Here is a 194,757-nt window from a genome sequence, read left to right as displayed (position 1 = left end):
GCCTGCTCGAGCCGGTTGATGTAGCTTTGCAGCGCCAGCTTCTGTGCGGGATGTTCGAACTTCAGGGTGGAAAGCCAAGTGCGGTAGCGGAGACTCCACGCCTTGCCGGTCGCACGGAAGCCGTGTTTGAGGATGAACATCTGGATCAACGCCCGGCCGGCGCGGACATCCTGTGCCGCTACCTGCCGGGCGCGAACCAGGTCGCGCATCGCCTCGTGCGTCGTATCCGGCACCCATACGAACGTCAACTCGCCCGAACGCAGGAGACGGGCAAGCATCATGGCGTCGCGCGTGTCGTTCTTGACCCGGTCGCCGGGACGCTTCGGCGTATGGCTCGGCGCCACGATCCGGCACGGGATGTCCATCCCCGCAAGTTGCCGGTAGATGCCATAGCCGCAGGGACCAGCCTCGTACGTCACCTCGATCCGTCCGTGCTTTTGGGCAAGTTTACGGATCATGCGGGCGATCGCGTCCGGCGTGTTGGTGATCGTCCCGATCATCCGGATCTCTCCATCCCGGCCGCTGTTCGCCACCGCGACCGAGATGCTGTCCTTGTGAACGTCGAGACCTACGAAAGCGTCGAAGCTGTCCATGGCTTGCTCCATTGGCTGCAAGCCGTTGTCGGGAGCGCGGCTTGCTATCGCTCAAGGCGATCCTGCCAGCCATGCCGGACGCCGCAAATGGTCATGCCATCTGCTGCTGATCAGTCGACATGCGCACATACTGTGCCGCCCTAATCTTGGACGGAGGTGATTGTCCTTTGACGGGCTCGTCCCACTTGATTACCATCATGACCTGAAGATCGCCCTAGCAGCCCGCTATGCTGCTCCTGCTCTATAGTTGGAAAGGGTCGGCAGCATGATTCCGAAAAGCGGCAGGAGACTGCCCCCCGTGAGAAACTTGCCGAACGAGTCGGAGTATCTGGCGCGGATACGCGACGCGATCCGCGAGGAATTGGGCGGGATGGGTGCACCAACCAAGACCGTCATGCGATGGACGGGCGCGTCGGAAAGGACGGCACGCAATTGGATAAACGGATCGGCAGGGCCGAGCGGCTATTACCTCGTATGCCTTGCGCGCGAGTCGGACGCGGTCCTGCTCGCGATGCTGGCGATGAGCGACAGGAGCGAAATGACGCTCCTCGCCGACATCCATGCGGCAGAGGTGGCGCTCGCGAAGGCGGTCGGAGCTCTCGAGATGCTAAAGAGGCAGCGCACTCGGGGGCCGTAGGACCGCAGATACCGGTCGATCGTCTTAGCCGCCGGAATGTCCGAATGGCTTTTGCGCCCCAGGATCGTTGATCAAGGCGCGGCCAACTTGCACGTATAAATTCGAGCATACCGCAAGCGGTCTCGATGAGGCTAACGCGCCGTGTAGCCTCGAGCCAATGACGTGCCTCGTCATCTTGATGGGCGAATGGATGCCATAGCCGACGACGGCAGACCAGCTATGGGCACTACCGGAGCAGATGGGGGCGGCCAGCGTCCCCTAGCCGATATCGACGTCACTTCGCCGCGCTGCTGGCGGTGTGGCCGCGGAGGCTCTCCCGCCTGCCATGCCGATCACGATCGCAGCGGACATGGCCATCGTCATGACGCCGATGCTCAGAGGCATGCTGAGCACAGCTGGCCATCCCATGAGATGGTCGCGACGTGTGCCATCGCGATCCCGGGGAACAGTCCCCAGAGGGCGCCGCAGGCTGCGAGCATGAGGTTCTCGATCACGACCTGGATCGTCACGTCTCTGGCCAGGGCGCCCATGGCGAGACGTGGCGCCCGGACCGTATAATGTCGATGCGGAAGATCCTGGTCTCTCCGCTGCGAAGCTCCCACGCGCCTTCCAGCCCCCTTGCCGTCGCAGGAGTCGATTCAAGGGCAGCAGGACGAGCAGGAGGCACGAGCGGGTCCTTCGGCTACCGGCTTGATCCGTTGAACGTCGCACCGACATTCTGACACCTCCGTGGTGGTTCCGATCGGCCAGGGAGTACTCCCCTGCCTATTGCAGCAGCCACCGCTTTCGCAGCTCGATCGCGCATAGTGCCATTGCGCGAGCGTCGCCCATGATGCCGACCGCTTCATAGGCCTTGAACACCTCGAAGTCGGGCACCGCCGTAAGGGCTAGCGCCAAGGTCTTCTCATCGGCGTCGGTCTTGATCCAGAGCATGGTCGGCGCCCTATGCTCAAGGCCCGCGCACGCAAGTCCCTCCTGCATGAATTGTGGCCCTCGATGGCACAGGCACGGGGATCATCTCGGCAAAACGATACGGTGCCACTTGGCACCTTGAGCGAGCGGGAACGTGACAGGGTGGTGTCGCCGATCCACGCACCCTGGCCGCGGACGGCGGCATCGGATGGTTGACCTGTGCCGAGCGTTTCGCCGTTCCACGTCTTCGATAGGCTACACAGTACCTGATGGATCGGTGGTCCAGGCATCCGCGGCTTCCAGCGCTCGAGTCTGGAGTCCCCGCGCATCTTCCCCTACGGCGACGGCGCCTCGAGATTGCGCGCTGGATGCTTGTTGATGGGATGCAGCTAGACTGATGGGAGCGAAACTGGGCCGTGCCATCCTCATGCCGAAGGCTAATCATGCACTGATCGCTTGGGGCAGGGTGGGGACCCTTTTCTAGTCTAGAGGTGGCAGCCGATGGCGAAGATGAGCGCCGCCGGTAGCCTGTGGGTCGTGGACCCGAGGCCGAGCCGAGCCGCCGGGGAGTGCAGCGAGAAGAAGGGCGGTCAGGATGCACAGCTTCACCGCTAGCCTGCCGATCCAGGGCCAGTCGTACGTTGGAGTGGCCGACGCTTCGCGATTGCTCATGCCCCTCCACTAAGTTTCGCCGCGCAAGCGGCTGCATCCGGCCTCCATCGGCCTCTCGCGGCCACGCGCGGCTCATCGCTTTTCATGTCAGCGACGGGCCGGCGATGACGTATCACGGTCTTCGCTGGATCCTCCGACACCGTCCGATCCTGGGGTCGGACGTTCTTCCAGCATCATCCGGTAGCCGTCCAACAGCATCATGCGGACGTTTTTCACATCGACCCGCAGACGATCCGCTATTGCCGGCTCGGATAGCCCATCCAAGCGGAACAGCCGGACCGCGGTCGACATCGGCTCGGGCATCATCGAGATTACCTTCCGAAGAACATTCGGTTCTGACTCGTCCGTCCGGTACATCGCCTCTGCATCATGCTCCGACCCTCGCCAGGGTTCTGGCACCGAGCGTCGGGTCGCGATGCGTTGCTCGGTGGCGAGTTCGTTCGCCAGGCGAAGCAGGAACGTTGAGGGATCGCCGGCCACACGGACCGCCTGCCGTTCGACCCGCGCCTGCATCCGCGACAGCAGCTCGTCGGCGGCCCCCGTATTGCCGAGGCGAGCCACGAGCAGGCGACGGATCGTCGTCTTCGTTCTCCGAAAGTCTTGCTGCATCTCGTCCGCGGTCATCGTGTCCCGCTCACGGTAGGACATGCGAGATGCCGCAAGACGGCAGAACCATCGTCATCGTTCGGGAGATCCGCGTCCGAGGGGGCGCCAGCGGACATGCTCTCGTTCGTCTTTGCTGATCTGCGCGGGTCCGACATCTTTCTCGTGTCGCTCCCCTCATCGACAGGCGGGAAGCTGGATATCGATCCCGTCACGTCGGACCGCATATAGCTAATGGCAAACGGCATCCGTCCAGATCGACCTGACTCGTCGTCACGTCAAGATATCGTCGCCAAACTGTCCTCTGCCGCCGGCGGCGCGGCAAGCGGTCACAGCGAAGTCTTCGGGCGTTCGACGAGAGGTCCCGATTCGCTCGCGGGGCTTCTCCAAACGCATTGCCGGTCAAGCAGGTCGTCGGTCGAGCCAGCGGGAATCGAAAACCGGACTCGTCTGCTCAGCCGTAATCGGCAGATCGCCTCCAAAATTGCCGCTCGACGTCAAGCGCTTGATATTAAGCAGAAATCCTGGTCGGCGATCAATGAAGATGATGGCGCAGCATCTTTGATTGGTTAGCGTCACTTACTGATTTTCAGACTGTCACACTAAAGCAAAAGGTGATCAATATAAATAAATCTTTGCGCGTTTATCATGACGTTAGTCGCTGCGACCTGCCAAGCGGGCGCTAGTTGCAACAACAGCATGTTGACCAAATATCACATAGTAAAATATCGCGACTTCGCCGACAAATTATCGGTATTCGAAGTGGGGGTTTCATGAAGAAGATGAATTTGGCTGCCACGGTGGCCACGGCAGCGATTGCATTCGGCTGCGCATCGCCGTCCTATGCCAGGGGCTGCATCACTGGCGCTTACGTGAATAGCGCCCAGGTGTCGTATACGGGGTCGGTGACCGCCGCGCAGAACGTCAGCCTCTTTCCCGACTCGACGATTTTTTCGCCGAACGGCGTCTACAAGCTGATCTTCCAGAAGGACGGCAACCTAGTTCTCTACAAGAACAACACCAAGGCCGTGTGGGCCGTGGACGTTCAGAATTGCGCGCCTAGTCCGAACATGTCGGTGCGCGCCCGGTTCCAGCCCGATGGCAACCTTGTTGTCTACTACGCGAAGCAGAACGACGTCCTGCACGAGTTTTCCGTCTGGGATACCGGGACCGACGGGCACCCCAACGCTCGGCTCGCCGTCCAGAACGACGGCAACCTCGTGATCTACGATTCGAATGGTCGTGTCCTGTGGGCGATCTTCTGATCCACTAGATCGGAGGGGAGTGTTGCCGCTGACGAGCGGCGGCACTTCCCACCTTCGTAGGGCGACGCGATGGTTCGGCGCCTAGTGTCCGTCGCCCCCTGCAGGAGCATGGCATGCTCGCGACATTCGGCACGATCGCGCTCGTCGGGAGCGGACCGGTCCGCCCGCAGTCCGCCGTCGCGGCCCCTGTCGGCGTTCAGCGTGCCGGCCCTCTTGGCACGGACGACATCGTCGTCCTGGGGCGGCGCCCCGCCGAGCCGCCGGCCGATCTGGAGATCGGCGAGGGCGAGATCGCGGCGAGCGGGGCCGACACCATTCGAGAGCTTCTCGGGGATCTCCAGCCCTTCCTCGATCCGACCGGCAATCCCACGACGCTTCTCGTGAACGGAAGGCTGGTCGGCGCCGATGACGGTATCGCGAACTTTCCAGTCGAGGCGCTGCGTAAGATTACCGTGCTGACGTCTGCCGCCGCACGTAAGTTCGGAGGCCGTGCAGACGGGCGGGTCGTCAATCTCGTCCTGAAGTCGAAGTTCGCCAGCACCGAGGTGGAAGGCGCGGTGAACGCAGCGACTGCCGGAGGTCAGTCGGGTGGGAACCTCGGCGTCTCGCGAAGCGCCATCGATGGCGATGCGCGTTGGACCGCCGGACTTCAGTTTGGCCGCCAGGGCGAACTGTCGAAGTCCGCTCGCTCGATACCGGCGACGACAGACCCTGAGGACCGGCTCCCGACGCCCGGCTTCTCCCGATCGAGGGAGGCGAGCGGCTCGACCGAAACTCTGCTGCCCGCAGTGCGCAGTGCGGCCGCGAACGTCGGCGTCACGCAGCCCGTGGGACCCTTCTCCGTCTCGCTCGGCATCGACGCCTCGTCGACGACCAGCGAGGGCAGCGCGGGGCTGCCGACCCTGTTCCTGCCGGACTTCGATATGGCCAGGACACCGTCGTCTGCGAGCGGGATGCTGGTCACCGGGGTCGTCCCCCTGCGCAGTCGGACGATGCAGGAGACGCTGGGCACTTCGATGTCCCTGTCCGGGATCGCGTCGGGAACGCAGATCAACGTCGCCGCTTCGCTTTCCGGCAGTCGTGGCCGCGCGATTGCCGATCTTGGGTTCGACGACGCCGGTCTGGACCGGCTGAGGGCTGCGGAGGGGGCAGGCGAGGGCGGAACCCTGTACTATCGAGAGGCCTATGCCGGCACCAGAACCAGGTCGCGAACGATCAATTCGAACTTAAGGTTCTCGGCCCAGAGGGCCATGTTCAATCTGCCTGGCGGCCCCATGTCCTGGAGCGTGTCGGGATCGATCGCAGGCGGTCGATCGTCGTCGACCGTCGAGGCTCTCCGATCGAGCTCGTCTTCGGCGTCGCGTTTCGCTCAGGAGGGAGGTCAGATCTCGGTGAGCGCCCCGCTGTCGGGCGTCGGCGCCTCCTTCTCGGCGCTCGGCGACCTCGCACTCGATCTCTCGCTTGATCGCCAGAAGTCGCGCGCAACGCCCGCGGAACTGGGATACGGCGCCGCGCTTGCATGGTCGCCCCTGCCGGAGATACAGTTGAGGGCCTCCGGCGATCTCTCGCACAGCTCGCCGTCCCCCGATCAGATTGCGTCGTCGTCCATGACGTCGATCAGTCGAATCTACGACTATGCGACCGGTCGCTTCGTCGACGTGCCCTGGACGACTGGCGGAAATCCGGATCTCGTGGAAGGGACACAGACCAGCGTCATGCTGGGCGCCACTGTCCGTTCGGTCGAACGTCCGGATCTGAGCCTCAACGTCGTCTATCGACGGTCGGACAGCACCGGCGGCGCATTCGCGTTTCCCGAACTGACGCCGCTCATCGAAGCGGCCTTCCACGACCGCATAAGGCGGGATCCGTCAGGCTTGCTGCTTTCCGTAGACGCCCGCCCCATACGGATCGAGCGGCAACGCGACGCCACGATCTCCTCGACGATTACCCTTCGGTCCGGCGGGCGCCCTTCGGGTCGATCTTCGAAAGAGCGTATGTTGTTTGGCATAGTCCTCGGCCATCAGTTCAGACTCCTCAACGAGATTGTCGTCCGGACCGGGATGCCTGTGATCGACCGGCTGGATGGCACCGGAGCGTCTCGCCATCAGCTGGACCTCAGGGGAACCGTGGGCCGCAGATCCTTCGGCGGAAGCGTGACGGCGGCATGGCGAAGTCCGTCCTGGATACGGGGTGATGATCGCCCCCTCAGGCTGTCCTACCCCATGCTGTTCAACGTATCGGCCTTCCTCGACTTCGGCCGCGTGCTCGGTGGCGCGAAGGCGCCTGCCTGGACCAGGCGGATGAAGATGTCGGTAGACGTGACGAACCTCCTGCGCGGCTACCGGCACGCGCGGACGCCGAATGGATCGACCGCTCCCGGTTTCACGGGGGACGAGGTGGATCCGCTCGGTCGCTCTATACGACTTTCGCTCAGGAAGCAGTTCCAGTAGCCGCCAGGATCCAGAATGCCTTCCAGGAAGACGACATCGATGCCCGAGACCTGCGTTCCAGCCGATGAGAGGAAGCCGTTCGCGCAAGGCGAGGGGACCGGCTTGAGCCGTGGCGCATGGTCATGGGCATCGATCGGCTACATCCTCGCCATAGCCATCTTCTTCCGCGTCCCCCTTACCAGCGGTTTCGATCTCGGCTTCGGCGACCGTGGCGACGGCATCATCGAGATCTCGATCCTGGAGCATTGGCGCAACGTCCTAAGCGGCGTGTCGGCATGGCGCTCGTCCTTCTACTTCCATCCGTACGCCGACACGCTCGGATACAACGACGGCTACCTGCTGTATGGAATCGTCTATTCGTTCTGGCGCCTATTCGCCGATCCGTTCCACGCGGACACGCTGAACATCTTCACGTTCAAGACGATCGGATACGTCGGCTCCTATCTGTTCGTGTACCGGACGCTTGGCTGGGGGCGCGGCGCCGCCGTCCTGGCCGCGGTGCTCTTCACCGTAGCGAGCAACATCTCGCTGCAGGCGTGGCACGCACAGCTGCAGAGCGTGGCGCTGCTCCCCGTCGCTCTCATCCTCGCCGTCTCGACGGTCCGTGCGGAGGCGTCCCGGCGGAGGCCGAAGGCCATGCTTCTCTCCGTGGCGCTGTCCGCCCTAATGGCGGCGTGGCTCCTGACCTCGTACTACATGGCGTGGTTCACGATCTTCTCGGCCTGCCTCTACGTGCTCTGCCGAGCCGTCCTTGGCGGAACCTGGAAGCCCAGGGACGTGATTGCATTCGTGAGATCGCACGTCCTGACGATTTCGGTCGGGATGGGTGCGTTCCTGATCATGATCGTGCCGTTCCTGGCGGTGTATTTGCCGAAGGTGCGCGAGACGGGCGGCGAGGACTATTACGAGATGCTCGGCTATCTGGTCACGCCGCTCGTCGACATGATCAACGTCGGTCCCCAGAACTACATGTGGGGCTGGATCTTCCAGCCCCTGCTGGCGCTGGTGCACCGTCTGCTGCCGGACGATCCTGCGCTGCCGGGGCGCGTGCTCCGCGGCGAGCACGAGGCCGGATTTCCAGTGATCATGTTCCTGCTGGTCGTGACGAGCGCCTGGCGGGTGATCGTCCATGGCCGGCTTGCCGACGGAAGCCGCTCGTCCGTCGAGCTTCGCTCCTTCGCGCTCGCCATGATGATCGCATGGCTGCTCACCGTCCAGCTCTGGGTCGCATCGCCCTGGGGAATCGTGTTCGAGCTGGTACCGGGCGCGAAGGGCATGAGGGTCGTATCGAGGTATCAGCTCTGGCTAACGCTCCCCTTTCTGCTGATCGTGATCGCCGTATGGCGTGCCAGAGCAGCCGAGATGGCGCGCCGGTCTCCGGTGATGCTTGCCGTTTTTGCAGGCCTCATGGTGGCGGAGAACCTTAGTGCCGAGACCGCGGCCCAGCTCAGCCGATCGACCCAGCGCGCGGCGCTGTGGAGCATACCGACGCCTCCGGCAGGCTGTTCCGTCTTCTACGTCACCTCGTCGCGTCGTAGCGAACCGATCTACCTTAACGAATACATGGACGATCGCTATCCGCACAACGTCGACGGGATGCTCTTGGCGGAGATCTGGAGGAAGCCGACGATCAACGGGTTCTCGACGTTCAATCCGCCGGACTGGAACTTCGCGAAGCCGAGGGATCGCGACTACGACGCCAGGGTCATGGCCTACGCTGCGCAGCACCGGCTTCGGGAACTGTGCCGGCTCGACGTGAGGCAGGCCGCGCCATGGACGCACATGCATCTCCAGAGATGACAGGCGCCCTTGCGCTCGAGGTGCCGCGCTGGGTCGCCGCATCGAAGGCCAGCGTCGTGGTGATCGAGAACGTGCCGCCGTTCCTCGCCTCGCCCCAGTGGCGCGAGCTCGCCGCTTCCCTGGAAGCGCTCGGCTATGTGGTCGCCACATGGGTTCTCGATGCCGCCGAGCACGGTGCGCCTCAGCTGCGGCGTCGCGCGTTCACGGTGGCCTCGTCCGAACACGATGACACCACATCCGATGCCGGAGATGGTCACGACGGTAATGGGCGAGTCCCGTTCCCCATCATTACTGGTTCGGTCACGGTCGACCTGAAGCGACATAACGGAATAAATGCGCGACGAACGCAGGATGCTCATGCGGAAGGCGAATGTCTACGGCTTGCCCGCTTGATCGCGTCAGTGAGGTGTTGAGCGCGACCGTCGCGCCGCCGAGCGCTGGACCAAGGAGAAGGTGCTGGTCAGGCTCTGACGATCCTGATCGATTCTGACTCTAGGATACGACTGGAGCGCCGTCAGCGGCATGACTATTGTATCTACGACGGCATGCGGCTTTCCGACATAAGATCTTCGGATGACGAAGGACCAGTCATCTTGGGCGTGTAGGACGCGGTGGAAATCTCGACAGGGAACGGAACTCGAACAGAAGCGCTGTTTCATAGTCGATCTGACCTGGGGACCGATCCCAATGTCGATAGACAAGACCGTTCAGCGGTCGGGGGTTTAGTTAATGAAGGTTTTTATCAGTTCGCTGATTTCGGGGTTCGGTCCTTATCGGGACGCAGCTCGTAGAGCCGTGACGACTCTACGCAACGAAGCCGTCATGGCCGAAGATTTCGGTGCGCAGCCAAACTCGTCCCAGATAGCCTGTCTGCAGGGCGTCCGCTCGGCTGATGTCGTCGTGCTCGTCCTAGGACCGGACTATGGGTTTGTTCCGCAGGGCTCGGCGATTTCCGCGACGCACCAGGAGTATCGGGAAGCCCGCGAGACAAGACCCATACTTGCGTTCATCCAGCAGGGTATCGATCCACAGCCGGAACAGAAGGCATTCATCGACGAGGTTCAGGCTTGGGAAGGCGGCCTCTTCCGTAGCGGCTTCACCGACGCTTCGGACCTTCAGGACGGCATCACCCGTGCTCTTCACGACTACACGCTAGCCAACGCCGTAGGTCCGGTCGACCAGGATCAGCTCGTCTCCCAGGCAATCGGCCTGATCCCGCCAGACCGGCGCAACAACAGTCCTTCCACCACGCTTGAAATAGCGATCGTCGGAGGTCCCACGCAGCGCATACTGCGCCCGATGCAGATGGAAGATCCTGCGTTAGGGGAGCACATGGAGCAGTCGGCGCTTTATGGCGACAATCGTCTTTTCGATCGTACGAAGGGCAGCGCGGTGCAGCTTGACGGATCGGACCTCCTTGTCAGCCAGGAGCGGGGTGCCTCGATCCGTCTCACCGAACAGGGGGCCATGCTCTTCCGCCTTTCCCTAGAAGACACTGTAACCCGAGATAGAATGGGCGGTTTCCGTGGGTTGATGATCATCGAAGAGGTCGTCCGTGCGCGACTCGGTGCGGCACTCGGTTATGCGGCGGCGGCGACCGAGAGGATCGACCCAACGCAGCGCCTGACGCACCTTGGGGTGGCATGCCACATCACAGGCGCTGAATACCGGGCTTGGCGGACACGGGCTCAACAGGCAGCCAGTGGCGGTTCTATGCAGATTGGAATGGGTCAGGAGGAGCGTCGTCCTATCACGATGTGCATACGACGGGCCGCCCTACGTCTGGACAGGACGCCCCTCATCGAGGACATCCTCGTGCCACTGCGTCGTCAGTTCTCAAATTAAAGCGATAGAAGGAGGACCGCGAGGACAACCTCGTCCTGCAGTTCGTCGCAATCCAAACTGTGGTTCTGAAAAAATGAGCAGGCTTTCGTGAAAGCCGGCAGGGAAGTGGTGCCCGGGGACGGATTCGAACCGCCGACACTGCGATTTTCAGTCGCATGCTCTACCAACTGAGCTACCCGGGCAGGGTGGAAAGCGAGGATGCTCGCGATCGGAGCGCGGCCTTTAGTCAGCGGAATCGATGCTGTCTACCCCGTCTTTCTCTTCGTCCTTCACCGGCAGGCGATATCCCTCGCCAAGCCATTGCAGCAGATCGCGGTCGCGGCAGCCGCGCGAGCAGAAGGGCGTGTGTTCCGGCGTCGCCGGTTTGCTGCAGATCGGGCAGGTCTTGTCGGTCATGCGCAGTCCAGTCGGTGGGTGACGCCGGTGCGGCGGGCGAGCTCCGCCAGCCAGTCGGGGTGGCTGGTCAGGCAGGCGTGGACCGCGGCCGGCAGGCGGTGGTGCAGCGGGCTGCCCGGCGGCTCGCGTTCGAGCCGGCGCAGCGTCGCGCGGGCGGCGGCACCGACCGGGTCGGCGCGCAGCAGCTCGGGCAGCGAGGCGCGCGGGCGGGGGCGAACGATTTGCAGGAAGCCGAAGCCGTTGACCGCGGTGCGCTCGAACGGCGGCGGCAGGGTGGCGTCGATCGCCTCCGCCACCGCCTGCCGTGCCGCCTTGTTGGCGAGCGTCGGGAAGTCGATGCCGATCGAGCCGCCGATCGCGTGGCGCCGAATCGCCAGTGCGACGGCGCGCGCAGCGGCGATGGCGAGCGGATCAAGCGGCGGCGGCCCGTCGACGTCGAACAGCGTCATCGCCGGGGTCGGCGACATCCGCAGGCCGCCGAGGGGAAAGACGATCTCGCCACCGGTCGCCTCTTCGAGCAGTTCGGACCAGCCGGCCGCTTCGAGCGCGTCGGGTTCGTGTGGCCGCAGCGTGCGGACCGGCAGGCCGGTGGCGTGGAGGCGGGCGAGCAGGTCGGGGCCTTCGCCGAGCGGCGCATCGCTGGCGACGGCGCGGGCGGGTTTGGCGCGGCCGGCTTCGGGGATCGCCTCGCGCACGATCTGGACGGTGAAAGCGGCGCCCTTGGTGATGCCGGGGGGGATGCGCGCGATCACCGCGTCATGGCCGGCGATGTCGAGGCGGCCCATGCCGCCGGCGGTCAGTTCGACCAGTCGCGCGCGAGCGACGGAACCGAGGCGGAGCGGGTCGGGCCGTTCGATCGCGGCCTCGACGATATGGGCGTCCTCGACCAGCGCGGCGCGCGCTTCGCCGATGCCGGCCTCATAGAGCCACTCAGGCAAGCGGCAGGCCAGCGGTGCGCAGCAGCGCGCGCGTCTCCATCAGCGGCAGGCCGACGACGCCCGAATGGCTGCCGTGGAGGAAGCGGACGAAGGCCTCGGCGCGGCCCTGGATGGCATAGCCGCCAGCCTTGCCCTCGCCCTCGCCACTGGCGACATAGGCATCGATCTCGGCGGCATCGAGCGGGCGGAAGGCGACGATCGTGTCGGACAGGCGATGGCGCAGCGTCCCCGCGGTGTCGATCACCGCGACCGCGGACAGGCAATGGTGGCGGCGACCGGACAGCAGCGCCAGCATGCGGCGCAGGTCAGCCTCGTCCGCCGGCTTGCCGAGGATGCGGCGGCCGACCGCGATCGTGGTGTCGCCGGCGAGGATGACCTCGTCCGGTGCACGGTCGACCGCGCGCGCCTTGGCGCAGGCGATGCGCAGCACATAGTCGCGCGGACGTTCGGCAGGCAGCGGCGCCTCGTCGATATCGGGCGCGGTGATCCGGTCGGCGACGAGGCCGAGGCGGCCGAGCAGTTCGCGGCGGCGCGGGGACGAGGAGGCGAGAACGAGCGACACGAGAGTCGCGGCCGCTTATTGCGGGCCGGGACCGCCGCGACCGGGCATGAAGCGGTAGGTGATCCGCCCCTTGGTCAGGTCATAAGGGGTGAGTTCGACCAGCACCTCGTCGCCGACCAGCACGCGGATGCGGTTCTTGCGCATCTTGCCGGCGGTATGTCCGAGAATTTCGTGATCGTTTTCGAGCTGGACACGGAACATCGCGTTGGGGAGCAGTTCCACCACGCGGCCGCGCATCTCGAGCAATTCTTCCTTGGCCAAAAATCAACCTCTATTCGCGTGCTTCGGGCGCGCCCTTAGCGCAGGCTGCCGAAAAAGGGAAGCAATGGGGACCGGCGTGCGGGCGCCAACTTCACAAAGTTCACGCATATCGCCGTCGGCAACACCATGGATGTGGGGAGCGCGGGGCGGTTCGGCAAGCGCATGGCGTCGGAACGCGTCGCGGGACCGCCCGGCCCGGGGGGGACAGTCGACGATGGCAAAGAGCAAATCGGGAGGATGGCAGATCGTCGGCGTGTAGGACAGGCCGGATTGCTTTGCAGGCCGCCCCGAACGCAGATGTACGTCTAGTTGCTGAAGCTAAGTTCTTACGCTGGGTTATGTTTTGCCAGAAAAGCGCCCATGGCCTTGAGAAATTCCAGCCGGTCTTCGCTGCGGGTGAAATGGTGGTCGCCTAAAGGTTGTTCGATATATTCATAGGGTTTGCCCGCCGCCTTCAACGCTTCGGCCATCTGCCGCGATTGCTTGACGGGGACGCGGCGGTCGGCCTTGCCGTGCATCAACAGGACGGGGATCGACACCTGATCGGCGGCGAAGCGCGGTGAGACGCCATGCAGATCCTGCGTGCGCTTGCTCCAATAGCGTCCCAAGGTCTTGCCGTTGAGGAGTTGCGCGTTGCGGCCTTGCCCCCAAACCCGCGTGAGGGGGGATGACCGGGGCCATGGCAGGCTGCAAGTGCGGATTGGAAAGTGCCTGATATTGCTATCGTGGCACCGCAATGATCGAGCGGGTGACGGTGGCCATCGTGACGGCTGCCGACGTTTCGCGCATCATGGATCGCGCGTCATCCATCGGTCCCGGCTTTCGGCGGGATGACGCGCGGGGGGCGTCATGGGCGCCGTCCCGTCATCGGGGCGCCCCCTCCCGCGCCCAAGGCTATCGCATATGAGAATTTGTGCGGATCCGCCGTGTTCCAAACCCACCCCGTCACCCCGGACTGGTTCCGGGGTCCACTCCGCGGCGAGGAGAAAGGCATGATTCGACACCGTTCTCTTGGGGTCAGGTGGACCCCGGAACCAGTCCGGGGTGACGCAGACAATGTGGAAGCGGCTCGATCCTCATCACCGCAGCCATATGCGATAGCCCTGTTCCCGCGCCCGCCTCAGTCGACCAGCGGGGCGTCTGGGCGATAGCCGACCGTGGCGATCACGGTGCCGTCGGGGTTCTTGCCGGCGCGGTAATAGGCACCGATCTGCTGGCGCTGTCCCCAGGTCAGATCATCCCAATCCTGGCGGTCGTTGCTGGGATGCCGGCCGCCGGCGCGTTTGTCGATGATCCTGCCCTTGCCGTCCGACGCCCGCTGGGTCCTCGCGCGGCCGATGCCCTTGGCCTTGAGTTCGTCGTCGAACGCGCCGCTTTCCACCGCCTGTTCGAACTTTTCGAGGAATTCCTCGAAGCGATCGACCGGCAGGTGGTTGGTCGTGGCGCCGTTGATCTCCAGCGTCTCGCCGCCGATCTTCACCGTCATGGCGAGGACGCCGTTCTTGATCTGCCACCAACGGCTCGTCGCCTTGCTGGTGTCACCGGTGCGCGCGACGAACTGATCGCGCATGCGCTTGATCCCGTCGAGCAGCGGCTTGCGTGCCTTGTGCGGATCGTCGTGCTGGACGTTGAACGTATCGGCCAGACCCACATTGTCGATAAAGCCGGCAAGTGTGTCTTTCATCGTCTTCCGCTCCGTCACGATCGGAGGCGCGGCTAGGCACCAGACCTTACCGATTTATCAACGAAATGGCCGGCGGATTGCGTGGTGGGCACCGGGGTCGGCGACGGTGCTGGAAGGAAACGTTGTCTTTCCTGACGTTAGCTTTGGGTTGGCGCGGTCGAGAAAATTGCGGCGGGGCGCCGATCGGTGGGGTCGGGGTCGGGAGGAAGGCTGGTTCGCGCGAAAGCGCGAAGGCGCGAAGGGAAGAAGGGATTTGCGCGCGGAGGCGCGGAGGCGCGGAGGTGTCGCGTTCGTGGGATATGGCGTCGCCACCCCGTTCGTCACCCCGGCGGAGGCCGGGGCCTATGGTTGCGGTAAGCTCCGATGTGGGGCGCTGCCGCCCCGTCGGGGCGTCCATGGGGCCCGACGTTCGTCGGGATGACGAATGGGAGAGGCGGCAACCTCTCTCTCTCTCTCCTTTCGTGGGGCTTAGCCGCCGCCGCCCGCCGCCAGCGCCGCCAGCAGCAGCAATGCGACGATGTTGGTGATCTTGATCATCGGGTTGACCGCCGGGCCGGCGGTGTCCTTGTACGGATCGCCGACGGTGTCGCCGGTGACCGCGGCCTTGTGCGCCTCGGATCCCTTGCCGCCGTAATTGCCGTCCTCGATATACTTCTTGGCATTGTCCCACGCGCCGCCGCCGCTGGTCATCGAGATGGCGACGAACAGGCCGGAGACGATCACGCCGAGCAGCATCGCGCCGAGCGCGGCGAAGCCCTGCGCCTGGCCCGCCACCGCGGTGATGATGAAGTAGAGCGCGATCGGGCTCGCCACCGGCAGCAGCGAGGGCACGATCATCTCGCGGATCGCGGCGCGGGTGACGAGGTCGACGGTGCGGCCGTAATTCGGGCGGCTGGTGCCGAGCATGATGCCCGGATTGTCGCGGAACTGGCCGCGCACCTCCTCGACCACCGCGCCCGCCGCGCGGCCGACCGCGGTCATGCCGAACGCCCCGAACAGATAGGGGAGCAGCGCGCCGAGCAGCAGGCCGACGATGACGTAGGGATTCGAGAGGCTGAAATCAACGGTGACGTCGGGGAAGTAGGTCTGGAGGTCCGTCGTATACGCGCCGAACAGCACGAGCGCGGCGAGGCCGGCCGAGCCGATCGCATAGCCCTTGGTCACCGCCTTGGTGGTGTTGCCGACCGCGTCGAGCGCGTCGGTACGCTGGCGGACGTCGTCGGGCAGGCCGGCCATCTCGGCGATGCCGCCGGCATTGTCGGTCACCGGGCCGTAGGCGTCGAGCGCCACCACCATGCCGGCAAGCGCGAGCATCGCGGTCGCGGCGAAGGCGATGCCGATGATCCCGGCGAGCTGGTAGGTGGCGATCACTGCGACGACGATCACCAGCGTCGGCATCGCGGTCGATTCGAGGCTGATCGCGAGGCCCTGGATGACGTTGGTGCCGTGGCCGGTCTGGCTGGCGGCGGCGATCGACTTGACCGGGCGATAATTGGTGCCGGTGTAATATTCGGTGATCCAGACGATCAGTCCGGTGACGGCAAGGCCGATCACCATGCACCAGAACAGGTCCATGCCGGTGAAGCTGGGGATCGCCCCCGCCGCCGCGGCGGGCCGGTCGAAGCCGGTGGTGAGATCGTCCGACACCGCGTCGAGGAAGCCCGCGCTGCCGATCGTGCGGTGGAGGTCGCCGAGCACATAGTGCGTGGCGAGATAGATGGCGGGGATCGACAGCAGCGCCGACGTCCAGAAGCCCTTGTAGAGCGCGCCCATGATGCTGCCCTTGCCGAGGCGGACCGCATAGGTGCCGATGATCGAGGTGACGATGCACACGCCGCCGACGAGCAACGGCAGGCTCATCAGCCGCATCAGTTCGGCCGCATCGGCGCGGATCAGCAGCGCGATCGAGATCATCGTGACGCCCAGCGTAACGACGTACGTCTCGAACAGATCGGCGGCCATGCCCGCGCAATCGCCGACATTGTCGCCGACATTGTCGGCGATCACCGCGGGATTGCGCGGATCGTCCTCGGGGATGCCCGCCTCGACCTTGCCGACGAGGTCGGCGCCGACGTCGGCCGCCTTGGTGAAGATACCGCCGCCGAGGCGCGCGAAGATCGAGATGAGCGACGCGCCGAACGCCAGCGCGGTCAGCGCCTCGACGATGATCCGGTCGTTGGGGGCATGGCCGGCGGGGCCGGTGAGATACCAGAAGAAGCCGCTGATCGCGAGCAGGCCGAGCCCGGCGACGAGCATGCCGGTGACCGCGCCCGAGCGGAACGCCATGGTGAGGCCGCCCTGCAACGAATGACGTGCGGCTTCGGCGGTGCGGACGTTGGCGCGGACGGAGATGTTCATGCCGACATAGCCGGCGACGCCCGACAGCAGGGCGCCGATGACGAAGCCGATCGTCGAGATCGCGCCCAGTGCGGCGAACAGGATGACCGCGACGATGACGCCGACGATCGCGATGGTGGTATATTGGCGGCCGAGATAGGCCTTGGCGCCTTCCTGGATGGCGGCGGCGATGTCCTGCATTTTCGCATCGCCGGGCGAGGCGCGCAGCACCTGTTGGCTGGTGACGAAGCCATAGACCACGGCGATGACGCCGCAGAGGATGGCGATGAAGACCGTGGTCATTCTCGCATCTCCTTCTCCTGTTGACGCACGGCCGATGTGTCCCGGTCTCGTGGCGCTTGGATGGAGGCTATGGCGCGGGCGCGGGGAGCGCAAGCGGGTTCGATCATGACCCGTCGCCGCCGCAGGCCGTGGATGTTTGCCGGTACGGAGATATTCCGGAAGTCATAACGCAAATGTTTGCAACGGTTTGCAGCAGCTCGTCGTCCAAGTGCCGTATTGATCGCGAAGCGGAAAGGTATGCGCTCGTCCGGATCGACTACCCATGCCGCTATATAGCTACAATGTGCCCGCCGGAGGGACATCGGCACTGGTAACGTCTGCGGGAGATGCCTGCGGCGGCTACGCCTTGCAAAAGAGCCCATAGCCGAATCAGTTGAACCTGATTCGCATTAGCGATAGCTGCACTTCAAAGATGGGGGGCTATCATGAGGAAGAGCATGCATGTCGCCGGTGTCGCGCTGGTGGCGCTGGTATCGGTCCAGGTTCGGGCGGAGCCGTTGCAGCGTGACGTCAGCGCAGGCGCGCAGGTCGCATCGACGACGGAGCGGGGCGACCCGGATGACGACATCCTCGTGCAAGCGCGACGCGACGAGACCCTAGCCGGCACCAAGACCGCGACGCCGCTGATCCAGGTGCCGCAGCCGCTGACCGTCATCCTCGACGATGTCTATCGCGCGCAGGGGGCGATCAACATCTCGGATACGGTGCGTTATGCCGCCGGCGTCAATTCCGACGCCTACGGCCGCGACACGCGCGTCGACAGCTTCACGATCCGCGGCGTCAACGCGCTGCAGTTCCGCGACGGCATGCGCGACATCTTCAGTTATTATGCGAGCATCACCTCCGACCCCTATAATTTCTCGCGGGTCGAGATCGTCCGCGGGCCGGCGTCGGTCTTGTTCGGGCAGGGATCGATCGGCGGCATCGTCAATCTGGTGTCGAAGACCCCCGTCTTCGCCAATGCCGGCGAGATCGGCGTGACCTATGGCAGTTACGACCGCAAGGAGGTGCTCGCCGACCTCAACGGCGTCGCCGGCAGCACGCTGGCGGGCCGCATCGTCGCGCGCGTCCGCGACGCCGGCACCTATGTCGCCAACGTCCCCGACGACCGGATCATGCTAGCGCCCTCGGTGACCTGGCGGCCGTCGGAACGGACCGACGTGACGCTGCTCGGCCTGTACCAGAAGGACAATGGCGGCTCGACCGCCAATTTCCTGCCGATCGTCGGCACGCTGCGCGACAATCCGGGCAACCCGCGGCTGCCGCGCTATCTGTTCGTCGGCAAACCCGGCTACGACCGCTACGCCGGCCGGCTGCTACAGGGTGGGGGCGTCGTCACGCATCGTTTCAGCGATGCCGTCACGCTGAGCCTGAAGGCGCGCTACATCGACAGCCATCTCGACTATTTCACGCATTATACCGATAGCTACCGCAAACCCGCCAATCCCTATGTCGCGGGCAGCAACGGCCGCCGGATCGGCCTCTACACCGCTTCGTCGGTCGCGCGGCTGAACGTCTTCAGCACCGACGACAATCTCCAGATCCGCTTCAACACCGGCGCGGCGATCGAACACCGCCTGCTCGCCGGCGTCGACTATAGCTGGAATCAGGTGCGCAAGAGCGACAATTACGGATATCAGCAGATCGATCTTTACACTATCGATCATGCAGCGATTCTCGAGCCGCCGCTGGTCGCGCCGTTCGGCCGCGATACGCAGAAGCAGCTCGGCCTGTACGTGCAGGATCAGATTCGCATGTGGGAACGCGTCTCGGTAGTGCTCGGCACGCGGCACGACCGGGTGCGGGGCACGAAGCTCAACACCCGCTCGGGGGTTACGACGCGGACGACCGATACCGCGACGACGTTCCGCGCCGGCATCATCGGCGAGGCTGCAGCGGGCATTTCACCCTTCTTCAGCTATACCGAGAGCTTCCAGCCGATCGCCGGCCAGACCAGCAGCGGCGCCGCCTTCCGCCCGCAAACCGGCAACCAATATGAGACGGGGGTGAAGTGGCAGCCCGATGCGGCGACTTTGGTCACCGTCACCGGCTTTCGCATCAAGGAGCGCAACCGTCCGGTCGCCGATCCCGCCAATCCGCGCGGGCAGATCCAGGCCGGCGAACTGATCACCAAAGGCGTCGAAGTCGAGGCGACGCGCACGCTGCCCGGCCGTTGCGATCTCACGCTCGCTTATGGCTATAACGACGTGACCGGCGACACCATCGCGACGGGCTATGCCGCCAAACATGTCGCCTCTGCCTGGGGAACCAAGACGTTCGTCGGTCGCGACGCCAACCTGCGGCTGGGCGCGGGCGTGCGCCATATCGGCGAGCAGGTGTCGAGCAGCCCGGTGTGGACGATCGTCACGCCCGGCCGCACGATGGTCGACGCGCTGGTCGAGCTGGAGCGCGACCGCTGGCGGCTGACGCTCAACGCAACAAACTTGCTCGACAGGCGCGTCTTCGCCTCGTGCCTCGCCCGCGGCGACTGTTTCAGCACCGCGCCGCGCAACGTGATGGTCTCGCTCGGCTATCGTTTCTGATCGGCGCGCATCGCGTGGATCGTCGAGGCTTTAGTGTTCGAAGCCGAGCCGTGCGGGCAGGGGGAGGGGCTCGCCGGCGTCGTGCAGATGCAATCCGCTGCCGCGGGCGAAGCGGCCGAGGCGGGTGGCGACGACGGGCGGGACGACGTTGGCGGGCATCGCGAACAGCAGTTCGTAATCGTCGCCCGCGGTCGCGGCGGCTAGGCGCGCGGCGCGGTCTTCGCCCGCGAAGGCGCGATAGGGCGCCGACAGCGGCACCGCGGCGAGATCGAGATGGACGGCGAGGCCGCTCGCTTCACCCATCCGCGCGGCGTCGATCAGCAGGCCGTCGCTGACGTCCATCATCGCATGCGCGATGCGGCTGAGCACGCGGCCCTCGGCGAGGCGCGGGGTCGGGCGGCGGTAGCGCGCGGCGAGTTCCGGGGGGCCGTCGGCGCCCTGCGCGATGGCGAGGCCGGCACCGGCGTCGCCGATCGTGCCGGTGACCCAGAGCGCGTCATTCTCACCGGCGCCGCCGCGCGGCGGTGCGGGGGTGTCGCAGCCGAAGGCGGTCACGGTGAGGACGCGCGGCGCACCGGCGGGGAGCGTCACCGTGTCGCCACCGAGCAGGCTGGTGCCGCAGGCGGTCAGCACCTCGGCGAGGCCGGCGAGGAAGGCGCGATCCCAGGCATCGTCGGAGAGCGGGTAGTTGAGCAGGATGCCATCGGGCTTGGCGCCCTTGCCGGCGATGTCGGAGAGGTTGGTGGCGACGAGCTTCCACGCGACGTCCTGCGGTGTGTCGTCGCTGAGGAAGTGGACGCCCTCGACCAGCGTATCGGTGGTGACGACGAGGGGAACGTGGAGCAGCCGCGCGGTGTCGTCGCGCAGCCCCCGCGCCGCCGGATGGAGCGGCAGGGCGCGCAACGCGGTGAGGAAGTCGGTTTCGGTCATGCGCTCCTTTCGCCGCAAGCCCCTCTCCGCCAAGGGGGGGCAATCTTCGTCATGCCGGGCTTGATCCGGCATCCCGCCTTTCGCACCGTTCGAGGAAGCGGGACCCCGGCGCAAGGCCGGGGTGACGGTGCGGGTTCGGAAATGCGTCCGGAACCCGGAGACGCTCATATGCAATAGCCCGCTCCCTCGCGGGGAGGAATTGCGGAGCTACGCCGTGCGTACGTCCTTGGCGATGCCGTCGAGCAGGCCGTTGACGAAGCCGGCCTCGCGGCGCTCGTAGAAGGCGTGGGCGACGTCGACATATTCGCTGATCGTCGCACCGACGGGCACGTCGGCGCGCGCCATCAGCTCGTAGGTGCCGGCGCGCAGGATCGCCTTCATCGGCTTGTCGAGGCGGGCGAGCGTCCAGCCCTTGGCGAGCTTCTTCTCGATCGCGAGGTCGATCTCGCCGGCGCGCGCGGTCGTGCCCTTGACGAGGTCGTCGAAGAAATCGACGTCGGCGTCGGCATATTCCGCGTCCTCGATCGTCGCGCCGAGGCGGTGATTGTGGAATTCATGGAGCAGCGACGGCACCGCGGTGCCTTCCATCTCGTGCTGGTAGAGCGCCTGGACGGCGGCGAGGCGGGCGGCGGCGCGCGCCTGGGTGCGGTTGGAGCTTCGGGACATCCGGCGGGCCTGTAATCGGATTGACGCGATCCGTCACCCCTCTGCCGGGCCGCGACGCCGTGCGCGCCGCGGCCCGAAGCGGGATCAGGGCATCAGCACGGTGTCGACGACGTGGATGACGCCGTTCGACTGCATGACGTCCTTGATCGTGACGTGGCTGGTGCCGCCCTTGGCATCGGTGAGCATCAGCGTGTTGCCCATCATCGACGCGGTGAGCGGCTCGCCCTGCACCGTGGTCAGCGTCGCCTTGCCGCCGCCGGCCTTGATCGCGGCGGCGATCTGCTTCGACGTCATCGTGCCGGCGACGACGTGATAGGTCAGGATATTGGTCAGCGTCGCCTTGTTCTCGGGCTTGACCAGCGTGTCGACGGTGCCGGCGGGGAGCTTGGCGAAGGCGGCGTTGGTCGGCGCGAAGACGGTGAACGGACCGGGGCCGGAGAGCGTGTCGACGAGACCCGCCGCCTTGACCGCGGCGACGAGCGTGGTGTGATCCTTCGAATTGACCGCATTCTCGACGATCGTCTTGGTCGGGTACATCGCGGCGCCGCCGACCATCGGGTTCTTGGCGGCCGACATGGCAGGGCCGGCGGCGAGCAGTGCGACGGCAGCGAGCCCGGCGCGGAAATGGGTCTTGGTCATGGGAGCATCCTTCTCTTGGCGCACCCTTTGCGGGTTGCTGATGAGAGGTACGTCGGCGACGTGGCCGGGGATGCTTTGACGCTGAATTGATTCACGCGAAGGCGCGAAGGCGCGAAGAAGGATTTTGTTCGCGCAGAGGCGCAGAGGCGCGGAGATGATGTGGGTGGTGGGAACGGCCCCCTTGATCTCGAAGTGGGTTACTAAGGGCTTGGCCACACTCCGAGCGAAAGACCTCCGCGCCTCCGCGCGACCGGAGTTCTTTGCGTCAAAGGCCTTTCAGGCGTGGCTTCCAGCGGGCGGCGATGTCGGCAGCGGCGGTGTCGCCGTTCGTTGTATTGGCGCTTTGATAGACGTCGATCGTGATGCCACGCTCGACCAGTCGCGCCGTCGCTTCCGCCAGTAGCGCGTTGATGATGAATGCGCCGAGGATGGTGGATGTCGGGCCCATCCTCGGGCCATGCGGGCCGGCCGGGACGCTGGCGTCGCCGGGAACCGCGCCGTTGTCGAGGACGATGTCGCTGACCTCGAACAGGCGCTGCCCCGATGGGTGGAGGGAATCGACGCTGCGCGAATGGCGCAGCGAGGTGATCGCGATCACGGTCGCCCCGCGCGATCGGCAGGCAAGCGCCATCTCGATCGGGAAGGCGTTGCGCCCGGAATTGGACACGACGACCACGACGTCGCCGGCCGCCACGGGATAGTTCGCCAGCAGCGCTTCGGCACGGCCCGGCTCGCGCTCCAGCGATGACGAGCGCGTCGCGCTGACATGCAGCATCAGGTCGGGGTCGAGGATCGCTTGCACCGCAGCGACACCGCCGGCGCGGTAGAAGGCTTCCTCCGCGATCAGGTGGGAATGGCCGCTGCCCGCCACGTAGATGATGCGGTCCGCCGAAAGCGCCGATGCCACCGCGTCGCAGCCACGGTCGAAGGCATCGTCCTGTGACGCGACAAACTCATCGAGCGACCGGACGATCGCGTCTCGATAGTCCCGGGTAAACCGCCCCATATCCACCGCCCCCGCACTATGCTGCCATGCGCGTGGGGCAGCCTATCGCAGACCAGAGACGACGGCCATCATTCCCTTAGCGGTTCAGCCGTAACCGCAACGCCACTGAACGCGCATGCGCGGGCAGGCCTTCGGCGTGGGCGAGGGCGACGGTGGCGGGTCCGAGTTTGGCCAGCGCGGCCTCGTCGAGCCCGAGGAAGCTGGTGCGCTTCATGAAGTCGAGCACCGACAGGCCGCTGGCGAAGCGGGCGCGGCGGCCCGTCGGGAGGACGTGGTTGGGGCCGGCGACATAGTCTCCGATCGCTTCTGGCGTGTGGCGGCCGAGGAAGACGCTGCCGGCATGGCGGACGCGGTCGAACAGCGCTTGCGGGTCGTCGACGGCGAGCTGGAGATGCTCCGGCGCGAGGCGGTCGACCAGCGGGCAGGCGGCTTCGAGCGACTCGACGACGATGATCGCGCCATTGGCGTCCCAGGCGGCGCGGGCGACCGCGGCGGTGGGCAGGATCGCCAGTTCCTCGTCGACCGCCGCCGCGACGCGGTCGGCATAAGCGGCGTCGTCGGTGAACAGGATCGACTGCGTGGTGACGTCGTGCTCGGCCTGGCTGAGCAGGTCGGCGGCGGTCCATTGCGGATCGTTCAGCGCATCGGCGACGACGACGATCTCGCTGGGGCCGGCGACCATGTCGATGCCGACGACGCCATAGACCTGACGCTTGGCCTCGGCGACCCAGGCATTGCCGGGGCCGGTGACGACGTCGACCGGCAGGATGCGGCCGGCGCCGTAGGCGAGCGCGGCGATCGCCTGCGCACCGCCGATCCGCCACACCTCGTCCACCCCGGCGAGATGCGCGGCGGCGAGTACGAGATCGTTGATCTGGCCGTCGGGCGTGGGGGTGACCATTACCAGCCGGCCGACGCCCGCGACCTTGGCGGGGATCGCGTTCATCAGCAGCGACGACGGGTAGGCGGCGCGGCCGCCGGGGACGTAGAGGCCCGCCGCGTCGACGCCGCGCCAGCGCGCGCCGAGGCGGACGCCGGCCTCGTCGACATAATCGCTGTCGGTGGGCTTCTGGCGCTCGTGATAGGCGCGGATGCGTGCGGCGGCGAGGTCGAGCGCGTCGCGCAACGATGGGTCGAGCGCGGCATAGGCGGCGGCGCAGGTGGCGGGTTCGATGCGCCAGCCGGTTTCGGCGAGATCGTGGCGGTCGAGCTTGCGGGTGAAGGCTTCGACCGCAGCCTCGCCGTCGTCGCGGACGGCGCGGATGATCGCCGCGACGTCGCGGGTGACGTCGGCGGAGGCTTCGCGGCGGCCCTCGACCAAGGCGGTGAAGGCGTCGGCAAAGCCGGCGTCGCGGGTGTCGAGGCGGATCATGCCGCCTGCTCCTGTGCGACGGCGCGGCGGAACGCCTCGACCAGCGGCACGACCTCGGGCCGGGTCTTCATCGCGGCGCGGTTGACGATCAGGCGGCTGGTAACCTCGGCGATCACCTCGACCTCGACGAGGCCGTTTTCCTTGAGCGTCTTGCCCGACGAGACGAGGTCGACGATGCGCGGGGCGAGGCCGAGCGTCGGCGCCAGCTCCATCGCGCCGTTGAGCTTGACGCATTCGGCCTGCACGCCGCGCGCGGCGAAATGCGCGGCGGTGGTGTGCGGATATTTGGTGGCGACGCGGACGTGGCTCCAGCCGCGCGGATCGTCGGTGGCGGCCATCGCGGCGGGTTCGGCGACCGAGATGCGGCAATGGCCGATGCCGAGGTCGACCGGCGCATAGAGTTCCGAATAGGCGAATTCGGCGAGCACGTCCGACCCGACGATGCCGAGCTGCGCGGCACCGTGCGCGACGAAGGTCGCGACGTCGAAGGCGCGGACGCGGATCAGCTCGATATGCGGCACGTCGGTGGCGAAGCGCAGCGCGCGGCTGTTCTCGTCGCCGAACGCGGCTTCGGGGTGGATGCCGGCGCGCGCGAGCAGCGGCAGCGCCTCGGCGAGGATACGGCCTTTCGGCACGGCGATGACTAAGGGGGGTGTCGACACGGCCCGGGCTTTACTGGCGGGCAGGGGTGGGCGCAACAGAGCGCGACGAGGAGGCGAGTCGATGGCGGGCGAAGCGGAGAACCGGGCGGCATTCGCGGTGCAGGCGGGCTATTGCGCGGCGATGGCGGCGCCGGTGACGGCGCGGGTCTGCGTGGCGCTGGGGCAGGCGCTCGATCGGACCAGCGCGACCGGGCGGCGGGTGCTCGACTGGCCAGGCGAGCCGGTGGCCGATGCGGTGGTGCTGCGGCTGGTCGGCGGGCTGCATGCGCTGCATCGTGCGGGCGCGAATGCCGATCTGTCGCTGGTGTTCGACGGTGCCGTGACCGAGGAGGCGGCGGTCGCGGCAACGCTCGGGCGGGTGGTCCGCGACCATGACGCGGCGCTGCTGCCGTGGCTCGACGGGCCGCCGCAGACCAACGAGGCGGCGCGGTCGGCGGGGCTGATGACCGGGCTGCTGCATCTCGCGACGCGGTTCGGGCCGCGCGTCGAGGTGCTGGAGATCGGGTCGAGCGCGGGGCTCAACCTGATGCTCGGGCGCTATCGCTTCGATCTCGGGGGCGTGACGGGCGGGCCGGAGGATGCGGCGGTGCGGATCGTGCCGGAATGGCGTGGCGTGGCGCCACCCGTGGCGACGGTCGACGTGGTGGGCGCGCGCGGCGTCGACATCGCGCCGGTCGATGTCGGCGATCCGGCGCAGGCGGCGCGGCTCGAGGCCTATGTCTGGGTCGATGCGCAGGAGCGACTCGCGCGGCTCGCCGCGGCGATCGGCGAGGTGCGCCGCGTCGGCGTCGATCTGGTGCAGGGCGATGCGGCCGACTGGGTCGAGGCGCGGCTCGCCGAACCGCAGGCGGCGGGGGTGACGCGGGTGCTGATGCATTCGGTGGTGTGGCAGTATCTTCCGGCCGCGGGGCGGGCGCGGATCGTCGCGGCGATGGCGGCGGCGGGGGCGCGGGCGAGCGCGGACCGTCCGCTCGGCTGGGTGATGATGGAGCCGAACCGCGATCTCCACCGCCACGAGGTGCGCGTGCGCGGCTGGCCGGGCAAGACGGCGATGGAGCTGGTGGCGCTGACCCATGCGCATGGCGCGTGGGTCGAAGGGTTGGCGGCGCCGTATGAGACGCGCGACTATGTGATGCGGCGCGGGGCGTATGAGGCGGATTGAAAGGGATAAGATTCCCTGTTTCCGTCATCCCCGCGAAAGCCGGGACCCATGGATGCGCATCGCTGCCGCATTGCGCCTCGCCGACGACACCGAAACCATGGGTCCCGGCGTTCGCCGGGATGACGAACAGGGGATAGCGATCGTCGGCGGGAAGGGCGCGAACCCTTCCCGCCCCGATCATCAATAGAAGAAGCGGTTGTAGACCTGCACCGCGCGGCCCGAGCGGGTGTCGACCAGCACGACGTCGTTGCCGTAGCGGACCCAGCGCTGATAGCCGTAGCCCGGACGCGGCAGGCGATAGGTGCCGTAATCGTTGATCCAGTAACGCTGGCCGTAATATTCCGGCGCGAAGCGATAGCCGACGTTCACCGGGCGGTAGCGATAGCCGCGCGGACCGGCATAGACGCCGCGGCGATAGACGTCGCCGTGCGTGCGGCGATAGTCGCGCCAGTCCTCGCGCAGCTCGCGGCGATCCTCGCGGACCTCGCGGCGCGCCTCGCGGATGTCGCCGCGGTCGCCATAGGCGCGGGCGCGGGCGAGATCGCGCTCGCTCTGGCGGACTTCGCGTTCGCTCTGACGGACCTCGCGGGCACTCTGCGCGCTCGCCGCGGCGGCGGGCAGGACGGTCGCGGCGGCGATGGCGGCGATGATGATCTTACGCATCGTAACTCTCCTCTATGGCGCGCTTCGGCCGTCGGGACGGCGAAGAGCATGGCGGCCTTTTCCGCCTATGCGGCTGAACGCACGAGGAATGTTTTGGTCAGCAAAACGAAAGCTGGGTGCGCGTGCTCGCCCTCACCCCTCGCCGGCTGCGCCGTCTCGTCCCCTCTCCCGGCGGGAGAGGGGAAAGGCGCGTCGCGCCGAGGGGTGAGGGTGGAGACGCCCTCAGATATTCCAACGCCGCATCGCCGCGACGACCGCTTCGGGCTTTTCCCATGGCACGAAATGGCCGGCGTCGATCTTCTCGACCGTCAGCTTCGGCACATAGGGGCCGAGATCGTCGACCAGCACCGGCAGCAGCGCCGAATCGCGCATCCCCCAGATCACCAAAGTATCCTGCGTCACCGGCGGGAAGGGGCGGTCGAGGAAGGCGGGGCGGGGCGGCGTCTCGTCCATCGCGGGGACGATGACGGTGGAGGCGCGATACCAGTTGAGCATCGCGGTCATCGCGCCCGGCTGCGACCATTCGTCCAGATAGGCGGCCTTGTCGGCGCCGGCGATCGCATGGGTGACGTGATGCGCGAAGGTCGAGCCGAGGAACTTCTCGAGGCCGGCGCCGGTCAGGCCCCGGTCGATCGTCGTGTCGCGGAAGCGGGTGATATATTGGCTCGCCTTGCGCTGTTCGGGTTCGTCGAACAGCGCGCGCTGGAAGAGATAGGGGTGCGGCGCGTTGACGATCACCAGCCGCGCGACGCGGTCGGGGCGGGCGAGCGCCGCCATCCACGCGATCGCGCCGCCCCAGTCGTGGCCGACCAGCGTGAACCGGTCGATGTTCAGGTGATCGGCGAGCGCGATGAGGTCGGCGAGGATCCTGTCGGCGGCATAGGCCTCGACGCCCTCGGGCTTCGAGGACCGGGCGAAGCCGCGCTGGTCGGGGGCGATCACATAATGGTCGCGGGCGAGGTCGGGCAGGATTCCGCGCCACGTCCGGTGCGATTCGGGAAAGCCGTGGAGCAGGATCACCGGTGGCCGGTCGGGCGCGCCGGCGATGGCGACGTCGAGTTCGACGCCGGTGGGAAGGGCGATGCGCTGTACCGCTGGGGTCATGATAACACTGGGGTCATGAGGCTCTCCTGTTTCCCTCCTGCCATTTCCCACGGTCGTCATCCCCGCGGAGGCGGGGATCCAGACGCGCGGGTTCCTGCTTGAGCCGCATCGTCAGCGTGTATGGATCCCCGCCTTCGCGGGGATGACGGGGAATGCTCGGTCAGGGATAGCTCACCGTATTCGGCACTTCGGGGATGGGGATCCATTCCTTGTCGTCGCCGGGGACGACGGGAAATTCGCCCGCCCTCCATGCGCGTTTGGCTTCGTTGATCCGCTCGCGGCTCGACGAGACGAAATTCCACCAGACGTGGCGCGGGGTGCGGAAGGCGTCGCCCCCCGCCAGCATCGCGCGACCGCCGCTGCCCGAGCGCAGCGTCGCGGCGATGCCCGGACGCAGCACGTAGAGCTTCATCGGTTCGAGCGGCACGCCCTCCAGTGTCGCCTCGCCCATTGCGAGATAGACGGCGCGTTCCTCGGCGGCGGCGTCGATCGGCACGCTCGCGCCGGGGTCGAGTGCGATGTCGGCGTAGATCGTGCCGGCATAGGTGGTGGTCGGGGCGCGCTGGCCCCACAGATCGCCCATGATGATGCGCGCGCGGGCGCCATGCGCGGCGATCGTCGGCAATTCCGCCTTGGCGACATGTTCGAAGCCGGGCGCCATCTCCTCCTGCGCCTCGGGCAGCGCGAGCCAGGTCTGGATGCCCGACAGCGCCGGGCCGGCCTCCCGCTCGTCGCCGGGCGAGCGTTCCGAATGGACGATGCCATGACCTGCGGTCATCAGATTGACCGCGCCGGGTTCGATCCGCTGGCGCGTGCCGAGCGAATCGCGATGGTCGATCGCGCCGTCGAACAGATAGGTCACGGTCGCGAGGTTGATGTGCGGGTGCGGCCGCACGTCGATGCCGTTGCCGATCTCGAGATGCGCCGGCCCCATCTGGTCGAAGAACAGGAACGGGCCGACCATCGTCCGCTCCTTGTTGGGGAGGGTGCGGTGGACCTTGAAGCCGCCGAGGTCGTGGGTGACCGGGGTGATCGTCTGGAGCACGAAGTCATCGAGCACGGGCAGGCTCCGTTTCGCTGAGAAGCTGTTCGAGATCAGCAGGATAGATGGTTTCGGGCCAATCGGCCAGTTCGGCCCGCGCAAACCAGCGCGAGCCGGCGAGGACGCGTTGCTCCAATTCGGTGAGCGCGCCGGCGCGGACTTCGTGCCGATCGATGTCGACGCGGAAATAGCGTTCGTCGGCGATCACCTCGACGCGCTCGAAAGTGAGGAATTCGCAGGTGCGCTGCGCCACCTCCGGCCCGCAGTCGAGGTCGAGGCCGACCTCTTCCCACAATTCGCGGCGGGCGGCCTGCGCATAGCTTTCGCCGGGATCGACTGCGCCGCCGGGGGTGCACCAGAGCGGCGGGCGATCGTCGGGGGTGAAGCGCATCAGCAGGACGCGGTCCTCGCCGTCGACGAGGAGGATGCGAGCGGCGGGGCGGGGGATGCGGGCCATTGCGTGGCCTTACCCGGTCGCGGGGACGGCGCGAAGGCGGCAATGGTGAAACGGTGATGTTCCGGGCTTGCCAAGGGCTTGTCCGGCCCCCCCCGTTCGCCCTGAGCTTGTCGAAGGGCGTTGAGACTCACCTGTGCTTCGACAGGCTCAGCACGAACGGTTGGTCGAGGAAGGGCGCTTCGGGCGCTACGCCGCGTCGAGTTCGGGATAGTGGCGGAAGATGCCGTCGGTGTTGAAAGGCAGGCGGCGGTCGCTGGCCAGATAGACGCGGATGCCGGGCAGGTCGGCGACCGCGGCGTGCAGGCGCAGAAGGGCGGGGTAGCGCGGCGCCAGCGTCTTCATCCGCTGGGGAAACATGTAGCGCAGCCCCTCGACGAGCTGGAACAGCGAGGTGTCGCCATAGGTCCAGCGATCGGCGAACAACCAGTCGCCGGCCCCTTGCGCGGCGGCGGCCTCGAAATGGTCGAGATATTTGGGCAGGCGCTCGTCGCGGAATTGCGCGGCGGCGCGGGCGGCCTCGGGTTTCTGGTCGTCGTAATAGTCCATCATCGCGACCGGGTGATGGACGTTGTGCACCTCGGCGACGATGTCGGCGATCGTCAGTTGCAGCTGGTCAAGCCAGTGGCGGTCGGCGAGGCCGGACGGCGCGAGATCGTGCTGCTGGCCGAGATAGTGGAGGATGTTGGCGACCTGCGCGATCGCATGGCCGTCAAGCGCCAGATAGGGCGGAGCATAGGGGCCGCGACCCCCCTTCGCGCGTTGCTCGAGGTCCTGCATCATCGCCTCGGCGCCTTGGGTGCGGGCGCAATCCTCGTACGGAATGCCGGCGGCTTCGAGCGAGAGGCGGACGAACTCGCCGCGGCCCTGGATCGTCGGCCAATACCACAAGCGATAGACCATGGGCTTACTCCCCGGGGGCGCGCGCCTTGATGGCGAGCGCGTGGATGCGCGTCGACAACAGATCGGCGAGCGCATGGTTCACCGCACGCTGGCGCGCGACGCGGCTGGCGCCGGCGAAGGCGGGGCTTTCGACGATGACGGTGAAGTGCGATTCGCCGGTGCCGTCGTCGCCCATATGGCCGGCGTGGAGGTGGCTGTCGTTGGTCACTTCGAGATGCGTCGGGGCGAGCGCGGCGGTGAGACGGGCGGCGATGATGTCGGCGAGCGGGCCGGTAGCGGTGTCGGTCATCGCGCCTATATATCTGCATTGCGCCAATTAGGGAGCGTTCGTGACGCGCGCGAGTGAGAAGAAGGACCGGCCGCAGACGCGGTTCCACGGTCGGATGGAAGCCCAGGGCCGCGTCTGCGCCGAACCGGGCTGCGAGGAACCGGGCGAGTTCCGCGCGCCGCCGCTGGAAGGCGCGGCGACGGGCAACGGACCGGGTGCGTTTCGCTGGATGTGCCTCGACCATGTCCGCGCGTTCAACAGCCGCTACAATTATTTCGACGGCATGACCGCCGACGAGATCCATCAGGCGCAACGACCGATGGCGGGCTGGGAGAATGAGACGCGTGCCTTCGCGCGGGCGGGCTATGGCGACCAGGGGCCGCGCTGGGCGGATTTCAACGATCCGCTCGATGCGATCGGCGCGCGCTTCCGTCGCGAGGTCGCGCCCGAGCGGAACGACGGCAAGCCGCTGTCGGGGCAGGATCGCGCGAGCCTCAAGGTGCTGGGGCTGGCGGCGGATGCCGACCGGCAGGCGCTGCGCAAACGCTATTCGGAGCTGGTGCGGCAATATCACCCCGACCGCAACGGCGGCGACCGCAGCCACGAGGCGCGGCTGCAATCGGTGATCGCGGCGTATCAGCAATTGCGACAGGCGCCGGCCTTCGTCTGATCGGGGGCGTAGTCTATTCGCTCGCCAGGCGCCGTGCGATCGCCTCCAACTGGTCGGCGGCGGCGTTCCACCCCGCCTCGAACCCCATTGCGGCGTGGCTGGCCTTCGCCTCCGCCGTCCAGTGCCGCGCGGTCGCCGTGTAGCGCGTGCCACCGGCCTCTTCGGCGAACGAATCGATCCGCACCATGAACGGGCCGGCGGGGTGCCAGCCCGCGGTGAAGGCGTCGGTCGCGACGATCCGCACCTGCGGCACCACCTCGAGATACACGCCCTCGAGCCGGTTTTCCTCGCCGCCGGGGCCGCGCATGACGATCTGCGAACGGCCGCCGGCGACGAGCTCCTGCGTTACGAATTCGGCGGTCCAGGGCTTGGGGCAGAACCACGCGCCGGTATCCTCGGTCCATGCCCGCCATACGGCGGCGACCGGCGCGTCGATCAGGCGGGTGATCGACAGTTCGTGCGCGGCCGTCATGCGGTGGCGCTCCGGCGCGGACCGACGAGGCCGATCTGGCTGCCGTCGGGATCGAGGATATTGGCGGAATAGTCGCCGCCGGGGATCTCGTCCGGGCCCTGGATCACCGTGCCGCCCGCCGCCTGCGCCGCCACGATCGCCGTATCGATCTCGGCGACGAGGACATAGCTGTTCCAGCGTGCCGGTGCCTGCGTGGCGACGCTCGACATGACGGCGCCGGGTCGCGCGTCGCCGGCGGCGAGGAAGGTATAGTCGCCCATCTGCCCCATCGGCATCGCGCCCGCCGCCGTCCAGCCGAACAGCGCCCCGTAGAAGGCGAGCGCTTCGTCGGGATCGGGCGTCGCGAGCTCGATCCAGACCGCGTGGCCGACGGCATCGGGGGCCTGCGAGAAGGGGGCGGCCTCATCCTGCGCGACGGGCTGCATGAGCCGGAGGTCGACCCCCTGCGGATCGCGCAGGATCGCGATCGTGCCGACGTGCGGGATGGCCATCGGCGCGAGCAGGATCGTCGCGCCGCGCTGCTGTGCGAGGGCGAGCGTCGCCGCGATATCGCGCGTCGCGAAATAGATGCCCCACCCGCCGTTCGGCGGCGCACCCGGCGGGGGCGCCATCATCCCGGCGACGCTGACGCCGTCTGGGGCTGCGGCGAGCAAATAGCCGCCATGTTCGGGCGTCGGCGACGGCTGCGTCGTCCAGCCGAGGACGCGGTCGTAGAAGCGCGCGGCGCGGGCCGGATCGGGCGCCGTCAGTTCGAACCAGATCGGCAAGCCGTCGGTCAGTGGCATCGCAAAGCCTCCGTCAGGATTGGAACAGCAAGGTAAAGCCGCCGTAGATCATGCGCTTGCCATCGAAGGGCAGCGCTTCGGGCGCGGTCTTCATCCGGGGATCGGCCATCGCCGCGGCCATGCCGGCGTCGCGGACCGCCTTCGACGGCCATTCGATCCATGAGAAGACGACGCTTTCGCCGTCCTCGCGCTGCGTCGCCAGCGGGAAGCTGGTGCGTGTGCCGGGCGGGACGTCGTCACCCCATGCCTCGACGACGCGAGTCGCGCCGTGATCGAGGAAGATCGGTGCCGATCGGGTGGCAAGCGCGACATAGGCGTCGCGGTCGCGCGCGGCGAGCAGGAAGCCGTCGACATAACCGGTGGCGGGCGAGGGCGCGCCCTGATCGACGACGACCTCGAAGCCGCCATAGATCATCCGTGCGCCGTCGAACGGCATCGTCTCGATCAGCGCCGCCATCTCGGGAGCGGCCATCACCTGTGCAGCGGCGGCGTCGCGCGTCGCCTTGTCGGCATATTCGATCCAGCTGAACACCACCGTCTCGTCCGGCGTCGCCTGCACGGCGCGATGGAAATCGGTGTGCGTGCCATGGGGGACATCGTCGCCCCAGGCTTCGCCCTGCCGCCCGGCACCCGCCGCCTGCAAGACCGTCCAGCCTTGTGCCGCATGGCGACGATAGGCATCGCGTCGTGCACTCGGCACGGCGGTGACGAAGCCGTCGATATAGCGCATCGGCTCGCTCTCCTTTTTTCAAGGGATTACCTGCCTTTTCCGGTCCTGCGTCAAGCCCCGCGCGTACGATCGCGGTCGCGGCGGCTTGACGGCGGGGCAATCCGTTTCCACTGGATAGGCGATGCGCCATTCGCTCGCTTCGCGCGTTGGGGAGGGCCGCCTCTGATTTGCCCAGCTTCGAAACGGTGCCCCGACCCGATGACCGATATCCCCAATACCCAGCCCGACAGCCGCGAGACGACGATCCTCGATGCCCCCGACAAGATGGTCGGCATCCGCGAGCTGTTCGGCATCGACAGCGACATGCAGGTGCCCGCGTTCAGCGAGGCGGACGAGCGCGTCCCCGATCTCGACCCCGCCTATGTCTTCGATCCGGACACGACGCTGGCGGTGCTGGCGGGCTTCGCGCACAACCGGCGCGTGATGGTGCAGGGCTATCACGGCACCGGCAAGTCGAGCCATATCGAGCAGGTCGCGGCGCGGCTCAACTGGCCGTGCATCCGCATCAACCTCGACGCGCATATCAGCCGTATCGACCTGATCGGCCGCGACGCGATCGTGCTGCGCGACGGCCAGCAGGTGACCGAATTCCGCGAAGGCCTGTTGCCGTGGGCTTTGCAGACGCCGACCGCCTTGGTGTTCGACGAATATGACGCGGGGCGGCCCGACGTGATGTTCGTGATCCAGCGCGTGCTGGAGACCGAGGGCAAACTGACGCTGCTCGACCAGAATCGCGTGATCCGCCCGAACCCGTGGTTCCGGCTGTTCGCGACCGCCAATACGGTCGGCCTCGGCGACACCAGCGGGCTGTATCATGGCACGCAGCAGATCAACCAGGGCCAGATGGACCGCTGGAACATCGTCGTCACGCTCAACTATCTGCCGGCGGCGGTCGAATCGCAGATCGTGCTCGCCAAGTCGGGCGAATATGACAAGCCCGAGGGCAAGAAGACCGTCGAACAGATGGTCCGCGTCGCCGACATGACGCGCAAGGGCTTCGTCAACGGCGACATCTCGACGGTGATGAGCCCGCGCACGGTGATCACCTGGGCGCAGAACACGCTGATCTTCGGCGACGTCGGCTTCGCGTTCCGCTTGAGCTTCCTCAACAAGTGCGACGAGAACGAGCGGCCGCTGGTGGCGGAATATTTCCAGCGCGTGTTCGGCAAGGACCTGCCGGAGAGCGTGGTGGGGAAAGCGTAAGGATCGGATGACCAGAGCCGAAGCCCTTCGACGATTACGGGAGCGCGAGCCCGATCTGCGCAAGATGGGAATCGCGCGACTGTCCTTGTTCGGGTCGACCGCACGTGACGAGCAACGGCCGGATTCGGATGTGGATCTGGCCGCCGTCCTCGCCCCGGATCATGCGATGGGTCTTCTGGAGTTCGTCGGCATCCAATTGCAGCTCGCAAAACTTCTGGGGGCCGAGGTCGATCTGGTGACCGAGCCGGCTCGCAAGGCGCGTTTGCAGATGGAGATCGACAGGGATCGCGTCATTGTCTTCTCGTAACGAACAGAGCCGTTTGCGCGATATCGTCGAATTTATCGACCTTGCGACCGGCTTTCTTGCCGACATGACGATCGATCAGCTTTCGGCGGATGCCAAAACCGTCATGGCAATCGAACGGTGTATCCAGTGCGTTACCGAGGCTGCCATCAAGATCGGGGAAGCACGTATGGCCGTGATCGCGCCGTCCGTTTCGATGCATGAGGTGCGAGGGTTGGGCAATCGGCTGCGCCTTGCCTACGACGAGATCGACCTCGGGATCATCCATCGAACGATCACCAAGGAACTGCCGATATTGCGGGAGCAGTGCATCACCGCACTGGACAACTGATGGCAAACGATACCCCCCTCGACCGGTTCAAGGCGGTGCTCGCCGGGACGGCGCGCGCGATCGCGGAGGAGCCGGAGGTCGAACTCGGCTTCACCGCCGACGCGCCGGCGCAATCGGGCAAGCATATCAAGGTGCCGATGCCGGCGCGTACGCTCCCGGCCGAACAGGTGGCGGAGGCGCGTGGCTTTTCCGACGGCTTCGCCTTGCGGCTGCGCCATCACGACGATGCGCTCCATACGCGTCACGCGCCCGCCGAGGCGGTGGCGCGATCGGTGTTCGACGCGGTCGAGAGCGCGCGGGTCGAGGCGCTCGGCAGCCGCGGCTATGCCGGCATCGCCGACAATCTGGCGCATGCGCTCGACGTGCGGATGCGCAGCGATCCGATCACGCGGGCGCGGACGCGCGAGGAGGTGCCGCTCGCCAGCGCCCTGTCGCTGCTGGTGCGGGAGAGACTGACCGGGCTGGAGGCGCCCGCCGCCGCGGCGCCCGGCCTCGCATTGGTGCGCGAATGGATTGATGCGCGCACCGACCTGTCGAGCCTCGCGCTCGCGCTCGACGACCAGCGCGCGTTCCAGAGCCTCGCGATGAAGATGCTCGAGGAGCTCGAGCTGGTCGAGGGCGAGGTGCTGCCCGAGAATGCCGACGAGGGCGGTTCGGAGGACGAAGGTACCGACGAGCAGCGGCAGGACGAGGGCGAGGAGGATCAGGAGCAGGAGGGCGGCCAGGGCGAAGGCGAGGTCGATGCGCGCGGCGAGGCGCAGGAATCGGACAGCGACGACGGCGAAGGCGAGGAATTCGGCGACCAGTCGATGGACGACCTCGACGGCGAACCCGGCGACGACGGCGACGAGGGGATGCAGCCGGTGCGCCCCAATCGCCCGAACAGCGACTTCATGCCGCAGTTCGAATACAAGCCGTGGACGACGCAGTTCGACGAGGTCGTCGCCGCCACCGATTTGTGCGACGCCGAGGAACTGGCGCGGCTGCGCGGCTATCTCGACCAGCAGCTCGCGCATCTGCAATCGGCGGTGTCGAAGCTCGCCAACCGGTTGCAGCGGCGACTGATGGCACAACAGTCGCGGTCGTGGGATTTCGATCAGGACGAGGGGATGCTCGACGCGGCGCGGCTGGCGCGTGTCGTCGTCACGCCCGGCCAGTCGCTGAGCTACAAGATCGAGCGCGAGACCGATTTCCGCGACACGGTGGTGACGCTGCTGATCGACAATTCGGGGTCGATGCGCGGGCGGCCGATCGGCATCGCCGCGATCAGCGCCGATATCCTCGCGCGCACGCTGGAGCGCTGCGGCGTCAAGACCGAGATCCTCGGCTTCACTACCCGCGCGTGGAAGGGCGGGCAGGCGCGCGAGACGTGGCTGGCCGCGGGGCGGCCGCCGCAGCCGGGGCGGCTCAACGACATCCGCCACATCGTCTACAAGAAGGCGGACGAGCCGTGGCGGCGCGCGCGCACCAACCTCGGCCTGATGATGCGCGAGGGGCTGCTTAAGGAGAATATCGACGGCGAGGCGCTGCTCTGGGCGCACAGCCGGCTGCTCGCGCGGCCCGAGGAGCGGCGCATCCTGATGGTGATCAGCGACGGTGCGCCGGTCGACGATTCGACGCTGTCGGTCAATTCGGGCAGCTATCTGGAGCGGCATCTGCGCCAGGTGATCGGCTGGATCGAGGGCAAGTCGCCGGTCGAGCTGGTCGCGATCGGCATCGGCCACGACGTGACGCGCTATTACGCGCGTGCGGTGACGATCATGGACGCCGAGCAACTGGGCGGGACGATCATCGAACAATTGGCGGCGCTGTTCGACACGCCGTGACGTAAGGCACGGAATAGCTGGTAAAAGTTTCCCCTACCTGCTTCGGTATGCCGCTGGTGGGCGAGGGGATGGGTGTGGACGTTGCGCAGGACCGGGCCTTGCGCCCGCGCGGCCGGGAGCTGGCGGGTTGAACCGGTCCGCGCTTCGGATCCTCGCCGGGCTGGCGCTCGGGTTGATCGGCGGGGCGATGGTCAGCGGGCGGGCGTGGGCCGCGCCGATGCTCGCCGTGACCGGGCCGGTCGGGCGGTTGTGGCTCGATGCGTTGACGATGACGGTGGTGCCGCTCGTCTTCTCTTTGCTCGTCACCGGTATTCTCGGCGCGGCGCAGGACGCGCGGCAGGATCGGGTGGCGTTGCGCGCCTTGCTGTGGTTCGCGGCGTTGCTGTGCGGCGGGTGTCTGGCGGCGGCGGCGAGCACCACGCTGTTGCTGCATCTGTGGCCGGTCGGCGATGCGGCGGCGCTGCGCCCGGTCGGCGCGGTGCCGGTGATCGGCGGCGCGGGGGACTGGCTCGGCAACATCATCCCGACCAATCCGATCAAGGCAGCGGCGGAAACCGCGATGGTGCCGCTCGTCGTCTTCGCTTTGTTCTTCGGCTTTGCCGCGGCGCGTGTCGCGCCCGAGCTGCAGCGCGCGTTGCAGACGATGTTCCGCGCGATCGCCGAGACGATGCTGGTGATCGTGCAATGGGTGTTGCGGGTCGCACCGATCGGCGTGTTCGCGCTCGCCTTCGGCCTCGGCGCGCGCGCCGGCGGCGGTGCGGTGGCGGTGCTGGCGCACTATGTCGTGATCGTCGCTTGCGCATGCCTGCTGATCGCCTTGCTCGCCTATGTGGTCGTGCTGGTCGGCGGTGGGTTGTCGCCGTTGCGCTTCGCCAAGGCCGCGCTGCCGGCGCAGGTCGTCGCGCTCTCGACGCAATCCTCGCTGGCGACGCTGCCGGCGATGGTCGAGGCGGCGCCCGCATTGGGCGTCGCGCGCAATGCGGCGGGGATCGTTCTGCCGCTCGCCGTGTCGATCTTCCGCGCCGCGAGCGCCGCCGCCAATATCGCGGTCGCGCTGTATCTGGCGGCGGTCTACGGCATGTCGCCGGGGATCGGCATGATGGTGACGGGCGCGCTCGTCGCGGCGGCGGTCAGCCTCGCCGCCGTCGGGCTGCCGGCGCAGGTGTCGTTCTTCGCGACGATCGGGCCGGTGTGCCTCGCGCTCGGCGTGCCGGTGGAGCTGTTGCCGCTGCTGCTCGCGGTCGAGACGATCCCCGATCTGTTCCGCACAGTCGGCAACGTCACCGCCGACATGGCGGTGATGCGGCTAGCCGGCGCGGGTGATCACTGCGGCGACCAGCGCGATGCGGTCGACGTCGCGGTATAGGGCATTCTCCAGTTCCTCGCCGAACACGTCGGGGTCGATCTCGCGATAGCGCATCGTACAGCCGCGCGCGGCCGCCGCCTCGGCGAGCGCGGCGGCGAGCTGGTCGTGGCCGCGGACGATCGCACTGCCGGTGTAGAGGATCAGCCGGCCGGCGGGGGCGAGCCGATCCATCGCCATCACCGCCATGTCGAGCGATACCTGACCGCCGTGCATAGCGCCGCCGTGACGGTAAAGCCGCTTGCCGCTGTCGATGACGTAGGGCGGGTTGGCGGTGGCGACGTCGATTGGACCCGGGATGGTGGCGAGGCTGTCGCTCTCGTGGAAGTCGGCGGCGATGCCGGCCGCGGCGGCGTTGATGCGCGCGAAGCGGAGCGCCGCCGGATTGACGTCGGTCATGTGGATGCGCAGCCCCGGGCAAGCGGTCGCGGCGACGATGCCGCCGACGCCCGAGCCGGTACCAATGTCGACCATCTGCGCGCCGGCGCGCGCCGGGCAGTCGCGCAGTTCGTCGCGGATCAGATCGGCGAACCGATAGCTGTCCGGACCGAAGAAGACCGCATCGGCGGCGTCGGTGGGGTAAGCGGAATGGACAAAGAGATGATCGTGGAGCCGCGAGACGCGGATCGTCGCGCGGCGGCGATCCCCGGCCGATACGGTGACGCCGGCACGGTCGAGCAGTGCCTCGATCGCCGCGTCGCAGTCGCCGGGGCGATAGGGCAGGCTCCAGCCGAGCATGTCCTCGACGCAGCGCGCCGCCTGCCGGTCGGCGCGGGCGAGAACGCGGGCGTGGGTCGCCGGGGTCGGAGTGACGAACCGATGGTCGCGGTCGCGCAACAGGACGAGGAGATGCCGCAGCTCGGCGTCCGCCGATCGAACCGCCGGCTGGTCCGGTCTCGACACCCGCATCTCTCCTGAATCGTTGATGTGGCGTAACGTCTTGCGATGGTGCGGGTTCCTGTGGTCTTCGGGGTCGCGGCGCTCGGCCGCTTCCGCGTTATGTCGAAACGGGTCGAGACCTCTCGCCATGGAGCCGCACGGTGCTCCTGCGAAAGCAGGAGCCTAGGGTCGAGCGAGCTAACGCCTTGTGACGCTTGGGACTCCTGGGCTCCTGCTTTCGCAGGAGCACTGGGATAGCTTCGCAGAAGGCTTCGAGCAGGGTCGGGTGTGACCGTGGGCACCGCCCCATTCCGATCGCTGGCGGCGCTACGCGGGATCGTTGTAAGGCGGTCGCGCTTTGACGCAGCGCGACAGGATCAGCGGAGACGATATGACCAAGACGGCTTTCATCACCGGCGCGACCGCCGGCATCGGCGCGGCGGCGGCGACGGCGTTCGTGGGTGCGGGGTGGCGCGTGATCGCCACCGGGCGGCGGGTCGAGCGGCTCGACGCGTTGCGCGCGCGGCTCGGCGAGGCGGTGCATACGCTCGCCTTCGACGTCGCCGACGAAGCGGCGGCGGGCAAGGCGATCGCCGGATTGCCCGAGGACTGGCGTGACATCGATCTGCTGATCAACAACGCCGGCCTCGCGCTCGGCACCCGGCCGGCGCAGGAGGCGAACCTCGACGACTGGCGGACGATGATCGCGACCAACGTCACCGCTCTGGCGTCGCTGACCCACCGGCTGCTACCGGGACTGATCGCGCGACGCGGGGCGATCATCAATCTGTCGTCGGTGGCGGCGACCTATCCCTATCCCGGCGGCAACGTCTATGGCGGCACCAAGGCGTTCGTCGAGCAATTCTCGCTCGGCCTGCGCTCCGACCTGCACGGCAAGGGGGTGCGCGTCACCTCGATCGAACCGGGGATGGTCGAGACCGAATTCACCACGGTGCGCACCGGCGGTGATCAGGCGGCGTCCGACGCGCTCTACAAGGGCGCCGATCCGATGACCGCGGAGGATATCGCCGCGACGATGCTGTGGGTCGCGACGCTGCCGCCGCATCTCAACATCAACCGGCTGGAGCTGATGCCGGTCAGCCAGTCGTTCGCCGGCTTTCAGGTCGCGCGCGCGGGCTGATCCGCCTCGGCGCAGGGGTCGCGCAGCCGGCCCGACAGGAAGGCGATCAGCGCCTCGACCCGCGCCGGGCGCAGCGCGCTCGGCGGGGTGAGCAGATGCAGGCCGATCGCCGCGGCGGACCAGTCGGGCAGGATCGGCACCACCGCGCCGCTGCCGATATGCGGTCCGACGATGAAGCCGGGCAGGCGGGCGATGCCGAGCCCGGCGATCAGCGTCGGCAGCAGCGCCTCGCCGCTATTGGCGATCAGCGGCCCCTGCGGACGGATCGCGACGTCGCTGCCGTCGGCATGCTGGAAGCGCCACGGCGCGAGCACGTTGGAATAGCCGAGCACGCGATGGCGGGCGAGCTCTGAGGGATGCGTGGGCGTGCCGTGCGCGGCGAGATAGGCGGGCGCGGCGACCAGATGCGTCCTGACGTCGCACAGCCGGCGGCCGCGCAGGCTGCTGTCGGGCAGGTCGCCGATGCGCAGCGCGACGTCGAATCCCTCGGCGACGATGTCGACGCGTGCGTCGGACAAATGCAGGTCGATCTCGATGCCGGGGTGGGCGGCGAGGAATTCGGCGAGCAGCGGCGCGACGTTGCGCACGCCGAAGCTCATCGGCGCGGCGAGGCGGACGCGGCCGGTCGGTGCGCTCAGTGCGTCGCGCGCGGCTTCCTCGGCAGCCTGCGCCTCGGCGAGGATGCGCGCGGCGTGCGCGGCGAGCGGCTTGCCCGCCTCGGTCAGCGCGAGCCGGCGCGAGGTGCGGTGGAACAGCGACTGGCCGATCTGCTCTTCGAGCCGGGTGATCGCCTTCGACACGGTCGCCTTGCTGAGGCCGATCGCATCGGCGGCGGCGCTGAACGAATTGTGCTCGGCGACGGCGGCGAAGATCGCCCAGGCTTCGAGATCGGGTAGGCGCATCATGGTCCCTTCGGCAGGCCGGGGAACCTAGCGTGGAAACGGTCGGTTTCCAGCGTTTCCGTTTACGCACCGTCCCGACGGGACCACTTAGGGTGCGACACGCACATTGGAGACGTTCGGATGACCAAGGTTCTGGTGCTCTATTATTCGTCCTACGGCCATATCGAACAGATGGCCGACGCCGTCGCCGAGGGCGCGCGCGCCGGCGGGGCGGAGGTCGATATCCGCCGCGTCGCCGAGACGGCGCCCGCCGAGGTGGTCAAGGCCGCGCATTTCAAGACCGACACCGCGCATCCCGAGATCGAAGGCCCGGACGCGCTCGCCCAGTATGACGCGATCATCGTCGGCGCGCCGACCCGCTATGGCCGGATGCCGGCGCAGATGGCGGCCTATTGGGACACGACCGGTGGCCTGTGGGCGAAGGGTGCGCTGGTCGGAAAGGTCGGCGGCGCATTCACCTCGACCGCCAGCCAGCATGGCGGGCAGGAAACGACGCTGTTCTCGATCATCACCAACCTGCTGCATCATGGCATGACGATCGTCGGTCTGGACTATGGTTTCCAGGGCCAGATGGGCGTCGACGAGGTCCGCGGCGGCTCGCCTTATGGCGCGACGACGATCTCGGCGGGCGACGGTTCGCGCCAGCCGCATGAGGAAGAACTGGCGGGCGCGCGCTATCAGGGCAAGCGGATCGCCGAGACGGCCGCAAAGCTGAAGTGAGGCTAGGGGCGGCCTGCGCGTGAGCGGGCCGCCTTCACATCCACCCCGTCACCCCGGACTGGTTCCGGGGTCCACCGGGCCACGGGGGCATGGTCTCCCCTCCTGCCAATCTCCTCGCCGCAGAGTGGACCCCGGAACGAGTCCGGGGTGACGGGTTTCTCCGGGCCACGTTACGAGCCCATATCAATGCCCGCGCGTGGCGCTCCGCCGCAAACGCGCCTACACCCGTGGCATGCCGACCCAGCCGCCCCGCCTGCCGCCGCCCGCGCCCGAGGATGCCGCGGCGCGCAACATGCGGTTGCTCGTGCTGCTGCGCTGGATGGCGGTCGGCGGACAGGCGGCGGCGATCCTGATCGTCCATTACGGGCTCGGCATCCGCCTGCCGGTCGTCGCGATGGGGGTGGTGCTCGCCGCGCTCGTCATGCTCAACGTCATGACCTGGCTCGGCCACCCGCATTGGCCGGTGACCAATTTCCAGTTGTTCGGCTCGCTCGCCTGCGATGTCGTCGCGCTCTCGGTGCAGCTCTATCTCAGCGGCGGGGCGTCCAATCCGTTCGTCTCGCTCTATCTGTTGCAGGTGGTGATGGGCGCGGTGCTGCTCCATGCCTGGTCGAGCTGGGCGCTGGTCGCGCTGACGACGGTGGCGTTCGGGTTGGTCGCGCTGCTCAGCCCGCCGTTGGCGCTGCCGCCGTGGTTCGCGACGCGGCTGTCGCCGGTCTATGTCATCGGGCTGTGGGCCAATTTCGTGCTCGCCGCGGTGCTGCTGGTGCTGTTCGTGACGCGCATCGCCGCCAATCTCCGCAGCCGCGATGCGCATCTCGCCGCGATGCGCCAGCGCGCCGCCGAGGAGGACCATATCGTCCGCATGGGGCTGCTCGCCAGCGGCGCGGCGCACGAACTCGGCACGCCGCTATCGTCGATCCTCGTGCTGCTCGGCGACTGGAAGAGCGAGGCGGCGATCCGCGCCGAACCGCGCCTCGCCGCCGAGGTCGACGAGATGCAGGCGGAGGTGATGCGCTGCAAGACGATCGTGTCGGGCATCCTGTTCGCCGCGGGCGAGGTGACCGGCGAGGCGCCCGAACGCACCACGCTGCGCCGGTTCCTGTCGGGGATCGTCGCGGTCTGGCCGGGGACGGTGACGTTCGAGGACCGGATCGGCGACGATCGGCCGATCGTGTCCGACCGCGCGCTGGGGCAGGCGCTGACCAATTTGCTCGACAATGCCGCGGAGGCGGGGGCGTCGGTGATCACGCTGACCGCGACCGTGGGGGAGGCGGTGATCGTGCTGACCGTGCGCGACGATGGCAGCGGCTTTCCGCCCGCGGTGCTCGCCGGGATCGGCAAACCCTATAACACCAGCAAGGAGCGGCGCGGCGCGGGGCTGGGGCTGTTTCTCGCCACCAACGTGCTGCGCACGCTCGGCGGGACGCTGGCGGCGCGCAATATCGCGGGCGGCGCGGAGATGGTGCTGCGGCTGCCGGTGGCGGCGCTGGCATTGGAGGACGGGGCATGAGCGAGCGGCGGCTGCTGATCGTCGAGGACGACGCCAATTTCGCGCGTACCTTGGGGCGCTCGTTCGAGCGGCGCGGCTATGCGGTGACGATGCTGCCCGGGCCGGACGGGCTGGAGGCGGCGGTGGCCGACTTCAGGCCCGATCATGCGGTGGTCGATCTGCGGCTGGGCGGCGCGTCGGGGCTGACCTGCGTGGCGACGATCCATGCAATCGACCCGGCCATCAAGATCGTCGTGCTGACCGGCTTCGCCAGCATCGCGACCGCGGTCGAGGCGATCAAGCTCGGCGCGACCAATTATTTGACCAAGCCGGCCAATACCGACGATATCGAGGCGGCGTTCGCGCGGATCGACGGCGATGCCGGCGCGACGATCGCCGCGGCGCCGCCGACCTCGATCAAGACGCTGGAATGGGAGCATATCCACCAGACGCTGGCGGACGTCGACTTCAACATCTCCGAGGCGGCGCGGCGGCTGGGGATGCACCGGCGGACGCTGGCGCGGAAGCTCGACAAGCGGCACATGGGGTAGACATTACTTCTCCCCCTGGCGGGGGAGGAATTGGTTTTACTTCAGCAGTTTCGGTGCTTCCTGCTGGATCACGTCGCGGATCTTGCCGGCGAACAGGCCGAGGAAGCCGGGCAGGTCGACGATCGCATGGACGTTGCTGTCGGATACCGTCGCGCGGCAGCCGATCGTCTGGCCCATCGCGCCGACGGTGAAATGCATCGTGTCGCCCTCCCAGCGATGCTCGACCTGCGCGCCGCCGGGGATCAGCCGGCCGATCTTGCCGATGCCGCCGTCGAGGCGTTCGCGGACCGCGGTCTTGCCGAGCTGATGGGGAATGTCGAGTTCGATCGGGGCGCTCATATCTGGTCCTTCGTCGTGGCGAACAGCATCGCATCGTTCCCGAACGCCTTGAACTCGAGCGCGTTGCCCGACGGGTCGGAGAAGAACATCGTCGCCTGCTCGCCCGCCTCGCCGCGGAAGCGGATGTGCGGCTCGATCCCGAAGCTTACGCCCGCGGCGGCGACGCGATCGCTGAGCGCCTGCCAGTCGGCCATGGTGAGGACGACGCCGAAATGGGGGACGGGGACGTGGTGGCCGTCGACTTCGTTGGCGACCTGCACGGCGCGGGCGGCGGGGTCGAGATGCGCGACGATCTGATGGCCGAACAGGTCGAAGTCGATCCACTGGTCGCTGGAACGGCCCTCGGGGCAGCCGAGCACGCCGCCGTAGAAGGCGCGCGCCGCGGCGAGATCGTGGACCGGGAAGGCGAGATGGAAGGGGCGTAGGGACATGTGGCGAAGGTAGGGAAGGGTGGTGGCTGGCGCTACCGCTCAATTCCCTCCGCGACGATGCGCGGACTGCGACACGGTCCACGTCCGTTGGTGCTGAGCTTGTCGAAGCACCTTGAGACTCACCTGCCCTTCGACAGGCTCAGGGCGAACGGCGGATAGGAGCGCGTCGTTCTTCCGGCACGGTCCGAGTGCCGCCTATCCCCTTTGTAGCGCGACATACCGGCTGTGCCGGACGGCGCGCGTGCCCGTCTCATGGAGGGAGGACATCGCGTTTGCCGCACGCTACACGGCGCCGCATGCCCGCCTTGCTCTCCCGCCGTCCCGCCCTCGTCGCGCTGATCCTCGGGGCGATCGCCGCGACCGGGTTCGCGCCGTTGCAGCTCTGGCCGTTGACGCTGGTCGGGCTCGCCGGGCTCGCCGCGCTCGTCCAGCGCGCCGATACCGGCCGGCGGGCGCTGTGGCTCGGCTGGTGCTGGGGCGTCGGGCATTTCACGATCAACAACAACTGGTTCCAGCACGCCTTCGACTTTCAGGACAAGATGCCGCCGGTGCTCGGCTATTTCGCCGCGGTCGGGCTGGCGCTGTATCTGGCGATCTTCCCGATGGCCGCTGCGGGCATCGGCTGGCGCTTCGGCCGCGGCGCGCGGCCTGATGCCGGCTATGCGCTCGTCTTCGCGGCGGCGTGGATCGCCAGCGAATATCTGCGCAGCGTGCTGTTCAGCGGTTACGCCTGGGACCCGATCGGGGTGATCTGGTTGCCGGTGATCGGCGTTGCGCGGCTGTCGGCGTGGATCGGCACCTATGCGTTGTCGGGCGTCACGGTGCTCGCCGCGGTGTCGTTGCTGCTCCTGCCGCAGCGGCGCTGGCGGTTGCCGACGGGGCTGGCGGCGTTGTTCGTCGTCGCGGCGGTCTCCGGCCTGTGGACGCAGGCGCCCCCCGCTCGGCCCGATGCGCCGCTGCTGCGCGTGGTGCAGCCCAATGTAGGGCAGGACGCGCGCGGCGAGGGCGATCAGGAGGTGATGCTCGCCGCGCTGATCCACCAGTCGGGAACGCCGGGACCGCGGCCGCGGCTGGTGTTGTGGCCCGAGGGGGTGATCCGCGACTATCTCGAAAGTGGCTATCCGCGCTGGATCTATTTCGGCCAGAGCCCGCTGTTCAACCGCTGGCGGCTGGCGCGGTTGCTCGGCCCGCGCGACGTGCTGATGACCGGCCATACGCCGCTGCGCTTCGACGCCAAGGGCGATGTCGCGGGGGCGTCCAATTCGGTGTTCGCGCTCGATGCCCGCGCGCGCATCGTCGGCCGCTACGACAAGGCGCATCTGGTGCCGTTCGGCGAATATCTGCCGGTGCCGTGGCTGCTCAGGCCGCTCGGCCTCGCGCGGCTGGTGCCGGGCGATTTCGACTTCGACGACGGCCCCGGTCCGCGCACGCTGACGATCCCCGGCTTCGGCGCGATCGGCTTCCAGATCTGCTATGAGATCATCTTCTCCGGTCATACGGTCGACGAGGCGCATCGCCCCGCAATCCTCTTCAACCCCTCGACCGATGCCTGGTTCGGGCGCTGGGGACCGCCGCAGCATCTCGCGCAGGCGCGGATGCGGGCGATCGAGGAAGGGCTGCCGATCGTCCGTTCGACTCCGACCGGCATTTCGGCGGTGATCGCCGCCGACGGACGGCTGCTCGCCACCGTTCCGCACGAGACGGCGGGGGCGATCGAGCTGCCGATGCCGCCGGCCTTGCCGCCCACCTTGTTCAGCCGGCTGGGGAATTTCGCCGCGCTGATCGTCGCGCTCGGCTTCGCGGCGGCGGCGATTGCCATCCGTCGCCGTGCGCGTTAGGAGCGGACATATAAAGGCATCTTTATATCGTTATGAGGCAGTGATGCGCAGCAGCTATATCTTCACGTCCGAGTCCGTTTCCGAAGGCCATCCCGACAAGGTCGCCGACCAGATCAGCGACACGATCGTCGATCTGTTCCTGTCCAAGGACCCGGAGGCGCGGATCGCCTGCGAGACGCTGACCACCACCAACCTCGTCGTGCTGGCGGGCGAGATCCGCTGCAAGGGCGTGTACGAGAATGGCGCCTGGGCCGATGGCGCGCTCGCCGAGATCGAGGCCGCCGTCCGTGCGACCGTCAAGCGCATCGGCTACGAACAGTCGGGCTTCCACTGGGAAAGCTTCACCTTCGAGAACAATTTGCACGGCCAGTCGGCGGAAATCGCGATGGGCGTCGACGAGGGTTCGAACAAGGACGAGGGCGCGGGCGACCAGGGCATCATGTTCGGTTACGCGACCGACGAGACGCCGGGCCTGATGCCGGCGACGCTCTATTACAGCCACAAGATCCTCGAGACGATGGCGGCCGACCGTCATTCGGGCAAGGCGCCGTTCCTCGAGCCCGACGCCAAGAGCCAGGTGACGCTGCAATATGAGAATGGCGTGCCGACGCGGGCCGTGGCGCTCGTCGTCTCGACCCAGCACAAGGCGGGCTATTGCCTGCAGGGCGACAATGCCGACGCCGCCAAATATGACGTGCTCAAGGATTACGTCACCGGCGTGCTGACGAGCACGCTGCCCGAGGGCTTCGTCACCGACGAGACCAAGGTCTATATCAATCCGACCGGCGCGTTCGAGATCGGCGGGCCGGACGGCGACGCGGGCGTCACCGGGCGCAAGATCATCGTCGACACCTACGGCGGTGCAGCACCGCACGGCGGCGGCGCGTTCAGCGGCAAGGACCCGACCAAGGTCGATCGTTCGGCCGCCTATGTCGCGCGCTATCTCGCCAAGAACGTCGTCGCCGCGGGCCTCGCCAAGCGCTGCACGATCCAGCTCAGCTATGCGATCGGCATCGCCGAGCCGCTGTCGGTCTATGTCGACACGCACGGCACCGGCACGGTCGAGGAAGCGAAGCTGGAGCAGGTGCTGCCGCAGCTCGTCCGCCTGACGCCGAAGGGCATCCGCCAGCATCTCAAGCTCAACGCGCCGATCTATGTGAAGTCGGCGGCTTATGGTCACTTCGGCCGCGAGCCCGAGGGCGACCTGTTCACCTGGGAAAAGACCGATCTGGTCGAGCAGCTCAAGGCCGCGGTCGGCTGATCGGTTCGATCAGAATTGTGTGAACGACACCCTCTCGCGTCGCCGGACGCGGGAGGGTGTTTTCTTTTGGCGGTGGGGCAGGCGCGTTGCGCGGTCGCGGCGGGCGAACCGTCGTCTTATCGGCGGTAGGCGTCGTTGATATCGATCATCCAGCCGGCCTTGGGCGCCGCGGTGACGCCGCGTGGCTTACGGGCTTCGTCGAGATCGATCGGCTCGGCGAAGCGAATGCCGGCGAGCCGGTCCTTCACCCACATGACCTCCCCGGTCAGCTCCGTGATATGGCCCATTTCGATATCGAGCATCATGCCCGCGGCGAGATCGCCGTCATTGTCGATGCACGCGCCGGAGCGCGACAGGTTGCGCACACGCCGCTCACTCTGGCCGCCGCCGGGCAGACGGACCGCGGCACGGACGATGACGCTGTTACGCTTCTCGCGCGAAGGTTCGGGAGGGATGTTCATAACGCTTCCGTATCGGTGGGCCTAGCACGCGGTGAACGGCAAACCCAGAACAACTTGCCCTAAACTGGTTGAACTTTCTCGGCCGGCGGCGGCGCGAAATGGTTGAACACGGCGTCGACCAACGCTTCCGATGCCCAGCCGATCGCGCCACCAACCAGCACGTCGGAAAGGTAATGGTTGCCGGCGACCGGCTGGATCGCGGCGACGGCCGCGACGCCGAGTGCGGCGGGGGTGGCGGCGCCGTCGATCTCGCGCGAGACGGCCCGTGCGACCGCGACCGCGCCGGCGGTGTGGCCCGACGGAAAGGAATTGAGATCATGGTCGTCGCTATCGCCCGGTTCGAACCGGTGATCGCCCTCGTCGATCGCCTTGGCGGGGCGGGTGCGGTCGATCGAATGTTTGATCGCGCTTTTCATCCCGGTGGCGACGAGATGCGCCGCGAGCATCCGCGTGCCGCCGCGGATCATATCGGGCCGCCGCCCGACCAGTCCCGCCGCGATCGTCGCGATCGAGGCGGTGATGAGCTGCGGCTGGTCGGCCACCTCGCCAAGGAAGCTGGCGAAGCGCACCGGCAGCGTATCGCGATTCGCCGCCGCATCCCGGGTCAGATGACGATCCACCCGTTCGACCGTCTTCGCGGCCGTCTTCGCCTTGCTCACTGCTCTTCTCCCTGCGGCGGTTCGCCGCGTACCTGTGCGTGCGCGAGCACCGCGAAAATGCCGGCGCCACCGACGAGATTGCCGAGCACCGCCGGCGCGATCAGCCCCGCCAGCGTCTGGACGAGGCCGGTCTGGCCGGCGAACAGCAGCAGGAAGGCCTCGCTGGAACCGACGATCGAATGGCTGAAGCCGGCGATCGTCAGGATGTAGGTGAAGATGAAGATCACGGCCACGCTCTGGCTGCGCGCATTGGGCAGCGCCCAGGCGAGGATCGCGATCATGAAGCCGGCGGGGATCGCGTTGACGAAGGTGCGGCCGGCGGACAAGTCCGTGATCCCCGCCGAGATGGCGAGCGCGGCGTGACGGATCGCGTCGCTGCCCATCGCGCCGGTGGCGATCGCCAGCCCGGCGAGCGCGGTGCCGAGCAGATTAGCGACGAGGACGATGCTCCACAGCCGCAGCGTACGGGCCAGCGCCCAGCGCGACGGCCGCGTCACCAGCGGCAGCATCGCGGTGATCGTGCTCTCGGTGAACAATTGCATCCGGCCGAGGATCACCGCCATGAAGCCGACCGGATAGCCGAGGCCGCTGACCAGCTCGCGCCACGGCGCGTCGGGCAGGGCCGCGTGCAGCGCCGCCTCGGTCAGCAGCGAGACGCTGATCGCGATGCCGGCGGCGAGCGCCGACCAGAACAATTGCATCGCGGGACGGCGCAACTCGTCCTCCCCCGATTCGCGCACCGTGCGGTGGAGCGTCTTGGCATCGGCGGCCTTGAGGCCGTCGCCATCGGTGGCGTCGTCGGTCATGTGACGGTGCAACGGACCGCCGCCCCGCTTTGCTCCGCGCGGTGCGGGCGAATGCGGCGTTTCCCTGTGGCGCGTTGTGTTCTAGGGCGCGCCACCATGAACGATCCCGCCACCATCCGCCGCCTCTACGGCCGTCGTCAGGGCCATAAGCTGCGCATCGGCCAGGCCGCGCTGGTCGAGGACACGCTGGCACCGTTGAGCGTGCCGGAGACGGGTGCGCTCGATGCGCGGGTGCTGTTCGACGATGACCGCCCGCTGGAGCTCGAGATCGGCTTCGGTGCCGGCGAGCATCTCGCGGGTCAGGCGACGATGCGGCCCGAGACCGGGTTCATCGGCTGCGAGCCGTTCCTCAACGGCGTGGTCGGTGCGCTCGGCCATATCCGCGACGGTGGCCTCGCCAACGTGCGGCTGCATATGGGCGACGCGCTGGAGGTGGTCGAGCGGCTGCCCGATGCGAGCCTCAGCCGGGTCTATCTCCTCCACCCCGACCCCTGGCCCAAGGCGCGCCACGCCAAGCGGCGGATGATCAACCACGGCCCGCTCGACGCGATCGCCGCCAAGCTGAAGCCGGGCGCCGAGTTCCGGCTGGGGACGGACGATCCGACCTATTGCCGCTGGGCGATGATGATCATGAACCAGCGCCGCGACTTCGTGTGGACGGCACGGACGCCGGCGGACTTCCTGACCCGGCCCGACGACTGGCCCGAGACGCGCTACGAACGCAAGGCGCGGCGGCAGGGCCATGAGGTGTGGTATTTCCGGTATATCCGACAATAGGCTGCGGGCTTCGCGAGCCGTTCACGCCTGTAGGAGAGGGGGCTTGTTCCCGCTGTTCCGTTGCTGTTCCCCGCGCTTCCCGCTACGGTGATTGCCAGCAAGGCCTTAATGGCGTCGGGCAAGGTCAATAAGCGGACGGTCGATGCGCTAAAGCCCGGCACTGGTGTCGGCTTTTTGTGGGATGACGAATTGAAAGGCTTCGGCGTGAAGATCACGCCGGCCGGGCCATCCCAACATCTTCCAGTACCGGATGGGCGGCCGTGAGGCCAAGACGCGGCGCTATACGATTGGCGCGCACGGCTCGCCATGGACGCCGACCACAGCTTGCACCGGGGTCGAGCGGCTGGGGTTGCTTGTTGCTCAGCCGGTCCTAGCACAGGACGCGGTTGGGCCTGACATCATCTCACCGCTGATGACGGGGAGGGATCGGAAGGGCCCGACGATTACCGCGCTGGTCGATAGTGGCGCGTCGATCACCCCACCGCAACGCAAATACTAACAGGCTGGCAAGTCGATTGCGTGGACGCCAGATCAATACGATCAGCTCCAGCAGGCCATTGGTGGCGTTGCGAAGCCGCAGCTCGATACGCTTGTTCGCACGGTGGCTTGGCGGTCTATGGACGAAGACGACAGGAAGGCTGCCGTAGGAAGCATTATGGAAGCAGCGCAACGGGATGCGAAAGGCCGGGTGCTCTCGGTTCAGCCAACATCGGTACTAGCCGCATGGTCTCAGACCCGGCTTGCCGACGTAGCTCGTGCGGTGGTGGCGCGGCAGGTAGCGCAGCGCAGGAGCGATCCTTGGGCAGAGTTTCAGTCGGCGCGGTAAGCGCCGCAACTTGCGCGTCCCACATCCAAACAGGTCAGGCCTTTTTGCCATTGTCAAAATGTGGACAGATGTTCAGTCCGGGGGCAGTCGCTGCGGACCGGCGCCTTGCCTTTCCTCACGCGGACCAAGGGCAGGGCCAAGCCTACGTTTTTAGGCAGGCGTAACCATAGATCGGTATCTAGATCGCCAAGGCAATTCGGCCCGGCGCCCCGCCAGCTTGTGTCACTACGGATGGCGGGGCGTCTCCCTACCTTGGCTAGATTCCATATCGCTTGTTGTCACCACTGGTGATGCAATAGCGACCGCCACGCCGTCCGACGCAAATGTTGCGGCGCTACAGCAGCCATACACGGCCTAGATGACGGTGCGGGGCCCGGTGTTCCCGGCGCGCGAGTCTCAGCACAAAAAAATGAGGGAGGGGGAAACCCCTCCCTCAAAGACGCACTTGTTTTAGAAGCCGAAGCTGGCACCCGCGCGGAAGGTGCGGCCGACCAGACCGGCATAATGCCATGTGGTCAGGAAGTTCGGCGCGCTCGCATATGCCGCGGGAGCGACCGGTGCATGCGCGTTGAACACGTTGCCGACGTTGACGAAGAACGTGAAGTCGTCGTTGACCTTCACCGATCCGTTCAAGTCGACATTGATGAACTTCTTGACGTAGCAAAAGCGATCGCCGCCGGTTGTATCGGTGGTCGCCTTGTACAGCGCCGCCGTGCATGCGGTCGACAGATTGCCTTGGTCGGTTGCAACTGCCTTGATCTTGTCAACGAAATACGTCGTCGCGGTCAAAGAGTATGCGCCTACCTGAAGCGTGTTCTGCCAGTTGCCGCGCCACGACGGCGTGCCATTGCCCGACGACAGATCGTACGGACCCATCGTGCCCGCATATTTCTGCACGCCGCCGCTGGTGTGCAGATCGTACTTGAACAGGTGGGTGACCTCGACACGGCTGGTGAAGGTCGAGCTCTCACCCAGCGGAACGTTCGCGGTCGCCGCCAGATCGATACCCGAGGTGATCGAGTAATCGGCGTTCACGAACGGCACGTTGATGATCAGCACGCGGGGCAGGGCGCCCGGGAATGCGGGATCGGGCGCATCGACCAGATTGACCGAATAGCCCGGACCGACGTTGGCGACCGCAGCCTGTGCCGCCGCGACGTTGCTCGCGCTGTAGTAAGCCGCCTGTGCCGCACCGATCAACGGGCCGGCGACGATCAGGTCCGACTTCTTGACGTTGTAATAGTCGGCGGTGAAGCTGAACCACTTGACCGGCTGCACGATCACGCCGGCGGTGAAGCTGCGCGAGGTTTCCGGCTTCAGGTCCGGATTGCCGGCGACGCCGCGGCCCAGCGAATAGGATTGGCCGTAGGGATTGCCGTTGCTGCTACACGTCGTTGTGGTGCCGGTGCCGCCATGCGCCAGAATGAAATTACAAGGCGGGGTATAAGTGACGAAGCCCGCATATTGGCTGCGTACGCCGCTCTCGGCGAAGGTCGGTGCGCGGAAACCCTGCGAATAGGTGCCGCGGATCGCCAACTGCTTGAACGGCGAGAACTTAACGCCGACCTTAGGTGAGAAGCGGCCGAACCCTTCCGAATAGTGATCGTAACGGCCCGAGGCGTTGACATCGAGGATGGTGAGGATCGGTGCATCGATCTCGAAGTAACCCGCCGAAACCGTGTGCTTGCCGAACGACGACGACGTCGTCAGACCATAGGTGTCGAGCGCGACGTTCTGGTTGTTGTTCTCCAGCGTCTCGCGGCGTACCTGCCCGCCGACTGCGACCTGCAACGAGCCACCCGGCAGTTCGAACAGCGCCTTGCTGAGCGACGCATCGAGCGATGCCATCGTCGAATGTGACGGCGTCGTCTTGTCTGGCGACAGCGTATCGCGCACCGCCTGGCTGTTCAGACTCGGATTGACGAAATTGTAGCTGCCGGTGTTGATCGCGCTGCGCAGGGCGGCGATATTGATCAGCCCGTGCTGCGTGATCTCCAGCTCGTCGCGCGCATAGGCGCCCTGCACGCGCCAGTTCCAGCCTTCGCCGAAGCTGCCGTCCAGACCGGCGGTGCCGCGATACACCTCGTTGGTTCGGTCGCTGCCGACCGGGATGTCGCCGAACAGGTAATAGATGCGCGCCGCACCGTTGTTCGGATCGTTGGCGAAGGCGGCGGCATAGGGGTTGTTCGGGTTGAGCTGGCGACCTGCCGTGCCCGGCACCGAACAATTGATGCCCGACGTGCAGATGTACACCGGCAGGACGACACCCGGGTTGCTCGATGCGGCCGCCGGTGCGCCGCCGAACGGCTGAGTCGCACGAATCGCCGACGGCGTGCCCCTGATGCTCACATCGCTGCGGCTGTAGCTGCCGGTGATATAACCCTCGATCGAATCGCTCAGGCGGACGCTGATCCGGCCGTTGACCGAATAGCGCTCCTGCAACGGCTGGATTTGACGGTAACGATCGACGAGATCGTAACGGCAACCGACGCCGTTCACCGCCGCACTGGTTTGCCGATAAGTACCGTTGCTGCAGGTGCCGAGGTTCAGCGTCTGAAACTGCGTGCTCAGCGCCGCCGTCGAACCCGCCAGCGGGTTGTTCAGGTCGGTCTGGCGCACGCGCACCACGACCGCACTGGGAGTGGCGGTGGTTAGGTTCTGATCGGCAGTGTTAAGGTCGTTGCCGCCGATGCTGGTCAGATCCTGCGTATTGTACGGGAAGCCGCGGCTGTGGTTCGAGATGCGGCCGTCGCGCTGGTATTCGCCGTTGATGTATACGTTGAAGCCCTTGTCCTCATAGTCGCCATAGCCGAGCGTCAGGTTCGCGCGCTGGCGTGCGCCGTCGCCCTTCTCCGCCAGACCCGCCTCGACCGTCCCGGTCAGGCCGACGACGTGCTTCTTGAGGATCAGGTTGACCACGCCGCCGATCGCGTCCGCGCCATAGGTTGACGATGCGCCGTCCTTCAGCACTTCGATCCGGTCGATCAGGCTGAACGGGATCGAGTTAAGGTCGACGTAGGAATTGTGGCCGTCGTCGCTGATCGGGAAATTGGCCGAACGCAGCCCATCGACCAGCACCAGCGTGGATGACACGCCCAGACCGCGCAGCGATACGGCGGAGCCGCCGGCGCTAAAGCCCGACTGAAAGCCGGTACCGATCGAACCCGCGCCATCGGCGGAGATCGAGCGGATCGCATCGGTTGCCGTCGTGATGCCTGCCTTTGCGATGGTGTCGGCGGTCAGGATGGTGACGGGCGATGGCGTCTCCGTGTCGGCACGACGGAAGAGCGAGCCGGTCACGACAATATCGCCGTCCGGCTGCGTTGATTGTGCGTCCGGCGTGGTCGGCGCGGCCTGTTGCCGATCGATCTCTACTTTGCCGGGCGTCTGAGGCTGCTCAGCCGAACTAGATTGATCGGTGGCGGCGGACCCCGGACTGGCCTGAGCGGTCGATGGCGTAATCGAGAGAGCGATCACGAAGGGTGTTGCAGCAGCGAGAAGCGCAGCCTTCCGCGCAAGACGAGAAGCGATGATCACTATTGGTATTTCCCCCTGTGGCGGCCACCCCCCTGGCGGCGCACACATCCGTCGAGGCCTGCCCCGACGCAAACAAAGGTGTCGGGCGAGATGCTGGATGTAAAGATTTGTTTCTACGGCACGAGTATCTGGTGCCATCTTGTTGCAGGCACGCCACAGCTCGTCACAGATGCTGCCCTATTGGGTCTGCCTCTGCCGAGCTTGTGAAAGCGGCCGATGCCAATATGCATTCTTGGGAACATATCCTGAACATATGATCGTTGGCAGGCGGGGGCCATGGTGGAGGCATGCGCATGATCGGGCAAAATGAAGATGCTCGGCAGCAGGTTGCGTTTGGCAGGTGGTTGCTGACGCAACGTGATCGCGGAGACTGGGTGGACGGCATAGCCGAAGCCGCTAGCGCTGATCGTACTTCTCCGCGCGAGGGCAACCCCGAGGCGGTTCGGGCTCACCTCTGCAAACAGCAAGCTGATGGCGATGCCTTCGCCGCGCTGGATGACGCGGAGAGCGATTGGATTGCGGCCTGACCAATGATCGCCATGATGTTGGCCGCCGCCAAGCTGCCGGCATTCACCCGCGACGTGATCCGTGTCCATGACGGCGACGGCCCCCTATGGTGCCGATCGGTCGAAAAGGAGCGCGTGGCCGGTATTCAGGCGCCGGACTTCGAAAGCGCCGGACTCCGTCGCCGCCTGATGCGCGCCGCAACGCCTGTACCTGCGATGATCGCGCCGCGGCGCACGCTCAGAGCATCGTGTCGCGGCTGACGCTCGGCAAGCGCCTGACCTGCCAGCCACAGGGCAAGAGCTACAGCCGCATCGTCGCGCGCTGCACGCTGCCGGACGGCCGGTCGCTGTCGTGCGCCGTCATCGCTGCCGGGGCTGCCGTGCGGTGGGACTAGTACTGGCGGGAGTATGGGATGGGGGAGTGTCGGTGACTGCTAGATGAGCAGTGATCTGCGCATGACGGCTCGGCTGCGCGACGTCGAAAGCCGTCGGCACAACTTACGATCAGCGTAGCATCGAAATTGCATTGCGTGCTTAGCGGGTGATTGTTCGGCATCTTTTTTGGCCTGATCGTAATGGTGATGCAACGTCCAGATAACCGCGACTTTAGCGGGGCTGAGCACCTAAATGTGGTACTTCCGGTATATCCGACAATAGGCTTCGGGGTCCGTGGTCCGTTCTCGCGTAGGGGTGAGGTGTCTTGTTCCCGCCGCTTCATTGCGGTTCCCGATGCAGTGATTGCCAGCGGGGTTCCTGCTCACGCGGGCTCCGTGCAGGGCGCCAAACATGCGTTAGGCGGGTCTTAACCATATAACGGTATTGCGATCGCCAAGGCAATTCGGCCCGGCGCCCCGCCAGCTTGTGTCACTACGGACGGCGGGGCGTCTCCTATCGTCGATCAGACCCCATATCGCTCGTTGCCGCCACTGGCGTTGCAATAGCCGCCGTCACCCGGTCCGACGCAGATAGTGTGGCCGGACACGGAGGATGAGCCAGCCGAGTTCTGAGCCGAGGCGTGCTTTTAATTTAACCGTCCTGCCGGGCCAGAAAGCGCAAGCTCGCAACTTTCCACGCGTCCCGTCTTTGTTTGGATGGGGCGGCATGTGCCCGGTCGGATCGCCAACCCGAACCTGCCGAGCGTTGCGATCCCCGCTGCGTCGGTCGGCGCTTCCGCCAGCGATCGCACGAAGGGGGCCGCCCGGATCATGCTCAGCGCCCGCGCACCCAGCAAATCGCCACGTGTCAGCGGAAACGTCCCGCCCACCCGCACGAAGCGCGCGTCGTCGGGAAAGGCATGGATCAGGAATCCGAGCGGCGTATCACCCGGCAGAACATAGACCGTTCCCGTGCGATGAAGCGCCCTCATTCCCCGCGCGCCGAACCAGTCCGCGGTAAACGGTGCCCGCCCCCATCCCGCGTGATGCGTCGTCATCGACAGCAGGACCGCCGCAACGATCATCACGCGCGGCGTCCAGCGATCACGCACCGGCGGCAACATTCGGAGCGCTGCGAGGACCAGCACGCCGCTCAGCAACTCGATCGTCACGAGATAGCGCAGGATGGCGAAGGCGAATAGCCACACGAGATAGGTGGCCAAGGCAAACGTCGCGACCAGCAGCGCGGCGCTGGACCGCCCGTCCCGACCATCGCGGCGCACGATGCAGCCAATCGCGACCAATATGGCAGCGGACAGGCCGATGGGGTAACGTCGATCGACCAGCGGCACTTCGGTCCCCGGCGTCCTGTCGCCGATCAGCCAATGCCAGGGATAGGTGACGATCCCGGACCAGTCCCGCGGCAGGAACGTCGTGTCGATCACCGGCGAGGCAGGCGCGAACGGGGACCGGAACAATTGATTGAAGATCGGGAACACCGGATTGCCGAACATCGTCCACATCCGCCACGCCCACCATCCCCCGGTCAGCGCAAATCCGGCTGCGCCCCCGATCGTCAAAGCGACGACCGCCGCCGGTGACAGCCTGCGAAAGAGCGCGCAGGCTGTCACGGCCCCAGCGAGGCCGATCGCCAACGGCACGTTCGTCAGCTTCAACCCGCACGCCGCGCCCATCAAGATTCCGGCAACGGCGACGCAATGCTGGGCTTTAGCGAGATCGGGGGACCGCATGGCGACGATCACCGCGTAGATCGCGCCCAGAGCGGCGATGCTGAGCGTCGAATCGAGGAAGGTCGTTCCCGCCTCGCCGAACATGATCGCGCCGCTCATCCCGATCGCAACGCAGGCATAGCTCGACCGCACCCGAGCCTCGCGCGGCAGATCTCCAGCGACGGCGTCGGCAATGAGATAGATCAACGGCGCGTTCAGCCCGCTCGCCGCCGCCAGCGCGGCTGACGCCAGCCACGGGGGCAAGGACGTTATCGCCAGAAAGGCGGGAACATAGCCGATCGGGTTAAACCATGATTGCAGCCCCGACGGCGCGACATTGACGTCGTAGCGCCCACTCAACAGCAATGCCGGCGATGCGAAGTGATAATTTAGCAGGTCCCAATTATAGTCCTGCCCCGACAGCCAGCCGACCACCATCATCAGCACGACGCCTGCAAACCCCGCGATCACCGGGTTCGCTGGCCGCCGCCATGCTTTTGCCGCCGTGCCCGGAGCTGCGTCTGCCGCAATGAGACTTATCCGGCCCATGACGATCCGGGGTATTCCGGGCGTGGTTAAGGTCGCGTGATCGGCCACCCGGAGGAGTAGGTGGTGGGGTCGGTCATGGAGCCAATATGGGATGGGGACGTGTCGGCGATCGGCATGGCCGTCTGGGCATCAAGCCTTGCCCTCCCGCTCGGAAGCAGGGCTATCGCATATGAAGCGCGCCAACTTCCAAGCCCACTCCGTCACCCCGGACTTGTTCCGGGGTCCACCCCGCGGCGGGGAGAAAGGCTTGATTCGACGCCGTTCTCTCGCGGCCCGGTGGACCCCGGAACGAGTCCGGGGTGACGAATCCCATAAGGACACAGGTCGAGCCTCATCACCGCAGCCATATGCGCTAGCCCTCCCGTTCGGAAGGGGCGGGCACTGGTCCATAGCGCGGTCAGCGCAGCAGCGCGCCGATCGCTTGCAGGATGGTGGCACCGCCGAGCGGCGCGATCAGCAGCAGCACGATGTTGACGCCGACGACGACCTCCATCGTCTTGCGTTGCCGCGGGGTCAGGCGGCGCGGCGGCGGCTTGGGTTCCCAACGGGGTGGGGGTGGTTGGTCGCGGAAGTCGACGAACATGGACCCTCCTCGTGCGTCAGCGGCGACGCTTCTTCTTCGGCTCGGGCGCGGGCCAGACCGGTAGCGCGACATACACGATCGGCAGCACCCTGGCGATGGTCCGTGCGCCATCGACCGCGGGGTTGGCGGGAAATTGCGCGCGTGCCTTGGCGAAGATGAAGCGCGCGCGGGCGGCGCCCGGCGCGGTCGCGCTGGTGCCGACCCAGCGCCAATGCCACGGCTCCCACTTCACATTCTGCTTGTTGCCGCCGGGGAACGACATTTCGAAGCCGAAGCGCGGCGCATTGGCGACCAGCCAGCGCGCCGCCGGCGTCGCCGCCATGCACGCCTCGGCATCGGGGCAGCCGTTCGCCGGGCGGACCGCGAAATCGAGCGCATAGCCGGTCGAATGTTCGCTGTGGCCGGGCGGCGCGACGGAAATCGCGCGGGTCGCGTCGGGATCGCCGCCCGCATCGGGATGTTCGCGGCAGAAGACGCTCGCCTGACGGATGATCGAGCGGTGGCAGGAGAGCGCGCGAAGCTGGCCCATCACCGCCGGATCGCCCTGCGCCGCGGCGAGCAGCCGTTCGAGATCGGGGATCATGTCGCGGCGGACCATGCAGCCGTTGAGCGCGAAGCCCGCCGGCGCGGCCACCAGTTCGTCGGGCGGCGCGTCGCCATAGGGAAGATGGCCGTAGACGCGGCCGTCGCGCGCCATGCTCGCCGAAGCGCCGGCACAGACCTGCGCGGTCGCGGGGGCGGCGAGGGCCATGGTGGCGAGCAGAAGAGCGGCGCGACGCATCGCGCGCCTCTGGCGCGGACGGGCAGGGAGTGGCAAGGCGTTTCTCATGCATGGCGACCGCGTATTGTTCATCGACGGCGAGGCTCTGGTCATCGACAAGCCCGCGGGCTTGCCGGTCGACAAACCGCGCGACGGCTCCCTCAGTCTGGAGAATCATCTCGATTCGCTGAAGTTCGGCTTCCAGCGCTGGCCCACCGCGGTGCACCGGCTCGACCGCGACACCAGCGGCTGCCTGCTGCTGTCGCGCAATCCCAAGGCGCAGGCGCGCTTCCAGCAGGCGTTCGAGCGCGGCGAGGTGGAGAAACGCTATCTCGCGATCCTCGCCGGCGTGCCGGAGGCAAGCGAGGGCGTGATTGAGATGCCGCTGGGCAAGACGAGTACGCGTGAAGAGGGCTGGCGGATCGTCGAGGACCCCAAGGGCAAGGCGTCGCGCACCGCCTGGCGGCTGCTCGCCACGCGTGACGGCCGCGCGCTGGTCGAGTTCCGGCCGACGACCGGGCGGACGCACCAGATCCGCGTCCACGCCGCGAGCGGGCTCGGCCTGCCGGTGGTCGGCGATCCCGTCTATGGCGCCGGCGAGCCGGGCGGCATGATGCTGCATGCGGCGGCGCTGACCGTGCCACGCGCCAACAAGGACCCGATCGTCGCCGAGGCGCCGCTGCCCGAGCGGTTCGGCGTCTGGCCGGGGATCGTGTCGGCGGCACCGGCGGACTAGGCGTACGCGCCGTGCCGCTGATCCAGGTGACGCGATCGATCGCGATCGACGAGCGCGAGGTGGAGGAGAGCTTCACGCGGTCGTCGGGACCGGGCGGGCAGCACGTCAACACCACCGACAGCGCGGTGCTGCTGCGCTTCGACGTCTGGGGCTCGCCCAATCTGCCCGATCTGGTCAAGCAGCGGATGAGTGTGCTGGCGGGATCGCGGCTGAGCAAGGATGGCGTGCTGACGCTGCGCGGCGAGAGCAACCGCTCGCAGGAAATGAACCGGCGCGAGGTGCGCGAGCGACTGATCGCGCTGATCCAGGAAGCGACGATCGTGCCGAAGAAGCGCCGGCCGACCAAGCCGAGCAAATCGGCGAAGGCGCGGCGGGTCGACGAGAAGAAGGGGCGCAGCTCCGTGAAGGCTGGGCGGGGGCGGGTGCGGGTGGAGTAGGGGCAGGTCCTCCGTCGTTTTCGCATGTTGGTGACCGGTGAGGATCGATCGGCTTCCTCATCAGGTACGTCACCCCGGAACCAGTCCGGGGTGACGGAGAAGGCTTGGAAAGCGCGGTACCGACAGGACGCCTATATGCGTTGCACCGTATCGCCCCTACATCGCGCGGCATGTATCAGTTCGACATCTCCGCCGGCTCGAAGGCCGATCTGTATCGCGATCTGCTGTCGGCGCTCGATGCGCTGACCGCGGACGAGCCCGATGCCATCGCCAATATGGCCAATGCCTCGGCACTGATCTGGCAATATCTGCCGGACCTCAACTGGGCGGGTTTCTATCGGCTGGTCGGCGATGAGCTCGTGCTGGGGCCGTTCCAGGGCAAGGCGGCGTGCATCCGCATCGCGCTCGGCAAGGGCGTTTGCGGCACCGCGGCGGCGACGCGGACGACGCAATTGGTCGAGGACGTCCATGCCTTTCCCGGTCACATCGCCTGCGACGCGGCGAGCCGGTCGGAGCTGGTGGTGCCGATCGTCCGAGACGGAATGCTGGTCGGCGTGCTCGATCTCGACAGTCCGGAAGCCGCGCGCTTCGATGCCGAGGATGCCGCCGGCTGCGAGGCGCTCGCGGCGTTGTTGGCGAGCCGAACCCTTTGATCCGAAACGGGACTGCCGGCGGTCTGGCGACTCCGGGGGTGAAATGATAGGCTGATTGCTAATGTGACGTTAACCGTCGGCGTCGGGGGCGGCGTACGGGCAGCAGGGAGAAGACGATGCGGACGTGGTGGATTGCGACGGCCGGCCTGGTGCTGGGTGCCGCCGACGGTGCGGATGCGCAGCGGGTGATCGCACATGGTCCCGATGGCCAGCGCGCGGGGGCCGGCTATCCCGCGCCGGTCGTCGGCGTGGCGCCGCCGAAGACCATCCAGTCGTGGCAGGCGCCGCGCGGCGGCTACCGTCGGCCGGTCGCCGCCCCCGCGGGTCAATCGCGCTGGGGCAGCAAGGTCGGTGGTCGCTGGTGGGGCGGCGCCAACGCGCCCGGCGGCTGGAGCGCCTATCGCCGGCCGTACCGCGGCTATGCCTTGCCGCGTTACTGGGTCGCCCCGCGCTTCTACGTCACCGACTGGCAGGGCTATGGCCTGAGCCGGCCGATGCCGGGTTACAATTGGGTGCGCTATTACGACGATGCGGTGCTGATCGACGCGCGCGGATCGGTGTTCGACACGCGTGATGGCATCGATTGGGACGGTTATGGCGGCGACGGCTATGCGCCGGACGATCGCGGCTACGACGATCGCGGCTATGACGACCGGAGCTACGAGCCGCGCAGCTATGCGCGGCGCGACGATGGTCTGGGTGGCGCCGTGGTCGGCGCGGCCGCTGGCGGGGTCGCGGGCAATGTGATCGCCGGCCGCAGCAACCGCCTCGGCGGGACGGTGATCGGTGCCGGCGTCGGCGCCGCCGCGGGCTATGCGATCGATCGTGCCGAGGATCGGCGCGAGCCGCCGCCGCCGCCGGCCTATCGCCGCGACTATGACGTGCCGGTCGCACCGGATCGCGCGCCGCCGCCCCCGCCGGTCGGCTACGCGCCGGGCGGGGAGGCCTGGCGTTCGGCCGACGGGACGACGACGGTGACGACGTCGAGCGGCAGCGGCGGCTATTATCGCGGCGGCTATTATTATCCGGGCGCATCCTCGACCACCGTCGTGGTGCAGAGCGCACCGGTGGTGACGACGACGACCACCGAAACCTATGAGGATGCGGTGACCTATACGCGGCGTCCGGCGGTGCGGACCAAGACGCGGCGGGTGTGGCGGCCGGCGCCGAAATGCAACTGCCGGTGATGGTGCGGGCTGCCGGCTGACCGGACGGGATACTTGGGCCTTCGTGAGCATCCCGATTTACCCCGGCGAAGGGCGTCCCCCCTCCAGTGTTCCCGCGAAGGCGGGAACCCAGGGTCAGGCAAGACACCGAATGTTTGCGCGTGACTCCTGGGCTCCCGCCTGCGCGGGAGCACTAATAGTCTTTTTGCGGACGTTGCACGAAGTCAGGGTCGTGTCGGGAAGGTAGTTGTACGTCGTCATGTAACCTCCACCCAACGAGACCCAGCCTTCGTCGAGCCTTAGCCGATCCCAAGATCCGCCGGGCCGAAGGCGTGCGGGAGCAACTCCGACAATCGGTAGCTGGCGATCGCGTCGCCTTCGGCCCCGCCGCAATGGACCGCGAGATCGCGGCCGCCAAGCTGCGCCGCTTCGTTGAGCACCTGGCGGCACCGCCCGCAGGGGCTGACCGGGGCGGTGCCGGTGGCGCGGCCGTCCGCATCCATCGCGCCGCCGATCACCCCGACCGCGACGACCTCGCGCAGCCGGCCGGCGGCGCTGGCGGTGGCGATCGCCACCGTCTCGGCGCAGAGCGACAGGCCGTAGCTGGCATTCTCGACATTGGCGCCGGTAATCAGGCTGCCGTCGGTCATCAGGAGCGCCGCGCCGACCGCGAAGCGCGAATATGGCGCGTGGGCGTGACGCGCCGCCTCGCGCGCGGCGGCGATGAGGCGGGCAGGGGTTTCGATGGGGTCTTGGGTCATGGTGCGACGACGTCCCAGTTCACGGGGCCTTCGATGCCGTCGATGCGGCGGATGTCGCTCGCGCGCCACATCCGCCACGCACGCGCGGCATAAGCGGGGGGAAAGAGATTGGCGGTCGCCCAGACCGGGCGCTCGATCGCCGCCGAGATCGTATAGTCCGACTCGACGGGCTTGCTGAGGCGCAGCAGCATCGGCTTGCGGGTGTGCGCCTCGACCATCGTGATGAAGGTGCGCAGCTCGCGGACGAGGTCGGCGCGTTCGGGCCGGGCGGTACAGTCGGCGCGATAGTCGACGTCGACTGCGGCGGGCAAGGCGTCGGCGGTGCGCGGCACGAAGGCGTTGAACGCATTCGCCTGGTCGGCGCCCGGCTGGCACAGCGAATAGAGGTGCACCGCACCGCGGCGCAGCCCCGCCTCGGGCACCGCGGACCAGTTCGCCTCGAACCCCGGATCGCGGCGGTCCTTGCCGGAGGTGGCGACCAGATAGGCGAAGTCGGCACCACGCGCGCGCACCGTGCCCCATTCGATCGCGCCGGGATTTTCGGGCAGGTCGAGGCCCTGCAGCGGATATTGGCTGGCGGCGGGATGCCAGCCGGTCGCGAAGCTCCAGCCGCCGATGCCGATCGCCCCGGCCGCGACGAGCGCGCCGGCTGCCTTGAGAAGGAAGGATGCCATCAGCCGCGCAGGTGCAGCACGCAGATCAGCGTGAACAGGCGGCGGGCGGTGTCGAAATCGACGTCGATCTTGCCGGCGAGCCGCTCGCGCAGCGTTTCGGCGGCTTCGTTGTGGACGGCGCGGCGGGCCATATCGACGGTCTCGATCTGTTGCGGGGTGGAGGCCCGTATCGCCTGGTAATAGCTATCGCAAATCGCGAAATAGTCCTTGATCGACCGGCGGAAGCGGCCGAGCGCCAGCACCAGCGTCTCGAGATGGCTGCGATCCTCGCGGTGGATGTGGATGCCGAGCCGTCCCTCCGCCGATTCGAGCGTGATGCGATAGGGGCCGGCATAGCCGTCGGCATGGACGCGCTGGGGCGCGAAATGATTGCCCTCCAGCAGGTCGAAGATCGCGATCCGCCGCTCCTGCTCGACGTCGGCCGAGCGCCAGCCGATGCTGTGCTCGTCGAGCGTCACGTCGATGATCCGCGGGTCGGCCATCGTCGTCCGATAGTGGGCGATGCCGATTACGACAATTACGAGTTTGTCCGGCGGGGCCGCGCGGGGGTATGATCGGCGTCATGGCCACACTCGCATTCCCGATTCCGGCGACTCCCGCCGAACCGCTCCAGCTGCCCCGCAACGTCGAAGCCGAAGCCGCGATGCTCGGCGCGATGATGATCGACAACCGGCTCGCCGACGACCTGCTCGACCGGCTCGAACCGGCGCATTTCTACGAACCCGTCCACGGCCGCATCTTCGCGGCGATCAAGACGCTGCGCGTCAACGACATGCTCGCGACGCCGGTGACGCTGCGGCCGATGTTCGAGGCGGACGAGGGGATGCGCGAGCTGGGCGGGCCGTCCTATCTCGCCAGCCTGACCGGCTCGGGCGCCGGGCTGATCGGCGCGCGCCAGTTCGCGACGCAGATCTACGATCTGGCCATGCTGCGCGCTTTGGTCAGCGTCGGCCGCACGCTCGTCGAGCGGGCGATGGACACGTCCGAAGAGGTCAATCCGCGCGCGCAGATCGAGCTGGCTGAGGAAGAACTGTACAAGGTCGCCGGCGACGGCGGCGCGGAGAATGCCACCAAGACCTTCGCGCAGGCGACGACGATGGCGGTCAAGATGGCCGAGCGCGCGCTCAATTCGGGTGGTCACCTGTCTGGCGTCACGACGGGGCTCGACAGCGTCAACGCCAAGATCGGCGGCATGCACCATTCCGACTTGATGATCCTCGCCGGCCGTCCGGGCATGGGCAAAACCTCGCTCGCCACCAATATCGCGTTCAACGCGGCGCGGCGCTGGATGCGCGACATGGCCGACGGCATCCCGCCGAGCGAATCGGTCGGCGCCAAGGTCGTCTTCTTCAGCCTCGAAATGAGCGCCGACCAGCTCGCGACGCGTATCCTCGCCGAGCAGTCGGGGATCAGCTCCGAATCGCTGCGCATGGGCAAGATCAGCAAGGCCGAGTTCGGCCAGCTCGCCGCCGCCGCGGCGGAGCTGGAGACGCTGCCGCTGTTCATCGACGATACCGGCGGCCTCAGCATCAGCGCGCTGCACACCCGCGTGCGGCGTCTCCAGCGGCGCCACAACAACGAGATCGGCCTCGTCGTCGTCGACTATCTCCAGCTGCTGACCAGCGGCGGCAAGGGCGGCAAGGAGAATCGCGTGCAGGAGATCTCCGAAATCTCGCGCGGGTTGAAGACGCTGGCCAAGGACATGAACGTGCCGGTGCTGGCGCTGTCGCAGCTCAGCCGTGCGGTCGAAAGCCGCGAGGACAAGCGGCCGATGCTGTCCGACCTTCGCGAATCGGGGTCGATCGAGCAGGACGCCGACATGGTCTGGTTCGTGTTCCGCGAGGATTATTACACGGGGCAGCGCGAGCCGAAGCGGCCGATGGAGGGCGACGAGGCCAAGGTGTTCGAGGATCACGCCAAATGGGCGAGCGACATGGAGCGCGTCTATGGCCTCGCCGAGCTGATCGTCGCCAAGCAGCGCCACGGCTCGACCGGCAAGGTGGTGCTGAAATTCGACCCGACGATCACCAAGTTCAGCGACTACGCGGGCTATTGATCGGGCGTATACTGGCCCCATTCTCCCCGTCACCCCGGACTTGTTCCGGGGTCCACCGTGCGGCGAGGAGCACGGCTTGAGGCTCGAACGCTGCTCTGGCGGACGGGTGGACCCCGGAACAAGTCCGGGGTGACGGGTTTTGTGGGCTCGGCGCTGGCGCGCTGCGTCGACGCGGACGGTTACGATCCCGACAACCATATCGTAAATAATCAGGCGGTTGCCGTAGTCAGCGCCATCCCGTTCAGCCTAGAGCGAGGTGCACGGTGCCACGGACTCCACGAGGGCGTTTGCCCGGGGGAATATGATGAGACGAACGACTGCGGCGGTGATGATGGCCGCGATGCTCCTGCCGGTGGTGCCGGTTTCCGCACAGGTGACGCCACCGGCGCCGGTGGTGCCGGTGCCGGCGCCGGCGGTCCAAGTCGTGCCGCCGGTGGTGATGCCGACGGTGCCGCTGCCGCAACTGACCGAGGCGCAGGCGACGCAGCTCGCCAAGCTGCTCGGCAAGGATACGATGGCGCAGGGGCTGGCGCTGGTGCCGCCGCCGACGGCAACCGCCGAGGCGCGCGATGCGCTGGTCCGCGAGGCGCTGGATCATGCCCGTGCGGTCCATGCCGGGCGGCTCGCCGAAACGGATTTCCAGCGCGACTGGGGGCTGCGCCCGCCGGTGTTCGACCCGCTGCCCGGCTTCGCCGACGCGGTGAAGCGCGACCGGATCGCCGCCTGGTTCGCGGCGCTGCCGCCGCCTTACGCCGGCTATGACGGGCTGAAGCTCGGGCTCGACCGTTATCGCGGCATCGCCGCGGCAGGGGGTTGGCCGACGCTGGCGGGCGGCCCCGATCTCGGCTTCGGCGCCACCGGCGCGCGCGTCGTCGCGCTGCGCCAGCGACTCGCGGTCGAGGACAAGGACGTCGCGACCAGCGGATCGACGTTCGACGCCGAACTGGTCGAGGCGGTGCGCCGCGCGCAGCGCCGCTACGGCCTCAACCCGACCGGCACCGTCTCGACGCAGACGCTCGCCGCGCTGAACGTGCCGACCGCGGCGCGGGTGCGGCAGATCATGGCCAATATGGAGCGCTGGCGCTGGCTGCCGCAGGACCTGCCCAAGGATCGCATCCAGGTGAACATCGCCGCAGCGGTGCTGACCGTGTTCGACGGCGACGCGCCGGTGATGTCGATGCGTGCGGTCACCGGCCGGCCGGGCGACGAGACGCCGATGCTGTCCTCGACGATCCACAGCATCGTCATCAACCCGCCGTGGAACGTGCCGACCTCGATCGCCACCAAGGAACTGTGGCCCAAGCAGAAGCGCGATCCGGGCTATTTCAAGCGCAACGGCTTCCGCGTGATCGACGGCACCCGCCTGCAACAGGTGGCCGGTGACCAGAGCGCGCTTGGGCGGTTCAAGTTCGACTTCGACAACGCCTTTTCGGTCTATCTCCACGATACGCCGTCGCGTGCCAAGTTCGCCAGCTTCAGCCGGCTCGCCAGCCACGGCTGCGTGCGGCTGGAGAAGCCCGCCGACCTCGCGCAACTGCTGCTGAAGGGCGATCCGGCGTGGACGCCGGAGGCGATCGACGCGGCGGTGGCGAAGGGCGATACGGTACGCGCGCGGCTGACCAAGCCGGTATCGGTCTATCTGCTCTACTGGACCGCGTTCGCCAGCGGCAGCGGCCAGATGAATTTCCGCGACGATCCCTATGGCTGGGACGGGACGCTGGCGGCGAAGATCGAGGCGCGCTCGGCGCGTCAGGCACTTGCGGCACGATGACGAGGGAAACGATGAGCTTTCGTACCAGGACGATGACGGTGGCGGCGCTGGCCGCCGGGCTGCTGGCGGTGAGCGCCTGCTCGCGCTCCGAGCCGGAGGGGCCGATGGACGACAATGCGCTCGGCCTCGACCAGCCGATGACCAATGCGACCGACGATATCGCGCCGGTCGAGACGCCCAGCGCGATCCCCGAGCCGACGCCGGACGCCAATGCCGCCGCGGCGATCGAGCCGCCGCCCGAGGCGCCGATCAAGCCCGACGCGCAGGTGCTCGACGACGCCGATGCGACCGGCATGACCGCGCGGGTGACGCGCGACGAGGTGCCGGCGCGCGACGAGACCGCAGTCCCGAACGACCAGGCTCCGCAATAAGGGACGCGGCATGACGATGGTGACGCGCCGCACGGTCCATGGCTGGTGCGGCGCCCTGGTCTTATTGGGCGGCCTCGCCGCGGCGGTGCCGGCGGCGGCGGTGACGCGGCCGGTGTCGGCGATCCTCGTCGATGCGCGCGACGGCACCGTGCTGTTCGCGGAGAATGCCGGCATCGTCCGCCGGCCGGCGTCGCTGACCAAGATGATGACCTTGTTCCTGACCTTCGACGCGCTCGATGCGGGGACGCTGCGGCCGGGCGATGCGGTGCGCTTCTCGCGCTATGCCGCGGCGATGCAGCCGTCGAAGGTCGGCATGCGGCCGGGCGCGTCGATGACGGTAGAGGAGGCGATCCGCGCGGTCGCGGTGATCTCCGCCAACGATGTCGCGGTGGCGCTCGCCGAGCGGATCGGCGGCACCGAGGACCGGTTCGCGCGGATGATGACGCAGAAGGCGCGGGCGCTGGGGCTGCAGGATACGTCGTTCACCAATGCGACCGGGCTGCCCGGCGCCAATCTGACGACGGCGCAGGACATCGCGCGGCTGTCGATGGCGCTGCTGCGCGACCATCCCGGCCGCTATGCCGCCTTCGGCACGCGATCGTTCAGCTGGGCGGGGCGGCGCGTGCAGAACCACAATCACCTGCTCGGCGCCTATCCCGGCGCCGACGGGATCAAGACCGGCTATACCGCCGAGGCGGGGTTCGCGCTGGCAGCCTCGGCCAAGCGCGGCGGCCGGCGGCTGATCGCGGTGGTGATCGGCGAGCGCTCGGTGGCGCTGCGCGACCGCCGCGTTGCGCAGATGCTGACCGAAGGGTTCGCCGAACCGGAGCGCGCGCCGGAGCGCGGCGAGCGGCCGGATACGCTGGAGGAATGGCTGAGCAAGGGTCGGTAAGGGCGGCATCGTCCCCTCCGTCACGCACGACAATCGCATATGGCTGCGATTATGATGGCCGATCGGTCTCCTCATGGAATCCGTCACCCCGGACTTGTTCCGGGGTCCACCGGTCCGCGAGGGAATGTGTCGAATCAAGCCTTTCTCCTCGCCGCCGGGTGGACCCCGGAACAAGTCCGGGGTGACGGGGTGGTCTTGAAAGACGGCAGGCCCGCACGAACGTCCCGGTGCGATAGCTCTTTCTCGTCATCCCGGCTTTCGCCGGGGATGACGAGAGAGAGGCCTTACCGTCGCGGCGCGCGGCCGCCGAAGGTCGGCAGGCTCTCGCTGCCGTCCGCGCCGAGCGACGACACTGCGAAGAACGTGTCGTCCACCGGCAGTTGCGGCATCGTCGCGTTCGTCCCGGTCACGTCCTTCGATTTCGCCCAGGCGGCGGTATCGTTCGCGCGCCAGCGGATGCGGTAGCCGACCGCGCCCGGCACCGGCGCCCAGCTCACCTGCGTGTCGCGCGAGAGGTCGCCGACCAGCCCGACGCTCGCCGGCGCGGCGGGGGCGGCGGCGAGGCGCGCGAGGGTCGCGGCGTTGATCGCGGTGACCTTCGCCAGATAGGCGAAGTCCATCCGGTCGATCGTGTCGCCGTAGACGATGCCCTTTTCGGTACGCAGGTCCTGATGCTGCGCGTCCCAGTTTTCCGCGCCGACGGAGAAGCGCACCGCCGGATAGCCGCGCTTGAGGAAGGGTTCGTGGTCGCCGCCGCGGCCGAATCGGTCCGGGCGGCGGTCGATAACCACGTCGAAGCCGCCAGGGATCGCATCGGCGATGCCGTCGATCGTCTTGGCGAGCGCGCGGCTGGGGCCATCGTCCTCGCCGCCTTCGCCGCGGCGGCGCTGCTGCTGCGGCAGGTCTTCGGACGCGCGTATGCCTTCCGAGAAGACGCGCACCCGGTTCGCGTCGCGGACGCCGCTTTGGCCGATGCTGTTGCCGACGATATCGTTGTTGAGCATCGCGCTGACCTGCCAGCCGCGCGTCGCGGCGGTGTCGGCGAGCAGTTCGGCGCCCCACAATCCCTGTTCCTCGGCGGAGAAGGCGACGTAGACGATCGTCGCGTCGAATTTACGCTTCGACAGCAGGCGGGCGGTTTCCAGCACGAGCGCGACGCCCGAGGCATCGTCGTTGGCGCCGGGGGCGTCGCTGGTCGCGTCCATCACGTCGGTGACGCGGCTGTCGATATGGCCGCCGATGATCACTACGCGGTTGGGGTCGCGGCCCGGCTGGAGGCCGAGCACGTCCTCGACGATCACGCCGTCCGGTGCGCGCGGGCCGGTGAAGCGCCGGCTGATCCGCTCGACCTTGATGCAGCCGCCGCAGTCGCGGCCGATCGCTTCGAACTGCTGCGCCGCCCAGTTGCGCGCCGCGCCGATGCCGCGCTTGGGATCGGTGGTGGTGGACAAGGTGTGGCGGGTGCCGAAGCCGACGAGCGCGCTGACGCTGGCCTTGAGCCGCGCGGGGCTGGGGGAGGGCAAAGGCGTGGCGGCGACCGCGGCGGCGGCGAGGAGCGGGGCGATGATCATCAGGCAGTGTGACGCGCCGCGACGTGGCGCTCAACCCCCTCAAGCCCTTGCGACGACGATCAACTCAGCCGGTCGATCGCCTCGCGGCTGAGCGAGCCCGGGATGATCATCACCGGCACCGGCAGCGCGCCGGCATCAGACCCGGCGAAATGGCTGACCAGCTTCCCCGGCGCCCCCGCCGGCGCGGCGCCGAGCACCAGCGCGGCGATGTCGGGATTGGCGGCGATCATCTCGCGGATGATCTTCGGGCCGTCGCCCTGGCGCACGGTGATCGCCGGGCGCAGCCCCGATTCCTCGACCAACGTGCCCGCGGCGGCCGCGACCAGTCCTTCGGCGTGCTGCATCGCCTCTTCCTCGATCGTCGCCTGGACGCCGCCGAAGGCGATGAACTCCTGCGGCGGCAGCAGGGTGAGGATCTCGACGCCGCCGCCGGTCTTCACCGCGCGGCGCGCGGCGAAGCGCAGCGCGATCTCCGCTTCCGGGCTGTCATCGACCACCACGAGATAGATACGCATCATTTCGCCCCTTTTCCGCTTCGTGCCGCGTGGGCGAGCGGCGCGCAAGACTTGACCCCCCGCGTCAGGAGCGCGAAGGGAGCCACCTGCTCCCCAGGCAAGAGGACCTGCATGTCGATCGAGATCAAGATGCCCGCGCTGTCGCCGACGATGGAAGAGGGCACGCTCGCCAAGTGGCTCGTCAAGGAAGGCGATAGCGTCAAGTCCGGCGACATCATGGCCGAAATCGAAACCGACAAGGCGACGATGGAATTCGAGGCGGTGGACGAAGGCGTGATCGCCAAGATCCTGATCGCCGAGGGCACGGACAATGTGAAGGTCGGCGCGGTGATCGCGATCCTCGCCGAAGAGGGCGAGGATGCCGCATCGGTGTCCGCCCCGACCAAGAGCGACACGCCCGCCCCCGCAGCGAAGGAATCGGAAGCCAAGCCGAACCCGGCCGACCCCAACAAGACCGGCAGCGAGGCCGAGCCCGCCGACCGCACGATCACGCAAGCCGAGGATCACGGCAAGCCCGCCGATACCGGCGAGGCGCCCAAGGCCGCTGCCCCCGCATCGGGCGGACGCGTCAAGGCGAGCCCGCTCGCACGCCGCATCGCCGCCGAGAAGGGCATCGAATTGTCGGGCGTGACCGGCTCCGGCCCCAACGGCCGCATCGTCAAGGCCGACGTCGAGAGCGCCAAGCCCGGTGCCGCAGCGCCCGCCGCCGCGACGCGCGACGCGGCGCCCGCCGCTGCCGCCGCACCTGCGCCCGCAGCGAAGCCCGCGGTCGTGCCGGACATCCCGCACGAGGCGACCAAGCTCAGCAACATCCGCAAGACGATCGCGCGGCGCCTCACCGAGTCGAAGCAGACCGTGCCGCACATCTATCTGACGGTGGATATCCAGCTCGACGCGCTGCTCAAGCTGCGCGGCGAGCTCAACGCCTCGCTGGAAAGCCGCGGCGTCAAATTGTCGGTCAACGACCTGCTGATCAAGGCGCTCGCCGCCGCGTTGATCGCGGTGCCCAAGTGCAACGTGATGTTCACGCCCGACCAGCTCATCAGCTTCAAGCGCGCCGACATCTCGGTCGCGGTGTCGACGCCGTCGGGCCTGATCACGCCGATCGTCGTCGGCGCCGACACCAAGAGCCTGTCGGCGATCTCGACCGAGGTGAAGGACCTTGCCGCACGCGCCAAGGACAACAAGCTGAAGCCCGAGGAATTCCAGGGCGGTACCGCGTCGATCAGCAACATGGGCATGTTCGGGATCAAGCAGTTCGAGGCGGTGATCAATCCGCCGCAGGGCATGATCATGGCGATCGGTGCGGGCGAGAAGCGGCCCTATATCGTCAATGGCGAGCTGGCGGTGGCGACGGTGATGTCGGCGACCGGCAGCTTCGACCATCGCGCGATCGACGGTGCCGACGGTGCCGAGCTGATGAAGGCGTTCAAGGAGCTGGTCGAGCGTCCGCTCGGCATGCTTGCCTGAGGCGATCGTGGCGCGGACGCCCACCTCCCGCACGGCGATCGAGTTGCTCCATCTCGCCGCCGGACTGGTCGCCGCCGCGGCGATGACGTGGGCGGCGGCCTGGGCCTATCCGCTCGGCTATGAGACGATCTGGTGGTGTGGCGCGGGGGCGATGGCGGCGGCGGTGCTGATGAGCATCGGTCCGCTGCGTCGCGCCCGCGCGATCGACAGGAGGCGTGTGTGACCTTGCCCCAGGGTTCCCCGACGATCCGCGTCACGGCGATGCCGGGCGACGCCAATCCTTATGGCGACATCTTCGGCGGCTGGCTGATGGGCCAGATGGATCTTGCCGCCGGCTCGGTGGCGTCGCGTCATGCCGGTGGCCGCGCGGTGACGATCGCCTGCGACGCGATGAAATTCCATGCGCCGGTGCTCGTCGGCGACGAGGTGTCGGTCTATGCGCGGCTGGTCGCGGTCGGCAACACGTCGATGACGATCGAGGTCGAGGCGTGGCGTCGCGCCCGCCACCTCGAGGATTCCACCAAGGTGACGCAGGCACGCTTCGTGTTCGTCGCCACCGACGAGAACCGGGCGCCGCGCCGCGTCGCGCCGCTGCCCGATCATATCCCCGATCATATCCCCGATCACATCCATGAACCTCCCCGGTAAGGACTTCCAACGTGGCTGATACCTTCGACCTCCTCATCCTCGGTTCGGGTCCGGGCGGCTATGTCGCGGCGATCCGGGCGAGCCAGCTCGGCCTCAAGGTCGGCATCGTCGAGCGCGAGCGGCTGGGCGGCATCTGCCTCAACTGGGGCTGTATCCCGACCAAGGCGCTGCTGCGCACGTCGGAAGTCTATCATTACATGACCCATGCCGATTCCTACGGCCTCAAGGCGGACAATGTCGGCTTCGACCTCGGCAAGATCGTCGATCGCAGCCGCAAGGTCGCCGGCCAGCTCAACGCCGGCGTCAAGGGTCTGATGAAGAAGAACAAGGTCCAGGTGTTCGAGGGCGTCGGCGCGCTGACCGGCAAGGGTAAGTTGCAGGTCAAGCAGGGCGACAAGACGCTCGACCTCGAAGCCAAGCACATCATGGTCGCCACCGGCGCGCGCGCGCGCGACTTGCCGTTCGCCAAGGCCGACGGCAAGCGCATCTGGACCTATCGCCACGCGATGGTGCCCGAGGTCATGCCGACCAAGCTGCTGGTCATCGGCTCGGGCGCGATCGGCGTCGAGTTCGCCAGCTTCTACAACGACATGGGCGCCGACGTGACGATCGTCGAGATGCTCGACCGGATCCTGCCGGTCGAGGATGCCGAGGTCAGCGAGTTCATGACCAAGGCGCTGACCAAACAGGGGATCAAGATCCTCACCAAATCGGGGCTCGAAAAGCTCGAAAGCGGCGCCAACGGCGTCACCGCGGCGATCAAGGGTGCCGACGGCAAGGTCACCGAGACCGAGTTCAGCCATGCGATCGTCGCGATCGGCATCGTGCCGAACACCGAGAACATCGGGCTGGAAGCGCTGGGCGTCGAGACCGAGCGCGGTCATATCAAGGTCGACGGCTTCGGCCGCACCAACGTCGAGGGCATCTACGCGATCGGCGACGTCACCGGCGCACCGTGGCTGGCGCACAAGGCGAGCCACGAGGGCATCGTCTGCATCGAGAAGATCGCCGGGCAGGATCCGCATCCGTTCGAGACGTGGAACATCCCCGGCTGCACCTATTCGCGCCCGCAGGTCGCCAGCGTCGGCTTCACCGAGGCCAAGGCCAAGGAAGCCGGTCACGAGGTGAAGGTCGGCAAATTCCCGTTCATCGGCAACGGCAAGGCGATCGCGCTCGGCGAGGCGGAGGGCTTCGTCAAGACGGTGTTCGACGCCAAGACCGGCGAATTGCTCGGCGCGCACATGATCGGCGCGGAAGTGACCGAGCTGATCCAGGGCTATGTCATCGCGCGTCAGCTCGAAACGACCGAGCACGAGCTGATGGAGACGGTGTTCGCGCATCCGACGCTCAGCGAGATGATGCACGAGAGCGTGCTCGGCGCTTATGGTCGCGCGCTTCACTTCTAGGATCATACCCGCCGACCGCCGCGCCGCCCGCACGATGGGCGTCGCGGCGGCTTTGCTGTTCGCCGCCTCGCTCGCACTCTTCTGGCCGGGCTATGTCGCCTATGACAGCCTCGCCCAATATGCGCAGGCGACGAGCGGGCGGTATGACGATTGGCACCCGCCGATCATGGCGCGGCTCTGGTCGCTGTTCGGCGATCACGGCCCGGCGCCGATGCTCGCGCTGCAACTCGCCGCTTACTGGATGGGTTTGGGATCGTTCGCCGCGGCGCTCGCCGCGTGCGGGCGGCGCGGCGCGGCGTGGGCGGTGCTGGCGGTCGGTTGCTGGCCGCCGCTGCTCGGCTGGCAAGGCGTCGTGCTCAAGGATCTGCAGATGTCGGCGGCGCTGCTGGCGGCGACCGGGATCCTCGGCTGGTGGCGGCTGCGCAACCGGCCGCTGCCCGGCCCGGCCCTCGCGGTGGCGGCGTTGCTGTGCGGTTATGCGATGCTGGTGCGCGCCAACGCGCCCTTCGCGGTGGTGCCGCTGATCGTGATGCTGTCGCCCTGGCCGCGCGGGATCGCGCGGGCCGGCGTGGCGCTGCTCGGCATCGCCGCAGCGATCGGTCTGTCCTCGCCGATCAACCACGGACTGCTGGGCGCGCAGCGCAGCGGCGTCGAGCAGACGCAGGCGCTCTACGATCTCACCGGCATCGGCGTGGCGACGGGCGACACCACCGTCGGCCTGCCCGCCGCGACGCTCGCCGCGATCCGTGCCAGACACTGCGTCCGCCCCTATTTCTGGGACCCGCTCGGCGAGCCGCGGCGCTGCGAGACGCTGGTCGCGCCGTTGCGCGCCGAGCCGGCGGGAACGCTCTACGTCCGTCTCGCCGGCATGATCCTGCGCCATCCCATCGCTTATGAGGAACACCGGCTGGCGCATCTCAACTCGACCGAGCGATTGTGGGTGCCGCGTCACTGGCTCGGCAGCGCGCCGCTGCGCGCGAGCGAGCCCAATACGCTCGGTTTCGGTGAGCCCGGTGCGCTCGCGAAAGGCTGGCAGTCGCTCGGCGCTTGGCTGATGGAAACGCCACTGGGCTGGCCGGTCGTCTGGGTGGTGGTGGCGATCGCCGGCCTGTGCTGCGCGCTGCGCGGACGCGGTGACGATACGCTGGCGATCGCCTTGTTTACCTCGGCGCTGACGATGGAGGCGAGTTTCGCGGTGATCAGCATCGCCTCGGACCTGCGCTACCATCTGTGGACGCTGACCGCGACGGCGATCGGCTGGCTGCTGCTCGGGCCGCGGCGCTGGCCGCGCGCGGTCACGCTGCTGCTGGTCGCGGTGCTGCTGGTCGGCGTCGTCGCTCGCGTGGTGCTGCCGGAGGCGCCGCAGACCTATGCCGGGATGCTCGGCTGACCCGTCCGCAACCCTTGACCGCACCACGACGTTGGAGGGGCAAAAGGAGAGCGATACATGGCGGACGATCACGCGGCGATCGAACAGGCGTTCGACGAGGCGGTCAACATGGCGCCGGCCGAGCTGGAGCGCTTCCTCGACAGCGACGACAGCAAGCGCGTCGGCTGGAAGGGCGAGGACGGCGACGGCAAGGGCGAGAGCGTCGGCCATGCCTCCGGCCGCCACATCGTCGCGATCAAGCGCAAGACGAAGGCCGACCGGACCGACGCCGATTACGCGCATATGAAGAAGGTGGTCGGCTACGTGCACCGTCATCTCGCCCAGGGCGGTCCGGACAAGGACAGGGCGCAGAGCGACTGGCGCTACTCGCTGATGAACTGGGGGCATGACCCGCTAAAGTAGGCGGGTTAACTTGCTTTGCGATCGCCAACGCAGTTGAGGCGGCGGCGACTGCGCCGCCTCGCTCCTCCATTACCAACCCCGTTGGTGCTGAGCTTGTCGAAGCACCGTGAGTCCCATCTGCCCTTCGACAGGCTCAGGGCGAACGGCGATGGGGGGCCGGACGGCGGTTGGGGGGGCGGATTTCCCTAAGCGGCGACGTCGCTGTCCCAGCGGCGGCCGGCGACGGCGCGGGCTTCCTCGACGGGGAGGGGGCGGCCGAAATAGAAGCCCTGGACCTTGGTGCAGCCCAGATCCTGCACCATCCGGTGTTCGGCCTCGGTCTCGACGCCTTCCGCGGTGGTCGCCATGCCGAGACTCTGCGCCAGCGCGACGACGGCGCGGATGATCGCGATCGCTTCCTTGACGCCGCGCGAGGCGCTCTGGACGAAGCTCCGATCGATCTTGATCGACGAGAAGCGGGTGCGCGAGAGATAGCCGAGCGACGAATAGCCGGTACCGAAATCGTCGAGGCTGAGCCGCACGCCGAGGTCGAGGATGCGTTCGAGTACCTTGGTCGCGCCGAGCCCCTCGTGCATGAAGACGCTCTCGGTCACCTCGAGTTCGAGCCGCTCGACCGACAGGCCGCTGTCGGCCAGCGCCGAGGTGACGACGGTGACGAAGCCGGGGTTCTGCAACTGGTCGGCGGAGACGTTGACCGCGACGCGGACGTGCGACGGCCAGCGCGCCGCCTCGGCGCAGGCGGTGCGCAACACCCATTCGCCGATCGGCTGGATCAGCCGCGCCTCTTCGGCGAGCGGGATGAACTTGGCGGGCGAGACGTCGCCGAACTGCGGGCTGTGCCAGCGCAGCAGCGCCTCGAACCCGGTGAGGCTGCCGGTCGCGGCATCGACCACCGGCTGGTAGTGGAGGTGCATCTCGCCGCGTTCGAGCGCCTGGCGCAGCGCCATTTCGAGGACGCGGCGCTCCTCCGCCTGGACGTGCAGCTCGGGCTCATAGGCGTGGTAGACGCCGCGGCCGGCATCCTTGGCGCGGTAGAGCGCGAGGTCGGCGGAGCGGATCAGCATCTCCGCGGTGCGGCCATCGCGCGGGCCGATCGCGAGACCTACCGACGCGCCGATGTAGAGCGTATTGGCGTCGACCTCATAGGGGCGCGACAGGGTCTCAATGATCCGCTGCGCCAGCGCCTCGACCGCGCTGCTGTTGGTCGCATCGCGCATCACCACCGCGAATTCGTCGCCGCCGAGCCGGCCGCAGGTCTCGTTGTCGCCCATCAACTGCGCCAACCGTTCGGCGACGCGACTGAGCAGGCGATCGCCGATCGGATGGCCGAGCGTGTCGTTGACCGCCTTGAACCGGTCGAGATCGATCATCATGAATGCGCAGCGGCCGCCCCATTTGTCCGCCTCCGCCATCGCCCGCGCCAGCGTCTCGTTGACCATCAAGCGGTTGGGCAGGCCGGTGAGCGTGTCGAAGCGGGCCATCCGGTTGATCTTGTCGGCCGAAGCGCGCTGTTCGGTGACGTCCGAGCCGACGCCGCGGAAGCCGCAGAAGGACCCGTTTTCGTCGAACCGCGGGCTGGCAGCGAGTTCCCACCAGCGCTCCTCGCCGTCGACGGTGAGCGACAGCCGCAGGTCGCGGAAGCTGTCGCGCGTCTTCAGTTTGTCGGCGAGGGCGCGCAGGCCGGGGGTGAATTCGCCAGTGTCCCAGGTGGGTCCGGCGAGCACCTGGAGGAAGGGCATGCCTTCGATGGTGACCGGATCGAGCCGGCAGGCATAAGCGAAGCGGGGCGAAGCCTTGACGACGCGGCGGGCGGCGTCGGTTTCCCACAGCCAGTCGGCGCTGGTCTCTTCGAACTCGCGTAGCAGCAGGCTGACCGTCTCGTCGCGTTCCGCCAGCGCGATCTGGCTGGCGCGGATCACCACCAGCGAGCGGGCGCGGTTGAGGCAGACGACGATCAGCATCACGGTGAAGATCGACGTCGCGCAGGCCGCGGCATAGCTGCCGATCGTCACCAGCTTCACCGTCACTGACAGGCCGAGCCCGCCGACGAAGGCGATCGTGGCGAGCGCCAGCGGTGCCATCGCGACCGCACCGGCGGTCATCAGCACCGACAGGATCATCCACAGCACATAGGCGCTGTTGGACCCGGGATGGGTGTTGAAGATCAGGCAGGGGATCGACCAGGCGACGGCGAGCGCGACGCCCTCGATCGCGGTGGCGCGCAGGTCGGCCTGGGTGGCATAGCCGCCGTCGCGATGCCGCGTGCTGAGCCGGCGCATCGCGACGGTGACCGACACCGCCGCGACGAGCATCGCCCAGCCGCCCAGCCACCATGCCGACACCTGCGTCGCGAACAGCGACACGGTGGTCGCCGCGCCGATCAGATTCGCGCAGAGCAGCAGCAAGGCGAGCTGGCGGCCGGCGTCCAGTTGCGTCGAGCGGATACGCGCCCAATGCGCGGCGTCGTCGCCGTCGCGAAACCCCAGCAGCTGAGAGAAGCGGATCGCGCTGGGATCCGAGGCAGGCGCGGTTTCTTGGTTCACCCGCGGGGGGTTACCCGGTCAAGGTTGACGGAGTGTTAGAACCGGATTGAGATTTCATCCGAAATGCCAGTTACTTCACCGAATGGGCGGATCGTCTGCGGACATTCGATTGTGGGACGCGGCGGATGCATGAAAAGGCTTGGCCGTATTCTCCCCCTCCGTCACGGCTGCGCCGTGCCACCTCCCCCTGGCGGGGGAGGATCTGAGAAGTCCTCCCCCGCCAGGGGGAGGTGGCAGCGCGAAGCGCTGACGGAGGGGGAGGACAGGGCGGTAGCCCCGTTTTGGAAACCCCGTCCGCCCGCCGTCAGGCCGCGATCGCGTAAGGCTTGATGTCGCCGCTCAGATACAGGTTGCGCGCCTTGGCGCGCGACAGCTTGCCCGAGCTGGTGCGCGGCAGCGTGCGCGGCGGGATCAGCTCGATCACGCAATTCATGCCGGTCACCGAGCGGACGCGCTCGCGGATCTCCTCGCGCAGCCGCTGGCGCTCGGCCTCGTCGCTGCTGCGGCACTGGACGAGCACCGCCGGCGTCTCTTCGCCGCCCGGCGTGGTGATCGCGAAGGCGGCGATGTCGCCCGCCTTGAAGCCGGGCAGCTGCTCGACCGCCCATTCGATGTCCTGCGGCCAGTGGTTCTTGCCGTTGACGATGATCATGTCCTTGGCGCGGCCGACGATGTAGATGTAGCCGTTCGACATATAGGCCATGTCGCCGGTGTCGAGCCAGCCGTCGCTCATGCAGGCGTCGGTCGCCGCGGCATCGCGGAAATAGCCGACCATCACGCTCGGTCCCTTGCACCAGAGCTTGCCGATCGCGCCGTCGGGCAGGGGGGTGCCGTCTTCCTCGCGGATTTCGACGGTCATGTCGCGCACCGGCTTGCCGCAATTGACGATCGCGCGGAAGCGTTGCGGGCGCGGACCGTCGTTGGCGGCGAGCGAATCGCCGCCGCCCGACAATTGCGTCTCCTCGACAAGCTCGACGCGGATGCCCTCGCCCGGCGGCATCAGCGACACCGCCAGCGTCGCCTCGGCGAGGCCGTAGCTCGGCAGGAAGGCGCTCGCCTTGAAGCCGGCATCGGCGAAGGCGTCGACGAACGCCTGCATCACGTCAGGGCGGATCATGTCGGCGCCGTTACCGGCGACGCGCCAGCGCGACAGGTCGAACCGCTGCGACGCCTTGGTCTGCGACGACATGCGGCGCGCGCAGATGTCATAGCCGAAGGTCGGCGAATAACTCAGCGTCGTGCCGTCGTGGCGGCTGATGAGATCGAGCCAGGCGAGCGGGCGGCGCGCGAAATCCTCGGTCTTGAGGTAATCGGTCGAGACCTGGTTGGCGATCGGCGACAGGAAGCAACCGACGAGCCCCATGTCGTGATACCAGGGCAGCCAGCTGACGCAGCGATCGGTGCCGTCGGCGGCGATCTCCATGCCGTGGCTGTGCGCGGCGAGATTGTTGAGCAGCGCATGGTGCGTGATCGCGACGCCGTGCGGGAAGCGCGTCGAGCCGCTGGAATATTGCAGATAGGCGATCGCCTCTCCGTCCGCCTGCGGCAGCGGCGCCGCGACCGCCGGACGGTCGGCGAAGTCGGACCAGTCGATCCCCTCGGTCCCCGCGAGCCGTGCCGCCTCGGCCGCCATCGCCGCGAGCTCGGGCGGGAAGATCAGCATCTTCGGCTCGCAGCTCGCAAGCTGGACGCGGAGCTGTTCGATATAGGATTCGCGTCCGCCGAACGAGGTCGGCAGCGGCAGCGGCACCGGCCAGGCGCCGGCATAGACCGCACCGAAGAACAGGGCGGCGAATTCCGGCCCGGTCTCGGCGACCAAGGCAATCCGGTCCTCGGGCTGCACGCCGGCGGCGATCAGGCGATGCGCCATCGCGATCGCGTCGCGGCGCAGCTCGGCGAACGGATAGGCACGGGCGAGCGCACCGCGGGCATCGTGGAAGTTGAGGCCGCGCACGCCCGTGGCGGCATAATCCAGCGCCTCGCCGAGCGTGGTGAAATCGGCATAGCGACGGGGCAAGTCGTCCAGCGTCGGCGTGGCCGCCATCTGGGGCGTCGGCGAGGGCGCGGACTGCTCGGTCATCACAAAATCCTGTTCACTCGCCACGGGGCGAAACCATCTTCACTGTGCGCTATAACGCGCGATCATCGTTCTAAATCGAGCGCCACTGTGGCAACAACATGGCCATGAGGCAGGAACGGCGTACTCTTCCCCCGATCGATGCCGCCGCTTTGGAGCGGATGGCGCTGCGCTACGTCGAACGCTTCGCGACGACGCGCGGCAAATTGGCCGACTATCTCCATCGCAAGATCCGCGAACGCGGCTGGGACGGCGACGCCGCCGACCCGCAGGCGCTGGCGCAGCGGATGGCCGATCTCGGCTATGTCGACGACCGGCTGTACGCGGAGAGCAAGGCGGCGGCGCTGACCCGGCGCGGGCTCGGCGCTCGGCGGGTGACGATGGCGCTGCGCCACGCCCATGTCGGCGAGGCGGAGACGGAGGATCTGGCGCCGGCGATCCACGAACAGGCCGAGGCGGCGGCGCTCACCTTCGCGCGGCGCAAGCGGATCGGGCCGTTCGGGCCGCCGAACGACGATCGTGCGGTCCGCGACAAGCAACTCGCGGCGATGCTCCGGGCCGGACATGCAATGGATTTGTCGCGCCGGATTGTCGCAGCGCGGGACGAAAGCGAGTTCGGAGAAATCGGGTAAACGTCCCTTTCGCAATTGCAGCAGCGATGAACCGTGCTAGCGTAGCGTCCATAGGGGTGCAGTGATGCGTAGCGAGCCGCAACGGGAGGGCGACGAGCGTGACGACGGGGATATGCCCGGCGCGCGTGCTGGTCTGCAAGCCGCGACGAACGAGGGCGAGGGGCCGATCGCCATCGCCGGCGTAATCAAATGGTTCGACGTCACGCGCGGCTTCGGCTTCGCGGTCGCCGACGACCGGTCGCTGGGCGACGTGCTGATCCACTTTTCGGTTTTGCAGCCGTACGGCCGCCGCAGTCTGCCCGAGGGCGCACGGGTCGAGACGCTCGCGGTGCAACGCGGCCGCGGCTATCAGGCACGCGAGGTGATCGCGATCGATCTGTCGAACGCCGTCGAGGATGCGCCGCGGGCGCCGCGCGCCGCCGACCGGGTCGATCCGGTCGCGCTGATCGACGAGGCCGGGCCGTTCGAAGGCGCTGCGGTCAAATGGTTCAACCGGCTGAAGGGCTATGGCTTCCTGGTCCGCGACAGCGACGGCAGCGACGTGTTCGTCCATATGGAGACGCTGCGCCGCGCCGGCATCGCCGCGGTCGAGCCCGAGCAGCGGCTGCGTGCGCGCATCGTCGCCGGCCGCAAGGGACCGCTCGCGGTCACCGTCGAGGAGGGCTGAACGCGTGATCGGATCGAAGGCGATGCTGGCGATCGTCGCGGTGCTGGGGCTAGGCGCGGGCGGCGTGGCGATCCAGCAAGGGGTGTTCACCCGCACGCCGCCGACCGACGCGACGGCGAAGGCGCTGCTGCCGGTGACGATCACCAGCGCCAACGGCGCGCACGTCTTCCAGGTCGAGCGGGCGACGACGGCGGCCGAGCAGGCGCGCGGGCTGATGTACCGCACGGATCTTAAGCCCGACGGCGGCATGCTCTTCGCGCCCTATCCGGCCGAAGGCGGCGGCCCGCGCGAGGCGAACTTCTGGATGAAGAACACGCCGACCCCGCTCGACATCCTGTTCATCCGCGCCGACGGCACGATCGCGATCATCGCGGAGAACACCGTGCCCTTTTCGGAGACGCCGGTGCCCTCGCGCGAGCCGGTCGCCGCCGTGCTCGAACTGGTCGGCGGCCGCGCCGCGGACCTCGGCATCGCCGAAGGCGACAGGGTGACCTGGGCGAAGTGAGCGCCGGTGAGGGTCTTCGGCATGACGGAAAATGGGCGAACGGGCTCTCGACACGCAGCCACTACGTCGATCAACGGGCATCATCCGGCAGCCCCGGCCTTGCGCCGGAACGAGCCGGCTGGCGAGCGGACGACGATCCCGGTTGAAGGCCGCCGCCGCAGCGGGTAAGCGCAGGCGCATCATGGGCATCAACCTCAATCCCTTCACCTGGTGGAACGGCGCATCCTGGGGCACGATGCTCTACGGCTTGCGCGGCATGGCGCAGGTCGGCACCGATTCGCTCGGCAACGTCTATTATCAGGGGGGCAAGGACGGCAGCGGCCGCGTGCGCCGCTGGGTGATCTACGAGGGCGCCAACGACGCCAGCCGCGTGCCGCCCGAATGGTTCAGCTGGTTGCATCATCAGATCGACGACGTGCCCGCTCGCGCGATGCCCGCGCCGAGGCCGTGGCAGAAGCCGGCGGTGCCCAACATGACCGGTACGCCGCTCGCCTATCGCCCCTCGGGCGCGCTCGAGAAGGGCGGCAAGCGCGCCGCCGCGACCGGCGACTACGAAGCCTGGACGCCCGAAGGGTGACGCGACGCTGGCTCGCCGCCGGCGTCCTGCTGGTGGTGCTGGGGCTGGCCGCGGTATTCGGCTATCGCGCGTGGCACCGGTCGGACGAAGCCGGCCGCGCCGTCGCCGTACAGGATTTCGCGCCGAGCGAGGCGAACCAGAGCGAGGGCATCGAGACCGTCGCGACCACCGACGTCGCCTTGCCGACCGGCGGCACGCCGATGGCACAGCGGGTGGCCGTGGTCGGCCTGCTCAACAAGCGCAACGGCGTCAGCCGCGACCTGACGCTGCGGCCCGGGCAGGCGGTCCGCGTCGGCGATGCGATCGTCCGGCTGCGCGCCTGCGAGCATACCGCACCCTGGGAGCAGGATCAGCTCACCGGTGCGTTCGTGCAGCTCGACGTCCGCGGCAGCGACCGGCATTGGCGGCGGGCGTTTTCGGGCTGGCTGTTCAAGGAACGGCCGTCGCTCAACGTCGTCCAGCACCCGGTCTACGACGTCTGGACCAAGAGCTGTACGATGTCGTGGCCGGCGACCGGCCCGGACACGACCTCGCTGTCCGGTGGCGAGGCGGCGGGCAACCGGTCGAGCGCGAAGAAGTCGCCGGCGGCGGACGATGCCGATACCACCCCCGACGAGCCGATCGTCCCCTCCAGCGCACCGGCGAGCAACGCGCAATAATCCTTCCGGTCGATCTCCACCGCGCCCAGCGAGGCGAGGTGCGAGGTCTGGAACTGGCAGTCGAGCAAGGTGAAGCCGCCGACCTTGAGCCGCGCGACCAGCCAGGCGAGCGCGACCTTGGACGCATCGGTTCGGCGGCTGACCATCGATTCGCCGAAGAAGGCGCGGCCGAGCGCGAGGCCGTAGAGGCCGCCGACCAGCTCGTCGCCCTCCCAGCATTCGATCGCATGCGCGAAGCCCATGCGGTGCAGCGCGACGAAGGCCTGTTCGATACCGGTGTTGATCCACGTCTCCGGGCGATCCTCGGCGCTTTCCGCGCAGAGCTGGATCGTCCGTTCGAAGGCGGTGTCGGCGGTGACGCGGAACCGGTCGCGCGCGATCGTCTTGCGCAGCGAGCGCGACACGCGGAAGCCGTCGATCGGCAGGATCGCGCGGCTGCGCGGCTCGACCCAATAGACGCTGGCGGCCTCGCGATCGTCCGCCATCGGGAAGACGCCGACCGCATAGGCGCCGAGCACGAGGTGCGGATCGAGTGTCTCCATCACCGCTGAGGTGGCGCAGCCGATGCGGCGGTGCAAGTGGGGGCGAGTCCAAGCGAGATCGCAGCTCGGCCTTTAGCTGTCTAAACTTCTTTCTTCTCGTCACCCCGGGCTCGACCCGGGGTCCCGCTACTTCCCGACCGGCATGTAGCGGGACCCCGGATCAAGTCCGGGGTGACGGAGAGACGGTGTCGCGGTCGCGGCATCGATGAATATCGATCACGCCCTAATCCAGCGGCAGCGCCGCGAATTCCGCCGTCGCCTCCGCGCGCGCGGAGAGGGCGGCGAGGGCCGGATGGCACGCCGGGGGCACGACGTCGCCCAGCTTGCTGCCGGTGAAGCGCAAGGCGACCGCCGTGGTGATGTCCGCCTGCGTCCATCGGCCCGCGACGAGCCAGTCGTCGACCCCGGCATAGGCCGCCTCGAGCAAATCGTACGCCGCCAGCAATTGCTCTTGCACGCGGTCGAGCCAGGGCTGGTGCTGCTTCTCCGCCGGCCGCAAATTGGTCTCGTAGACGATCTGCACCGTCTTCTCGCAGGCGGCGAGCGCCAGCCCGATCACGCGCTGCGACGCGAGAAAGGCGGCGGGATCGTCCGGCAGCAGGCGGCGCTCCGCCGGCACGATCCGTTCGAGCCAGTCGAGGATCAGCGTCGATTCGATCAGCACGACGCCGTCGTCGGTGACCAGCGTCGGCGCCTTGACGGTGGGGTTGATCGCGCCGAACGCCGCGACGTCGCGGAACACCGATAAAGGCTCGTGATCGAACGTCAGGCCCATCGCCGTCATCGAGATCGCCACCCGGCGGACATAGGGTGAATCAAGCATGCCGATCAGGCGCATGGGCAGTCCTTCGAACGAGCGGATGATATGGGACGCTATTTGGCCAGCCGGCTTTCGATCGTCGTCCACAATCGGGCGAACGCCGCCGCCGCGGCGGATCGCGGCGCATAGGTCGCGACCGGCGCGCGATGCTCGGCCATCGCCTCGACCGCGCTCGCCATCGGGATCGCCGGCCAGTCGGGGTGGGCGGCGAGCGCGTCGGCGTGGAGTCGCCGGCGGCGGTCGACCATCATATGGACCGGCAACACCGGCACCTTGCCGCCGAGGTGACGGACCACCTCGTCATGCGCCCGTTGCGCGAAGGGCGAGGGGATCACCGGCAGGACGATGAGGTCGGCGGCGCGGATCACCTGTTCGCTGGTCTCCGTCAGGCCGGGCGGGCAATCGAGCAGGACATGGTCGTAATCGCCGATCTGCTCGATCAGCCGGTCGAGCCGCCGGCGCTTGCCGATATCGTGCAGCACGAGGTCGAGCGTGCGCAGCGAATCGTCGGCGGCGATCAGGTCGAGCAGCGGAATGTCGGTGGGGCGGGTGTGCGCCGCGGGCTTGGCATCCTTGGTGAACAGCGCACGCGCCTGGTCGCCGACGGGCGTCCGGCCGAGCACCCAGCTGCTCGCCGCCTGCGGATCGAGATCCCACAGGATGGTGCGCCGCTTCGACAAGGCGGCGCTGCTGTAGGAGAGGTTGACCGACAGCGTGGTCTTGCCCACGCCGCCCTTCGAACTGTAGATCGCGATCGTCGCCATGCCAGCGACGTACCGGAATGGACCTATTCCGGCAACGGTCGATCGCCGACGCCCACGCAAAAGGGCCGGCGGATCGCTCCACCGGCCCGGAAACGTTGTGCGGTGCCGCAGCTTACGACTTGCAGCTTTGCGACGGCTTGCCCGGCTGGGTGACGGTGATCGTCTTGGGATCGCCGGTCAGCTTCCAGCCGCCCTCGGCGACGAGCGGATCGCCCGTCTTCTCGGCGGTCAGGCGGGTAGCGGTACCAGTCTGCGACGTCTTGACGAGTGCCAGCTTGTCGCCCTCGAACAGGGTGACGTAGAGCAAGCTGTTGTCCTTGCAGCGGAAGGTCTTTTCCGCCTTGATCGCGGGCGGCAGCTCGACCGGGCCGCGGTTGGCGAGGGCGTTGGCCATCGGATCGGGGTTGGAGTCGAGCACCTCGGCCGAGTTGGGCTTGGAGTTGCAGGCCGCCAGCGCGAGCAGCGCGGCGGTGGCGGAGAGGAGGAGGGGGCTCTTCATAGCGGCGCGACGCTTCGCGCATGCAGCAAGGAGCGTCAAGCAGGATGACTGACGTATGTGAGCTGGCTCGGGAAAATGCGACGGACGCCGCCCCGCTTGGCCGCCGCCAAGCTCAGCTTCGCTTGCCGCTGGCGCTGCCACGCGCCATCTAGCGACGATGCATACCACGCCCGACACCCTCGCCCTGATCGGCAACACCCCCCTCGTCCGACTGAAGGGGCCGAGCGAGGCGACCGGATGCGACATCTTCGGCAAGTGCGAATTCGCCAACCCCGGCGCCTCGGTGAAGGACCGCGCCGCGCTCGGCATCGTCGAGGATGCGGAAGCGCGCGGCGTGCTCCATCCCGGCGGCACGATTGTCGAGGGGACGGCGGGCAACACCGGCATCGGCCTCGCGCTGGTCGCCAATGCCAAGGGCTATCGGACGATCATCGTCATGCCCGAGACGCAGAGCCGCGAGAAGATGGACACGCTGCGTGCGCTGGGTGCCGAGCTGGTGCTGGTGCCGGCGGCGCCTTATGCCAGCCCCTATCATTTCGTGCACACCTCGCGCCGGATCGCGGAGGAGCGCGACAATGCCTTGTGGGCGAACCAGTTCGACAATGTCGCCAACCGCCGCGCGCATATCGTCGGCACCGCCGAGGAGATCTGGCAGCAGATGGAGGGGCGGATCGATGGCTTCACCTGCGCGGCGGGCACCGGCGGGACGATCGCCGGCGTTGGGCTAGGATTGAAGGCCAAGGACGAGAGCATCTGCATCGCGCTCAGCGATCCGCATGGCGCGGCGCTCTACGAATATTACGCGCATGGCGAATTGCGCGCCGAGGGCTCGTCTGTCGCCGAGGGCATCGGGCAGGGGCGGATCACCGCCAATCTCGACGGCGCGCCGATCGACACCCAGTTCCGCATCTCCGATCAGGAGGGCTATCGCTGGGTACGGCGGCTGCTCGACGAGGAGGGGCTGTGCCTCGGTTTGTCGTCGGGGATCAACGTCGCCGGTGCGGTGCGGCTCGCCGAGCGGCTCGGGCCGGGCAAGCGGATCGCGACGATCCTGTGCGATACGGGCTTCCGCTATCTGTCGTCGCTCTACGATCCCGAATGGCGTGCCGCCAAGGGGCTGGCATAGGAGCGGAAGCCGTCACCATCCACCCGTCACCCCGGACTAGTTCCGGGGTCCACTCGTCCGCAGGCGTGCGCCTTGAGCCTCTTGCGGCTCTCCTCGCCGCAGAGTGGACCCCGGAACGAGTCCGGGGTGATGGAGGGTTGGCGGATGAGGCTGAGACCACCTGGAGGCTCCCCGCCAACCGCTTATTCGACAAACCGGTGACGAACCGTTACAGAGGCGCGGCAAGATGAGAGCCGTGCGAGATACCCAGCAGACGATGCAACGGATCAAGGTCGGTGTGATCGGCCTGGTTGCCGTGGTGCTGCTGATCGCCGTTGCCAGCGCCATCCTCGGCTCGGCCACCCGCGAGCGGCCGATCGCCGCCGCCGGATCGGCGCAGGCCGACGTGGTCGCCAACATCGCCATGACCAACGCCGGCGCCGCTGCGGCCGCGGCGGGCGCGTCGGGCGAGCCTCTCGCCGAACTGGGCGTCGCCCCCTCCACCAGCAACAGTCAAGCGCCGCGCTGATGCGCCGCCGGGGAAATCCGGGGATTGTGCCTAACCATCTGATTAGATGCATTTTATTGCCTTCGAGCAAGGCCGTGTCGCCTCGGTCGTGGGGCGCGCGCCCACCCGGCTAGGCGACGACGGGGCCGTTTCCCCGCTTTTCCCCAAAAATCCCGTTGCGTCCCCGAGGTGCTGTTGATACCAACAGCGTCAACGGGGCAGGCATCACCGGTTGCGTCCATCGCAACAGGCCGAACGGCGACGACGGGTCGTTTTTCGGAACGGTGAGCCGTGCGCGTCAGGGTGCGAGACGGCAGTGTCGGAAAGGGGCGATTATCAGGGAAGCGGACTTGCTCTTGTCGATGACAAGGGTCGCGTCGCCATCCCCAATGCGCTCCGCTCGACCTTGGCCGAGAATGCACCGCGACCCGACGGCAAGGACGGCGGCACGGTCATCATCGCCGCGCACGAGGACCAGCCCTGCCTGATCGCCTACGATCCTGCCTATCTCGCCGAACTCAAGCGCGAGCTGAACGAGCGGGTCGCGCTGTCGCGCGGTCCCGACGGCAAGATCGACCACAATATCAAGCGCGGCGGAGCCAATGGCGAAGCCGTGCCGTTCGACGGATCGGGGCGCTTCATCATGCCGGGTTTTCCCCGTTTCTATGCCGGTATCGGGGCGCATGCCTTCTTCTGGGGCACGCTCGACTATATCGAGATCTGGGACCCCAAGACCTTGCTGTCGACGCCGAACATCGCGCCGCAGATGGTCGCCGCCTGCCGCTATTACTGCCAGGACAAGGGCATCGCGCTATGAGCGACGCCCCGCACATTCCCGTGCTGCTCGACGAGGTCGTCGCCGCGCTCGCCCCCGCCCCGGGCGAGCGGATCGTCGACGCGACCTTCGGCGCCGGCGGCTATACGCGCGCCATCCTCGCCACCGGCGCGCAGGTCGTCGCCTTCGACCGCGACCCCGATGCGATCGCCGCGGGCCGCGCCGCGAACATCCCCGGCCTGACGCTCGTCCATAGCGACTTTTCGGCACTGGAGGCGGCGCTCGACGCGCCGGTCGACGGGCTGACGATGGATATCGGCGTGTCGTCGATGCAGCTCGACCAGGCCGAGCGCGGCTTCTCCTTCCAGTCGGACGGCCCGCTCGACATGCGGATGAGCCAGGAGGGGGCGAGCGCCGCCGACTTCCTCAACACCGCCGAGGAAGAGGCGATCGCCGACATCCTCTATCATTATGGCGACGAGCCAAAGTCGCGCCGCGTCGCACGCGCGATCGTCGCCGCGCGCCCGCTGACCCGCACGTCGGAACTGGCCAATGTCGTGCGCAAGGCGCTCGGCCATCGCCCGCACGACAAGAAGGACCCGGCGACGCGCACCTTCCAGGCGATTCGCATCCATGTGAACCGCGAACTGGGCGAGCTCGCCGACGGCCTCGCCGCGGCCGAGCGCGTTTTGAAGCCGGGCGGTCGCTTGGCGATCGTCACCTTCCACAGTCTGGAGGATCGGCTGGTCAAGCGCTTCCTGCGCGACCGGTCGGGCAATGCGCCGGGCGGCTCGCGGCACCTGCCGCAGGCGGCGGCGGGCATCGCCCCGAGTTTCGAGGCCGTCGGCCGCGCGGTGCGCGCCGGCGAGGCCGAGGTCGCGCGCAATCCCCGCGCGCGCTCGGCGACGTTGCGGACCGCCCGGCGAACGGCGGCGCCCGCTTGGGGCAATGGCAATCTGGCGGAGGTGACATCATGACGGCGGCGTATCGGTTGAAGGGGATCGGGTGGCTCGGTGGCTGCGTCGCCATCGTCCTCGGCTTCTACCTGGTGTCGCTGCAGGTCGCGGCGGAGCGCAAGAAGCTCGAGACGATGGACCGCAAGATCGATTCGGCGCAGCGCGACATCCGCGCGCTGGAGACCGAGTTCGAGACGCGCGCCAATCTCGCCCAGCTCGAAAAGTGGAACGGCGAGACGCTGGCGCTTGCCGCGCCGGTCGCCGGACAGTTCGTCACCGACGAGGGCGCGCTCGCCAGCCTCGACGTCAACCAGGTCGGCGTGACCGCGCCGGGGACCAAGCTGGCCGCGCTCGTCGTGCCGTCGCTCGCCACCGTCAACGTCGCCGCCCCCGCCGCCACGCCCGCGCCCGCCGTCGTCCAGGTCGCCGCCGCGCTGCCGACCGCCAAGCGCGCCGTCATCAAGGTCGCCGCGATCGAGAAGAGCGCGCCGATGCTCGCCAAGCTCAACGAGGCGGCACGCGCCAAGGTCGCGGTCGCCAAGGTCCGGCCGCAGGCGGTGGCGATGCTCGACAGGAAGCTGCTCTCCGACACGACGCTCGGCGATATCCTCAGCAGCGCGCGCGCGGAGGCCCGCAAGCGTTGACCGTCGTCGTCGCCCGGCCCGCACAGCAACGGCGCAACGCCACCCAGCGCCATGCGCTGGTGGCGACGTCGCATATGCGGCTGATGATGTTGCTGATGCTGTTCGCCGCGGCGGTGACGCTGGTCATCGGCCGGCTGGTGATGCTCGGCGTGATGTCGGGCGGCGAGGCGGAGGCGCGCGTCGCCGCGCTTGCCGCGCGCGGCGATATCGTCGATCGCAACGGTGCGCCGATGGCGCGGACGATCGACGCCTGGACGATCGCGGTCCACCCCAAGCAGATCATCGGCGACAAGATGGAGATCGCCAGCCGCCTCGCCGCGCTGATGCCCGATCGCGGCGATCAGGCGTGGTTCTACGGCCAGCTCACCCGCCCGGTCAGCTTCGTCTATCTGCAGCGCCGCGCCAGCCCGGCGCTGGTCGAACAGGTCAATGCGATCGGCGAGCCCGCGCTGGTCTTCGCGCGCGAGACGCAGCGCCTCTATCCGCAATCGACGATGGCGAGCCATGCGCTCGGCTTCCTGTCGACCGACGGCCACGGCATGAGCGGCATGGAGCGCGTGCTCGACGAGCGGCTGCTCGACCCGACCAAGGCGGGCCAGCCGGTCGCGCTGTCGATCGACGTGCGCGTGCAGGCGGCGCTGGAGAGCGAACTCAGCCGCGCGATGAACACCTTCTCCGCGCGCGGCGCCGGCGGCATCGTGCTCGACGTCGCCACCGGCGAGGTGATCTCGATGGTGTCGCTGCCGACGTTCAATCCCAATCGCGTCGGCATGGCGGGCTCGGAAGAGCTGCGCAACATCACCACGCAGAGCGTGTTCGAGCTCGGCTCGACCTTCAAGCCGATCACCGTCGCGACCGCGATCGACACCGGCACGGTGACGCTCAACCGCAAGTTCGACGCGACGCATCCGTTGAAGGTCGGCGGCTTCACCATCCATGACGAGCGTGGCGATCCGCAGCGCTGGCTGTCGATGCCCGAAACGCTGATCTATTCGTCCAACATCGCCACCGCGCGCATCGCCGACGAGATCGGGCCGCAGAAGATGCAGACGATGTTCCGCAAACTGGGTTTCGACACCAAGCCCGACATCGAACTGCGCGAGAAGGGGCGGCCGCTGATGCCGACCTATTGGGCGCGCACCACGACGATGACCACCGCCTACGGCCATGGCATCGCGGTGACGCCGCTGCATCTCGCCAGCGCCTATGCCGCATTGGTCAACGGCGGCATCTGGCGGCCGGCGACGCTGATGAAGGTCGCGCCGGGGCAGGCGCCGGTCGGCCGTCGCGTCATCAGCGAACAGACCAGTGCGCGGATGCGGCAGATGCTGCGGCTGATCGTGCTGCGCGGCACCGGCCGCAAGGGCGAGGCGCCGGGCTATCGCGTCGGCGGCAAGACCGGCACCGCCGAGGCCGCGGTGGCGGGCGGCTACGACCATTCGCGCAACGTCGCGACGTTCGCGGCGGCTTTCCCGATGGACGCACCGCGCTATGTGGTGCTGGCCATGCTCGATTCGCCCAAGGGTACCAAGGAAACCGGCGGCTGGAAGACCGCCGCGTGGAACGCCGCGCCCGTCGTCGGGCGGACGATCTCGCGCGTCGGCGCGATGCTCGGCGTCGTTCCCGACGAGCGGCAGGACATCGACGTGTCGGACCTGATGCCGTTGATCTGGCAGGACCCGACGCGCAAGCTGGCCAGCGGCAACTGAAGGGGGTGTAATGAGACTGGGCGCACTCACCGGCGGCGGCGAAGAGGCGATCGTCACCGGCTTCGCGATCGATCATCGCAAGGTCGCCCCCGGCACCGTCTTCGGCGCCTTCCAGGGCGCGCGCGTCAACGGCGAGGAGTATATCGCCGATGCCGTCCGTTCGGGCGCGATCGCGGTGGTGACGCGGCCCGGCGTGCCGGTCGAGGGCGCGGTGGCAATCGTCGACGACAATCCGCGCGAGCGGTTCGCGCGCGCCGCCGCGACCTTCTTCGCGCCCTTCCCGGAGGTCGCGGTCGCGGTCACCGGCACCAACGGCAAGACCTCGACGGTCGAGATGACGCGGCAGCTCTGGCGGATGGCAGGCGCGCATGCCGCCTCGATCGGCACGCTCGGCGTCACCACCGCCGACGAGCGCGTGACGACCGGGCTGACCACGCCCGACGTCGTCACCTTCCTGTCCAACGTCGCCGGCCTCGCGCGCGAGGGGATCACGCACGTCGCCTTCGAGGCGTCGAGCCACGGCCTCGTCCAGTATCGCACCGAGGGGCTGAGCGTCGCCGCGGCGGCCTTCACCAATCTCAGCCGCGACCATCTCGATTATCACGGCGACATGGGCGCCTATCTGACCGCCAAGCTGCGCCTGTTCTCCGAGGTGCTCAGCCCCGAAGGCACCGCGGTGGTCTGGGCCGACGACGTGCATGCCGCGCGGGTGATCGACCTCGCGCAGGCGCGCGGCAACCGGCTGGTGACGGTCGGCGAGCGCGGATCGACGCTGCGGTTGGTCGGACGCGACCCGACCTTGCTGGGGCAGGGGCTGACGATCGAGGCGGAGGGGGAGACGCATCGCGTCACGCTGCCGCTGATCGGCGGCTACCAGGCGGCGAACGCGCTGGTCGCGGCGGGCCTCGTCATCGCGACCGGCGGCAACGTGGCGCGGACGATCGCCGATCTTGCGCGGCTGCAACCGGTACGCGGCCGGCTGGAGCGGGCGGCGATCGCGCGCAGCGGCGCGCCGGTCTATGTCGATTACGCGCATACTCCCGATGCGCTCGAAGCGGCGATCGCCGCGCTCAAGCCGCATGCCGGCGGCCGGCTGATCGTCGTGTTCGGCGCCGGCGGCGACCGCGATCCCGGCAAGCGCGAGACGATGGGCCAGGTCGCGCAGATGCAGGCCGACCTCGCCATCGTCACCGACGACAATCCGCGCACCGAGGATCCCGCGACGATCCGCGCCGCGATCCTCAAGGGTGCGACCAACGCGCGCGAGATCGGCGACCGGCGCGAGGCGATCGCCGCGGCGATCGCCGAGGCGGGGCCGCAGGATATCGTGCTGATCGCCGGCAAGGGCCACGAACAGGGCCAGATCGTCGGCGACATGGAACTGCCGTTCGACGACGTCACCGTCGCGCGGGAGTATGCAGCGTGAGGGGGGACATCCGCCCAACCCTCCCGTCACCCCGGACGTGTTCGAGACCTCTACGAAAAGCCGCATCGCGGGTAGATCAGCGTAGTGCTCCTGCGAAAGCAGGAGCCCAGAGCCAAGCAAAACAACGTCTTATGGCGTTAGCGACCCTGGGCTCCTGCTTTCGCAGGAGCACAGAAGGGCTTTTTGCAGAGGTCTTGACCTGTTCCGGGATCCGCCCGTCCGCGCGGGCAGCACTCGGACAAACGACTGTTCTCCTCGCCGCAGAGTGGACCCCGGAACAAGTCCGGGGTGACGGGGCAGTGCAGCCATGACGGCGCCCCTCTGGACCGCAGCCGAAATCGCCGCCGCCACGGCAGGCACCGCCTCGACCGATTTCGCCGCCACCGGCGTCGCCTTCGACAGCCGCGAGGTCGGCCCCGGCGACCTGTTCGTCGCGCTGACCGGCGAGAGCACCGACGGCCATCGCTTCCTGCCGCAGGCGTTCGCGCAGGGTGCGGCGGGCGCGATCGTCTCGGATCCGACCGATCATCCGCACGTCCGCGTCGCCGACACCTTCGCCGCGCTCTACGACCTCGGCCGCGCCGCGCGCGCGCGCATGGCGGGGACGGTGATCGGCGTCACCGGCTCGGTCGGCAAGACCAGCGCCAAGGAGGCGCTGTTCGCCGCGCTCGACCGGTCGCTGCCCGGCGCGGTCCACCGCTCGGTGAAGAGCTACAACAATCATACCGGCGTGCCCCTCAGCCTCGCCCGCATGCCGCGCGACACGAGGATCGGCGTGTTCGAGATGGGCATGAACCATGCCGGCGAGCTCGCCGAACTGACGAAACTGGTGCGGCCGCATATCGCGATCGTCACCGCGATCGCGCCGGCGCACACCGCCTTCTTCCCCGACGAGAGCGCGATCGCCGACGCCAAGGGCGAGATCTTCCGCGGACTCGAACCCAGCGGCGTCGCGATCGTCCCCTATGACAGCCCGCATCGCGACCGGCTGATGGCCGCCGCGGCCCCTTATGCCGCGCGCACCGTCACCTTCGGCCTGACGAAGGGCGCCGACGTCCGCGCGATCGAGGCAATGCGCCTGCCGACCGGCGGCTCGTTCGTCACCGCGCAGATCGGCGAACGCGAACTGTCGTTCACTTTGTCGCAACCGGGGATGCACTGGGTGTCGAACGCGCTCGCGGTGCTCGCCGCGGTTGATGCCGCCGGTGCCGATCTCGCCCGCGCCGGCCTCGCGCTTGCCGAGATGGGCGGTCTCGCCGGCCGCGGCGCGCGCTTCGTTGCGCCGGGCGACGTGCTGGTGATCGACGAAAGCTACAACGCCAATCCCGCCTCGATGCGCGCGACGCTCGCGGTGCTCGCCGAGGAACCGGGCCGTCACCTCGCCGTGCTCGGCGAGATGCGCGAGCTGGGCGACGCCTCCGACGCCTATCACGCCGATCTCGCCGGACCGGTGCTCGCCGCGCGGGTCGAAGCGGCCGTGCTGGTCGGCGAAGCGATGGCGCCGCTCGCCAAGGCCCTTGAGGGACGCACCCAAGTCATGCATGTGGCCGACGCCGCCGCCGCGCTCGGCCGGGTGAAGGCCCTGGCCCGCGCCGGGGATGCGGTGCTCGTCAAAGGGTCTAACGGTGTCGGGTTGTCGCGCGTGGTCGCGGGCCTGGGGGGCGGAACGTAATGCTATATTGGATCGCCGAGCATCTGGGCTTCACCGGATTGCTGAACCTCATCCGCTACCAGTCCTTCCGGACCGGTGCGGCGGTCGCGACGGCGCTCTTCATCGGTCTCATCATCGGGCCGCGCTTCATCGGCTGGCTGCGCGTCCGCCAGGGCAAGGGGCAGCCGATCCGCGCGGACGGGCCGCAGACCCACCTCGCCAAGCGCGGGACGCCGACGATGGGCGGGCTGATGATCCTCACCGCGATGAGCCTCGCCATCCTGATCTGGATGGACCTCAGCAACCCCTATGTCTGGTCGTGCCTGTTCGTGACACTCGGCTTCGGCGCGATCGGGTTCATGGACGATTACGACAAGGTGCGTAAGGCGAGCACCGCGGGCGTCTCGGGCCGCACGCGTCTCCTGCTCGAATTCGCCATCGCCGGCATCGCGTCGTGGATCATCATGGGGCAGAACGGGCCGCACCTCTATTTGCCGTTCACCGACCGGCTGTATCTCGACCTCGGCTATGCCTTCCCGCTGTTCGCCGCCTTCACCATCGTCGCCTTCGGCAATGCGGTGAACCTGACCGACGGGCTCGACGGGCTGGCGACGATGCCGGTCATCATCGCCAGCGTCGCCTTCATGCTGATCGTCTATCTGGCGGGCAACGTGAAGTTCGCCACCTATCTCGGCATCCCGCACGTGCCGGGGGCGGGCGAACTCGCGATCTTCTGCGGCGCGGTGATCGGCGCGGGGCTCGCCTTCCTGTGGTTCAACGCGCCCCCCGCGGCGGTGTTCATGGGCGATACCGGCAGTCTCGCGCTCGGTGGCGCGCTCGGCACGATCGCGGTGGTCGCGCATCACGAGATCGTGCTCGGCATCGTCGGCGGCCTGTTCGTCGTCGAGGCGATGTCGGTGATCATCCAGGTGTTCTTCTACAAGCGCACCGGCAAGCGCGTCTTCCGCATGGCCCCGATTCACCATCATTTCGAACAGCTTGGCTGGAGCGAACCGACCGTCGTCATCCGCTTCTGGATCATCAGCCTCGTGCTGGCGCTCGCCGGCCTGTCGACGTTGAAGCTGCGGTGATTACCGCCAAGGCCTTTGCCGGGAAACGCTATGCGGTGCTCGGGCTCGCCCGCTCGGGCCTCGCGACGGTGCAGGCGCTCGCCGCCAGCGGCGGCTATGTCGTCGCCTGGGACATGAACGCCGCGGCGCGCGAACGGGTGACGCGGATCGACGGCGTCATCGTCCACGATCCGCTGCAACTGGCGCTCGACGGCGCGGCCGGGCTGATCGTCTCGCCGGGGGTGCCGCTCAACGCGCATCCATTGGTCGATCATGCCCGCGCGGCCGGGGTGCCGGTGATCGGCGATATCGAATTGTTCGCGCAGGCGCGCGGCGAACTGCCGCCCCATCGCGTCGTCGGCATCACCGGCACCAACGGCAAATCGACCACCACCGCGCTGATCCACCATATCCTCAAGACCGCGGGCGTGCCGACGCTGATGGGCGGCAACATCGGTCTGCCGATCCTCGAACAGCCGCCGCTGCCGGCAGGCGGCGTCTACGTGCTCGAACTGTCGAGCTACCAGCTCGACCTGACGCAGAGCCTCGATTGCGACGTCGCGGTGCTGCTCAACGTCACGCCCGACCATCTCGACCGCTACGACGGGTTCGAGGCCTATGCCGCCTCCAAGGCACGGCTGTTCGCGATGCAATCGCCGCAGCATGACGCGATCATCGGCATCGGCGACGCCCCTTCGGCGCAGATCGCGCGCGGCCTGTCGGCGCGGGGGGAGCATCTGACCAAGATCGCGCCGGGCGTCTGCATGGACCAGTCGCGCTGGCCGGCGCTGCAAGGCCCGCACAACGCCCAGAACGCGCTCGCCGCGATCGCCGCGGTCAAGGCGCTCGGCGTGTCGGAAGCGGACATCGATCGCGGCCTCGCCAGCTTCACCGGCCTGCCGCACCGGATGGAGACGGTGGCGGTGCGCGACGGCGTCACCTTCGTCGACGACAGCAAGGCGACCAATCCGGAAAGCGCCGCCCCCGCGCTCGGCGCGTTCGGCCGCATCCACTGGATCGTCGGCGGCAAGCGCAAGGGTGACGACCTCGACGCGTGCGCGCCATATTTCGACCGCGTCGTCGCCGCCTATACGATCGGCGAGGCGGGGCCGCTGTTCGCCGACCTGCTCGCGGACCGCATTCCGTCCGTCACGCACAGTGGCGACCTCGCCACCGCGGTCGCGCAGGCCGCCGTCGCGGCACGGCCCGGAGACACCGTGCTCTTGTCGCCGGCCTGTGCTAGCTTCGATCAGTTCCGCGATTACGAGGAGCGCGGCGCCGCGTTCCGCGCGGCGGTGGAGGCCCTCGCATGACCAGTGCCGGTATGACCGACGCCGACCGCGACACGCTGATCGCCAAGGTCAAGCGGCGCGGCGGGCGCGGCGATCGTTCGCCGCTCGGCACCTGGTTCTGGGATATCGACCGGATGCTGCTGCTGCTGACGCTGTTCCTGATCGCGATCGGCCTGATCGCGGTCGCGGCGGCGAGTCCGGCGACGGCGGTGCGCTATTCGGGCGAGCATCACAAATTCACGCCGCTCTATTATTTCTGGCGGCAGCTCATCTGGGTCGGCATCTCGCTGCCGGTGCTGTTCGGCGTGTCGATGCTGCCGGTGCCGCTGGCGCGCCGGCTGGCGCTCGGCGGCGCGGCGGTGCTCGTCGTCTGTCTCGCGCTGACCCCGTTCGTCGGCAACAGCATCAACGGCGCGCGGCGCTGGATCGGCTATGGCTTCGCGCAATTCCAGCCGTCCGAGTTCCTCAAACCTTTGTTCATCGTGACGGTGGCGTGGCTGCTGTCGCTCAAGGCCAAGGACCCCGAGCTGCCGACCGTGCTCATCACCGGCGCGATGACCGGGCTGATCGCGGTGCTGCTGATGCTCCAGCCCGACTTCGGCCAGACGGTGATCTTCTGCACCGTCTGGATGGCGCTGCTGATGATCGCCGGCACGCCGATGCGCATCCTCGGCGGCATCATCGCGATGGTGCCGGTCGGGCTGGTCGCGGCGTACATGTTCTACGGCACCGCGCGCAATCGCATCGACGCCTTCCTGTTCCCGAGCGTCGAGGGCGAGGGGGCGAGCGACCATTTCCAGACCAACGCCGCGCATGCCACGATCACCAGCGGCGGCTGGACCGGCACCGGTCCCGGCGGCGGCACCGTCAAGTTCGGCCTGCCCGAGGCGCATACCGATTATATCTATTCGGTGATCGGTGAGGAATTCGGCCTGATCGCCTGCGCGATCATCGCGATCGTCTTCCTGGCGATCGTCGTGCGCGTCTTCGTCAAGCTGCTCGACGAGCAGGACGAATTCAAATTGCTTGCCGCTTCGGGGCTTGCGGTGCAATTCGGCGCACAGGCCCTGGTGTCGATGGCGGTCAACACCGGCCTCGCACCGTCGAAGGGGATGACGCTGCCGTTCATCAGCTATGGCGGTTCGTCGATGATCGCGCTGTCGATCGGCATGGGGCTGCTGCTCGCGTTCACGCGGCGCAACCCGTTCCTGACGCGCAGCCCGTATGTGGTGAGATGGGGATCGAATTGAGCAAGCATTACGTCCTCGCCGCCGGTGGTACGGGGGGGCATATGGTCCCCGCCGCGGCGCTGGCCGAGGAATTGACCCGGCGCGGCCATCGCGTCGCCCTCATCAGCGACCAGCGCGGCGTCCGCTTCCCCGGCCTTTTCGACGGCATCCAGACGCACGTCCTGCCCGCCGGCCGCTTCCAGGCGAAACGCCCGCAGGGCTGGCCCTCGGCGGTGCGCGAGATGCTGCGCGGCCGGGCGATGGCGCGCGAATTGTACCGCACGTTCAAGCCCGCCGCGGTGATCGGCTTCGGCGGTTATCCGGCGATGCCGGCGCTGCTCGCCGCCTTCGCCGACAAGATCCCGACCGCGGTGCACGAGCAGAATGCGGTGCTCGGGCGCGTCAACCGGCTCGTCGCCGGCCGCGTCGATGCGATCGCCACCTCTTATGCGACGACCGAGCGGCTGGCGGTGAAGCATGAGGGCAAGGTCCATCTCGTCGGCAATCCGGTGCGCGACGCGGTCTTGGCGCTGCGTACGCGGCCCTATCCGTTGCTCGAGGAGGACGGCATCTTCCGCGTCCTCGTCACTGGCGGCAGCCAGGGCGCGAGCATCCTCAGCCAGGTGGTGCCCGACGGGCTCGCGATGCTGCCGATCACCTTCCGCCGCCGGCTGCAGGTGACGCATCAGGCGCGGATCGAGGATATCGACGCGGTGCGCGCGCAATATGCCGAGCATCAGATCCCGGCCGAACTCGCCACCTATCTGCCCGACATGCCCGAACAGCTCGCCTGGGCGCATCTGGTCATCGCCCGCGCCGGCGCCTCGACGATCGCCGAGCTCACCGCGGCGGGCCGGCCGGCGATCCTCGTGCCGCTGCCCGGCGCGACCGACGACCATCAGACCGCCAATGCGCGCGAGATCACCAAGGCGGGCGGTGCGCGCACCATCCCGCAGCCCGAATTCACCGCGGTGGAACTCGCCAAGCAGATGCAGAAGCTCGGCCTCGATCCGGTCGCGCTCGAAAATGCCGCGAGCCGCGCCCAGAGCGTCGGCCGCCCGCATGCGGTGCGCGATCTCGCCGATCTGGTCGAAAGCCTCGATTCCCCCGTCTCGCGCCTGCCGGTCGGCAAGGCCGCCCCGCACAAGGAGGCGTTCGCATGATCCGCGGCGTCGCGACCGATATCGGCCCGATCCATTTCGTCGGCATCGGCGGCATCGGCATGTCGGGCATCGCCGAGGTGATGAAGAACCTCGGCTATACCGTACAGGGCTCCGACGTCGCCGAGGGCTATGTCGTGCAGGGGCTGCGCGACAAGGGCATCGCGGTGACGATCGGCCATGCCGCCGCCAACGTCGCCGACGCGGCGGTGGTCGTCACCTCGACCGCGATCACGCGCACCAATCCGGAGGTCGAGGCGGCGCTGGAACGGCGCATCCCCGTCGTCCGCCGCGCCGAGATGCTCGCCGAGCTGATGCGGCTCAAATCGACCGTCGCTGTCGCCGGCACGCACGGCAAGACGACGACGACCTCGATGGTCGCGGCGCTGCTCGACGCGGGCGGAATCGATCCGACCGTCATCAACGGCGGCATCATCAACAGCTACGGCTCGAACGCGCGCCTCGGCGCAAGCGATTGGATGGTGGTCGAGGCGGACGAGAGCGACGGCAGCTTCCTGCGCCTCGACGGCACGATCGCGGTGGTCACCAACATCGATCCCGAGCATCTCGACCATTACGGCTCGTTCGACGCGGTCAAGGACGCCTTCGTCGAGTTCGTCGAGAACGTGCCCTTCTACGGCGCGGCGCTGCTTTGCCTCGATCACCCCGAGGTGCAGAACGTGCTGCCGCGCGTCCGCGACCGCCGCGTCGTCACCTATGGCTTCTCGGCGCAGGCAGATATCCGCGGCGTCGACGTCACGCCGGTGCCGGGCGGCAACCGCTTCGACTGTGTCGTGCGCGAGCGCGATGGCACCACGCGCTCTATCGAGGGGATCGAACTGCCGATGCCCGGTCGCCACAACGTCCAGAACGCCCTCGCCGCGATCGGCGTCGCGCTCGAACTCGGCATCCCCGATGCGACGATCCAGCAGGGATTCTCCGCCTTCGGCGGCGTCAAGCGGCGCTTCACCAAGGTCGGCGAGGTCGCGGTCGACGGCGGCTTCGTCACGATCATCGACGATTACGGCCATCATCCCGTTGAGATCCGCGCCGTGCTCGCCGCCGCCCGTGAGGGCGCGCGCGGCCGGGTGATCGCGGTCGTCCAGCCGCACCGCTATTCGCGGCTCGGCAATCTGATGGAGGATTTCCAGACCGCGTTCAACGACGCCGATCGCGTGCTCGTCACCCCGGTCTATGCCGCGGGCGAGGCGCCGGTCGAGGGCGTCGATGCGCAGGCGCTGGTCGACGGGCTCAAGCGTCGCGGCCATCGCTCGGCGACGACGATCGCCGACGCCGATGCGCTGGCGGACGAACTGGCGGCGACGATCCAGCCGGACGACATGATCGTCTGCCTCGGCGCGGGCGATATCACCAAATGGGCGGCGGGGCTGGCCACGGCGATCGGAGAACGGCGATGAACGACTGGTTCGATGCGGGACTGAAGCTCCAGAAGCAGATGCTCGATGCGCAGCGCAAGTCGCTCGAGGCGGGCGGCCATGCGGTCGGTGCCGGCGAGGCGATGGTCCAGGCGCAGGAGGCGACACGCAAGGCCGCCGAGGCCAATCTCGCCGCAATCCAGGCGTGGACGCGACTATGGGGTGTCGGCCCTTGGTGACTGCGGGCGTCATCGATCTGCCGGCCGTGCGTGGGCGCCTGACCGAGGGCGCGCCGCTGGCGCCGCTCGTCTGGTTCAAGTCGGGCGGCACCGCGCAATGGCTGTTCGAACCCAAAGACGCCGACGATCTCGCGGATTTCCTCCGCGATCTCGACCCGGCGGTGCCGGTGATGGCGCTCGGCCTCGGCTCGAACCTGATCGTCCGCGACGGCGGCGTCCCCGGCGTGGTGGTGCGCCTCGGCAAGGCGTTCGCGCAGGTCGAGCGGATCGATGCGACGACCTTGCGCTGCGGCGGCGGCGCGAGCGGCATCCTCGTCTCCTCGACCGCGCGCGATGCGGGGATCGGCGGGGTCGAATTCCTGCGCTCGATCCCCGGCACGGTCGGCGGCTTCGTGCGGATGAACGGCGGCGCCTATGGCCGCGAGGTCAAGGACGTGCTGGTCGAGTGCGACGTCGTGCTGCGCTCGGGCGAGCGCCGGAGGCTCGCCGTCGCGGACCTCGGCTATACCTATCGCCACAGCGCGCTGCCCGCGGGCGCGGTGGTGATCGCGGCGACCTTCCGCGGCCATGCCGCCGAGCCCGCCGCGATCGGCGCGGAGATGGACCGGATCGCCGCCGAGCGCGAGGCGTCGCAGCCGCTGCGCTCGAAGACCGGCGGCTCGACCTTCAAGAACCCCGCCGGCCACAAGGCCTGGGCGCTGATCGACGCCGCCGGCTGCCGCGGCCTGACCCGCGGCGACGCCCAGGTGTCGGAGAAACATTGTAATTTCCTGCTCAACCTCGGTTCGGCCACCTCGGCGGAGATCGAGGCGCTGGGCGAAGAGGTACGCGACAAGGTGAAGGCGCAGTCTGGCGTGACATTGGAATGGGAAATCCAGCGGGTCGGGGTGGCCAAGTGATGGCGTTGGTTCATGGGGCCCGGTCGGTTCCTTCGAAAGGTTCGTCACCCCGGACTCGTTCCGGGGTCCACCGGGCCACATGCGAATGGTCTCGCCTCAAGCCCCGCTCCTCGCCGCGGAGTGGACCCCGGAACGAGTCCGGGGTGACGGTGCGTGCGGGGAAGGGCATTGCCCCATGCAAATGGTCATGGCGGGGGAGGATTTGATGTCGGCCATGCACATCGCAGTTCTCATGGGCGGCTGGTCCGCCGAACGCCCGGTATCGCTGCAATCCGGCAACGGCTGCGCCGACGCGCTCGAATCGCTCGGCCATCGCGTCACCCGGATCGACATGGACCACGACGTCGCCGCGCGCCTTGCGGAGGCCAGGCCCGATCTCGTCTTCAACGCGCTGCACGGCTCGCCGGGCGAGGACGGCAGCGTGCAGGGGATGCTCGACCTGATGGGCATCCCCTATACGCATTCGGGCCTCGCCACCTCGGTCATAGCGATCGACAAGGTGCTGACCAAACAGGTGCTCGTCCCCGCCGGCGTGCCGATGCCCGGCGGCCGCATCGTCAAATCCGCCGAGATCCACGAGCGCGACCCGCTCCAGCGCCCCTATGTGCTCAAGCCGATCAACGAGGGCTCGTCGGTCGGCGTCGCGATCGTCACCGACGACGGCAATTATGGCAATCCGATCGGCCGCGACGTCGAGGGACCGTGGCAGAGGTTCGAGGAACTGCTCGCCGAGCCCTATGTCTGCGGCCGCGAGCTGACCACCGCGGTGCTCGGTGAGCGCGCGCTCGGCGTCACCGAGCTGAAGCCCAAGAACGGCTGGTACGACTTCGACGCCAAATATACCGACGGGCTCACCGAACACGTCTGCCCGGCGGACATCCCCGACCAGATCGCCGACGCCTGCAAGAGCCTCGCGCTCGAGGCGCATCGCCTGCTCGGCTGCAAGGGCGCATCGCGCTCCGACTTCCGCTGGGACGACGAGCGCGGCGTCGACGGCCTGTTCCTGCTCGAGGTCAACACCCAGCCCGGCATGACGCCCTTGAGCCTCGTTCCCGAACAGGCGCGCCATATCGGCATGAGCTATGCCGAGCTGGTCCAGGCGATCGTCGACGAGGCGCTGCGCGACCCGGCGTTCAACGGCCGGCCCGCGAAGGATCACCGGGGATGAGCCGGACGATCAAGCGCGGGCCGCCGCCCAAGCGGCCGACCGGGCGGCGCCGGCAGCCGGTGCGCAAGGTGTCGCTGTTCGAGCGCGCGGTCTCCGCGGTGCCGGTCAGCGAGGAGACGATCCGCAAGGCCGCGACCTGGACGATCACCGGCGGCGGCATCGCGCTGGCGCTCGCCGCGGTGACGTGGATCGGCATCCCCGGCATGATCGGCGCCGCCATCGCCGAAGGCGCGGGGCAGGCGGGCTTCCGCGTCGAGCAGATCGAGGTGACCGGGCTCAAGCGGATGGACCGGATGAGCGTCTATGCGGTCGCGCTCGACCAGCAGAGCCGCGCGATGCCGCTCGTCGATTTGGAGGCGGTGCGCCAGAAGCTGCTCCGCTACGGCTGGATCGCCGACGCGCACGTCTCGCGCCGGCTGCCCGACACGCTGCTGGTCGATATCGTCGAGCGCAGCCCGGCGGCGGTGTGGCAGGACAATGGCCAGCTCACCCTGATCGACAAGGACGGCGTGCTGCTCGAACCCGTCCGGCCCGATGCGATCCCCGATCTGCCTTTGATCATCGGCCCCGGCGCCGACCGGCAGGAGGCGGGCTATCAGGCGTTGCTGGCCGCCGCGCCCGCGCTGAAACCACGCGTCAAGGCGGCCACCTGGATCGGCAACCGCCGCTGGGACCTGACCTTCGACAGCGGCGAGACGCTGGCGCTGCCCGAGGACGGTGCGCCCGCGGCGCTGCTGAAATTCGCCGAACTCGATGGCGCACGGCCGCTGCTCGGGCGCGGCTGGATCCGTTTCGACATGCGCGATCCGAGCAAATTGGTCGCGCGCAAGCCGGGTGCGAGCATGGCGCATAACGTGCCGGACCCGAGCGAGGTGGCGACACCGTCGACCGATACGACCAACATGCGAGCGGGGGCTGAGGGCTGATGGCGAAGGTTGCACCGGAAGGATTGATCACGGCGCTCGATATCGGGTCGTCGAAGGTCTCGGCGATGATCGCGCAGAAGGGCGACGGCGGCGAGCTGATCGTGCTCGGCACCGGCCAGCGCGAAAGCCGCGGCGTCAAGCGCGGCTATATCGCCGACATGGCGGCGACCGAGGCGGCGGTGCGCGAGGCGGTCGAACAGGCGGAGCGGATCGCCGGCATCAACATCGAGAACGTCTGGGTCGGATTCTCCGCCGGCGGCCTCGTCAGCGACGTCGCCGAGGTCGAGTTCGAACTGGGCGGCCATCGCGTCGAACAGCAGGATATCGACGCCCTGCTCGCCGCGGGGCGCAATTCGATCGATCCGCAGGGGCGGATGGTGCTCCACGCCCAGCCCGCGCTCTACACGCTCGACGGGCTGACCGGCGTCAAGAAGCCGCTCGGCCTGCATGCCGACCGGCTCGGCGTGCATATCCATGTCGTCGCCGCCGACGGCTCGCCGGTGCGCAACCTCGACCTGTGCGTCCGCTCGGCGCATCTCGAGGTCAAGTCGATTATCGCCGCACCGGTCGCGACCGGGCTCGCCTGTCTGTCCGACGAGGAGCGCGAACTGGGCGTCGCGCTCGTGGAGCTGGGGGCGGGGATCACCAACGTCTCGCTGTTCGCCGGCGGCATGCTCGTCGGCCTGTGCTCGATCCCGATGGGCGGGCAGGATATCACCGACGATATCGCCAGCGCCTTCGGCACCCGCCGCGCGCAGGCGGAGCGGATGAAATGCTTCCACGGTTCGGCCAACGCGAGCCCCCGCGACAATCACGAAATGATCCCGGTGATGCCGATCGCCGCCGAGGACGACGTCCATGGCGGCATGCAGATCACCAAGGCGCAGCTTATTGGCATCGTCCGCCAGCGGCTGGAGCATCAGATGGACGAGATCCGCAAGTCGCTCGCCCAGCTCAAGTTCGAGGGGCCGGTGGGGCGGCAGGTTGTGCTCACCGGCGGCGGCGCGGAATTGAAGGGCATCGCCGATTACGCGCAGCAGGCGCTCGGCCGCTCGGTGCGCATCGGTCGGCCGCGCGGGCTGACTGCTCTGCCGGAGGCGCATGGCGGGCCGGCGTTCGCGACGCTGGCGGGGCTCGCGTTCTACGCCGCGGCCGATCCGATCGACCTGCGCGGGGTCGCGCCGCAGCAAACCACGGTTCATCGGCAGCGTGGCATGGGCATGATGCGCAAGCTGATCCAGGCCGCGCGCGCGAATTATTGAGGGCCGATGACGACGATTGCGCGTTTTCTGTGGCACCGCATGAGTCGTTGAGGCAAAAGGTTAAATCAGTGTCCCGGCGCGTTTACCCGGATGGGGCGGAGAAAGTTACGTCATGAGCATCGAATTCATCACTCCCGAGGTCGACGAACTGACCCCCCGCATCGCCGTGATCGGTGTCGGCGGTGCCGGCGGCAACGCCATCGCCAACATGATGCGCGCCGACGTGCAGGGCGTCGACTTCCTCGTCGCCAATACCGATGCGCAGGCGCTCAAGTCGTCGATCGCGCCGCATCGCATCCAGCTCGGTGCCAAGATCACCCAAGGCCTCGGTGCCGGTTCGCGTCCCGAGATCGGCCGCGCCGCGGCGGAAGAGACGATCGACGATCTCGCCAAGCGGCTGGAAGGCGCACACATGTGCTTCATCGCCGCCGGCATGGGTGGCGGCACCGGCACCGGTGCGGCGCCGGTGATTGCCAAGGCGGCGCGCGACATGGGGATCCTCACCGTCGGCGTGGTGACCAAGCCGTTCAGCTTCGAGGGCAACCGTCGCGCCAAGAGCGCCGACGGCGGCATCGAGGAACTGCAGAAGTATGTCGATACGCTGATCGTCATCCCCAACCAGAACCTGTTCCTGATCGCAAACGCCAATACGACGTTCAAGGAAGCGTTCGAGATGGCGGACGAGGTTCTTCAGCAGGGCGTGCGCGGCATCACCGACCTGATGGTCATGCCCGGCCTCATCAACCTCGACTTCGCCGACGTCCGTTCGGTGATGCAGGAGATGGGCAAGGCGATGATGGGCACCGGCGAGGCGTCGGGCGACAATCGCGCGCTCGAGGCGGCGCAGAAGGCGATCGCCAATCCGCTGCTCGACGGCGTGTCGATGCAGGGCGCCAAGGGCGTCATCATCTCGATCACCGGCGGCGACGACATGCGCCTGCTCGAGGTCGACGAAGCCGCGAATCACATCCGCGACCTGGTCGATCCGGATGCCAACATCATCTGGGGCTCGGCGTTCAATCCCGAGCTGGAAGGCCGCATCCGCGTGTCGGTGGTCGCCACCGGCATCGATTCGGACGCCAAGCCCGGCGCCGCCGCACCTGCGCCGGAGGCCGCCAAGTCGTTCAGCTTCGGCATGGGCCGCAAGACCGACGACAGCACCTCGTTCCGCCCGACCGGCGCGACGACGTCCGAGCCCGCGCCTGCGCCGGCCGCAGCGCCTGCACCCGCCGCGCCGCCCGCACCGCTCGATCTCCAGCCCACCGATGCGGTGAAGCCGGACGCGCGGCCCGCCGCGAGCGACGACGAACTGGTGCTCGGCGCCGAGACGATCGTTCCCGCCGCGCCGCAGCCGCAGCCGCAGCCGCGCGCGTATGGTGAGGAATCCTATGCCGCACCGGCGCGCACGCCGGCGCCGGCGCCGGACGCTGCGGCCGGTCGCCGCCCGTGGATCGCACCGGGCAGCGAGGCCGCCGCGCCCGACGCCGCACCGCAGCCGCGCGTCAAGCTCGGCGGCACGTTGTTCGAGCGCATGTCCAACGCCGCGCGCGGCCCGGCGCGCGACGAGGCGCCCGAAGACGGCAAGGACCCGATCGACATCCCGCGCTTCCTCCACCGCCAGAACAACCAGTAACGCTAATTTCCTCCCTCGCTTCAGCGGGGGAGGGGGACCGCCCGGCGCAGCCGGGTGGTGGAGGGGGCGTGCCCGCATACGACCACGTTCGCCGTATCCTCCCCCTCCGTCAGCGCTTCGCACTGCCACCTCCCCCTGGCGGGGAGGAATATAGTTTTCTCCCATCCGAGCTTCCCCCACCGATGTTCGTCGCCGTTCAGCCTCCGTTCGCCGCGCGGCCCGTCATCGGACATTGCCGGTTCAGGAGCGCTCGGCTCTAGTCGCCGCGATCTCATGCGATTTTCGTTGTCCCCCTTTCTGGCGCCCGCCGCGCTCCTGTTGGCGACCGCGCCTGCCGCCTTGTTCGCGCAGGAGGTGGTGCAGGCGCTGCCCGGCACCACCGACGCCGACCGGCTCGCCGAACAGATGCGCGCGCTCGCGTCCAATCCGCGCGACCTCAACGCGCTGATCGCCGCCGCCGACCTGTCGCTGTCGCTCGGCGATCTCAGCGGTGCCGCCTCGCTCTACGCGCGTGCCGAAAAGGTATCGGCGGGCGATCCGCGCATCAAGGCGGGCGAGGGCGCCATTCTGGTCCGCTCCGAGCGCCCCGGCGAGGCGCTGCGCTATTTCTCGCAGGCCGAGGCCGCCGGCGCCGACGTGCGTCGCTTCGCCGGCGATCGCGGGCTCGCCTATGACCTGATCGGCCAGCAGGAGCGCGCCCAGCGCGACTATCGCCTCGCGCTCAAGACCGATCCCGACGACGAGATCGTCCGCCGCTACGCGTTGTCGCTCGGTATCTCGGGCAAGCGGGAACAGGCGCTCGAACAGCTCGACCCGCTGCTCCGCAAGACCGATCGCAGCGCCTGGCGCATCCGTGCCTTCATCCTCGCGATGGGCGGCGATCAGGCCGGCGCCGAGAAGATCGCGACCACCATGCTGCCGCCCGGCATGGCGCAGGGCCTGATCCCGTTCTTCCGCCGGTTGCCCGCGCTGCCCGCCGCCGACCGGGCGTTCGCGGTGCATTTCGGTGAGGTCCACACCACGCCGGAACGGCTCGCCGATTCGCGCCTCGCGCCGATCCTGCCGCAGCTCGCGCCCGAGCCGGCGCCGGTCGCGCTCGCCGCGGTGCAGCTCGTCGAACAGCCCGGCAAGAAGGACCGGCGCCGGCGCGGCAACCGCGATGGCGTCGCGCTCGCGTCGACCACGCGAAGCGTGGCGGCACAGCCGTCCGCCGTCACCCGGACGCCGACGCCCGCGCCGACCTATCAGCAGGCGACCGCGGCGCTTGCCCGCGTCCAGCCGCTGCCGTCGCAGCCACAGGGCGCGCCGGTGACGCTGGCGAGCACGCCGACGTCGATGCCCACGCCGACACCGACCCCGGCGCCGACACCCGCCCCGGTGACCGCACCCGCAGTGCCGCCGGTCCGGACGACTAGCCCGACGGTGACGCAAGCCGCGCCCGTACAACTCGCATCCGTGCAGCCGCGCCCGTCGGTACCCGCCACGAGCGTCCCGACGCCAACGCCAACGCCAACGCCCACCTTCGGCGCGACGGGATCGACGCGGCCTGCCGCGACCCCGGCGCCCGCACCCGGCTTCACCGCCACACCGGCGCAACCCGTCGCGGCGGCGCCCGCCACCGCCGCGCCGACGCCCGGCTTCACCGCCGTCGCGCCGTCGCCGGTCAATCCGCCCGCCACGGTGACGCCGAGCCAGCCCGCGGTTACCGCGACCGCCACCCCGCCGGCCAATTACAGCGCGCCGCCGTCGCGCGCCGAGGCGGACAGCGTGCTCGCACGCATCGTCGCCGGCCTGTCGATCCCGGCGTCCGAACTGGGCGTGACCGAGCCGGTCAAACCCGTGCCGCTCGCCGCGATCCCGCCCGCCGATACCGCCGCGCGTGTTATCGCCGAGGCGAAGGCCAAGGAAGCGCGCGACGCCGCCGCGGAGAAGGCGCTCGCGATCCAGGCCGCCGCCGAGAAGCGCGCCGCCGACCGCAAGGCCGCAACCGACAAAAAGGTGCTCGCCGCCAAGAAGCTCGCCGATGCGAAGAAGCTCGCCGACGCCAAGGAGGCCGCCGAAGAGAAGAAGGCCGCCGCCGAGGAAAAGCGCCTCGCCCGCGCCAATCCGGAACGCATCTGGGTGCAGGTCGCCGGCGGCGCGAACGAGAACGATCTGCCCAAGGCCTATGCCGCGGTAAAGGCGAAGGCGCCGACGGTGTTCGGCAGCCGCAGCGCGTGGTCGACGCCGCTGCGCGCCACCAACCGCGTGCTCGTCGGCCCGTTCAAGACCGACGCCGAGGCGCGCAGCTTCGTCAACCAGCTCAAGAAGGAAGGCGTGTCGACCTTCACCTTCACCAGCGACGCCGGCCAGGCGGTCACCAGGCTGTCGGCCGGCAAAAGCAAGTGAGCGCACGCGCGCCCTGGGCATCCGACCCGGCGCGCAGCAAAGGTCGCCGTCACGCGGAACAGACCGGGACCACGCGCGGCCCGCGCGACGATTTCCAGCGCGACCGCGACCGTATCATCCATTCGATCAGCTTCCGCCGCCTGCGCCACAAGACACAGGTGTTCATGGCGCCCGATGGCGACCATTTCCGCGTCCGCCTGACCCACAGCCTCGAAGTCGCGCAGATCGGCCGCACCATCGCGCGCGTGCTCGGCCTCAACGAGGATCTTACCGAGGCGCTGTGCCTCGCGCACGACATCGGCCATCCGCCGTTCGGCCACGCCGGCGAGGATGCGCTCAAGATCGCGCTCGCCGATGCCGGCGGCTTCGATCACAACGGCCATACGTTGCGCGCGCTGACGCTGATCGAGCGGCCCTATCCGCGCTGGAACGGGCTCAACCTGACCTGGGAGACGCTGGAGGGGCTCGCCAAGCACAACGGTCCGGTCCGCCACCCCGGCTGGGCGTTGCGCGAGGCGGATGCGCAATTCCCGCTCGATCTGACCAGCCATGCCAGCCTCGAAGCGCAGGTCGCGGCGATCGCCGACGATATCGCCTATGACAATCACGACATCGACGACGGGCTGCGTGCCGGGCTGCTGACGCTCGACCAGTTGCTCGCGGTGCCGATCGTCGCGCGCGGCTGGCAGGGGGCGTGTGCGCGCTTCCCCGACGTCGCGCCCAAACGGCTGGCGAGCGAATTGGTACGCAGCCAGATCGGCACGATGGTCAACGACCTGATCGAGGAGACGCGCCGTCGCATCGCCGCGTCGGGCGTGACCTGCGCCGACGACGTGCGCGCGGCGGGGGAGGCGCTCTGCGGCTTCTCGCCGGCGATGCGCGAGGAGGAGCGCGACCTCAAGCGCTTCATGTACGCCAATCTCTACCACCATCCGCGCCAGCTCGAAGCGGCCGACACCGCGCACGGCATCGTCACCGGCCTGTTCGCGGCCTATCGCGCCGACCCCGCCGCGATGACCGCCGAATGGGCCGAGAACGTGCCGCACGACGAACCCGGCCGCAGCCGCCACATCGCCGATTTCATCGCCGGCATGACCGACCGCTATGCCATCGCCCGCTATCGCGACCTGGTCGGCGCCATCGAGCTGCCCGAGGGGTTTTAGGGAAGGGCGCGCCGGACGTGCGGGATGGGGGCCAGACATCGCGCGCTCACGACATCCCGTGCCCCACCGGGTCACGGAAAATGCGGTCCCTCCCGGAACAAGTCGACACCACTGGAACGCTCCACCGGTGCTCCTGCGAACGCAGGAGCCCAGGGTTCCGAACGCCGTCAGCCGTTGCTCTGCTTGGCCCTGGGTTCCTGCGTTCGCAGGAACACTGCGCGGGTTGCTTGGCGCGACGAACCTTCGCGAAGGTTGTGCAGCGATCCGGGGTTGCCGGCAGGGCAAGCCCGACAAGCCCTTACCGCGACGCCAGCCGCGTCGGGTTCACCGCGCCGCGTGCATCGGCGGTGCGGAACGACACCGGCACGCCGTTGGCGGCGCCGGTCACGCGGCTGCCGTGCACGACGAAGCGGAATCTGTCACCGCCCGGAAAGCGGCGGCCGCGGATGACGTGGCGGTCCGCCGACGCGTCGGTCGTCGTATAGACATAGGTCGATCCCTCATGCTGGAACGTCCGTTCGCCGTCGCGCGCCATTGCGCTGGTCGGGATGAGGGCGGCCGCCGTGACGGCCAGAATAGCAACAGTCTTGCGCATGATCGCCTCCCGCAAAGTGCATCGAGCCCGATCAGGTCCCCTCCCGCCTTGTCGCGGTCTTTATATTGCGATGCAGCATCGCTGCCGAATGCAAATCCATATCGGACCGATTGTCATGCGTGCAATCGCGCCGATGAGGCCGGCATAGTTCTGCGACATTTCGGACCTATCCTGCGCGTCCGGGAGCGAGGAGCGTCGGATGTCGGAAGCTGCCATCGCATTGAACAGGTTCGGTTTAGGGGCTCGTGCGGACGAGTCGCCGCCGGCCGATCCGCGCAACTGGCTGACGGCGCAACTCGCCGCCTACCAAGCGAACCCGGCCCCGATCGCCGCCGTGCCGACCAGCGCCAGGGTCGCTGCCGACCTTGCCGCCTATCAGGCGGCGCAACGCCAGATTCGCCAGATGCCGGCCCCGACTCCGGCCCCGACTCCCGCGCCGACTCCGGCCCTCGCGCCGCCCCCGCCGCCGATCGTGCCGCCCGCCGCGCCGCCCGCCCCGCAACGCGACGCCAGGCAGCAGGCACGCGACACCGCCCAGCGCGCCGTGCAGCAGGATTACGTCGACCTCGTCGGCGCGCGCACCGCGGTCGCGATCGCCACGCCGACCCCCTTCGCCGAGCGGCTCGTCTGGTTCTGGTCGAATCACTTCGCCGTCTCCGCCGACAAGCTCGAACTCACCGGCCTGTCGGGCACGCTGGAGATGGAGGCGATTCGCCCGCACGTGATGGGCCGCTTCGCCGACATGCTGTTCGCGGTCGAGCGCCATCCGGCGATGCTGCTGTATCTCGATCAGGCGGTGTCGATCGGACCCGACAGTCCGGTCGGCGCCAAAGCCGCCGCGCGCGGCCAGCGCCGGATCGGGCTAAACGAAAATCTGGCGCGCGAGATCATGGAGCTGCACACGCTCGGCGTCCGCACCGGCTATACCCAGGCCGACGTCACCGAATTCGCCCGCGCGATGACCGGCTGGACGGTCGGTGTGATCGGCGGCGGCCCGGCCGCGCGCTTCGTCGCCGACCGGCCGCCGGGCAGCTTCGCCTTCGTCCCCGACATCCATCAGCCCGGCGCGCGCACGATCCTCGGCAAGACCTATCCGCCGGGCGAGGAGGATCAGGCTCGCGCCGCGCTCGCCGATTTCGCCGTCCACCCCGCGACCGCGCGCCATGTCGCCACCAAGCTCGCCCGCCATTTCGCCGGCGACGCGCCGCCGCCCGCGATGGTCGCGCGGCTGGAGACGGCGTTCCGCCGCTCGAACGGCGACCTGCCCACCGTCTATCGCGCGCTGATCGCCTCGCCCGAGGCGTGGCGGCCAGCGCCCGCCAAATTCAAGACGCCGTGGGAATGGACCGTCTCCACCTATCGCGCGCTCGGCCTCGCCGACGTCAAGCCGCAGGCGGTGCAGGGCCTGCTCAACCAATTGGGCCAGCCGCTGTGGAAGCCCGGCCAGCCCATCGGTTACGACGACACCGCGCCGAGCTGGGCCGGTCCCGATGCGGTGATGCGCCGCGTCGAGGCGGCGGAGCGCTTCGCCGCCCGTTCGGGCGCGACGATCGACGCGCGCGCACTCGCGCCGCGGCTGTTCCCCGACGCGGTCTCGCCCGCCACCACGCAGGCGCTCGCCCGCGCCGAAAGCCCCGGGCAGGCGCTCGCGCTGCTGCTCGTCTCGCCCGAAATGATGCGGAGGTAAGATCATGGATCGTCGCTCCTTCCTCGCCGCCGGCGGCCTCGGCCTGCTCGGCAGCTTCGCGCCGCGCATGGCCTTCGCCAGGGCGGCGACGCCCAAACGCTTCGTCTTCATCATCCAGCGTGGCGCCGCCGACGGGCTCGGCACGATCGGCGCGACCGGCGATCCCGCCTTCGTCGGTGCGCGCGGCGACCTCGCCGCCGATCTCACCGCCGGGACGAAGCTGGATGCGATGTTCGCGCTCCACCCGGCGATGGCCAACGCCGCCGCGCTCTACGGCAAGGGGCAGGCGCTGTTCGCGCATGCGATCGCCTCGCCCTATCGCGACCGCTCGCATTTCGACGGCCAGAACGTGCTCGAGACCGGCGGCACCGGCGCCTATCAGCTCAAGGACGGCTGGATGAACCGCCTGCTCGGCGTCGTCCCCACCGACGACGCCAAGGCGATCGCGATCGCCGCCACTGTGCCGATGGCGTTGCGCGGCCGCCGCGAGGTGGCGAGCTACGCGCCCTCGTCGCTGCCCGATGCGTCGGACGACCTGCTCGCCCGGGTAACGCAGCTTTATCAAGGCGATGCGCAACTGCACGGCCTGTGGAACGAGGCGATGCAGACCCGCCAGCTGACCGGCGACCTCACCCGCGACAACGGCCGCAACGCCGCGGCGACCGGTGCGCTGGCGGCGCGGCTGCTCGCGCCGGCGAACGGCGCGCGGATCGCGACGATCGAGACCGGCGGCTGGGACACCCACGCCGGCCAGCGCGGCCGCCTCGCGACGCAGCTCAAGGGGCTCGACGCGATGCTCGGCGCGCTTCAGACGGGGCTCGGCCCGGTATGGGACGACACGTTGGTGCTCGTCGCCACCGAATTCGGCCGCACCGTCGCGATCAACGGCACCGGCGGCACCGACCACGGCACCGGCACCGCGGCGATGCTGTTCGGCGGCGCGGTCCGCGGCGGCCGCGTCCTCGCCGACTGGCCCGGCCTCGCGCCGGCCAGCCTCTACGAGGCACGCGACCTCAATCCGACGACGCCGCTCGACGCCTTTATCGGCGGCGCGGTCGCCGACCATTTCGCGGTCGAACCGCCCCGCGCGATGGCCGCGCTATTCCCGGCGAGCGCGAAGACGGCGGCGATCGAGGGACTGCTGCGGGTGTGAGGGCTCGGCTGCCCTACAGACACCTCCTCTGCTAGACCCGCCATCGAACGTGGCGCGCCGGTCGATCAGAGCAGAAACGGAAACGATCACCCCAGATCGTTTCCATTAAGGTGTCCATCTTGTCCATGTCGTCCAACACGCCATGGTGCAGTGCAGCTATTTGAACCCACCCCGCTTGTGAGCTAGAGCAGGGGACTTTCGCCGAACGGACGCTCATGACGCTTTACACCCGCTTCGCCGCGCATGTCGCCGCGGCTCTCGATACCCTCGTTGCCGCCGGCACGTTGCCGGCCGATCTCGATCGCAAGAACGTGACGGTCGAGCCGCCGCGCGACGCCAGTCACGGCGACCTCGCCACCAATGCCGCGATGGTCCTCGCCAAGCCGGCCAAGCTCAACCCGCGCGCGCTGGGCGAGGCGCTCGCCGCCGAACTGGCGAAGCTGGACGAGGTCGCCGAGGCGAGCGTCGCCGGCCCCGGCTTCATCAACCTGCGCCTTACCGACGCCGCATGGCGCGACGAACTCGCGCAGATTCAGGCGGCCGGCGACGATTACGGCCGTTCGACGCAGGGGCAGGGGATCAGCGTCAACGTCGAATATGTCTCGGCAAATCCGACCGGTCCGATGCATATGGGCCATTGCCGCGGCGCGGTGGTCGGCGATGCGCTCGCCGCCTTGCTCGAATTCGCCGGCCACAAGGTCATCCGCGAATATTACGTCAACGATGCGGGCGGTCAGGTCGACGTGCTCGCGCGCTCGGCGCACCTGCGCTACCGCGAGGCGCTCGGCGAGACGATCGCGATCCCCGAGGGCCTGTATCCGGGCGACTATCTCGTCCCCGTCGGCAAGGACCTCGCCGCGGAATTCGGTGACCGCTACGTCGGCGCGCCGGAAGGCGAATGGCTGGCGCTGTTCCGCACCCGCGCGGTCGCGGCGATGCTGGTGATGATCCGCGCGGATCTGGCGCTGCTCGGCATCCACCACGACCTGTTTTCGTCGGAAGCCGAGTTGCAGGCCGCGGGCAAGCCCGAGGCGGCCGAGGCGGAGCTGCGGTCGCGTGGCCTCGTCTACGACGGCGTGCTCGAAGCCCCGAAGGGCGAGACGCCCGAGGATTGGGAGCCGGTCGAGCTGCCGCTGTTCCGCTCGACGCAGTTCGGCGACGATCAGGACCGGCCGATCAAGAAGTCGAACGGCCAGTGGACCTATTTCGGCGCCGACCTCGCCTATCATTTCCAGAAGAGCCAGTCGGCCGACCAGCTCATCGATATCTGGGGCGCTGATCATGCCGGTACCGTCAAGCGCATCCAGGCGGCGGTCGCCGCGCTGACCGGCGGCAAGACGCGCTTCGACGTCAAGCTCGTCCAGATGGTGCGGCTGCTGCGCGGCGGCGAACCGGTCAAGATGTCGAAGCGCGCCGGCAATTTCGTCACGCTCGCCGACGTGGTGCGCGAGGTCGGCAAGGACGTCGTCCGCTTCACGATGCTGACGCGCCGCTCCGACGCACAGATGGACTTCGACTTCGCCAAGGTGGTCGAGGCGTCGAAGGACAATCCGGTCTTCTACGTCCAATACGCCCACGCCCGCGTCGCCTCGCTGCACCGCCGCGCCGAGGAGGCGGGGATCGCGGCCCGCACCGCCGATCTGTCCCGGCTTGATACGGAAGAGCTGGCACTGGTGAAGCTCGCCGCGCAATTCCCGCGCATCGTCGAGACCGCTGCGACGGCGCGGGAACCGCATAGAATTGCGTTCTATCTGTATGACTTAGCTGCCGCCTTTCACGCTCTGTGGAATGTCGGCAACGACCGGCCCGACCGCCGCTTCCTGGTGGTCGACGATCATGATGCCACCGCGGCGCGTCTGTTCTTGGCGACGGCGGTCGCACAGATTATCCGTAACGGGCTGAGCATCATGGGTGTGGTCGCGGTTTCGGAGATGAAGTGATGGGGGACGGACTGGATCTGCGCGACGAGGACCGCCTGCCGTGGCTCGAAACCGTCGAGCCCGATGAGGAACAGGGCGCGCCGATCGGCAAGACGATCGCGCTGGTCGTCGTCGGCCTCGCCGTGCTCGCGCTGATCATCTTCGGCATCTACAAGCTGCAGACCCGCGCGACCGCCGACGGCCAGCTCATCGCCGCGCAGGACGGCGACTATAAGGTCAAGCCCGACGAGCCCGGTGGCCTCAAGGTCAAGGGCGAGGGCGATGCCGCGATCGCGACCAGTGCGGGCAAGGCGGGCAATGGCTCGATCGATCTCAACGCGGTGCCGGAAAAGCCGATCGACGGTCATCGCGTCCCGCCGACCGCCAAGGCCGCCGGCCCCGGCGGCAGCAACGCCGTCGCGCAGGTGCCGGCATCGAGCGGCAAGCTCGTCGCCGCCGAGCCGGTCAGCGTCCAGCGCAAGCCGGCGGCGACCGGCGCCAGCGGCTCGCTGGTCCAGCTCGGCGCCTATCCCAGCGAGGCGCTGGCGAACAGCGCGTGGGACGGTTTCTCCAAGCGGTTCAGCTATTTGGCTCCGCTCGGCAAGTCGGTGCAATCGGTCGCCACCGGCGGCCGCACGCTTTACCGCCTGCGCGTCAACGCCGGCAGCGCTAATCAGGCGGCGGACATCTGCGGCCGCCTGCGCGTCGCCGGCGAAAGCTGCTTCGTCGCGAGCTGAGGGGGGGAAGCACTCTTCGCCCATCCACGCCGTCACCCCGGACTGGTTCCGGGGTCCACTCCGCGGCGAGGGGAAAGGTTCGGGGCGGAAGCGATACCCCTGCGGCCCGGTGGACCCCGGAACAAGTCCGGGGTGACGAATCTGTCGGGCGAACCGAAGGAACCTCATCACGGCCCCCTTCGACAACGGTCTTGCGCCGCCGGGGAGGACTTAGGTGGCCAACCCTCGCATCTTGCGCGCACCCGCGCTAACCGTGCCGCATGAAGCCCGTCATCTTCGGCATCGCCGGCCTCGCCCTCACCCCCGACGAACGTGCCTTCTTCGCCGAGGCGGACCCCGCCGGCTACATCCTATTCAAACGCAACATCCGTGATCGGGAACAGGTCCGCGCGCTTACCGACGCGCTGCGCGACCTTTCCGGCCGCACCGACCTGCCGATCCTGATCGACCAGGAAGGCGGTCGCGTCGCCCGCATGGGGCCGCCCGAATGGCCCGCCTTTCCCGCCGGCCCCGCCTTCGCCGCACTCTACGACACCGCACCGATGTCGGCGATCCAGGCGATGCGCGCCAACGGCCAGGCGCTCGGGCTGATGCTCGCCGAGGTCGGTATCACCGTCGATTGCGCTCCGATCATCGATATCGCGCAGCGCGACACCACCGAGGCGATCAGCTGCCGCACTTATGGCGCCGAGCCGATGCAGGTCGCCGCGCTCGGCCGCGCGATGCTGGAGGGGCTGGCGGCCGGCGGCGTCGTCGGCGTCGTCAAGCATATGCCCGGCCACGGTCGCGCGCAGGTCGACAGCCATCATCTTCTCCCCACCGTCACCGCCGACGCCGCGGCGCTGGAAGTCGATCTCGAACCCTTCCGCACGCTGGCGCAGGCGCCGATGGGAATGACCTCGCACATCGTCTTCGAGGCCTGGGATCGCGAGCGCCCCGCGACCCTCTCGCCGATCGTGATCGAACAGGTGATCCGCGGCGCGATCGGTTTCGACGGGCTGCTGATGACCGACGACATCGACATGAAGGCGCTGTCCGGCACCGCGGGCGAGAAAGCCGCGGGCGCGATCGCCGCGGGCTGCGACCTCGTCCTCGATTGCTGGGCGCGGATGGACGAGATGGTCGAGATCGCCGGCAGGCTCGGTGCGATCGGCAATGCTGCGCGCGCGCGCCTCGACCGCGCGATGGCGAGCGTCGGCGCACCGACGGGCGATTTCGACGCGCTGATCGCGCAACGCGACGCGTTTCTCGCTTTGGTCTGATGGCCGAACCCGAACAGCTCACGCTCGATCTGGAAGGGTGGGAGGGGCCGCTCGACCTGCTGCTGACGCTGGCGCGCGCGCAGAAGGTCGACCTGCGCAAGCTGTCGATCCTCGCGCTGGTCGAGCAATATCTGCGCTACATCCAGCAACGCCAGACGCTGCAACTGGAGGTCGCCGCCGACTATCTCGTGATGGCGGCATGGCTCGCCTATCTGAAGTCGGCGCTGCTGCTGCCGCGCGACCCGGAGCAGGAGCCCGACCCCGAGGAACTTGCGCTGCGCCTGCAACTGCGGCTCGAACGGCTCGCCGCGATGCGCGAGGCGGGTGCGCGGCTGATGGCGCGCGACCGGCTGGGCCGTGACGTCTTCCTGCGGCGCGCGCCGGAGGGGCTGCGGACGATCCGCCACGCCCGCTGGCAGGCGGAGATCTTTGACCTCATCGCGGCCTATGGCCGGGTCAGCGCACGCACCCGCCCGGTGATGCACGTCGTCGCCGATCGCGAGGTGATGACGCTCGAAGCGGCGCTGGAGCGCGTGTCGCGCTTGATCGGCGTGCACCTCGACTGGACGACGCTGGAGAGCTTCCTGCCCGACGGATCGGGGCGGCTGCGCAAGTCGGCGCTCGCCTCGTCCTTTCTCGCCGCGCTCGAACTCGCCAAACAGGGCAGGGTGGAGCTACGCCAGTCGGCGCCGTTCGCGCCGCTGTATCTCAGGGCGCTGCAATGACGCCCCCCGACGACGCGATGCGCGCGGTGGAGGCGCTGCTGTTCGCCGCGGCCGAGCCGCTCGGCATCGATTCGATCCGCGCCTATGTCGGCAACGTCGATGTGCGCGCCGTGCTCGCCCGGCTCGAACGCGATTATGCCGGCCGCGGCATCGCTCTGGTCCGTCGCGGCGAGCGCTGGCATTTCGAGACCGCGCCCGATCTCGCGCATCTGCTCCGTCGCGATCGCGAGGAGGTGCGCCGGCTGAGCCGCGCCGGCATCGAGACGCTGGCGATCATCGCCTATCACGAACCCGTCACCCGCGCCGAGATCGAGGCGATCCGCGGCGTCGCCACCGCCAAGGGGACGCTGGACGTGCTCATGGAGGCCGGGTGGGTGCGCCCGGCGGGGCGGCGCGAGCTGCCGGGCCGACCGCTACTCTATGCGACGACGCCGGGCTTTCTCGATCATTTCGGCCTCGAAAGCCGTCGTGACCTGCCAGGGATCGACGACCTGCGCGCCGCCGGCCTGCTCGATCCCGTCGACCTTGCGCTCGAGGAAGCTTTGGAGGTGGCAAAGGACACCGATAGCGATTAGATAAGAAGACATTCTAGGAGATACGCCATGGGCAGCTTCAGCCCGATCCATCTGCTCGTTCTTGCCGTCGTCGCGATTCTGCTGCTCGGCGGCGGCCGATTCTCCAACCTGATGGGCGATGTCGCCAAGGGTGTGAAGAACTTCAAGAAGGGCATGGCCGAACACGACGACGACGTCCCCGCCAAGCCGGCACCGCGCATCGAAGCACAAAAGGCCGCCGAGCCCGCGTTCGATCGCGACGGCGAGCGCGTCCGCGACGACCGTTAAGCCGCCCTCGATCCGCTGACAGCGTTACATGTTCGATATCGCGCCGTCCGAATTCCTGCTGGTCGCCTTCGTGGCGCTGGTGGTGATCGGACCCAAGGACCTGCCAAAGGCGATGCGGGTCGTCGGCTATTGGGTCGGCAAGGCGCGCGGTGTCGCGCGCTCCTTCCGCCAGGGTTTCGACAATATGGTCCGCGAGGCGGAGCTGGAAGAAATGGAGAAGCGCTGGGCCGCGGAGAATGCGCGGATCATGGCCGAGCATCCGGTGTCGTCGGAGGCGGAATCGGTTGCCGCCGCCGAACCGGTCGCGGCGGCCGATCCGGCGGGGCAGGCCGAGCCTGATGCGCCCGTGATGGTCGAAAAGCCGGTCGTCATGCCGGCACCCGAGCACAAGCCGGCGCCGCATCCGGATACCACGCCATCATGAGCGGCATGGACATCGAGGACGAGGTCGACGCCAGCCGCGCGCCGCTGCTCGACCATCTCATCGAATTGCGCCGGCGCCTGCTCTATTGCATCGCCGCGCTCGTCGTCGCGTTCGGCCTGAGCTATTGGTTCGCGGAGGATATCTTCGCCTTCCTCGTCCAGCCGCTGCTGTCGGCCGGGCAGAAGACGGTGATCTATACGCAGATCTTCGAGGCGTTCTTCGTCAAGGTGAAGGTCGCCTTCTTCGCCGCGATGATGATCGCCTTTCCGGTGATCGCCAACCAGCTCTGGCAGTTCGTCGCGCCGGGCCTGTACCGCAAGGAGAAGCGCGCGCTGCTGCCCTTCATCCTCGCCACCCCGATCCTGTTCATCAGCGGCGCCGCACTGGCTTATTATATGGCGATCCCGATGGCGCTGCATTTCCTGCTGAGCTTCCAGGGCAACGTCGGCGGCGTCCATCAGGAAGCGCTGCCGGCGATCGGCAACTATCTGTCGTTCGTGATGCAGTTCCTCTTCGCCTTCGGCATCGCGTTCCTGCTGCCGGTGTTGCTGATGCTGCTCGAACGGGCCGGGATCATCACGCGCAAGCAGCTGATCGGCGCACGGCGCTATGCGATCGTCGGCGCGACGGCGATCGCCGCGGTGCTGACGCCGCCAGACCTGATGAGCCAGGTGCTGCTCGCCGTGCCGTTGATCCTGCTCTACGAGGTCGCGATCATCGGCATCTGGTTCACCGAACGCAAGCGGTTGAAGGTCGCGGGCACCGACATCGTCGAGGCGTAACCCGCTTCCCCGCTGGGGAGGCAGACAAACACCTCACACAAAAAAGCCTCCGCTCGCAGGAGCGGAGGCTTTTCCGACCACGTGAGGTGGAAGCTTACTTGGCGTCGTCGGCGGTCTTGGCGACCGTGCTGCCGGCCGACTTCACGTCCTTGCCGACGCCTTCGACCGTGTTGCACGCGCTGACCATGAGCGCACCCGCGACGACGACCAATCCGAGAACCTTACGCATAGAACCTCCTGGGCTTGAATAGCGCTAGGGGAATGATCGGGCGGCGTATTCGTTCCGGACCCGGAACTCTCGACCTGCCATGATACGGTAGGATTGAATCGATAAGGCCCGGAAACATTCACCGGGGGGGGGAGGGTGAGTGTTTCCGGGCCTATGTCGTGGACCGCGAGAGCGGGGGGGCATAAGGTCGCGATCCGTATTGCATAACCCGGCCTCGGATCGTTGGTTCCGTGCAAAAGCGACCGGGTTTGAAATTATTTTCGTTCAGTCGCGGCCCAGCACGGCGATGGCGATTTCATAGGCGCCGGTCATCGGATCGTGGTGCAGCGGCGCCCGCAATTGACGCGACAGACCCTCGATCACCCGGCCGTAGCGGGTCGACAGCAAGGTCTCCAGCGTCTCGCTCGCAACGAAGGCGCGCGAGACGACGCGGAGCTTCGCCTTGGCGTCGTCGTCGCCGGGCTTCACCGCGACGCGGATCTGCGCGGCACGGTCGCAATTCATCGCCAGCTCGATCGTCTCGGTAACGAGAAAGGCGACCGCCACCGCGACGTCCTGATTGACGAGATAGGGGTCGACATCGAGCGCGATCGACAGGCTGGTCGCGCCTTCGGGCGCCGTGGCGCGAATGTTCGATGCCAGTTCGCCGATCACCGCACGCAGGTTGAGCCCGCGATTGTCCTCCATCTCGGCGAAATGGTTGCGGTGGACGACGGCGAGCGCGTCGACGCGCCGCTGGATCGAGGCATAGGCCGCGGTCGCATCGGGGCTCGGCGCACCGCGCGCGTGGAAATTGATCAGGCTGGAAATGACCTGGAGGTTGTTCTTGACGCGATGGTGGACCTCGCGCGTCAATTTGGTCTGCCGCACCACCGCCTCGGCAAGGCCGGCCTCGTGCAGCGCGACGGTACGGCTGATCGCGCGAAACGTGTCGCCGAGCTCGCGGATCTCCTGCGCCGGCAACGGTCCGAGCTGGCCCGGATCGATCACTTCGCCCGGCGTGTAGGAGGCGACGCTGGCGCGCAGCAGGCGCAGCGGGCGGATCAGCAGCCGGTCGACGATGAACCATGCCAATCCCGCCGCCGCCGCCCACATCAACAGCGGCAGCATCAGCGCGACGAGGAAGGACGAGGTGATCGGCGCGCTGCGCGTGCTCGTCCGCAGCGTCAGGCCGCCGAGGCCGAGGTCGGTCTCGACGGTCTCGACGCGATCGAGCGGGCCGAGGTCGGGAATGCTGGCGAGGTCGAGCGAGGTGTCGTCGTGCACCAGGGCGCTGGCGAGGGGCACGGCGCGGCTGGTCGGCGTGGCGAGCCGGGCAAGAAAGGGACGGGGGAAGAAGACGCGCGCGCTCGGCCCACGGCGCGGGCCGGCAACCGACAGGATCAGGCCCTTGTCGGGAATGATCGCCGCGCCGACCGCAGTGCTGGTGTCGATCGAGACGTTGCTGTCGAGCGGTTCGCCGCACAGCAGCCGGCCGTTGCGATCGACGATCGAGAAGCGCGTGCCCGTCGTCGCCTGTTGCGCGAACACACCCTGCGCCCGCGCACAACTCGGCGCATCACCGGCATCGGCCTGGAGCGCATTCACCGCGACGCGCAACGCGGTCATGTCGCCGATCAGCTCGATGGCGATGCTGCGCGCACTCTCGTTGGCGGCGATACGAAGCCGCGCCCGCGCCTCGGCATCCGCGGTCCGTCCGGTCTGCAGCGTCGCCCCGATCGCGATCAGCGCCAGCAACAGCAACGCTATGCTGAGCGTGATGAACAGCTTGGCGCCCGTCGGCAAACGCGAAAGCGCCGACACCGGGGCCATTGCCGCGCGTCGGGTGGAGGATGCCGCGGCGAAGGGTGTGGCCATGCCCTCTGCTAGGCGAGCTTGTTCAGCAGGTCGAGCATTTCGTCGGGAACGCTTTCATCAATCGTCCGCTGGTACGCGGAGCGAAGTGCCGCGCCCATGTCGCGATCCTTGCTCTGAACCTTGGCAGGAGACTTTTTGGAAGACGTTTTCGTGTCCTTGTCGCTGGGCAGTTCCAACATGTCCCCCTGGGTGGCCCGGTCCTACCGGGCAATCGACGCACAATGAATGATAGCCGCAAATTAGGAGCGGCTGACCCATTCGATCGGCGATGAAACCAAATTAGCCTTCGATGGTTCCATCGTCGCGCGAAATTTCCGCGGGCCCACGGGTCGGTCGGGTTCTTCGACAAACATCGTTGCAAAGCGGCGGGCGCCCGCACAGATCAGGCACCCGTTCGATATTTCAGATCCCGGACATCCGGGCAGTTCTTCAGGGAGTGATCACCACCCATGTCGCTTGGACAGCAACTCGCACCGCATCTTCCCTTCCTGCGGCGCTACGGCCGGGCCCTGACCGGCAGCCAGCAGCAGGGCGACAAATACGTCCGCGCCACGCTGGAGGCGATCGTCGCGGCGCCGGATCAATTCCCTCGCGACGTCGATCCGCGCCTCGGCCTGTACCGTATGTTCCAGGGCATCTGGGCCTCGGCCAATGCCGATGGCGAGGAGCAGACCTCGCAGAGCGACGCCGAGGGGACCGAGGCGGTCGCCCGTGCCCGTCTCGCCCGCATGACGCCGCTGTCGCGTCAGGCGCTGTTGCTGACCGCGATGGAGGGTTTCACCCCCGAGGACGCCGCCTATCTGATCGAGGTCGACACCAGCGAGGTCGAGACCCTGGTCGCCGAGGCGCTGGCCGAGATCGAGAAGCAGACCCGCGCGCGCGTGCTGATTATCGAGGACGAGCCGATCATCGCGATGGACATCGAGACGATCGTCCGCGACCTCGGTCATGAGGTGACCGGCGTCGCCGTGACCCGCGACGAGGCGGTCGCGCTGGCGATGGAGGATCGCCCCGGTCTGGTGCTCGCCGACATCCAGCTCGCCGACGACAGCTCGGGCATCGATGCGGTGAAGGACATCCTCGCGGAGTTCGAAGTGCCGGTGATCTTCATCACCGCCTTCCCGGAGCGTCTGCTCACCGGCGAACGCCCCGAGCCGACCTTCCTGATCACCAAGCCGTTCCAGCGTTCGACGGTGAAGGCCGCGATCAGCCAGGCGCTGTTCTTCGATCAGGCCACGATCCCCAACGCACTCGCGTGACGGCACGCCGACGCGTCGTTTCGATCCGGAACGGCGCGTCGGCATCGCCAGATCATCGCCGGACTGCGGCAAAGTCGAATAAAGTTACGGACCCAAAACGGATGTCGTGTGTTTGACGTCCATGGCTGATCCGAACGAACCCGTCCATGTCACCACCACCGAGGCGCGGGCGGGCGCGACCCCGGGCGTCACCCGATACGTTCTGGGTGTCTCGCTCGTGCTGGTCATCGCGATCTTCGCCTTTCTGATCCTGCGATAATTCGACCGAGCCCGTCTCACTGGCATTTGCCGGCGCGGACCCTTATCTTGCTGCCCGAGGCGGCAATGATGTCCCCGGCTTTGAACGGAATTGCATGACCCAGCCTGCTACGCGTGACGACGATTACGAAGACGACGACGCTCCCGTAGCGCCGGTCGAGCACGTTGCTCTGTCCGACCCCGAATTCAAGAAACAGCTGGCGCAGGTCATCCCGCATCTGCGTGCCTTCGGTCGCTCGCTGTCCGGCAGCCGCGACCTCGCCGACGACCTCGTCCAGGAGACGTTGCTCAAGGCTTGGGCGGCGCGCCAGCGTTTCCAGGCCGGCACCAACATGCGTGCTTGGACCTTCATCATCCTGCGCAACCTCTATCTGTCGCAGATGCGCCGCGCGCGGTTCAAGGGCGAGTGGGACGATCTCGTCGCCGATCGTATCCTCGCCGCACCCGCGAGCCAGGACCGCCACGTCGAACTGGGCGACATGCAGCGCGCGCTGCTGCATCTGCCGCAGCCGCAGCGCGAGGCGCTGATCCTCGTCGGCGCCGGCGGCTTCGCTTATGAAGAGGCGGCGGAAATCTGTCAGGTGGCGGTCGGTACGATCAAGAGCCGCGTCGCGCGCGGCCGCGTCGCGCTGGAGACGATCCTGACCGAAGGATCGCTGCCGTCGCGTCGCGAGCATGAGACCGACGTCAACAAGACCGCGCTCGACACGATCATGGGCGAGGTCGACGAACTCAGCCGCGGTCATTGATCGACGTAGGGCGGTCGCCGCGGTGTTGACCCGGCACCACGCCGACAGGTAAAGAGGGAATGGGCGGTCCGTGCAGGGCCGCCCTTTCTCGTTTCGAGATGAGGAGATGCCCCGTGACCATTACCGCCCTGATGCCCGTCTATCCGCGGTGCGGGGTGCGTCCGGTCCGAGGCGAGGGCTGTTATCTCATCAGTGAGGACGGCAGCCGCTATCTCGACATGGCGGCGGGCATCGCGGTCAACGCGCTCGGCCACGGCCATCCGCATCTCGTCAAGACGATCGCCGAACAGGCGGCGACGCTGATGCACGTCAGCAACCTCTACGGTTCGCCGCAGGGGGAGGCGCTGGCCGAGCGGATCGTCGCCAACAGCTTCGCCGACACGGTGTTCTTCACCAACTCGGGCACCGAGGCGGTGGAATGCGCGATCAAGACCGCGCGCCGCTTCCATTATGCCGCCGGCAATCCCGAGCGCAGCAAGATCATCACCTTCAACAACGCCTTCCACGGGCGGACGATGGGCGCGATCTCGGCGACCAACCAGCCCAAGATGCGCGACGGCTTCGAGCCCCTGCTGCCCGGTTTCGCTTATGCGCCGTTCAACGATCTCGACGCCGCGCTGGCGCTGATCGACGACACCACCGCGGGCTTCATGGTCGAGACGATCCAGGGCGAGGGCGGCGTGTCGGTCGGCACGCCCGAATTCATCACCGGTCTGCGCAAGGCGTGCGACGAGCACGGCCTGTTGCTGATCCTCGACGAGGTCCAGTGCGGCTATGGCCGGACCGGCAAAATGTGGGCGTATGAGCATTACGGCATCGAGCCCGATATCATGGCGGTCGCCAAGGGGATCGGCGCGGGCTTCCCGCTCGGTGCCTGCCTCGCCACCGAGCGTGCGGCGAGCGGCATGGTGATCGGCACGCACGGTTCGACCTATGGCGGCAATCCGCTCGCGATGGCGGCGGGGCAGGCGGTGCTCGACGTGATGCTGGAGGAGGGTTTCCTCGCCAACGTCGAGGCGATGGGCGAGCGGCTGCGCAGCGCGCTCGAACAGCTCATCCCCAACCACGATCACGTCTTCGAGAGCGTGCGCGGCAAGGGGCTGATGCTCGGCCTCAAGCTCAAGGCCGGCGTCGAGCCGCGCGAGTTCGTCGCGCACGCCCGCGACAACCACGGCCTCCTGCTGGTCGCGGCCGGCGAGAACGTCGTCCGCATCCTGCCGCCGCTGGTGATCGAGGACGCCCATGTCGCCGAATGTATCGACAAGCTGAGCGCCGCTGCGCGGGTCTTCGTACCGGCCAGCGACGATTGATCTAGTCCTCCCCCGCCAGGGGGAGGGGACCGGCGCAGCCGGTGGAGGGGGAGGATGGCGGGCGGCTCGTTGGGGAAGCGCCCCCTCCACCACGGCCCGACGGCCGCGGTCCCTCTCTCCGCTGCGCGAGGGAGGACTATAATGCGCCATTTTCTGAACCTGTCCGATGCCGGCGCCGATGGCGTCGCCGCGATGCTGGCCGATGCGATCGACCGCAAGGCGGCGCGTGCCGGCTTCCCCAAGGGACGCGCCGATGCCGACGCGCCGCTCGCCGGCCATGTGCTGGCGATGATCTTCGAGAAGAATTCGACGCGTACCCGCGTCAGCTTCGACATGGCGATCCGGCAACTGGGCGGGACCTCGATCGTCATGGATGCCGGCTCGATGCAGCTCGGTCGCGGCGAGAGCATCGCCGATACCGCGCGTGTGCTGTCGGGCTATGTCGACGCGATCATGATCCGCACCGACGATCACGCCAAGGTCGAGGACATGGCCCGCTACGCCAGCGTGCCCGTCATCAACGGCCTGACCGACCAGTCGCATCCCTGCCAGATCATGGCCGATCTCCAGACGATCCTCGAGGACGGCAAGGCGTTGCCCGGACTCAAGCTGGCGTGGCTCGGCGACGGCAATAACGTGCTCGCCTCGCTGATCGAGGCAGCTGGCCTGATGCAGTTCGACGTCACCGCCGCCTGTCCGCAGGGCTTCATGCCGGCCGAGGCCGATGTCGCGCGCGGGCAGGGCCGTGCCCGCATCGTCGCCTCGCCGCAGGAAGCGGTCGAGGGTGCCGACGTCATCGTCACCGACACGTGGATCTCGATGGGCCAGGCGCATGCCGAGACCAAGCTCGCCGCGATGATGCCGTATCAGGTCGACGAGGCCCTGATGGCGCGCGCCAAGCCCGATGCGCGCTTCCTCCACTGCCTGCCCGCGCATCGTGGCGAAGAGGTGGTCGATACGGTGATCGACGGGCCGCAGTCGCTGATCTGGCAGGAAGCGGAGAATCGCCTCCACGCGCAGAAAGCGGTGCTGCGCTGGGTCTTCGGCCAGATCGGCTGATCCGGGGGCGTGGCGAACGGGGGGGGGCGGTGGGTAACTTGACCCATCCACCGCGCCATCCCATTTCCTGCCGATGCAACAATCCCCCATCGATATCGATCGCGCGCTCGGGTTCGCGATTCCCTCCCGCTCGGCGCGCGGACGGCTCGTAAGGCTCGGTCCCGCGCTCGACGCCGTCCTCGCATCACATGCCTATCCCCCCCCAATCGAAGCCCTCCTCGCCGAGGCGCTGACTCTGGCGGCGTTGATCGGCTCCACGCTCAAGGACCCGACCGCGCAGCTCACCATGCAGACGCGGACCGAGAACGGCGTCGTCCAGCTTCTCGTCTGCGACTATCGGGGCGGGGAAGTGCGCGGGTATATCGATTTCGGCGCCGAGAAGCTCGCCGCGGCGCCGGAGCAGCCGACGCTGTTCGCGCTGTTCGGTCAGGGCTATCTCGCCATCACCTTCGACCTCGCGGCGACCGGCGAGCGCTATCAGGGCATCGTCCCGCTCGACGGCGAGACGCTGGCCGAGGCGGCGCAAAGCTATTTCGTCCAGTCCGAGCAGATCCCCAGCCTCGTCCGGGTCGGCATCGCCCGCGACGGCGAGCGCACCGTCGCGGGCGGCCTGTTCCTCCAGCATCTGCCCGAAGGCGAGGTTGGTCGCGAACGGCTGCACACCCGGCTCGACCACCCCGAATGGGAGCATGTCGAGGCACTCGGCCAGACGATGGGTGTCGACGAACTCGCCGATCCCGCATTGTCGCTGGAGACTTTGGTCTGGCGCCTCTTTAACGAGGAGCCCGACGTACGCGTGCTCGCCTCGACCCCGCTGTCGCGCGGCTGCCGCTGCACCGGCGATTATATCGCGAGCGTGCTCGCCAAATTCTCGCTGGAGGAACGGCGCGAGATGGCGGACGAACGCGGGTTCATCCAGGTCGATTGCGCCTTCTGCGCGACCAAATTCCCGGTTCCGGCCGAGGCCGATCCGGTCGTCTGAGCGCGAGGGCAGGCGCGATATCCGCCGGGCACTTAATCTCCTTTTAATACCCGGCGCTTAGCCATGGGGTGTGCCTGTTCATGACCGGCACGCTTTTCTCCCAGAGGAGCGATCGCTTCTCTCTCCTTCAAGGGCCGCCTTAACCCGCGGCCCTTTTCTTTTGCGTCGCTTTGGCCTAGCGCCGGGGGGATCATGACCATGCAAAACGTAGGGCCGCTGGCCGTCGTGCTCGTCTCCGGCGGGCTCGATTCGATGATCTCCGCCGCCAGTGCGCGCGAAGCGGGCTATCGCCTGCTCGCGCTGTCGATCGACTATAACCAGCGCCATCGCGTCGAGCTGGCCGCGGCACGGCGCGTCGCGACGACGCTGGGGGCGGAGCGCCATATCGTGTTGCCGCTCGACCTGTCGGCGTTCGGCGGCTCGGCGCTCACCGCCGACATCGACGTGCCCAAGGACGGCGTCGGCGAGGGGATTCCGGTCACCTATGTGCCGGCCCGCAACACGATCTTCCTCAGCCTCGCGCTCGGCTGGGCGGAGGCGGCGGGATCGCGCGACCTGTTCATCGGCGTCAACGCGCTCGATTATTCGGGCTATCCCGATTGCCGTCCCGAATTCATCAACGCCTTCGAAGGATTGGCGGAGATCGCCACCAAGGCGGGCGTCGAGGGCGAACCGTTCAAGATCCACGCGCCGCTGCAGCATATGACCAAGGCCGACATCGTCCGCGAGGGCCAGCGGCTGGGTGTCGACATGGGGATCAGCTGGTCGTGCTACGATCCGGCACCGGGCGGGGTCCATTGCGGTACCTGCGACAGCTGCCGGCTGCGCTCCAAGGGATTCGAGGAAGCGGGCATAGCCGATCCGACGGTCTATGCCGTCCGGCCCTGATCGCATGAGCTATGCCGTCAAGGAGATGTTCCTGACCCTGCAGGGTGAGGGGGTGAACGCGGGGCGCCGGGCGGTGTTCGTGCGCTTCGCCGGGTGCAATCTGTGGAGCGGGCGCGAGCAGGATCGGGCCACGGCGGTCTGCCGGTTCTGCGACACCGATTTCGTCGGTGTCGACGGGCTGGGCGGCGGCAAGTTCGCCGACGCCGCGAATCTGGTCGCGGCGGTCGCGGGCTTCTGGGGTGAGGGACGGGACGCGCGCTTCGTCGTCCTCACCGGGGGCGAGCCGATGTTGCAGATCGACGATGCGCTGGTCGAGGCACTGCACGACGCCGGTTTCCGTATCGCGATCGAGACCAATGGTACGCTGCCGGTGCATCCGGGGATCGACTGGGTGTGCGTCAGTCCCAAGGCGGGCAGCGTCGTGGTGCAACGCTCGGGCGACGAGCTGAAGCTGGTCTGGCCGCAGGCGGGGACCGATATCGCCGAGGTCGAGGGCTGGGATTTCGCCAACCGCCTGTTGCAGCCGATGGACGACGCCCGTGGTGTCGCGAACATCGAGGCGGCGATTGCGGTGGTGATGGAGCGCCCGCAATGGCGGCTGTCGTTGCAGACGCACAAGCTGCTGGGGCTGCGCTAGGGACTTCCAAAAGCATCAAATCCCCCCGGAGCGGATCCGGGGGGATGTGCCGTCAGCGCTGCGCGGTTTCCGCGGCTGCCGTCACGGTGGGCGCCGTCGCGGCCGTCGCGGCCGTCGCGGCGGCAGGCACCGCTGCCGTTCCCGTCGGGCTCGCCGGCGGCCAGGCGAAGACGCCGCACTTCTTGGCTACCCATTCGCCCTTCTTGTTCCAGCAGATCGTGTCGAGCCGCGGCTGCGAAGCATAGTCGCGGCCGAGATAGCGCTGGAAATGCTGTTCGCCATAGGGCGTCAGGCTGTTGCGCAGCTCACGGACGCGATCCATCGCGAACGATCCGAAGCCGCCGCGCGGCACAAAGGTCGCGTCGCGGCCGATGCCGCTCGCCGTCTGGCAGAAGCCGAACTGCGCCGCGACGGTCGCATAGCCCGAATAGGTGCGCGTGCCGAACTGGTCGAGCGCCGCCTGGCCCGCCTTGGGCGCCTTGTTGACGCGCATGAAATATTTGGTGAGCGTGTCGAACGAATTCTTCAGCTCGGCCTCATGGTCCTTCAGCACCGCATTGTAATTGGGCACGGTGAGCAGGGTCGGTTCGAACTGGCATTGCAGCGCGGCGACGTTGAGCGCGGCGCGGACGCTCCACGCCATCGCCGCGCGCAGCTCCGCCTCGGTCGCGCCGGGCAGCGGCTGGCCGAGGCCGTCCTCATGCCCCTTGACCGCCTCGCCGCGGAAATCGTGCGAGCGCAGGTAGAATTGTGCCGAAGCCGGCGCCGCCGCCGCCAGGCCGATCGCGGCGCCGCCAAGCGCCAGCGCGATACGCAACACGGTCATCTTTCGTCATCCCCACGGAAAGCTATTATCGGGCGATTCTAGACGGTTTCGCGGGCCGACCCAATCCCCGATCGCGCCAATCCACGATAAAATCGGATGAAATGCGCCAGAACGTTGGAACCAAAAGAAAAGGCCGCCCGGTTGCCCGGACGGCCGTTTCACCACCGTAATATCCCTGACGGGAGATTACATTGCGTTGGTGGTCATCGTGTCGTTCGACATCATGGTGTCGTTCGACATCATCGTGTCGTTCGCCATCATGCCACCGTTCGACGCGCCGTCGACGGCGGTCATGTTGTCGCTCATGGTGCCCATGTCGTCGGTGGTGTTCATGTCGGTGACCATCGTGTTGTCGGTGGTCGTTTCGGTCTTCGGGCCACAGGCCGAAACCGCAAGAGCGGCGCCGGCGATCAGCGAGCCGGTCAGGACCTTGGAGATGAGTGCACGCATTGGAAGCTCCCTAGAATAGGATTTGGACGGCTTGCTGGCCCTTTAATACCCAAATCGCAGTGGACATTAATCGCATAACGCCCAGCCCTCAAGCCTCGAATTCTGTCCGACGCGTTTATGCCGGACAAGACAGGGACCGGAGGAATGCCGGAGCGCTCAACGCAAGAGCATCGTCGAAGGTTGCCAGACCATCGTCACGGCCCAGATCGGCGAGGCTGGTCACGGCGAAATCGGGCAGCCCGCAGGGTACGATGCCGTTGAAATGGCTGAGGTCGGGTGCGACGTTGACCGCGAGGCCATGCAGCGTGATCCAGCGCCGCACGCGAACGCCGATCGCGCCGATCTTCGCCTCCGCGCCACCGTCGCGCGTCCAGATGCCGACCCGCCCCTCGGCGCGGAAGGCCGTGACGCCGAGTTCGGCGAGCGCCGCGATCACCCAGCCTTCGACGCCATGGACGAAGCAGCGCACGTCGCGGCCGCGCTTGCCGAGATCGAGCACCAGATAGACGATCCGCTGGCCGGGGCCGTGATAGGTGTATTTGCCGCCGCGTCCGGTCGCGACCACCGGAAAGCGCGCATCGATCAGGTCGCCGGGCGAGGCGCTGGTGCCAGCGGTGTAGATCGGCGGATGTTCGAGCAGCCAGATCAGCTCGCGCGCCTCGCCCGCCAGCACCGCCTCGGCGCGCGCCTCCATCGTCGCAAGCGCCTCGTCATAAGGCGTCAGGCCCGGCGATACCCGCCATTCGATACCATCGATCTCGGTCATGCCGGTGCATGTGTGCCAGAGACCGGGCGCTTGCAAGTTGGCGAGTGGCCAAGCCGGGGCGCTTGGGCTAACCGATCGCAAACGCGGGCGAAGGGGTGCCGGATGGTCAAGATGGGCAATGTGTGGGACCGCAGCGTCGAGGTGCTGAACGGACGCGGCGGCATGCTCGCCGGCATCGCGGCGCTCACCCTGTTCCTGCCGGCGGTGATCAACGCGGCGTGGACCGGCTTCGCCGCTCCTTCGACCGCCACCGCAGTGATCGGCATGCTGCTCGTCATCGCGACGGCGATCGTCGCAGTGTGGGGGCAGCTCGCGATGATCGCCGCCTCGACCGATCCCGCGACCGACCGGACGGCGGCGATGCGACAGGCCAGTGCGCGCCTGCCTGCCGCATTGCTCGTCGCTTTGGTGTTGGCGGTGGTGATGATCGTGGCGTTCCTGCCGTCGATCGCTTTGCTGCTGCGCGCCGGCTTCGACTATCGGTCGCTTGCCGCGGGCACCGCGACGGCGCCGACCGATCCGGGCGCCGCGGGGCTTGCCGGCCTCTATGCACTGGCGATTGGGCTGGCGTTGCTGTTCGTCGGCGCACGGCTGCTGCCGCTCTATGCAGTGGTGCTGGAGGAGCGGCTGGCCGTCGCCGCGATCGCCCGATGCTGGCGGCTGACCCGTCGCCACACCTGGCGGCTGGTCGGCACGGTGCTGTTGTTCGTCGTCGTGCTGATGATCGCCATTTGGGCGGCGCAATCGGTCAGCGGGCTGATCTTTCGCCTGATTCTCGGCGGCAACGCGCAGGCGACGGTCGCGCTGCTCGCCGCCGCGGTGGCGCAGGCAGTGTCGGCGGCGCTGACGCTGGTGGCGATCGTCTTCTCCGCGCAACTCTACGTGGCGCTGGTCGCCCGCGAGCGGATGCTGCGCGACAAGGCCGCGCGCGGCGAGGTCCAGGCGTGAGGCTGACGCTCGCCGCCTTGCTGAGCGATGCCTGGGCGATGTTTCGCCGCGACGCCGACCTGCTGTTGCGGATCGCCGGCCTGTTCTTCTTCGTGCCGACTTATGCATTGCTGCTGCTCACCGCGCCGCTGCCGATGCCCGACGACACGATCGTCGATACGCAGGCGCGGGCACAGGCGTGGATGACCGCGCTCGACGGCTGGGTCGGCGATTACGGGCTCGGTTCGGTCGGCGCCTATGCTATCACCTATCTGGGCCTCGCGGTCCTCTTCTGCCTGTTCCTCGATGCCGAGCGGCCGACGCTCGGCGTGGCGATCCAGCGCGCGGCGCGGCGCTTCCCGCGCTTCATCCTCGCGATGGTGGTGGTGTCGATTCCGGCGGGGGCGGGGATGTACGTGCTGCTGCTGCCCGGCCTGTGGTTGATGAGCCGCTTCATGCTGGCCGGCCCGGTGCTGTTCGCCGAGCCGCAGACCGGCGCGATGCAGGCGGTCGGCGCGTCGTGGCGGATGACGCGGCGCGGGCAATTGGGGCTGCTCGGCGCGATCGTCACCATCTATCTCGCCGCGATCCTGGCGGGGCAGCCGTTCATGCTGCTGTCGCATTATCTTGGCGGCGAGGGCGGCGGCAATCCGCTCGGCATCGCGATCGCAGATGCCTGTGCCGCCGGCGTCGCGATGCTGACGCAGCTCGCCGGCGGACTGGTGGCGATCGTCGCCTATCGCCGGCTGTCGGCGATACCCGCGGCGTAAGCAGCTACGACCGACATTCCGTAACTCCTCCCCCGCAAGGGCAAGGCTATCGCATATCGCTGCGGTGACGAGGCTCGATCGGTTTCCTTATCGGGATTCGTCACCCCGGACTCGTTCCGGGGTCCACCGGGCCACGAGAGAACGGTGCCGAATCAAGCCTTTCTCCTCGCCGCAGGGTGGACCCCGGAACAAGTCCGGGGTGACGGGGTGGGTTGCGAAGGCGACAAGGTCGCACGAGCGTCCATATGCGATAGCCCTGCCCCGGCGGGGGAGGAATGCCCCACACCCCAAACGTCGATTCGCGCTACGCCAGGTACGGTATGTGCGCGCCGGCATCGATCGGCAGCAGGCCGAGCGCGCGCGGATCGGGGAAGGTCTCGATCGTCCGCCGCACCGCGACGAAGCCCTGCGCCCGGTAGAAGTTGAGCGCCGAGGGGTGGTCGAGCGTGCAGGTATGTACCCAGACGCGAGTGACGCCCGGCGCCCAGGCGCGTGCCATCGCCTCGGCCATCAGCCAGCGGCCATGGCCCTTGCCGGCGAGTTCGGGCACCAGCCCGAAATACGATAGCTCGCAGGCGCCGGCATGGCGGACATCGAGTTCGACGAAGCCGATCTCGACCCCCGCCGGATCGACCGCGGCATAGACCTGCACTTGCGGATCGTGGACGATCGCGGTCAGCGCCGCATCGTCCATCGCGAGCCGCGAATACCACAGCCACGGCCCGCCGACGCGGCGGAACAGCAGCCGGTATTTGTCGGGCTCCGGCCGCTCCCAGCGCACCAGCCGCAGCGGCGAGGCGGGCAGCGGACGCAGCGGCGGCCGGCGCGTCATCTCCAGCGTGGTGACGATCGTTGCCAGCTCGCCGGGCGCGACCGGCGTCAGTCCCATGTCGCCACCGGCGGCAGGCTCATCAGGATCGCGTCGATATTGCCGCCGGTCTTGAGCCCGAACAGCGTGCCGCGGTCGTAGACGAGGTTGAATTCGGCATAGCGGCCGCGCCACGCGCGCTGCTGCGCCAGCTCCGCCGCGCCGAACGGCTCGGCCATCCGCCGCCGGACGAGGCGCGGGTAGACGTCGAGGAACGCCTCGCCCACCGCCTGGGTGAAGGCGAGGTTCGCGGCGAAATCGCCTTCGAGATGGTCGTAGAAGATGCCGCCGACGCCGCGGTGGACCTGCCGGTGCGGGATGTAGAAATAGTCGTCCGCCCACGCCTTGAAGCGCGGGTAATAGGCCGGGTCGTGCGCGTCGCAGGCGGCGCGGAACGTCGCGTGGAAGTCGTCGGTGTCCTGCGCGACCGGCAGCGGCGGGTTGAGGTCCGCACCGCCGCCGAACCAGCGTTTGGTGGTGACGAGGAAGCGCGTGTTCATATGCACCGCGGGCACGTGCGGATTGGCCATGTGCGCGACGAGGCTGATCCCGGTCGCGAAGAAGCGCGGATCGTCGCCGGCGCCGTGGATCGACTTGCCGAACTCGCCGTCGAGCAGCCCGCCGACGGTCGAGACGTTGACGCCGACCTTCTCGAACACCTTGCCCTTCATCACCCCGCGCACGCCGCCGCCGCCGGGCGCGCCGGACGGATCGATGCGGTCCCACGCGATATAGTCGAACGCCGCATCCGAGCCAGCCTCGCGCTCGATCGCCTCGAAGGCGGCGCAGATGCGGGTGCGCAAGGATTCGAACCAGGTGCGGGCGGCGGTCTGTTCGGCGTCGAGGGTCAGCATGGCGGGCTTGTGGCAAGCGCCGGTCGCGAAGTCGAGCGCTGGTCATCGCGGCCTATCGCTGGCAAGCCGCTGCCATGAGCCGATCGATGCGCAAATCCTTGTTTCGCGGGCTGCGCGTGACCGCGGTCAGCGCCGCTTTCGTCTGCGCGTTCGTCTGGGCGGCGGGGTATTTCGACCGCGATCCGGTCCACGTCTATCCGGCGGTGCCGCCCGCGGCACGGATCGCGGTGGTCAACGTCTCGGGGGACATGGGGCTGCGCTTCCTGCTCGGCGCCTCGACCTCGCGCGGGCTGACCGAACATCATGTCCCGGTGGTCGGCATCTCCACCCCTGCGGTGTTCCGCCGGCGCCGTACCCGCGCCGAGGTCGACGCGTTCATGGCCGACGTCGTCCGTACCGCGCTCGCCCGTACCGGCGTCGCGCGGGTGGTGGTGATGGGGCAATCCTATGGCGCCGACATCGTCCAGACCGGGCTTGCCCGGCTGCCGGCCGATCTACGCCCGAAGGTGGCGGCGATCGTCCTCGTCCTGCCGGGCGATTCGGTCTATTTCCGCGCCGACCCGACCGGCTGGTCGTACGGCGATTCGCCCGACAGCGTCGGCGTGACCACCGCCAACACGCTGACCTGGGCGCCGCTCACCTGCATCTATGGCGTCGAGGAAGACGACAGCCTCTGCCCGCTGCTGCGCGTGCCGGGGGCGCGGGTGATCGGCATGCCGGGCGGGCACAACATCCACCATGACGAGGCCGGGCTGCTGCGCCACGTGCTGGGGGCGGTGCGGGCGGTGACGCCCTAGTTTTAGTTCAAGCGAAGGCGCGAAGAAGAAGGTTGGTTCGCGCAGAGGCGCGGAGGCGCAGAGATGGCCCGTGCGGCGCAGCCTTTTACCCCCGACGAAACGGATGATCGGACCGCGTATGCCGGCACGGGACCCCCGACCGCCACCTCTCTGCGCCTCTGCGCCTCTGCGCGAACCAACCTTCTTCTTATCTTCGCGTCTTCGCGTCTTCGCGTGAATCAAACCGAAGGAAAGCCACCTGTCTGCCGCAGCGCTTCGGCGGCGACGATCCCCGCCGATACCGACAGATTGAGCGAGCGCAGCGGCGGCGCCATCGGGATGACCACCCGCGCGTCGGCCCGCGCGTGCACGTCCTCCGGCACGCCGGCGCTCTCGCGGCCGAACAGCAGCACGTCGCCGGCCGCGAAGGCGAAGGCGGGCAGGGGCGTCGCGCCGCGCGTCGTCGACAGCACCAGCCGGCCACGCAACTGCGCGAGGAACGCGGTCCAGTCGGCGTGGCGGGTGATCGAGACGTGGTCGATATAGTCCATCGCCGCGCGCGCCACGCGCTTGTCGTCCCATTGGAAGCCCATCGGTTCGATCAGGTCGAGGCCGATGCCGAAGCAGGCGCAGGTGCGCATCACCGCGCCGACATTGCCGGCGATGTCGGGCTGATACAAAGCGATGCGCAGGCCGGTCGTCATGGCCCAGCGTCTTAGCGGCGCACTCGGCTGCGGTAAAATGCTGTTGGCAAAGCGTCGGCCCGCCGTCTATCAGTTCCCCGGCTCGCCGTGGGGACGGTAGGGTTCGGTGGCGCGGCACGACCGGTTCCTCCGCAATAATGATGGACGAGGGCAGAGACGAATGGCGACTGACAGCATGGTACCACCCGGTGAATCGCCGGAACCGTTCCACGAGGAAGTCCACGATCCCCGCCGTCGCGATTTCATCAATATCGCCGCCGTCTCCTTCGCCGGGGTCGGTGCGCTGGCGATCGTGCTGCCGCTGATCAACCAGATGAACCCCTCCGCCGACGTGCTCGCCCAGTCGACCACCGAGGTCGATCTGTCGAAGATCGCGCCGGGACAGGCGATCAAGTCGCAGTTCCGCAAGCAGCCCTTGTTCGTCCGCAACCTCACCCCCGCCGAAATCGCCGAGGCCAACAAGGTCGACGTCGCGAGCCTGCGCGATCCGCAGACGCTCGCCGAGCGGACCAAGCCCGGCAAGGAAAACTGGCTCATCACCCTGGGCGTTTGCACCCATCTCGGCTGCGTGCCGCTCGGGGCGGGCGAGGGCGAGAACAAGGGGCCGTTCGGCGGCTATTTCTGCCCGTGTCACGGCTCCGCCTATGACACTGCGGCGCGTATCAGGCAGGGACCGGCACCCAAGAACCTCGCCGTCCCCGATTATACGTTCAATTCCGATACCGCCGTAACGGTCGGCTGAGGGAGATCCGGATCATGAGCTTCCCCTGGGCCAAACATTACGAACCGAAGCAGCCGCTGATGCGCTGGCTGGACGAGAAGCTGCCGCTGCCGCGCCTCGTCTACAATGCCGTCGGTGCGGGCTATCCGGTGCCGCGCAACCTCAATTACTTCTGGAACTTCGGCGTGCTCGCCGGCGCCGCGCTGGCGATCCAGATCATCACCGGCGTCGTGCTGGCGATGCATTATGCTGCCAATGCCGGCGTCGCCTTCGGCTCGGTCGAGAGCATCATGCGTGACGTCAACGCCGGCTGGTTCCTGCGCTATGCGCACGCCAACGGCGCGTCGATGTTCCTGCTCGTCGTCTACATCCATATCGGCCGCGGCCTTTATTACGGCTCGTACAAGGCGCCGCGCGAGATGGTGTGGCTGCTCGGCGTCGTCATCTTCCTGCTGATGATGGCGACCGCGTTCATGGGCTATGTGCTCCCCTGGGGGCAGATGAGCTTCTGGGGCGCGCAGGTCATCACCGGTTTCTTCTCGGCGATACCGTTGGTCGGCGAGACGATCCGCATCTGGCTGCTCGGCGGCTTCGCGCCGGACAATGCCGCGCTGAACCGCTTCTTCTCGCTCCACTATCTGCTGCCGTTCGTCACCGCGGGCGTCATCATCCTCCACATCTGGGCGCTGCACATTCCGGGATCGAACAACCCGACCGGCGTCGAGGTGAAGGGCGAGCAGGATACCGTACCGTTCCATCCCTATTACACCGCCAAGGATGCGGTCGGGCTCGGCGTGTTCCTGCTGATCTTCGCGGCGCTGATCTTCTTTAGCCCCAACATGCTCGGCCATCCGGACAATTACATAGAGGCGAACCCGCTCTCGACGCCCGCGCATATCGTGCCGGAATGGTATTTCCTGCCCTTCTACGCGATCCTCAAGAGCTTCACCGCGGACTTCATCCTGCCGGCGAAGCTGTGGGGCGTGCTGGCGATGTTCGGTTCGATCCTGCTGCTGTTCTTCCTGCCGTGGCTGGACAGTTCGCCGGTGCGCTCGGCCAATTACCGGCCGAAATATCGCGCCTTCCTCGCCATCCTGCTCGTCGACGTGCTGGTGCTCGGCTATGTCGGCGGCGCGGAGGCCAATGCGCGCAACGTCATCCTCGGCCAGCTCGCCTCGGCCTATTATTTCGCGCACTTCCTGATCATCCTGCCGTGGGTCGCGCGCTCCGAGCGTCCGCGCCCGCTGCCGAATTCGATCACCGAGGCGGTGCTGGCGAAGCAGGGCGGCACCAGCCCGGTCAAAACCGCGGCGCACGCCTGAACCGACTGGGGGACAACAGAACATCATGCCTCGCATCATCGCCTCGCTGGTCGGCGCCGCCTTCGTCTTCGTGCTCGCGATCGCGCTCTTCGGCACCGCCAAGACCGCGATCCAGGACCCGGCGCCGGAAAGCGCCGAGCACGTCTTCCACCTCCATCCGGAGAACATCCACCTGCCGTCGAACGGCTTCTTCGGGAAGTTCGACAACCAGCAGCTCCAGCGCGGCTTCCAGGTCTACAAGGAGGTCTGCTCGGCCTGCCACAGCCTGAAGTACGTCGCCTTCCGCGACCTGACCAAGATCGGCTATTCCGAGCCCGAGGTGAAGGCGATCGCCAACCAATGGGTGATCGAGCAGCCGAACATCAACCCGGAGACGGGCGAGCCGGCGACGCGCAAGAACGTGCCGTCGGACCATTTCCCGTCGCCCTTCGCCAATGAGATCGCGGCGCGCGCGGCGAACAACAATGCGCTGCCGCCCGATCTGTCGCTGATGACCAAGGCACGCGAGGACGGTTCCAACTACATCCATGCGCTGCTCACCGGCTATCGCGCGCAGCCGGCGGCGCTGGTCAAGGAGTTCCCGGGATCGAAGACGCCGCAGGGCCTGCATTACAATCCGTATTTCGCGAACCTCAACATCGCGATGCCGCCGCCGCTGACCTCGGACGGTCAGGTGACCTATTCGGACGGCACCAAGGCGACCAAGGACCAGATGGCCCGCGACGTCGCCGCCTTCCTGACCTGGACGGCGGAGCCCAACCTCAACGCGCGCCATGCGGCGGGTGTGGCCGCGGGGATCTTCCTGCTGATCTTCTGCTTCCTCGCCTGGGGCGCGTATCAGAACGTCTGGCGCGACGTGAAGCATTGATCCGGCCCGCCACGGCGAGGTTGGAGAGGGGAGTGCCGCGAGGCGCTCCCCTTTTGTTTTACGGGTCCTCGCTCGCATCCGTCGGTGTGCCGGGACGGAATGATAGCCGCGCATTGACCCCGCCCGTGCATCCCCGCACAGCACGCGGATGAACGACGACCTCAAGGCCCTGATCCGCACCATCCCTGACTTCCCCAAGCCCGGCATCCAGTTCCGCGACATCACCACGCTTCTGCTCGACCCCGCCGGCTTCGCGACGACGATCGAGCGGATGGTCGCGGCGACGCTGGGGCCGGTCGATCTCGTCGCGGGAATAGAGGCACGCGGCTTCCTGTTCGCGGCGGCGCTGGCAATGCCGCTGAACGCCGGCGTGTTGCTGATCCGCAAGGACGGCAAATTGCCGGGTGCGACGATCGCCGAGGATTATGCGCTGGAATATGGCGAGGACCGGATCGTCATGCACGAGGATGCGCTGGTGCCCGGCCAGCGCGTGCTGCTCGTCGACGATCTCATCGCCACCGGCGGCACCGCGCGCGCCGCGGTGCGGCTGCTGCGCAAGGCGGGGGCGCAGCTGACGCAGGCGCAGTTCGTCGTCGACCTGCCCGATCTCGGTGGTGCCGACGCGTTACGCGCGGAGAATATCCAGGTAGATTCGCTAGTTACGTTCGCCGGTCATTAACCGTTCAGCCGGAACCTGCGATGACATGCCCTCGTTGAGCGACGAGTCGGCGCGTCTTTGCCCTATGCTCGCGCCCGTTTTTTGGGAGAGCAGCATGTTGCTCAAGCGTCTGGCCCTGATCGGCCTCCTCTTCGGTGCCGGGGTCGCGACCTCTGCTTGTACGGATGGCTACGGCTATAGCGGCGTCAACGTCGGTTATGGTAGCGGCGGCTATTACGACGGCGGCTATGGTGGATACGGCGGATATGGCGGTGGCTACGGCTATGGCGGCTATCCCAGCTACTTCGGCTGGTACGGCGATTATTATTATCCGGGTACCGGCATCTACGTCTACGATCAGTATCGCCGGCCGTATCGCTGGAACGACGGCCAGCGCCGCTATTGGGAGCAGCGCCGCAACGGCTGGCGCGGCGACCGCAACTTCCGCAACGACTGGAACGGCTTCGATCGCAATCGTGGGGACGGCTTCCGCGGTGATCGCGGTCCGGGCTTCCGTGGCGACCGCGGTCCAGGCTTCCGTGGCGACCGGACGCCCGGCGTTCGCGGCGACGGCATCCGCGGGGACGGCTTCCGTGGCGACCGTGGCAATTGGCGCGGCAATCGTCCGAATGTCTCCGGCACGCCGCAAGCTGCGGTACCACAGGCGGTCGCACCGGCCGCCGGTGGCCAACCGCGTGGCTGGGGCGGCGGCAATCGCGGCGGCGGCCCGCGCGGCGGTGGTCCGCGTGGCGGCGGCGGCTGGCGCGGGCGGCGGTGATCCCGGCAATGGCGGTCGCTCCGGCGACCGTCAGCGTGCGCGCGTCTCGATCAACCCGTTCGACACGAAGGTCATGACCACCACGTCGTCCTGATTGAGAACCGTCATCCGGCTCTTGTAGATGCCCATCTCCGGCCGGCTCGCCGAGCGGCGTTTCTCCAGCACCTCGGTCTCGCAGCGTAGCCGGTCGCCGGGATAGACGGGCGTCCGCCAGCGCAATTCGTCGATCCCCGGCGAGCCCAGTCCCGCCTGTTCGTTCGCCTTGAGATGCGCGACCAGCATCGCCATCGTCATCGCGCAGGTATGCCAGCCGCTCGCCGACAATCGGCCGAAGTGCGTCGCGGCGGCGGCCTCGTCGGAGAGGTGGAAGGGCTGCGGATCATATTTCTCGGCGAAGGCGATGACCTCCTCGCGCGTCACCGGATAATCGCCGAAGCGCGCCGTCGCGCCGACCTCGATATCCTCGAAATATTGCACCGCATCCTCCTATCGTTTGAGCACCGGTCTAAAGGGTGCGTCGTCGCCGTCCAGACCCACGCCGGCGGGCAGGCCGATCAGATCGCGCAGCAGCGGGGCGACGTCGGTATTGTCGAAGCTCGCCAGACGCTTGCCGCCGACGAATGCCGGACCGTTGGCGAGGAACAGCGCCGCCATGTCGGGCGCGCGATTGTCATAGCCGTGCGCGCCGCCGCGGAAGGCGGTGGCCGGCGCGGACTTGAGGATCAGCCAGCCCGTCTCGGCGAGGCAGACGTAAGGCGGGATGCGCGGATTGGTGCCGTAGCGAAAGCGCGCCGGCACCGCGCCTTTGCGCCAGCAGGTCATATGCGGGTGCGGCTTGAGCAGCGCCGCTTCCAGCGCCGCCTCGCGGCCGGGGACGGGATAGAAGGTCGCATAGGGGCCGCTTTCGGACAGCAGGCGATAGTCGGCGGGATCGGCGATGCGGTCGAGCGCGATGGTGCGCGCGCTGTCGGTCGCCGCCATGCCGTGATCGGCGACGATGACGAGATTGGCGGGCTGTCGCAGGTCGCGCAGCCCCTGGACCAGCCGGCCGATCTGGACGTCGACGTCGGCGACCGCCTGCGTCGTCGCCGCGGCCTGCGGACCGTTGGCGTGGCCGGCGCTGTCGACGGTGTCGAAATAGAGCGTGAGGAAGCGCGGCCGCGTCGCGGCGGGCCGGCGCAGCCAGTCGATCACCGCGTCGACGCGCTGTGCGCCGGTCACCGCCTGGTTGAACTGCTGCCAATCCTCGGGGCGGGTGGCGTTGGCGACCGCGCCATGGCTGTTGGGGACGATCGTGCCGCCCCAGCCGACATTGGCGCCCGGCCAGAACATCGTCGCGGTTCGCACCCCCGCCTTTTCGGCGGTGACCCAGATCGGTTCGGCGGCGTTCCACCAGAAGGGATCGTCGCTCGCCATGGTGAAGGTCTCACCGGGACGCGCCGGGTCCTCCATCCGGTTGCCGACGATGCCGTGGTGATCGGGGACCTTACCCGTCACCAACGTCCAGTGATTGGGGAAGGTGACCGACGGGAAGGACGGGCGCATCGCCGCGCTGACGCCGCCCGCCACCAGCGCCGACAGATTGGGCGTCACCCCGCGGTCAAGGTAATCGGGGCGGAAGCCGTCGATCGAGACGAGGATCGTCACCGGCGCGGTCTGCATCCGCGGCAGCGGCGCTGACGGCAGGCTGGCGGACGCCTGCGTCGGCGCCGGCTGCGTCACGGGCGACAAAGCGGGGGGCGGGTAGGGCAAGGCGCAGCCGGCAAGCGACAGCATGGCGGCGGCGAGGGGAATCAGTCTCACAGGCGGATCGTCCCGGACGTGGAGGGCGCGCGTCCTCTACGCGGGACAGGGGTGCTGCCACAACCGAAACTGCGGAGGCCTGTCGCCTATGAGCGTTCGTATGGGGGGGCGTGTTTTGAAACCCGCCCCGTCACCCCGGCCTTGCGCCGGGGTCCCGCTCCTTCGGACGGCTGGCAGAAGCGGGATGCCGGATCAGGTCCGGCATGACGGGAATGGGGGAGCCGTTATGCCAACGCAATGTTGCCCTGTCCCGTCGGGGCGGATCGGGGTCAGACGTTGAAGCGGAACAGCAGCACGTCGCCGTCGTGGACGACATATTCCTTGCCTTCCTGGCGCAGCTTGCCGGTATCGCGGGCGCCGGCCTCGCCCTTGCAGGCGATGTAGTCGGCGAAGGCGATCGTCTCGGCGCGGATGAAGCCGCGTTCGAAATCGGTATGGATCTCGCCCGCCGCCTGCGGTGCCTTGGCGCCGGCATGGACGGTCCAGGCGCGCGCCTCCTTCGGTCCGACGGTGAAGAAAGTCAGCAGGTTGAGGAGCTTGTAGCCGGCGGTGATGACGCGGGCGAGGCCGGTCTCCTGCAAGCCCAGCTCGGCGAGGAATTCGGCGCGATCCTCGACCGGCATCGTCGCGATCTCGGCCTCGATCGCGGCGGAGACGACCACCGCCTCGGCGCCCTCGGCCTTGGCCTTCTCGAACACCTTGGCCGACAGATCGTTGCCGTTTGCCGCGTCGCCTTCGTCGACGTTGCAGACGTAGAGCACCGGCTTGGCGGTGATGAGCTGCGCCTGCGCGAAGACGCGCGCTTCCTCGGCATCCTTGGGCTGGGTCAGCCGCGCCGGCTTGCCTTCGCGCAGCAGCTCGAGCGCCTGGCCGAGCACCGCGGCACCGATCTTGGCCTCCTTGTCGCCCTGCTGCCCCTTCTTGACGAGGTTGGGCACGCGCTTTTCGAGGCTTTCGAGGTCGGAGAGCATCAGCTCGGTCTCGACCGTCTCGGCATCGGCGATCGGATCGACCTTGCCCTCGACGTGGGTGACGTCGCCGTCGGTGAAGCAGCGCAGCACGTGGACGATTGCGTCGACTTCGCGGATGTTCCCGAGGAACTGGTTGCCGAGCCCTTCGCCCTTCGACGCGCCGCGGACCAGCCCGGCAATGTCGACGAAGGCGAGCTGCGTCTCGATGATCTTGGCCGAGCCGGCGATCTTGGCGAGCTGGTCGAGCCGCGGATCGGGGACGGCGACGTTGCCGACGTTCGGCTCGATCGTGCAGAACGGATAATTGGCCGCCTGCGCCGCTGCCGTTTCGGTCAAAGCGTTGAAGAGGGTGGACTTGCCGACGTTGGGCAGGCCGACGATGCCGCAGCGGAAACCCATGATGCGCTCTATTCTGATGGGGGGAAAGCGCGCGCCTTACCGTCCGCCGCCCGGTTTGACCAGATGGCGGGTAGGCGCCGCAGTTCGTCGTTCGATTACCTCACTTCGGCGCGCGTTAAGAAATAGACCATTTTGAACATGTACCTTGAATGAATGCAGGATGGTGGATCGACATGGGCGGCAGGCCGGCGGCGAACGCGCGACGCGGGAGGCATTGCGACGCGGGTCATCGGGGTGATCGCAGCACTGTCTGCGTCATGGCTGGCGTCGTCCGTCGCAGCCCAGTCGCTGCCGAATGCGGCGGCGGGCGGGGAGGCGCGATGGGCGCTCCAGCCGCTGGCGCTCGGTAGCGGGGTCGAGCACGACGCCCGGCTTACCGGCAACCTGCGGCTGCGCGTCACCACCATCGTCACGGCACCCGGTCCGCGCGAGAAGCGACATCAACGGCTCGGCAATTCGATGCTCGAATTCTACCCGGTCGAGGCGAGCGGCTTTCACCTGTCGGCGGGGACGCGGATGTACGATCCGCGCGCCGGCGAGCAAGGAACCGATCGCGGGCTGGTCGGTGCGCCGCGCCAGCACAACGTGCCCGGCAGCCGCGCCGGTCTGCGGCGGACGCCGACGCTGACGTTCGGCTATACCGGCGCGCTTGCCGATCGCACCCGGATCGGCATCGAGGTCGGCGCGATGATGGGTAGCGCCTATGCCAGCGCGACCGATGCGACGCGTCGGTTGCGCGGCGAGCGCGGCGCGAGCAATCCGGTCAATCCGATGGTGCATCTGGTGGTGGGGCGGCGGTTCTGACGCGGTGCCATCATTTGCGAAGCTCGCGCCCCGGCAGGAACACGGCGGGGATGAGCGACGCAGCCTTTCTCGGCGGTCGCGAACACGGTAGGCGGCGGTGATGTTGCCGCCTTTGCCTGCCGCCGATCTGCTTCCCGCCTTCGCGCCGTGGTTCGACGTCGCCGGGCTGGCGGTGTTCGCCGTCTCGGGCGCCCTCGCGGCAGCGAAGCGCGGGCAGACCGCGGTGACGCTCGCCTTCTTCGCGCTGATCACCGGGGTCGGCGGCGGCACGGTGCGCGACCTGCTGATCGATGCACCGGTGTTCTGGGTCCATGATCCGCGCGCCGACGGTCTGCCTGCTGATGGCGGCGCTGGTCTGGGTGACGCCGGAGCGGTGGTGGAAGGACGGCGCGCTCGCCTGGTTCGATGCGGTCGGCCTTGCCGCTTATGCGGTCTATGGCGCGGCCAAGGCGATCGGCTACGGCGTGCCGCCGGTGCCGGCGGCGTTGATGGGGGTGGTAACCGCCTGCGTCGGCGGCATCATCCGCGACGTGCTCGCGGGCGAGCCGTCGATCCTGATGCGGCCGGAATTGTACGTCACCGCGGCGGCGCTGGCGTCGGCGCTGTACGTGGCGCTGGGGCTGATCGGACTGGCCGGCGCGCCGGCGGCGATCATCGCCGCGGCGGCGGGGTTCGGCCTGCGTGCCTTCGCGATCCGCTTCCGGCTGGCGCTGCCGGCGTATCGCCGCCGCGACGACGATGGGCGCGAGGGCGCCTGATCGAGACCGTGTTGGACGACATGGACAAGATGGACACCTTAACGGAAACGATCCGGGTTTATCGTTTCCGTTCTTGCTGTGATCTCGACGATGGCAAAGAGCGCGAGTCGGATCGGTATCAGCGAGGCGGCGAATAGGACAGGGCGAGACCTCCGCAAAACGGCCCCGTTGCTCCTGCGAACGCAGGAGCAACGGGGTACCGATCGCCGTAAGGCGTTGTTCTGCTTGGCTCTGGGCTCCTGCTTTCGCAGGAGCACTGGGTTGCTCCTCAGGCGATGCGGACTTTCTTGGATGCCTTGCTTCGTCAGGAGACGGCGTGCCGCTTAGACCCGCCTAGCCGCGTACGACGCCGGTATCGGCGAAGCGCTTCGGTTCGGCCGGCGGCGCGGTAGGTTCGGCCAGCGCGCATTGCCAATAGCCGACGTCGATCCACTGGCCGTGCTTGTGGCCGATCGCGCGGAACACGCCGGCACGGCGGAAGCCGACCTGCTCGTGCAACGTGATCGAGGCGCTGTTGGGCAGCGCGATGCGCCCGATCGCCTGGGTGAAGCCCTGCGCACGCAGCGTGTCGATCAATCCCTCGTACAGCAGCCGGCCGACGCCCTGACGCTGTGCGACGTCGGCGACGTAGATCGTCGTCTCCACCGCCCAGCGATAGGCCTCGCGCTCCGAGAAGCGCGTCGCATAGGCATAGCCGAGCACGCCACCGGTCGCCTCGCCGGTGGTCGCGACGATCCACGGATAGAGGCCGGCGGACGACGCCATCCGCGTCCGCATCGTGCGCGTATCGGGCACCTCGGTCTCGAACGACACCGTGCCGGCGAGCACGTGCGGCGCATAGATCGCCGCGACCGCCGCGGCGTCGTCCGGCGTCGCGGGGCGGAGCGCGATCATCTCACAGCCCGACGCGTGCGAGGATCAGGTCGAGCAGCCGCGCGTCCGACGCGGCGGTGTCGCTCGGACCGAGGCCGCCGCATTCGAGGCACCGCGCCTGCACCGACCCCGCGGTGGCGAGCCGCTTGACGTCGCCGAGCGCCTGCGCGAGCAGCCCGCGCCGCTCCGCCGCGATCCGCGCGAAGACGTCGCCGCCCTGCGCCGTCTCGCTCGCGTCGTCGTCGTCCTTGTCGGCGAAGCTGGCGGCGATCTGCGCGGCGAAGCCGGGCGCCTTCTCCAGATATTCGGCATGGACCTTGGCGGGGTCGAGCTTGGCGCGCTTCGCCGCCTCCGCGACCGCGTCCTGCAAGCCGCCGAAGCGATCGACCAGCTTGAGCTGGCGCGCGGTGCCGCCGTCCCAGACGCGGCCCTGCGCGATCTCGTCGACGCGCTGCGGCGTCATCCCGCGCGACTGCGCGACGCGGGCAAGGAACTGGCGATAGCCGTTCTCGATCCCCGCCTGCAGGATGGTGTCGAGCTGCGGCGTGGTGCCGGCATAGACGTCGGGCTGGCCCGACAGCGGCGTCGACTTCACGCCGTCGGCGGTGACGCCGATCTTGGCGAGCGTCTTCTCGAAGGTCGGGATGATGCCGAAGATGCCGATCGAGCCGGTGATCGTCCCCGGCTCGGCGAAGATCACGTCGCCCGGCGTCGACACCCAATAGCCGCCCGACGCGGCGAGCCCGCCCATCGACACGACGACCGGCAGCCCCTTCTTCTTCGCCTCGAGGATGGCGAGCCGGATCCGTTCGGAGGCGAGCACCGAGCCGCCCGGCGAATCGACTCGCACGACCAGCGCCTTGAGGTTCTTCTTGGCGAGGCCGTTGAGGATCAGCTTGGCGATCGTATCGCCATGCGCGCTGCCCGGTCCGCCCTCGCCGTCGACGATGTCGCCGGCGACGGTGATCACGCCGATGTTGTCGCCGGTCTTCGACAGCGGATTGGCGCCGACCCAGGCGTCGTATTTGATCGTGTTGAAGGTGCCGGCCGGCTTGCTGGCGTCGCTGCCGACCAGCGCGGCGACGCGGCGGCCGAAGGCGACGCGGTCGCCGAGCGTGTCGACGAGGTTCGATGCGAGATTGGCCTTGGCGATATCGCCGTTGGCGGCGACGATCATCCGGTCGGGGCTGGCGAGGAACGCGCCGACCTGCGCCTTGGGCCGCGCCTTGGCGATCGCCTCGCGCCACTGGCCGAACAGCGCGCCGAGCAGCTGCTGGCTCGCCTCGCGCGCCTCCGGGCTCTGGTCGGCGCGGGTATAGGGTTCGACGAAGCTCTTAAACTTGCCGACGCGATAGACGTGGGTGTTGACCCCGAGCTTGTCGATGAGGCCCTTGTAATAGAGCTGGCTGCCGCCGGGGCCGGTGAAGATCGTGCCGCCGAGCGGGTTGACCCAGATCTCGCTCGCATTGGCGGCGAGGCGATAGCCGGCGTCGGTGTAAGCGGTGGCGTAGGCGAGCACCGGCTTTTTGGTGTCGCGGAAGCGGCGGATCGCCTCGGCGACCTCGTTGAGCGTCGCCGGATAGCCGCCGCCGAAACGGTCGAGGTCGAGGACGAGCGCCTTGACCCGGTCGTCGGTGCGCGCGGCGTCGATCGCGCGGAGCACGTCGCGGGCGCGATACTGGCGCGGCATCGCCTGGCCGGAGAGCGCGGCGAACGGCGCCTGTTCCTCGGGCTGTTCGACGATCGTGCCGTCGAGGTCGAGCACCAGCGCGCCGGGGACGATCGCCTTCGACCCCGGCCGCGCATTGAGCGCCGCGAACAGCAGACCGAAGAACAACAGCATCGCGATCAGGACCAGACCGTCCTTGATCGCCACCAGCAGCTTCCATGCGCCCCGTACCAGCTTCACGCGTCGCTCCTTCTATTCCCGTGCAGCGCTAGAGCAGCGGCGCGTGCCGCGCAACGGTCCGTATTAGGGCGACAATACAGGGGGCGGCAGCCGTCGCATCATGCGCGCTGGGTTGGATCGATATTTGTCGTCCTAGCGCAATGCCTCCCCCGCGAGGGGCAGGGCTATCGCAAATGGCTACGCTGATGAGGTTCGATCCGTTCGATCATCAGATTCGTCACCCCGGACTCGTTCCGGGGTCCACCGAGCCGCGAGAGAATGGTCAAATTAAGCCTCTCTCCTCGCCGCGGGGTGGACCCCGGAACAAGTCCGGGGTGACGGGGTGGGCTTGGTGTTCGGCGGACTCGCACGAACGATTGGCGATAGCCTTCCTCCAGCGGGGGGGATGCCATCTAAATGCCCGTGCCGCGTCTCCGGTCTCCGGGCCGCGCCTATGATACGAGGACTTCCTAGAGGGATCTGCCGTATCCATGAGCACCATCTTTCCCAACAGCATGGCGAAGCTGCGCGACGACGGGACCGGGGACGGCGTCGACGTCGTCATGCGGACGAAGGACCGGCCGGCGCTGCTCGGGCGGGCGCTGGCGAGCGTGGTGAATCAGTGGCATGCGAACTGGCACCTCTATCTGATCAACGACGGCGGCGAGGCCGCGCCCGTCGACGCGCTGGTGCAGGTCTTCGCCGAGCCGCTCGCCGGACGCATCACCGTCATCCACAATCCCGCCAGCCTGGGGATGAGCGCGGCGGCCAATCTCGGTCTGTCGCGCGGAACGTCGGCGTTCGTCGCGACGCATGACGACGACGATTCCTGGGACCCGGCGTTCCTCGCCACCGGCGCCGCCTTCCTGCTCGCGCCCGAGCAGCGCCGGTTCGGCGCGGTGCTCACCAGGTGGAACCGGGTCGAGGAGCGGTTCGACGGGACCACGGTCGAGATCACCGCCGCCGCGGTGCAGGGCTATGACGGTGCGGTCGTCGACTTCCTTGACGTCCTGCGCACGCCGCAGGTCCCGCCGATCGCGCTGCTGTGGCGGCGCAACGTCGCGGCGAGGGCGGGTTTCCTGAATTCGCATCTGCCCGTGCTCGACGATTGGGACTTCAACCTGCGCGCGCTGCAACTCGCCGACATCGCCCTGCTGCCCGAGCCGCTCGCCAATTATCACGTCCGCGTGTCGGCGGACGCCGGCGACTACGCCAATACGATCACCGACGGGCTGCCGACGCACCTGCGTTACAACACGCTGTACCGCAACAGCCTGTTGCGCGCCTATCTCGACAAGGACCCGGCGCGGATCGGGCTGGTCGCCGCATTGCTCAAGAACGGTGAGCTGGCGCGCCAGCAGATCGAGGCGGTGCAGATCGCCTCGCATCGCGAATTGTCGGGGAACCAGCATCACCTCAACACGCGGCTCGACGGCATCGAGGCGGAGGTGCGCGAGACCAGGGCGCTGCTCGAGAAGATCTGGGGGGCGATCACGCAGACCGCCTGAGCGGGCGGGCGGCGGCTTGCCGCGGCGGCGGTTCGCCGCGATGACGGGCGTTCCACGATATCGGAATCCACCTGCTCATGTCGTCCGCCATCCAGCCGCCGCGGTTCGGGTTCGAAGGTCCGGTGAAACGTTCGATGACGATCGCCGGCCATCAGACCTCGATCAGTCTGGAACCGGCGTTCTGGCAGGCGCTGGAAACGGCGGCGGTCGCGCAGGCGCTGCCGCTGTCGGCGCTGGTCGCGCAGATCGACGTATTGCGCATCGCCGCCGACGAGCCGCCCAATCTGGCGAGCGCAATCCGCAGCTGGCTGTTCGCGCAGGCACAGATCGAGACGGGTGATCACGATCAGTGAGAATGCCACGCAATACCGTTGACAGTGCGAACGACTCTCAATAGCGAGCCCCCAAGAAAAAGCAGGGGGTCTCAATGTCCAAATCGTCCGTTTCGTTCCTGGCCTTGTCGTGCGTCGGCGCGTTCCACACGCTGCCCGCTTATGCCGAGGACGCGACGAAACCGACGCCGACCCCGGTCTCCGACCCCGACCAGCGCCGCGATCCCGACGACATCCTCGTCAATGGCGAGCGTGTCCGGCGCAGCGACGATCCCAAGGCGGTCGCGCCGCTGATCGACACGCCGCGCTCGATCGTGCTGATCCCCAAGGAAGTGATCCAGCAGACCGGATCGATCAGCCTGCAGGACGCGCTGCGCACCGTTCCGGGAATCACCTTCGGCGCGGCGGAGGGCGGCAATCCGCTCGGCGACCGGCCGTTCATCCGCGGCTTCGATACGCAGGGCAGCATCTATGTCGACGGCGTCCGCGACCTCGGCGCGCAGAGCCGCGAAGTGTTCGCCACCGAGACGATCCAGATCGTCCGCGGCTCGGATTCGACGCTCGGCGGGCGCGGCTCGGCGGGCGGTACGATCAACATCATCTCCAAACTGCCGCAGCTCGACGATTTCGGCAGCGTCACCGGCAGCTACGGCAACGCCGACTTCAAGCGCGTCACCGCCGACCTCAACCTCAAGCTCGGCGAGATGGCGGCGTTCCGCATCGAGGGGCTGTGGCACGATCAGGACATCGCCGGCCGCGATGCGCTCTACGCACGTCGCTGGGGCGTGGCGCCGTCGGTGACGCTCGGCCTCGGCACGGCGACGCGGCTGACCGCGAGCTACTATTATCTCGAAAGCCACGAGCTGCCCGATGCGGGCATCCCCTATCTCTATACGATCGGCAATGCGCCGGGGACGGGCACGATCGCGTCGCGGCCGGCGCTCGGCACGATCACGACGCGCGGCGGCCAGACCGGCTATGTCGATCGTTCGGTGTTCTACGGCCTGACCGACCGCGATTTCCGCGACACCAAGACGCATCAGGCGACGCTGCGCGCCGAGCATGATTTCGGCGGCATCACGCTGCGCAATACCGCGCGCTTCACCCACACCGATCAGAATTACATCATGTCGATGCCCGACGACAGCCAGGGCAACGTCTATGGCACGACCGCGACGAACCCGACGACAGGTGCGGCAGGGTTGCGCGGCGACCGGACCAGCGGCGGCTATGTGTGGCGGCGCTCGAACACGCGTTTCGGCTATACCGAGTCAATCATCAACCAGACCGATCTGTACGGCGCGTTCAAGACCGGCAGCATCGAGCATAGCTTCGCCGCGGGGACCGAATTCGCCTGGGAGAAGGCGCGCCGCGGGACCTATGTGCTCGCCAACGGCTCGACCGTGGCGCCGCGCTGCAACAATAGCTCGCTCGCCCGCTACAATTGCACCAGCCTGTTCACGCCTAACCCCAACGATCCCTGGGTGAATTACGCCAGCGATGCTTCGAACGTGACGACGCCGATCGTCCGCGGCGCGCTCGCCGCGCAGACTCAGAACGACGCCAATACGCGTGCGGCCTATGCCTTCGATTCGATCACGCTGTTGCCCGAGCTGATCCTCAACCTCGGTCTGCGCTACGATCGCTTCTCGTCGACGACGCGGCTGCCGGGGGCGACGCAATTCCAGATCAAGCGCACCGACGAACTCTTCAACTGGCAGGCGGGGCTCGTCTTCAAGCCGACGCCGGACACCAGCCTCTATGCGAGCTACGCCACCGCGGCGACGCCGCCCAACAGCCTGCTCGGCGAGGGGCGCGAGGACAATGCGCTGCCCACCACGGCGCAGACCGCCGCGATCGTCGATCTGCTCAAGCCGCAGAAGACCAAATCCTACGAGGTCGGTGCCAAGGCGACCTTGCTCGGCGACAAACTGCTGCTGACCGCGGCGGCGTTCCAGACGCAGATCGACAACGCGCGCGTCACCGGGCCGAATAATACCGTCGAGTTCATCGGTGAATCGCGCATCCGTGGTATCGAGCTGGGCGCGACGGGGACGATCCTGCCGGGCTGGACGGTGTTCGGCGGCTATACGCACCTCGACCCCAAGGTGATCGACGGTGGCTCGACGATCCTCGGCGGTGTTCCGGTCCCCTCGGTCAACACCGGCCGGCAGATGCCGCAGACGACGCGCAACAGCTTCACCGCGACGACCAACGTCACCTTGTGGGACCGGCTCGAGGTCGGCGGCACCGCCATCTATATGGGCAAGCAGATCGCCGGCTATTCGGACGATCGCAGCGCGACGCAGCTCGTCGCCACCAAGCTGCTCGTCCGTCAGGCGCCGGCCTATTGGCGCTTCGACGCGCGCGCGAGCGTCAAGCTGACGCCCAACGTCGATCTCAGCGTCAATGCGCAGAATTTGACCGACAAGGTCTATTACAGCCAGCTCTACACCACCCATTTCGCGCAGGTCGCGGCGGGGCGGACGGTGTTCGGCACGGTCGCCGTGCGCTTCTGATGGCGGCGGTGGCGCTCGCCGCGGACGAGGCCGCGCTGGTGCGGCGTGCGGCCGAGGCGGGGCTGCCCGACGCGCAGGCGATGTTCGGGCAGATGCTGCTCGACGGCAATGGCGTCGCGGCGGACCCCGCCGCGGCGCTCGGCTGGTTCGTCAAGGCGGCGGCGCAACAGCATCTGATGGCGCTCAACATGGTCGGGCGCTGCTACGACCTCGGCTGGGGGACCGCGGTCGACAAGGCGCGCGCGGCGGAATGCTATCGCGTCGCCGCGGAACGCGGGCTCGACTGGGCGATGTATAATTATGCGACGCTGCTCGCGCTCGGCGAGGGCGTTGCGGAGGACAAGGCGGCGGCGCTCGACTGGCTCGAACGGGCGGCGGCGCTGGGCAATGTGAAGGCGATGAATTTCGTCGGCAGCTTCGCCGAGGACGGCTGGGTCGCCCCGCGCGATATGGCGAAGGCGGCGCGCTGCTACGAACGTGCCGCGGCGGGCGGCGATTTCCGCGGCTGTTTCAACCATGCGCGAATGCTGGCAGACACCGGGCGGATGGATGAAGCCTTACACTGGATCGGCCGCGCCGGCGCGCTCGGCAATGTGCGCTTCGTCGCGCAGGTGCGCGACTGGCTCGCCGCCTGCCCGCATGCCGCGTTGCGCAGCCGCGGCCCGGCGGCGCTGGCGGGGACGCGCGCATGCTGATCGCGATCCCCGACCTGCTCGATGCGGCGGCGGTGGCGACGCTGCGCGGGACGATCGATGCGGCGGACTGGACCGATGGCAATGCCACCTCGGGCCACCAGTCCGCGCTGGCGAAGCGTAACGAGCAACTGCCCGAGGATAGCGCGGCGGCGCGGGCAGGGGGCGCGATGGTGCTCGACGCGCTCGCCGCGTCGCCGCTGTTCGTCGCGGCGGCGCTGCCGCTCAAGGTGTTTCCGCCGCTGTTCAACCGCTACGGGCCGGGCGCGACCTTCGGCACGCATGTCGACAGTGCGATCCGCATCCGCCGCGGCAGCGACTTCCGCATCCGCTCCGATCTGTCGGCGACGCTGTTCCTCAGCGACCCCGCCGATTACGACGGCGGCGAACTGGTGATCGAGGACCAGTTCGGCACGCAGACCGTCAAGCTGCCCGCGGGCCATATGGTCCTCTATCCCGCGTCCAGCCTGCATCGCGTGACGCCGGTGACGCGCGGGGTGCGCGTCGCGTCCTTCTTCTGGATCCAGTCGATGGTCCGCGACGACGGCGCGCGGCGGATGCTGTTCGAGTTAGACGAGGGCGTGCAGGCGGCGACCGCGGCGATGAGCGCGGATGCGCCGGCCGTGGTCAAGCTGACCGGCGTGTACCACAACCTGCTCCGCCGCTGGGCGGAGGTGTAGGGGCGCGCTCCCCCAAGTCCGTCAGTTCCACCTTCGCAGGGGGCGGACCGATCTGGGGGCTCCCCGATTGACCTCCCCCCGGCACGCATGCGACGCCGCGCCAATGGGTTGGAGCGAGCGATGACGAAACTGGCGTGGCGCAGGACGTGGTTCCAGATCCACAAGTGGATCGGCCTGTTGCTGGCGATCCTCGTCATCCCGCTGTCGCTGTCCGGCGCAGCGCTCGTCTGGCACGACGCGCTCGACCGGATCGTCCATCCCGCGCGCTATCAGATCAGCGGCGTCACGCTGCGGACGCCCGAGACCTATGCCGCCGCGGCGCAGGCGGTGCTCAAGCCCGGCGAGCGGATCGCGCAGATCACCATGCCGGATGGGAGGGGGCCGGTCACGGTCGCCGCCGCGCCCGCCACTGTAGATCCCGACCGCCGCGGGCCGCCGCCGCGCATGATGATCTACCTCGACCCGCCGGCCGCGCGCGTGCTCGATGTCGCCGAGCGCAACGCCGGGCTGGTGCGCTTCCTGCACGTGCTGCACGGCAGCTTGCAGGTGCCGGGGATCGGGCGGACGATCGTCGGTTGGATCGGCGTGGCGATGATGGTGTCGAGTTTCACCGGGCTGTGGCTGTGGTGGCCGACGGTGGGCGCCTTCACCAAGGGGCTGCGCTGGCGGCGGCATCGCAACACCGACACCAATATCCATCATATGGCAGGCTTCTGGATCGCCTTGCCGCTGTTCGTGCTGTCGCTGACCGGCGCGTGGATCAGCTTCCCGGCGGTGTTCGGCGGCCAGCGCGCGCCGGATCGCGGCGCGCAGCGGGCGGTGCCGCTCGCCGAGCCGGGGCAGCCGCTCGATCTGGTCGTCGCGCGCGCGGCGAGCGTGCGGCGCGGCGCGCTCCGCAGCATCGCCTGGCCGACCAGCGCGACCGCGGACTGGACGGTGACCTATGCCGGCGGCCATGTCGTCAAGGTGGCGGACGACAATGGCGTCGCGGTGGCGGCGCCGGCGCGGCGGCCGGGCGGCCTGGCGCTGACGATGCGCCGCATCCACGACGGCGAGGGGATGGGGATCGTCTGGCAGATCGTGATCTTCCTCGGCGGCATCGCGCCGGCGGTGCTCGCGGTGACGGGCGTGATCATGTGGTGGCGCGCGCGCGAATGGCGGGCGAAGGTGCGGCGTTCCTAAATTCCTCCCCGGCACGGGGAGGGGGACCAGCGAAGCGGTGACGGAGGGGGAGGACAGGGTGGGAGTTCTATTAAGAGCGCCCGTGTCCTCCCCCTCCACCACTCGGCTGACGCCGAGCGGTCCCCCTCCCCCTGGCGGGGGAGGAATTGGTCGTCTACCGCCCCAGTAGTACCCGTGCCTGACCGGCGATCTGCGCGAGCATCGCCGCATTGGGTTGCGCCGCGTGGCGGGCGCGGTCGATCACTGCCTTGAACTGGCCGACGCGCGCCGCATTCGCCGCGAGCCAGTCGTTCACCGCACCGCGCGGATCCGCGCCGCCGCTGCGCGCGAGGAATTCCAGCCGCTGCTGCTGGAACTCGCGCGACAGGCCGGCGAGCAGCAGCCGCTCCCACGGGTCGCTCGACACGATCCGTGCCGCGCTCGCCTGCGCCCAGTCGAGCCCCAGCGCCTGACCGAGATGGGTGAACGCCCGCGTCAGCTCGATCTCGTCGAGGCCGAGCCGCTCGCCGAGCGCCGCCAGCCCGACCGCGCCGTCGAGGTCGAACAGCCGCACGACGCGCCGCGCCAGATCGGCGGGCGCGCCCGCCGCCTCGAGCTGCGCGGCGATGCGCGCACTCTGCGCGCTCGCCTCTTCGAGCAGCAGCGACGCGGTCTGGCGTTCGAGCTGGGCGATGCCGGTGCCGAGCCGGTCGAGCACCGCCCCCGGCAACGTCCCCGGCGCCGCGGCGCGCAAGAGGTCGGCGATATGCGAGCGCGTCGCCACCGCCACCTCGTTGAACAGCGCTATACGTGCGCCTTCCGAAATGTCGGCGTGCTCGATCTCCGCCCACAGCGCATCGAGGCCGAATAGCCGCTCGGCGACGACGAACATCGCCGCGATATCGGCGACCGTGGCGCCTTCCTCCTCGGCCAGCTCGAACGGGAACAGGATGCCAAGCCGGTTGACGATGCGGTTGGCGAGCTTGGTCGCGACGATCTGCGCGCGCAGCCGGTGGTCGTCGATCGCCTGCGCATAATCGCGCCGCATCGCCGCCGGGAAGGCGGCGTGGAGATCGGGCCTGAGCTCGTCGGCCATCGCCAGCGGCGCATGTTCGATGCCGTCCTGCAGCGCCAGCTTGGCGGTGGCGAGCAGCACCGCCAGTTCGGGACGGGTCAGGCCATGGCCTTCCTGCCCGCGACGCAGCAGATCCTCGTTGCCCGGCAGCCCCTCGACCGCGCGGTCGAGCCGCCCGCTGCCCTCGAAGATCTCGATGACGCGGACATAGCTGGGGATCGCCGCCGCGCCGTCCGCCTCGGCGATCGACAGCGCCAGCGTCTGCAGGCGGTTGTCCTCGAGCACCAGATGCGCGACGTCGTCGGTCATGCTGGCGAGCAGCGCGTTGCGCTCCTCGAAGCCGAGCCGGCCCTCGTTCATCTCGCGGTTGAGCGCGATCTTGATGTTGACCTCGTTATCCGAACAATCGACGCCTGCCGAATTGTCGATGAAGTCGGTGTTGATCCGCCCGCCCCGGGTCGAGAAAGCGATGCGCGCCGCCTGCGTCACGCCGAGATTGGCGCCTTCGCCGATCGCGGTGACGCGCAATTCCTCGGCATTGACGCGCAGACGGTCGTTGGCGGGATCGCCGACCGCGACGTTGTTCTCCGCCGCCGCCTTCACATAGGTGCCGATGCCGCCGAACCAGAGCAGGTCGGCGGGCGCCTTGAGGATCGCCGAGATCAGCGCGGCGGGATCGAGCTGCGTCGCAGTGATGCCGAGCGCGGCCTGCGCCTGCGGCGACAGCTTGATGACCTTCTCGCTGCGCGCCCAGACGCCGCCGCCCTCGCTGATGAGGCCGGCGTCATAATCCGCCCAGCTCGACCGCGGCAGCGCGAACATGCGCGCGCGCTCGTCCCAGCTCGCCGCCGGGTCCGGATCGGGATCGATGAAGATATGGCGGTGATCGAACGCCGCGACGATCTTCAGCGTCTTGGACAGCAGCATGCCGTTGCCGAAGACGTCGCCCGACATGTCGCCGCAGCCGACGACGGTGATCGGCTGCGTCTGCACGTCCAGCCCGCGCTCCGCAAAGTGGCGCTGCACCGACACCCAGGCACCCTTGGCGGTGATGCCCATCGCCTTATGGTCGTAACCGACGCTGCCGCCGCTGGCGAAGGCGTCGCCCAGCCAGAAGTCGCGCTCCAGCGCCAGCGCATTGGCGACGTCGCTGAACGTCGCGGTGCCCTTGTCGGCGGCGACGACGAAATAGGGGTCCTCGCCGTCGAGCACCTGCACGCCCTCGGGATGGACGACGCGGCCCTCGACGATATTGTCGGTGATCGACAGCAAGGAGCGGATGAAGATCCGGTAGCTCTCGGTCCCCTCCGCCAGCCAGGCGTCGCGATCGACCGCGGGCGAGGGGAGCTGCTTGGGGTAGAAGCCACCCTTGGCGCCGGTCGGCACGATCACCGCATTCTTGACGCGCTGCGCCTTCATCAGCCCGAGGATCTCGGTGCGGAAATCGTCGCGCCGGTCCGACCAGCGCAGGCCGCCACGTGCGACCGGGCCGGCGCGCAGATGGATGCCCTCGACGCGCGGCGAATAGACCCAGACCTCGCGCCACGGCACCGGTGCCGGCAGGCCGGGGATGAGATGGCTGTCGAGCTTGAACGCCAGCGCTTCCGCCGCGGCGGGGGCGAAGGCATTGGTGCGCAGGCAGGCGGCGATCAAATTGCGATAGGCGCGCAGGATGCGGTCGTCGTCGATCGCCGACACCGCGTCGAGGCCGCGTTCGATCGCCGCGTCGCAGGCCGCCACGTCGCCCGGCTGCGCGGGGTCGTGCGCCGCTTTGAAGCGCGCAATCAGCGCCTTGGTCAGCTTCGGCGCGCGACGCAGCGCATCGACCACCGTGGTCAGGCCATAGGGCAGGCCCGCCTGGCGCAGATAGCGGAACCAGGCGCGCAACAGCACCACCGATCGCGGCGACAGGCCGACGTCGACGATCAGCCGGTTGAACGCGTCATTCTCCGCCGCGCCCTCCAGCGCCGCAGCGATCGCGCCTTCCAGCACCGCCGCGTCGTCCGCATCGTCATTGGCGTCGGTCTCGACGACGAAATCGTGGACGAAGGTATTGGCATCCTCGCGCAGCCGCGTCGGCAGTTCGCCGATCACGCGGAAGCCGAAATTCTCCAGCACCGGCACCGCGTCCGACAGCGCCAGCGCGCCGCCGAGCTTGTAGATCTTGAGCTGGCGATCCTCGCCCGGCACCGTCGGGAAGATGCGCACCGACCGCGCATCGGGATCGTCGAGCGTCGCGACGCGCAGGATGTCGGCGGCGGCTTCGGCGGGGCTGCTGACGTTGCGGTAATTGGGCGGGAAGGCGTTGGCCCAGCGCAGCGCGAGCCGCGCCGCGCGCGCCGCCGGCACGCGCTCGGCGAGCGCCGCCTCGACGTCCGATACCCAGCCGCGCACCATCCGGCGCAGCCGCTCGGCGAGCGGTTCGGTCTCGGGCATGCGGCCGTCGCCACGCAGGTCGATCGTATAGCGCAGCAAGGCGACGACGCCGTCGTCGAGACTGATCGACCAATTGAGCACGCTGCCGTTCGACGCCTCGGTCAGCATCTGTGCGATCTGCACGCGGCGCGCGGTGGTGAGGTCGTCGCGCGGCAGCCAGGCGAAGGCGAACAGATGCCGCCCGAGCGCCGAGCGCACCAGCACCAGCGCCGGCCGCGGCCGGTCGGCGAGGCTCATTGCGGTCAGCACCACCTCCTCGAGCGCCGGCGCGGGGAAGGCGACGACGAGATCGTGGGGCAGGGCGGTCAGCGCATGGGTCAGCGCCTTGCCGGCATGGCCCTTGGGATCGAAGCCGAACTTCGCCTCGAGCGCCGACAGGCGCGCGCGCAGCACCGGCACGTCGCGCGGGCGGACGCTGAGCGCGGCGCTGGTCCACAGGCCGGCGTGGATCGAGAGGCCGGCCACGGTGCTCCCGTCCATCACCGGCACGATGACGAGATCGAGCGGCACGGCGCGATGCACGGTCGAGATCAGGCTCGACTTGAGCAGCAGCGGCGCCTCGTTGCCCTCCTCGAACCATTGGATCGCGAGGCTGCGGCTCGCCTCGGCGAGCACCGGCGTCTGATGCGGGTTGCGTGCGAGGCCGAGCGCCTCGCCGGCGCTGCCGTCGCGTCGCCAGATCTGGTGGCCGAGCAAGGTGAACTGGCCGTCGAGGAACCATTGCAGCAGCGCCGCGCCCTCGCCCTGCGGCAGCGCCGCCTCGTCGCGCGCCATCGCCCGCTGCAGCAACGGCCAGTCGGTCACCGCGGCGCGCACGTCGGCCAGCACCGCGGTCAGTTCCTCGATCAGTCCGCGCCGGTCGCGCGCATCAGCGCGTTCCAGCTCGATATAGATCATCGATTCGGGCGCGCCGGCACCGCCGATGTCGGTCATCGTGCCGTCGGCGTCGCGCGTCACGCGGACGACGGGGTGGATGACGCGATCGATGTCGAGGTCCAGCTCGCCGATCGCGGCGGCGATCGAATCGACCAGAAAGGGCATGTCGTCGTTGACGATCGCGAGCCGCATTCGTCGCCGGACGTCGTCGGAGGCGATCGGTTCGAGCGCGACGGCGGGCTTGCCCGATTCGCGCTTGGCGGCGGTTTGCGCGACGAACGCGGCGGCGGCGGCGCGTTCGGCATCGCCGAAGCCCGTCAGCTCTCCCGGTAGCGCGCCCTTGGTCAGCCGGGCGGCGAGCGCCTCGGCCATGCTCTGGTTCTGGTCGGCCATGCGTCGCCTATGCTCCTGCAATCCAAGGACCTCAAGGCTTGCCGCAGTGCGAAAATAACGCGTGCGAGCAACTTTATGTGTGGTAGCTTTATAGAACACCAGAGAGGTGGAGGGGGTGCTTGATGAAAACGCCGACGATGCTGTGCTGTGCGGCCGCGATCCTCGCTGCGCCCGCGATGGCGAAGGAGACTGGCAGGGACGTCGAGGTAAGGGTCGGTGCGCCGCTCGCGCGCGCGGCGTTGCTCAAGCCGGGGACGCAGCGTTACCTGCGCTATGTCGTCAAGGACGGCCACCGCACCGCGATCGACATCTGGTCGCGGACGGTCAGCTTCGAGACGCGCGACGGGCGCCGGCTGGTCCGCGTTGCGCAACTCTGGGACGGGGCGGGACCGAACGGTAGCGTCCGCCGCGAGGACAGCCTGATGGAGGCGGGGACGATGCGCCCGATCGAACAGGTCCGCACCACCGTGCGTGACGGCGTGACGAAGACCGCCGCCTATCGCTTCGACGGCGCGCGCGTGACGGGGATCGCCGATCGCGCCGGCAACGACGCCAGGGACTTCGCGATCGCGGGCAGCGAGCCGCTGTTCAATTTCGTGCCCGACAGCGAATGGTTCCAGCAACTGCCGATGGCGGCGGGGACCAGCTTCGTCGCCAGCCTCTACGATCCCGGATCGGGCAAGCCCGATCGCTATCGCTTCACCATCGCCGGTGCGGCGCGGATCGACGGCCCCGACGGCAAGCCGGTCGACTGCTGGCTGATGACCACCGACTATAACGCGCCCGAGCACGGACTGACGCGGATGTGGTTCGCCAAGCGCACGCAGGTGATGATCCGGCAGGAGGGCGATGCCGGCCCGCGCGGCCATTTCGTCAAGACGTTGCTGCCGCCCGAAGCGGGCGACTAGGCGTCGGGCAGGCGGGCGATGCCGTCGATCGCGTCGTTGCCCGCGACGCGCTTGATGACGTCGAGCGTGCCGTCGGCGCGGGCGCGGGCGAGCAGCACGACGAATTCGTCCGCCTCCGCATCGATGGCGACGGTGCCGATCGCCGGCAGCGTGCGCCATGCCGCCATCGCGCCGGCGCGGGCCGTGGTGGCATCGTCGGGGAAGGGGGCGAAGGGGGCGGGGGGCAGGTGCACCATCTCCAGTCCGCTGCTCGGACCGTCCGCCCAGATCGGCGTGGCGACCGGCGCGCGCGGTGCGGCGCGGACCGCGGCGTCGAGTTCGGCGTCGAGCGTCGCCTGCGTCGCGTCGTCGACCATCTCCTTCCAGTTGATCACGCCGTAGATGAAGTCGATCGCCTCGCCGTCGGACGAGAACGGCATCAAGATGCCGCGATACAGCGTGGTGCGGCCGCGGATGCCGACGAACTCGGCCTCGAAGCCGATCGGCGCGCGATTCGCGATGATCTGCAGATAATGGTCGGTCAGCCGCGACAGCAGCGAACGGCCCGGCACGTCGGCGATGCGGACGATGTCGCTCTCCAGCCCGCATTCCCGGCGCAGCCGCTCGCCGAGGAAGGCGATCGTGGGGTCGTCGATCCCGCCGGTGAAGTCGATGAGGACGCTGTGCGGCCCAAAGTCGATATGCGCCGGATCGAGATCGCCGATCTCCGGATAGGGGCGTCCCCTCAGCAAGGAAACCCAATGATTATAGGCGCGTACGTGCATGCGCCGCTCGTCGCCGCCAAGCTCGAACATCGCATCCCCGACGCCGCCCTCATCGACGTCTGGCTCGCCGGCCCCGTCGAGGGCTCCGCCGATCGCCCCGTCGATGTCCAGCCGCTCGTCCTCGAAGCCGCGCGCGATACCCATGCCCAAACCCTTCATCCACCGGGCCGCACGACCCTGGTCCGGACCGCTTGTGCACGCTCCGTGGTAAACGGGTCGTAAAGCCGGCAAAGCGAAGATGCGGCGTGCTTGGGCGCTTGTCAGCGGCAATCCGACCTGTTAGGCGCACCCCCGAACGGCGTTACACCCGTATCACCCCGTGCCGCTTTAGCTCAGCTGGTAGAGCATCGCATTCGTAATGCGGGGGTCACAGGTTCGAGTCCTGTAAGCGGCACCATTTCCTATCTGGATGATTTTCGGAAACGGCAGAGACCTGCGGTGGTCCTGGCGCTTTTTGACGTCTGAACGCTGGTCGACCGTCACGGCGGCTTATGCAAGGCAGGTCGCGCTGCCCGGCGGACGGCGCCGCTCCCCCCTATGGTGCGTGGCGGCGATCCGACGCGTGACACGATCGAAGCGTTCACGCCGTGGCATTGCCATTTATATTGAGCGTCGTCCCAATGACGTAATTTGCGTCCGGTCTTGCATCGACCACACACGCGCAATCCCCTGAAGCCTGTCCAACACTGGCGATTAGCGCTTCGCTATCAGCGGTTTAGCCTGAGCATGACGACGCCGTGAGGGGCGACTTGCGCGGCGTAACGGTTCGTGTGCCTGCCAACGTCCTTTTGCATCCAGAGATCGCGTACCTGCATCCGCACCGATGCGGGCAATCCCAGCATCGTCCAGTCGGCGGCGATCGTCGCGGGCGTTTCGCCGCGGTTGAACAGCAAGATCGCCCGGCCCCCGTCCGCCATGGGCTTGGACCAGACTTCGCGGTCACCGTCTTTCCACACGCGGTGGCCCTGAACACCCGCTGCGTCCTGATCGACCGCGATGACGTCGGCGTTGAGCAGGATTGCGCGTGTCGGCTGGTCCATGTGGACGACGTCGTTGCCCGCGATCAGCGGCGCGGCCATCATCGCCCAGAGCGCGAAATGCGCGCGATATTCGATGTCGGTCATGCCGCCGTTGCCGACTTCCAGCATGTCGGGGTCGTTCCAATGGCCCGGCCCGGCATACGGCCACAGCGGCTCATTCATGTCGGCGATCGACGCCACGCCCCAGCTATAGCCGTGATGGCCGGTCCATTTGTCCGTGATGTCGCCGGCCGTCCGCCACATGTTGCCGATCTTGGACGCCCACAGCCACGGCCTGGAATTGCCCCATTCGCAGATCGAGAACAGGATGTCGCGACCCGAAGCGCGGAGCGCGTCCGCCATCAGGGCATAGGCTTCCTCGGCGTTGCGAACGCCCGTCGAGCACCAGTCGTATTTGAGATAGTCGACGCCCCAGCGCGCATATTGCAGCGCGTCCTGATATTCGTGCCCCTGGCTGCCGGGGCGGCCACCGCACGTCTTCGTGCCGGCATCCGAGTAGATGCCGAACTTCAGCCCTTTGGCATGAACGTAATCCGACAGCGCCTTCATCCCGCTCGGGAAGCGCGCCTTGTCCTCGGTGATGAAACCGTTCGCATCGCGCGTGCCGTGCCAGCAGTCGTCGATGACGACGTAGCGATATCCCGCCGCCTTCATGCCGTTGGACGCGATCGCGTCGGCGGTGGCGCGGATGGTCGCCTCGTCGACCTTGCAGGCGAACTTGTTCCAGCTGTTCCAGCCCATCGGCGGCGTCGGCGCGAGGCCGTTCGCGACCCGCTTCGGGTCCTTCGACGGCGCCAATGTGTTCGGGTCGAGATCCAGCACCTCTTGCGCCGACGACGGGGTGGCGGCCTGCACCAGCACGGCAGCCATGACCTGGAACAACGTCTTTCTGAGCACGGCTGACCTTCCATTCTCATGTGATTGCATGTGCGTCGTCGGTCCGCGCATCGCCGGTCGTCGCCCCGCGGCGCCCCGGCCGGGCGCCGATATGACGAGGGATCGCGCGGTGATGCGCTCAGGGATAGGCGACATGCCCCTGGATGCGCTCCTCGGACGTGAAGGTCGACATCGGCAGGCCTGCGGCATTGTAGAGGTTGACGGGCACGACATTGGCCCAATTGTAGCGCACGTAGCGGGGCTGCTGGACCGGCCCGGTGACCATCACCGTGTCGCCTTCGATCCGCGCGGTCGCCGCGACGAAGGTCCGGTTCGCGCCGGCGATCTCGAAACCGCTCACCGGTGCGCCGCGGCTGGTCAATCCGGCGCCATGGTCGAACCAGATGCGCATCCCGCCCGGCTCGCCGGTCGCCTGGCGGAACAACGGGCCTTCATAGGCGACGCGTTCCCCATAAGCGACGTTGCGTGCGGCGAGCGCGAGCCGGGCGGCGACGGTCTGCTTGTCGCCCGGGTGCACGTTGCCGGGATCGCCGACGTCGGTGGTCACCGCCATCGCGGTGTCGACCAATTCCAGCGCACGGCGTTGCGCGTCGCGCACCAGGCCCCACTCCTCGGCGGGCGAATCGAACGACGAAATCTGTGCGTAGAGGAAGGGGAACGAGCCTTGCGCGAAATTGTGTCGCCAGTCGCCGATCAGGCCGCGGAACAGGTCGGCGTAATAAGGCGCGCGCGCAACGTTGCTGTTGGTCTCGCCCTGATACCAGATTACGCCCTTGATGCCGTAGCCGGTGAACGGTGCGACCATCGCGTTGTAGAGCGCCGACGGCCGGTATGCCTCCTCCGGCGGGTGCCAGGGATGGGTCGGCGGCGTGCCGCCGGTGGCGCGGATGGCGGCGTCCTCCCGCGCTTCGGCGGCGAGGGCGAGGTCGGCATCGGTCTGGTCCTGCTGGAAACGCGCGCGCGCATCGATCGCGGGGGCGAGCGCCGCGTTGGTCGCGAAGGCGTCGGTCGATACCCAGCTGTCGGCGGGCGTTCCGCCCCAGGTCGAATCGATCACGCCGACCGTCACGTGCTCGCGTGCCGCGATCTCGCGCGCGAAGAAATAGCCGATCGCCGAGAAGTCGGTCGCCGTCGCCGGCGTGGTGGCCGTCCACGTCGCGTCGATGTCGCGCAGCGGGACGGTGCTGGCCTTGTGTGCGACGTGGAGGAGCCGGACGCGCGGGTTCGTCGCGGCGGCGATCTCGGCCGCGGCGTTCTTCAACGGCGCCCCGTCGAAGCCCTTGAGCGGGAACTCCATGTTGGATTGGCCCGAGGCGAACCAGACGTCCCCCAGCATGATGTCCTGGACCCGCACCGCGCCCTCGGTCGCGCCGCCGTCGACGGAGAGGACATACGGCCCGCCCGCCGCAGCGGGCTTCAGCCACACCTCCCACCGGCCGAGCCGGTCTGCGACCGCCGTCGCGCGCTGGTCGTGCAAGGCGACGGCGACGGTCGCCCCCGCCGTGGCCCAACCCCAGATATGCAGCGGCCGATCGCGTTGCAGCACGGCATGGTCGCTGAACAGGTGCGGCAGCCTGAGCTGCGCGGCGGCTGGCGACGCCGTGACGGCGGCGAGCATGGCGGTGGCGAGCAGGCGTATCATCATAGGTCTCTCCGGGCGTCCCGGCCTGACGGTCGCGCCGGATATCGGCGCAGCCTATCAGCATGCGGGCAACGGGCTAGTGGGATTGCGAAACGCCGCATCGACCGGCGGTTCGCAACGACCCTGGCGAGCGCGTCCCGGCAGCGGGACGCCGCACGGTTCGGGTCACCGGATCGCAACGTCTCCCGCCGCGACGTTCCAGCCCCGCAGGGTCAGCCCGGTCGCCTGGCCGCCGGTCCTGGGATAACGCACCTCGAGACGACGTTCCTCCCCGGGCAGCAGCGCGACGTAATTGTCGCTGTAGAAGGCCGGGAGAACCCGCGTGCCGTGCATGTCGACCAAGGTGAGCTTGGCGCTGAGCGCGGGGACGGCCGTGTTATTGGCGAGGGTCACCGTCACCACCCGATCGTCGCCGTCGTCCCGCGTCGCCGCGGTCGATGCGGTCAGCGCTACGGCCTGTAGGTCGTTCAGCGCGCGATAGGCGGCCTCGTCCTTGCCGCGCCAGTAGAAGTTTTCGGCCACCATCCGTCCCGAGGCGTCGGACATCTCGATCCTGACGAGCAGCATCGGATGCGCGGCGAACAGCCGATCCAGCGGAATGGCGGCGAGGGGGGTGGCGGCGTTGGCGGCGGCGTTCACCCGGTCCTCGCGCGAGAACAATTCGGCATTGTCGAGGCCGACGACGCGGGTGCGGACGCGCAGGCCGGCGCGTGCCTCGCGCGTGGTGTTGAGCACGACCAGTTCGTTGCCCGGCAGGTTGAGCTGGACGTGCAGCGGCTCCGCCGCCTTCTTCGCGCCGTAGTAAGCGGCGTGGGTGTCGTAGTCGGAGCTGTAGATCTGCCAGGTGTTCGATGGCCAGGCAGGATGGGTCATCCACAGCAGCCGCCCGGAATTCCTGGTCCAGAGATGACCGAGGAACCCCTCGTACATCGCCTTGTGCGTTTCTAGATTGATCATCTGCGCCTTGCGCTCGAAGTCGGCGAAGCTCGTCGCGGGACCGAACATCGTGTCGAGTGCCGCCATGAACGTCTTGGTGTCGCCGTTCCCGCTGACATGCCAGTCGTGGTAGGCGAGCGTGTCGCTGAGCGGCCAGGTCTCGCTGTCGGGCATCGTGGCTCGGACCGATTCCAGCGTCGACAGCGACGGCGTTCCCGTCTCCACCGAGAAGCCGGTGGCAAGTCCGGTGAAATAGCCCACGGGCGGGCGGTAATTATAGGGGCCGGACCCCTGCAGGTTGATGACGTTGGAGCTGCCGGTGAACCAGCGGGTGCCGTCCTCGCGCGCGATGACGTCGTCCAGACCTTCGTTGAGCGCGGGATAGGGCACACCCTCGTTGCGGCCGAACCACAGGATGATCGACGGATGGTTGCGGTAGCGGCGCACCACGTCGTCGGCATTGCTGAGGAACAGGTGCGGGTCCTGCGGCTCGACCTGCGCATTCTGGGTCGACTGCCAGAAGTCGTTCAGGATCATCATGCCGTTCTCGTCGGCGAGATCGTAGAATTCCTCTTCGGTGTTGTTGCCCATCCAGTTGCGGATCACATTCATATGCGCCTCCTTCTGCAACCGGAAATATGGCGCCAGCCGGTCGCGGCTGACGCGCTTCATGGCGTCGTCCATCCCCCAATTGCCGCCGCGTGCGGCGATCGGCACGCCGTTGACACGGATCGTCAGATGCGGTTCCGGCATGGTCGTCGCGACCGACGTTACCGCGGGCGATCGCTCGCCGGCTACGGTCAGCGATTCCGCCCAGCCGTTGGGGGATTGCTTGATCGCCTCATGACGGATGTCGAGCAACCGCTCGCCACGCAGGCTGCCATCGGTGAATTGCACGTTGACCCGGCGCAAGGCCCCCGCGGTGTCGAACAGCGACAGATCATAACTCACCTCGCGCATCCCGAAGCGATCGGTGCGGGTATCGGAGATCCGGCCATCGGCCAGCGCCTCGAGCGAGAGCTGGTACAGCGCCTGCTCGCCATAGCCGTTCGGCCACCACAATCTGGGTTTGGCGACGTGCAGCTGGGCGAAGTCGCCCGGCGTGAACGCCACCTGGCTTTCGCCGGGCGCCGCGGTCACCGTCTTCTCGACGCGGACGTCGCCGAAGGCGGCGCGTACGGTCACCTGGCGTGGTGTCGCGCCATCGTTGCGGATCGGTACGGTGACATAAACGTCGGCACGATCGGTGCGCGGCAACGGCAGGTCGGTCACGACATGCGGGTCGAGCAGCCGTATGTCGCCGTGCGCGAGCAGATCGACCGGGCGCCACAGCCCGGTGTCGCGGTCACGGATGCCCGGAATCCAGTCCCAGCCCTCCGTCGCGACGAACGTCGGCCCGTCGATCGCCAGTTGACCGCCATTTTCCCCGACGCCGCCGCTGATCGATTGTTCGTGTGGGATGCCGGGGTGCGGCGGTGGCGAAACGCGGATCGCCAGCACGTTTTCGCCGGCAACGGGGGTCAGGTCGAACTGGCCGCGGATGAACGCCCCGCGCGTATCGCCGAGCTTGCGGCCGTTGGCCCATATGTCGGCGGCGTAGTTGATGCCGCCGAACACCAGGGTCAGCCGCTTGCCGGCCCCCTCCGCCGGCACCGTGAAGCTGGTGCGGTACCAATAGTCCTGGCGCGCGAGGCTTTCGGGGATCCTGAGGTTGTTGAGGCCGTAATAGGGGTCGGGATAGACGCCGCGATCGACCAGCGTGGTCAGCACCGTGCCGGGCACGGTCGCGGGACGCCAGGTGCCGCTCGCACGCCCGGGCCGGGACAGCGCCGCGCCGTTCTCGCGAACCTCGGGCGCGGCGGCGAGTTGCCAGCCATTGACCCGCCAGCGTCCGTCGCTGGCCCGCGCCAGGCCGGTGGGTGGCAACGGCAGGCGCACCGCCGGCGGCGTCGTCGCGACGCCCCGCGCCCGTGGCAGCGTCCATGCATCCTGCTGCTGGGTGAGGCCGATGTTCGCCTGCTTCTGGAAGGGCCAGCCGACGCCGACCTGCCAGAATTGCACCGAGGCGAAATCCGGACGATCGCGAGCCGCGGCTGCCATCTCGCTCGCGCCGCGCGCGGCGGGGATGAAACGGGCATCGGCGAGCGAACCGCCGAAATGCCGCTGCGCGTCGCCGGCGCCGACGACCGGGGCGATCGCCAGCCGCGGAGCGACCTCGGACGGGCGGCTCGCCCGCGCCGCGACGGCGCGACCGTCGACATAGAGCGTGAGCGTCCGGCCGTCCGCGACCGCCGCGACCTGCGTCCAGCGGCCGGCGGCAAGCCTGCCGCCGCCGGTCATCCGCACCGTGCCGTCCGTGACGTTCAACCGGCCGTCGATCAGGCCGAGGCAACGGCAGGCGCCGAGCGGGTCGCCGACGGCGATCAGGATGCCGTTGGCCGCGCTCGCATCGGGGCGCACCCATGTGGAGAGCGTCCATGACGCGCCCGACGCGACCGCGTCGCCGGCCTTGTCGAGGGGGCGCTCGACCCCGATGCCCCCCGCCAGGATAGCGACATTGTAGGGACCGGCGTTGGCCATGACGCCCGCGGTGCCGGCCGCCGGGACCTGTGCGGCGAGCGGCAAGGGCAGGACGGCCCCGAGCAGCAAGGTGGCGATAAGCGGCGGTGATCGCATCATAATCCTCTCTGATGGCGTGCGGTCGTCGCCGGCGCCTTATCGTCCGGATACGCTGCATCCGGTCGCTCCCCTCGACCTATACTCTGTACGGCGACATGCAACGTCGGACGATCACGGCATGCGTGGCGTCCGCCTGCGACGGACTTGCTCCTCCTCGCGCTCACGAGATGTGGCCCGATCGAGCGTCCAGATTCTTGGAGCCGCCGTGCCGTGACTCACGATCGGCGCGGTATCGGATGGAGAGAGCCGGTGGCGGCAAACCGGGCAGCGATTTTGCTCAAGACGACTCGCCATGGTGAGCGTAGGCTTCAGCATGGCCGACTGAGTCGGAACCTCTCATCGGGCATGCAGCCTCTGCCCGCCTCCGTCAAAAGGGGCGGGCACTTTTCATAGCCCCACCGGTGCGGCGGCCGGGCGCAGAGCGCTCACCCCCGCTGGTTGAGCATCACCCCTGCGATCAGGGCCACGTTGCTGGCAATGAACGCACCGAGCACGATGTAGCAGGTCATTGGTGTTCTCCCTCGCGACGGATCGTAACCGCGAAGGGTAACCAGATCGTAAGCGGCGACGCGGGGTAAGGTGCCGGCGCTGCGGCCAACGCCGTATGGCATGCGCCGCGACCCCTTATCCATCAGCCGCTTAGCACGGCGTTTCGACGTAGACTCCGGCCGCAGCACCTTGCTGTACGTGCAGAAGGACGTCGTCATGACCCTCGAATATCCCCCCGTCGTACCCGTTCAGCGGAGGACGCAATCCGGCCCGGTCGCGGCCGATCTCCCCCATCAGCCGATCCGGCGCGCGCCGTTCGACCTGACCGATCTGGAGACCGAGTTCGATCCCGACCTCGGCACGTTGTGGACCTACATGCGCCAGCGTAGCCGGCCGAGCTTCAATCCCGATCTGCTCGCGGCGTTCGACCAATGGCAGGACGATATCGTCGCGGCGCATGGCTCGGGCGCGATGCCGATCCGCTATCTGGTGCTCGGCTCGCGCTTTCCCGGCGTCTTCTCGCTGGGCGGCGATCTCGACCTGTTCGCCACGCACATCCGGCACGGCGATCGCGACGCCTTGGTCCGCTACGGCCGGGCATGCGTCCGCATCCTCCATCGCAACATGCTCAGCCTCGAACGGCCGATCATCACGATCGGGCTGGTCGAGGGCGACGCGTTGGGCGGCGGCTTCGAGGCCTTGCTGTCGTTCAACGTCGTCATCGCCGAGCGCGGCACCAGTTTCGGCCTGCCCGAAACCAATTTCGGCCTGTTTCCCGGGATGGGGGCGCATTGCTTCCTGTCGCGGCGACTCGGTTCGGCGCGGGCCGAGCAGATGATTCTCAGCGGCCGCTCGTACAGCGCGGAGGAACTCTACGACCTCGGCATCATCCACGCGCTCGCCGATCCGGGGCGGGGGCGTGCCGAGGTGGAGACCTACATCCGCCAGAACCGGCGGCGGCACAGCGGCCATTGCGCGATCTACGAGGCGTCGCGCTCGGTCAATCCGCTGCCGCTCGCCGAGCTGGAGGCGGTGGTCGACCTGTGGGCCGATGCGGCGCTGCGGCTCAACGAGACCGACCTCAAGCTGATGCGCCGTCTGGTCGGCGCGCAATCGCGCCTGCTCGACAAAGCGGTGGCCTGAGCCATGCGGGGTCAGGCGCGCCCGTGCGCCCTGGCCTCGCTCCCCGCCGCTCCGCCGGCGAACATGGCGCCGACCATGTTCGCCGGCATCGGCCGCGCCAGCAGATATCCCTGGACCGCGTCGCAGCGCGTCCGGCGCAACTGGTCGAGCTGCGCCTGCGTCTCGACGCCCTCGGCGACGGTGCGCATGCCGAGCTTGGCGGCGAGGTCGATCACCGTCTGGACGATCGCCACCGACGCATGGCTCTGTTCGAGGTCGGTGATGAACGACCGGTCGATCTTGAGCGTCTGGAAGGGGAATTTGGTGAGATAGCTCAGCGACGAATAGCCGGTGCCGAAATCGTCGAGCGTGGTGCGGACGTGGAGCCGGTTGATCGCGTCGAGCGCGGCGAGCGACGCCTCGATATCCTCGAGCAACACCGATTCGGTCACCTCCAGCTCGAGCCGGTCGGCGGCGAAGCCGCTGCTCGCCAGTGCGCCCATGATGACCGTCGGCAGATTGGCGGAGCGCAACTGGATCGGCGACAGATTGACCGCGATCTTGACCTCGGCGGGCCAGCCGCTGGCGACGCGGCACGCTTCGCGGATCACCCAGCTGCCGATCGCGACGATCAGGCCGTTGTCCTCGGCGATCGGGATGAATTCGGCCGGCGAGATCGCGCCGTGATTGCGGCTGGTCCAGCGCAGCAGCGCCTCGCACGACAGGATGCGTTCGCCGGCCAGATCGTAGATCGGCTGGAACATCAGATGGAATTCGCCGCGTTCCAGCGCCCCCTGCATATCGGCGGCGAGCGTGCGGCTGCGTTCGATCTTCTCGTCCATCAGCGGTTCGTAGAGGCACATCTGGCCGCGGCCGCTGTCCTTGGCGCGGTACAAAGCGAGGTCGGCATTCTTGAGCAACGTGTCGGCGTCGGTGCCGTCGGCAGGGGCGATGGCGATGCCGAGCGAGGCGCCGACGTGCAGCATGCGGCCGTTGTGATGCACCGGCAGCGCGACCAGATCGATGATCCGACGACCGGTGGCGAGTGCGTCCTCCGATCCCGCGATCTCGCAAACCACGGCGAATTCGTCGCCGCCCAGCCGCGCGACGATGCCCTCGCCCGCGAACGCCTCGTCGAGGCGGCGCGCGACGCCGGCGAGCAACGCATTGCCGGCGAGATGACCGAAGGAATCGTTGATCTCCTTGAAGCGGTCGAGGTCGATCCAGTGGATCGCCAGGCGACGATCGGCCCCGGCCAGCGCCTGCAACCGCGCCTCGAACTGTTCGCGGAAGGCGGTGCGGTTGGCGACGCCGGTCAGGTCATCGCGGCGCGCCATCGCGGCATGATGTTCGGCCAGCGCCGCTTTCTCGCGCGAGACGACGGTGGCCTTGAGGATGACGCCATAGGTCTGCAGCGTGATGTCCATCATCGCGACGACGAACAGCAGGATGACCACCGCAAGCGCCATCTTGAGCGGTTCGAGCGAGACGATCAGCCCGGCGGCGAGCGGCAGCGAGGCGAAGCACAATTGCGCCAGTGCGATCCACGGCCGGCCGGCGTTGCGCCCGGCGATGCCCGCGGCATAGCCGATCGTCGTCGTCACCGCGAGCAACTGGAGGACGCCATCGCTGCTGTTGATCAGCGTCAGCATGCCGAACGTGCCGAGCAACGCCGAATAGCAGACCGCACCGGCGCGATAGATGAACTCCTGCCGCCGGGCCCAGGCGCCGGTCGGCAGCGCGTGGGTCGGGGTGCGGCGGTGAAGCCGGACGGCGTCGCCGACGCGGATGCTGGCGACGACCGCGATCGCCACCGCGCAGGCGCGCATCGACGGCGTACCGCTGACCAGCGCGACGATCGCGACGATCGCGCTGCTGGTCAGCGCGCCGATCACCAGCGACTGTGGCGAGGCATAGAGCGATTCGACCAGCGTCTCGCGCACCGAGGCGGCGATCGCCTGATCGGAATGGCGCAGCCGTCTGAGGCGGGAAATGAGACCGGTCATATGGTTACCATGCGCAACAGAAGTGTAGAAGAAACAAACGAATGCCGTTGGCGGCCCTCGGCCCGTCGCATAATCGCGCGGACGAATGCAGGAAATGCAGCAGCTTGCCGGTAGGAGCAGGGCGATCGTAGATGGACGCTCGTGCGAGCCTGCCGTCTTCCAAGTCCACCCCGTCACCCCGGACTTGTTCCGGGGTCCACCCCGCGGCGAGGAGAAAGGCTTGATTCGACACCGTCCTCTCGCGGCCCGGTGGACCCCGGAACGAGTCCGGGGTGACGAATCTAATGAGGAAATCGATCGAGCCTCATCACTGCAGCCATATGCGATAGCTCAGCCGGTGGGAGGGGGCGGGGCGGGGCCTTGCGACGACTATCGGAGTGGCGTGCGCATGGATAACCGTGCTTGCCGATACCGGCATCTACGAAGCCATGCCGATGCGATTCGCATTCGTAGATGTCGACACACGGCAACGAAGGTGCAGCCAATGCCCGATGGCCAGTAGATTTGTCTCTCGCCAGCGTGACAAATGCTCGACCGCCACCGCGACCCGAAAACCCAGCAGCTCTCCATATAAGTCCAAATCAGACATTAAAGGCCTTACGCACTTTACTTGCGGGAACAGCCAATTTGGCGTGAAATTAACCCCTAATTCGTTGTATCGCGGTAACCGATGACCATGACGTCGCCTTCCTCTCGCCGTACGACCGCCGAGCCGGTGCGAGTCGAGCTGCGCAACGCGCTATTCGCGACGGCGCTGCCGAATGCGGTGATGACGGCGATCTTCACGGCGCTGGGACTGAAGATCGCCAGCGATCTGCACGATCCCATCGCTTGGGGGGCGTTGGTGTCCGGCGTCGTCTGCGCGACGCTCAAGCTGGCGCTGATCGCCGCGCATCAGCGGCGGGCCGATCTGGCGGTGCGCCGGCAGGACCGCTGGGCGCAGGCGTTCGCGGTGTTCAGCCTCGGCCTGGCACTCTCGCTGGGGATGCTCGGCGCGCGCGCCTTCGTCCATGACGCGGTGTTGTTGCAGATGCTCGCGACCGGCCTGCTGTTCGGCTATTGCTCGGGGCTGGTCGCGCACACCTCGATCCGGCCGTGGCTGGCGACCGCCTGCCTCGTGCTCAGCGCGATGCCGATCGCGATCAGCGCGATGCTGCGGGCCGACAGTCCGCACCAATTGCTCGGTGCCAGCCTGATCTGCTTCATGCTCGCCGCATTCCAGAGCATCCGCCATCTCTATCAAGCGACGCGCCAGCATATCATCACGCGTCAGGCGATGGCGGCGCTGGCGCGGGTCGATCCGCTCACCAAGCTGCCCAACCGGCTCGGCCTGCGCGAGGCGTTCACCAGCCAGATGCGCGAGGAATATGATATCGCGATCCATTGCCTCGATCTCGATGCGTTCAAGCCGGTCAACGACCGCTACGGCCATCCGACCGGCGACGCGCTGCTGACCGCGGTCAGCGATCGCGTCCGCTCGGTGCTCCAGCCGCACGACACGGCGGCGCGGGTCGGTGGCGACGAGTTCGTCATCATCCAGTCGGGGGTGCGCAGCCAGAGCGAGGCGGACCTCTTCGCGCGCACCCTCGTGCGGCGGATCATGGCGCCTTACGAGATCGACACGCATCAGATCGAGATCGGCGTCAGCCTCGGCTTCGTGACCGCCGGCGGCGACGAGAGCGATCTCGACGAGCTGGTCGCGCTCGCCGATGCCGCGCTCTACCAGGCCAAGCAGAGCGGCGGCGGCATCGGCCGCGCGACGCTCGCCGCGCGCTGACCGTCAGATCCGGTAGCGCGCCTCGAGCAGGTCGAGTTCGCGGATCAGCTTCTGCGCGGTGGCGCTGCCGATCGCGCGCTCGCGCACCTGCTCGACGACCGCGGCGCGCTCGGCCTTGATCCCGGCGAGGCGGAAGGTGCGCTCCAGCCGGTCCTGCAACCGCGCCTCCGCCGACGCCTTGGCCGAGCCGCTGCGGCTCTCGATCCGCTCGCGGTACAGGTCCATCACCCGCGTGCCGGCGGCGGCGTAAAAATCGGCGTTGCCGTCACGCTCGGCGAGGTCGTGCTGCGACCGTTCGATCGCCGAGATCGCCGCCTCCGCGGCGGCGACGCGTGCGGCATCCTCCTCGGCCTGTTTCGACGGCTCGGCCGGCATCGTCAGGCCGTTGAGCAGGATCGGCAATGCGATGCTCGCCAGCACCAGCGACACGATGATGACCCCGGCGGCGAGGAAGATCGCGAGGTCGCGGGCAGGGAAGGGGCTGCCGTCGTTCATCGTCAGCGGGATGGTGAGCACGCCCGCCAGCGTGATCGCGCCGCGCACCCCGGCCAGCGACATGGCCGCGACCAGCCGCCAGTCGGGGCTGTGCAGCGTCGCCTCGCTGTTCAGCCGCCGCCGCAGCAGGGTCAGCCGCAGCGACACCCACACCCAGCCGAAGCGCAGCAGCGCGAGACCGGCGACGATCGCCAGCACGTAGAGGCCGAGCCATTCCGGTCCGTGATGGCCGGTCAGCAGCACGGTCGACTTGGCGCCGGCGAGGATCGCGGGAAGCTGCTCGCCGAGCAGCACGAAGATGATGCCGTTGAGTGCGAACTGGATTGTGTCCCACACCGAATTGCGGCGCATCCGCGTCGTCGCCAGCGCCTGGCGCGAGATTTCGGCGAAGGTCATCGTGACCCCCGCCGACACGGCGGCGAGGATGCCCGAGGCATGGATATGCTCGGCGAGCAGATACGATCCGAACGGGATCAGCAGGCTGACGAGGATCTGCGACCCCGGCTCCTCGCCGAACCGCCGCGACACCCACGCCTTGATGCGGGTGACGACCAGCGTCACGACGATGCCGACCGCGAGGCCGATGCCGGCGACCCACAGGAAGCTGGTCGCGGCGGAGGCGGCGGAGAAGGTGCCGGTCAGCGCCGCGGCGATCGCGAAGCGCAGGCAGACGAGGCCAGAGGCGTCGTTGAGCAGCGATTCCCCTTCGAGGATATGCATCATCCGCTTCGGGATCGGCACCCGCGCGGCGATCGCCGACACCGCGATCGGGTCGGTCGGCGACACCACGGCGGCGAGCGCGAAGGCGACCGCGAGCGGCATCGCCGGGATCATCCAGTGGATGAAGAAGCCCATGCCGATCACCGTCAGCAGCACGAGGCCGAGCGCCAGCTCGACCACCGTCGACAGATCCTTGAGCAATTCGTCCTTGGGAATGCGCCAGCCGTCGAGGAACAGCAGCGGCGGCAGGAACAGCAGCAGGAACAGCTCGGGATCGAGCTCGACGCGATAGGAGGTCGACAGGCCGATCACCGCGCCGAGCAGGATCTGGACCAATGGCGTCGGCACCGACACCGGCAGCATGCGCGACACCGCGCCGCTCATGACGACGGCGAGCAACAGGAACAGGACGATCGATACGGCTTCCAAACGGCACTCCCGGGTCAGATGGTGTTCCCCTATCTGGCTCCGTCACCGCAGGACAACCCCGTCCGCGCCATCGGCGATCGACTCAGGCGAAATCGGTATTCATTGAAAGTCCTCCCCCGCCAGGGGGAGGTGGCATGCCGCAGGCATGACGGAGGGGGAGGATACGAAACAGAGGTGGTCGCTTACCTCCCCCTCCGTCACGGCTTCGCCGCGCCACCTCCCCCTTGCGGGGGAGGAATTTTCGCAAGACCCTGAATGTCGCTCCGGCCTAGAAGGTGCCGCGCAGTCCGACGAGGAACTGGCGACCGGGCTTGTACTGGGTGAAGGTGGCATTCTCGAACTGGAAGTAGGAGCGCAGCGTCGCGTTGGTGAAATTGGCGACGTTGACGGTGAGCTGCGGCGCCCCGGCGAAACCGAAGATCTTGTCGAGGTCGAACGACGACGAGAAGTCGTAGGTGGTGTAATCGGTGCCGTACAGCGCCGCCGCCGGGATGCCGTTCTGCGCGGTGCCGCTGTTCTGCGAACCCTCGCGCGAGGTCGTCGAGACGCGCAGCATGATGCCGTTCTTCTCGTAATAACCGGTGATGTTGTAGGTGAACGGTGCGACGCCGAATGCGGTGGCGGGGCCGCTGCTGGTCTGGTCGACGATCGTGGCGTTAGCGTTGAAGCCGAAGCCGGTCACGCCGATATGGCGGGTCAGGAAGTCGAGCGGCTGGACCCACTGGAATTCGAGGCCGTTGATCGTCAGCTTGTTGGGCACGTTGACCTGCGAGGTCACCTGCACCTGCGCGGTATTGGGCCCGCCGCGCGAGTTGATCGCGATCTGCTGCGTGGAATTCAGCGTATCGTAGGTGATGCCATATTGCGCCAGCGCGGTGAACGGCACCGTGGTGATCGAGGTGTTGGTGAAGCCGGTGATCGCCTTGCGGAATGCGTTGAAGCTGATCACGCCCTCGCGCCCGGTATAATATTCGAAACCGAGGTCGAGGTTGGTCGACATGTACGGCGACAGCGCCGGATTGCCGATGTTCGCCTGGTCGGCGGACGGCGCGCCGAAGCTGACGCCGGGCAATTGCGCCGACGGATCGGGCCGGGTCATCGTCCGCGATCCGGCGACGCGCACCACCGCATGCTCGCTCAGGTCGTAGGCGAAGGTCGCGGCGGGCAGCCATTTGGCATATTCGTTGCGGGTCGACACGACGTTGACGATGTTCGGATAGCGGCTGCCGTCGGGCAGGGTGGCCCCCGTCGCCGTCGTGTTGCGCGGATCGGGCAGCGAGACGCGTCCCGCGATCGTCTGGATCGTGTTGACGTAGCGCAGGCCGACGTTGAAGCGCAGCGTGTTGCCGCCCAGCTCCTGTGCACCGTTCACCGTGGCGAAGGCGGACTTCACCACCTCGCGGATCGAGCCGCCGCTGGCGCCGGTGTTGGCACCGCCGCTCTCGGGCGCATTGTCGTGATAGAAGTCATAGTTGCTCGCCGCCGCGAAGGCGGGGAAATCGACCGTCACGAAACCGGCGGGGCCGGGCCTCAGATAGGTCGGAACGGCGCCGTTGGGGATCAGCGATCCGCCATAGCTGACCGGTCCGCTGGTTCCGGCGGTCGCCCCGGTGCCGAGGCCCGGATAGGTCGGATAGCCCGCGGGGATCACACCGGGCGCGTTCAGGCCCTCGCAGGGCGGCTGCGAATTGGGCGATTGCAGCGATACGTTGGGGTTGTTGCCGCAGACCGCATTCTGCCACGCCTGGCTGTTGTCGTAACCGCGGATGCGCCGCGACACGTCGTCGAACGCGCCGCCGACCTTCAGGTTGAGCGCCTTGTCGCCCCAGGTCAGATCGCCGCGGAAGCCCTTGTTGACGTTCAGCCGGCGCTCGTCCTGGATGTTGACGCGGCTGCCGGCGTACCAGCCGAAATTGGCGGGATCGTTGAGGTCGAGATTGCTCTTGATGCTCGGGATGCCGCCGTCGTTCGAATAGGTGACGGTGTTGCCGACGCCGAGCGGGGTGGTGAAGCCCACGGTCGGGCTCTCGCGGTGGAAGGTCGAGCGCGCGTAATTGCCTTGCAGCGTCAGCTTGAGCTTGTCGTCGATCTCCCATTCGCCGCCGGGATTGACGCTGAACAGCTTGGTGGTCTCGATATACGGACGGAATTCGTCGAAGAACTGCGCATTGGCGAAGGTGCCGCCGGTGACGGTGCAGCCGGCGCTGCAATCGGCCTTGTCGAAGGTGAGGTTGGTCGGGATCGACGCGCCGTTGCGCACGATCCACGCCATGTCCTCGCGGATCAGGTCGTTCTTCTTATAGCCGTACAGGCCGTCGATATAGAAATGCAGCGTGTCGGTCGGCTGCCATTCGGCGCTCAGAATCGCGTTCAGGCGGTCGCGCGGCCCGCGGATGTTGGCGATGCGGCCGAGGCGCGGCAGCAGGCCGTTGTCGATCTGCTGGATCGAGGCACCGGGATTGTTGGCGAGCAGGAAGGCGCTGTTGATCGGCGTACCGGCGACGAGGCCGGCACCGGCGCCGACCGGCACCGTCGCGGGGATCGTCCAATTGCCGCCGCCCGTGCTGTTGCAGCCCGAGGTCGCGCCGCATTGCGCCGCGGTGAGCGCCGGGTTGGTATAACCGATCGTCTCGAACCCGCGCGTCTCGGTGAACAGGCGCTGCGCCGACACGCCGGCGAGGATGCCGAACGTATCGTTGCGCCAGCTGCCGATCAGCGAGCCGCGCGCACCGATCCGGTCCTCGGGCGTCTGCTTGGTGCCCTGGATGTTATAGGCGAGGAACGAGGTCTGGCGGTCGAACGGCCGGGCCGAGCGCAGGTCGATGTTGCCCGCCGCGCCGCCTTCGAGCAGATCGGCGGTATAGCTCTTGTTGACGGTCAGCTTGGTGAACAGGTCGGTCGGGAAGAAGCTGAGGTCGACCGAACGGTCGGTGCCCTGCGCGTCGGTCGCGCCCGACGAGGCGACGGCGATCGTCGCGCCGTTCAGCGTCACGTTGGTGAAGTTGGAGCCGAGGCCGCGAATCGCGACGTTGGTGCCTTCGCCGGTGACGTCGCGGGTGATCGTCACGCCGGGGATGCGGTTGAACGATTCGGCGATGTTGGTGTCGGGGAACTTGCCGATATCCTCGGCGAAGATCGAATCGGTAAAGCCGGTCGAGGCGCGCTTGGACTCGGTCGACTTGGCGAGGCTCGAGCGATAGCCGGTGACGACGATGTCCTCACCGGGCGCGCCCTGGCTCTGGTCGGTCTGCGGCACGGGCGCGACGGCGGGGCCGTTGTCCTGGCCGTCGGCCGGGGTCTGTTCCTGCGGCGGCGGCACGGCCTGCGCCGCGGCCATCGACGCGCCCAGCGTGCCGAGTGTGGTGGCGCACAGGAGCGCGATGCGGCGCAGGCGAAGGGTGCGGACGGTGCTCAACTTCAGGTTCCTCTCTGGTGACGCGCTGCCGTCGTCGCGGCATGCGCAGCATGGATTGTCGCCGGCGGCCGACGGCCACCGACGGAGACGTCGGATGCGGATCAGGTTTCGGTCATGATGAAGGCGACGAACGACGCATCACCCCGGCGCGATGCCGTCTCCGGCATCGTCGGCGCGGGGCGAACGCCCGTCAGCAATGTCAGCGATGCTCCAGCCATCCCCGTCCCTCGTCATGCCCGTCTGTCGCGGCCTTGATAGCGCTATCTTCTCCGTATTGGTCAGCAAGTCAATCGGTTTCGGTTAGGCCAACCGGAGATTGAGACGGGGAGGAGCAGCGTTACCGCGACCGCGTCACGACGTATGTCCCGGCGCATGGGGGTAGCTCTGCGCCTTGTACCAGGCGAGGCCGTGTTCGGGTGGCGCCACGCCGGCGGGCAGCGGGCGGTGGTTGACCGACATCCAATAGGCGAGGCTGGCATCGCGCCACCAGCGCGCCTCGCGCTGCTGGATCGCCAGATAGGTCGCCGTCTTCTGCCAGCGTTCGGCATCGATCCTGTCGCGCAGCGTGTCCCATTGCCGCTGCATGCCGGCGACATAGCCGACGCCGGCGTCGTAATGCGCGACCAGATCCTCCCACAGGGTCTTCCCGTCGGCCATGCGGCGGTCCCAGCGAACATGGTGGAACCACAGCAATTCGCGTTCCGGCGTCGTCTCCGGCCGGGCGAGCTGGCGCGCGACCGAGGGGGCATATTGGTCGACGGCGTCGCTGCCGCTACGACCGCGTTCGAAGCCGATGCCGTCCGGGTCGGCGCGATGATAATAGGTCGGGTTCCACTCGGGCCGCGCCAGATCGGCGACCCACGGACCCGGTCCGTAATGATGGCCGGTCGCCATCAGATGCGCGAGCCCGAACGCGCCGGTGTAATCGACCACCGCCTCGCGCGATCCGGCCATCATCGCGGTCGTGGTGGCGACGACCTGCGGATCGGTGCCGAAGGTCTGCGCCGCCCATTCGCGCGCGATCCCCTCGGAGGTCAGGTCCGGATCCCAGGCGAGTCGGCCGAAGGCATACCAATTGGCCTGGTTGAAGGTCGATCCGCTCCAGTCGCGGTCGCGGCCGATATTGGCGACGCCGGCCATGCCGGTCAGCTTATGGCCCTCCGCCGATCCGTCGACGACGTCGGCGACGGTCTCGTCGCGGCGGCGACCGGTCTTCGCATGCAGCGTCTCGGCGAACAGCGGGCCGAGATAGGCGAGGTGGGTGGCGAAGCCGAGATATTCCTTGGTGATCTGGAATTCGATCATCAGCGGCGTCTTCGGCATCGCGCCGAACAGCGGATGGAAGGGCTCGCGCGGCTGGAAGTCGATCGCGCCGTTCTTCACCTGCACCAGCACGTTCCCGGCGAAGCGGCCGTCGAGCGGCTTGAACTCGCTATAGGCCTGTTTGGCGCGATCGGTCGGGTCGGTCTCGGCATAGACGAAGGCGCGCCACATCACGATCCCGCCATGCGGCGCCACCGCCGCGGCGAGCATGTTGGCGCCATCGGCGTGGCTCGCGCCATAGTCGCGCGGGCCGGGCTGGCCCTCGCTGTTCGCCTTGACGAGGAAGCCGCCGAAATCGGGGATCGCGCGATAGATCTCGTCCGACTTGGCACGCCACCAGGCGGCGACGGCGGGATCGCGCGGGTCGGCGGTCTTGAGCCCGCCCAGCTCGACCGGCGCCGAGAAGCGCGCCGACAGATAGACGCGGATACCCCACGGCCGCAGCACGTCGGCGAGCGCGGCGGCCTTGGCGATATAGGGCGCCGTGAGGCTGTCGGCCTTGGCGTTGACGTTGTTGATCACCGTCCCGTTGATGCCGATCGAGGCGTTGGCGCGGGCGTAATCGGTGTAGCGCGGATCCTTGAAGTCGGGCAGCGTCCACCAGTCCCACAACGACTGGCCAGCGTAGCCGCGCTCGACCGTGCCATCGAGATTGTCCCAATGGTTGAGCATCCGCAGCTTGACCTTGGGCGCCGAGCGCAGCGCCACCGTCTCGGCACGATCGCCGGTGCCGAGCGCGCGCAGCAACGCGAAGGCGCCGTACAGCGTGCCGCGATCGCCGTTGCCCGCGACCAGCAGCACGCTTCGGCCCGCGAGCGTCACGCGACGTACCAGATAGCCCTCGTCGCCCAATCCGGCGAAGGGGAGTCCCAGCGCGGTGATCCCCGGCGCGGCGGCGGTCGCGACCACCACCGGCGGCGTCCCCGCGGGCAATGCGCGACGCAGCTCGCTCTCGGCGAGCCGCAGCGTCGCGCTGTCGCCCAGCCGCGTCACGGCGGCCTGACCGGTCGCCGGGGCACTGGTCCGCAACCACAAGGAATAGCCGTCATCGGCGAATGCCGGACTGGCCAGCGCGAGCCAGCTTGCGCCCAGCGCTCCGATCAGCGCACGATACCCTTTCATCTCACTCTCCCGTCGCGAACGATTGACAAGTCCGCGGTCCAGCTTTCATGTTATCGCTATCAACATAACAGGCAAGCCGCATCGTATTGGTTTGCCAATCCTGGAGAGCCTGTCTTGACGTCGCGTCCTGCCGTTTCGTCCCGTCGTGAGGTGTTGCGCTGGAGTGCGGGGGTGTCGCTGATGGCGTTGCTCCCCGCCGCCGCGCGACCCGCGTCGCCGCTCTACAAGGACGCGCGCGCGCCTGTCGACCTGCGGGTCCGCGACCTCATCGGCCGGATGACGCTCGACGAAAAGGTGGCGCAGCTCATCACGCTGTCGACCACCAAGCGCGACGTGATGGACGAGGCGCGCGGCTTCGACCCGGCCCGCGCCAGCGCCGCTTATCCAAACGGCATCGGCCAGATCGCGCGGCCGTCGGATCGCGGCGGCGCGGCGACCGCGACCAACACCGGCACCGACGTCACCGGCCGCTGGCGCAAGCCCGCCGACACGATCGCCTTCGTCAACGCCGCGCAGGACTGGTCGCGCACCAGGACGCGGCTCGGCATTCCCGTGCTGTTCCACGAGGAATCGCTGCACGGCTATATGGCCCCCGAGGCGACCAGCTTCCCGCAGGCGATCGCGCTCGCCGGCAGCTTCGATCCCGATCTGATGACCCGCGTCCAGTCGGTGATCGGCCGCGAGGTGCGCGCGCACGGCACCGTGCTCGCGCTCTCGCCGGTGGTCGACATCGCCCGCGATCCGCGCTGGGGGCGGATCGAGGAGACGTTCGGCGAGGACCCCTATCTGTGCGGCGAGATGGGCGTCGCCGCGGTCCACGGCCTGCAGGGCGAGGGGCGGGAGCTGGCGCCGGGCAAGGTGTTCGCGACGCTCAAGCACATGACCGGTCACGGCCAGCCGCAGGCGGGCAACAACGTCGCGCCCGCGCAGATCGGCGAGCGCGAGCTGCGCGAAAGCTATTTCCCGCCGTTCCGCGCGGTGGTCGAGCGGACCGGGGTAGGGGCGGTGATGCCCTCGTACAACGAGATCGACGGCGTCCCCAGCCACGCCAATGGCTGGCTGCTCGGCGACGTGCTGCGCGGCGAATGGGGATTCGACGGTGCGATCGTCAGCGATTACGCCGCCATCCCCGAGCTCGACTATTTTCATCATATCGCCGGCGACGTCGGCGAGGCGGCGCGGCTGGCGCTCGCCGCCGGGGTGGACAGCGATCTGCCCGACGGCGTCGCCTATCGCACGCTCGCCGATCAGGTCCGTGCCGGCAAGGTGAGCGTCGCCGCGATCGACGCCGCCTGCGCGCGCATGCTGACGCTCAAATTTCGCGCCGGCCTGTTCGAGGAGCCGCGCGTCGATCCCCGCGCCGCCGCCCGCCTCACCGCCAATGCCGAGGCACTGGCGCTCGCCCGCGAGGCCGCGGCGCGCTCGATCGCCTTGCTCAAGAACGACGGCACGCTGCCGCTGTCGGTCGACCGTCATCGCCGCGTCGCGGTGATCGGCCCCAATGCCGCGGTCGCGCGGCTCGGCGGCTATTCGTCGATCCCGACCGATCCCGTCTCGCTGCTCGACGGCATCCGCGCCAAATTGAAGGGCAGGGCCGAGGTCGTCCACGCGCAGGGCGTGTTCATCACGCAGAGCGAGGATCGGTCCGCCAACGAGGTGCTGCTCGCCGATCCCGCCCGCAACCGCGCGCTGATCGCCGAGGCGGTGACCGTCGCGGCGAATGCCGACGTGATCGTGCTGGCGATCGGCGACACCGAGCAGACCAGCCGCGAAGGCTATGCCAAGACGCATCTCGGCGACCGCACCTCGCTCGACCTGCTCGGCGAGCAGACTGCGCTGTTCACCGCATTGAAGGCGACCGGCAAGCCGGTGGTGGTGGTGGCGATCAACGGCCGGCCGCCGAGCTGGCCGACCGTGGTCGCCAACGCCAATGCGATGCTAGAATGCTGGTATATGGGCCAGCAGGGCGGGCACGCGATGGCGGATGCATTGTGGGGGGACGTCAATCCCGGCGCGAAGCTGCCGGTGACGGTGGTCCGCGACGTCGGCCAATTGCCTTTCTACTACGACCACCAGCCGTCGGCGCGGCGCGGCTATCTGTTCGACGACGACGCGCCGTTGTTCCCGTTCGGCTTCGGGCTCAGCTACACGCGCTTCCGCCTGTCGCCGCCGCGGCTGTCGGCGGCGCGGATCGGCGTGGCCGGATCGGTCGACGTCGAGGTCGACGTCGCCAATATCGGCGACCGCACCGGTGACGAGGTCGTCCAGCTCTACGTCCGCGACCAGGTGTCGTCGGTCGCCCGCCCGGTCAAGGCGCTCAAGGGTTTCGCGCGGGTGACGCTCAAGCCCGGCGAGAGCCGCACCGTCCGGCTGACGCTCGGCCCGGACGCCTTCCGCCTGTGGAACCGTGACATGCGCGAACTGGTCGAGCCCGGCCGCTTCGACATCATGACCGGCCCCAACAGCCGCGACGTGCAAACCGTCGCGCTCGACATCGCCTGAAGGATCATCCGATGCCCACGATCACCGACGCCCGCGTCATCGTCACCTCGCCGGGACGCAATTTCGTCACGTTGCAGATCACCTGCGACGACGGCACCACCGGCCTCGGCGACGCGACGCTCAACGGCCGCGAGCTCAGCGTCGCCAGCTATCTCGAGGATCACGTCGTCCCCTGCCTGATCGGCCGCGACGCGCACCGGATCGAGGATGTCTGGCAATATCTCTACAAGGGCGCCTATTGGCGGCGCGGCCCGGTGACGATGACCGCGATCGCCGCGGTCGACATGGCGCTGTGGGACATCAAGGGGAAGGTCGCGGGCCTGCCGGTCTACCAGTTGCTCGGCGGCGCCGCGCGCGACTCCTGTCTCGTCTATTGCCACGCCAACGGCACCACGATCGCCGACACGATCGAGACCGCATTGCGCCACCGCGACGAGGGCTATCGCGCGATCCGGCTGCAATGCGGCGTGCCCGGGCTCGCCTCCACTTATGGCGTCGCCAAACAGGGCCAGCGCTACGAACCCGCCGACGGCGACCTGCCGAATGAGGCGGTCTGGTCGACCGAGAAATATCTGCGCATCGTCCCCGAATTGTTCGCCGCGGCACGCGAGGCGCTCGGCTGGGACGTGCATCTGCTCCACGACGTCCATCACCGTCTGACCCCGATCGAGGCGGCGCGGCTCGGCAAGGATCTCGAACCCTATCGCTTGTTCTGGATCGAGGATGCGACCCCGGCGGAAAACCAGGACGCCTTCCGCCTGATCCGCCAGCACACCACGACGCCGCTTGCCGTCGGCGAGGTGTTCAACTCGATCTGGGATGCCAAGCATCTGATCGAGAACCAGCTCATCGACTATATCCGCGCCACCGTCGTCCATGCCGGCGGCATCACCCATTTGCGCCGCATCGCCGCGCTCGCCGATCTCTATCAGGTCCGCACCGGCTGCCACGGCGCGACCGATCTCTCGCCGGTGGCGATGGCGGCGGCGCTGCACTTCGGCCTGTCGGTGCCCAATTTCGGCATCCAGGAGCATATGCCGCACAGCGCCGAGACCGACGCGGTCTTCCCGCACGCCTATCGCTTCACCGACGGCACGATGCATCCGGGCGACGCGCCCGGCCTCGGCGTGTCGATCGACACGGACCTCGCCGCCACGCACGCCTACAAGCGCGCCTATCTGCCCGTGAACCGTCTCGAAGACGGCACCTTGTGGAGCTGGTAAGGTGAGCGAGATCGGCGACGCCGCGGCCAGCGCACCCGAAACCGCCGTCCATGCGGTGACGCCGCCGCGCGGCCGCATCCGCTGGCTGATCTGCGGCCTGCTCTTCGCGGCGGTGGTGTTGAGCTATATCGACCGGCTGGTGCTCGGCGTGCTCAAGCCGCAGCTCACCGCGCTCTATGGCTGGAGCAACGCCGGCTATGGCGACATCACCGGTTATTTCCAGGTCGCCTATGGCTTCGGCTTCCTGCTGTTCGGCTGGCTGATCGACCGGATCGGCGCGCGCAATGGCTATCTGCTCGCGATGGGCAGCTGGACGATCGGCCATTTCGCGCAGACGCTCGTCACCTCGACCACCGGCTTTGCGATCGCGCGCATCCCGCTCGCCTTCGGCGAGGCGGGCACCTATCCCTCGGCGCTCGCCGCGGCGTCGCAATGGTTTCCGCGCAAGGAGCGCGCGCTCGCGATCGGCATCTTCAACGCCGGCGCCAATGTCGGCGCGGTGGTGACGCCGCTGCTGATCGGCTTCATCGTCGTCAATCTGGTGCTCGACTGGCGCTGGGCGTTCATCATCACCGGCCTGTTCAACCTCGTCTGGCTCGCCGCCTGGTGGCGGCTCTACCATCCGCCGCACGCCCATCCCCGCGTCACCGCCGAAGAGCGCGCGTGGATCGAGACCGAGCCTGCTGACGATGCCGGCCGCGCGGGTTTCCTCGCCGTGCTGCGCCATCGCGAGGCCTGGGCCTATATGACCGGTCGTTTCTTGATCGATCCGGTCTGGTGGACCTTCCTGTTCTGGCTGCCCGATTTCTTCCACACCCGCTACGGCTACGACCTCAAGAATTTCGGCCCGCCGCTGGTCGCCATCTACATCCTCGCCGATTTCGGCGCGATTGCCGGCGGCTGGTATTCGTCGCGGCTGCTCAAGCGCGGCGTCGCGGTGGGCCGTGCCCGCAAGCGCGCGATGTTCGTCTGCGCCTTGTTCGCGCTGCCGGTGATGTTCGCCGCGCAGGCGAGCAGCATCTGGGTCGCGGTCGGCATGATCGGGCTCGCCTGCGCGGCGCATCAGGGCTTCTCGACCAATTTGTTCGCGCTGCCCGGCGACCAGTTTCCCCGTTATGCGCAGGGCACCCTGATCGGGCTCGGCGGGTTCGCCGGCGCGGCGGGGGGCTTCATCGCCTCCAAGTCGCTCGGCCTGCTGCTCGATACGGTGGGTAGCTACGGCCCGTTCTTCGTCGCCTGCGGCCTCGCCTATCTCGTCGCGCTGCTCGCCTTCCACCTCCTCAACCCACGCTACCGCGACGTGGTGATCGCGCGCTGAGGACGGTCGAGGGCGACTAGGCCAAAGACCCCGTTGGTGCTGAGCTTGTCGAAGTACCGTGAGACTCAACGCCCTTCGACAGGCTCAGGGCGAACGGGGGGATGCGGGGCAATCTCGTAAATCGCTGATTTATCAGCCCGCGCCGCCCGCCGTCCCGCCCAGCGCACCGTCTGCCGCCGCATCGCGATTTTCTGCGCGGCGGGAGCCTTGACGATCCCATGCAGCCGGCACATATCCGCCCCGTTGGCACTCGCGTTTCGTGAGTGCCAGAAATCTGTAACACTGACTGAAAGAGGGACTTCGCAATGACTTTTCGTCCGTTGCATGACCGCGTCCTCGTGAAGCGCGTCGAGGCCGAGGAAAAGACGGCTGGCGGGATCATCATCCCCGACACCGCCAAGGAAAAGCCCCAGGAGGGCGAGGTCGTCGCCGTCGGCACTGGTACGCGCGCCGAGAACGGCACGATCACCCCGCTCGACGTCAAGGCCGGCGACAAGATCCTGTTCGGCAAATGGTCGGGCACCGAGGTCAAGGTCGACGGCGAAGACCTTCTTATCATGAAGGAAAGCGACATCCTCGGGATCGTCGGCTGACTTCTCGTCACACCTTCCTTGGTGTGACTTTTGTGAATTTCCAGACCAACTGAAAGGGTAGCCACCATGGCAGCCAAGGACGTAAAATTCGGCCGCGACGCGCGTGAGCGCATCCTCCGCGGCGTCGACATCCTCGCCGATGCGGTGAAGGTGACGCTTGGGCCGAAGGGCCGCAACGTCGTGATCGACAAGAGCTTCGGCGCACCGCGCATCACCAAGGACGGCGTCACCGTCGCCAAGGAGATCGAGCTCAAGGACAAGTTCGAGAACATGGGCGCGCAGATGGTGCGCGAAGTGGCCTCGAAGACCAACGACATCGCCGGCGACGGCACGACCACCGCGACCGTTCTGGCGCAGGCGATCGTCCGCGAGGGCATGAAGTCGGTTGCCGCCGGCATGAACCCGATGGACCTCAAGCGCGGCATCGACATCGCCGTCCTGAAGGTCGTCGAGGACATCAAGGCGCGCTCGAAGCCCGTCTCGGGTTCGTCGGAAGTCGCGCAGGTCGGCATCATCTCGGCCAACGGCGACCGTGAAGTCGGCGAGAAGATCGCGGAAGCGATGGAGAAGGTCGGCAAGGAAGGCGTGATCACCGTCGAGGAAGCGAAGGGTCTCGATTTCGAGCTCGACGTCGTCGAGGGCATGCAGTTCGACCGCGGCTATCTGTCGCCCTACTTCATCACCAATCCCGAGAAGATGACGGTCGAGCTCAACGATCCGTACATCCTGATCCACGAGAAGAAGCTCAGCAACCTGCAGGCGATGCTCCCGATCCTGGAAGCCGTCGTCCAGTCGGGTCGCCCGCTGCTCATCATCGCCGAGGACATCGAGGGCGAGGCCCTGGCCACGCTCGTCGTCAACAAGCTGCGCGGCGGCCTCAAGGTCGCAGCGGTCAAGGCACCGGGCTTCGGCGATCGCCGCAAGGCGATGCTCGAGGACATCGCGATCCTGACCAAGGGCGAGATGATCTCGGAAGACCTCGGCATCAAGCTCGAGAACGTCACCGTCGGCATGCTCGGCACCGCCAAGCGCGTCACGATCGACAAGGACAACACCACCATCATCGACGGTGCGGGTGAAGCCGATGCGATCAAGGGCCGCACCGAGGCGATCCGTGCGCAGATCGAGAACACCACCAGCGACTATGACCGTGAGAAGCTCCAGGAGCGTCTCGCCAAGCTCGCCGGCGGCGTTGCCGTAATCAAGGTCGGTGGTTCGACCGAGGTCGAGGTCAAGGAGCGCAAGGACCGCGTCGACGACGCGCTGCACGCGACCCGCGCGGCCGTCGAAGAAGGCATCGTCCCCGGCGGCGGCACGGCGCTGCTGTACGCCACCAAGTCGCTCGACGGCCTGAAGGGCGTCAACGAGGACCAGACCCGCGGTATCGACATCGTCCGCAAGTCGCTGACGGCTCTGGTTCGCCAGATCGCGCAGAACGCCGGTCACGACGGTGCCGTCGTGTCGGGCAAGCTGCTCGACCAGAACGACACGTCGTTCGGCTTCAACGCGTCGACCGACACGTACGAGAACCTGGTGACCGCCGGCGTGATCGACCCGACCAAGGTCGTCCGCACCGCACTGCAGAACGCCGCTTCGGTGGCCGGCCTGCTGATCACCACGGAAGCGACCGTGTCCGAACTGCCTGAGGACAAGGCTCCGGCCATGCCCGGTGGTGGCGGCATGGGCGGCATGGGCGGCATGGACTTCTGATCCGGCATCGGGGCAGGCGCGGCCTGCCCCGGTTACGGCATCGGAACGCCCGGCGGGCCGGCCCGATCGGACCCGCCAGACGTCACGGTTTCTCGCCGTGACGGCGCTTTCCAGGCAACGACACACGAAAAGGGACCGCGCGGGCAACCGCCGGTCCCTTTTTGCATGCCGTCACCGTTAACCAAAAATACGCTGCATCGGGAGCACGGTGCCGCGCATGCCCCGCCTTGCCACCCCCGTCCTGCTGCTGCTCCTGCCGATCGCGGTATTCCTCGCTTTCTTCCACCCGGCGATCCTCGACATCGGCAATCCGGGCTGGCTGATCAGGGGCACCGACAATGGCGAGAACGCGCTCGGCGCGCATGCCTATTGGCATGACCCGAGCGCCGGCGCGTCGCTACGGACCCATCTGCTCGACGCGCCTGAGGGCGTGTCGGTGCTGTTCACAGACAGCAACCCGCTGGTGACGCTCGCCGCGAAGCCGTTCGCAGGTCGACTGCCGGCGGATGCGCAACTGGTCGGCCCGTTCCTCCTGTTGTGTTTGATCCTGCAGGCGGTCTTCGCCTGGCTGCTCCTCCGCCGCCATGCACCGGGACCAGTGGCGCTCTGGATCGGCGTCGCGCTGCTCGCCTTCCCGCCGACGCTGTTCAATCGCTACATCCACGTCAATCTGATGGCGCATTGGCTGATCCTGGCCGCGCTCTGGTTGTTCCTGCACCCCGACCGGAGCCATCGCCTGCGCTGGTGGCTGCCTCTCATCGCCGTCGCGACGCTGATCCACAATTATCTCCTCGTCATGGTCGGCGCGATCTGGGCAACGACGCTGCTGGTGCGCTTTGCCGAAGGCACGCGCCGCGACCGGCTGGCGGTAGTGGGGGAGGGCATTGCCATCCTGCTGCTGGTCGCGTTGCTGGCCCGGTGGCTGGGCGTCGGGGGACAGCTGCCGGCGCCCGACTTCGGCCTCTACGCCATGCCGCTGGATGCGTTGTGGAACCCGGGCAGCAGTGGCTTCTCGAATGTCCTGCCCGCGCACGAGGCCGGTCCGGGGCGAAGTTTCGAAGGCTTCCAGTATCTCGGTGCCGGCGGGTTGCTGTTGATGGCGCTGGCGCTGCTCGTCGCGTGGCGGGTGCCGGCCCCCGACGACGCGCGCGCGGTAGCGCAGCGGCTGCGTCACCTCGTCCCGGCGCTGATCGTGCTCACCACCCTCGCCGTCGCCCAATTGCCGCTGCCCGCGGAGATCAGGAGCCTGTTGCATACCGTGCGGGCGTCCGGCCGTATGTTCTGGCCCGTCGGCTATGTGATGGTGTTGATGGCGCTGCTCGCCATCTTCCGACTGCCGGCGCGGCGGGCGACGTTCGTGCTGATCGGTATCGTCGCGGTCCAGATCATCGACCTCGCCGCGATGGCCGGCACGATCCGCGCGCAGAGCCGCTCGGCCGGGGAGCATCGTCTCTACGTCCGTACGCTCGACCCCCGATGGGACGCGCTGATTGCCCGGTCGCGCAGCATCGCCTTCTTCCCCGCCGACGTATTCGGCAACCTCGCGGTGTTCCAGGAGATCGCGTGGCGCGCCGCCAAGGCCGGCCGGCCGGTCGCCAACGTCTATGCCGCCCGTACCGACCGCGTCACCCTCGATCGCTTGCGCGCCGACGCCGCCGCCTTCGCGCGCGGCGAAGCCGTCGCCGGGCGTCTGTACGTCGTGCTCGACGACAGGCCGGTACCCGCGGCGCTTGCCGCGCGGCGGCGTACGCTGGACGGCGTCCCGATAATCCTGCCCTGAACGCGCGGCTCGCCAGGCAACCCGGCGGCGTGCCGCTCGTTGCTCGCGGCATGAACCATGATGCCGATCGTCCCGACGTTCCCGCCGATGGTGTGCTGCTCGGCTATGGGCCGATGGTGCCGCTGGTCGCCGCTGCCCTGGGGGCCTGGGTGCTGCCGCCGCCGTGGCCTTTCTGGGCGGTGCAGCTCGGCATCATCTGGGGCGCACTCGTGCTCGCCTTCATCGCCGGCGTGCGCCGCGGATTTGGCTTCGGCTATCCGCGCGCGTCGAAGCCGGTCGAGATCGCGACCAGCATCGCCTATTTCACGCTCGCCGGTTTCGCGCTGGTGATCGGTCGCCCGTCGGGGGCGCTGCTGCCGCTGATCGTCGGCTATGTGCTCGCCGCGTTGCTCGATCGCCGGGCGGCGCTCGCCGGCAATGCGCCCGCCTATTTCGCGACGTTGCGGCCCCGCCAGCTGCTGATCGGCGCGGCCGGGCTCGCCGGATTGTGGGCGTGGACGGTCGCCGCCTGAGCGCGACCGTCCGGTCCCGCATCAGTCGTTATTCATCGCCGCGATCAGCTTCTTGACCTCCTGGCTGCGGCCGCGCGGCAGGATCATCACGTCGTTGCCGCTCGCCACCACGATCAGGTCGCTGATCCCGACCGCCGAGATGCGGATGCCGTCCGAGTGGATCAGGCAATCCTGCGTGTCGATCGCCAGTACCTCGCCACGATGCGCGTTGCCGCTCTCGTCACGCTCGCTGATCGCGTGCAGCGCGTCCCAGCTGCCGACGTCGCTCCAGCCCATCGCGACCGGCACCACCGCGACCCGCTCGGCGCGCTCCATTACCGCATAATCGATCGAATCGTCGGGCGACGCGCCGAACGCCTCGGCATCGGGGTAGATGCGCACGCCGTCACGCCGTGCCTTGGTCATCGCCTCCTGCGTCGCGGTGAGCATGCCGGGGGCGTGTGCGGCGAGGGCGCCGAGGAAGATGTCGGCGCGGAACAGGAAGATGCCGCCGTTCCAGGCGTGATCGCCGGAGGCCAGCATCTCTTCGGCGCGCTCGCGGATCGGCTTCTCGACGAAGCGCGCGACGCGGTGGACGCCCGCGGCGAGCGGCTCGCCGACCTTGATCCAGCCGTATCCGGTCTCGGGCGCGTCGGGGGTGATGCCGAAGGTGACCAGCCAGCCGTCGGCGACCAGCGGCATCGCCGCCTCGATCGCGGCGTGGAAGGCGGCGACGTCGGCGATGACGTGATCGGACGGCATCACCAGCAACGCCTCTTCACCCTTGGCGGCGAGCGCCGCGAGCGCGATCGCGGGCGCGGTGTTGCGCGCCACCGGTTCGAGGATCACCGCCTGCGGCGCCGCGCCCACCGCATGGAGCTGCTCGTCGATGTGATCGGCATGCCGCGCATTGGCGACCACGATCGGCGCCGCGAAGGCTTCGCCGTGCGCGCGCTTGGCGGTCAGCTGCAGCATGGTTTCCTCGGCGGTCAGCGCCAGCAGCTGCTTGGGCATCTCGGGACGCGACATCGGCCACAAGCGGGTGCCGGACCCTCCGGAAAGGACCACAGGAACGATCGTCATGATGCGTGATAAACTCCTTGGGACGCGCACCCCTAACCGAAATGAAGCGCGCGCGAAACGATCCTTAAGGGCGCCTTCTTCAAGTTTTCTTTTCTTTTTTCTGCGACCTGCGGGATAGCTGTCGGAAAAGCTTACAGACCGGCATGGGAGGGTGCCCGCATGATCCGCCTGTTCAAGCATTATGTGCCCTATGCCGTGCTGCTGCTCGGCGTGGTCGATGCGCTGTTGCTGATGACCGCGGCGGAGCTTGGCTGGGTGATCCGCGCGCATCAGATCGGCATGCTGGTCCTGCCGGTGACCACCCGGCTGCCGCAATTGTTCGCCTTCGCCGCGGCGTTGCAGATCGCGCTGATCGCGGTGGGGGCCTATGGCGTCGGCTCGTTCCTGTCGCTGCGCTTCGCCGCGGCGCGGCTGGCGGTGGCGATCCTGATCGGCGTCGTCTTCCTGTCGATCCTGTTCTTCCTGATCCCGCCGGTGGCGCTGTGGCGCTCCAATCTCGCCTATGCGACGCTGATCGCCGCGGTGCTGCTGGTCGTGGTCCGCGCGATGCTCAACCGCACGCTCGGCGGCGATACGTTCAAGCGGCGGATCATCGTGCTCGGCGCCGGCCATCGCGCGGCGCGGATCGGCGCGCTGGCGGACCAGCCCGGCGCCAACGTCATCGTCGCGGGCTATGTCGCGATGGGCGAGGCCGATCCGGTGGTCGCGGGTGCCGTGCCGCGCGACACCATCCCCAACCTCGCCGCGCACGTCGTCGACCATGGCGCCGGCGAGGTGGTGCTGGCGCTGGAGGAGCGCCGCAACGCCTTGCCGCTCAAGGACCTGCTGCGCGTCCGCACCACCGGCGTCGCGGTCAGCGAGATCTCGACCTTCCTCGAACGCGAGACCGGGCGGATCGACCTCAATTCGGTCAATCCGTCGTGGCTGATCTTCTCCGACGGCTTCGCCTCGGGTCGGATGCTGTCGAGCGTGTTCAAGCGCGCCTTCGACATCGTCGCCAGCCTGCTGCTGCTGATCCTGACGCTGCCGCTGATCCTGCTCACCGCGCTGGCGATCAAGCTCGAATCGCGCGGGCCGGCTTTCTATCGCCAGCGCCGCATCGGCCTCTACAATCAGGGGTTCGACATCGTGAAGCTGCGCTCGATGCGCCAGGATGCCGAGGTCGCCGGCAAGGCGGTGTGGGCGGAGAAGGACGACCCGCGCATCACCCGCATCGGCCGCA

Annotated in this window: 183 protein-coding genes, 2 tRNA genes and 2 pseudogenes (1 of these 187 cut by a window edge); 113 read left to right on the top strand and 74 right to left on the bottom strand. The window is 68.0% G+C overall.

What is annotated here, in order from left to right:
- Positions 1-593: IS110 family transposase (locus tag AC07U4_RS18095; protein WP_495196369.1), on the bottom strand; the 593-nt coding region annotated here is incomplete at its 3' end.
- 265 nt (positions 594-858) lie between these two features.
- On the opposite strand from AC07U4_RS18095, the gene AC07U4_RS18090 reads away from it, so the two are divergent.
- Positions 859-1,230 carry a hypothetical protein gene (locus AC07U4_RS18090; RefSeq protein ID WP_495196368.1) on the top strand — a complete coding sequence of 124 codons (372 nt, stop codon included), beginning with the start codon at positions 859-861 and terminating at the stop codon, positions 1,228-1,230.
- Positions 1,231-1,995: 765 nt separating this feature from the next.
- Here the strand turns inward: AC07U4_RS18090 and AC07U4_RS18085 are convergent.
- Together AC07U4_RS18085 and AC07U4_RS18080 are read right to left on the bottom strand one after the other, a co-directional pair.
- Positions 1,996-2,163 carry a hypothetical protein gene (locus AC07U4_RS18085; RefSeq protein ID WP_495196367.1) on the bottom strand — a complete coding sequence of 56 codons (168 nt, stop codon included), beginning with the start codon at positions 2,161-2,163 and terminating at the stop codon, positions 1,996-1,998.
- A gap of 738 nt (positions 2,164-2,901) precedes the next feature.
- Positions 2,902-3,438: an RNA polymerase sigma factor gene (locus AC07U4_RS18080; RefSeq protein WP_495196366.1), complete on the bottom strand. Its 537-nt coding sequence runs from the start codon at positions 3,436-3,438 to the stop codon at positions 2,902-2,904.
- A gap of 213 nt (positions 3,439-3,651) precedes the next feature.
- Between AC07U4_RS18080 and AC07U4_RS18075 the strand changes: the two genes are divergently transcribed.
- The 6 genes from AC07U4_RS18075 (at position 3,652) to AC07U4_RS18050 (ending at position 10,777) form a co-directional block, all read left to right on the top strand.
- Positions 3,652-3,990, top strand: coding sequence for a hypothetical protein (locus AC07U4_RS18075; protein WP_495196365.1), 339 nt, complete (start codon positions 3,652-3,654; stop codon positions 3,988-3,990).
- A 200-nt stretch (positions 3,991-4,190) separates the two neighbouring features.
- Positions 4,191-4,682: a hypothetical protein gene (locus AC07U4_RS18070; RefSeq protein WP_495196364.1), complete on the top strand. Its 492-nt coding sequence runs from the start codon at positions 4,191-4,193 to the stop codon at positions 4,680-4,682.
- Positions 4,683-4,795: 113 nt separating this feature from the next.
- The gene (locus tag AC07U4_RS18065; RefSeq protein WP_495196363.1) at positions 4,796-7,132 is read left to right on the top strand and encodes a hypothetical protein; all 2,337 of its coding nucleotides are present in this window, start codon (positions 4,796-4,798) and stop codon (positions 7,130-7,132) included.
- Between the two features lie 39 nt (positions 7,133-7,171).
- The gene (locus tag AC07U4_RS18060) at positions 7,172-8,932 is read left to right on the top strand and encodes a hypothetical protein (RefSeq protein ID WP_495196362.1); all 1,761 of its coding nucleotides are present in this window, start codon (positions 7,172-7,174) and stop codon (positions 8,930-8,932) included.
- Positions 8,905-9,345, top strand: coding sequence for a DNA cytosine methyltransferase (locus AC07U4_RS18055; protein WP_495196361.1), 441 nt, complete (start codon positions 8,905-8,907; stop codon positions 9,343-9,345). Before AC07U4_RS18060 ends, AC07U4_RS18055 begins: the two co-directional genes overlap by 28 nt.
- A gap of 316 nt (positions 9,346-9,661) precedes the next feature.
- The gene (locus AC07U4_RS18050; protein WP_495196360.1) at positions 9,662-10,777 is read left to right on the top strand and encodes a DUF4062 domain-containing protein; all 1,116 of its coding nucleotides are present in this window, start codon (positions 9,662-9,664) and stop codon (positions 10,775-10,777) included.
- A 106-nt stretch (positions 10,778-10,883) separates the two neighbouring features.
- Here AC07U4_RS18050 and AC07U4_RS18045 read toward each other — a convergent pair.
- From AC07U4_RS18045 to AC07U4_RS18010, 8 genes are all read right to left on the bottom strand, one after another.
- A tRNA-Phe gene (locus AC07U4_RS18045) sits at positions 10,884-10,959 on the bottom strand.
- 40 nt (positions 10,960-10,999) lie between these two features.
- Positions 11,000-11,173, bottom strand: a complete 174-nt coding sequence (locus AC07U4_RS18040; RefSeq protein WP_081974399.1) for a DNA gyrase inhibitor YacG — start codon at positions 11,171-11,173, stop codon at positions 11,000-11,002.
- The gene (locus tag AC07U4_RS18035; RefSeq protein ID WP_495196359.1) at positions 11,170-12,111 is read right to left on the bottom strand and encodes a ribonuclease; all 942 of its coding nucleotides are present in this window, start codon (positions 12,109-12,111) and stop codon (positions 11,170-11,172) included. Before AC07U4_RS18035 ends, AC07U4_RS18040 begins: the two co-directional genes overlap by 4 nt.
- Complete coding sequence (locus tag AC07U4_RS18030; RefSeq protein ID WP_495196358.1) at positions 12,104-12,673, bottom strand: Maf family protein; 570 nt, start codon at positions 12,671-12,673, stop codon at positions 12,104-12,106. The genes AC07U4_RS18035 and AC07U4_RS18030 overlap by 8 nt, the downstream gene beginning before the upstream one ends.
- A 15-nt stretch (positions 12,674-12,688) precedes the next feature.
- A complete protein-coding gene (gene infA / locus AC07U4_RS18025; RefSeq protein ID WP_017977808.1) occupies positions 12,689-12,934 on the bottom strand; it encodes a translation initiation factor IF-1 in 246 nt (81 codons plus the stop codon).
- A 326-nt stretch (positions 12,935-13,260) separates the two neighbouring features.
- Entirely contained in the window at positions 13,261-13,671 is a 411-nt protein-coding gene (locus tag AC07U4_RS18020) for an alpha/beta hydrolase family protein (RefSeq protein ID WP_495196357.1), read from the bottom strand.
- Between the two features lie 383 nt (positions 13,672-14,054).
- Positions 14,055-14,618, bottom strand: a complete 564-nt coding sequence (locus tag AC07U4_RS18015) for a hypothetical protein (RefSeq protein ID WP_495196356.1) — start codon at positions 14,616-14,618, stop codon at positions 14,055-14,057.
- A gap of 468 nt (positions 14,619-15,086) precedes the next feature.
- The gene (locus AC07U4_RS18010; protein ID WP_495196355.1) at positions 15,087-17,258 is read right to left on the bottom strand and encodes a sodium-translocating pyrophosphatase; all 2,172 of its coding nucleotides are present in this window, start codon (positions 17,256-17,258) and stop codon (positions 15,087-15,089) included.
- A 425-nt stretch (positions 17,259-17,683) separates the two neighbouring features.
- On the opposite strand from AC07U4_RS18010, the gene AC07U4_RS18005 reads away from it, so the two are divergent.
- On the top strand, positions 17,684-19,801 hold the full coding sequence (locus AC07U4_RS18005) for a TonB-dependent siderophore receptor (protein WP_495196354.1): 2,118 nt from the start codon (positions 17,684-17,686) through the stop codon (positions 19,799-19,801).
- 30 nt (positions 19,802-19,831) lie between these two features.
- Here the strand turns inward: AC07U4_RS18005 and thiL are convergent, their stop codons facing one another.
- The 6 genes from thiL to hisG all read right to left on the bottom strand — a co-directional run bounded on the left by thiL (position 19,832) and on the right by hisG (position 25,076).
- Positions 19,832-20,731: a thiamine-phosphate kinase gene (thiL, locus tag AC07U4_RS18000; protein ID WP_495196353.1), complete on the bottom strand. Its 900-nt coding sequence runs from the start codon at positions 20,729-20,731 to the stop codon at positions 19,832-19,834.
- Between the two features lie 207 nt (positions 20,732-20,938).
- Entirely contained in the window at positions 20,939-21,397 is a 459-nt protein-coding gene (gene nusB / locus AC07U4_RS17995; RefSeq protein ID WP_038662363.1) for a transcription antitermination factor NusB, read from the bottom strand.
- An 84-nt stretch (positions 21,398-21,481) separates the two neighbouring features.
- The gene (locus AC07U4_RS17990) at positions 21,482-22,036 is read right to left on the bottom strand and encodes a fasciclin domain-containing protein (RefSeq protein ID WP_495196352.1); all 555 of its coding nucleotides are present in this window, start codon (positions 22,034-22,036) and stop codon (positions 21,482-21,484) included.
- Positions 22,037-22,301: 265 nt separating this feature from the next.
- Positions 22,302-23,042, bottom strand: a complete 741-nt coding sequence (locus AC07U4_RS17985) for a sugar isomerase domain-containing protein (RefSeq protein ID WP_495196351.1) — start codon at positions 23,040-23,042, stop codon at positions 22,302-22,304.
- Positions 23,043-23,118: 76 nt separating this feature from the next.
- Positions 23,119-24,414, bottom strand: coding sequence for a histidinol dehydrogenase (gene hisD / locus AC07U4_RS17980; RefSeq protein ID WP_137897905.1), 1,296 nt, complete (start codon positions 24,412-24,414; stop codon positions 23,119-23,121).
- Positions 24,411-25,076 carry an ATP phosphoribosyltransferase gene (gene hisG, locus AC07U4_RS17975; protein WP_245640696.1) on the bottom strand — a complete coding sequence of 222 codons (666 nt, stop codon included), beginning with the start codon at positions 25,074-25,076 and terminating at the stop codon, positions 24,411-24,413. The genes hisD and hisG overlap by 4 nt, the downstream gene beginning before the upstream one ends.
- A gap of 61 nt (positions 25,077-25,137) precedes the next feature.
- Here hisG and AC07U4_RS17970 point away from each other — a divergent pair, with 61 nt between their 5' ends.
- Together AC07U4_RS17970 and AC07U4_RS17965 are read left to right on the top strand one after the other, a co-directional pair.
- Positions 25,138-26,238 carry a DUF2332 domain-containing protein gene (locus tag AC07U4_RS17970; RefSeq protein ID WP_495196350.1) on the top strand — a complete coding sequence of 367 codons (1,101 nt, stop codon included), beginning with the start codon at positions 25,138-25,140 and terminating at the stop codon, positions 26,236-26,238.
- Positions 26,239-26,290: 52 nt separating this feature from the next.
- On the top strand, positions 26,291-26,425 hold the full coding sequence (locus AC07U4_RS17965; RefSeq protein ID WP_495196349.1) for a hypothetical protein: 135 nt from the start codon (positions 26,291-26,293) through the stop codon (positions 26,423-26,425).
- Here AC07U4_RS17965 and AC07U4_RS17960 read toward each other — a convergent pair.
- From AC07U4_RS17960 to AC07U4_RS17935, 6 genes are all read right to left on the bottom strand, one after another.
- On the bottom strand, positions 26,419-26,901 hold the full coding sequence (locus AC07U4_RS17960) for an RcnB family protein (RefSeq protein ID WP_495196348.1): 483 nt from the start codon (positions 26,899-26,901) through the stop codon (positions 26,419-26,421). The genes AC07U4_RS17965 and AC07U4_RS17960 overlap by 7 nt on opposite strands.
- A 222-nt stretch (positions 26,902-27,123) precedes the next feature.
- The gene (locus tag AC07U4_RS17955) at positions 27,124-28,005 is read right to left on the bottom strand and encodes an alpha/beta fold hydrolase (RefSeq protein WP_495196347.1); all 882 of its coding nucleotides are present in this window, start codon (positions 28,003-28,005) and stop codon (positions 27,124-27,126) included.
- A gap of 160 nt (positions 28,006-28,165) precedes the next feature.
- On the bottom strand, positions 28,166-29,065 hold the full coding sequence (locus AC07U4_RS17950; protein WP_495196346.1) for a pirin family protein: 900 nt from the start codon (positions 29,063-29,065) through the stop codon (positions 28,166-28,168).
- Positions 29,055-29,504, bottom strand: coding sequence for an NUDIX hydrolase (locus tag AC07U4_RS17945; protein WP_137897910.1), 450 nt, complete (start codon positions 29,502-29,504; stop codon positions 29,055-29,057). The genes AC07U4_RS17950 and AC07U4_RS17945 overlap by 11 nt, the downstream gene beginning before the upstream one ends.
- Before the next feature lie 186 nt (positions 29,505-29,690).
- The gene (locus AC07U4_RS17940) at positions 29,691-30,404 is read right to left on the bottom strand and encodes a glutathione S-transferase (RefSeq protein ID WP_495196345.1); all 714 of its coding nucleotides are present in this window, start codon (positions 30,402-30,404) and stop codon (positions 29,691-29,693) included.
- A gap of 4 nt (positions 30,405-30,408) precedes the next feature.
- On the bottom strand, positions 30,409-30,693 hold the full coding sequence (locus AC07U4_RS17935; RefSeq protein ID WP_495196344.1) for a BolA family protein: 285 nt from the start codon (positions 30,691-30,693) through the stop codon (positions 30,409-30,411).
- A 94-nt stretch (positions 30,694-30,787) separates the two neighbouring features.
- Here AC07U4_RS17935 and AC07U4_RS17930 point away from each other — a divergent pair, with 94 nt between their 5' ends.
- On the top strand, positions 30,788-31,342 hold the full coding sequence (locus AC07U4_RS17930; protein ID WP_171009392.1) for a J domain-containing protein: 555 nt from the start codon (positions 30,788-30,790) through the stop codon (positions 31,340-31,342).
- A 13-nt stretch (positions 31,343-31,355) separates the two neighbouring features.
- Here the strand turns inward: AC07U4_RS17930 and AC07U4_RS17925 are convergent, their stop codons facing one another.
- The 3 genes from AC07U4_RS17925 to AC07U4_RS17915 are packed head-to-tail and all read right to left on the bottom strand — an operon-like array spanning position 31,356 to position 33,329.
- On the bottom strand, positions 31,356-31,814 hold the full coding sequence (locus tag AC07U4_RS17925) for an SRPBCC family protein (RefSeq protein ID WP_038662328.1): 459 nt from the start codon (positions 31,812-31,814) through the stop codon (positions 31,356-31,358).
- Positions 31,811-32,599 carry a VOC family protein gene (locus AC07U4_RS17920; RefSeq protein WP_495196343.1) on the bottom strand — a complete coding sequence of 263 codons (789 nt, stop codon included), beginning with the start codon at positions 32,597-32,599 and terminating at the stop codon, positions 31,811-31,813. The genes AC07U4_RS17925 and AC07U4_RS17920 overlap by 4 nt, the downstream gene beginning before the upstream one ends.
- Before the next feature lie 13 nt (positions 32,600-32,612).
- Positions 32,613-33,329: a DUF1428 domain-containing protein gene (locus AC07U4_RS17915; protein ID WP_495196342.1), complete on the bottom strand. Its 717-nt coding sequence runs from the start codon at positions 33,327-33,329 to the stop codon at positions 32,613-32,615.
- Positions 33,330-33,527: 198 nt separating this feature from the next.
- Here AC07U4_RS17915 and cobS point away from each other — a divergent pair, with 198 nt between their 5' ends.
- The 5 genes from cobS to AC07U4_RS17890 all read left to right on the top strand — a co-directional run bounded on the left by cobS (position 33,528) and on the right by AC07U4_RS17890 (position 38,359).
- Positions 33,528-34,532, top strand: a complete 1,005-nt coding sequence (gene cobS, locus AC07U4_RS17910; RefSeq protein ID WP_038662320.1) for a cobaltochelatase subunit CobS — start codon at positions 33,528-33,530, stop codon at positions 34,530-34,532.
- A gap of 7 nt (positions 34,533-34,539) precedes the next feature.
- On the top strand, positions 34,540-34,839 hold the full coding sequence (locus AC07U4_RS17905; RefSeq protein WP_495196341.1) for a nucleotidyltransferase family protein: 300 nt from the start codon (positions 34,540-34,542) through the stop codon (positions 34,837-34,839).
- Positions 34,840-34,852: 13 nt separating this feature from the next.
- Positions 34,853-35,167, top strand: coding sequence for a HepT-like ribonuclease domain-containing protein (locus AC07U4_RS17900; RefSeq protein ID WP_495196340.1), 315 nt, complete (start codon positions 34,853-34,855; stop codon positions 35,165-35,167).
- Positions 35,167-36,993 (top strand): cobaltochelatase subunit CobT, encoded by a 1,827-nt coding sequence (gene cobT, locus AC07U4_RS17895; protein ID WP_495196339.1) that lies wholly within the window; start codon positions 35,167-35,169, stop codon positions 36,991-36,993. The genes AC07U4_RS17900 and cobT overlap by 1 nt, the downstream gene beginning before the upstream one ends.
- A 127-nt stretch (positions 36,994-37,120) precedes the next feature.
- The gene (locus tag AC07U4_RS17890; protein WP_495196338.1) at positions 37,121-38,359 is read left to right on the top strand and encodes a dicarboxylate/amino acid:cation symporter; all 1,239 of its coding nucleotides are present in this window, start codon (positions 37,121-37,123) and stop codon (positions 38,357-38,359) included.
- Here AC07U4_RS17890 and AC07U4_RS17885 read toward each other — a convergent pair.
- Positions 38,300-39,265: a methyltransferase gene (locus tag AC07U4_RS17885; RefSeq protein WP_495196337.1), complete on the bottom strand. Its 966-nt coding sequence runs from the start codon at positions 39,263-39,265 to the stop codon at positions 38,300-38,302. The two genes, AC07U4_RS17890 and AC07U4_RS17885, sit on opposite strands and share 60 nt — an antisense overlap.
- A gap of 361 nt (positions 39,266-39,626) precedes the next feature.
- Between AC07U4_RS17885 and AC07U4_RS17880 the strand changes: the two genes are divergently transcribed.
- Positions 39,627-40,376, top strand: coding sequence for an SDR family NAD(P)-dependent oxidoreductase (locus tag AC07U4_RS17880; RefSeq protein WP_495196336.1), 750 nt, complete (start codon positions 39,627-39,629; stop codon positions 40,374-40,376).
- On the opposite strand, the gene AC07U4_RS17875 is transcribed toward AC07U4_RS17880, so the two are convergent.
- The gene (locus AC07U4_RS17875) at positions 40,355-41,278 is read right to left on the bottom strand and encodes a LysR family transcriptional regulator (protein ID WP_495196335.1); all 924 of its coding nucleotides are present in this window, start codon (positions 41,276-41,278) and stop codon (positions 40,355-40,357) included. The genes AC07U4_RS17880 and AC07U4_RS17875 overlap by 22 nt on opposite strands.
- 120 nt (positions 41,279-41,398) lie before the next feature.
- On the opposite strand from AC07U4_RS17875, the gene wrbA reads away from it, so the two are divergent.
- From wrbA to AC07U4_RS17860, 3 genes are all read left to right on the top strand, one after another.
- On the top strand, positions 41,399-41,998 hold the full coding sequence (wrbA, locus tag AC07U4_RS17870; protein ID WP_137897920.1) for an NAD(P)H:quinone oxidoreductase: 600 nt from the start codon (positions 41,399-41,401) through the stop codon (positions 41,996-41,998).
- A 232-nt stretch (positions 41,999-42,230) separates the two neighbouring features.
- Positions 42,231-43,511, top strand: a complete 1,281-nt coding sequence (locus AC07U4_RS17865) for an ATP-binding protein (RefSeq protein ID WP_495196378.1) — start codon at positions 42,231-42,233, stop codon at positions 43,509-43,511.
- Positions 43,508-44,041, top strand: coding sequence for a response regulator transcription factor (locus AC07U4_RS17860; RefSeq protein ID WP_495196334.1), 534 nt, complete (start codon positions 43,508-43,510; stop codon positions 44,039-44,041). Before AC07U4_RS17865 ends, AC07U4_RS17860 begins: the two co-directional genes overlap by 4 nt.
- A gap of 36 nt (positions 44,042-44,077) precedes the next feature.
- Here AC07U4_RS17860 and AC07U4_RS17855 read toward each other — a convergent pair whose 3' ends face one another.
- Positions 44,078-44,380: a polyhydroxyalkanoic acid system family protein gene (locus tag AC07U4_RS17855; protein ID WP_038662297.1), complete on the bottom strand. Its 303-nt coding sequence runs from the start codon at positions 44,378-44,380 to the stop codon at positions 44,078-44,080.
- Entirely contained in the window at positions 44,377-44,811 is a 435-nt protein-coding gene (locus tag AC07U4_RS17850) for a VOC family protein (protein ID WP_495196333.1), read from the bottom strand. The genes AC07U4_RS17855 and AC07U4_RS17850 overlap by 4 nt, the downstream gene beginning before the upstream one ends.
- 296 nt (positions 44,812-45,107) lie before the next feature.
- Here AC07U4_RS17850 and lnt point away from each other — a divergent pair, with 296 nt between their 5' ends.
- Together lnt and metK are read left to right on the top strand one after the other, a co-directional pair.
- Positions 45,108-46,649 carry an apolipoprotein N-acyltransferase gene (gene lnt, locus AC07U4_RS17845; protein WP_495196332.1) on the top strand — a complete coding sequence of 514 codons (1,542 nt, stop codon included), beginning with the start codon at positions 45,108-45,110 and terminating at the stop codon, positions 46,647-46,649.
- Positions 46,650-46,692: 43 nt separating this feature from the next.
- A complete protein-coding gene (metK, locus tag AC07U4_RS17840) occupies positions 46,693-47,910 on the top strand; it encodes a methionine adenosyltransferase (RefSeq protein WP_495196331.1) in 1,218 nt (405 codons plus the stop codon).
- 116 nt (positions 47,911-48,026) lie between these two features.
- Here metK and AC07U4_RS17835 read toward each other — a convergent pair whose 3' ends face one another.
- Genes AC07U4_RS17835 through AC07U4_RS17825 form a run of 3 tightly spaced genes read right to left on the bottom strand, consistent with a single transcriptional unit; the run spans position 48,027 to position 49,836 of the window.
- Positions 48,027-48,371 carry a PilZ domain-containing protein gene (locus AC07U4_RS17835; RefSeq protein WP_495196330.1) on the bottom strand — a complete coding sequence of 115 codons (345 nt, stop codon included), beginning with the start codon at positions 48,369-48,371 and terminating at the stop codon, positions 48,027-48,029.
- A 59-nt stretch (positions 48,372-48,430) separates the two neighbouring features.
- Positions 48,431-49,030 carry a phosphatase PAP2 family protein gene (locus AC07U4_RS17830; protein WP_052075599.1) on the bottom strand — a complete coding sequence of 200 codons (600 nt, stop codon included), beginning with the start codon at positions 49,028-49,030 and terminating at the stop codon, positions 48,431-48,433.
- Positions 49,027-49,836, bottom strand: coding sequence for a formate/nitrite transporter family protein (locus AC07U4_RS17825; RefSeq protein WP_495196329.1), 810 nt, complete (start codon positions 49,834-49,836; stop codon positions 49,027-49,029). Before AC07U4_RS17825 ends, AC07U4_RS17830 begins: the two co-directional genes overlap by 4 nt.
- Before the next feature lie 96 nt (positions 49,837-49,932).
- Between AC07U4_RS17825 and trmB the strand changes: the two genes are divergently transcribed.
- On the top strand, positions 49,933-50,613 hold the full coding sequence (gene trmB, locus AC07U4_RS17820) for a tRNA (guanine(46)-N(7))-methyltransferase TrmB (protein ID WP_495196328.1): 681 nt from the start codon (positions 49,933-49,935) through the stop codon (positions 50,611-50,613).
- A gap of 108 nt (positions 50,614-50,721) precedes the next feature.
- Positions 50,722-50,877: a hypothetical protein gene (locus AC07U4_RS17815; RefSeq protein WP_495196327.1), complete on the top strand. Its 156-nt coding sequence runs from the start codon at positions 50,722-50,724 to the stop codon at positions 50,875-50,877.
- A 1,012-nt stretch (positions 50,878-51,889) separates the two neighbouring features.
- Here the strand turns inward: AC07U4_RS17815 and AC07U4_RS17810 are convergent.
- On the bottom strand, positions 51,890-55,024 hold the full coding sequence (locus AC07U4_RS17810; RefSeq protein ID WP_495196326.1) for a TonB-dependent receptor plug domain-containing protein: 3,135 nt from the start codon (positions 55,022-55,024) through the stop codon (positions 51,890-51,892).
- A gap of 239 nt (positions 55,025-55,263) precedes the next feature.
- On the opposite strand from AC07U4_RS17810, the gene AC07U4_RS17805 reads away from it, so the two are divergent.
- Genes AC07U4_RS17805 through AC07U4_RS17795 form a run of 3 tightly spaced genes read left to right on the top strand, consistent with a single transcriptional unit; the run spans position 55,264 to position 55,877 of the window.
- Positions 55,264-55,503: a hypothetical protein gene (locus tag AC07U4_RS17805; RefSeq protein WP_495196325.1), complete on the top strand. Its 240-nt coding sequence runs from the start codon at positions 55,264-55,266 to the stop codon at positions 55,501-55,503.
- A 3-nt stretch (positions 55,504-55,506) separates the two neighbouring features.
- A complete protein-coding gene (locus AC07U4_RS17800; protein ID WP_495196324.1) occupies positions 55,507-55,743 on the top strand; it encodes a hypothetical protein in 237 nt (78 codons plus the stop codon).
- Positions 55,731-55,877 (top strand): hypothetical protein, encoded by a 147-nt coding sequence (locus tag AC07U4_RS17795; protein ID WP_495196323.1) that lies wholly within the window; start codon positions 55,731-55,733, stop codon positions 55,875-55,877. Before AC07U4_RS17800 ends, AC07U4_RS17795 begins: the two co-directional genes overlap by 13 nt.
- A gap of 626 nt (positions 55,878-56,503) precedes the next feature.
- On the opposite strand, the gene AC07U4_RS17790 is transcribed toward AC07U4_RS17795, so the two are convergent.
- From AC07U4_RS17790 to AC07U4_RS17780, 3 genes are all read right to left on the bottom strand, one after another.
- The gene (locus tag AC07U4_RS17790) at positions 56,504-58,183 is read right to left on the bottom strand and encodes a hypothetical protein (protein WP_495196322.1); all 1,680 of its coding nucleotides are present in this window, start codon (positions 58,181-58,183) and stop codon (positions 56,504-56,506) included.
- Between the two features lie 349 nt (positions 58,184-58,532).
- A complete protein-coding gene (locus AC07U4_RS17785) occupies positions 58,533-58,718 on the bottom strand; it encodes a hypothetical protein (protein WP_038662272.1) in 186 nt (61 codons plus the stop codon).
- Between the two features lie 16 nt (positions 58,719-58,734).
- Positions 58,735-59,499 (bottom strand): M15 family metallopeptidase, encoded by a 765-nt coding sequence (locus AC07U4_RS17780; protein ID WP_495196321.1) that lies wholly within the window; start codon positions 59,497-59,499, stop codon positions 58,735-58,737.
- A gap of 46 nt (positions 59,500-59,545) precedes the next feature.
- On the opposite strand from AC07U4_RS17780, the gene AC07U4_RS17775 reads away from it, so the two are divergent.
- The 4 genes from AC07U4_RS17775 (at position 59,546) to AC07U4_RS17760 (ending at position 62,491) form a co-directional block, all read left to right on the top strand.
- Positions 59,546-60,214, top strand: coding sequence for an RluA family pseudouridine synthase (locus tag AC07U4_RS17775; RefSeq protein ID WP_495196320.1), 669 nt, complete (start codon positions 59,546-59,548; stop codon positions 60,212-60,214).
- Positions 60,215-60,225: 11 nt separating this feature from the next.
- Positions 60,226-60,651, top strand: coding sequence for an alternative ribosome rescue aminoacyl-tRNA hydrolase ArfB (gene arfB / locus AC07U4_RS17770; protein WP_495196319.1), 426 nt, complete (start codon positions 60,226-60,228; stop codon positions 60,649-60,651).
- A 170-nt stretch (positions 60,652-60,821) separates the two neighbouring features.
- Positions 60,822-61,304, top strand: a complete 483-nt coding sequence (locus AC07U4_RS17765) for a GAF domain-containing protein (protein WP_038662263.1) — start codon at positions 60,822-60,824, stop codon at positions 61,302-61,304.
- 116 nt (positions 61,305-61,420) lie between these two features.
- Positions 61,421-62,491 carry an RcnB family protein gene (locus AC07U4_RS17760; protein WP_495196318.1) on the top strand — a complete coding sequence of 357 codons (1,071 nt, stop codon included), beginning with the start codon at positions 61,421-61,423 and terminating at the stop codon, positions 62,489-62,491.
- 278 nt (positions 62,492-62,769) lie between these two features.
- Here AC07U4_RS17760 and AC07U4_RS17755 read toward each other — a convergent pair whose 3' ends face one another.
- From AC07U4_RS17755 to AC07U4_RS17745, 3 genes are read right to left on the bottom strand one after another with little or no spacing between them, the layout of a single operon-like run.
- Complete coding sequence (locus AC07U4_RS17755; RefSeq protein WP_038662257.1) at positions 62,770-63,231, bottom strand: cytidine deaminase; 462 nt, start codon at positions 63,229-63,231, stop codon at positions 62,770-62,772.
- On the bottom strand, positions 63,228-63,905 hold the full coding sequence (locus tag AC07U4_RS17750) for a GH25 family lysozyme (RefSeq protein ID WP_495196317.1): 678 nt from the start codon (positions 63,903-63,905) through the stop codon (positions 63,228-63,230). The genes AC07U4_RS17755 and AC07U4_RS17750 overlap by 4 nt, the downstream gene beginning before the upstream one ends.
- Complete coding sequence (locus tag AC07U4_RS17745) at positions 63,905-64,387, bottom strand: UPF0262 family protein (protein ID WP_038662250.1); 483 nt, start codon at positions 64,385-64,387, stop codon at positions 63,905-63,907. The genes AC07U4_RS17750 and AC07U4_RS17745 overlap by 1 nt, the downstream gene beginning before the upstream one ends.
- An 80-nt stretch (positions 64,388-64,467) precedes the next feature.
- Here AC07U4_RS17745 and AC07U4_RS17740 point away from each other — a divergent pair, with 80 nt between their 5' ends.
- The 4 genes from AC07U4_RS17740 (at position 64,468) to AC07U4_RS17725 (ending at position 68,995) form a co-directional block, all read left to right on the top strand.
- Positions 64,468-65,961 (top strand): replicative DNA helicase, encoded by a 1,494-nt coding sequence (locus AC07U4_RS17740; protein WP_052075808.1) that lies wholly within the window; start codon positions 64,468-64,470, stop codon positions 65,959-65,961.
- 304 nt (positions 65,962-66,265) lie between these two features.
- Entirely contained in the window at positions 66,266-67,732 is a 1,467-nt protein-coding gene (locus AC07U4_RS17735) for a L,D-transpeptidase family protein (RefSeq protein ID WP_495196316.1), read from the top strand.
- A gap of 11 nt (positions 67,733-67,743) precedes the next feature.
- The gene (locus AC07U4_RS17730) at positions 67,744-68,103 is read left to right on the top strand and encodes a hypothetical protein (protein ID WP_249340556.1); all 360 of its coding nucleotides are present in this window, start codon (positions 67,744-67,746) and stop codon (positions 68,101-68,103) included.
- Between the two features lie 10 nt (positions 68,104-68,113).
- On the top strand, positions 68,114-68,995 hold the full coding sequence (locus tag AC07U4_RS17725; protein ID WP_137897938.1) for a D-alanyl-D-alanine carboxypeptidase family protein: 882 nt from the start codon (positions 68,114-68,116) through the stop codon (positions 68,993-68,995).
- A 284-nt stretch (positions 68,996-69,279) separates the two neighbouring features.
- On the opposite strand, the gene AC07U4_RS17720 is transcribed toward AC07U4_RS17725, so the two are convergent.
- Both AC07U4_RS17720 and AC07U4_RS17715 read right to left on the bottom strand, forming a co-directional pair.
- The gene (locus AC07U4_RS17720; RefSeq protein ID WP_495196315.1) at positions 69,280-70,566 is read right to left on the bottom strand and encodes a M20/M25/M40 family metallo-hydrolase; all 1,287 of its coding nucleotides are present in this window, start codon (positions 70,564-70,566) and stop codon (positions 69,280-69,282) included.
- 59 nt (positions 70,567-70,625) lie between these two features.
- Positions 70,626-71,081, bottom strand: a complete 456-nt coding sequence (locus AC07U4_RS17715; protein WP_038667032.1) for a universal stress protein — start codon at positions 71,079-71,081, stop codon at positions 70,626-70,628.
- 111 nt (positions 71,082-71,192) lie between these two features.
- Here AC07U4_RS17715 and AC07U4_RS17710 point away from each other — a divergent pair, with 111 nt between their 5' ends.
- From AC07U4_RS17710 to AC07U4_RS17685, 6 genes are read left to right on the top strand one after another with little or no spacing between them, the layout of a single operon-like run.
- Complete coding sequence (locus tag AC07U4_RS17710; RefSeq protein ID WP_495196314.1) at positions 71,193-72,551, top strand: pyruvate dehydrogenase complex dihydrolipoamide acetyltransferase; 1,359 nt, start codon at positions 71,193-71,195, stop codon at positions 72,549-72,551.
- Between the two features lie 7 nt (positions 72,552-72,558).
- Positions 72,559-72,774, top strand: a complete 216-nt coding sequence (locus AC07U4_RS17705; protein ID WP_245640693.1) for a hypothetical protein — start codon at positions 72,559-72,561, stop codon at positions 72,772-72,774.
- A gap of 38 nt (positions 72,775-72,812) precedes the next feature.
- On the top strand, positions 72,813-73,199 hold the full coding sequence (locus AC07U4_RS17700; protein WP_495196377.1) for an acyl-CoA thioesterase: 387 nt from the start codon (positions 72,813-72,815) through the stop codon (positions 73,197-73,199).
- Between the two features lie 11 nt (positions 73,200-73,210).
- Positions 73,211-74,605, top strand: a complete 1,395-nt coding sequence (gene lpdA, locus AC07U4_RS17695) for a dihydrolipoyl dehydrogenase (protein WP_038662236.1) — start codon at positions 73,211-73,213, stop codon at positions 74,603-74,605.
- Positions 74,583-75,995, top strand: coding sequence for a hypothetical protein (locus AC07U4_RS17690; protein WP_495196313.1), 1,413 nt, complete (start codon positions 74,583-74,585; stop codon positions 75,993-75,995). Before lpdA ends, AC07U4_RS17690 begins: the two co-directional genes overlap by 23 nt.
- A 57-nt stretch (positions 75,996-76,052) precedes the next feature.
- Positions 76,053-76,397, top strand: coding sequence for a DUF3140 domain-containing protein (locus AC07U4_RS17685; protein ID WP_495196312.1), 345 nt, complete (start codon positions 76,053-76,055; stop codon positions 76,395-76,397).
- Positions 76,398-76,582: 185 nt separating this feature from the next.
- Here the strand turns inward: AC07U4_RS17685 and AC07U4_RS17680 are convergent, their stop codons facing one another.
- Together AC07U4_RS17680 and AC07U4_RS17675 are read right to left on the bottom strand one after the other, a co-directional pair.
- The gene (locus tag AC07U4_RS17680; protein ID WP_495196311.1) at positions 76,583-78,940 is read right to left on the bottom strand and encodes a putative bifunctional diguanylate cyclase/phosphodiesterase; all 2,358 of its coding nucleotides are present in this window, start codon (positions 78,938-78,940) and stop codon (positions 76,583-76,585) included.
- Positions 78,941-79,244: 304 nt separating this feature from the next.
- Positions 79,245-81,020: a fatty acyl-AMP ligase gene (locus AC07U4_RS17675; protein WP_495196310.1), complete on the bottom strand. Its 1,776-nt coding sequence runs from the start codon at positions 81,018-81,020 to the stop codon at positions 79,245-79,247.
- A 98-nt stretch (positions 81,021-81,118) separates the two neighbouring features.
- On the opposite strand from AC07U4_RS17675, the gene AC07U4_RS17670 reads away from it, so the two are divergent.
- From AC07U4_RS17670 to AC07U4_RS17650, 5 genes and pseudogenes are all read left to right on the top strand, one after another.
- Positions 81,119-81,649, top strand: a complete 531-nt coding sequence (locus AC07U4_RS17670; protein ID WP_495196309.1) for a regulatory protein RecX — start codon at positions 81,119-81,121, stop codon at positions 81,647-81,649.
- A gap of 64 nt (positions 81,650-81,713) precedes the next feature.
- Complete coding sequence (locus tag AC07U4_RS17665; RefSeq protein WP_137899188.1) at positions 81,714-82,316, top strand: cold-shock protein; 603 nt, start codon at positions 81,714-81,716, stop codon at positions 82,314-82,316.
- Between the two features lie 4 nt (positions 82,317-82,320).
- Positions 82,321-82,821, top strand: a complete 501-nt coding sequence (locus AC07U4_RS17660; RefSeq protein ID WP_245640692.1) for a DUF192 domain-containing protein — start codon at positions 82,321-82,323, stop codon at positions 82,819-82,821.
- Between the two features lie 181 nt (positions 82,822-83,002).
- The gene (locus AC07U4_RS17655; protein ID WP_038662218.1) at positions 83,003-83,398 is read left to right on the top strand and encodes an NADH:ubiquinone oxidoreductase subunit NDUFA12; all 396 of its coding nucleotides are present in this window, start codon (positions 83,003-83,005) and stop codon (positions 83,396-83,398) included.
- 200 nt (positions 83,399-83,598) lie between these two features.
- A pseudogene (locus AC07U4_RS17650) lies at positions 83,599-83,832 on the top strand (DUF2155 domain-containing protein); the annotation flags it as partial.
- 35 nt (positions 83,833-83,867) lie between these two features.
- Here the strand turns inward: AC07U4_RS17650 and aat are convergent.
- The 4 genes from aat to AC07U4_RS17630 form a co-directional block, all read right to left on the bottom strand.
- Positions 83,868-84,599 (bottom strand): leucyl/phenylalanyl-tRNA--protein transferase, encoded by a 732-nt coding sequence (gene aat / locus AC07U4_RS17645; protein ID WP_495196376.1) that lies wholly within the window; start codon positions 84,597-84,599, stop codon positions 83,868-83,870.
- A gap of 223 nt (positions 84,600-84,822) precedes the next feature.
- Entirely contained in the window at positions 84,823-85,437 is a 615-nt protein-coding gene (locus tag AC07U4_RS17640; RefSeq protein WP_495196308.1) for a glutathione S-transferase, read from the bottom strand.
- A gap of 35 nt (positions 85,438-85,472) precedes the next feature.
- Complete coding sequence (locus tag AC07U4_RS17635) at positions 85,473-86,183, bottom strand: ParA family protein (protein WP_137899185.1); 711 nt, start codon at positions 86,181-86,183, stop codon at positions 85,473-85,475.
- 112 nt (positions 86,184-86,295) lie between these two features.
- Positions 86,296-86,682 carry a hypothetical protein gene (locus AC07U4_RS17630; protein WP_038662197.1) on the bottom strand — a complete coding sequence of 129 codons (387 nt, stop codon included), beginning with the start codon at positions 86,680-86,682 and terminating at the stop codon, positions 86,296-86,298.
- A 157-nt stretch (positions 86,683-86,839) separates the two neighbouring features.
- Here AC07U4_RS17630 and AC07U4_RS17625 point away from each other — a divergent pair, with 157 nt between their 5' ends.
- From AC07U4_RS17625 to AC07U4_RS17525, 21 genes are all read left to right on the top strand, one after another.
- The gene (locus tag AC07U4_RS17625) at positions 86,840-87,808 is read left to right on the top strand and encodes a cysteine synthase A (protein WP_038662194.1); all 969 of its coding nucleotides are present in this window, start codon (positions 86,840-86,842) and stop codon (positions 87,806-87,808) included.
- Between the two features lie 226 nt (positions 87,809-88,034).
- The gene (locus tag AC07U4_RS17620; RefSeq protein ID WP_245640691.1) at positions 88,035-88,316 is read left to right on the top strand and encodes a hypothetical protein; all 282 of its coding nucleotides are present in this window, start codon (positions 88,035-88,037) and stop codon (positions 88,314-88,316) included.
- Between the two features lie 295 nt (positions 88,317-88,611).
- Positions 88,612-89,112: a division/cell wall cluster transcriptional repressor MraZ gene (locus AC07U4_RS17615; protein WP_038662189.1), complete on the top strand. Its 501-nt coding sequence runs from the start codon at positions 88,612-88,614 to the stop codon at positions 89,110-89,112.
- Positions 89,109-90,047, top strand: a complete 939-nt coding sequence (gene rsmH / locus AC07U4_RS17610) for a 16S rRNA (cytosine(1402)-N(4))-methyltransferase RsmH (RefSeq protein WP_038662186.1) — start codon at positions 89,109-89,111, stop codon at positions 90,045-90,047. Before AC07U4_RS17615 ends, rsmH begins: the two co-directional genes overlap by 4 nt.
- The gene (locus AC07U4_RS17605) at positions 90,044-90,670 is read left to right on the top strand and encodes a hypothetical protein (RefSeq protein ID WP_495196307.1); all 627 of its coding nucleotides are present in this window, start codon (positions 90,044-90,046) and stop codon (positions 90,668-90,670) included. Before rsmH ends, AC07U4_RS17605 begins: the two co-directional genes overlap by 4 nt.
- Positions 90,667-92,379, top strand: coding sequence for a peptidoglycan D,D-transpeptidase FtsI family protein (locus tag AC07U4_RS17600; protein WP_137899182.1), 1,713 nt, complete (start codon positions 90,667-90,669; stop codon positions 92,377-92,379). The genes AC07U4_RS17605 and AC07U4_RS17600 overlap by 4 nt, the downstream gene beginning before the upstream one ends.
- A gap of 10 nt (positions 92,380-92,389) precedes the next feature.
- Complete coding sequence (locus AC07U4_RS17595) at positions 92,390-93,805, top strand: UDP-N-acetylmuramoyl-L-alanyl-D-glutamate--2,6-diaminopimelate ligase (RefSeq protein WP_495196306.1); 1,416 nt, start codon at positions 92,390-92,392, stop codon at positions 93,803-93,805.
- 307 nt (positions 93,806-94,112) lie between these two features.
- Positions 94,113-95,477, top strand: coding sequence for a UDP-N-acetylmuramoyl-tripeptide--D-alanyl-D-alanine ligase (locus AC07U4_RS17590; RefSeq protein WP_495196305.1), 1,365 nt, complete (start codon positions 94,113-94,115; stop codon positions 95,475-95,477).
- Positions 95,477-96,547, top strand: coding sequence for a phospho-N-acetylmuramoyl-pentapeptide-transferase (gene mraY / locus AC07U4_RS17585; RefSeq protein WP_038662171.1), 1,071 nt, complete (start codon positions 95,477-95,479; stop codon positions 96,545-96,547). The genes AC07U4_RS17590 and mraY overlap by 1 nt, the downstream gene beginning before the upstream one ends.
- Positions 96,544-97,839 (top strand): UDP-N-acetylmuramoyl-L-alanine--D-glutamate ligase, encoded by a 1,296-nt coding sequence (murD, locus tag AC07U4_RS17580; protein ID WP_495196304.1) that lies wholly within the window; start codon positions 96,544-96,546, stop codon positions 97,837-97,839. The genes mraY and murD overlap by 4 nt, the downstream gene beginning before the upstream one ends.
- On the top strand, positions 97,836-99,068 hold the full coding sequence (locus tag AC07U4_RS17575) for an FtsW/RodA/SpoVE family cell cycle protein (RefSeq protein ID WP_245640690.1): 1,233 nt from the start codon (positions 97,836-97,838) through the stop codon (positions 99,066-99,068). The genes murD and AC07U4_RS17575 overlap by 4 nt, the downstream gene beginning before the upstream one ends.
- On the top strand, positions 99,053-100,210 hold the full coding sequence (gene murG / locus AC07U4_RS17570) for an undecaprenyldiphospho-muramoylpentapeptide beta-N-acetylglucosaminyltransferase (RefSeq protein WP_495196303.1): 1,158 nt from the start codon (positions 99,053-99,055) through the stop codon (positions 100,208-100,210). Before AC07U4_RS17575 ends, murG begins: the two co-directional genes overlap by 16 nt.
- Positions 100,210-101,625 (top strand): UDP-N-acetylmuramate--L-alanine ligase, encoded by a 1,416-nt coding sequence (murC, locus tag AC07U4_RS17565; protein ID WP_495196375.1) that lies wholly within the window; start codon positions 100,210-100,212, stop codon positions 101,623-101,625. Before murG ends, murC begins: the two co-directional genes overlap by 1 nt.
- The gene (locus tag AC07U4_RS17560) at positions 101,622-101,822 is read left to right on the top strand and encodes a hypothetical protein (RefSeq protein WP_038662156.1); all 201 of its coding nucleotides are present in this window, start codon (positions 101,622-101,624) and stop codon (positions 101,820-101,822) included. The genes murC and AC07U4_RS17560 overlap by 4 nt, the downstream gene beginning before the upstream one ends.
- Positions 101,823-101,839: 17 nt before the next feature.
- Positions 101,840-102,721: a UDP-N-acetylmuramate dehydrogenase gene (gene murB / locus AC07U4_RS17555; RefSeq protein ID WP_495196374.1), complete on the top strand. Its 882-nt coding sequence runs from the start codon at positions 101,840-101,842 to the stop codon at positions 102,719-102,721.
- Positions 102,722-102,935: 214 nt separating this feature from the next.
- Positions 102,936-103,889: a D-alanine--D-alanine ligase gene (locus tag AC07U4_RS17550; protein ID WP_495196302.1), complete on the top strand. Its 954-nt coding sequence runs from the start codon at positions 102,936-102,938 to the stop codon at positions 103,887-103,889.
- Positions 103,886-104,815: a cell division protein FtsQ/DivIB gene (locus AC07U4_RS17545; protein WP_495196301.1), complete on the top strand. Its 930-nt coding sequence runs from the start codon at positions 103,886-103,888 to the stop codon at positions 104,813-104,815. The genes AC07U4_RS17550 and AC07U4_RS17545 overlap by 4 nt, the downstream gene beginning before the upstream one ends.
- Positions 104,815-106,077 carry a cell division protein FtsA gene (ftsA, locus tag AC07U4_RS17540; RefSeq protein ID WP_038662151.1) on the top strand — a complete coding sequence of 421 codons (1,263 nt, stop codon included), beginning with the start codon at positions 104,815-104,817 and terminating at the stop codon, positions 106,075-106,077. The genes AC07U4_RS17545 and ftsA overlap by 1 nt, the downstream gene beginning before the upstream one ends.
- Before the next feature lie 112 nt (positions 106,078-106,189).
- The gene (gene ftsZ / locus AC07U4_RS17535) at positions 106,190-107,710 is read left to right on the top strand and encodes a cell division protein FtsZ (protein ID WP_495196300.1); all 1,521 of its coding nucleotides are present in this window, start codon (positions 106,190-106,192) and stop codon (positions 107,708-107,710) included.
- 285 nt (positions 107,711-107,995) lie between these two features.
- A complete protein-coding gene (locus tag AC07U4_RS17530) occupies positions 107,996-110,098 on the top strand; it encodes a tetratricopeptide repeat protein (protein WP_495196299.1) in 2,103 nt (700 codons plus the stop codon).
- Entirely contained in the window at positions 110,095-111,261 is a 1,167-nt protein-coding gene (locus tag AC07U4_RS17525; protein ID WP_495196298.1) for a deoxyguanosinetriphosphate triphosphohydrolase, read from the top strand. The genes AC07U4_RS17530 and AC07U4_RS17525 overlap by 4 nt, the downstream gene beginning before the upstream one ends.
- A gap of 298 nt (positions 111,262-111,559) precedes the next feature.
- Here AC07U4_RS17525 and AC07U4_RS17520 read toward each other — a convergent pair whose 3' ends face one another.
- Positions 111,560-111,856, bottom strand: coding sequence for a hypothetical protein (locus AC07U4_RS17520; RefSeq protein ID WP_137899173.1), 297 nt, complete (start codon positions 111,854-111,856; stop codon positions 111,560-111,562).
- A gap of 199 nt (positions 111,857-112,055) precedes the next feature.
- On the opposite strand from AC07U4_RS17520, the gene AC07U4_RS17515 reads away from it, so the two are divergent.
- The 10 genes from AC07U4_RS17515 to tatC all read left to right on the top strand — a co-directional run bounded on the left by AC07U4_RS17515 (position 112,056) and on the right by tatC (position 121,387).
- Entirely contained in the window at positions 112,056-113,543 is a 1,488-nt protein-coding gene (locus AC07U4_RS17515) for a DUF1800 domain-containing protein (RefSeq protein ID WP_495196297.1), read from the top strand.
- Between the two features lie 4 nt (positions 113,544-113,547).
- A complete protein-coding gene (locus AC07U4_RS17510) occupies positions 113,548-114,696 on the top strand; it encodes a DUF1501 domain-containing protein (RefSeq protein WP_495196296.1) in 1,149 nt (382 codons plus the stop codon).
- A 215-nt stretch (positions 114,697-114,911) separates the two neighbouring features.
- Positions 114,912-116,636, top strand: coding sequence for an arginine--tRNA ligase (gene argS / locus AC07U4_RS17505; protein ID WP_495196295.1), 1,725 nt, complete (start codon positions 114,912-114,914; stop codon positions 116,634-116,636).
- On the top strand, positions 116,636-117,352 hold the full coding sequence (locus AC07U4_RS17500; RefSeq protein ID WP_495196294.1) for an SPOR domain-containing protein: 717 nt from the start codon (positions 116,636-116,638) through the stop codon (positions 117,350-117,352). The genes argS and AC07U4_RS17500 overlap by 1 nt, the downstream gene beginning before the upstream one ends.
- A 260-nt stretch (positions 117,353-117,612) precedes the next feature.
- Positions 117,613-118,614 carry a beta-N-acetylhexosaminidase gene (nagZ, locus tag AC07U4_RS17495; RefSeq protein WP_495196293.1) on the top strand — a complete coding sequence of 334 codons (1,002 nt, stop codon included), beginning with the start codon at positions 117,613-117,615 and terminating at the stop codon, positions 118,612-118,614.
- Positions 118,614-119,339: a segregation and condensation protein A gene (locus AC07U4_RS17490; protein ID WP_495196292.1), complete on the top strand. Its 726-nt coding sequence runs from the start codon at positions 118,614-118,616 to the stop codon at positions 119,337-119,339. The genes nagZ and AC07U4_RS17490 overlap by 1 nt, the downstream gene beginning before the upstream one ends.
- Positions 119,336-119,914: an SMC-Scp complex subunit ScpB gene (gene scpB / locus AC07U4_RS17485; RefSeq protein WP_495196291.1), complete on the top strand. Its 579-nt coding sequence runs from the start codon at positions 119,336-119,338 to the stop codon at positions 119,912-119,914. The genes AC07U4_RS17490 and scpB overlap by 4 nt, the downstream gene beginning before the upstream one ends.
- Positions 119,915-119,941: 27 nt before the next feature.
- Positions 119,942-120,181: a twin-arginine translocase TatA/TatE family subunit gene (locus AC07U4_RS17480; RefSeq protein ID WP_038662123.1), complete on the top strand. Its 240-nt coding sequence runs from the start codon at positions 119,942-119,944 to the stop codon at positions 120,179-120,181.
- A 28-nt stretch (positions 120,182-120,209) separates the two neighbouring features.
- Positions 120,210-120,605 (top strand): Sec-independent protein translocase protein TatB, encoded by a 396-nt coding sequence (gene tatB / locus AC07U4_RS17475; RefSeq protein WP_495180901.1) that lies wholly within the window; start codon positions 120,210-120,212, stop codon positions 120,603-120,605.
- 5 nt (positions 120,606-120,610) lie between these two features.
- Positions 120,611-121,387 (top strand): twin-arginine translocase subunit TatC, encoded by a 777-nt coding sequence (gene tatC, locus AC07U4_RS17470; protein WP_495180939.1) that lies wholly within the window; start codon positions 120,611-120,613, stop codon positions 121,385-121,387.
- Between the two features lie 94 nt (positions 121,388-121,481).
- On the opposite strand, the gene AC07U4_RS17465 is transcribed toward tatC, so the two are convergent.
- The 3 genes from AC07U4_RS17465 to AC07U4_RS17455 form a co-directional block, all read right to left on the bottom strand.
- Positions 121,482-121,616, bottom strand: coding sequence for an entericidin A/B family lipoprotein (locus AC07U4_RS17465; RefSeq protein ID WP_038662115.1), 135 nt, complete (start codon positions 121,614-121,616; stop codon positions 121,482-121,484).
- Positions 121,617-121,880: 264 nt separating this feature from the next.
- Positions 121,881-123,473, bottom strand: a complete 1,593-nt coding sequence (locus tag AC07U4_RS17460) for a sensor histidine kinase (protein WP_495196290.1) — start codon at positions 123,471-123,473, stop codon at positions 121,881-121,883.
- 8 nt (positions 123,474-123,481) lie between these two features.
- Positions 123,482-123,649: a NepR family anti-sigma factor gene (locus AC07U4_RS17455; protein ID WP_495189874.1), complete on the bottom strand. Its 168-nt coding sequence runs from the start codon at positions 123,647-123,649 to the stop codon at positions 123,482-123,484.
- Between the two features lie 273 nt (positions 123,650-123,922).
- Between AC07U4_RS17455 and AC07U4_RS17450 the strand changes: the two genes are divergently transcribed.
- The 8 genes from AC07U4_RS17450 (at position 123,923) to queE (ending at position 130,615) form a co-directional block, all read left to right on the top strand.
- A complete protein-coding gene (locus tag AC07U4_RS17450) occupies positions 123,923-124,732 on the top strand; it encodes a response regulator (protein ID WP_038662110.1) in 810 nt (269 codons plus the stop codon).
- Positions 124,733-124,853: 121 nt separating this feature from the next.
- Positions 124,854-124,991, top strand: coding sequence for a hypothetical protein (locus tag AC07U4_RS17445; RefSeq protein WP_038662107.1), 138 nt, complete (start codon positions 124,854-124,856; stop codon positions 124,989-124,991).
- Between the two features lie 94 nt (positions 124,992-125,085).
- Positions 125,086-125,739 (top strand): sigma-70 family RNA polymerase sigma factor, encoded by a 654-nt coding sequence (locus AC07U4_RS17440; protein WP_038662104.1) that lies wholly within the window; start codon positions 125,086-125,088, stop codon positions 125,737-125,739.
- A gap of 113 nt (positions 125,740-125,852) precedes the next feature.
- A complete protein-coding gene (locus tag AC07U4_RS17435) occupies positions 125,853-127,049 on the top strand; it encodes an aspartate aminotransferase family protein (RefSeq protein ID WP_038662102.1) in 1,197 nt (398 codons plus the stop codon).
- Positions 127,050-127,190: 141 nt separating this feature from the next.
- On the top strand, positions 127,191-128,108 hold the full coding sequence (argF, locus tag AC07U4_RS17430) for an ornithine carbamoyltransferase (RefSeq protein WP_495196289.1): 918 nt from the start codon (positions 127,191-127,193) through the stop codon (positions 128,106-128,108).
- Between the two features lie 73 nt (positions 128,109-128,181).
- A complete protein-coding gene (gene hslO / locus AC07U4_RS17425) occupies positions 128,182-129,090 on the top strand; it encodes an Hsp33 family molecular chaperone HslO (protein ID WP_495196288.1) in 909 nt (302 codons plus the stop codon).
- Positions 129,091-129,282: 192 nt separating this feature from the next.
- A complete protein-coding gene (gene queC, locus AC07U4_RS17420; RefSeq protein ID WP_495196287.1) occupies positions 129,283-129,978 on the top strand; it encodes a 7-cyano-7-deazaguanine synthase QueC in 696 nt (231 codons plus the stop codon).
- A gap of 4 nt (positions 129,979-129,982) precedes the next feature.
- Entirely contained in the window at positions 129,983-130,615 is a 633-nt protein-coding gene (queE, locus tag AC07U4_RS17415) for a 7-carboxy-7-deazaguanine synthase (RefSeq protein ID WP_495196286.1), read from the top strand.
- A gap of 52 nt (positions 130,616-130,667) precedes the next feature.
- On the opposite strand, the gene AC07U4_RS17410 is transcribed toward queE, so the two are convergent.
- The 3 genes from AC07U4_RS17410 to lipB form a co-directional block, all read right to left on the bottom strand.
- Positions 130,668-131,441: a hypothetical protein gene (locus AC07U4_RS17410; protein WP_249340701.1), complete on the bottom strand. Its 774-nt coding sequence runs from the start codon at positions 131,439-131,441 to the stop codon at positions 130,668-130,670.
- A gap of 186 nt (positions 131,442-131,627) precedes the next feature.
- Entirely contained in the window at positions 131,628-131,891 is a 264-nt protein-coding gene (locus AC07U4_RS17405; protein ID WP_037532936.1) for a hypothetical protein, read from the bottom strand.
- A gap of 115 nt (positions 131,892-132,006) precedes the next feature.
- Positions 132,007-132,657 carry a lipoyl(octanoyl) transferase LipB gene (gene lipB, locus AC07U4_RS17400; protein WP_495196285.1) on the bottom strand — a complete coding sequence of 217 codons (651 nt, stop codon included), beginning with the start codon at positions 132,655-132,657 and terminating at the stop codon, positions 132,007-132,009.
- A gap of 102 nt (positions 132,658-132,759) precedes the next feature.
- On the opposite strand from lipB, the gene AC07U4_RS17395 reads away from it, so the two are divergent.
- Positions 132,760-133,605, top strand: a complete 846-nt coding sequence (locus tag AC07U4_RS17395; RefSeq protein ID WP_495196284.1) for a DUF7847 domain-containing protein — start codon at positions 132,760-132,762, stop codon at positions 133,603-133,605.
- Positions 133,602-134,354, top strand: a complete 753-nt coding sequence (locus AC07U4_RS17390) for a hypothetical protein (protein ID WP_137899243.1) — start codon at positions 133,602-133,604, stop codon at positions 134,352-134,354. The genes AC07U4_RS17395 and AC07U4_RS17390 overlap by 4 nt, the downstream gene beginning before the upstream one ends.
- Before the next feature lie 304 nt (positions 134,355-134,658).
- Here the strand turns inward: AC07U4_RS17390 and AC07U4_RS17385 are convergent, their stop codons facing one another.
- Positions 134,659-135,243, bottom strand: coding sequence for a GNAT family N-acetyltransferase (locus tag AC07U4_RS17385; protein WP_495180890.1), 585 nt, complete (start codon positions 135,241-135,243; stop codon positions 134,659-134,661).
- Positions 135,234-136,076 carry an oxygen-dependent coproporphyrinogen oxidase gene (gene hemF, locus AC07U4_RS17380; protein ID WP_495196283.1) on the bottom strand — a complete coding sequence of 281 codons (843 nt, stop codon included), beginning with the start codon at positions 136,074-136,076 and terminating at the stop codon, positions 135,234-135,236. Before hemF ends, AC07U4_RS17385 begins: the two co-directional genes overlap by 10 nt.
- A gap of 86 nt (positions 136,077-136,162) precedes the next feature.
- On the opposite strand from hemF, the gene AC07U4_RS17375 reads away from it, so the two are divergent.
- The gene (locus AC07U4_RS17375; RefSeq protein WP_495196282.1) at positions 136,163-136,873 is read left to right on the top strand and encodes an AcvB/VirJ family lysyl-phosphatidylglycerol hydrolase; all 711 of its coding nucleotides are present in this window, start codon (positions 136,163-136,165) and stop codon (positions 136,871-136,873) included.
- Positions 136,874-137,091: 218 nt separating this feature from the next.
- On the opposite strand, the gene AC07U4_RS17370 is transcribed toward AC07U4_RS17375, so the two are convergent.
- Positions 137,092-137,556, bottom strand: a complete 465-nt coding sequence (locus AC07U4_RS17370; protein ID WP_495196281.1) for a tRNA (cytidine(34)-2'-O)-methyltransferase — start codon at positions 137,554-137,556, stop codon at positions 137,092-137,094.
- Between the two features lie 175 nt (positions 137,557-137,731).
- Between AC07U4_RS17370 and petA the strand changes: the two genes are divergently transcribed.
- From petA to AC07U4_RS17345, 5 genes are all read left to right on the top strand, one after another.
- Positions 137,732-138,298, top strand: a complete 567-nt coding sequence (gene petA, locus AC07U4_RS17365; protein WP_052075804.1) for a ubiquinol-cytochrome c reductase iron-sulfur subunit — start codon at positions 137,732-137,734, stop codon at positions 138,296-138,298.
- A gap of 14 nt (positions 138,299-138,312) precedes the next feature.
- The gene (locus AC07U4_RS17360; protein WP_038662063.1) at positions 138,313-139,599 is read left to right on the top strand and encodes a cytochrome b; all 1,287 of its coding nucleotides are present in this window, start codon (positions 138,313-138,315) and stop codon (positions 139,597-139,599) included.
- Between the two features lie 25 nt (positions 139,600-139,624).
- A complete protein-coding gene (locus AC07U4_RS17355; protein WP_038662060.1) occupies positions 139,625-140,467 on the top strand; it encodes a cytochrome c1 in 843 nt (280 codons plus the stop codon).
- A gap of 148 nt (positions 140,468-140,615) precedes the next feature.
- Positions 140,616-141,146 carry an adenine phosphoribosyltransferase gene (locus AC07U4_RS17350; RefSeq protein WP_495196280.1) on the top strand — a complete coding sequence of 177 codons (531 nt, stop codon included), beginning with the start codon at positions 140,616-140,618 and terminating at the stop codon, positions 141,144-141,146.
- Positions 141,147-141,240: 94 nt separating this feature from the next.
- Positions 141,241-141,903, top strand: coding sequence for a hypothetical protein (locus tag AC07U4_RS17345; RefSeq protein WP_495180886.1), 663 nt, complete (start codon positions 141,241-141,243; stop codon positions 141,901-141,903).
- A 30-nt stretch (positions 141,904-141,933) separates the two neighbouring features.
- Here the strand turns inward: AC07U4_RS17345 and AC07U4_RS17340 are convergent, their stop codons facing one another.
- The 3 genes from AC07U4_RS17340 to ychF all read right to left on the bottom strand — a co-directional run bounded on the left by AC07U4_RS17340 (position 141,934) and on the right by ychF (position 145,076).
- Positions 141,934-142,380, bottom strand: coding sequence for a MaoC family dehydratase (locus AC07U4_RS17340; protein ID WP_038662051.1), 447 nt, complete (start codon positions 142,378-142,380; stop codon positions 141,934-141,936).
- Positions 142,381-142,389: 9 nt separating this feature from the next.
- A complete protein-coding gene (locus AC07U4_RS17335; protein WP_495196279.1) occupies positions 142,390-143,706 on the bottom strand; it encodes an alkaline phosphatase family protein in 1,317 nt (438 codons plus the stop codon).
- Positions 143,707-143,975: 269 nt separating this feature from the next.
- A complete protein-coding gene (ychF, locus tag AC07U4_RS17330) occupies positions 143,976-145,076 on the bottom strand; it encodes a redox-regulated ATPase YchF (protein WP_495180884.1) in 1,101 nt (366 codons plus the stop codon).
- Between the two features lie 234 nt (positions 145,077-145,310).
- Here ychF and AC07U4_RS17325 point away from each other — a divergent pair, with 234 nt between their 5' ends.
- Both AC07U4_RS17325 and AC07U4_RS17320 read left to right on the top strand, forming a co-directional pair.
- Positions 145,311-145,880, top strand: a complete 570-nt coding sequence (locus AC07U4_RS17325; RefSeq protein ID WP_495196278.1) for a hypothetical protein — start codon at positions 145,311-145,313, stop codon at positions 145,878-145,880.
- Between the two features lie 100 nt (positions 145,881-145,980).
- Positions 145,981-146,638, top strand: a pseudogene (locus AC07U4_RS17320) (trimeric intracellular cation channel family protein).
- A gap of 333 nt (positions 146,639-146,971) precedes the next feature.
- Here AC07U4_RS17320 and AC07U4_RS17315 read toward each other — a convergent pair.
- Together AC07U4_RS17315 and sppA are read right to left on the bottom strand one after the other, a co-directional pair.
- Positions 146,972-147,532 carry a GNAT family N-acetyltransferase gene (locus AC07U4_RS17315; protein WP_495196277.1) on the bottom strand — a complete coding sequence of 187 codons (561 nt, stop codon included), beginning with the start codon at positions 147,530-147,532 and terminating at the stop codon, positions 146,972-146,974.
- Between the two features lies 1 nt (position 147,533).
- Positions 147,534-149,420 carry a signal peptide peptidase SppA gene (gene sppA / locus AC07U4_RS17310; protein WP_495196276.1) on the bottom strand — a complete coding sequence of 629 codons (1,887 nt, stop codon included), beginning with the start codon at positions 149,418-149,420 and terminating at the stop codon, positions 147,534-147,536.
- 470 nt (positions 149,421-149,890) lie between these two features.
- On the opposite strand from sppA, the gene AC07U4_RS17305 reads away from it, so the two are divergent.
- The 6 genes from AC07U4_RS17305 (at position 149,891) to AC07U4_RS17280 (ending at position 156,312) form a co-directional block, all read left to right on the top strand.
- Complete coding sequence (locus tag AC07U4_RS17305; RefSeq protein WP_495196275.1) at positions 149,891-150,907, top strand: glycosyltransferase family 2 protein; 1,017 nt, start codon at positions 149,891-149,893, stop codon at positions 150,905-150,907.
- A 77-nt stretch (positions 150,908-150,984) separates the two neighbouring features.
- Positions 150,985-151,260, top strand: coding sequence for a ribbon-helix-helix domain-containing protein (locus tag AC07U4_RS17300; protein ID WP_495196274.1), 276 nt, complete (start codon positions 150,985-150,987; stop codon positions 151,258-151,260).
- Between the two features lie 74 nt (positions 151,261-151,334).
- Positions 151,335-153,758, top strand: a complete 2,424-nt coding sequence (locus AC07U4_RS17295) for a TonB-dependent receptor (RefSeq protein WP_495196273.1) — start codon at positions 151,335-151,337, stop codon at positions 153,756-153,758.
- Positions 153,758-154,453: a tetratricopeptide repeat protein gene (locus tag AC07U4_RS17290; RefSeq protein ID WP_495196272.1), complete on the top strand. Its 696-nt coding sequence runs from the start codon at positions 153,758-153,760 to the stop codon at positions 154,451-154,453. Before AC07U4_RS17295 ends, AC07U4_RS17290 begins: the two co-directional genes overlap by 1 nt.
- The gene (locus tag AC07U4_RS17285; protein ID WP_495196271.1) at positions 154,447-155,130 is read left to right on the top strand and encodes a Fe2+-dependent dioxygenase; all 684 of its coding nucleotides are present in this window, start codon (positions 154,447-154,449) and stop codon (positions 155,128-155,130) included. The genes AC07U4_RS17290 and AC07U4_RS17285 overlap by 7 nt, the downstream gene beginning before the upstream one ends.
- A gap of 120 nt (positions 155,131-155,250) precedes the next feature.
- A complete protein-coding gene (locus tag AC07U4_RS17280; protein WP_495196270.1) occupies positions 155,251-156,312 on the top strand; it encodes a PepSY-associated TM helix domain-containing protein in 1,062 nt (353 codons plus the stop codon).
- Between the two features lie 154 nt (positions 156,313-156,466).
- Here AC07U4_RS17280 and AC07U4_RS17275 read toward each other — a convergent pair whose 3' ends face one another.
- On the bottom strand, positions 156,467-161,071 hold the full coding sequence (locus AC07U4_RS17275) for an NAD-glutamate dehydrogenase (protein ID WP_495196269.1): 4,605 nt from the start codon (positions 161,069-161,071) through the stop codon (positions 156,467-156,469).
- Positions 161,072-161,193: 122 nt separating this feature from the next.
- On the opposite strand from AC07U4_RS17275, the gene AC07U4_RS17270 reads away from it, so the two are divergent.
- On the top strand, positions 161,194-161,979 hold the full coding sequence (locus AC07U4_RS17270) for a DUF3108 domain-containing protein (RefSeq protein ID WP_495196268.1): 786 nt from the start codon (positions 161,194-161,196) through the stop codon (positions 161,977-161,979).
- Here AC07U4_RS17270 and AC07U4_RS17265 read toward each other — a convergent pair.
- The gene (locus AC07U4_RS17265) at positions 161,976-162,887 is read right to left on the bottom strand and encodes a PAS domain-containing protein (RefSeq protein WP_495196267.1); all 912 of its coding nucleotides are present in this window, start codon (positions 162,885-162,887) and stop codon (positions 161,976-161,978) included. The genes AC07U4_RS17270 and AC07U4_RS17265 overlap by 4 nt on opposite strands.
- A 177-nt stretch (positions 162,888-163,064) precedes the next feature.
- On the opposite strand from AC07U4_RS17265, the gene AC07U4_RS17260 reads away from it, so the two are divergent.
- A tRNA-Thr gene (locus AC07U4_RS17260) sits at positions 163,065-163,140 on the top strand.
- A gap of 310 nt (positions 163,141-163,450) precedes the next feature.
- Here AC07U4_RS17260 and AC07U4_RS17255 read toward each other — a convergent pair.
- The 4 genes from AC07U4_RS17255 to AC07U4_RS17240 form a co-directional block, all read right to left on the bottom strand.
- On the bottom strand, positions 163,451-164,680 hold the full coding sequence (locus AC07U4_RS17255) for a glycoside hydrolase family 27 protein (protein ID WP_495196266.1): 1,230 nt from the start codon (positions 164,678-164,680) through the stop codon (positions 163,451-163,453).
- Positions 164,681-164,798: 118 nt separating this feature from the next.
- Positions 164,799-166,325, bottom strand: a complete 1,527-nt coding sequence (locus AC07U4_RS17250) for a sialate O-acetylesterase (RefSeq protein WP_495196265.1) — start codon at positions 166,323-166,325, stop codon at positions 164,799-164,801.
- 162 nt (positions 166,326-166,487) lie between these two features.
- Positions 166,488-169,934 (bottom strand): glycosyl hydrolase 2 galactose-binding domain-containing protein, encoded by a 3,447-nt coding sequence (locus AC07U4_RS17245; protein WP_495196264.1) that lies wholly within the window; start codon positions 169,932-169,934, stop codon positions 166,488-166,490.
- A 428-nt stretch (positions 169,935-170,362) separates the two neighbouring features.
- On the bottom strand, positions 170,363-170,644 hold the full coding sequence (locus AC07U4_RS17240; protein ID WP_495196263.1) for a hypothetical protein: 282 nt from the start codon (positions 170,642-170,644) through the stop codon (positions 170,363-170,365).
- On the opposite strand from AC07U4_RS17240, the gene AC07U4_RS17235 reads away from it, so the two are divergent.
- On the top strand, positions 170,643-171,569 hold the full coding sequence (locus tag AC07U4_RS17235; RefSeq protein ID WP_495196262.1) for a crotonase/enoyl-CoA hydratase family protein: 927 nt from the start codon (positions 170,643-170,645) through the stop codon (positions 171,567-171,569). The genes AC07U4_RS17240 and AC07U4_RS17235 overlap by 2 nt on opposite strands.
- An 11-nt stretch (positions 171,570-171,580) precedes the next feature.
- Here the strand turns inward: AC07U4_RS17235 and AC07U4_RS17230 are convergent, their stop codons facing one another.
- On the bottom strand, positions 171,581-173,554 hold the full coding sequence (locus AC07U4_RS17230) for a putative bifunctional diguanylate cyclase/phosphodiesterase (RefSeq protein WP_495196261.1): 1,974 nt from the start codon (positions 173,552-173,554) through the stop codon (positions 171,581-171,583).
- Between the two features lie 676 nt (positions 173,555-174,230).
- Between AC07U4_RS17230 and AC07U4_RS17225 the strand changes: the two genes are divergently transcribed.
- Entirely contained in the window at positions 174,231-175,331 is a 1,101-nt protein-coding gene (locus tag AC07U4_RS17225) for a diguanylate cyclase domain-containing protein (RefSeq protein ID WP_495196260.1), read from the top strand.
- A 3-nt stretch (positions 175,332-175,334) separates the two neighbouring features.
- Here AC07U4_RS17225 and AC07U4_RS17220 read toward each other — a convergent pair whose 3' ends face one another.
- The 3 genes from AC07U4_RS17220 to AC07U4_RS17210 all read right to left on the bottom strand — a co-directional run bounded on the left by AC07U4_RS17220 (position 175,335) and on the right by AC07U4_RS17210 (position 182,835).
- A complete protein-coding gene (locus AC07U4_RS17220; protein ID WP_171009356.1) occupies positions 175,335-176,975 on the bottom strand; it encodes a Na+/H+ antiporter in 1,641 nt (546 codons plus the stop codon).
- A gap of 268 nt (positions 176,976-177,243) precedes the next feature.
- The gene (locus tag AC07U4_RS17215; protein ID WP_495196373.1) at positions 177,244-180,312 is read right to left on the bottom strand and encodes a TonB-dependent receptor; all 3,069 of its coding nucleotides are present in this window, start codon (positions 180,310-180,312) and stop codon (positions 177,244-177,246) included.
- Positions 180,313-180,741: 429 nt separating this feature from the next.
- Positions 180,742-182,835, bottom strand: a complete 2,094-nt coding sequence (locus AC07U4_RS17210; RefSeq protein WP_495196259.1) for an alpha-glucuronidase family glycosyl hydrolase — start codon at positions 182,833-182,835, stop codon at positions 180,742-180,744.
- 180 nt (positions 182,836-183,015) lie between these two features.
- Here AC07U4_RS17210 and AC07U4_RS17205 point away from each other — a divergent pair, with 180 nt between their 5' ends.
- From AC07U4_RS17205 to AC07U4_RS17175, 7 genes are all read left to right on the top strand, one after another.
- Positions 183,016-185,337 carry a glycoside hydrolase family 3 N-terminal domain-containing protein gene (locus AC07U4_RS17205; RefSeq protein ID WP_495196372.1) on the top strand — a complete coding sequence of 774 codons (2,322 nt, stop codon included), beginning with the start codon at positions 183,016-183,018 and terminating at the stop codon, positions 185,335-185,337.
- 11 nt (positions 185,338-185,348) lie between these two features.
- Positions 185,349-186,560, top strand: a complete 1,212-nt coding sequence (gene manD / locus AC07U4_RS17200) for a D-mannonate dehydratase ManD (protein WP_038661995.1) — start codon at positions 185,349-185,351, stop codon at positions 186,558-186,560.
- A gap of 10 nt (positions 186,561-186,570) precedes the next feature.
- Positions 186,571-187,878 carry an MFS transporter gene (locus AC07U4_RS17195; RefSeq protein WP_052075802.1) on the top strand — a complete coding sequence of 436 codons (1,308 nt, stop codon included), beginning with the start codon at positions 186,571-186,573 and terminating at the stop codon, positions 187,876-187,878.
- Positions 187,879-188,183: 305 nt separating this feature from the next.
- Entirely contained in the window at positions 188,184-188,471 is a 288-nt protein-coding gene (gene groES, locus AC07U4_RS17190; RefSeq protein ID WP_038661992.1) for a co-chaperone GroES, read from the top strand.
- A gap of 66 nt (positions 188,472-188,537) precedes the next feature.
- Complete coding sequence (groL, locus tag AC07U4_RS17185) at positions 188,538-190,181, top strand: chaperonin GroEL (protein ID WP_038661989.1); 1,644 nt, start codon at positions 188,538-188,540, stop codon at positions 190,179-190,181.
- A gap of 217 nt (positions 190,182-190,398) precedes the next feature.
- Complete coding sequence (locus AC07U4_RS17180; protein WP_495196258.1) at positions 190,399-191,961, top strand: DUF6311 domain-containing protein; 1,563 nt, start codon at positions 190,399-190,401, stop codon at positions 191,959-191,961.
- A 50-nt stretch (positions 191,962-192,011) separates the two neighbouring features.
- Positions 192,012-192,473: a DUF3429 domain-containing protein gene (locus tag AC07U4_RS17175; RefSeq protein ID WP_137897689.1), complete on the top strand. Its 462-nt coding sequence runs from the start codon at positions 192,012-192,014 to the stop codon at positions 192,471-192,473.
- Positions 192,474-192,494: 21 nt separating this feature from the next.
- Here the strand turns inward: AC07U4_RS17175 and AC07U4_RS17170 are convergent, their stop codons facing one another.
- Positions 192,495-193,535, bottom strand: a complete 1,041-nt coding sequence (locus AC07U4_RS17170; protein WP_495196257.1) for a mannose-1-phosphate guanylyltransferase/mannose-6-phosphate isomerase — start codon at positions 193,533-193,535, stop codon at positions 192,495-192,497.
- A 159-nt stretch (positions 193,536-193,694) separates the two neighbouring features.
- Here AC07U4_RS17170 and AC07U4_RS17165 point away from each other — a divergent pair, with 159 nt between their 5' ends.
- A protein-coding gene (locus AC07U4_RS17165) for a TIGR03013 family XrtA/PEP-CTERM system glycosyltransferase (protein WP_038661982.1) crosses the window boundary here: on the top strand, positions 193,695-194,757 show its 5' portion. 326 nt of this gene lie beyond the right edge of the window; 1,063 of the gene's 1,389 nt are visible here — the first part of the coding sequence; its start codon is at positions 193,695-193,697; its stop codon lies beyond the right edge, outside the window.

Source organism: Sphingomonas sp. GW821-FHT02B09 (assembly GCF_059421875.1).
This window is presented reverse-complemented; position numbering and strand designations above follow the sequence as displayed.

Coding starts and splice junctions, on each gene's coding strand:
- tatB (WP_495180901.1), top strand. CDS start 120,210: ATGTTCGATATCGCGCCGTCCGAATTCCTGCTGGTCGCCTTCGTGGCG.
- AC07U4_RS17360 (WP_038662063.1), top strand. CDS start 138,313: ATGAGCTTCCCCTGGGCCAAACATTACGAACCGAAGCAGCCGCTGATG.
- argS (WP_495196295.1), top strand. CDS start 114,912: ATGACGCTTTACACCCGCTTCGCCGCGCATGTCGCCGCGGCTCTCGAT.
- AC07U4_RS17270 (WP_495196268.1), top strand. CDS start 161,194: ATGAAAACGCCGACGATGCTGTGCTGTGCGGCCGCGATCCTCGCTGCG.
- AC07U4_RS17520 (WP_137899173.1), bottom strand. CDS start 111,856: ATGCGCAAGACTGTTGCTATTCTGGCCGTCACGGCGGCCGCCCTCATC.
- wrbA (WP_137897920.1), top strand. CDS start 41,399: ATGACCAAGGTTCTGGTGCTCTATTATTCGTCCTACGGCCATATCGAA.
- AC07U4_RS17965 (WP_495196349.1), top strand. CDS start 26,291: ATGCGCATCGCTGCCGCATTGCGCCTCGCCGACGACACCGAAACCATG.
- argF (WP_495196289.1), top strand. CDS start 127,191: ATGCGCCATTTTCTGAACCTGTCCGATGCCGGCGCCGATGGCGTCGCC.
- AC07U4_RS17230 (WP_495196261.1), bottom strand. CDS start 173,554: ATGACCGGTCTCATTTCCCGCCTCAGACGGCTGCGCCATTCCGATCAG.
- AC07U4_RS17915 (WP_495196342.1), bottom strand. CDS start 33,329: ATGCGCTATATCGACGGCTTCGTCACCGCCGTGCCGAGTGCACGACGC.
- AC07U4_RS17805 (WP_495196325.1), top strand. CDS start 55,264: ATGCGCATGATCGGGCAAAATGAAGATGCTCGGCAGCAGGTTGCGTTT.
- AC07U4_RS17550 (WP_495196302.1), top strand. CDS start 102,936: ATGCACATCGCAGTTCTCATGGGCGGCTGGTCCGCCGAACGCCCGGTA.
- manD (WP_038661995.1), top strand. CDS start 185,349: ATGCCCACGATCACCGACGCCCGCGTCATCGTCACCTCGCCGGGACGC.
- AC07U4_RS17605 (WP_495196307.1), top strand. CDS start 90,044: ATGACGGCGGCGTATCGGTTGAAGGGGATCGGGTGGCTCGGTGGCTGC.
- AC07U4_RS17385 (WP_495180890.1), bottom strand. CDS start 135,243: ATGGGACTGACGCCGGTCGCGCCCGGCGAGCTGGCAACGATCGTCACC.
- AC07U4_RS17545 (WP_495196301.1), top strand. CDS start 103,886: ATGAGCCGGACGATCAAGCGCGGGCCGCCGCCCAAGCGGCCGACCGGG.
- AC07U4_RS17985 (WP_495196351.1), bottom strand. CDS start 23,042: ATGGGGCGGTTTACCCGGGACTATCGAGACGCGATCGTCCGGTCGCTC.
- AC07U4_RS17370 (WP_495196281.1), bottom strand. CDS start 137,556: ATGACGACCGGCCTGCGCATCGCTTTGTATCAGCCCGACATCGCCGGC.
- AC07U4_RS17510 (WP_495196296.1), top strand. CDS start 113,548: ATGGATCGTCGCTCCTTCCTCGCCGCCGGCGGCCTCGGCCTGCTCGGC.
- murG (WP_495196303.1), top strand. CDS start 99,053: ATGGGGATCGAATTGAGCAAGCATTACGTCCTCGCCGCCGGTGGTACG.
- ftsA (WP_038662151.1), top strand. CDS start 104,815: ATGGCGAAGGTTGCACCGGAAGGATTGATCACGGCGCTCGATATCGGG.
- queE (WP_495196286.1), top strand. CDS start 129,983: ATGAGCTATGCCGTCAAGGAGATGTTCCTGACCCTGCAGGGTGAGGGG.
- AC07U4_RS17225 (WP_495196260.1), top strand. CDS start 174,231: ATGACGTCGCCTTCCTCTCGCCGTACGACCGCCGAGCCGGTGCGAGTC.
- AC07U4_RS18075 (WP_495196365.1), top strand. CDS start 3,652: ATGGCAAACGGCATCCGTCCAGATCGACCTGACTCGTCGTCACGTCAA.
- AC07U4_RS17250 (WP_495196265.1), bottom strand. CDS start 166,325: ATGATGATACGCCTGCTCGCCACCGCCATGCTCGCCGCCGTCACGGCG.
- queC (WP_495196287.1), top strand. CDS start 129,283: ATGACCATGCAAAACGTAGGGCCGCTGGCCGTCGTGCTCGTCTCCGGC.
- AC07U4_RS17745 (WP_038662250.1), bottom strand. CDS start 64,387: ATGGCCGACCCGCGGATCATCGACGTGACGCTCGACGAGCACAGCATC.
- AC07U4_RS17560 (WP_038662156.1), top strand. CDS start 101,622: ATGAACGACTGGTTCGATGCGGGACTGAAGCTCCAGAAGCAGATGCTC.
- thiL (WP_495196353.1), bottom strand. CDS start 20,731: ATGACCGAAACCGACTTCCTCACCGCGTTGCGCGCCCTGCCGCTCCAT.
- AC07U4_RS17285 (WP_495196271.1), top strand. CDS start 154,447: ATGCTGATCGCGATCCCCGACCTGCTCGATGCGGCGGCGGTGGCGACG.
- AC07U4_RS17815 (WP_495196327.1), top strand. CDS start 50,722: ATGGCGTCGGGCAAGGTCAATAAGCGGACGGTCGATGCGCTAAAGCCC.
- AC07U4_RS18080 (WP_495196366.1), bottom strand. CDS start 3,438: ATGACCGCGGACGAGATGCAGCAAGACTTTCGGAGAACGAAGACGACG.
- AC07U4_RS17215 (WP_495196373.1), bottom strand. CDS start 180,312: ATGGCCGCGGCGCAGGCCGTGCCGCCGCCGCAGGAACAGACCCCGGCC.
- AC07U4_RS17275 (WP_495196269.1), bottom strand. CDS start 161,071: ATGGCCGACCAGAACCAGAGCATGGCCGAGGCGCTCGCCGCCCGGCTG.
- AC07U4_RS17775 (WP_495196320.1), top strand. CDS start 59,546: ATGCATGGCGACCGCGTATTGTTCATCGACGGCGAGGCTCTGGTCATC.
- AC07U4_RS17970 (WP_495196350.1), top strand. CDS start 25,138: ATGGCGGGCGAAGCGGAGAACCGGGCGGCATTCGCGGTGCAGGCGGGC.
- scpB (WP_495196291.1), top strand. CDS start 119,336: ATGACGCCCCCCGACGACGCGATGCGCGCGGTGGAGGCGCTGCTGTTC.
- AC07U4_RS17630 (WP_038662197.1), bottom strand. CDS start 86,682: ATGAAGAGCCCCCTCCTCCTCTCCGCCACCGCCGCGCTGCTCGCGCTG.
- AC07U4_RS18010 (WP_495196355.1), bottom strand. CDS start 17,258: ATGACCACGGTCTTCATCGCCATCCTCTGCGGCGTCATCGCCGTGGTC.
- AC07U4_RS17375 (WP_495196282.1), top strand. CDS start 136,163: ATGCGCAAATCCTTGTTTCGCGGGCTGCGCGTGACCGCGGTCAGCGCC.
- nagZ (WP_495196293.1), top strand. CDS start 117,613: ATGAAGCCCGTCATCTTCGGCATCGCCGGCCTCGCCCTCACCCCCGAC.
- AC07U4_RS17240 (WP_495196263.1), bottom strand. CDS start 170,644: ATGACGACGTCCTTCTGCACGTACAGCAAGGTGCTGCGGCCGGAGTCT.
- cobS (WP_038662320.1), top strand. CDS start 33,528: ATGACCGATATCCCCAATACCCAGCCCGACAGCCGCGAGACGACGATC.
- ftsZ (WP_495196300.1), top strand. CDS start 106,190: ATGAGCATCGAATTCATCACTCCCGAGGTCGACGAACTGACCCCCCGC.
- AC07U4_RS17740 (WP_052075808.1), top strand. CDS start 64,468: ATGGCCACACTCGCATTCCCGATTCCGGCGACTCCCGCCGAACCGCTC.
- AC07U4_RS17575 (WP_245640690.1), top strand. CDS start 97,836: ATGACCAGTGCCGGTATGACCGACGCCGACCGCGACACGCTGATCGCC.
- AC07U4_RS17445 (WP_038662107.1), top strand. CDS start 124,854: ATGGCTGATCCGAACGAACCCGTCCATGTCACCACCACCGAGGCGCGG.
- AC07U4_RS17800 (WP_495196324.1), top strand. CDS start 55,507: ATGATCGCCATGATGTTGGCCGCCGCCAAGCTGCCGGCATTCACCCGC.
- AC07U4_RS17670 (WP_495196309.1), top strand. CDS start 81,119: ATGGCCATGAGGCAGGAACGGCGTACTCTTCCCCCGATCGATGCCGCC.
- groES (WP_038661992.1), top strand. CDS start 188,184: ATGACTTTTCGTCCGTTGCATGACCGCGTCCTCGTGAAGCGCGTCGAG.
- AC07U4_RS17170 (WP_495196257.1), bottom strand. CDS start 193,535: ATGACGATCGTTCCTGTGGTCCTTTCCGGAGGGTCCGGCACCCGCTTG.
- hemF (WP_495196283.1), bottom strand. CDS start 136,076: ATGCTGACCCTCGACGCCGAACAGACCGCCGCCCGCACCTGGTTCGAA.
- AC07U4_RS17480 (WP_038662123.1), top strand. CDS start 119,942: ATGGGCAGCTTCAGCCCGATCCATCTGCTCGTTCTTGCCGTCGTCGCG.
- AC07U4_RS18060 (WP_495196362.1), top strand. CDS start 7,172: ATGCCCGAGACCTGCGTTCCAGCCGATGAGAGGAAGCCGTTCGCGCAA.
- AC07U4_RS17655 (WP_038662218.1), top strand. CDS start 83,003: ATGGGCATCAACCTCAATCCCTTCACCTGGTGGAACGGCGCATCCTGG.
- AC07U4_RS17590 (WP_495196305.1), top strand. CDS start 94,113: ATGACGGCGCCCCTCTGGACCGCAGCCGAAATCGCCGCCGCCACGGCA.
- AC07U4_RS18085 (WP_495196367.1), bottom strand. CDS start 2,163: ATGCTCTGGATCAAGACCGACGCCGATGAGAAGACCTTGGCGCTAGCC.
- AC07U4_RS17865 (WP_495196378.1), top strand. CDS start 42,231: ATGCCGACCCAGCCGCCCCGCCTGCCGCCGCCCGCGCCCGAGGATGCC.
- AC07U4_RS17810 (WP_495196326.1), bottom strand. CDS start 55,024: ATGTGTGCGCCGCCAGGGGGGTGGCCGCCACAGGGGGAAATACCAATA.
- AC07U4_RS17690 (WP_495196313.1), top strand. CDS start 74,583: ATGGTCGCGCGCTTCACTTCTAGGATCATACCCGCCGACCGCCGCGCC.
- AC07U4_RS17280 (WP_495196270.1), top strand. CDS start 155,251: ATGACGAAACTGGCGTGGCGCAGGACGTGGTTCCAGATCCACAAGTGG.
- AC07U4_RS17730 (WP_249340556.1), top strand. CDS start 67,744: ATGAGCTTTCGTACCAGGACGATGACGGTGGCGGCGCTGGCCGCCGGG.
- AC07U4_RS17595 (WP_495196306.1), top strand. CDS start 92,390: ATGAGACTGGGCGCACTCACCGGCGGCGGCGAAGAGGCGATCGTCACC.
- nusB (WP_038662363.1), bottom strand. CDS start 21,397: ATGTCCCGAAGCTCCAACCGCACCCAGGCGCGCGCCGCCGCCCGCCTC.
- AC07U4_RS17875 (WP_495196335.1), bottom strand. CDS start 41,278: ATGCGCCTACCCGATCTCGAAGCCTGGGCGATCTTCGCCGCCGTCGCC.
- AC07U4_RS17460 (WP_495196290.1), bottom strand. CDS start 123,473: ATGGCCACACCCTTCGCCGCGGCATCCTCCACCCGACGCGCGGCAATG.
- AC07U4_RS17850 (WP_495196333.1), bottom strand. CDS start 44,811: ATGTCCCTACGCCCCTTCCATCTCGCCTTCCCGGTCCACGATCTCGCC.
- AC07U4_RS17210 (WP_495196259.1), bottom strand. CDS start 182,835: ATGAAAGGGTATCGTGCGCTGATCGGAGCGCTGGGCGCAAGCTGGCTC.
- AC07U4_RS18065 (WP_495196363.1), top strand. CDS start 4,796: ATGCTCGCGACATTCGGCACGATCGCGCTCGTCGGGAGCGGACCGGTC.
- AC07U4_RS17345 (WP_495180886.1), top strand. CDS start 141,241: ATGTTGCTCAAGCGTCTGGCCCTGATCGGCCTCCTCTTCGGTGCCGGG.
- aat (WP_495196376.1), bottom strand. CDS start 84,599: ATGGAGACACTCGATCCGCACCTCGTGCTCGGCGCCTATGCGGTCGGC.
- AC07U4_RS17920 (WP_495196343.1), bottom strand. CDS start 32,599: ATGCCACTGACCGACGGCTTGCCGATCTGGTTCGAACTGACGGCGCCC.
- hslO (WP_495196288.1), top strand. CDS start 128,182: ATGCAACAATCCCCCATCGATATCGATCGCGCGCTCGGGTTCGCGATT.
- AC07U4_RS17355 (WP_038662060.1), top strand. CDS start 139,625: ATGCCTCGCATCATCGCCTCGCTGGTCGGCGCCGCCTTCGTCTTCGTG.
- AC07U4_RS17930 (WP_171009392.1), top strand. CDS start 30,788: ATGGAAGCCCAGGGCCGCGTCTGCGCCGAACCGGGCTGCGAGGAACCG.
- AC07U4_RS17315 (WP_495196277.1), bottom strand. CDS start 147,532: ATGATCGCGCTCCGCCCCGCGACGCCGGACGACGCCGCGGCGGTCGCG.
- AC07U4_RS18070 (WP_495196364.1), top strand. CDS start 4,191: ATGAAGAAGATGAATTTGGCTGCCACGGTGGCCACGGCAGCGATTGCA.
- petA (WP_052075804.1), top strand. CDS start 137,732: ATGGTACCACCCGGTGAATCGCCGGAACCGTTCCACGAGGAAGTCCAC.
- AC07U4_RS17620 (WP_245640691.1), top strand. CDS start 88,035: ATGAGAGCCGTGCGAGATACCCAGCAGACGATGCAACGGATCAAGGTC.
- AC07U4_RS17300 (WP_495196274.1), top strand. CDS start 150,985: ATGTCGTCCGCCATCCAGCCGCCGCGGTTCGGGTTCGAAGGTCCGGTG.
- AC07U4_RS17350 (WP_495196280.1), top strand. CDS start 140,616: ATGAACGACGACCTCAAGGCCCTGATCCGCACCATCCCTGACTTCCCC.
- lipB (WP_495196285.1), bottom strand. CDS start 132,657: ATGACCGAGATCGATGGTATCGAATGGCGGGTATCGCCGGGCCTGACG.
- trmB (WP_495196328.1), top strand. CDS start 49,933: ATGAACGATCCCGCCACCATCCGCCGCCTCTACGGCCGTCGTCAGGGC.
- AC07U4_RS17940 (WP_495196345.1), bottom strand. CDS start 30,404: ATGGTCTATCGCTTGTGGTATTGGCCGACGATCCAGGGCCGCGGCGAG.
- AC07U4_RS17625 (WP_038662194.1), top strand. CDS start 86,840: ATGCATACCACGCCCGACACCCTCGCCCTGATCGGCAACACCCCCCTC.
- AC07U4_RS17640 (WP_495196308.1), bottom strand. CDS start 85,437: ATGCGCCTGATCGGCATGCTTGATTCACCCTATGTCCGCCGGGTGGCG.
- AC07U4_RS17175 (WP_137897689.1), top strand. CDS start 192,012: ATGAACCATGATGCCGATCGTCCCGACGTTCCCGCCGATGGTGTGCTG.
- AC07U4_RS17245 (WP_495196264.1), bottom strand. CDS start 169,934: ATGCGATCACCGCCGCTTATCGCCACCTTGCTGCTCGGGGCCGTCCTG.
- AC07U4_RS17720 (WP_495196315.1), bottom strand. CDS start 70,566: ATGATCATCGCCCCGCTCCTCGCCGCCGCCGCGGTCGCCGCCACGCCT.
- hisD (WP_137897905.1), bottom strand. CDS start 24,414: ATGATCCGCCTCGACACCCGCGACGCCGGCTTTGCCGACGCCTTCACC.
- AC07U4_RS18040 (WP_081974399.1), bottom strand. CDS start 11,173: ATGACCGACAAGACCTGCCCGATCTGCAGCAAACCGGCGACGCCGGAA.
- AC07U4_RS17735 (WP_495196316.1), top strand. CDS start 66,266: ATGAGACGAACGACTGCGGCGGTGATGATGGCCGCGATGCTCCTGCCG.
- AC07U4_RS17945 (WP_137897910.1), bottom strand. CDS start 29,504: ATGGCCCGCATCCCCCGCCCCGCCGCTCGCATCCTCCTCGTCGACGGC.
- AC07U4_RS17725 (WP_137897938.1), top strand. CDS start 68,114: ATGACGATGGTGACGCGCCGCACGGTCCATGGCTGGTGCGGCGCCCTG.
- AC07U4_RS17405 (WP_037532936.1), bottom strand. CDS start 131,891: ATGCGTGCACTCATCTCCAAGGTCCTGACCGGCTCGCTGATCGCCGGC.
- AC07U4_RS17780 (WP_495196321.1), bottom strand. CDS start 59,499: ATGCGTCGCGCCGCTCTTCTGCTCGCCACCATGGCCCTCGCCGCCCCC.
- AC07U4_RS17855 (WP_038662297.1), bottom strand. CDS start 44,380: ATGAGCGCCCCGATCGAACTCGACATTCCCCATCAGCTCGGCAAGACC.
- AC07U4_RS17860 (WP_495196334.1), top strand. CDS start 43,508: ATGAGCGAGCGGCGGCTGCTGATCGTCGAGGACGACGCCAATTTCGCG.
- lnt (WP_495196332.1), top strand. CDS start 45,108: ATGCCCGCCTTGCTCTCCCGCCGTCCCGCCCTCGTCGCGCTGATCCTC.
- AC07U4_RS17490 (WP_495196292.1), top strand. CDS start 118,614: ATGGCCGAACCCGAACAGCTCACGCTCGATCTGGAAGGGTGGGAGGGG.
- metK (WP_495196331.1), top strand. CDS start 46,693: ATGCGCAGCAGCTATATCTTCACGTCCGAGTCCGTTTCCGAAGGCCAT.
- AC07U4_RS17760 (WP_495196318.1), top strand. CDS start 61,421: ATGCGGACGTGGTGGATTGCGACGGCCGGCCTGGTGCTGGGTGCCGCC.
- AC07U4_RS17935 (WP_495196344.1), bottom strand. CDS start 30,693: ATGACCGACACCGCTACCGGCCCGCTCGCCGACATCATCGCCGCCCGT.
- cobT (WP_495196339.1), top strand. CDS start 35,167: ATGGCAAACGATACCCCCCTCGACCGGTTCAAGGCGGTGCTCGCCGGG.
- AC07U4_RS18090 (WP_495196368.1), top strand. CDS start 859: ATGATTCCGAAAAGCGGCAGGAGACTGCCCCCCGTGAGAAACTTGCCG.
- ychF (WP_495180884.1), bottom strand. CDS start 145,076: ATGGGTTTCCGCTGCGGCATCGTCGGCCTGCCCAACGTCGGCAAGTCC.
- AC07U4_RS17465 (WP_038662115.1), bottom strand. CDS start 121,616: ATGCGTAAGGTTCTCGGATTGGTCGTCGTCGCGGGTGCGCTCATGGTC.
- AC07U4_RS17685 (WP_495196312.1), top strand. CDS start 76,053: ATGGCGGACGATCACGCGGCGATCGAACAGGCGTTCGACGAGGCGGTC.
- AC07U4_RS18050 (WP_495196360.1), top strand. CDS start 9,662: ATGAAGGTTTTTATCAGTTCGCTGATTTCGGGGTTCGGTCCTTATCGG.
- groL (WP_038661989.1), top strand. CDS start 188,538: ATGGCAGCCAAGGACGTAAAATTCGGCCGCGACGCGCGTGAGCGCATC.
- AC07U4_RS17880 (WP_495196336.1), top strand. CDS start 39,627: ATGACCAAGACGGCTTTCATCACCGGCGCGACCGCCGGCATCGGCGCG.
- AC07U4_RS17440 (WP_038662104.1), top strand. CDS start 125,086: ATGACCCAGCCTGCTACGCGTGACGACGATTACGAAGACGACGACGCT.
- AC07U4_RS17785 (WP_038662272.1), bottom strand. CDS start 58,718: ATGTTCGTCGACTTCCGCGACCAACCACCCCCACCCCGTTGGGAACCC.
- AC07U4_RS18015 (WP_495196356.1), bottom strand. CDS start 14,618: ATGAAAGACACACTTGCCGGCTTTATCGACAATGTGGGTCTGGCCGAT.
- AC07U4_RS17395 (WP_495196284.1), top strand. CDS start 132,760: ATGGTCAAGATGGGCAATGTGTGGGACCGCAGCGTCGAGGTGCTGAAC.
- AC07U4_RS17180 (WP_495196258.1), top strand. CDS start 190,399: ATGCCCCGCCTTGCCACCCCCGTCCTGCTGCTGCTCCTGCCGATCGCG.
- AC07U4_RS17410 (WP_249340701.1), bottom strand. CDS start 131,441: ATGACCGTGTTGCGTATCGCGCTGGCGCTTGGCGGCGCCGCGATCGGC.
- AC07U4_RS17675 (WP_495196310.1), bottom strand. CDS start 81,020: ATGACCGAGCAGTCCGCGCCCTCGCCGACGCCCCAGATGGCGGCCACG.
- AC07U4_RS17500 (WP_495196294.1), top strand. CDS start 116,636: ATGGGGGACGGACTGGATCTGCGCGACGAGGACCGCCTGCCGTGGCTC.
- AC07U4_RS17955 (WP_495196347.1), bottom strand. CDS start 28,005: ATGACCCCAGCGGTACAGCGCATCGCCCTTCCCACCGGCGTCGAACTC.
- AC07U4_RS17205 (WP_495196372.1), top strand. CDS start 183,016: ATGGCGTTGCTCCCCGCCGCCGCGCGACCCGCGTCGCCGCTCTACAAG.
- AC07U4_RS18055 (WP_495196361.1), top strand. CDS start 8,905: ATGGACGCACATGCATCTCCAGAGATGACAGGCGCCCTTGCGCTCGAG.
- AC07U4_RS17835 (WP_495196330.1), bottom strand. CDS start 48,371: ATGAACATCCCTCCCGAACCTTCGCGCGAGAAGCGTAACAGCGTCATC.
- AC07U4_RS17635 (WP_137899185.1), bottom strand. CDS start 86,183: ATGGCGACGATCGCGATCTACAGTTCGAAGGGCGGCGTGGGCAAGACC.
- AC07U4_RS17925 (WP_038662328.1), bottom strand. CDS start 31,814: ATGACGGCCGCGCACGAACTGTCGATCACCCGCCTGATCGACGCGCCG.
- AC07U4_RS17715 (WP_038667032.1), bottom strand. CDS start 71,081: ATGCGTATCTATCTCGTGGTGGTCGATGACAGCCCGGAAGCGGAGATC.
- AC07U4_RS17990 (WP_495196352.1), bottom strand. CDS start 22,036: ATGACCAAGACCCATTTCCGCGCCGGGCTCGCTGCCGTCGCACTGCTC.
- tatC (WP_495180939.1), top strand. CDS start 120,611: ATGGACATCGAGGACGAGGTCGACGCCAGCCGCGCGCCGCTGCTCGAC.
- AC07U4_RS17305 (WP_495196275.1), top strand. CDS start 149,891: ATGAGCACCATCTTTCCCAACAGCATGGCGAAGCTGCGCGACGACGGG.
- AC07U4_RS17515 (WP_495196297.1), top strand. CDS start 112,056: ATGTCGGAAGCTGCCATCGCATTGAACAGGTTCGGTTTAGGGGCTCGT.
- AC07U4_RS17885 (WP_495196337.1), bottom strand. CDS start 39,265: ATGCGGGTGTCGAGACCGGACCAGCCGGCGGTTCGATCGGCGGACGCC.
- AC07U4_RS17450 (WP_038662110.1), top strand. CDS start 123,923: ATGTCGCTTGGACAGCAACTCGCACCGCATCTTCCCTTCCTGCGGCGC.
- AC07U4_RS17755 (WP_038662257.1), bottom strand. CDS start 63,231: ATGACCCAAGACCCCATCGAAACCCCTGCCCGCCTCATCGCCGCCGCG.
- mraY (WP_038662171.1), top strand. CDS start 95,477: ATGCTATATTGGATCGCCGAGCATCTGGGCTTCACCGGATTGCTGAAC.
- AC07U4_RS17700 (WP_495196377.1), top strand. CDS start 72,813: ATGCCGGGCGACGCCAATCCTTATGGCGACATCTTCGGCGGCTGGCTG.
- rsmH (WP_038662186.1), top strand. CDS start 89,109: ATGAGCGACGCCCCGCACATTCCCGTGCTGCTCGACGAGGTCGTCGCC.
- AC07U4_RS17710 (WP_495196314.1), top strand. CDS start 71,193: ATGTCGATCGAGATCAAGATGCCCGCGCTGTCGCCGACGATGGAAGAG.
- AC07U4_RS17295 (WP_495196273.1), top strand. CDS start 151,335: ATGTCCAAATCGTCCGTTTCGTTCCTGGCCTTGTCGTGCGTCGGCGCG.
- AC07U4_RS17265 (WP_495196267.1), bottom strand. CDS start 162,887: ATGGGTATCGCGCGCGGCTTCGAGGACGAGCGGCTGGACATCGACGGG.
- AC07U4_RS17960 (WP_495196348.1), bottom strand. CDS start 26,901: ATGCGTAAGATCATCATCGCCGCCATCGCCGCCGCGACCGTCCTGCCC.
- AC07U4_RS17235 (WP_495196262.1), top strand. CDS start 170,643: ATGACCCTCGAATATCCCCCCGTCGTACCCGTTCAGCGGAGGACGCAA.
- AC07U4_RS17665 (WP_137899188.1), top strand. CDS start 81,714: ATGCGTAGCGAGCCGCAACGGGAGGGCGACGAGCGTGACGACGGGGAT.
- AC07U4_RS17765 (WP_038662263.1), top strand. CDS start 60,822: ATGTATCAGTTCGACATCTCCGCCGGCTCGAAGGCCGATCTGTATCGC.
- AC07U4_RS17290 (WP_495196272.1), top strand. CDS start 153,758: ATGGCGGCGGTGGCGCTCGCCGCGGACGAGGCCGCGCTGGTGCGGCGT.
- AC07U4_RS17825 (WP_495196329.1), bottom strand. CDS start 49,836: ATGACCGACGACGCCACCGATGGCGACGGCCTCAAGGCCGCCGATGCC.
- AC07U4_RS17905 (WP_495196341.1), top strand. CDS start 34,540: ATGACCAGAGCCGAAGCCCTTCGACGATTACGGGAGCGCGAGCCCGAT.
- AC07U4_RS18005 (WP_495196354.1), top strand. CDS start 17,684: ATGAGGAAGAGCATGCATGTCGCCGGTGTCGCGCTGGTGGCGCTGGTA.
- AC07U4_RS17750 (WP_495196317.1), bottom strand. CDS start 63,905: ATGGCATCCTTCCTTCTCAAGGCAGCCGGCGCGCTCGTCGCGGCCGGG.